This is a genomic window from Vibrio gigantis (assembly GCF_024347515.1).
Lineage (GTDB): Bacteria > Pseudomonadota > Gammaproteobacteria > Enterobacterales > Vibrionaceae > Vibrio > Vibrio gigantis.
Window position 1 is genome coordinate 3,056,216 of sequence record NZ_AP025492.1, and the last position, 230,686, is coordinate 3,286,901.

The 230,686-nt window shown below is 45.1% G+C and carries 224 protein-coding genes, 18 tRNA genes, 7 rRNA genes, 1 other RNA gene and 1 riboswitch (1 of these 251 only partly in view); of the genes, 102 read left to right on the top strand and 148 right to left on the bottom strand.

Features of this window, described 5'->3' with window-relative positions; genetic code table 11:
* The 7 genes from ispD to rlmD form a co-directional block, all read right to left on the bottom strand.
* A protein-coding gene (ispD, locus tag OCV56_RS13545; RefSeq protein ID WP_086711988.1) for a 2-C-methyl-D-erythritol 4-phosphate cytidylyltransferase crosses the window boundary here: on the bottom strand, window positions 1–659 show its 5' portion. The gene continues 43 nt to the left of window position 1, outside the view; 659 of the gene's 702 nt are visible here — the first part of the coding sequence; its start codon is at window positions 657–659; the stop codon falls past the left edge of the window.
* Window positions 659–940 carry a cell division protein FtsB gene (gene ftsB, locus OCV56_RS13550; protein ID WP_086711989.1) on the bottom strand — a complete coding sequence of 94 codons (282 nt, stop codon included), beginning with the start codon at window positions 938–940 and terminating at the stop codon, window positions 659–661. The genes ispD and ftsB overlap by 1 nt, the downstream gene beginning before the upstream one ends.
* A gap of 467 nt (window positions 941–1,407) precedes the next feature.
* Entirely contained in the window at window positions 1,408–2,706 is a 1,299-nt protein-coding gene (gene eno / locus OCV56_RS13555; RefSeq protein WP_017059033.1) for a phosphopyruvate hydratase, read from the bottom strand.
* A gap of 80 nt (window positions 2,707–2,786) precedes the next feature.
* Window positions 2,787–4,427, bottom strand: a complete 1,641-nt coding sequence (locus OCV56_RS13560; RefSeq protein ID WP_017063214.1) for a CTP synthase — start codon at window positions 4,425–4,427, stop codon at window positions 2,787–2,789.
* A gap of 150 nt (window positions 4,428–4,577) precedes the next feature.
* Window positions 4,578–5,375 (bottom strand): nucleoside triphosphate pyrophosphohydrolase, encoded by a 798-nt coding sequence (mazG, locus tag OCV56_RS13565; RefSeq protein WP_086711990.1) that lies wholly within the window; start codon window positions 5,373–5,375, stop codon window positions 4,578–4,580.
* A 261-nt stretch (window positions 5,376–5,636) separates the two neighbouring features.
* Complete coding sequence (gene relA, locus OCV56_RS13570) at window positions 5,637–7,859, bottom strand: GTP diphosphokinase (RefSeq protein ID WP_060982689.1); 2,223 nt, start codon at window positions 7,857–7,859, stop codon at window positions 5,637–5,639.
* Window positions 7,860–7,994: 135 nt separating this feature from the next.
* The gene (rlmD, locus tag OCV56_RS13575) at window positions 7,995–9,314 is read right to left on the bottom strand and encodes a 23S rRNA (uracil(1939)-C(5))-methyltransferase RlmD (RefSeq protein WP_086711991.1); all 1,320 of its coding nucleotides are present in this window, start codon (window positions 9,312–9,314) and stop codon (window positions 7,995–7,997) included.
* 165 nt (window positions 9,315–9,479) lie between these two features.
* Between rlmD and barA the strand changes: the two genes are divergently transcribed.
* The gene (gene barA, locus OCV56_RS13580) at window positions 9,480–12,293 is read left to right on the top strand and encodes a two-component sensor histidine kinase BarA (RefSeq protein WP_086711992.1); all 2,814 of its coding nucleotides are present in this window, start codon (window positions 9,480–9,482) and stop codon (window positions 12,291–12,293) included.
* A gap of 106 nt (window positions 12,294–12,399) precedes the next feature.
* On the opposite strand, the gene acpS is transcribed toward barA, so the two are convergent.
* The 11 genes from acpS to rpoE all read right to left on the bottom strand — a co-directional run bounded on the left by acpS (window position 12,400) and on the right by rpoE (window position 21,670).
* Window positions 12,400–12,780, bottom strand: a complete 381-nt coding sequence (gene acpS / locus OCV56_RS13585; protein WP_086711993.1) for a holo-ACP synthase — start codon at window positions 12,778–12,780, stop codon at window positions 12,400–12,402.
* Window positions 12,781–12,857: 77 nt separating this feature from the next.
* Window positions 12,858–13,595 (bottom strand): pyridoxine 5'-phosphate synthase, encoded by a 738-nt coding sequence (pdxJ, locus tag OCV56_RS13590; RefSeq protein WP_086711994.1) that lies wholly within the window; start codon window positions 13,593–13,595, stop codon window positions 12,858–12,860.
* On the bottom strand, window positions 13,592–14,320 hold the full coding sequence (gene recO, locus OCV56_RS13595; protein ID WP_048659398.1) for a DNA repair protein RecO: 729 nt from the start codon (window positions 14,318–14,320) through the stop codon (window positions 13,592–13,594). The genes pdxJ and recO overlap by 4 nt, the downstream gene beginning before the upstream one ends.
* Before the next feature lie 102 nt (window positions 14,321–14,422).
* Complete coding sequence (era, locus tag OCV56_RS13600; RefSeq protein ID WP_017629580.1) at window positions 14,423–15,394, bottom strand: GTPase Era; 972 nt, start codon at window positions 15,392–15,394, stop codon at window positions 14,423–14,425.
* Entirely contained in the window at window positions 15,387–16,064 is a 678-nt protein-coding gene (gene rnc / locus OCV56_RS13605) for a ribonuclease III (protein WP_017059043.1), read from the bottom strand. The genes era and rnc overlap by 8 nt, the downstream gene beginning before the upstream one ends.
* A 26-nt stretch (window positions 16,065–16,090) precedes the next feature.
* Window positions 16,091–16,987, bottom strand: a complete 897-nt coding sequence (gene lepB, locus OCV56_RS13610) for a signal peptidase I (protein ID WP_086711995.1) — start codon at window positions 16,985–16,987, stop codon at window positions 16,091–16,093.
* Between the two features lie 97 nt (window positions 16,988–17,084).
* A complete protein-coding gene (lepA, locus tag OCV56_RS13615) occupies window positions 17,085–18,878 on the bottom strand; it encodes a translation elongation factor 4 (RefSeq protein ID WP_017629577.1) in 1,794 nt (597 codons plus the stop codon).
* A gap of 137 nt (window positions 18,879–19,015) precedes the next feature.
* On the bottom strand, window positions 19,016–19,486 hold the full coding sequence (locus OCV56_RS13620) for a SoxR reducing system RseC family protein (RefSeq protein ID WP_086711996.1): 471 nt from the start codon (window positions 19,484–19,486) through the stop codon (window positions 19,016–19,018).
* Entirely contained in the window at window positions 19,483–20,445 is a 963-nt protein-coding gene (gene rseB / locus OCV56_RS13625; protein ID WP_086711997.1) for a sigma-E factor regulatory protein RseB, read from the bottom strand. Before rseB ends, OCV56_RS13620 begins: the two co-directional genes overlap by 4 nt.
* Window positions 20,442–21,065, bottom strand: a complete 624-nt coding sequence (locus OCV56_RS13630) for a sigma-E factor negative regulatory protein (protein ID WP_086711998.1) — start codon at window positions 21,063–21,065, stop codon at window positions 20,442–20,444. Before OCV56_RS13630 ends, rseB begins: the two co-directional genes overlap by 4 nt.
* 26 nt (window positions 21,066–21,091) lie before the next feature.
* On the bottom strand, window positions 21,092–21,670 hold the full coding sequence (gene rpoE / locus OCV56_RS13635; RefSeq protein WP_008223963.1) for an RNA polymerase sigma factor RpoE: 579 nt from the start codon (window positions 21,668–21,670) through the stop codon (window positions 21,092–21,094).
* Window positions 21,671–22,059: 389 nt separating this feature from the next.
* Between rpoE and nadB the strand changes: the two genes are divergently transcribed.
* Window positions 22,060–23,676 carry an L-aspartate oxidase gene (gene nadB, locus OCV56_RS13640; RefSeq protein ID WP_019826282.1) on the top strand — a complete coding sequence of 539 codons (1,617 nt, stop codon included), beginning with the start codon at window positions 22,060–22,062 and terminating at the stop codon, window positions 23,674–23,676.
* Window positions 23,677–23,769: 93 nt separating this feature from the next.
* Here the strand turns inward: nadB and OCV56_RS26125 are convergent, their stop codons facing one another.
* Both OCV56_RS26125 and OCV56_RS13645 read right to left on the bottom strand, forming a co-directional pair.
* On the bottom strand, window positions 23,770–24,189 hold the full coding sequence (locus OCV56_RS26125; protein ID WP_315973285.1) for a protein YgfX: 420 nt from the start codon (window positions 24,187–24,189) through the stop codon (window positions 23,770–23,772).
* The gene (locus OCV56_RS13645) at window positions 24,137–24,397 is read right to left on the bottom strand and encodes an FAD assembly factor SdhE (RefSeq protein WP_004735374.1); all 261 of its coding nucleotides are present in this window, start codon (window positions 24,395–24,397) and stop codon (window positions 24,137–24,139) included. Before OCV56_RS13645 ends, OCV56_RS26125 begins: the two co-directional genes overlap by 53 nt.
* A 167-nt stretch (window positions 24,398–24,564) precedes the next feature.
* Here OCV56_RS13645 and ygfZ point away from each other — a divergent pair, with 167 nt between their 5' ends.
* The 3 genes from ygfZ (at window position 24,565) to OCV56_RS13660 (ending at window position 26,772) form a co-directional block, all read left to right on the top strand.
* Window positions 24,565–25,536 (top strand): tRNA-modifying protein YgfZ, encoded by a 972-nt coding sequence (ygfZ, locus tag OCV56_RS13650; protein ID WP_086712000.1) that lies wholly within the window; start codon window positions 24,565–24,567, stop codon window positions 25,534–25,536.
* A 4-nt stretch (window positions 25,537–25,540) separates the two neighbouring features.
* Entirely contained in the window at window positions 25,541–26,002 is a 462-nt protein-coding gene (locus tag OCV56_RS13655) for an aminoacyl-tRNA deacylase (RefSeq protein ID WP_086712001.1), read from the top strand.
* Window positions 26,003–26,565: 563 nt separating this feature from the next.
* Window positions 26,566–26,772 (top strand): DUF1107 domain-containing protein, encoded by a 207-nt coding sequence (locus tag OCV56_RS13660; RefSeq protein WP_065675471.1) that lies wholly within the window; start codon window positions 26,566–26,568, stop codon window positions 26,770–26,772.
* A 125-nt stretch (window positions 26,773–26,897) separates the two neighbouring features.
* On the opposite strand, the gene OCV56_RS13665 is transcribed toward OCV56_RS13660, so the two are convergent.
* Genes OCV56_RS13665 through OCV56_RS13675 form a run of 3 tightly spaced genes read right to left on the bottom strand, consistent with a single transcriptional unit; the run spans window position 26,898 to window position 29,911 of the window.
* Window positions 26,898–28,121, bottom strand: a complete 1,224-nt coding sequence (locus OCV56_RS13665; protein WP_086712002.1) for an FAD-dependent 2-octaprenylphenol hydroxylase — start codon at window positions 28,119–28,121, stop codon at window positions 26,898–26,900.
* A 12-nt stretch (window positions 28,122–28,133) separates the two neighbouring features.
* Window positions 28,134–29,312 (bottom strand): 2-octaprenyl-6-methoxyphenyl hydroxylase, encoded by a 1,179-nt coding sequence (gene ubiH, locus OCV56_RS13670; RefSeq protein ID WP_086712003.1) that lies wholly within the window; start codon window positions 29,310–29,312, stop codon window positions 28,134–28,136.
* Window positions 29,313–29,335: 23 nt separating this feature from the next.
* A complete protein-coding gene (locus OCV56_RS13675; protein WP_086712004.1) occupies window positions 29,336–29,911 on the bottom strand; it encodes a YecA/YgfB family protein in 576 nt (191 codons plus the stop codon).
* Between the two features lie 308 nt (window positions 29,912–30,219).
* Here OCV56_RS13675 and zapA point away from each other — a divergent pair, with 308 nt between their 5' ends.
* The 5 genes from zapA to serA all read left to right on the top strand — a co-directional run bounded on the left by zapA (window position 30,220) and on the right by serA (window position 33,601).
* On the top strand, window positions 30,220–30,528 hold the full coding sequence (gene zapA, locus OCV56_RS13680) for a cell division protein ZapA (protein WP_004735366.1): 309 nt from the start codon (window positions 30,220–30,222) through the stop codon (window positions 30,526–30,528).
* A gap of 11 nt (window positions 30,529–30,539) precedes the next feature.
* Window positions 30,540–30,723: non-coding RNA, 6S RNA (gene ssrS, locus OCV56_RS13685), on the top strand.
* Window positions 30,724–30,729: 6 nt separating this feature from the next.
* Window positions 30,730–31,329 (top strand): 5-formyltetrahydrofolate cyclo-ligase, encoded by a 600-nt coding sequence (locus tag OCV56_RS13690; RefSeq protein WP_086712005.1) that lies wholly within the window; start codon window positions 30,730–30,732, stop codon window positions 31,327–31,329.
* Between the two features lie 124 nt (window positions 31,330–31,453).
* On the top strand, window positions 31,454–32,110 hold the full coding sequence (rpiA, locus tag OCV56_RS13695; RefSeq protein WP_048605825.1) for a ribose-5-phosphate isomerase RpiA: 657 nt from the start codon (window positions 31,454–31,456) through the stop codon (window positions 32,108–32,110).
* A 261-nt stretch (window positions 32,111–32,371) separates the two neighbouring features.
* Complete coding sequence (serA, locus tag OCV56_RS13700) at window positions 32,372–33,601, top strand: phosphoglycerate dehydrogenase (RefSeq protein ID WP_086712006.1); 1,230 nt, start codon at window positions 32,372–32,374, stop codon at window positions 33,599–33,601.
* 112 nt (window positions 33,602–33,713) lie between these two features.
* Here serA and OCV56_RS13705 read toward each other — a convergent pair whose 3' ends face one another.
* Window positions 33,714–34,427 (bottom strand): oxidative stress defense protein, encoded by a 714-nt coding sequence (locus OCV56_RS13705; RefSeq protein ID WP_086712007.1) that lies wholly within the window; start codon window positions 34,425–34,427, stop codon window positions 33,714–33,716.
* A 111-nt stretch (window positions 34,428–34,538) separates the two neighbouring features.
* Complete coding sequence (locus OCV56_RS13710) at window positions 34,539–35,435, bottom strand: LysR family transcriptional regulator ArgP (RefSeq protein ID WP_086712008.1); 897 nt, start codon at window positions 35,433–35,435, stop codon at window positions 34,539–34,541.
* Window positions 35,436–35,577: 142 nt separating this feature from the next.
* On the opposite strand from OCV56_RS13710, the gene OCV56_RS13715 reads away from it, so the two are divergent.
* Both OCV56_RS13715 and OCV56_RS13720 read left to right on the top strand, forming a co-directional pair.
* Window positions 35,578–36,207 carry a LysE/ArgO family amino acid transporter gene (locus OCV56_RS13715; RefSeq protein WP_086712009.1) on the top strand — a complete coding sequence of 210 codons (630 nt, stop codon included), beginning with the start codon at window positions 35,578–35,580 and terminating at the stop codon, window positions 36,205–36,207.
* A gap of 25 nt (window positions 36,208–36,232) precedes the next feature.
* Entirely contained in the window at window positions 36,233–36,715 is a 483-nt protein-coding gene (locus OCV56_RS13720) for a YbaK/EbsC family protein (RefSeq protein ID WP_086712031.1), read from the top strand.
* Between the two features lie 116 nt (window positions 36,716–36,831).
* Here OCV56_RS13720 and mscS read toward each other — a convergent pair whose 3' ends face one another.
* The 5 genes from mscS to tkt form a co-directional block, all read right to left on the bottom strand.
* Window positions 36,832–37,698, bottom strand: a complete 867-nt coding sequence (gene mscS, locus OCV56_RS13725) for a small-conductance mechanosensitive channel MscS (protein ID WP_086712010.1) — start codon at window positions 37,696–37,698, stop codon at window positions 36,832–36,834.
* A gap of 377 nt (window positions 37,699–38,075) precedes the next feature.
* Window positions 38,076–39,152 carry a class II fructose-bisphosphate aldolase gene (fbaA, locus tag OCV56_RS13730; protein ID WP_086712011.1) on the bottom strand — a complete coding sequence of 359 codons (1,077 nt, stop codon included), beginning with the start codon at window positions 39,150–39,152 and terminating at the stop codon, window positions 38,076–38,078.
* 155 nt (window positions 39,153–39,307) lie between these two features.
* On the bottom strand, window positions 39,308–40,471 hold the full coding sequence (locus tag OCV56_RS13735) for a phosphoglycerate kinase (protein WP_086712012.1): 1,164 nt from the start codon (window positions 40,469–40,471) through the stop codon (window positions 39,308–39,310).
* A gap of 166 nt (window positions 40,472–40,637) precedes the next feature.
* A complete protein-coding gene (gene epd, locus OCV56_RS13740; RefSeq protein ID WP_086712032.1) occupies window positions 40,638–41,687 on the bottom strand; it encodes an erythrose-4-phosphate dehydrogenase in 1,050 nt (349 codons plus the stop codon).
* 214 nt (window positions 41,688–41,901) lie between these two features.
* Window positions 41,902–43,896 carry a transketolase gene (tkt, locus tag OCV56_RS13745; RefSeq protein WP_086712013.1) on the bottom strand — a complete coding sequence of 665 codons (1,995 nt, stop codon included), beginning with the start codon at window positions 43,894–43,896 and terminating at the stop codon, window positions 41,902–41,904.
* Window positions 43,897–44,254: 358 nt separating this feature from the next.
* On the opposite strand from tkt, the gene metK reads away from it, so the two are divergent.
* The 9 genes from metK to OCV56_RS13790 all read left to right on the top strand — a co-directional run bounded on the left by metK (window position 44,255) and on the right by OCV56_RS13790 (window position 51,294).
* Window positions 44,255–45,409: a methionine adenosyltransferase gene (gene metK / locus OCV56_RS13750; RefSeq protein WP_010435682.1), complete on the top strand. Its 1,155-nt coding sequence runs from the start codon at window positions 44,255–44,257 to the stop codon at window positions 45,407–45,409.
* A 368-nt stretch (window positions 45,410–45,777) separates the two neighbouring features.
* Window positions 45,778–46,575, top strand: a complete 798-nt coding sequence (locus tag OCV56_RS13755) for a DUF2189 domain-containing protein (RefSeq protein ID WP_086712014.1) — start codon at window positions 45,778–45,780, stop codon at window positions 46,573–46,575.
* Between the two features lie 79 nt (window positions 46,576–46,654).
* A complete protein-coding gene (locus OCV56_RS13760) occupies window positions 46,655–47,155 on the top strand; it encodes a SprT family zinc-dependent metalloprotease (RefSeq protein ID WP_086712015.1) in 501 nt (166 codons plus the stop codon).
* A 152-nt stretch (window positions 47,156–47,307) separates the two neighbouring features.
* The gene (locus OCV56_RS13765; protein ID WP_086712016.1) at window positions 47,308–48,039 is read left to right on the top strand and encodes an endonuclease; all 732 of its coding nucleotides are present in this window, start codon (window positions 47,308–47,310) and stop codon (window positions 48,037–48,039) included.
* Between the two features lie 153 nt (window positions 48,040–48,192).
* Complete coding sequence (gene rsmE / locus OCV56_RS13770) at window positions 48,193–48,924, top strand: 16S rRNA (uracil(1498)-N(3))-methyltransferase (protein WP_086712017.1); 732 nt, start codon at window positions 48,193–48,195, stop codon at window positions 48,922–48,924.
* A 9-nt stretch (window positions 48,925–48,933) separates the two neighbouring features.
* Window positions 48,934–49,884, top strand: a complete 951-nt coding sequence (gene gshB, locus OCV56_RS13775; RefSeq protein ID WP_017629553.1) for a glutathione synthase — start codon at window positions 48,934–48,936, stop codon at window positions 49,882–49,884.
* A 109-nt stretch (window positions 49,885–49,993) separates the two neighbouring features.
* Window positions 49,994–50,557 (top strand): YqgE/AlgH family protein, encoded by a 564-nt coding sequence (locus tag OCV56_RS13780; RefSeq protein ID WP_086712018.1) that lies wholly within the window; start codon window positions 49,994–49,996, stop codon window positions 50,555–50,557.
* A 53-nt stretch (window positions 50,558–50,610) separates the two neighbouring features.
* A complete protein-coding gene (ruvX, locus tag OCV56_RS13785) occupies window positions 50,611–51,033 on the top strand; it encodes a Holliday junction resolvase RuvX (RefSeq protein WP_048659417.1) in 423 nt (140 codons plus the stop codon).
* Window positions 51,034–51,132: 99 nt separating this feature from the next.
* A complete protein-coding gene (locus OCV56_RS13790; RefSeq protein ID WP_167373144.1) occupies window positions 51,133–51,294 on the top strand; it encodes a hypothetical protein in 162 nt (53 codons plus the stop codon).
* Window positions 51,295–51,368: 74 nt separating this feature from the next.
* On the opposite strand, the gene OCV56_RS13795 is transcribed toward OCV56_RS13790, so the two are convergent.
* A complete protein-coding gene (locus OCV56_RS13795) occupies window positions 51,369–52,478 on the bottom strand; it encodes a PilT/PilU family type 4a pilus ATPase (RefSeq protein ID WP_086712019.1) in 1,110 nt (369 codons plus the stop codon).
* Between the two features lie 14 nt (window positions 52,479–52,492).
* Window positions 52,493–53,530, bottom strand: coding sequence for a type IV pilus twitching motility protein PilT (locus tag OCV56_RS13800; protein ID WP_048605840.1), 1,038 nt, complete (start codon window positions 53,528–53,530; stop codon window positions 52,493–52,495).
* Window positions 53,531–53,556: 26 nt separating this feature from the next.
* On the opposite strand from OCV56_RS13800, the gene OCV56_RS13805 reads away from it, so the two are divergent.
* The 7 genes from OCV56_RS13805 to hemW all read left to right on the top strand — a co-directional run bounded on the left by OCV56_RS13805 (window position 53,557) and on the right by hemW (window position 58,394).
* A complete protein-coding gene (locus OCV56_RS13805) occupies window positions 53,557–54,261 on the top strand; it encodes a YggS family pyridoxal phosphate-dependent enzyme (RefSeq protein ID WP_086712020.1) in 705 nt (234 codons plus the stop codon).
* 84 nt (window positions 54,262–54,345) lie between these two features.
* On the top strand, window positions 54,346–55,164 hold the full coding sequence (gene proC, locus OCV56_RS13810) for a pyrroline-5-carboxylate reductase (protein ID WP_086712021.1): 819 nt from the start codon (window positions 54,346–54,348) through the stop codon (window positions 55,162–55,164).
* 57 nt (window positions 55,165–55,221) lie between these two features.
* Window positions 55,222–55,779: a YggT family protein gene (locus OCV56_RS13815; protein WP_010435653.1), complete on the top strand. Its 558-nt coding sequence runs from the start codon at window positions 55,222–55,224 to the stop codon at window positions 55,777–55,779.
* Window positions 55,780–55,808: 29 nt separating this feature from the next.
* Window positions 55,809–56,099: a DUF167 family protein YggU gene (gene yggU, locus OCV56_RS13820; protein ID WP_086712022.1), complete on the top strand. Its 291-nt coding sequence runs from the start codon at window positions 55,809–55,811 to the stop codon at window positions 56,097–56,099.
* Window positions 56,100–56,127: 28 nt separating this feature from the next.
* Window positions 56,128–56,559 (top strand): DUF4426 domain-containing protein, encoded by a 432-nt coding sequence (locus tag OCV56_RS13825; protein WP_016768173.1) that lies wholly within the window; start codon window positions 56,128–56,130, stop codon window positions 56,557–56,559.
* A gap of 48 nt (window positions 56,560–56,607) precedes the next feature.
* Window positions 56,608–57,207 (top strand): XTP/dITP diphosphatase, encoded by a 600-nt coding sequence (locus tag OCV56_RS13830; RefSeq protein WP_086712023.1) that lies wholly within the window; start codon window positions 56,608–56,610, stop codon window positions 57,205–57,207.
* Window positions 57,207–58,394, top strand: a complete 1,188-nt coding sequence (gene hemW / locus OCV56_RS13835) for a radical SAM family heme chaperone HemW (RefSeq protein ID WP_086712024.1) — start codon at window positions 57,207–57,209, stop codon at window positions 58,392–58,394. Before OCV56_RS13830 ends, hemW begins: the two co-directional genes overlap by 1 nt.
* 124 nt (window positions 58,395–58,518) lie before the next feature.
* Here the strand turns inward: hemW and glsB are convergent, their stop codons facing one another.
* Both glsB and trmB read right to left on the bottom strand, forming a co-directional pair.
* Window positions 58,519–59,439: a glutaminase B gene (glsB, locus tag OCV56_RS13840; protein ID WP_017629544.1), complete on the bottom strand. Its 921-nt coding sequence runs from the start codon at window positions 59,437–59,439 to the stop codon at window positions 58,519–58,521.
* 347 nt (window positions 59,440–59,786) lie between these two features.
* Entirely contained in the window at window positions 59,787–60,506 is a 720-nt protein-coding gene (trmB, locus tag OCV56_RS13845) for a tRNA (guanosine(46)-N7)-methyltransferase TrmB (protein ID WP_010435641.1), read from the bottom strand.
* A 165-nt stretch (window positions 60,507–60,671) separates the two neighbouring features.
* Here trmB and mutY point away from each other — a divergent pair, with 165 nt between their 5' ends.
* The 16 genes from mutY to OCV56_RS13925 all read left to right on the top strand — a co-directional run bounded on the left by mutY (window position 60,672) and on the right by OCV56_RS13925 (window position 66,894).
* Window positions 60,672–61,733, top strand: a complete 1,062-nt coding sequence (gene mutY / locus OCV56_RS13850; RefSeq protein ID WP_086712025.1) for an A/G-specific adenine glycosylase — start codon at window positions 60,672–60,674, stop codon at window positions 61,731–61,733.
* A gap of 28 nt (window positions 61,734–61,761) precedes the next feature.
* Complete coding sequence (locus OCV56_RS13855) at window positions 61,762–62,034, top strand: oxidative damage protection protein (protein WP_004735465.1); 273 nt, start codon at window positions 61,762–61,764, stop codon at window positions 62,032–62,034.
* Between the two features lie 69 nt (window positions 62,035–62,103).
* Window positions 62,104–63,237, top strand: coding sequence for a membrane-bound lytic murein transglycosylase MltC (gene mltC / locus OCV56_RS13860; protein WP_086712026.1), 1,134 nt, complete (start codon window positions 62,104–62,106; stop codon window positions 63,235–63,237).
* 103 nt (window positions 63,238–63,340) lie between these two features.
* Window positions 63,341–63,416, top strand: a tRNA-Phe gene (locus tag OCV56_RS13865).
* 74 nt (window positions 63,417–63,490) lie between these two features.
* Window positions 63,491–63,566 (top strand) — tRNA-Thr (locus OCV56_RS13870).
* A gap of 7 nt (window positions 63,567–63,573) precedes the next feature.
* Window positions 63,574–63,649: transfer RNA gene (locus tag OCV56_RS13875), tRNA-Phe, on the top strand.
* A 56-nt stretch (window positions 63,650–63,705) separates the two neighbouring features.
* Window positions 63,706–63,781, top strand: a tRNA-Asn gene (locus OCV56_RS13880).
* Window positions 63,782–63,848: 67 nt separating this feature from the next.
* Window positions 63,849–63,924: transfer RNA gene (locus OCV56_RS13885), tRNA-Thr, on the top strand.
* A gap of 7 nt (window positions 63,925–63,931) precedes the next feature.
* A tRNA-Phe gene (locus tag OCV56_RS13890) sits at window positions 63,932–64,007 on the top strand.
* Between the two features lie 56 nt (window positions 64,008–64,063).
* A tRNA-Asn gene (locus tag OCV56_RS13895) sits at window positions 64,064–64,139 on the top strand.
* A 370-nt stretch (window positions 64,140–64,509) separates the two neighbouring features.
* Complete coding sequence (locus OCV56_RS13900) at window positions 64,510–66,135, top strand: methyl-accepting chemotaxis protein (RefSeq protein ID WP_086712027.1); 1,626 nt, start codon at window positions 64,510–64,512, stop codon at window positions 66,133–66,135.
* A gap of 234 nt (window positions 66,136–66,369) precedes the next feature.
* Window positions 66,370–66,445, top strand: a tRNA-Phe gene (locus OCV56_RS13905).
* 56 nt (window positions 66,446–66,501) lie between these two features.
* A tRNA-Thr gene (locus OCV56_RS13910) sits at window positions 66,502–66,577 on the top strand.
* Window positions 66,578–66,601: 24 nt separating this feature from the next.
* Window positions 66,602–66,677, top strand: a tRNA-Asn gene (locus OCV56_RS13915).
* Between the two features lie 36 nt (window positions 66,678–66,713).
* Window positions 66,714–66,789: transfer RNA gene (locus OCV56_RS13920), tRNA-Thr, on the top strand.
* Between the two features lie 29 nt (window positions 66,790–66,818).
* A tRNA-Asn gene (locus OCV56_RS13925) sits at window positions 66,819–66,894 on the top strand.
* Window positions 66,895–67,222: 328 nt separating this feature from the next.
* Here OCV56_RS13925 and OCV56_RS13930 read toward each other — a convergent pair.
* From OCV56_RS13930 to OCV56_RS14005, 16 genes are all read right to left on the bottom strand, one after another.
* The gene (locus tag OCV56_RS13930) at window positions 67,223–67,618 is read right to left on the bottom strand and encodes a DUF2391 family protein (RefSeq protein WP_086712028.1); all 396 of its coding nucleotides are present in this window, start codon (window positions 67,616–67,618) and stop codon (window positions 67,223–67,225) included.
* Window positions 67,619–68,943: 1,325 nt separating this feature from the next.
* Window positions 68,944–69,020, bottom strand: a tRNA-Asp gene (locus OCV56_RS13935).
* Between the two features lie 30 nt (window positions 69,021–69,050).
* Window positions 69,051–69,166 (bottom strand): 5S ribosomal RNA (rrf, locus tag OCV56_RS13940).
* Window positions 69,167–69,208: 42 nt separating this feature from the next.
* A tRNA-Thr gene (locus OCV56_RS13945) sits at window positions 69,209–69,285 on the bottom strand.
* Window positions 69,286–69,357: 72 nt separating this feature from the next.
* Window positions 69,358–69,473, bottom strand: a 5S ribosomal RNA gene (rrf, locus tag OCV56_RS13950).
* A gap of 138 nt (window positions 69,474–69,611) precedes the next feature.
* Window positions 69,612–72,505, bottom strand: a 23S ribosomal RNA gene (locus tag OCV56_RS13955).
* Window positions 72,506–72,802: 297 nt separating this feature from the next.
* Window positions 72,803–72,878, bottom strand: a tRNA-Ala gene (locus OCV56_RS13960).
* A gap of 14 nt (window positions 72,879–72,892) precedes the next feature.
* A tRNA-Ile gene (locus tag OCV56_RS13965) sits at window positions 72,893–72,969 on the bottom strand.
* A 67-nt stretch (window positions 72,970–73,036) separates the two neighbouring features.
* Window positions 73,037–74,591, bottom strand: a 16S ribosomal RNA gene (locus OCV56_RS13970).
* 390 nt (window positions 74,592–74,981) lie between these two features.
* A 5S ribosomal RNA gene (rrf, locus tag OCV56_RS13975) occupies window positions 74,982–75,097 on the bottom strand.
* Between the two features lie 96 nt (window positions 75,098–75,193).
* Window positions 75,194–78,087 (bottom strand): 23S ribosomal RNA (locus OCV56_RS13980).
* Window positions 78,088–78,384: 297 nt separating this feature from the next.
* Window positions 78,385–78,460: transfer RNA gene (locus OCV56_RS13985), tRNA-Glu, on the bottom strand.
* Window positions 78,461–78,525: 65 nt separating this feature from the next.
* Window positions 78,526–80,080: ribosomal RNA gene (locus OCV56_RS13990) — 16S ribosomal RNA — on the bottom strand.
* The 16S, 23S and 5S rRNA genes sit together here with 5 tRNA genes alongside, the layout of an rRNA operon.
* 595 nt (window positions 80,081–80,675) lie before the next feature.
* Window positions 80,676–81,929, bottom strand: a complete 1,254-nt coding sequence (locus tag OCV56_RS13995) for an HD-GYP domain-containing protein (protein ID WP_086715518.1) — start codon at window positions 81,927–81,929, stop codon at window positions 80,676–80,678.
* An 83-nt stretch (window positions 81,930–82,012) separates the two neighbouring features.
* Window positions 82,013–82,420 (bottom strand): VOC family protein, encoded by a 408-nt coding sequence (locus OCV56_RS14000; protein ID WP_086715520.1) that lies wholly within the window; start codon window positions 82,418–82,420, stop codon window positions 82,013–82,015.
* Window positions 82,421–83,003: 583 nt separating this feature from the next.
* A tRNA-Leu gene (locus OCV56_RS14005) sits at window positions 83,004–83,088 on the bottom strand.
* A gap of 194 nt (window positions 83,089–83,282) precedes the next feature.
* Between OCV56_RS14005 and OCV56_RS14010 the strand changes: the two genes are divergently transcribed.
* A complete protein-coding gene (locus OCV56_RS14010; protein ID WP_086715522.1) occupies window positions 83,283–83,759 on the top strand; it encodes an RDD family protein in 477 nt (158 codons plus the stop codon).
* A gap of 64 nt (window positions 83,760–83,823) precedes the next feature.
* Here the strand turns inward: OCV56_RS14010 and lptG are convergent, their stop codons facing one another.
* Window positions 83,824–84,894 carry an LPS export ABC transporter permease LptG gene (gene lptG / locus OCV56_RS14015; protein WP_086715524.1) on the bottom strand — a complete coding sequence of 357 codons (1,071 nt, stop codon included), beginning with the start codon at window positions 84,892–84,894 and terminating at the stop codon, window positions 83,824–83,826.
* On the bottom strand, window positions 84,887–85,999 hold the full coding sequence (lptF, locus tag OCV56_RS14020; RefSeq protein WP_086715526.1) for an LPS export ABC transporter permease LptF: 1,113 nt from the start codon (window positions 85,997–85,999) through the stop codon (window positions 84,887–84,889). The genes lptG and lptF overlap by 8 nt, the downstream gene beginning before the upstream one ends.
* Before the next feature lie 192 nt (window positions 86,000–86,191).
* Between lptF and pepA the strand changes: the two genes are divergently transcribed.
* The 3 genes from pepA (at window position 86,192) to OCV56_RS14035 (ending at window position 91,237) form a co-directional block, all read left to right on the top strand.
* A complete protein-coding gene (gene pepA / locus OCV56_RS14025) occupies window positions 86,192–87,712 on the top strand; it encodes a leucyl aminopeptidase (RefSeq protein WP_010435005.1) in 1,521 nt (506 codons plus the stop codon).
* Between the two features lie 99 nt (window positions 87,713–87,811).
* Complete coding sequence (locus OCV56_RS14030; RefSeq protein ID WP_086715528.1) at window positions 87,812–88,261, top strand: DNA polymerase III subunit chi; 450 nt, start codon at window positions 87,812–87,814, stop codon at window positions 88,259–88,261.
* A 102-nt stretch (window positions 88,262–88,363) separates the two neighbouring features.
* Window positions 88,364–91,237 (top strand): valine--tRNA ligase, encoded by a 2,874-nt coding sequence (locus tag OCV56_RS14035; RefSeq protein WP_086715530.1) that lies wholly within the window; start codon window positions 88,364–88,366, stop codon window positions 91,235–91,237.
* Between the two features lie 78 nt (window positions 91,238–91,315).
* On the opposite strand, the gene OCV56_RS14040 is transcribed toward OCV56_RS14035, so the two are convergent.
* Entirely contained in the window at window positions 91,316–92,317 is a 1,002-nt protein-coding gene (locus tag OCV56_RS14040; RefSeq protein WP_086715532.1) for a M48 family metallopeptidase, read from the bottom strand.
* Window positions 92,317–93,489, bottom strand: coding sequence for a YjgN family protein (locus OCV56_RS14045; protein ID WP_086715534.1), 1,173 nt, complete (start codon window positions 93,487–93,489; stop codon window positions 92,317–92,319). The genes OCV56_RS14040 and OCV56_RS14045 overlap by 1 nt, the downstream gene beginning before the upstream one ends.
* Window positions 93,490–93,821: 332 nt before the next feature.
* On the opposite strand from OCV56_RS14045, the gene OCV56_RS14050 reads away from it, so the two are divergent.
* Together OCV56_RS14050 and OCV56_RS14055 are read left to right on the top strand one after the other, a co-directional pair.
* Window positions 93,822–94,226 (top strand): DUF2061 domain-containing protein, encoded by a 405-nt coding sequence (locus tag OCV56_RS14050; protein ID WP_086715536.1) that lies wholly within the window; start codon window positions 93,822–93,824, stop codon window positions 94,224–94,226.
* 81 nt (window positions 94,227–94,307) lie between these two features.
* Window positions 94,308–95,213, top strand: a complete 906-nt coding sequence (locus OCV56_RS14055; protein ID WP_086715538.1) for a bifunctional helix-turn-helix transcriptional regulator/GNAT family N-acetyltransferase — start codon at window positions 94,308–94,310, stop codon at window positions 95,211–95,213.
* Window positions 95,214–95,237: 24 nt separating this feature from the next.
* On the opposite strand, the gene OCV56_RS14060 is transcribed toward OCV56_RS14055, so the two are convergent.
* Both OCV56_RS14060 and rraB read right to left on the bottom strand, forming a co-directional pair.
* Complete coding sequence (locus OCV56_RS14060) at window positions 95,238–96,032, bottom strand: glycosyl hydrolase 2 galactose-binding domain-containing protein (protein ID WP_086715540.1); 795 nt, start codon at window positions 96,030–96,032, stop codon at window positions 95,238–95,240.
* Between the two features lie 125 nt (window positions 96,033–96,157).
* On the bottom strand, window positions 96,158–96,574 hold the full coding sequence (rraB, locus tag OCV56_RS14065) for a ribonuclease E inhibitor RraB (RefSeq protein WP_086715541.1): 417 nt from the start codon (window positions 96,572–96,574) through the stop codon (window positions 96,158–96,160).
* Window positions 96,575–97,150: 576 nt separating this feature from the next.
* Here rraB and arcA point away from each other — a divergent pair.
* The 5 genes from arcA (at window position 97,151) to OCV56_RS14090 (ending at window position 101,726) form a co-directional block, all read left to right on the top strand.
* Entirely contained in the window at window positions 97,151–98,371 is a 1,221-nt protein-coding gene (gene arcA / locus OCV56_RS14070; protein ID WP_086715543.1) for an arginine deiminase, read from the top strand.
* Window positions 98,372–98,526: 155 nt separating this feature from the next.
* Window positions 98,527–99,531, top strand: coding sequence for an ornithine carbamoyltransferase (locus tag OCV56_RS14075; RefSeq protein ID WP_086715544.1), 1,005 nt, complete (start codon window positions 98,527–98,529; stop codon window positions 99,529–99,531).
* A gap of 266 nt (window positions 99,532–99,797) precedes the next feature.
* Window positions 99,798–100,727 carry an aspartate carbamoyltransferase gene (gene pyrB / locus OCV56_RS14080; protein WP_004738679.1) on the top strand — a complete coding sequence of 310 codons (930 nt, stop codon included), beginning with the start codon at window positions 99,798–99,800 and terminating at the stop codon, window positions 100,725–100,727.
* Between the two features lie 12 nt (window positions 100,728–100,739).
* A complete protein-coding gene (pyrI, locus tag OCV56_RS14085) occupies window positions 100,740–101,201 on the top strand; it encodes an aspartate carbamoyltransferase regulatory subunit (protein ID WP_017632290.1) in 462 nt (153 codons plus the stop codon).
* 135 nt (window positions 101,202–101,336) lie between these two features.
* On the top strand, window positions 101,337–101,726 hold the full coding sequence (locus OCV56_RS14090; protein ID WP_009847729.1) for a RidA family protein: 390 nt from the start codon (window positions 101,337–101,339) through the stop codon (window positions 101,724–101,726).
* 112 nt (window positions 101,727–101,838) lie between these two features.
* Here OCV56_RS14090 and OCV56_RS14095 read toward each other — a convergent pair whose 3' ends face one another.
* From OCV56_RS14095 to mlaF, 8 genes are all read right to left on the bottom strand, one after another.
* Complete coding sequence (locus OCV56_RS14095) at window positions 101,839–102,564, bottom strand: 1-acylglycerol-3-phosphate O-acyltransferase (protein ID WP_050652139.1); 726 nt, start codon at window positions 102,562–102,564, stop codon at window positions 101,839–101,841.
* A 156-nt stretch (window positions 102,565–102,720) separates the two neighbouring features.
* Window positions 102,721–103,986, bottom strand: coding sequence for a UDP-N-acetylglucosamine 1-carboxyvinyltransferase (gene murA, locus OCV56_RS14100; RefSeq protein ID WP_086715546.1), 1,266 nt, complete (start codon window positions 103,984–103,986; stop codon window positions 102,721–102,723).
* 8 nt (window positions 103,987–103,994) lie between these two features.
* Entirely contained in the window at window positions 103,995–104,249 is a 255-nt protein-coding gene (gene ibaG, locus OCV56_RS14105; RefSeq protein ID WP_017058924.1) for a BolA family iron metabolism protein IbaG, read from the bottom strand.
* A gap of 13 nt (window positions 104,250–104,262) precedes the next feature.
* On the bottom strand, window positions 104,263–104,571 hold the full coding sequence (locus OCV56_RS14110; RefSeq protein ID WP_086715547.1) for an STAS domain-containing protein: 309 nt from the start codon (window positions 104,569–104,571) through the stop codon (window positions 104,263–104,265).
* A complete protein-coding gene (locus tag OCV56_RS14115) occupies window positions 104,571–105,173 on the bottom strand; it encodes an ABC transporter substrate-binding protein (protein ID WP_390903676.1) in 603 nt (200 codons plus the stop codon). Before OCV56_RS14115 ends, OCV56_RS14110 begins: the two co-directional genes overlap by 1 nt.
* Before the next feature lie 79 nt (window positions 105,174–105,252).
* Entirely contained in the window at window positions 105,253–105,744 is a 492-nt protein-coding gene (gene mlaD / locus OCV56_RS14120; protein ID WP_017632287.1) for an outer membrane lipid asymmetry maintenance protein MlaD, read from the bottom strand.
* A gap of 2 nt (window positions 105,745–105,746) precedes the next feature.
* A complete protein-coding gene (gene mlaE, locus OCV56_RS14125) occupies window positions 105,747–106,526 on the bottom strand; it encodes a lipid asymmetry maintenance ABC transporter permease subunit MlaE (RefSeq protein WP_086715551.1) in 780 nt (259 codons plus the stop codon).
* Between the two features lies 1 nt (window position 106,527).
* Entirely contained in the window at window positions 106,528–107,322 is a 795-nt protein-coding gene (gene mlaF / locus OCV56_RS14130) for a phospholipid ABC transporter ATP-binding protein MlaF (protein WP_086715552.1), read from the bottom strand.
* Between the two features lie 264 nt (window positions 107,323–107,586).
* Between mlaF and OCV56_RS14135 the strand changes: the two genes are divergently transcribed.
* The 12 genes from OCV56_RS14135 to mgtE all read left to right on the top strand — a co-directional run bounded on the left by OCV56_RS14135 (window position 107,587) and on the right by mgtE (window position 116,862).
* On the top strand, window positions 107,587–108,552 hold the full coding sequence (locus OCV56_RS14135) for a calcium/sodium antiporter (RefSeq protein ID WP_048612607.1): 966 nt from the start codon (window positions 107,587–107,589) through the stop codon (window positions 108,550–108,552).
* A gap of 34 nt (window positions 108,553–108,586) precedes the next feature.
* Window positions 108,587–109,558, top strand: a complete 972-nt coding sequence (gene kdsD, locus OCV56_RS14140; RefSeq protein ID WP_048659267.1) for an arabinose-5-phosphate isomerase KdsD — start codon at window positions 108,587–108,589, stop codon at window positions 109,556–109,558.
* Window positions 109,558–110,115, top strand: coding sequence for a 3-deoxy-manno-octulosonate-8-phosphatase KdsC (kdsC, locus tag OCV56_RS14145; RefSeq protein ID WP_086715554.1), 558 nt, complete (start codon window positions 109,558–109,560; stop codon window positions 110,113–110,115). Before kdsD ends, kdsC begins: the two co-directional genes overlap by 1 nt.
* Entirely contained in the window at window positions 110,112–110,675 is a 564-nt protein-coding gene (lptC, locus tag OCV56_RS14150; protein WP_086715556.1) for an LPS export ABC transporter periplasmic protein LptC, read from the top strand. The genes kdsC and lptC overlap by 4 nt, the downstream gene beginning before the upstream one ends.
* Window positions 110,656–111,150 carry a lipopolysaccharide transport periplasmic protein LptA gene (gene lptA, locus OCV56_RS14155; protein WP_004735305.1) on the top strand — a complete coding sequence of 165 codons (495 nt, stop codon included), beginning with the start codon at window positions 110,656–110,658 and terminating at the stop codon, window positions 111,148–111,150. Before lptC ends, lptA begins: the two co-directional genes overlap by 20 nt.
* A 2-nt stretch (window positions 111,151–111,152) precedes the next feature.
* Window positions 111,153–111,878 (top strand): LPS export ABC transporter ATP-binding protein, encoded by a 726-nt coding sequence (gene lptB, locus OCV56_RS14160; protein ID WP_016792197.1) that lies wholly within the window; start codon window positions 111,153–111,155, stop codon window positions 111,876–111,878.
* Between the two features lie 54 nt (window positions 111,879–111,932).
* Window positions 111,933–113,393: an RNA polymerase factor sigma-54 gene (locus tag OCV56_RS14165; RefSeq protein ID WP_086715558.1), complete on the top strand. Its 1,461-nt coding sequence runs from the start codon at window positions 111,933–111,935 to the stop codon at window positions 113,391–113,393.
* Window positions 113,394–113,458: 65 nt separating this feature from the next.
* On the top strand, window positions 113,459–113,746 hold the full coding sequence (gene hpf, locus OCV56_RS14170; RefSeq protein ID WP_009847742.1) for a ribosome hibernation promoting factor: 288 nt from the start codon (window positions 113,459–113,461) through the stop codon (window positions 113,744–113,746).
* Between the two features lies 1 nt (window position 113,747).
* Entirely contained in the window at window positions 113,748–114,209 is a 462-nt protein-coding gene (ptsN, locus tag OCV56_RS14175) for a PTS IIA-like nitrogen regulatory protein PtsN (protein ID WP_004738707.1), read from the top strand.
* A gap of 1 nt (window position 114,210) precedes the next feature.
* Window positions 114,211–115,080: an RNase adapter RapZ gene (gene rapZ / locus OCV56_RS14180; protein ID WP_086715559.1), complete on the top strand. Its 870-nt coding sequence runs from the start codon at window positions 114,211–114,213 to the stop codon at window positions 115,078–115,080.
* Between the two features lie 2 nt (window positions 115,081–115,082).
* Window positions 115,083–115,358, top strand: coding sequence for an HPr family phosphocarrier protein (locus OCV56_RS14185; protein WP_017063734.1), 276 nt, complete (start codon window positions 115,083–115,085; stop codon window positions 115,356–115,358).
* A 148-nt stretch (window positions 115,359–115,506) separates the two neighbouring features.
* Window positions 115,507–116,862 carry a magnesium transporter gene (gene mgtE / locus OCV56_RS14190; protein WP_086715560.1) on the top strand — a complete coding sequence of 452 codons (1,356 nt, stop codon included), beginning with the start codon at window positions 115,507–115,509 and terminating at the stop codon, window positions 116,860–116,862.
* A gap of 78 nt (window positions 116,863–116,940) precedes the next feature.
* On the opposite strand, the gene pmbA is transcribed toward mgtE, so the two are convergent.
* Window positions 116,941–118,284 carry a metalloprotease PmbA gene (gene pmbA, locus OCV56_RS14195; protein ID WP_086715562.1) on the bottom strand — a complete coding sequence of 448 codons (1,344 nt, stop codon included), beginning with the start codon at window positions 118,282–118,284 and terminating at the stop codon, window positions 116,941–116,943.
* 118 nt (window positions 118,285–118,402) lie between these two features.
* Here pmbA and yjgA point away from each other — a divergent pair, with 118 nt between their 5' ends.
* On the top strand, window positions 118,403–118,927 hold the full coding sequence (yjgA, locus tag OCV56_RS14200; RefSeq protein WP_086715563.1) for a ribosome biogenesis factor YjgA: 525 nt from the start codon (window positions 118,403–118,405) through the stop codon (window positions 118,925–118,927).
* Window positions 118,928–119,036: 109 nt separating this feature from the next.
* Here the strand turns inward: yjgA and thiQ are convergent, their stop codons facing one another.
* The 5 genes from thiQ to mpl form a co-directional block, all read right to left on the bottom strand.
* The gene (gene thiQ, locus OCV56_RS14205; RefSeq protein WP_086715565.1) at window positions 119,037–119,741 is read right to left on the bottom strand and encodes a thiamine ABC transporter ATP-binding protein; all 705 of its coding nucleotides are present in this window, start codon (window positions 119,739–119,741) and stop codon (window positions 119,037–119,039) included.
* Window positions 119,742–119,751: 10 nt separating this feature from the next.
* Window positions 119,752–121,347 carry a thiamine/thiamine pyrophosphate ABC transporter permease ThiP gene (thiP, locus tag OCV56_RS14210; protein WP_167373190.1) on the bottom strand — a complete coding sequence of 532 codons (1,596 nt, stop codon included), beginning with the start codon at window positions 121,345–121,347 and terminating at the stop codon, window positions 119,752–119,754.
* 85 nt (window positions 121,348–121,432) lie between these two features.
* Window positions 121,433–122,425: a thiamine ABC transporter substrate binding subunit gene (thiB, locus tag OCV56_RS14215; protein ID WP_086715566.1), complete on the bottom strand. Its 993-nt coding sequence runs from the start codon at window positions 122,423–122,425 to the stop codon at window positions 121,433–121,435.
* Window positions 122,426–122,478: 53 nt separating this feature from the next.
* Window positions 122,479–122,598, bottom strand: a riboswitch (TPP riboswitch).
* A 43-nt stretch (window positions 122,599–122,641) separates the two neighbouring features.
* Window positions 122,642–123,265: a flavin prenyltransferase UbiX gene (locus tag OCV56_RS14220; RefSeq protein ID WP_086715568.1), complete on the bottom strand. Its 624-nt coding sequence runs from the start codon at window positions 123,263–123,265 to the stop codon at window positions 122,642–122,644.
* A gap of 38 nt (window positions 123,266–123,303) precedes the next feature.
* Complete coding sequence (gene mpl, locus OCV56_RS14225; RefSeq protein ID WP_086715570.1) at window positions 123,304–124,662, bottom strand: UDP-N-acetylmuramate:L-alanyl-gamma-D-glutamyl-meso-diaminopimelate ligase; 1,359 nt, start codon at window positions 124,660–124,662, stop codon at window positions 123,304–123,306.
* 274 nt (window positions 124,663–124,936) lie between these two features.
* On the opposite strand from mpl, the gene fbp reads away from it, so the two are divergent.
* Window positions 124,937–125,947 carry a class 1 fructose-bisphosphatase gene (gene fbp, locus OCV56_RS14230; protein WP_086715572.1) on the top strand — a complete coding sequence of 337 codons (1,011 nt, stop codon included), beginning with the start codon at window positions 124,937–124,939 and terminating at the stop codon, window positions 125,945–125,947.
* 92 nt (window positions 125,948–126,039) lie between these two features.
* Here the strand turns inward: fbp and OCV56_RS14235 are convergent, their stop codons facing one another.
* The 4 genes from OCV56_RS14235 to tamA all read right to left on the bottom strand — a co-directional run bounded on the left by OCV56_RS14235 (window position 126,040) and on the right by tamA (window position 132,375).
* The gene (locus OCV56_RS14235; RefSeq protein WP_086715574.1) at window positions 126,040–126,396 is read right to left on the bottom strand and encodes a DUF2799 domain-containing protein; all 357 of its coding nucleotides are present in this window, start codon (window positions 126,394–126,396) and stop codon (window positions 126,040–126,042) included.
* An 81-nt stretch (window positions 126,397–126,477) separates the two neighbouring features.
* Complete coding sequence (locus OCV56_RS14240; protein ID WP_086715576.1) at window positions 126,478–126,834, bottom strand: gamma-glutamylcyclotransferase family protein; 357 nt, start codon at window positions 126,832–126,834, stop codon at window positions 126,478–126,480.
* 73 nt (window positions 126,835–126,907) lie between these two features.
* Window positions 126,908–130,666: an autotransporter assembly complex protein TamB gene (gene tamB, locus OCV56_RS14245; protein WP_086715578.1), complete on the bottom strand. Its 3,759-nt coding sequence runs from the start codon at window positions 130,664–130,666 to the stop codon at window positions 126,908–126,910.
* Window positions 130,663–132,375, bottom strand: coding sequence for an autotransporter assembly complex protein TamA (gene tamA / locus OCV56_RS14250; protein WP_086715580.1), 1,713 nt, complete (start codon window positions 132,373–132,375; stop codon window positions 130,663–130,665). Before tamA ends, tamB begins: the two co-directional genes overlap by 4 nt.
* 177 nt (window positions 132,376–132,552) lie before the next feature.
* On the opposite strand from tamA, the gene msrA reads away from it, so the two are divergent.
* Window positions 132,553–133,182 carry a peptide-methionine (S)-S-oxide reductase MsrA gene (gene msrA / locus OCV56_RS14255; protein WP_086715582.1) on the top strand — a complete coding sequence of 210 codons (630 nt, stop codon included), beginning with the start codon at window positions 132,553–132,555 and terminating at the stop codon, window positions 133,180–133,182.
* A gap of 68 nt (window positions 133,183–133,250) precedes the next feature.
* On the opposite strand, the gene OCV56_RS14260 is transcribed toward msrA, so the two are convergent.
* Together OCV56_RS14260 and OCV56_RS14265 are read right to left on the bottom strand one after the other, a co-directional pair.
* Window positions 133,251–134,455 (bottom strand): IS3 family transposase gene (locus tag OCV56_RS14260; protein WP_102514112.1). Its coding sequence is split into 2 segments (ribosomal slippage): window positions 133,251–134,068 and window positions 134,068–134,455, totalling 1,206 coding nucleotides; the frame shifts between segments, so codons are not numbered across the junction.
* Between the two features lie 132 nt (window positions 134,456–134,587).
* The gene (locus OCV56_RS14265) at window positions 134,588–134,788 is read right to left on the bottom strand and encodes a DUF1107 family protein (protein WP_019821424.1); all 201 of its coding nucleotides are present in this window, start codon (window positions 134,786–134,788) and stop codon (window positions 134,588–134,590) included.
* Between the two features lie 252 nt (window positions 134,789–135,040).
* On the opposite strand from OCV56_RS14265, the gene OCV56_RS14270 reads away from it, so the two are divergent.
* The 7 genes from OCV56_RS14270 (at window position 135,041) to OCV56_RS14300 (ending at window position 140,660) form a co-directional block, all read left to right on the top strand.
* Window positions 135,041–135,592 (top strand): YtfJ family protein, encoded by a 552-nt coding sequence (locus tag OCV56_RS14270; protein WP_086714272.1) that lies wholly within the window; start codon window positions 135,041–135,043, stop codon window positions 135,590–135,592.
* 90 nt (window positions 135,593–135,682) lie between these two features.
* Entirely contained in the window at window positions 135,683–135,973 is a 291-nt protein-coding gene (locus OCV56_RS14275) for a DUF2607 family protein (RefSeq protein WP_086714271.1), read from the top strand.
* A gap of 40 nt (window positions 135,974–136,013) precedes the next feature.
* Window positions 136,014–136,757, top strand: a complete 744-nt coding sequence (gene zrgA / locus OCV56_RS14280) for a zinc uptake protein ZrgA (RefSeq protein ID WP_086714270.1) — start codon at window positions 136,014–136,016, stop codon at window positions 136,755–136,757.
* A gap of 140 nt (window positions 136,758–136,897) precedes the next feature.
* Entirely contained in the window at window positions 136,898–137,614 is a 717-nt protein-coding gene (locus OCV56_RS14285; protein WP_086714269.1) for an ABC transporter ATP-binding protein, read from the top strand.
* Window positions 137,611–138,870: an ABC transporter permease gene (locus tag OCV56_RS14290; protein WP_086714268.1), complete on the top strand. Its 1,260-nt coding sequence runs from the start codon at window positions 137,611–137,613 to the stop codon at window positions 138,868–138,870. The genes OCV56_RS14285 and OCV56_RS14290 overlap by 4 nt, the downstream gene beginning before the upstream one ends.
* Window positions 138,871–138,884: 14 nt before the next feature.
* Complete coding sequence (locus OCV56_RS14295; RefSeq protein WP_086714267.1) at window positions 138,885–139,400, top strand: DUF3299 domain-containing protein; 516 nt, start codon at window positions 138,885–138,887, stop codon at window positions 139,398–139,400.
* A 351-nt stretch (window positions 139,401–139,751) separates the two neighbouring features.
* Window positions 139,752–140,660, top strand: a complete 909-nt coding sequence (locus OCV56_RS14300; RefSeq protein ID WP_086714266.1) for a TIGR03899 family protein — start codon at window positions 139,752–139,754, stop codon at window positions 140,658–140,660.
* A gap of 148 nt (window positions 140,661–140,808) precedes the next feature.
* Here the strand turns inward: OCV56_RS14300 and cysC are convergent, their stop codons facing one another.
* From cysC to cysD, 4 genes are all read right to left on the bottom strand, one after another.
* Window positions 140,809–141,429: an adenylyl-sulfate kinase gene (gene cysC, locus OCV56_RS14305; protein WP_086714265.1), complete on the bottom strand. Its 621-nt coding sequence runs from the start codon at window positions 141,427–141,429 to the stop codon at window positions 140,809–140,811.
* Window positions 141,430–141,453: 24 nt separating this feature from the next.
* Complete coding sequence (locus tag OCV56_RS14310) at window positions 141,454–143,178, bottom strand: SLC13 family permease (protein WP_086714264.1); 1,725 nt, start codon at window positions 143,176–143,178, stop codon at window positions 141,454–141,456.
* Between the two features lie 65 nt (window positions 143,179–143,243).
* The gene (gene cysN, locus OCV56_RS14315) at window positions 143,244–144,674 is read right to left on the bottom strand and encodes a sulfate adenylyltransferase subunit CysN (protein WP_017058887.1); all 1,431 of its coding nucleotides are present in this window, start codon (window positions 144,672–144,674) and stop codon (window positions 143,244–143,246) included.
* 18 nt (window positions 144,675–144,692) lie between these two features.
* On the bottom strand, window positions 144,693–145,601 hold the full coding sequence (gene cysD, locus OCV56_RS14320) for a sulfate adenylyltransferase subunit CysD (RefSeq protein WP_012604891.1): 909 nt from the start codon (window positions 145,599–145,601) through the stop codon (window positions 144,693–144,695).
* A 450-nt stretch (window positions 145,602–146,051) separates the two neighbouring features.
* On the opposite strand from cysD, the gene OCV56_RS14325 reads away from it, so the two are divergent.
* The 11 genes from OCV56_RS14325 to OCV56_RS14375 all read left to right on the top strand — a co-directional run bounded on the left by OCV56_RS14325 (window position 146,052) and on the right by OCV56_RS14375 (window position 156,006).
* Window positions 146,052–148,028, top strand: a complete 1,977-nt coding sequence (locus OCV56_RS14325; protein WP_086714263.1) for a bifunctional 2',3'-cyclic-nucleotide 2'-phosphodiesterase/3'-nucleotidase — start codon at window positions 146,052–146,054, stop codon at window positions 148,026–148,028.
* 279 nt (window positions 148,029–148,307) lie between these two features.
* Window positions 148,308–148,895, top strand: a complete 588-nt coding sequence (locus OCV56_RS14330) for a DedA family protein (RefSeq protein ID WP_086714262.1) — start codon at window positions 148,308–148,310, stop codon at window positions 148,893–148,895.
* A complete protein-coding gene (locus OCV56_RS14335; RefSeq protein WP_086714261.1) occupies window positions 148,892–150,025 on the top strand; it encodes an ATP-grasp domain-containing protein in 1,134 nt (377 codons plus the stop codon). The genes OCV56_RS14330 and OCV56_RS14335 overlap by 4 nt, the downstream gene beginning before the upstream one ends.
* A gap of 19 nt (window positions 150,026–150,044) precedes the next feature.
* Window positions 150,045–150,587: a DinB family protein gene (locus OCV56_RS14340; RefSeq protein WP_086714260.1), complete on the top strand. Its 543-nt coding sequence runs from the start codon at window positions 150,045–150,047 to the stop codon at window positions 150,585–150,587.
* Between the two features lie 2 nt (window positions 150,588–150,589).
* Window positions 150,590–151,339: an NRDE family protein gene (locus tag OCV56_RS14345; protein WP_086714259.1), complete on the top strand. Its 750-nt coding sequence runs from the start codon at window positions 150,590–150,592 to the stop codon at window positions 151,337–151,339.
* 12 nt (window positions 151,340–151,351) lie between these two features.
* Window positions 151,352–151,789, top strand: coding sequence for a YHS domain-containing (seleno)protein (locus OCV56_RS14350; RefSeq protein WP_019825480.1), 438 nt, complete (start codon window positions 151,352–151,354; stop codon window positions 151,787–151,789).
* A 10-nt stretch (window positions 151,790–151,799) separates the two neighbouring features.
* Window positions 151,800–152,240 carry a hypothetical protein gene (locus tag OCV56_RS14355; RefSeq protein ID WP_086714258.1) on the top strand — a complete coding sequence of 147 codons (441 nt, stop codon included), beginning with the start codon at window positions 151,800–151,802 and terminating at the stop codon, window positions 152,238–152,240.
* Between the two features lie 15 nt (window positions 152,241–152,255).
* Window positions 152,256–154,010 carry a lysophospholipid acyltransferase family protein gene (locus OCV56_RS14360; RefSeq protein WP_086714257.1) on the top strand — a complete coding sequence of 585 codons (1,755 nt, stop codon included), beginning with the start codon at window positions 152,256–152,258 and terminating at the stop codon, window positions 154,008–154,010.
* Between the two features lie 71 nt (window positions 154,011–154,081).
* Window positions 154,082–154,648, top strand: coding sequence for a Crp/Fnr family transcriptional regulator (locus OCV56_RS14365; protein ID WP_086714256.1), 567 nt, complete (start codon window positions 154,082–154,084; stop codon window positions 154,646–154,648).
* Between the two features lie 57 nt (window positions 154,649–154,705).
* Window positions 154,706–155,158 (top strand): GNAT family N-acetyltransferase, encoded by a 453-nt coding sequence (locus OCV56_RS14370; protein WP_086714255.1) that lies wholly within the window; start codon window positions 154,706–154,708, stop codon window positions 155,156–155,158.
* Entirely contained in the window at window positions 155,158–156,006 is an 849-nt protein-coding gene (locus OCV56_RS14375) for a DMT family transporter (RefSeq protein ID WP_086714254.1), read from the top strand. Before OCV56_RS14370 ends, OCV56_RS14375 begins: the two co-directional genes overlap by 1 nt.
* Window positions 156,007–156,056: 50 nt before the next feature.
* Here OCV56_RS14375 and OCV56_RS14380 read toward each other — a convergent pair whose 3' ends face one another.
* Window positions 156,057–156,641 (bottom strand): LysM-like peptidoglycan-binding domain-containing protein, encoded by a 585-nt coding sequence (locus OCV56_RS14380; RefSeq protein ID WP_086714253.1) that lies wholly within the window; start codon window positions 156,639–156,641, stop codon window positions 156,057–156,059.
* Between the two features lie 213 nt (window positions 156,642–156,854).
* Between OCV56_RS14380 and OCV56_RS14385 the strand changes: the two genes are divergently transcribed.
* Together OCV56_RS14385 and OCV56_RS14390 are read left to right on the top strand one after the other, a co-directional pair.
* Window positions 156,855–157,475: an FKBP-type peptidyl-prolyl cis-trans isomerase gene (locus OCV56_RS14385; protein WP_008220519.1), complete on the top strand. Its 621-nt coding sequence runs from the start codon at window positions 156,855–156,857 to the stop codon at window positions 157,473–157,475.
* 134 nt (window positions 157,476–157,609) lie between these two features.
* On the top strand, window positions 157,610–158,104 hold the full coding sequence (locus OCV56_RS14390; RefSeq protein ID WP_086714252.1) for a DUF2780 domain-containing protein: 495 nt from the start codon (window positions 157,610–157,612) through the stop codon (window positions 158,102–158,104).
* Between the two features lie 326 nt (window positions 158,105–158,430).
* Here the strand turns inward: OCV56_RS14390 and rplQ are convergent, their stop codons facing one another.
* From rplQ to fkpA, 37 genes are all read right to left on the bottom strand, one after another.
* Entirely contained in the window at window positions 158,431–158,811 is a 381-nt protein-coding gene (rplQ, locus tag OCV56_RS14395) for a 50S ribosomal protein L17 (RefSeq protein ID WP_004729812.1), read from the bottom strand.
* A 24-nt stretch (window positions 158,812–158,835) separates the two neighbouring features.
* Window positions 158,836–159,828 carry a DNA-directed RNA polymerase subunit alpha gene (locus OCV56_RS14400; protein WP_004729813.1) on the bottom strand — a complete coding sequence of 331 codons (993 nt, stop codon included), beginning with the start codon at window positions 159,826–159,828 and terminating at the stop codon, window positions 158,836–158,838.
* 22 nt (window positions 159,829–159,850) lie between these two features.
* On the bottom strand, window positions 159,851–160,471 hold the full coding sequence (gene rpsD / locus OCV56_RS14405; RefSeq protein ID WP_004738777.1) for a 30S ribosomal protein S4: 621 nt from the start codon (window positions 160,469–160,471) through the stop codon (window positions 159,851–159,853).
* A gap of 31 nt (window positions 160,472–160,502) precedes the next feature.
* Window positions 160,503–160,892 carry a 30S ribosomal protein S11 gene (gene rpsK / locus OCV56_RS14410; RefSeq protein ID WP_004738778.1) on the bottom strand — a complete coding sequence of 130 codons (390 nt, stop codon included), beginning with the start codon at window positions 160,890–160,892 and terminating at the stop codon, window positions 160,503–160,505.
* Window positions 160,893–160,911: 19 nt separating this feature from the next.
* The gene (gene rpsM / locus OCV56_RS14415) at window positions 160,912–161,268 is read right to left on the bottom strand and encodes a 30S ribosomal protein S13 (RefSeq protein WP_004738779.1); all 357 of its coding nucleotides are present in this window, start codon (window positions 161,266–161,268) and stop codon (window positions 160,912–160,914) included.
* A 148-nt stretch (window positions 161,269–161,416) separates the two neighbouring features.
* A complete protein-coding gene (rpmJ, locus tag OCV56_RS14420) occupies window positions 161,417–161,530 on the bottom strand; it encodes a 50S ribosomal protein L36 (RefSeq protein ID WP_000868186.1) in 114 nt (37 codons plus the stop codon).
* A gap of 41 nt (window positions 161,531–161,571) precedes the next feature.
* Complete coding sequence (secY, locus tag OCV56_RS14425) at window positions 161,572–162,906, bottom strand: preprotein translocase subunit SecY (protein WP_004738781.1); 1,335 nt, start codon at window positions 162,904–162,906, stop codon at window positions 161,572–161,574.
* A gap of 20 nt (window positions 162,907–162,926) precedes the next feature.
* Window positions 162,927–163,361, bottom strand: a complete 435-nt coding sequence (gene rplO / locus OCV56_RS14430) for a 50S ribosomal protein L15 (protein ID WP_086714251.1) — start codon at window positions 163,359–163,361, stop codon at window positions 162,927–162,929.
* A gap of 5 nt (window positions 163,362–163,366) precedes the next feature.
* On the bottom strand, window positions 163,367–163,543 hold the full coding sequence (gene rpmD, locus OCV56_RS14435; RefSeq protein WP_004736756.1) for a 50S ribosomal protein L30: 177 nt from the start codon (window positions 163,541–163,543) through the stop codon (window positions 163,367–163,369).
* Window positions 163,544–163,550: 7 nt separating this feature from the next.
* Window positions 163,551–164,051 (bottom strand): 30S ribosomal protein S5, encoded by a 501-nt coding sequence (gene rpsE / locus OCV56_RS14440; RefSeq protein ID WP_017061307.1) that lies wholly within the window; start codon window positions 164,049–164,051, stop codon window positions 163,551–163,553.
* Window positions 164,052–164,065: 14 nt separating this feature from the next.
* On the bottom strand, window positions 164,066–164,419 hold the full coding sequence (gene rplR / locus OCV56_RS14445) for a 50S ribosomal protein L18 (protein ID WP_004738784.1): 354 nt from the start codon (window positions 164,417–164,419) through the stop codon (window positions 164,066–164,068).
* A 9-nt stretch (window positions 164,420–164,428) separates the two neighbouring features.
* Window positions 164,429–164,962, bottom strand: a complete 534-nt coding sequence (gene rplF, locus OCV56_RS14450; protein ID WP_086714250.1) for a 50S ribosomal protein L6 — start codon at window positions 164,960–164,962, stop codon at window positions 164,429–164,431.
* Window positions 164,963–164,972: 10 nt separating this feature from the next.
* Entirely contained in the window at window positions 164,973–165,365 is a 393-nt protein-coding gene (gene rpsH, locus OCV56_RS14455; protein WP_017061309.1) for a 30S ribosomal protein S8, read from the bottom strand.
* Between the two features lie 29 nt (window positions 165,366–165,394).
* A complete protein-coding gene (rpsN, locus tag OCV56_RS14460; RefSeq protein WP_004738789.1) occupies window positions 165,395–165,700 on the bottom strand; it encodes a 30S ribosomal protein S14 in 306 nt (101 codons plus the stop codon).
* A 16-nt stretch (window positions 165,701–165,716) separates the two neighbouring features.
* Entirely contained in the window at window positions 165,717–166,256 is a 540-nt protein-coding gene (rplE, locus tag OCV56_RS14465; RefSeq protein WP_004738790.1) for a 50S ribosomal protein L5, read from the bottom strand.
* Window positions 166,257–166,280: 24 nt separating this feature from the next.
* Window positions 166,281–166,598, bottom strand: coding sequence for a 50S ribosomal protein L24 (gene rplX, locus OCV56_RS14470; protein ID WP_004738792.1), 318 nt, complete (start codon window positions 166,596–166,598; stop codon window positions 166,281–166,283).
* Between the two features lie 11 nt (window positions 166,599–166,609).
* Window positions 166,610–166,981: a 50S ribosomal protein L14 gene (gene rplN, locus OCV56_RS14475; protein WP_004736740.1), complete on the bottom strand. Its 372-nt coding sequence runs from the start codon at window positions 166,979–166,981 to the stop codon at window positions 166,610–166,612.
* Between the two features lie 162 nt (window positions 166,982–167,143).
* A complete protein-coding gene (rpsQ, locus tag OCV56_RS14480) occupies window positions 167,144–167,398 on the bottom strand; it encodes a 30S ribosomal protein S17 (RefSeq protein WP_004736739.1) in 255 nt (84 codons plus the stop codon).
* Window positions 167,398–167,589 (bottom strand): 50S ribosomal protein L29, encoded by a 192-nt coding sequence (gene rpmC, locus OCV56_RS14485; protein ID WP_004736737.1) that lies wholly within the window; start codon window positions 167,587–167,589, stop codon window positions 167,398–167,400. The genes rpsQ and rpmC overlap by 1 nt, the downstream gene beginning before the upstream one ends.
* Complete coding sequence (gene rplP, locus OCV56_RS14490; protein WP_004736736.1) at window positions 167,589–167,999, bottom strand: 50S ribosomal protein L16; 411 nt, start codon at window positions 167,997–167,999, stop codon at window positions 167,589–167,591. The genes rpmC and rplP overlap by 1 nt, the downstream gene beginning before the upstream one ends.
* Window positions 168,000–168,010: 11 nt before the next feature.
* On the bottom strand, window positions 168,011–168,709 hold the full coding sequence (gene rpsC, locus OCV56_RS14495) for a 30S ribosomal protein S3 (protein ID WP_004736734.1): 699 nt from the start codon (window positions 168,707–168,709) through the stop codon (window positions 168,011–168,013).
* A gap of 18 nt (window positions 168,710–168,727) precedes the next feature.
* Complete coding sequence (gene rplV / locus OCV56_RS14500) at window positions 168,728–169,060, bottom strand: 50S ribosomal protein L22 (RefSeq protein ID WP_004736732.1); 333 nt, start codon at window positions 169,058–169,060, stop codon at window positions 168,728–168,730.
* A gap of 10 nt (window positions 169,061–169,070) precedes the next feature.
* Window positions 169,071–169,349, bottom strand: a complete 279-nt coding sequence (gene rpsS / locus OCV56_RS14505; protein WP_004736729.1) for a 30S ribosomal protein S19 — start codon at window positions 169,347–169,349, stop codon at window positions 169,071–169,073.
* Window positions 169,350–169,368: 19 nt separating this feature from the next.
* A complete protein-coding gene (rplB, locus tag OCV56_RS14510; protein ID WP_086714249.1) occupies window positions 169,369–170,193 on the bottom strand; it encodes a 50S ribosomal protein L2 in 825 nt (274 codons plus the stop codon).
* 14 nt (window positions 170,194–170,207) lie between these two features.
* Window positions 170,208–170,510 (bottom strand): 50S ribosomal protein L23, encoded by a 303-nt coding sequence (gene rplW / locus OCV56_RS14515; protein ID WP_004736765.1) that lies wholly within the window; start codon window positions 170,508–170,510, stop codon window positions 170,208–170,210.
* Window positions 170,507–171,109, bottom strand: a complete 603-nt coding sequence (rplD, locus tag OCV56_RS14520) for a 50S ribosomal protein L4 (RefSeq protein ID WP_004738803.1) — start codon at window positions 171,107–171,109, stop codon at window positions 170,507–170,509. The genes rplW and rplD overlap by 4 nt, the downstream gene beginning before the upstream one ends.
* Before the next feature lie 16 nt (window positions 171,110–171,125).
* Window positions 171,126–171,755, bottom strand: coding sequence for a 50S ribosomal protein L3 (rplC, locus tag OCV56_RS14525; protein ID WP_004736763.1), 630 nt, complete (start codon window positions 171,753–171,755; stop codon window positions 171,126–171,128).
* A 14-nt stretch (window positions 171,756–171,769) separates the two neighbouring features.
* Window positions 171,770–172,081 carry a 30S ribosomal protein S10 gene (gene rpsJ / locus OCV56_RS14530; RefSeq protein ID WP_004736761.1) on the bottom strand — a complete coding sequence of 104 codons (312 nt, stop codon included), beginning with the start codon at window positions 172,079–172,081 and terminating at the stop codon, window positions 171,770–171,772.
* A gap of 446 nt (window positions 172,082–172,527) precedes the next feature.
* Entirely contained in the window at window positions 172,528–173,712 is a 1,185-nt protein-coding gene (gene tuf / locus OCV56_RS14535; RefSeq protein WP_010435158.1) for an elongation factor Tu, read from the bottom strand.
* Between the two features lie 147 nt (window positions 173,713–173,859).
* The gene (gene fusA / locus OCV56_RS14540; RefSeq protein ID WP_086715733.1) at window positions 173,860–175,956 is read right to left on the bottom strand and encodes an elongation factor G; all 2,097 of its coding nucleotides are present in this window, start codon (window positions 175,954–175,956) and stop codon (window positions 173,860–173,862) included.
* Between the two features lie 166 nt (window positions 175,957–176,122).
* A complete protein-coding gene (rpsG, locus tag OCV56_RS14545) occupies window positions 176,123–176,593 on the bottom strand; it encodes a 30S ribosomal protein S7 (RefSeq protein WP_004737195.1) in 471 nt (156 codons plus the stop codon).
* A gap of 106 nt (window positions 176,594–176,699) precedes the next feature.
* Window positions 176,700–177,074, bottom strand: a complete 375-nt coding sequence (gene rpsL, locus OCV56_RS14550; RefSeq protein ID WP_004737194.1) for a 30S ribosomal protein S12 — start codon at window positions 177,072–177,074, stop codon at window positions 176,700–176,702.
* Between the two features lie 182 nt (window positions 177,075–177,256).
* Complete coding sequence (gene tusB / locus OCV56_RS14555; protein ID WP_086715735.1) at window positions 177,257–177,532, bottom strand: sulfurtransferase complex subunit TusB; 276 nt, start codon at window positions 177,530–177,532, stop codon at window positions 177,257–177,259.
* An 8-nt stretch (window positions 177,533–177,540) separates the two neighbouring features.
* Window positions 177,541–177,897, bottom strand: coding sequence for a sulfurtransferase complex subunit TusC (gene tusC / locus OCV56_RS14560; RefSeq protein WP_086715736.1), 357 nt, complete (start codon window positions 177,895–177,897; stop codon window positions 177,541–177,543).
* Entirely contained in the window at window positions 177,894–178,283 is a 390-nt protein-coding gene (gene tusD / locus OCV56_RS14565) for a sulfurtransferase complex subunit TusD (RefSeq protein ID WP_086715737.1), read from the bottom strand. The genes tusC and tusD overlap by 4 nt, the downstream gene beginning before the upstream one ends.
* Window positions 178,277–179,002 (bottom strand): helix-turn-helix transcriptional regulator, encoded by a 726-nt coding sequence (locus OCV56_RS14570; RefSeq protein WP_004729851.1) that lies wholly within the window; start codon window positions 179,000–179,002, stop codon window positions 178,277–178,279. The genes tusD and OCV56_RS14570 overlap by 7 nt, the downstream gene beginning before the upstream one ends.
* A 204-nt stretch (window positions 179,003–179,206) precedes the next feature.
* Window positions 179,207–179,983, bottom strand: coding sequence for an FKBP-type peptidyl-prolyl cis-trans isomerase (gene fkpA / locus OCV56_RS14575; protein ID WP_086715739.1), 777 nt, complete (start codon window positions 179,981–179,983; stop codon window positions 179,207–179,209).
* A 131-nt stretch (window positions 179,984–180,114) separates the two neighbouring features.
* Between fkpA and OCV56_RS14580 the strand changes: the two genes are divergently transcribed.
* Together OCV56_RS14580 and OCV56_RS14585 are read left to right on the top strand one after the other, a co-directional pair.
* On the top strand, window positions 180,115–181,092 hold the full coding sequence (locus OCV56_RS14580) for a WD40 repeat domain-containing protein (protein ID WP_086715741.1): 978 nt from the start codon (window positions 180,115–180,117) through the stop codon (window positions 181,090–181,092).
* A gap of 5 nt (window positions 181,093–181,097) precedes the next feature.
* Window positions 181,098–181,325: a SlyX family protein gene (locus OCV56_RS14585; protein WP_009848930.1), complete on the top strand. Its 228-nt coding sequence runs from the start codon at window positions 181,098–181,100 to the stop codon at window positions 181,323–181,325.
* A gap of 145 nt (window positions 181,326–181,470) precedes the next feature.
* Here the strand turns inward: OCV56_RS14585 and OCV56_RS14590 are convergent, their stop codons facing one another.
* The 5 genes from OCV56_RS14590 to kefG form a co-directional block, all read right to left on the bottom strand.
* The gene (locus OCV56_RS14590) at window positions 181,471–182,436 is read right to left on the bottom strand and encodes an isoaspartyl peptidase/L-asparaginase family protein (RefSeq protein WP_086715742.1); all 966 of its coding nucleotides are present in this window, start codon (window positions 182,434–182,436) and stop codon (window positions 181,471–181,473) included.
* Between the two features lie 203 nt (window positions 182,437–182,639).
* Window positions 182,640–183,230: a peptidylprolyl isomerase gene (gene slyD / locus OCV56_RS14595; protein ID WP_086715744.1), complete on the bottom strand. Its 591-nt coding sequence runs from the start codon at window positions 183,228–183,230 to the stop codon at window positions 182,640–182,642.
* Between the two features lie 94 nt (window positions 183,231–183,324).
* The gene (locus OCV56_RS14600) at window positions 183,325–183,525 is read right to left on the bottom strand and encodes a YheV family putative zinc ribbon protein (protein WP_029235422.1); all 201 of its coding nucleotides are present in this window, start codon (window positions 183,523–183,525) and stop codon (window positions 183,325–183,327) included.
* Between the two features lie 156 nt (window positions 183,526–183,681).
* The gene (kefB, locus tag OCV56_RS14605; RefSeq protein ID WP_086715746.1) at window positions 183,682–185,478 is read right to left on the bottom strand and encodes a glutathione-regulated potassium-efflux system protein KefB; all 1,797 of its coding nucleotides are present in this window, start codon (window positions 185,476–185,478) and stop codon (window positions 183,682–183,684) included.
* Entirely contained in the window at window positions 185,465–186,049 is a 585-nt protein-coding gene (gene kefG, locus OCV56_RS14610) for a glutathione-regulated potassium-efflux system ancillary protein KefG (RefSeq protein ID WP_086715748.1), read from the bottom strand. Before kefG ends, kefB begins: the two co-directional genes overlap by 14 nt.
* Before the next feature lie 174 nt (window positions 186,050–186,223).
* On the opposite strand from kefG, the gene OCV56_RS14615 reads away from it, so the two are divergent.
* The 6 genes from OCV56_RS14615 (at window position 186,224) to crp (ending at window position 192,288) form a co-directional block, all read left to right on the top strand.
* Window positions 186,224–188,146 (top strand): ABC transporter ATP-binding protein, encoded by a 1,923-nt coding sequence (locus OCV56_RS14615; RefSeq protein ID WP_086715750.1) that lies wholly within the window; start codon window positions 186,224–186,226, stop codon window positions 188,144–188,146.
* A complete protein-coding gene (locus OCV56_RS14620) occupies window positions 188,143–188,613 on the top strand; it encodes a TIGR02444 family protein (protein ID WP_086715751.1) in 471 nt (156 codons plus the stop codon). The genes OCV56_RS14615 and OCV56_RS14620 overlap by 4 nt, the downstream gene beginning before the upstream one ends.
* A gap of 269 nt (window positions 188,614–188,882) precedes the next feature.
* A complete protein-coding gene (locus OCV56_RS14625) occupies window positions 188,883–189,863 on the top strand; it encodes a hydrolase (RefSeq protein WP_086715753.1) in 981 nt (326 codons plus the stop codon).
* Between the two features lie 393 nt (window positions 189,864–190,256).
* Window positions 190,257–190,469 carry a YheU family protein gene (locus OCV56_RS14630; protein ID WP_086715756.1) on the top strand — a complete coding sequence of 71 codons (213 nt, stop codon included), beginning with the start codon at window positions 190,257–190,259 and terminating at the stop codon, window positions 190,467–190,469.
* A gap of 77 nt (window positions 190,470–190,546) precedes the next feature.
* On the top strand, window positions 190,547–191,416 hold the full coding sequence (locus tag OCV56_RS14635) for a phosphoribulokinase (RefSeq protein ID WP_086715758.1): 870 nt from the start codon (window positions 190,547–190,549) through the stop codon (window positions 191,414–191,416).
* 239 nt (window positions 191,417–191,655) lie between these two features.
* A complete protein-coding gene (gene crp, locus OCV56_RS14640) occupies window positions 191,656–192,288 on the top strand; it encodes a cAMP-activated global transcriptional regulator CRP (protein WP_004729651.1) in 633 nt (210 codons plus the stop codon).
* Window positions 192,289–192,465: 177 nt separating this feature from the next.
* Here the strand turns inward: crp and OCV56_RS14645 are convergent, their stop codons facing one another.
* From OCV56_RS14645 to pilM, 21 genes are all read right to left on the bottom strand, one after another.
* On the bottom strand, window positions 192,466–193,257 hold the full coding sequence (locus OCV56_RS14645) for a DUF1338 domain-containing protein (protein WP_086715760.1): 792 nt from the start codon (window positions 193,255–193,257) through the stop codon (window positions 192,466–192,468).
* Between the two features lie 215 nt (window positions 193,258–193,472).
* Entirely contained in the window at window positions 193,473–194,930 is a 1,458-nt protein-coding gene (gene astD, locus OCV56_RS14650; RefSeq protein WP_086715761.1) for a succinylglutamate-semialdehyde dehydrogenase, read from the bottom strand.
* 39 nt (window positions 194,931–194,969) lie between these two features.
* Window positions 194,970–195,989 (bottom strand): arginine N-succinyltransferase, encoded by a 1,020-nt coding sequence (gene astA, locus OCV56_RS14655; protein ID WP_029405654.1) that lies wholly within the window; start codon window positions 195,987–195,989, stop codon window positions 194,970–194,972.
* Window positions 195,990–196,096: 107 nt separating this feature from the next.
* Window positions 196,097–197,308 carry an aspartate aminotransferase family protein gene (locus OCV56_RS14660; RefSeq protein WP_086715763.1) on the bottom strand — a complete coding sequence of 404 codons (1,212 nt, stop codon included), beginning with the start codon at window positions 197,306–197,308 and terminating at the stop codon, window positions 196,097–196,099.
* 464 nt (window positions 197,309–197,772) lie between these two features.
* The gene (locus OCV56_RS14665; protein WP_009848915.1) at window positions 197,773–198,351 is read right to left on the bottom strand and encodes an aminodeoxychorismate/anthranilate synthase component II; all 579 of its coding nucleotides are present in this window, start codon (window positions 198,349–198,351) and stop codon (window positions 197,773–197,775) included.
* A 153-nt stretch (window positions 198,352–198,504) separates the two neighbouring features.
* Window positions 198,505–199,413: an endonuclease I family protein gene (locus OCV56_RS14670; RefSeq protein ID WP_086715765.1), complete on the bottom strand. Its 909-nt coding sequence runs from the start codon at window positions 199,411–199,413 to the stop codon at window positions 198,505–198,507.
* A gap of 47 nt (window positions 199,414–199,460) precedes the next feature.
* Window positions 199,461–202,835 (bottom strand): ExeM/NucH family extracellular endonuclease, encoded by a 3,375-nt coding sequence (locus tag OCV56_RS14675; RefSeq protein WP_086715767.1) that lies wholly within the window; start codon window positions 202,833–202,835, stop codon window positions 199,461–199,463.
* A 113-nt stretch (window positions 202,836–202,948) separates the two neighbouring features.
* Window positions 202,949–206,146 (bottom strand): ExeM/NucH family extracellular endonuclease, encoded by a 3,198-nt coding sequence (locus OCV56_RS14680; protein WP_086715768.1) that lies wholly within the window; start codon window positions 206,144–206,146, stop codon window positions 202,949–202,951.
* A gap of 22 nt (window positions 206,147–206,168) precedes the next feature.
* On the bottom strand, window positions 206,169–207,269 hold the full coding sequence (locus OCV56_RS14685; RefSeq protein WP_086715770.1) for a porin: 1,101 nt from the start codon (window positions 207,267–207,269) through the stop codon (window positions 206,169–206,171).
* Between the two features lie 585 nt (window positions 207,270–207,854).
* On the bottom strand, window positions 207,855–208,871 hold the full coding sequence (trpS, locus tag OCV56_RS14690) for a tryptophan--tRNA ligase (RefSeq protein ID WP_016796005.1): 1,017 nt from the start codon (window positions 208,869–208,871) through the stop codon (window positions 207,855–207,857).
* A gap of 176 nt (window positions 208,872–209,047) precedes the next feature.
* The gene (locus tag OCV56_RS14695; RefSeq protein WP_086715772.1) at window positions 209,048–209,734 is read right to left on the bottom strand and encodes a phosphoglycolate phosphatase; all 687 of its coding nucleotides are present in this window, start codon (window positions 209,732–209,734) and stop codon (window positions 209,048–209,050) included.
* Between the two features lie 118 nt (window positions 209,735–209,852).
* Window positions 209,853–210,527 carry a ribulose-phosphate 3-epimerase gene (rpe, locus tag OCV56_RS14700; protein ID WP_017068835.1) on the bottom strand — a complete coding sequence of 225 codons (675 nt, stop codon included), beginning with the start codon at window positions 210,525–210,527 and terminating at the stop codon, window positions 209,853–209,855.
* Window positions 210,528–210,731: 204 nt separating this feature from the next.
* Window positions 210,732–211,577 (bottom strand): Dam family site-specific DNA-(adenine-N6)-methyltransferase, encoded by an 846-nt coding sequence (locus OCV56_RS14705; protein ID WP_086715773.1) that lies wholly within the window; start codon window positions 211,575–211,577, stop codon window positions 210,732–210,734.
* A 69-nt stretch (window positions 211,578–211,646) separates the two neighbouring features.
* Window positions 211,647–213,164 (bottom strand): SPOR domain-containing protein, encoded by a 1,518-nt coding sequence (locus OCV56_RS14710; protein ID WP_086715775.1) that lies wholly within the window; start codon window positions 213,162–213,164, stop codon window positions 211,647–211,649.
* A 79-nt stretch (window positions 213,165–213,243) separates the two neighbouring features.
* A complete protein-coding gene (gene aroB, locus OCV56_RS14715; protein WP_086715777.1) occupies window positions 213,244–214,332 on the bottom strand; it encodes a 3-dehydroquinate synthase in 1,089 nt (362 codons plus the stop codon).
* Window positions 214,333–214,357: 25 nt separating this feature from the next.
* A complete protein-coding gene (aroK, locus tag OCV56_RS14720) occupies window positions 214,358–214,876 on the bottom strand; it encodes a shikimate kinase AroK (RefSeq protein ID WP_009848907.1) in 519 nt (172 codons plus the stop codon).
* Between the two features lie 176 nt (window positions 214,877–215,052).
* Entirely contained in the window at window positions 215,053–216,747 is a 1,695-nt protein-coding gene (locus tag OCV56_RS14725; protein WP_190960479.1) for a type IV pilus secretin PilQ, read from the bottom strand.
* A gap of 59 nt (window positions 216,748–216,806) precedes the next feature.
* Entirely contained in the window at window positions 216,807–217,325 is a 519-nt protein-coding gene (locus OCV56_RS14730) for a pilus assembly protein PilP (RefSeq protein ID WP_086715781.1), read from the bottom strand.
* Window positions 217,312–217,923, bottom strand: a complete 612-nt coding sequence (locus tag OCV56_RS14735; RefSeq protein ID WP_086715787.1) for a type IV pilus inner membrane component PilO — start codon at window positions 217,921–217,923, stop codon at window positions 217,312–217,314. The genes OCV56_RS14730 and OCV56_RS14735 overlap by 14 nt, the downstream gene beginning before the upstream one ends.
* Entirely contained in the window at window positions 217,916–218,515 is a 600-nt protein-coding gene (locus OCV56_RS14740; protein ID WP_086715791.1) for a PilN domain-containing protein, read from the bottom strand. Before OCV56_RS14740 ends, OCV56_RS14735 begins: the two co-directional genes overlap by 8 nt.
* On the bottom strand, window positions 218,499–219,524 hold the full coding sequence (gene pilM / locus OCV56_RS14745) for a type IV pilus assembly protein PilM (protein WP_086715793.1): 1,026 nt from the start codon (window positions 219,522–219,524) through the stop codon (window positions 218,499–218,501). The genes OCV56_RS14740 and pilM overlap by 17 nt, the downstream gene beginning before the upstream one ends.
* Window positions 219,525–219,675: 151 nt before the next feature.
* Here pilM and OCV56_RS14750 point away from each other — a divergent pair, with 151 nt between their 5' ends.
* A complete protein-coding gene (locus OCV56_RS14750) occupies window positions 219,676–222,234 on the top strand; it encodes a penicillin-binding protein 1A (RefSeq protein WP_167373191.1) in 2,559 nt (852 codons plus the stop codon).
* A gap of 93 nt (window positions 222,235–222,327) precedes the next feature.
* Here the strand turns inward: OCV56_RS14750 and oxyR are convergent, their stop codons facing one another.
* On the bottom strand, window positions 222,328–223,221 hold the full coding sequence (oxyR, locus tag OCV56_RS14755) for a DNA-binding transcriptional regulator OxyR (protein ID WP_086715797.1): 894 nt from the start codon (window positions 223,219–223,221) through the stop codon (window positions 222,328–222,330).
* 220 nt (window positions 223,222–223,441) lie between these two features.
* Between oxyR and OCV56_RS14760 the strand changes: the two genes are divergently transcribed.
* Window positions 223,442–224,170: a glutathione peroxidase gene (locus tag OCV56_RS14760; protein WP_048659171.1), complete on the top strand. Its 729-nt coding sequence runs from the start codon at window positions 223,442–223,444 to the stop codon at window positions 224,168–224,170.
* A gap of 278 nt (window positions 224,171–224,448) precedes the next feature.
* Window positions 224,449–225,915, top strand: coding sequence for a dihydrolipoyl dehydrogenase (locus OCV56_RS14765; protein ID WP_086715799.1), 1,467 nt, complete (start codon window positions 224,449–224,451; stop codon window positions 225,913–225,915).
* 370 nt (window positions 225,916–226,285) lie between these two features.
* Here the strand turns inward: OCV56_RS14765 and OCV56_RS14770 are convergent, their stop codons facing one another.
* Window positions 226,286–226,633, bottom strand: a complete 348-nt coding sequence (locus tag OCV56_RS14770; protein WP_004737155.1) for a RidA family protein — start codon at window positions 226,631–226,633, stop codon at window positions 226,286–226,288.
* Between the two features lie 87 nt (window positions 226,634–226,720).
* Between OCV56_RS14770 and OCV56_RS14775 the strand changes: the two genes are divergently transcribed.
* Window positions 226,721–226,969: a DUF3624 domain-containing protein gene (locus tag OCV56_RS14775; protein ID WP_086715801.1), complete on the top strand. Its 249-nt coding sequence runs from the start codon at window positions 226,721–226,723 to the stop codon at window positions 226,967–226,969.
* A 254-nt stretch (window positions 226,970–227,223) separates the two neighbouring features.
* Here the strand turns inward: OCV56_RS14775 and argH are convergent, their stop codons facing one another.
* Window positions 227,224–229,098 (bottom strand): argininosuccinate lyase, encoded by a 1,875-nt coding sequence (gene argH, locus OCV56_RS14780; RefSeq protein WP_048659175.1) that lies wholly within the window; start codon window positions 229,096–229,098, stop codon window positions 227,224–227,226.
* A gap of 347 nt (window positions 229,099–229,445) precedes the next feature.
* Window positions 229,446–230,657 carry an argininosuccinate synthase gene (locus OCV56_RS14785; RefSeq protein WP_017061137.1) on the bottom strand — a complete coding sequence of 404 codons (1,212 nt, stop codon included), beginning with the start codon at window positions 230,655–230,657 and terminating at the stop codon, window positions 229,446–229,448.
* Window positions 230,658–230,686: the final 29 nt, after the last annotated feature.

Genomic DNA, 230,686 nt, shown 5'->3' on the forward strand with positions numbered 1-230,686 from the left:
TCTTCTGGCTGAGTAATCTTAAAATTATCTGAACGCCCGGCGACTAAAGCGGGCGAGAAGCCTTTCCATTCAACAGCAGAGGCTTCATCGGTAATCGAAACACCTTGTTGCAGCGCTTCGCTCAATACATTCCACAGAGGTTTTGCTCTGAACATTTGTGGTGTGAGGGCATGCCACAAATCGGCTCGCTCGACAGTGTGATCAATTTGCCCTTGAGCGCCTCGCTTCATCGTATCTCTCACTGGGGCTGCTAATATAGCCCCAACATCATGGCTCATCGCCGTCGAGATTAACTTGTCGATATCACTTAGCTGAACACAAGGCCTTGCAGCGTCGTGAACCATCACCCACTCACCAAGCTGTTGCTCAGAAATATAATCTAAAGCAGAAAGTACGGAGTCCGCTCTTTCGCTTCCACCAGAGACTCTGATCACTTGTGGGTTCTGGTTAAGGGCAAGCTCTGGGTAGTATGGGTCATCATCACTGATTGCAACGACAATTTGAGAGACTTGAGGGTGAGATAGTAATTTCTCAACGGTGTGCTCTAAAATCGTTTTGCCGTGAATCTTGAGATATTGCTTAGGGCGGTCTGCCTTCATGCGGCTACCTACGCCCGCAGCTGGTACAACGGCAATCACGCTTTGAGTTTGAGTCGACATTAATGGGATTCCTCACCAATGATGCGATAAAACGTTTCACCTTCTTTGACCATTCCAAGCTCATGACGAGCACGTTCTTCAATCGCGTCTAAGCCTTGGCGTAGATCGTCGATTTCAGCAAACATTTCTGCGTTTCGAATATGCAGCTTTTCATTTACTTGCTGCTGAACTTGGATTTCGTTGTTCACACCGTAGTAATCAGAGATACCATTTTTACCGAGCCACAGTGTGTGTTGTAGCCAGCCAAACACTATGAACAGTACTAAAGCAAAAATTCGCATATCACCTTTCGCCGGTTGAAAAAGAAGGAACTAGAATAAGGCACATATATACCATAATGAGCTTATTGGTGCGAGATATGTGGTGTCAGGGAATCAATAAGTCGGGGAATTATCGGACAGAATCCTTGATGGTAATAATGAGATTCCCTACTCCTTCCTTCGTCAGTCTAGGGAATGACGAACTTTCGATGTCAAAAAGAAAGCTTTAGAGCCTAGTTCTCCTTTCCACCATTTTCTACAGACAAAAAACGCCCTACCGAAGTAGAGCGTTTTCAAAAACTTTAAGCTAATAATTCAGTGTGAATTACTGACCTTTAACTTCTTTAAGACCGCTTTCGTTGTAAAAGGAGGAGTTTTAGAACCAAGAGATTCTTTGCTTCACCTTTCTGCAGACAAAAAAATGCCCCGCATTAGCGAGGCATTCAAAGCTTAGATTAACAATTCCTTTGGTTTAAAAACCAGAGAGATTATTGACCTTTAACTTCTTTAAGACCGTTGTAAGGAGCTTTAGAACCTAGAGCTTCTTCGATACGGATAAGTTGGTTGTACTTAGCAACACGGTCAGAACGGCTCATAGAACCAGTTTTGATTTGACCTGCAGCTGTACCTACCGCTAGATCAGCGATAGTTGCATCTTCAGTTTCGCCAGAACGGTGAGAGATTACTGCAGTGTAGCCAGCGTCTTTAGCCATCTTGATAGCAGCTAGAGTCTCAGTTAGAGAACCGATTTGGTTGAACTTGATAAGGATAGAGTTAGCTACGCCTTTCTCGATACCTTCAGCAAGAATCTTAGTGTTTGTAACGAACAGATCGTCACCAACGATTTGAAGCTTGTCGCCTAGAAGTTCAGTTTGGTGCTTGAAACCATCCCAATCTGACTCGTCAAGACCGTCTTCGATAGAAACGATTGGGAAGTTGTTCGCTAGCTCAGCTAGGTAGTGGTTGAACTCTTCAGAAGTGAAAGTTTTACCTTCGCCCTTCATGTTGTAGATGCCAGCTTCTTTGTCGAAGAACTCAGATGCTGCACAGTCCATAGCAAGAGTAACGTCTTTACCTAGTTCGTAACCAGCAGCTGCAACAGCTTCTGCGATAACTTCTAGAGCTTCAGCGTTAGACTTAAGGTTAGGAGCGAAACCACCTTCATCACCAACTGCAGTGCTGTAGCCTTTAGACTTAAGAACTTTAGCTAGGTTGTGGAATACTTCAGCGCCGATACGTAGACCTTCTTTAAGAGTCTTAGCGCCAACTGGTTGGATCATGAACTCTTGGATGTCAACGTTGTTATCTGCGTGCTCACCACCGTTGATGATGTTCATCATTGGTAGAGGCATAGAGAACTGACCAGCAGTACCGTTTAGCTCAGCGATGTGCTCGTATAGAGGCATGCCTTTCGCAGCAGCAGCAGCTTTTGCGTTAGCTAGAGATACAGCTAGGATAGCGTTCGCGCCGAACTTAGACTTGTTATCAGTACCGTCTAGGTCAAGCATGATTTGGTCAACGTCAGCTTGTGCTTTAGCGTCAGTACCAACTAGAGCTTCAGCGATTGGGCCGTTTACAGCTTCAATAGCTTTAAGAACACCTTTACCTAGGAAACGTGATTTGTCGCCATCACGTAGCTCAAGAGCTTCGCGAGAACCAGTAGATGCGCCAGATGGAGCAGCAGCCATACCTACGAAACCGCCTTCTAGGTGTACTTCAGCTTCTACAGTTGGGTTACCACGTGAATCGATGATTTCACGACCTAGAACTTTAACGATCTTAGACATTGAATGTTTCCTTCTCGTTGAATATATAAATGTCAAATTTAAAGGTAGCAGCACAACTTACGCAGCTACCTGTATTCCTTTTACTTCTCTAACTCGCCGCGCTGGAACTCGCCAGCCGCTTTAACGAAACCTGCAAACAATGGGTGACCATCGCGAGGTGTTGAAGTGAACTCTGGGTGGAATTGAGCAGCAACGAACCATGGGTGGTTCGGGTTCTCAATAACTTCAACCAGTTTCTTGTCCGCAGATAGACCCGATACTTTTAGGCCCGCTTTTTCGATTTGTGGACGAAGATTGTTGTTCACTTCGTAACGGTGACGGTGACGTTCATGGATCGTCGCGCTACCGTATAATTCGTAAGCTTTCGTCCCTTTCGCTAGGTGACAAAGCTGTGAACCAAGACGCATTGTGCCGCCAAGGTCAGATGTTTCTGTACGCTCTTCAACTTTACCTTCGCCATCAGTCCACTCAGTGATAAGACCAACAACTGGGTACTTAGTTTCAGTACAGAATTCAGAAGAGTGTGCCCCTTCCATTTTCGCAACGTTACGAGCGTACTCGATAAGTGCTACTTGCATACCTAGACAGATACCTAAGTACGGTACTTTGTTTTCACGAGCGTATTGAGCAGCAAGAATCTTACCTTCAACACCACGGTCACCAAAGCCACCAGGAACTAGGATTGCATCTAGGCCTTCTAAAACTTCTACGCCACGAGACTCAACGTCTTGTGAATCTACGTATTTAATATTAACGCTTAGGCGGTTTTTCAAGCCTGCGTGTTTTAGTGCTTCATTTACTGATTTGTATGCATCTGGTAGTTCAATGTACTTACCAACCATACCAATCGTCACTTCACCCGTTGGGTTAGCTTCTTCGTAAATTACTTGTTCCCATTCAGACAGGTCTGCTTCTGGAGCTGTGATGCCGAAACGCTTACATACAAGTTCATCAGTGCCTTGAGCTTTAATAAGCTGAGGGATCTTGTAGATAGAGTCAACATCGCGCATAGAAATAACTGCATTTTCTTGCACATTACAGAACAGAGCAATTTTCTTACGCTCGTTCGAAGGAATGTTGCGGTCTGAACGACAAACTAGGATGTCTGGCTGAATACCAATAGACAGCAACTCTTTTACAGAGTGTTGAGTTGGCTTAGTTTTCACTTCGCCCGCAGCTGCTAGGTATGGCACTAGAGTAAGGTGCATGAACATTGCGCGTTCACGGCCTAGTTCTACTGCTAGCTGACGAATCGCTTCCATGAATGGTAGAGATTCGATATCACCAACCGTACCACCAACTTCAACGATCGCGATATCGTGGCCAGCTGCGCCAGAAATTACACGCTCTTTGATAGAGTTAGTGATGTGTGGGATAACCTGAATAGTTGCACCTAGGTAATCACCGCGACGCTCTTTCGCGAGTACGTCTGAGTAAACACGACCTGCAGTGAAGTTGTTACGCTTAGTCATCTTGGTGCGAATGAATCGCTCATAGTGACCAAGGTCAAGGTCAGTTTCAGCGCCATCTTCCGTAACGAACACTTCACCGTGCTGAGTCGGGCTCATAGTGCCTGGATCAACGTTGATGTAAGGGTCAAGCTTCATCATAGTCACTTTAAGACCACGAGCTTCTAAAATAGCCGCAAGAGATGCTGCAGCAATACCTTTACCTAGAGAGGATACAACCCCGCCAGTAACAAAAATGTAATTTGTCGTCATGTTTAACCTGAAATTGGTTGAATGAGGGAAATGGACTACTTCTGGACGGGATGAAAATATACCAGAAGCCCCTTATCGCCACAACGTGAAATCTATCACACTGCTATTTTTTATTTTTTGCTTCAAATCAATTCATGATAAAAGCTTTGGTTATCTTTTCTCCGCCACCTTGACTTCATCCCACATGGAATCAAGCTGTTGTAGTGAAAAATCGGTCAAAATTTTATCCTGCTGACGAACTTTTTGTTCCACCCCTTTGAAGCGACGTGAGAACTTCAGATTGGCTTTATTGAGCGCCGACTCTGGGTTTTTACCCAAATGTCGCACCAAATTGACCGTCGCAAACAGCAAGTCACCCAACTCTTCTTCGACCAAATCTTCATTTGGTGTCACTTGAAGTGCTTCTTCTAGCACCTCATCGACTTCCTCTAAAACCTTGTTAGCCACTGGGCCAATAGAGTCCCAATCGAAGCCATATTTCGCTACCTGTTTTTGAATCTTTGTAGCACGTGAAAGTGCAGGTAGAGAGTTTGGTATTGAGTCTAGAATACTTTCTGGGGTTTTGCCTGCTTGCGCTTTTTCTTTGGCTTTTTCGGTTTCCCAATTGGCATTAATCTCTTCATCGCTCGCAAACTCGGTATCAGAGAACACATGTGGATGGCGGCGCGTTAGCTTCTCATTGATGCCATCAACCACATCAGAAAACTCAAATAGCCCCTGCTCTTTCGCTAGCTGGCTGTAGAAAATCACCTGAAACAACAAGTCACCCAACTCTTCTTGTAGGTTTGGCCAATCTTTATTATGAATCGCATCCACCACCTCGTAGGTTTCTTCGATAGTATGCGGAACAATGGTTTCAAAATTTTGTTTCAAATCCCAAGGACAGCCACCTTCTGGATCGCGCAGCTTAGTCATAATCTGTTCAAGTTGTTCAATCGGGTGATTCATCTTTTCTTCCTATTCACTGTCTTTGATTTTTAAATTTAAAACTTCTGTTAAAACTAAAAAAGGTGAGCAGCCAAAACCACTCACCTTTCTATTTTTCTTGTTAAACCAACGCGTCATTCAATGCATTGTTCGGTTTTTACTAAGTAATTGGCTCTTCTAACAAGGCAACAAACTTACGAGACTTCTGAGCATAGCTTGCCTATGTGATGAAGCGAGTATAGTGCAGTTAACACGGTTAGAAAGCCAAGTACGACGTAAAAACTAGCCTAGTCTTTTGACGCTCATTACATCTTTGATCTGCTCGACACGACTTGTCACTCGACTCAGAATCTCAATATTGGTCACTTCCAAATCGAAATCCATTACCGATAGCTGACGCTTGTAATCAATGCGGCTCTTCATTGTTGTCACGCTGATCTTCTCGTTCGAGAACAGTGAGGTGATGTCTTTCAACAAGCCATTACGCTCTAGCGCTTCAACGCGCAGAGTTAGGATGTAAGAACCGACGAAGCCATTGCCCCAGACAGTATCAATAATACGTTCTGGCGCATGCAGGCTTAGCTCACTCAACTGTTCACAGTCAGCACGGTGCACTGAGATACCACGACCTTGCGTAATGTAACCTTTAATAACATCGCCTGGGATTGGCTGACAGCAACGCGCTAGGTGCGTCATTAAGTTATCAACGCCCTCAACCACTACCGCGTCTTTCTTAGGACGACTCTGCTGTGCTGGCTTGTTTTCCGACTCAAGCAGTTTCTCTAGCGCTTTCTTGTCTTCTTCTTCCGCCGTCGGCTTATTCACCAACGCATTGATGTGATTAACCACTTGGTTGATACGCAAATCACCACTGCCAATACCAGCATAGAGTTCATCTGGCGTGTTGACGTTAAAGCGTCTTAGCGCGTATTGGTCTGCATCTTTTAGGGTTGCACCGACTTTCGCTAGTTCAACCTCAAGGATGTCTCGACCCGCTTCGAGGTTCTTCTCTCGGCTTTGCGCACGGAACCAAGCATTGATCTTCGCACGAGCCCGGCTTGAATGAACGAACCCTGTAGTTGGATTTAACCAGTCACGTGATGGGTTCGGTTCTTTTTGAGTGATGATTTCAACCTGATCACCCATCGATAATTTATGGGTAAACGGTACGATACGTCCCGCTACTTTTGCACCGATACAGCGGTGTCCAACCATCGAGTGGATGTGGTAAGCGAAGTCCAACGGAGTTGCCCCCATAGGTAAATCGACGACATCACCGCGCGGTGTAAATGCGTATACGCGGTCATCGAATACTTGGCTACGAACTTCATCCAGCATCTCGCCAGAGTCCGACATCTCTTCTTGCCAATCGATAAGTTTACGCAACCAAGTGATTTTCTCGTCGTAACCACTGCGCCCGCTTGAAGCACCTTCTTTGTACTTCCAGTGCGCAGCCACACCCAACTCAGAGTCTTCGTGCATTTGCTTGGTACGGATCTGAATCTCAATGGTCTTGCCTTCAGGGCCCAGAACCACGGTGTGAATCGATTGGTAACCATTTGGCTTAGGGTTCGCCACGTAGTCATCAAATTCACTTGGTAGATGTTTGTATTTGGTATGAACCACACCTAGGCCGGCATAGCAGTCTTGAAGCTGGTCGGCGATGATACGCACAGCACGCACGTCAAAAAGCTCATCGAAGTCCAAGCCTTTCTTCTGCATCTTACGCCAGATACTGTAGATGTGTTTTGGTCGACCGCTGACTTCAGCATTGATGTTTGAACGCTGCATTTCTGCTGTTAAATCATCAACGAAATCTGTGATGTATTGTTCACGAACGATACGACGCTCAGACAGCTGTTTCGCAATCTGCTTGTAGGTGTCTGGCTGCTGATAGCGGAATGCGTAATCTTCGATTTCCCACTTAAGTTGACCGATACCTAAACGGTTCGCCAGTGGAGCATAGATGTTAGAACACTCTTTTGCTGCCGCGCGACGTACAGCATCTGGCGCTTTTTTTACTTCAATAAGGTTACAGATTCGCTCAGCTAGCTTGATAACTACGCAGCGGAAATCATCCACCATCGCCAGTAGCATACGACGAACGTTATCAACTTGACCCGAGGCAGCGCTGCCTTCAAGAGTCACGTTTAACTGGCCTAAAGCCGCCATTTCTTCAACGCCATCAATCAACTTTACGGTTTCTTTACCGTAGCTTTCTTCAAACGCTTCGCGCTCAAAAACGCCGCTTGAGACGACGGGAAAAAGTTGTGCTGCAATTAAAGTGGCACGGTCCATGGACAGCGTAACCAAGATTTCGATCATCTCACGGCCACGCCAAAGCAACAGCGATGCTTGCTCGTGATCTTTTAATAGCTCTTCACAGTGACGATAAACTTTGATCAGTTTATTCGAGGTCTTTACGTCTTGATTCAGTGACGCAATCCAACTTTCTAGCTCAAACTGTTCGCTTGGGTTTAAATGTGCGCTTCGTACCGCAACCATCATGCCTTCCTAGTTATTCTGTTTTATACCCAACTCAATATGACTAACTGGTTCCAAGTTAGTTCGACCATATTGATATCAGCGCAAGTTTCCCTGCGCCTTTGTGATTCATTTTTAAGCCTTATTTAGAGGCTTCTAAGCCTTGATAAAGAGAGCCATCGATTCTAGATGACTGGTGTGCGGGAACATGTCCAACATACCCAATTTGGCTAACTGATAACCTTGTTTTTCTAAGCTCTCAGAATCTCTAGCTAGAGTAGCAGGATTACACGAAACATAAACCACACGCTTCGCTCCTAACGCTGAAATTTGATCAACGATCCCACTCGCTCCCGCACGTGCCGGGTCAAGCAATACTTTATCGAATTTCTCTTTTGCCCAAGGCTGTGAAGATAAGTCTTCTTCAAGGTTAGTTTGGTAAAATTCCGTATTGCTTAACTGGTTTAACGCTGCGTTAGATGTGGCTTGCTGAACCATTTCATCAACGCCTTCCACACCAACCACAAACGCCGATTGTTGTGCTATAGGCAAACTGAAGTTACCTAGACCACAAAACAGGTCTAGCACTCGCTCATCCGATTGAGGTTCTAGCCACTCAATCGCTTGAGCCACCATCTGCTGGTTGACCTTCTGGTTCACCTGAATGAAGTGGTTTGGCTCGAAAGGTAAGGTAACACCCGTTTCACTATAGGTTGGCGCTTCACCAACCAAACGAACCAAATTATCGGTTTCAGGCATCGAATACAACGTCGCGCCTTCTTCTTTCGCTAACGCTATCAGCGCTTGTTCATCTTTTTCAACCAAAGGTTTGAGGTGGCGTAGCACCATAACAGGGCCAGTATCGCCCAACACCAATTCAACGTGTCCTAAAGACGTAAGGTTGTTGAAAGTGTTGAGTAAATTTTTCAGTTTTGGCAGCAATACATTGAGGCGAGGATCAAGCACGGCACAATCGGTGATGTTTTCAATCTGCTTACTCTGCTTCTTACGGAAACCGAACTGAAGCTGCTGTGTCTTCTTATCAACAAATAGGCTGATACGTGCGCGACGTCGATAACCGGTTTCATCACCTATAATAGGCTGTGCAACTTCAGTATTAGCCGTTTGGTATTGGCTCATCAGGTGCGTCAGAGATTGCGATTTATGCTCAACCTGAGAAGAATAACCGAAGTGCTGAAGGTGACAGCCACCACACTGATTAAAGTGCTTACAAAACGGCTTTAAACGCTGCTCGCTCGGCTTCAATAACTTGATAAGCTTAGCTCGCGAAAACTTACTTTTGCTCTCAGTAAGTTGAATAACCACCTGCTCACCGGGCAATGCGCCATCAATGAAAACTGGTTTATTCTTCTGATAAGCGATACCAGCGCCATTGTGATCCATTCGTTCAACCAAAACCGATTGATGCTTGGTCTCGAGTTGAGTTTTCTTTTTTGGTTGGAAAAAACGTGCCATTGCTTGTGCCTAATGTATCTTTTAATAAGTAATTGGTATCCAGGACTCACTATTATGTCTTGGAATCATTGTCGAACGTCACGGCTTTGATTAAGCTTACCGTTCACTTAACCGCCATTGTGTGCGTTATTTTCCCATATCCAGACCTCGATGTAATTAAAGAACATGACCAGATATGGCTTAAGAGCCCGTGTAATTACCTTAACTCTAGCTCCAACCCTGATTATTGGGTTGCTATTGAGTGCATTTTTCTCATTTAACCGCTATCAAGACCTTGAGGGGCAAGTGGTTAACACTGGTACTAGCATCATTGAACCACTTGCGATTGCGAGTGAATCAGGCATGAAGCTCGAAAGTCGAGAGTCTGTTCGTCAGCTTATTAGCTATGCACATAGGAAAAATTCTAAGCTAGTGCGCAGCATCGCGGTGTTTGATGAACGTCATGAGTTGTTTGTAACCTCAAACTTTCATCCTGACTTTGAAAGCCTGACTTATCCGAAAGATAAACCGATCCCGCATTTGAGCTCATCGAACCTGCTCGATAACACGCTGATTCTGCGAACGCCGATCATAGCCGAAGGCCAATACATCAATTCAGCCAACGGTCAGTCTCAAGCCAACCAAGCGATCGGTTATATTGCGATTGAATTAGACTTATCTTCTCTTCGATTGCAGCAATATCAAGAGGTATTCTCAGCCTTCTTGGTGTTGATTCTTGGGCTTGGTTTATCGGGCGTGTTTGCCTTCCGCTTGATGCACGATGTCACCCAACCGATCACACACATGAAAAACATGGTTGACCGAATTCGTCGAGGTCATCTAGATGTGCGCATCGAAGGTAAAATGCACGGTGAGCTAGATTCGCTGAAAAACGGTATCAACGCGATGGCGGTATCGCTGTCAGAATATCACGTTGAGATGCAGCACAGTATCGACCAAGCGACCTCCGATCTACGGGAAACCCTCGAGCAATTAGAAATTCAAAACGTTGAGTTAGACATCGCGAAGAAGCGAGCTCAAGAAGCGGCTCGTGTTAAATCTGAATTCTTGGCTAATATGTCTCACGAGCTGAGAACCCCACTCAACGGTGTGATTGGTTTTACTCGTCAAATGCTCAAGACTCACCTATCGAACAGTCAAACCGATTATCTGCAAACTATTGAACGCTCGGCAAACAACCTACTTAGCATCATCAACGATATCTTGGACTTCTCGAAACTTGAAGCTGGTAAACTGGCCCTAGAAAATATCCCATTTGAGTTCCAAGCCAGCCTTGAAGAGGTAGTAAACCTTCAAGCAACCAACGCTCATGAGAAAGGTCTTGAGCTGACATTGAAGATCGATCCTAAAGTGCCGCCAGGCGTGGTGGGCGATCCGCTGCGTATTCAACAGATCCTGACTAACCTCGTTGGCAACTCAATCAAGTTTACGGAGCGCGGCAACATCGATATCAGTGTTGAGCTTCGCTCACAAAGCGAAGACAGTATCGAGTTGCAGTTTATGGTTCGCGATACCGGCATTGGTATCTCAGAGCGTCAACAAGCTCAGTTGTTCCAAGCCTTTAGCCAAGCGGACGCAAGTATCTCTCGTCGTTATGGTGGTACAGGTTTAGGTCTGGTTATCACCCAAAAACTGGTCAGCCAAATGGGTGGTGAGATCAGCCTAACCAGTCGTCTTCACCAAGGTTCAACCTTCTGGTTCACCTTGAGACTATCAACAACTGATATGCCGATGACTGAGCTGATTGAGACTCAGTGCCTACAAGACAAACAACTTCTGCTGATCGAGCCAAACATGCAAGCAGCATCGATTACTCAGCAAATCCTAACCCAAGAAGGCTTAGTGGTAACGTATCGTTCGGTTATGCCAGACGAAACTACCTCGTATGACTACGTTCTGCTTAACCTAGCCGCGAACCAAGAGTATCAATTTGATACCGTGAGTGGTTGGGCGATTGGCGCGAAGAAAATTGCTCAAAACGTGATAATTGGTACACCAAGTACCGAACTAGCGCTGGGTGAGCAGCTAATGAAAGAAGTCGATGTTCAGTGCATCACTAAGCCTCTTTCTCGTAAGAAGTTGCTGCAAACTCTGGTATCGAATCAAGCACCCACCTTGATTGCGCCAGCCATTGAAACCCATTCAGAAGAGAAGCTGCCGCTTACTGTCATGGCAGTAGACGATAACCCTGCTAACCTGAAACTTATCACCGCGTTACTTAAAGAGCGCGTAGAAACTGTCATCAGTTGCACCAGTGGTCAACAGGCTATCGACAAAGCCAAAGACACGCCATTTGATATCATCTTCATGGATATTCAAATGCCACAGATGGATGGTGTCACTGCTTGCCAGAACATCAAGAAGCTAGCGAACAATGAGAATACGCCAGTGATTGCCGTTACTGCGCACGCAATGATTGGCGAACGTGATCGACTGCTTGAAGCTGGTATGGATGACTATCTAACCAAACCCATTGAAGAGCATGTTTTACAACAGGTGCTGATTCATTGGAGTCCAACCTCCGAAGTTGAGCACATCGAAAAGATAGATCCAGACCACCCAGCAGTCTCAGCTGAAGTCGACAGCGGCCCAATATCAGAAACTGAAGCCAGCGTGCACAAAAACATCATCATCGATTGGCAAGCTGCGATGAAACAAGCCGCCAATAAAGAAGACCTCGCTCGCGATATGCTGCAAATGCTCGTCGACTTTATTCCAGAGGTTTATGAAGCAGCAGACAAAGCGATAGAAGATAGTAGCTACCCAGTTGAAGAACTGATACACATCATCCATAAGATGCATGGCAGCAGCTCGTATAGCGGCGTACCAAGGCTGAAATCGGTATGTGCCACGATAGAAAAAGAGCTGCGTTCTGGCACTTCTGTTGAAGACATTGAGCCAGAACTCTTTGAACTTCAAGATGAGCTCGATAAGGTTCAAGCGACCGCGATTCACTACTTGAAACCGAGCAATAATTAGATTGGCTTAGCCTCAAACTCAAGGCAATAAAAAAGCAGAGCGTATAAGCTCTGCTTTTTTGTTTGTTCTGTTGAAGCAGTGAACGAGTATCAGGTTTAGCTAGCGTTTACGACTCAAATAGTACTGTCGCCACAGCATAGTGACGCTCATCCGAGATAGTCAGATGAATCGATGTTGTACCGTTCGCCTCTGCGATTTCACGCGCTTTTTTATGCAAGCTCAGAACGGGCTTGCCATGCTCATCGTTTGAAATCTCGAAGTCATGGAAGGTCACACCCAGTGCGATCCCCGTGCCTAACGCCTTAGATGCCGCTTCTTTTGCAGCAAAACGCTTTGCAAGGTAACGCCCTTTTTGCTTCAGTTGCTGGAATACTTCAAATTCAGCATCGGTCAAAATACGCTGAGCAAAAGCGTCACCACTTCGAGACAATGCCTTTTCAACACGTTCAATTTCTGCGATATCTGTACCTAATCCAACAACTGCCATGTTTCCTCTACCACTTAGCTTCTATCTAATGACTCACTGATTAACTGCGCATCGCTTAGGGCTTATTACTTACAAAGCTAAGCGTTGTTACGTGCTGTTTCCATCACGGCTTTCATGTCTGCAACAGCTTTGTTCAAGCCATCAAACACCGCACGTCCCATAATTGAGTGACCAATGTTCAGCTCGTAAATCTCTGGAAGTGCCGCAATCGGAGCTACGTTGTGGTAAGTCAGACCATGACCCGCATTGACCGTAATACCAAGATCGTCTGCGTAGCTTGCACCAGCAGCAATCTTTTTCAGCTCGTCTTGTTGGTCTTCTTCTGTCTTAGCATCAGCATAGTGACCCGTGTGCAGTTCAATGAACGGTGCGCCACACGCTTTTGCTGCGTCGATTTGCTCACGGTCAGCATCGATAAACAGAGACACCTTGATACCTGCTGCAGACAGTTTTTGTGTCGCTGCTTTGATCTTCTCAAGCTGACCAACAACGTCCAAGCCACCTTCAGTGGTTAGTTCTTCACGTTTTTCAGGAACCAGACAAACAAACTCAGGCTTAGTATCGAGTGCAATTTGAACCATCTCGTCCGTTACGGCCATCTCCAAGTTCATGCGAGTTTGAAGTGTTTCAGCCAGAATACGCACATCGCGATCAACGATATGACGACGGTCTTCACGCAGGTGAATAGTAATGCCATCTGCACCAGCACGTTCAGCGATTTCAGCTGCGTGTACTGGATCTGGGTATTTAGTACCACGTGCATTACGTAGTGTTGCAATATGGTCGATATTAACGCCTAAAAGGATTGAGCTCATTTTCCAATACTCCGTGCTCTAGAGAGGGCTATTGTTGGCATAAATAGCTCTCTACTTTTTAATGGTTTGCCGCCAAGATACGGCTTTAAGGCTATGCGTGTAAAGCGTTTTGCCGCTTTTAACTGCTCTTTAGTGATAAACCTACGTTCACTAATTGCAATAAGTTCATCGCCCATAAAAGTCAGGTTGTCTCGACGCACCGATGCGATGAAACCTTTCTGCTCGCGATAGCGATAAGTCATGCTCGGATCAATCGCTTCACCAGTGCCCGCGCAGTGTAAAAAGTCGACGCCATAACCCATAGCAGACAATAGAGCCAACTCAAAGCGACGCAGGGCTGGCTCAGGATTTTCATTATGCGCCAGCTCTGTTAAAGCATGAAGATAGTCGTGAAAAAGTGCAGGCATAGGCACTTCCGCCATCAATACGCGACCAATTAATTCATTCACATACATAGCTGAATACAGGTTGATACCGGCGAGAGGAAGCCCCAAGCTAATCGGCTCAGCTTGGCGTAAGGTTTTCATCGAACCATTACCAGACCACTTAAGCAGTAGCGGCGTAAAAGGTTGCAATGCGCCTTTCAAATTGGAACGCTTGCTGCGAGCACCTTTAGACATCAACGTCACCCGACCGAATTCTTCACTGAAGACGTCCAAGATCAGGCTCGACTCACTGTATGGTCGACGGTGCAACACAAAGCATCGCTGTAACCCTTCGCTCAATCACTTACCCTTATTACAGATACAAAAAGAGAGAGTTCGCACTCTCTCTTGGATTTATCTTCAGTTCAACTTTCTTAATCTCAGAAAGTGACGTTCAATATATTATAGATCGTCGATGTAGCCTAATGAGCGAAGTGCACGCTCATCATCAGCCCAGCCAGATTTAACCTTGACCCAAGTCTCTAGGTAAACCTTACGACCGAATAGCTCTTCCATATCGATACGCGCTTCACGACCAATCGTTTTGATCTTCTCACCCGCTTTACCAATCACCATTTTCTTCTGACCTGTACGTTCAACAAGAATCAGAGCATTGATGTGGAAGCCATCGTTATCAGGATTGTAATCGAAGCGTTCGATCTCAACCGTAACCGAGTAAGGTAGCTCGTCACCCGTAAAGCGCATTAGCTTTTCACGGATAATTTCAGATGCCATAAATCGTTGCGAGCGATCCGTCACGTACTCTTCTGGAAAGTGGTGCGTCGCTTTTGGTAAATGTTCACGTACGTGCTTACGCAGTACATCAATGTTTTTACCTTGCTTCGCTGAGATTGGCACAACATCAATGAAGTCCATCTTCTTTGAAACTTCCATCATGTGCTGCATGACGTTAGTACGGTCTTGAACGTTATCTACTTTGTTGATGCAAAGTACAACTGGGAAGTCGGTCTTCTTCAGCTTGTTCAGAACCATCTCATCGTCGTCAGTCCAGTGAGTACCATCGACCAAGAAGAATACTAGGTTTACATCACTCAATGAGCTGTTCGCCGCACGGTTCATCAAACGGTTGATTGCGCGCTTTTCTTCAATATGAAGTCCAGGAGTATCAACAAAGATCGCTTGGTAATCACCCTCAGTTTCAACGCCCATAATACGGTGACGTGTCGTCTGTGGTTTACGTGATGTAATAGAGATCTTCTGCCCCAGAATATGGTTCAGAAGCGTCGACTTACCTACATTTGGGCGACCGACAATAGCGATGAAGCCACAGTGTTGGTTTTCCGGTAGGCCTGTTTGTTTGCTATCAGATGAAAAGAATGCATCGATATCGAAATCTTGGTTGTTATCAGACATTGCTTAGTTGCTCTAATGCTGTTTCAGCAGCCGCTTGTTCTGCCTTGCGGCGGCTAGTGCCTTTACCGATAACAGGTTTATCCACACCTGCCACTTCACACTCAACCGTAAACTCTTGGTTGTGTGCTTCACCTTTAATATTAGTCACTGTGTAGACAGGTAGAGGATTTCTTCGACCTTGTAAAAACTCTTGAAGGCGAGTTTTCGGATCTTTTTGAGATACTCCAGGCTGAATAGCATCTAGGCGAGATTGGTACCAGCTTAAAATAATGCCGCGAACCGTCTCGGTATCACTATCTAAATAGACAGCGCCAATGATCGCTTCAACAGCATCCGCTAGAATAGAATCACGACGGAAACCGCCACTCTTCAACTCACCTGGACCTAATTTTAAGTAATCTCCTAGTTCGAATTCACGACCTAGTTCTGCCAATGTATGACCACGTACTAATGTTGCGCGCATGCGGCTCATATCACCTTCGTTTACCTTAGGGAAACGGTGGTATAGATCATCAGCGATAACAAAACTTAAAATTGAATCGCCCAGAAACTCAAGACGTTCGTTATGTTTACCTGCGGCGCTACGGTGAGTTAGCGCCAAGTGGATAAGATCGGCATCATTAAACTGATAGCCAATCTTTCTCTCTAGTTTATCAATTGGAGAATTCATGCTCTCTCGATGTGTTAATTGATCGATTAATGAATCCCACCGATGCGATTAAAACGCACACCAGTAGGAATCCATGTTGGAAGTACACTGTCTGAACCGCGTTCGAACTCGAAGCTGATCCAAATAGCAACAGCCTTACCAACAAGGTTTGCTTCAGGGACAAAGCCCCAGTAACGGCTATCGGCACTGTTGTCACGGTTATCACCCATCACAAAGTACTGGCCTTCTGGAACGACCCATTCGTTAACACCATTGCGAGGCTGATATGCTTGTACACGATCACGGCGTAATGGGTTAACTAATATCTGGTGCTCTACGTCTCCAAGCTGTTCGTTCAGCTGAATCAGAGGCACACCATCTTGAACAAATTGGCTTTCTTCAACGTTACTTAGTTTCACTGGTTCACAGCTACTTGTGCCCTTCGCTTGAATGCAGATCTCTTTACGACTGCTGTAGCGAATTGTATCACCTGGCATACCAACAACACGTTTGATGTAATCGATATTAGGTTGAGGTGGGTACTTAAATACGATTGAATCACCACGCTCTGGCTTGCCCGTTTCTACCAGTTGAGTACGCCACACAGGGTCTTTTAGACCGTACGCGTATTTCTCTACCAAGATGAAATCACCAACCAAAAGGGTTGGCATCATCGAGCCAGAAGGGATTTGAAACGGTTCATAAATAAATGAACGCAGAACCAAAACAAATGCAATTACTGGGAAAATGGAAACACTGTTCTCAACCCACCAAGGCTGAGCCGTAACTTTTGCGCTGGTTTCAGCGTCTAGGCCATTCGATTGCGCTTCAACGTCAGCCAGTTTTTGTTGGCGCTTCTTCGCCCACACAAACTTTTCCAACGCCCATACAATGCCAGTCACTAGAGTTACGATCACTAAGATAAGCGAAAATGTATTAGCCATTGATATCCCTTAAATTTCATTTCTTTAAAAATAACGAAAGTGAAAGAATAGCGAGCTACTCTTCCACTTTCAATTATTCGTTTACTGCTGGATAAAGTTAATCTTTTCCAACATGAAGGATTGCAAGGAAAGCTTCTTGAGGCAGTTCAACGTTACCGATCTGCTTCATACGCTTCTTACCTTCTTTTTGTTTCTTAAGAAGTTTCTTCTTACGACTGATATCACCACCGTAACATTTTGCGATTACGTTCTTACGCAGCTGTTTCACTGTAGAACGAGCAATGATGTGGTTACCAATCGCTGCTTGAATCGCGATATCGAACATCTGACGAGGGATGAATTCTTTCATCTTCTCAACCAGTAGACGACCACGAGACTGAGCAATGTCTTTGTGCGTGATGATAGCCAGTGCATCAACCGTTTCGCCATTCAGCAATACGTCTACACGTACCATGTTTGATGGCTCGTAACGTTGGAAGTTGTAATCCAATGATGCGTAACCACGAGACGTTGATTTCAGGCGGTCGAAGAAGTCTAGAACTACTTCTGCCATAGGAAGATCGTATGTCACAGCAACTTGATTACCGTGGTAAACCATGTCTACTTGTACGCCACGCTTCTCAACACACAGTGTAATTACGTTACCTAGGTAGTCTGAAGGTACCAAAATATTACAGCGTGCAATTGGCTCACGAATTTCTTCAAGGTCATTAACCGCTGGCAGTTTAGCCGGGCTATCAACGTAAAGAACCGTTTTATCTGTTTTTACAACTTCATACACTACTGTTGGAGCAGTTGTGATTAGGTCTAGGTCGTATTCACGCTCTAGACGCTCTTGGATGATCTCCATGTGAAGCATTCCTAAGAAGCCACAACGGAAACCAAAACCAAGTGCTGCCGAACTTTCTGGTTCGAAGAACAGTGATGCATCGTTTAGGCTTAGTTTGCCTAGTGCATCACGGAAGTTTTCGTAGTCATCAGATGAAACAGGGAACAGACCTGCGTATACCTGAGGCTTCACTTTTTGGAAACCAGGTAGACGTTCAGTGCTGCCGCCTTTAGCAAGCGTCAACGTATCACCAACCGGTGCACCTAGGATGTCTTTAATACCACAAACAACCCAACCTACTTCGCCAGTATTTAGCTCAGTGGTGTCGATTTGCTTAGGTGTGAAGATACCTAGACGGTCAACACCCCAAACTTGGTCTGTCGACATTACGCGAATCTTGTCGTTCTTCTTCAGTGTACCGTTCTTGATACGAACCAAAGAAACAACGCCAAGGTAGTTATCGAACCAAGAGTCAATGATCAACGCTTGTAGAGGCGCTTCAGGATCACCTTCCGGTGGTGGGATTGCCGTTACGATGTTTTCTAGAACATCATCAACACCCAAGCCTGTTTTCGCAGAACAGCGAGTCGCTTCCATCGCGTCGATACCAACGATCTCTTCGATCTCTTCAGCAACACGCTCTGGTTCAGCTGCAGGTAAGTCAATCTTGTTCAAGATTGGCACTACTTCCAGTTCCATTTCGATTGCTGTGTAACAGTTTGCTAGAGTTTGTGCTTCAACACCTTGGCCAGCATCCACTACAAGTAGTGCACCTTCACAAGCCGCTAGAGAACGAGATACTTCGTAAGAGAAGTCTACGTGTCCAGGAGTGTCGATAAAGTTAAGTTGGTAAGTTTCACCATCTTTAGCTTTGTAATCTAAAGTCACACTCTGCGCTTTAATTGTAATACCACGCTCGCGTTCTATATCCATAGAATCGAGGACTTGAGCTGCCATCTCACGTTCACTTAATCCTCCACAAACTTGGATTAAGCGGTCAGAAAGGGTCGACTTACCGTGGTCGATGTGGGCGATAATCGAAAAATTACGAATGTGCTTCATAGGCTTGGTGTGACTAAACTCTTTGAATAGGGATAATAAGAAAGCCGCGACGCGTCCAATCTACACTCAGCATTGGTGGCGGCATTTCAATCAAGTTGGCAGATTCTACCCAATTTAAGGGCAATAAGCATCATAAATTAGACGAGAGACTCACCTAGGATTCGAATCAAGACGACTTCTTGCTTGGATTTGTCTTCCATTGGTTTGGCTAACCGCCTCGCTAAGGCAATCCCACCAGCAGTAAACAGCGCAGCACTTAAGATAACAATGCCCTCCCCCCCTAGGAGTAAGGGTTGTAACAAGAGTTGTCCAAAACCAGCCCCAATCATCAGCATGAAAAGTGGAATTAGATAAACGATGGCTGCCGACTGAAGTAGGCTTTTTTCAGGAAAGCCAATTTCTACGATTTGCCCAGCTTTGACTAAGCTTTTAGTTTTAAGCTGCCAAAACAAAGATTTATTGCCAACTGCTTTGGTGACAATACCCGTGCCGCAACTTTTTTGAGAAGAGCAACTGCTGCAACTGGTTTGCTGTTCGCAGCTCAGTTGAACAAAGTATTGCTTACCTTTTTGTTCAACTGAGCTAACGGTTGCCAGAGCGGTCATCATTGCGCTGGTACCGGTTTATTAAACGTAACAGATTGAGCGATACGCTTAGCGGTCGCGGGCGGAATATCACCAACCACAGATATTTCTTTGTCGCCAATCACTAAGCTATGCAAAGTTCTTCGTCCTTGGCGCACCAATTGTCCTTTCAATGAATGCTCGTCTTTATCGGCGATATAAACCGAAAAGCTAAACAACCCATCACTGAAAAGTTGGCTTTCAACCATTTTATCGGTCGCTGCCATTTGATAGCGGCTAAGCTCTTTTGACTTAAACCCTTCAGGAATCCAAGAGGCCTGCCAGTTAGTTTCACTCACTAAGCCTTCCGGCAATGATAAGACTTTCGGCAATTGAGCTTGGTTCAATCCACCCATTGCCTCAGCGATTTTATCATTCACCACGTAAGATATCGTGCGGTACTGTTCAAGCACTTCACCATCACGGTCCAAAAGGTCGGCACGTAACGGAAGACTCGTTTTTTCGTCTACCCAAACTACGTAAGAGTAACGAAGGCCATCTTTCGGCACGACGCGTAATACTTGAGTGGTGCTTCCCGCTTCACGAGAACGTCCAACTTTTACGAAGTCGTAGTACTGGTTGAGAGAGTCAATATCTCGGTTAATCATCGGAATAACAGGCGCAACCATACTGCCAGATTGGATAGTAAATGGCTCTGTACCCGGTTCGATATAGCTAACTTCATTGCCGCGTCGAATAACTTCACGAACAGGACCACTTAGGTAAACAAGGTGTGCAAGTTGTTGATCGTCGTTAACGGCATGACGATAAAGTAGAGGTTCAATACTGCTCTTCTTTATCAATATGTAAGAGAGTTCGTAATTTAGATGCTGACTGGCCTCGTTCATTTGATGCAACAAGGCCTTTGCAGTAGGTTCCTCTGCAAAGGCTGTTGGAGACATCAAGCTGAACAGTGTCAGTGCACTGACCAGGATTTTCTTCATTCAATGTCCGATTCTAGATGTGCATCTTGCATTGGCGATGCATCACTGTTTAATCTTAGCTGTAGTTCATAGTCTTCTAACAATGCATGAACGCGTTTACGCTGCTCTTGCAAGTTAGCTTCAGATGCTGGCTTCTCAACAGAGTCACGCGTTAAGCTTACTGGCTCTGCAGAACCCGCAAATGGAATTGTCTGGAGTACAGGCAACTGCTCTGGTGCAGCAGGATCACTACCACCATACTGTTGAACACCTAATACAACCGCTAATGAAACACACGCTGCCACGGCAACCTGTCCAAATTGTTGTAACCATGCCGGAAGCTGACGCTTCGCTTGCTGAGGTTTAGGCTGCTCTTCAATTGGAGCAACAGTAGGTTCAACATTCACTTGGTGCTGGTTCGACATTGAACCATGCGCAGGCTCGTTATCAAGCGCTGCCGCTACACTGTTAGCAATGTTCCACTCTGGAGTTTCTGGCGCATCCCCACGCATAACATCACCAATCAAATGGTAACTCTGCCAGGTATCCATGCTTTCTTGATCAGATTCAAGGTCTACTATGAGAGCTTTATCGATCGTTTCACCATCCATGAGTGCCGAAAGCTTTTCTTTATCAGCCATTATTTTCACCATAATTATTACAAGTTCTAGCGTTGCAAAAGAGGTTTAATTTTCTTTTCCACCGCTTCACGAGCTCGGAAAATACGCGAACGTACGGTTCCTACAGGGCAATCCATTACTTCTGCAATCTCTTCGTAGCTCAAACCTTCGAGCTCACGTAACGTCATTGCAGTTTTTAAGTCTTCTGGTAGCGCTTCAATCGCTCCAAAAACGACTTGTTTCAATTCTTTTGACAGCGTTAAGTTCTCAGGGTTCGATATTTCTTTTAACGCGCTGCCTGTTTCGTAATATTCTGCATCTTCTGCATCTACATCTGTTGCTGGCGGCCTGCGGCTCTGGGCAACAATATGATTTTTAGCGGTGTTCACGGCAATTCGGTACAACCATGTATAGAAGGCACTTTCGCCACGAAAGTTAGGTATCGCGCGGTAAGCTTTAATAAAAGCTTCTTGTGCTACATCAGGTACATCACCGGAATTATTCACGTATCGAGAGATAAGATTACAAACTTTGTTTTGATACTTAACCACTAGTAAGTTAAATGCCTGCTTATCTCCACTCTGAACTCGCTCAATCAACACTTGATCGGTTAGCTGCTCGTTCATTCGAGCGGGTACTCCTATTGTTATAACCCTCACCTTCACAGATATGGGTACTAATTATGCGAAATGTAGTATTGACACCACCGTCTACAAGAGCACTATTGTGACTAAGCCAAATACCGAAAGTTCCAACTTTCTTAAAATTATTTGCCATTATTGTTTCACAATGTGATGTAATAAAAATAGCTATCCCTATCAATTTGGGGAAACTTGAGCAAAAGCAATGGTATTGAGCAATTAAATATTTCTAGATAGCTGTCTATATATTGATTTTGCGTAGCGTTTAAGGATGACTCTGGAGAGATTATAACAGTCTTACCCAAACTCCTAAAACAAGACAAAGTCAATTGAGAGTGGACAACTCGACTATAGCCCGGGATTTAATAAGTTTTATGAACGCAAACCGTGAACATCAGTGTGATGTATTAGTGGTAGGAAGTGGTGCGGCAGGCTTGTCATTAGCCTTACGCGTAGCAGAACATGCAAAAGTAATTGTATTAAGCAAAGGACCACGCAGCGAAGGATCGACGTATTACGCACAAGGCGGTATCGCTGCGGTGTTCGATGAGTCGGACAGTATTGAGTCTCACGTTGAAGATACTCAAATTGCCGGGGCTGGGTTATGTGAAGAAGATACAGTTCAATTCATTGCTGAAAATGCGAAAGAGTGTGTGCAATGGCTGATTGATGGTGGTGTCCCATTTGATAAAGATGAGAACAGCACAGAAGGCCAACCAAAATATCACCTCACTCGTGAGGGTGGCCACAGTCACCGCAGAATCCTGCACGCTGCCGATGCAACCGGCATGGCGATGCAAACCTCACTACAAGATAACGTCAACAACCACCCCAATATCGAGATCTTCGAGCGCCACAATGCACTGGACTTGATCACTGAAGATAAAATTGGTGGTTCGAAAGACAAAGTTATCGGTGCCTACATCTGGAACCGTAACCAAGAACACGTTGAAACCGTGCGCGCTAAATTTGTTGTATTAGCAACAGGCGGCGCGTCAAAGGTTTACCAATACACCTCTAACCCAGACGTATCTTCAGGTGATGGTATTGCTATCGCTTGGCGCGCGGGTTGTCGCGTAGCAAACCTTGAGTTCAACCAGTTCCACCCGACTTGCTTATTCCACCCAGAAGCGCGTAACTTCCTACTGACGGAAGCACTACGTGGTGAAGGTGCCTACTTGCGTCGTCCAGATGGCTCTCGCTTTATGAAGGACTTCGATGAGCGCGGTGAACTGGCTCCACGTGATGTGGTTGCTCGTGCAATTGACTTCGAAATGAAGCGCTTAGGTGCCGACTGCATGTATGTTGATATCAGCCATAAGCCTGAAGAATTCATCACAACACACTTCCCAATGATCCACACTCGCTTGATGGATTTAGGCATCGATATGACCAAAGAGCCGATCCCTATCGTACCAGCTGCTCACTACACCTGTGGTGGTGTCATGGTTAATAAGCAGGGCCAAACCGACTTGACTAACTTGTACGCGATCGGCGAAGTGAGCTACACCGGCTTGCACGGTGCAAACCGTATGGCTTCTAACTCATTGCTTGAGTGTGTGGTTTACGCATGGGCAGCAGCAAAAGATATCGTTGAGAACATCGATCAGTCTCAACTGTGTGCTGAACTTCCTGCATGGGATGAAAGCCAAGTCACCAACAGCGATGAAGAAGTTATCATTCAACACAACTGGCACGAACTACGCCTGTTCATGTGGGATTACATGGGTATTGTTCGAACAGATAAACGACTAGAACGTGCATTGCGCCGTATTCAGATGTTGCAGCAAGAGACTCATGAGTATTACAGCTACTTCAAGGTTTCAAATAACCTATTAGAACTGCGTAACTTACTACAAGTGGCTGAGTTAATGGTTCGCTGTGCAATGCAACGCAAAGAGAGCCGCGGCCTTCACTACACATTGGATTACCCTGAACTTGCTGAAGACAGTGGCCCAACGATTCTGACGCCAGAGAAACGCCAGTCTTGATCTTAGGTGATAAATAAAATGCGAAGAAAGGGAGCCTAGGGCTCCCTTTCTTTTGTCTTTAGTTCTTGCTTTCAGCCTGGAGCTTTATTTTCTCTAACTAGCTCGTTGTAAGTGCGCCAAGAAGTGACGATATTCACGTTCGCAACAGCTGTCTCGCCAAAGCAATACCGAGTACCCACACTCAAACTGCAATTTGACAAAGAACTGCGCCCAGATCTTATCAACGGACTTTAGTCGATAAGTTCGGCCATTGAGCCGAACATCACCATCCTCTTTGTAATCAAAACGCCCATAGGCACTGTTTAGAATCATATGGTTGTTTCTGAACAAGCGGGTCATTAAAGATAAGCAATAAAGACTGGCGGCAAGTGGGATAGTAGAGGCAACGATGAAAAACAAAAGGCACCCGAAAACAGTGCCTTTTGTTAATAATGCGAAATGCGAAGCGTTAAGCTGGAGCTTAACGAACCTTGCTGAGGTTGTGTGCGACAATTTTATCAACCATTGATGCATGGCCTAGGTTTTCACTGCGTCCGTGTCCCATTACCCAAGTAAACAGATCTGGGTCATCACACTCTAGTAGAGAAACAAACTCGCGCTGTTCCTGCTCTTGCAATGAATCAAAACACTCTTCGAAAAATGGCATGATGACTACATCAAGTTCTAACATGCCACGACGGCAACCCCATTTAATTCGTGCTTTCTGCTCTGCAGTGTACATTGGCTATCCTCACCTATAATTTTTCTTTCTCGGAGTGTAACAAGTCATACGCCCTGCAACTACTATGTGAGTCACAGTCCCTATCTAAGCTCACAAAAAAACCTTGGCTGACAAAGAAACAGAACCGGATTAACATAGAGCCAAATAAAATTCTTAGGAAAGATAAAATGGATTGGAAAAACACATTTCAGCCGCACGCTCATACGCAAAATGAATCGCTTCCAGAACTGATGATGACACACGTGTCAGATTGGAGCGCTATTACCATGGTAGGCGATGACAAAAAATCGTACCTGCAAGGTCAAGTAACGTGCGACGTCGTGACTCTTCCTAATGATGAATCCACATTAGGCGCGCACTGTGATGCAAAAGGAAAGGTATGGAGTATCTTCCGCCTATTCTACCACAACGGTGGTTACGCGCTTATGCAGCCTAAGTCAGCGATTGAAGTTGAGCTCGTTGAAATCAAGAAGTACGCGGTGTTCTCTAAGGTCGATATCGAGCAAACGTCGGACGTTGTTATCGGTGTGATGGGTGCATCTGCGAATCAATACATTGATTCTATTTCAGAAAGCCAAGGTCATGTACGTGCTATCTCTGGCGGTACAGCTGTTCAAGTTGCAGATAACCGCTGGGCTCTACTTGTGACAGAACAAGCTGCAGAAGCTTTGGTCACTAACAGCTCTGCGGAGAAAGTCTCAGAGGCGCTATGGCAGTATCATGAAATTATCGATGCTCAGCCTAACCTAACCAAAACAGAGCAAAATGAGCACATCCCTCAGGCGCTTAACCTACAAGCGATTGGCGGCATCAGCTTTACCAAGGGCTGTTACACAGGTCAAGAAACGGTTGCTCGTGCTAAGTACCGTGGCATGAACAAGCGTGAGATGCGCATTGTTTCTGGCCCGACAGCAGAAGTGCTCACACTAGAGACCCCTATTGAGTTAGAGCGCAGCGTTGGTGAAAACTGGCGTGGTGCGGGCCAACTGATCAACGTATATCAATTTGCTGACAACCAAGCGATTGGCCTACTGGTGCTACCGAACAACTTAGATGACGATGTTCAGCTGCGTTTGACTGCACAACCTGATCAAATCTGGAGTATCCAGCCACTGCCTTACAGCCTTGACGACGAGTAATTACGTGGAAACAGTGATTACACAATGGTTAGATCAACAGCAGGTGAACTATCGCCTGCTGTTACAAAGTAAGCCAACCACCAGCATCGAGGAAACCGCGCTAGAACGAGGCATCGACCCATCTCAAATGGTGAAATGTATTCTACTCAAAGACATGGGCAATCAATACGCGCTAGCGTGCACGGCGGGTGATCGCTCAGTCGATCCGAAGAAAGTGCGCTCAATTCTAAATTGCCGCCGCATGACCTGTGTCTCGTTAAGCGATGTAGAGTCTATTACTGGCTTTAAGGCCGGTTGTGTTGGCCCGCTTGCATTAAAGAGGCACATGCCGATCATCTTTGATCCTTCCATTCAGAATAACTCAACCGTGACCATTAGCTCTGGTGATCGAATGGCAGGCATTGCACTTGATCTCAAGGATCTTATGGCGTTATGCGCGCCAATCGTTGCAGAGATCAGTCGATGATCCATTCTAAGACGTAATTGATCGCAAACCTTCTTTGAAGTTTTCATTAGATACATATTTAGTGTGAAGCTCGTCATAAGAAAAACACGTCGACATTAAATAGTTAATCAAAACTAAAGCATAAGTAGTCACAAAGAGAAATCTACGTTATTGTGAATTTACTGACTAGCCTTTAGGCAAATCAGTACAAGTGAATCCACTGAGTAACATCAGTATCCACTTTTGTGTAATGCATCTGTGACTATTCGCCCGTTTTAGACGGGCTTTTTTTATGCCTAAAATTTACAATTTGATTACACAAACAAAAAAATCCCGCCTATTCTTATACTTGTAACATTACCACTGCTTAATACTGGGCAGGAAAGTTCACAGCAGTTCACGACTCAGTATTATTTTGGGGAGGAGCTCACGTAAAAATAGATATTTACTGTAGAAAGTGCTTAGAGCAGCACAAATATCTAATTAACGTCATCGCTACTGCATATTACTCCATGCTTATCACAATTATTATCTCGGAGTTTTTCTATAATGTGCAGGCTAGGTAAATATAAGGATAATTAAGAATGAGACTGTTTAAGCGCTATACACCGAGTATGATTGCTAAACATGTAAGTCGACTTTTCAAAGGACGAATCTACATTTACGGCGTAGGGAAATTTGAGTTTGATAACGGCAAGTTAGTTCTGCCAGATCGAGCAGAGAAACGCCACTTTCAAACAGTGAAAGAAATAAATAATGAAATCATGAAACTGCGCTGTGCTTACGCATGACCTGATTATCTACAGAATTAAACACAAAAAGGGTTGGCATGCGCCAACCCTTTTTTCATGTTCGTGATGTCGCCAATTACTACAACTTTAACTACTGGCTATCAACAATGGCCCATTATACACGACTATCGCTGTGCGACTGGACGCTTAGCTAAATCAGGAAGATTACCTGACAAACCAAGTGCGCGCTTCATGATCTCATCTTTCGCACCCGGTAATTGACCCGCAAGCTTCATACCAATGCCACGAATCAGCTTCTTAGCCGGATTATCGCCTTCAAACAGATCTTTAAAGCCCTGCATTGAAGCAATCATTTTCGCCGCCTCTGCTTTTCTCCAACGCTCGTAGCCGCGTAGGTTGCGCTTAGTACCAATATCCTCACCAGCAGCCCATAGCTTTAATAGCTCTTGCGCTAAGCTTGCTGCATCTAATAAGCCGAGGTTCACCCCCTGCCCTGCTAATGGGTGAATGGTATGGGCAGCATCACCAACCAAAGCCACACGCTCTACGGCGAAGTCACGTGCATAACGCATGCGCAGTGGGAAGGCAAAACGATCACCAACCACTTCACATAATCCAAGCTTTGAGTCGAACTCTGCCGTTAGCTGCTTATTAAAATCAGCATCCGACATAGATACAAGTTTCTCGGCACGGTTTGGTTCGGTAGACCAAACAATCGAGCTCATGTTGCTTGGTTGCATCGGTAGAAATGCCAATGGACCTTGTGGTGTGAATATTTGACGAGCAACGCTGTGGTGCGGCTCTGTGGTTTTAATATTCGCGACAATCGCACTGTGTCCGTAATCCCAGTGTGTTAATGGGATGTCTTGCTGCTTACGAACCCAAGAATTTGCGCCATCCGCACCGACGACTAGCTTAGCCGTCAGTGCTTGGCCGTTGTCTAGGGTTAACCACGCTTCGCTCTCTCCAATAGCCATTGTTTTGCATGTCGCAGGCATGTAGAGGCTGACGTTGTCTTGCCTCTTAACCTGATCAAGCAACGCTAATTGAATCACACGATTTTCAACAATATGGCCTAGATTAGGCTGTGCCAAACGTGTTGAGTCAAACTCTATACGAGCAAAACTGTCTTGCTCCCACACTTCCATCGCTTGATACGGTGCAGCACGTCTTTGTTCAATGCCTTGCCATGCGTCTAGGTTACGTAGAATCACCTCACTAGAGCGGCTCAATGCAGACACGCGAACATCCGGTAATTCATTCAGACCTTCGCTAGGTGCTTTGCCCTCTATCACGGCAATTCTTAGATCACTGTCTTTCAATGCAGCCGCGAGCGCTAGGCCGACCATGCCACCACCAACAATCGCGATATCAACACTTTGCATCATTATTTATCTACCTTATCTTTCTACTAGGCCAAGCGTATGACGCAAAAGTGGACCTTTAAGTGGTGGAAGGTTATCAATTACGGCTAACCCAAGATTACGCCCGATACGAGCAGTCAAAAAATCGTTTGAGAACAGATGAACAAGACTTGAAGTCAGTGTAATCGTCGCGCCTCTGTCTTGTTCTCTACGTTTTCTAAAGTTAACAAGACCAGTGTATCGACCGACATCATCCAACTGAGTACACAATTCTTCCGCTAAAGAGGCCACATCACGAATACCGAGGTTAAAACCTTGCCCTGCAATTGGATGAAGCGTTTGAGCGGCATTGCCTACAATCGCGAATCGATGAGAAATATTTTGTTGTCGGTGACGAAGAATCAGTGGGTAGCTTGCACGCTTGCCGACTTTCTCTAAACGGCCTAATCGCCAACCAAAATCGTTCTGCAGATGTTCAAGGAATTCGTCGTCGTTGAAAGCCATGACTTTATCGGCTTGCTCCGGCGGCAAACACCAAACCAGAGACAAACGGTTATCGCTCATCGGTAATAGAGCAACGGGCCCATGATGGGTAAAACGCTCAAACGCGCGACCTTTATGGGGTTCGCTCGCCACGATATTGGCAATCACAGCAACCTGTTCAAAGTCATGCTCACTCAATGAGATATTGAGTTGCTGACAACACGTTGAGATTGCACCGTCAGCCGCAACCAATAACTTAGTCGTTATAGTTTTTCCACTGTTGAGGTCAATAGTCGTCAGTGATTCACTGCGCTCAATTTTCGCCACCGAATCCGGACACAGCATCGTAATTGCCGCTTCTGATTCCAGCTTCTGCTGATAGATTCGCCCTACATCCGCTAACTCGACCACATAGCCAAGCGCATCTACAGCCAGTTCTTCACTGTAGATATCCGTCATCCCTGAATGGCCTCTATCCGATACATGGATATCTTTAATTGGCGTAGCTACGGGAGCGATCGATTGCCACAACTGCAGTGAATCGAGAATCTGCACTGTGCCATAAGATAGCGCGATCGAACGAGAATCAAACCCAGGGTGAGCTTGATGATCAACCTGATAAGGCTCAACGACCGCAATCGACAACGAACCTTGGCTTAGGTGATTCAAAGCAAGGGCCAGAGTTGCCCCCGCCATTGCACCACCAGCAATTACAACATCATACTGAGCCATCATAACCTCAAACCGACAAACGATTAGTGAATGGTTGGAGCCGCATCTTCAGATGGGCGTGCACCAAATTCAGCATGAATCGTTAATGCACACGCTTTTACGTGCTCAATAACGTGTTCTAGAAGTTGTGCTTGCTCTTCCAGATCATCTTCTTCGTCAATGCCTAGCTTCGCCATCTCTTCAAGATCAGCCAACGCTTCTTTAGTGCCTTCAGACGCTTTATTCAATTGAGCGCCAACCAGACCTAAACCAGAGATGAAATGGTTAATCCAATCAGACACTCCGTCCGCAAGATCAAACAGGCTTGCGCTTGCGTCTTCATCCGGCAGTAGCATAGACAGCTCCATACCTGAGCCTGTGATTTCACTGGTTGTGACTTTTAGTGTTGCTTCCGCTAGCGTTAGCGCGCGATCTGGCCAGCCCATGCCTTCATTGGTGTAATCAAAGATCAGTGGTTGCCAGCTTTTATCTGCAAGACTTAAGCCTCCGCTTAACATACCCGTTATTAAACCATGCATCTCAGCAGGGGTTACGGCTAGACTTGCCGATTGAAGTTCAGTCGCAACCGTTAGGTAGTCAGGTAAAGTAGTTTCGCTCATCAGATAGCTCGCTCAGTTATTCTTTATATCGATAGTATAATCGTACCACTTCACCCCAATTCTGGTAAGCATCGATCCCTAGCAATTGAAGGATGACTGACTACCAATTGTTCAATTTGCTGAATTACTGTGTGCTCAAGCTCTCATTTACAAACAGTCACTCTGAAAAGCTTGAATCTTAATAGCGGTTTACCTATAGTTTCTCCCTCAGAGGAGATTGCTTCCTCATCGGTACTTGCACTTTTTCTTTCTCAAAAAATGGCGAAGGGCAACAGCCTTAAAATAGCGCGTTAAAGAGTTCATCCATCATGAGTAATCAAGCGGTAGACGTTGAAATATTAGGAAAACTGACTCGAGTGAATTGTCCACCAGGGCAAGAAGAGTCATTGATTGCAGCGGCGGCCGATCTTGATAATCGATTGAAAGAGATGGCTGAACGTACTAAGGTAACCAATGAAGTGAAGCTGCTAACTATCGCAGCTCTGAATATTTGCTACGAATTACAAACCAAGAAGTTTGAAGCAAATGATGAACAAAACGCACTGACCGAGCGAATGGAACAGCTCACGACATCACTTTCAGATGTCCTCAGTAAGGTTAAGCACGGACAGCAATAGCGTACACAAAATTTACCCTGGAGTGTTTGTCAGAGGATTCACGTCCCCGAGCCGATAAGCAATCCCTAAGGGTTAGTACTTGAGTGCTATTGAGCATGCTCGGCCCGACCGAGAAGCCTACGGTAATCATTGCTGATCCGCCTTGAACTCGCTGGTTCAAGGGCCATCTATTCTCAACGGCACTTTGGGGTATCCCTTCTTATGAAGACGCTCACACGCAGCGAATTTCGCAAACAGATCCGTATCAAACGTAATGCCTTATCTGGCGACCAACAAATTCAATCCGGTTTAGACCTAGTTAAGCAATGTTCTCAGCTCAATGAGATTCAGTCCGCTCAACATATTGCTCTCTATATCTCAATTGATGGCGAACTCGATACCCAGCCTTTAATTGAATGGTTATGGGCGCAAGGTAAGCAAACTTATTTACCAGTACTGCACCCCTTCTCTGCCGGACACCTGCTGTTTCTACATTACTCTCCAACAACACCGACAGTCTTGAATAAGTACGGCATTGTCGAACCTCAGCTCAATCAGATGCTGGTTAAGCCTTGTCAGCAACTCGACCTCATTCTCACACCTCTTGTTGGCTTTGACTCTCATGGTCACCGTTTAGGTATGGGCGGCGGATATTACGATCGCACCTTGGCGAAGTGGTTCGAGACGGGCGAAGGCGCCCCCCCAATAGGTTTGGCTCATGATTGCCAGCATGTTGATACCCTACCGATTGAAGAATGGGACATTCCGTTGCCTAAAATCGTGACTCCAAGTAAAACTTGGCAATGGGAAAACAACCATTAAAGCGCTATAATCTCGCCGCAAACGTTAACCTCGATATAGAAACGTTAACCCAATATCTAAACGTTAACTTCATCATTACGCAAACGATTAATTCAAAGCGCAAGACCTTATTCAGGAGAATGGCATGACTCAAGATGAAATGAAAAAAGCAGCTGGCTGGGCAGCACTTCAATATGTTGAAGAAGGCAGCATTGTAGGTGTAGGTACTGGCTCTACAGTAAATCACTTCATCGACGCACTTGGCACAATGAAAGACAAAATCAAAGGTGCGGTTTCAAGCTCTGTAGCCTCTACTGAAAAACTAGAAGCACTAGAAATCAAAGTCTTTGAGTGCAATGACGTATTCAAGTTAGACATCTATGTTGATGGCGCAGACGAAATTAACGCTTCACGCGATATGATCAAAGGCGGCGGCGCTGCTTTGACTCGTGAAAAAATCGTAGCGGCTATCTCTGACAAATTTGTATGTATTGTTGATGGCACGAAAGCTGTTGATGTACTGGGTAAATTCCCTCTACCTGTAGAAGTTATCCCGATGGCGCGTTCATACGTGGCACGTGAACTGGTTAAGCTTGGTGGTGACCCAGTTTACCGCGAAGGCTGCACAACCGATAACGGCAACGTAATCCTAGATGTGTACGGCATGGCTATTGAGAACCCGAAACAACTAGAAGATATTATCAATGGTATCGCAGGTGTTGTGACGGTTGGCCTGTTCGCTCACCGTGGTGCTGATGTAGTTATCACTGGCACACCTGAAGGTGCAAAAATCGAAGAATAAATAATAGAAGATTGAGTTTTTCTGTTACTTCATTACATACGGTGTCCTAGGGCGCCGTTTTTTTTGCTTTATTGCTGTAAAATTATGTCTTATTCCGTAATTTTCTTACCCAAAACATTTTTTTTTTGTTACTTTATTGTTCAGAAGACGCACAGGGAAAACGTTTGTCTCCTAACAAAGTGGTGAATTTGTTCCCCTTTCAGCCATTTTGTAGCACGTGCGCCGCATTTGCCCAACCTTTCCATTTTAAGGACGAGAACAATGGCCAAAGTTTCACTGGAAAAAGAAAAAATAAAAATTCTACTTCTAGAAGGTCTTCACCCTTCTTCAGTAGAAGTACTTCAAGCCGCTGGTTACACAAATATTGAGTACCATAAAGGCTCACTACCTGAAGATGAACTTCTTGAAGCAGTTAAAGATGCTCACTTCATCGGTATTCGTTCTCGCACAAACCTTTCCCAAGAAGTGATTGATGCAGCTGAAAAATTGGTTGCTATCGGTTGTTTCTGTATAGGTACGAACCAAGTAAACCTTGAAGCAGCTGCAAAACGTGGCGTGCCTGTCTTCAACGCACCATTCTCAAACACTCGAAGCGTTGCTGAGCTGGTTCTTGGTCAGGTTCTATTGCTACTACGTGGTATTCCAGAAAAGAACGCTCTTGCACACCGTGGCATCTGGAAAAAGAGTGCAGACAACTCTTACGAAGCTCGTGGTAAACGCTTAGGTATTATCGGTTACGGCCACATTGGTACTCAACTGGGTATTATTGCGGAAAACCTAGGTATGCGTGTTTACTTCTACGATATTGAAAACAAGCTTTCACTGGGTAACGCAACGCAAGTTCACACCATGACAGAGCTGCTGAATAAGTGTGACGTGATCTCTTTGCACGTTCCAGAAACTAACGAAACTAAGAACATGATGGGTAAAGAAGAGTTCGAGCGCATGAAGCCTGGTTCTATCTTTATCAACGCAGCGCGTGGCACAGTGGTAGACATTCTAGCTCTGTGTGGCGCTCTAGATTCAGGTCACCTTGCAGGTGCAGCGATCGACGTTTTCCCAACTGAACCAAAAACCAATGCTGACCCATTTGAATCGCCATTGATGCAGTTTGACAACGTGATTCTTACGCCTCACGTAGGTGGTTCAACTCAGGAAGCACAAGAGAACATCGGTGTTGAAGTGGCTGGCAAGCTCGCGAAATACTCTGATAACGGTTCTACGCTATCAAGTGTTAACTTCCCAGAGGTATCTCTACCGCTACACACGGGGACGTCTCGTTTGCTGCACATTCACGAAAACCGCCCAGGTATCCTAACTCAGATCAACACCATCTTCGCTGAAGAAGGCATCAACATCGCGGGTCAGTACCTACAGACTGCGGCTGATATGGGTTATGTAGTTATCGATGTAGAAGCGGATCGTTCAGAAGAAGCATTGCTTAAACTGAAAGAGATCGAAGGCACAATTCGTGCTCGTCTACTTCACTAAGTATCGAAGTCTATATGCATAAAAAAGGCTCTCATAATGAGAGCCTTTTTAGTATTTGGCCTATGGTAGGTAGTTAGATCATCATGATCCAAAACCTACTATAGCCTTGTTATTACTCTTCGATCTGATAGATCACATCTACGCGATCACGAATGGTGATCGTTGAGTCTTCATAAGAGTTCGATTCTGTTCTTGCATCCATCGCCATTGAACGCATGAGCACTGGCTGAGAAGATTGTGCGTTGTAGTCCACGCGCCATACATCACCTAGTTCACGCTCAAAACCACTCGCTAATGATTTGGCTTTAGATGTCGCATCTTTAATAGCTTCTAAGCGCGCTTGCTCTTGATACTTAGCTTGGTCGCGAACTTGCAGCTGAATATTATCGATCTGATTAATGCCTTGCCCGATAGCAATATCCATGTATTCATTAAGGTTCGCTAGCTCATTAACTTGAACGGTCACATTACGTGAGGCGCGGTAGCCAACCAGTTCAGGTTTACCATCTTTTGGATAATGGTATTGAGGAGATAGGTACAGGTTCGAGCTGTGAACACTCGCTTCATCAACTCCGGCTTGATGTAGCTTATTTAGAAAACCTGTCACAACTTTATCAACAGTCTTTTTAGCCTGTTCAGCAGTCATCGTCGATTCCACGACTCTTACAGAGAATGTCGCCATATCAGGTGTCGCGATCACTTCACCGTAACCTGTCGTTGAAATATGAGGAAAGGATGGAGAGTCAGCCAATGATGGAAAACTCACAGCACTCAACGCCGCAGTAAGAGTAAGAGACGTTGCTAACATCTTTGGTACAAGCTTCATTAGGTATGACCCATGCTAAACAAATGTACTTTTATCATAGAGTAATTTACCGTTTAGCCAATCCAGTGCACGCACTTCTAACAGAACTTTGACGCTGAAAAAACCAACAGTTTACTGAGGTAAGTGATTGTGAGCGAAACTTAATATCGATTGGGATACCTCTTTTAATACTCCACTCTCAAGCTGCCAATGGTGCCAATAGATGCGATAAGACAGCAGAAACCCAGGTGTAATATCAATCAGCGCACCTGATTCTAGTTCATCGATAATCTGCAACCGAGGAATCAAGCAATAAGCAACGCCCGACAACGCTAAACGTACAAACGCTTCCGAACTGCCGACCGTATGATTAATTACGCTGTCTCTTGGTACATTAAAATGATCATGCAGAAACTTCTTATGCAGATCATCGTATTGATCATAAGAAACCGCTGGTGCCTTGCTTAAAGTGGCGTAATTTACGCCCTCAGAAAAGTAACGTTGATGAAAGTCTGGGCTAGCCACACACACATAATCCATCCTGCCAAGATAGTCGGCGCTGCAACCTGGAATAGCTTGAGACTCCAAGCTAATAGCACCTGCAACCTCACCACTTTTGATTTTCTCTATGGTTCTCGATTCACCATGAATAGCGAGGTTCAATTCAACTTGGCGAGACTTCATCACATCCGACAATGCGGGTAACAACCAAGTTGCTAAGCTATCCGCGTTGGTAGCGATAGATATAGATAAAGGTTGGGCGCTATCTTCGTTCATTAATTCAGGTACTAGCTCGTGCTCTAACAGACGAACACGACGATATAATCCCAGTAATTTTTTACCTGCAGGCGTTGGCCTAGGCGGGCTTTCTCTCACTAAAGCAGGCTGAGCCAACCACTTTTCTAGCTGTTTGATGCGTTGAGACACCGCTGACTGTGAAATATATAACTGCTCCGCAGCCCTTTCGAAGCTACGTTGTTTCACCACGGCATCCAGTGCTTCTACCCATTTATAATCCAATCCACGCATCAATTTGCTTCCTTTTTAAGCTAAATCAACACCACATTAGCAACTCTAATAATAGATTAAAATCATTAATTATACTTATTTAAAGGGGCGGAGTATCTTCGCCATATAGAACGTAAATATCGTTAAATAAGTGGAGGTTAAAATGAGTTTTTGGGTTTTATTACAAGGTTTTGGTCTAGGGGCAAGCATGATTATCCCTATTGGTGCTCAGAATGCGTACGTCCTAAATCAAGGGATAAAGCGCAACCACCATTTAACCACTGCGACAATTTGTAGCCTGCTCGATACTCTGTTTATCTCATTGGGTATCTTTGGTGGTGGTGCGATTCTGTCGCAAAATGAATTGCTACTCACCTCGGTAACATTAGGCGGTATCGCTTTTCTAACCGTGTATGGTTTGTTGTCGCTACGCAGTGCTTTTAAAGCGCCCTCAAGCGAGGAATCAAAAGGAGAAATACTGGCTCGTGGTAAGCGCACCGTTATTTTGGGTGCCTTGGCGGTTACTGTATTAAACCCACATCTCTATTTAGATACGGTTGTGATTCTTGGTTCTATCGGTGGGCAATTCGAAGGTAACGACAGAATTGCTTTTGCTATGGGGACCATTCTGGCATCATTTGTTTGGTTCTATTCATTGTCATTGGGCGCAGCAAAGCTAGGCCCAACGCTATCAAAACCTCAGGTTAAGAAAGGTATCGATATCGCGGTTGCAACGATGATGTTTGCGATTGCATTAGTACTCAGTAAAGGATTAATAGAGCAGTATTGGTAATCACATGGATATTATTAATAACCAGATAGATCGTTTACAAACCCTATACCAGCGTAATATTGCACTGCTAACTCTAGCAAATATAACTTATAGAGAGTGGCAGCATGAACCTATTCTCGATTTTGCAACCGATGAGGAAGTCGCTCGACAACTTGGTTGGACTGGCACGCACTCAAAAAGCTTATTTCTGAAAACCAAGGCGGGCGACTACGCGCTATACCTTACAGAAAAGGATAAGCGTCTTGACAGCAAAGCGATCAAATCAGTGTTAGGAAAGCGTGTTTCCATTTGTAAGGATGAAGAAATGATTGAGCAGCTTGATTGTGTCCCTGGAGCTGTCTGTCCATTTGGTATACCACAACACGTAGAAATCATCATTGATTGTGAATTGCTCGAGCGCCAAGAGATCCTCTATACACCTGGACTCCCTGAGTACACCCTTGGATTTAGTGGTGCACAATTAAAAGTGCTAGCTGCGCTATTGCCTAATCAAGTTCATTGGCTCTAGTTCTGGTGATAACTCCCACAGCGTACCTGTTATAACCCCCTCCAACCCGTATGAAATAAAAAAGGCGGATAACCTCTGTTATCCGCCTCTGTAATAATAGAGCTGATCAGTGACGATTAAACTTCTACTTTATTCATGTGTACATCCATTTGTGGGAATGGAATTTCGATACCCTCTTTATCCAAGCCTTCTTTGATTGCTTGCATCAGGTCGAAGTAGACATTCCAGTACTCTGCAGTGCTAACCCATGGGCGAACCACGAAGTTAACTGAAGAGTCAGCAAGTGTGTGAACACCTACTTGAACGCCTGGTTCTTTCAACACGCGCTCATCAGATTCACAGATCTTAGTCAGTAATTCTTTGGTCTTTTGTAGATCAGCACCGTAAGAAACACCGATCATTAGGTCGATACGACGCGTGTCATGACGAGAGTAGTTCGTGATTGGGCTGCCGATAACGCTGCCGTTTGGTACCACAACCATTTTGTTATCAGGTGTTGTTAGAACAGTTTGGAAGATTTGAATTGAATCAACTGAACCCGCTACACCACCGATTTCCACGTAGTCACCAGACTTGAATGGACGGAATGCAACAATAAGTACACCAGCAGCAAAGTTAGATAGTGAGCCTTGCAGTGCAAGACCAACGGCTAAACCAGCCGCACCAATAACAGCAACTACAGATGCCGTTTGAACGCCTAAACGACCAAGTGCAGCAATTAAAACAATAACAAACAATAAGTAACGAACTAAACCGTGAATAAATTCCACAACCGCTCGGTCCATCTTCTTCTTCTGAAGAACCTTAGCCACGCTATTCGCTACAGCTTTAACAATTAGGTTACCAATAAATAAAATTATCAGTGCTGAAATAATATTTACGCCATATTGGATAAATAGATCTGAATTATTTGTTAACCACTGCTCTGCTTGAGATAAACCATCCACAAGCGGAGTTTCAATTACTGTCGAACTATCAGCCATAATGTGCATCCTCTATATAATATGCTATGGGCTAAACTGCCTTAAGCCTAATTTACCCTGCAATATAAGAAACAGTTCAATTACCGTTAAGTCATTGTGTTAAAAGTAAATTAAAGCCAAGTCCTTTTTATAAACTAAACCAAGTTCAGTTTTTCGGCACGATATCCTATCTTTGATAGATTGCAAAGTCATATTTATGTAAGCTTTTGAATTATTAAAACTTACCGATAAACACAAATACCGATAACTAAAAGACTACGAAATTTATTCACGGTAGGCTAGGTTTTTCACATATTTAATACAAGTTTTTATCAGACATAAAAAAACCCGCTCAATGAGCGGGTTTTTAAAACTTAAAGAGTACTTAATTCAAAGAATTATAGTACGTCTACAGCGTTAAGGTCAGCAAATGCTTTCTCTAGACGAGCAACCATTGAAGCTTGACCAGCACGTAGCCATACGCGTGGATCGTAGTACTTCTTGTTTGGAGCAGCTTCGCCAGTTGGGTTGCCGATTTGACCTTGTAGGAAATCGAAGTTGTCAGCAGAGTACTGACGGATACCATCCCAAGTTGCCCACTGTGTATCAGTATCGATGTTCATTTTGATAACACCGTAGCCGATAGACTCTTGGATTTCTGCTTCAGAAGAACCAGAACCACCGTGGAATACGAAGTTTAGAGCGTTAGGTGCGATACCGAACTTCTCTGCACAGTATGCTTGAGAATCACGTAGGATAGTTGGAGTAAGTACAACGTTACCAGCTTGGTAAACACCGTGTACGTTACCGAAAGAAGCAGCGATAGTGAAACGTGGGCTAACAGCCATTAGTTTCTCGTATGCGTATGCTACGTCTTCAGGAGAAGTGTAAAGCTCAGATGCGTCCATATCAGAGTTATCAACGCCGTCTTCTTCACCACCAGTACAACCAAGTTCGATCTCGATTGTCATGTCCATTTTAGCCATACGCTCAAGGTACTTAGCACATGTCTCGATGTTCTCTTCTAGAGACTCTTCAGAAAGGTCTAGCATGTGAGAAGAGAATAGAGGCTTACCAGTTTGTGCGAAGAACTCTTCACCAGCGTCTAGTAGACCGTCGATCCATGGAAGAAGTTTCTTAGCAGCGTGGTCAGTGTGCAGGATAACTGGAACACCGTAAGCTTCAGCTACAGCGTGTACGTATTTTGCACCAGCTACAGCGCCAAGAACTTGTGCGCCTTGACCTTCAAGTTTAACGCCTTTACCTGCGAAGAATGCAGCGCCGCCGTTAGAGAACTGAACAACTACTGGAGCTTTAACTTTAGCAGCTGCTTCTAGTACTGCATTTACAGAGTCAGTACCAACAACGTTTACAGCAGGAAGAGCAAATTTGTTTTCTTTTGCTACTTCAAATACTTTCTGTACGTCATCGCCAGAAATCACACCAGGTTTTACAAAATCGAAGATCTTAGACATGGAAATAGTCCTATTTATTCTATCGTTTTAAGATTAAAAAACTTAAGTTTGAAAATTTGCAATCGTTTGCTCACAACTTGTGCCATTCTAGCAAAAAAGTGTGATATGCAGCAAACGTTAAAAGGCGAGATTCGCATCTCGCCTTTCTAAATCAATTATGCTTTAGCACGCTCTTCAAGCATTGCTACTGCAGGAAGTACTTTACCTTCAACGAATTCAAGGAAAGCGCCACCACCAGTAGAGATGTAAGAAACGTCAGCTTTAATACCGAACTTGTCGATAGCCGCTAGCGTGTCACCACCACCAGCTACAGAGAAACCTGCAGAGTCAGCGATTGCTTTAGAGATACCAGCAGTACCCGCTTCGAAGTTCTTGAATTCGAATACGCCTACAGGGCCGTTCCAAAGGATAGTTTTTGCGTTGCCGATGATTTCAGCTAATGCTGCAGTTGAATCTGGGCCAAGGTCGAAGATCATATCGTCGTCTTGAACTTCAGAAACGTGCTTGATTTCAGCTTCTGCGTTTTCGTCGAATGCTTTAGCACACGCAACATCAGTTGCTACTGGGATAGCACACTCTTTCATTAGTTTTTGAGCCGTTTCAACTAGGTCAGCTTCGTATAGAGACTTACCTACGTTGTGGCCTTCAGCAGCGATGAATGTGTTCGCGATACCACCACCAACAACAAGTTGGTCTGCGATTTTAGATAGAGACTCAAGAACTGTTAGCTTAGTAGATACTTTAGAACCACCAACGATAGCAACTAGCGGACGCTCTGGGTTATCCATTGCTTTGCCAAGAGCTTCAAGCTCAGCCGCAAGAAGAGGACCAGCACATGCTACAGGAGCGTGAGTACCAACACCGTGAGTAGATGCTTGTGCACGGTGAGCTGTACCGAATGCGTCCATCACGAAGATGTCACATAGTGCAGCGTACTGCTTAGAAAGAGCTTCTTCGTTCTTCTTCTCACCTTCGTTGAAACGAACGTTTTCAAGAACAACCAGTTCACCAGCGTTTAGCTCTAGGCCGTTTAGGTAATCTTTAGCTAGCTTAACTTCGCAGTCTAGTGCGTCGTTTAGGTAGTTAACTACAGGAGCTAGAGAGAACTCTTCGTTGTATTCGCCTTCAGTAGGACGACCAAGGTGAGAAGTAACCATTACTTTTGCACCAGCTTCTAGGCAAAGCTTGATAGTTGGTAGAGATGCTAGGATACGTGCATCTGAAGTTACTTTACCGTCTTTTACTGGTACGTTTAGGTCAGCACGGATAAATACGCGTTTACCTGCAAGTTCCAGGTCAGTCATCTTGATCACAGACATGATTTGTCCTCTCAAATTTAAATAAAAATAAAGTTTTGGAAACTCAGCAACCCTGCTAAGCCTATAAATTATTCAACTGGTAATTCTTTAACTACTAGTAATATGTGGACACTTAGCATTTATTTCAAGCTAAAAAATAAATAATCCACACATTTGCTTCTAGGTCTTACTTCTTGCCTTCAGAAGCTTGCATTGCGAGAACCGTATCCAGCATTCGGTTCGCAAAGCCCCATTCATTGTCACACCACACTAGCATTTTTACTAAGTGGCCGTTGCTCACTCGAGTTTGTGAACCATCAACAATTGCGCTATGGGGATCGTGATTAAAGTCGATGGAAACGAGCGGCGCTTCAGTATAGTCAACTATATTGTGTAATGTACACTGGGATGCATTAACAATGGTTTGATTTACGTCATTAACTTTCACATTTGCATTAATTGTGACACTTAAATCCATCGCAGTGACGTTTACCGTCGGCACACGCACAGATATCGCTTCAAATTTGTTGGAAAATTTCGGGAAGATTCTTTCAATACCTTTATGTAATTTGGTATCGACAGGAATGATGGATTGGCTTGCAGCTCGAGTACGGCGAAGATCGCTGTGGTACGCATCGATCACTTGCTGATCATTCATTGAAGAGTGAATCGTTGTGATGGTACCGGACTCGATGCCAAAGGCGTCATCAAGAACCTTAATGATAGGAACAATACAGTTGGTGGTACATGAACCGTTGGAAACGATGCGATGGTCGGCCTCGATGGTATCGTGATTCACGCCATAGATAATGGTGTTATCAAGGTCGTTCGCACCAGGATGTGAAAACAGAACCTTTTTCGCCCCAGCAGCTATGTGCGCTAGGCCGTCAGCTCGGCAACCGTAAACACCGGTACAGTCGAGTACAATATCCACCTCAAGATCACGCCAAGGCAACAATTCGATATCAGCGAGATGCAAGATACGAATCGTGTCGAAGTCACCTTTATCTTCCGCACCAATGCCGTGATGGACATAGATGTGCTCTTGGTCGTTGGAGATCTTCTTACCAAAGCGGCCGTGACTGGTGTCGTACTGCAATAGGTGAGCCATAGCGTCAGGCTGAGCAAGCTCATTGACAGCTACTACTTTGATTTGTTGGCTTTTGCCACTTTCATAAACAGCGCGTAATACATTACGCCCTATTCTTCCAAATCCGTTTATCGCGACTTTTAGCATAGTTCCGTACATCTAACCAAAATTTCGTGCAACAGATGATAACTGAATCCTACCCAAAAGGCATTACTTGAATAACTCAGCCTACTTAGGACAGATTGATCTGCTGCGTATAAAGATGAGTCTAGGAGAAAACAAATCCCAGATACAAAAAACCGAGCTCAGCGCTCGGTTTTTTCCTTCATTTAACTGTTAGCACAAGGCCATAAGTCAATGATTAAGCAAGAAGCTCTTTCGCTGTGTTTACTACGTTTTCAGTAGTGAAACCGAACATCTTGAATAGCTCGCCTGCTGGTGCAGATTCGCCGAACGTTGTCATACCGATGATCTTGCCACCGAAACCAACATACTTGTACCAGAAGTCAGCGATGCCAGCTTCTACTGCGATACGCGCTGTAACGTCAGATGGAAGTACAGACTCACGGTATTCAGCGTCTTGCTTGTCGAACGCGTCAGTTGCAGGCATAGATACTACGCGTACTTTCTTGCCTTCGGCTGTTAGTTCAGTAGCAGCTTCAACTGCAAGCTCAACTTCAGAACCTGTTGCAATGATGATGAGTTCAGGCTTGCCTTCACAATCTTTCAGGATGTAACCACCCTTAGCGATGTTCGCTACTTGCTCAGCGTTACGATCTTGTTGTGCAAGGTTTTGACGAGAGAAGATTAGAGATGAAGGACCATCTTTACGCTCAATAGCCAGTTTCCAAGCCACTGCAGATTCAACTTGGTCACATGGACGCCATGTGCTCATGTTTGGAGTCAGACGTAGAGATGCAATCTGCTCAACCGGTTGGTGAGTAGGGCCATCTTCGCCTAGGCCGATAGAGTCGTGCGTGTAAACTTGGATGTTCTGAACTTTCATCAGAGCAGCCATACGCATTGCGTTACGAGCGTATTCCATGAACATTAGGAACGTTGCGCCGTATGGTACGAAACCACCGTGCAGAGCGATACCGTTCATGATAGCCGTCATACCGAATTCACGTACACCGTAGTGGATGTAGTTACCAGAGAAGTCGTTTGCTTCAAGAGACTTAGAACCAGACCACATAGTCAGGTTAGAAGGCGCAAGGTCAGCAGAGCCGCCCATGAATTCTGGAAGCATTTGACCAAACGCTTCTAGTGCGTTTTGAGATGCTTTACGTGAAGCGATGTTTGCTGGGTTAGCTTGAAGATCAGCAATGATTGCGTTTGCTTTCTCTTCCCACTCAGCTGGAAGTTCGCCGTTAGTACGACGTTTGAACTCTGCTGCTAGCTCAGGGTAAGCCGCTGCGTATGCGTCAAACTTAGTATTCCAAGCAGCTTCTTTCGCTGCGCCGGCTTCTTTCGCATTCCACTCAGCTGTGATATCAGCTGGGATCTCGAAAGGACCGTGTTCCCAACCCAATGCTGCTTTAGTTGCTGTGATTTCATCAGCGCCTAGTGGAGCACCGTGACAGTCGTGCGTACCCGCTTTGTTTGGAGAACCAAAACCGATAATAGTTTTAGTACAGATAAGTGTTGGGCGAGGGTCCGCTTTAGCCGCTTCAATCGCAGCGTTGATAGCATCAGAGTCGTGGCCATCTACTGCTGGGATTACGTGCCAGCCGTATGCTTCAAAACGCTTAGGTGTATCGTCTGAGAACCAACCTTCAACTTCACCATCGATAGAGATGCCGTTATCATCCCAGAAAGCAACCAGCTTACCAAGACCTAGCGTACCCGCTAGAGAACATGCTTCGTGAGAGATACCTTCCATCAGACAGCCATCACCCATGAATGCATAAGTGTAGTGGTCTACGATGTCGTGGCCTTCTTTGTTGAACTGTGCAGCCAGTGCTTTCTCAGCCATTGCCATACCAACAGCGTTAGTGATGCCTTGGCCTAGAGGACCCGTCGTTGTCTCGATACCAGGAGCGTAACCGTACTCTGGGTGACCTGGAGTCTTAGAGTGCAGTTGACGGAAGTTTTTAAGGTCTTCAATTGAAAGCTCGTAGCCTGCAAGGTGAAGCAGAGAGTAAATCAGCATTGAACCATGGCCATTCGACAAGATAAAACGGTCGCGGTCTGCCCACTCTGGGTTTGTTGGGTTGTGGTTCAAGTGGTCACGCCAAAGAACTTCAGCGATGTCAGCCATGCCCATAGGTGCGCCTGGGTGGCCTGAATTTGCTTGTTGAACACCGTCCATGCTAAGTGCGCGGATTGCATTGGCTAGATCTTTACGAGAAGGCATGTCTGCTCCTGGATACATAAGCGATTTAAAAAAGTGATTGATGCTAAAGTTTTCATTTTTATTAGCGCGGCTATTCTCTCAAACGACTATAGCGACTGCAAACGTTTTACTGGCATTTTAACGGTCATTTTTCGCAATTTTCGAACATTTACATCACTTAGCAACGGCTTATCTCGATCGACACGCAAACGATTAGTTATGACATATCATAAAAAAGAGCTTGTAATTCGACCGCTGGAATTTAGAATAGACGTCTAGATGTAGAAACACCTATAAAATATACTGTACTTAATGGCGGCGCTTCATAGCTTGCGACGACATAAAACTATTTACACCAAAACCTAAAAGTGGAGCTCCCATGGCTAAGCACCTATTCACTTCTGAATCTGTTTCAGAAGGCCATCCAGATAAAATTGCAGACCAAATCTCTGATGCTGTTCTTGATGCCATCTTGGAACAAGATCCAAAAGCACGTGTTGCTTGTGAGACTTACGTAAAAACCGGCATGGTTATGGTTGGCGGTGAAGTAACAACGTCTGCATGGGTTGATATCGAAGAAATCACTCGTGAAACAGTACGTGAAATTGGTTACGTTCATTCTGATATGGGCTTTGACGCTGACTCTTGTGCCGTTTTAAACACAATTGGTAAGCAGTCTCCAGACATCAATCAAGGTGTTGATAAAGCAGACCCTAAAGAGCAAGGCGCAGGCGACCAAGGCATCATGTTTGGTTACGCGACTAACGAAACACCAATCCTAATGCCAGCTCCAATTACTTACTCTCACCTTCTTGTTAAGAAGCAAGCTGAAGTACGTAAGAGCGGCAAGCTTGATTTCCTTCGCCCAGATGCAAAATCACAAGTAACATTCCAGTACGACCAAGGTAAGATCGTTGGTATCGATGCTGTTGTTCTTTCGACTCAACACTGCGATTCAGTAACGACTCCGGATCTACGTGAAGCGGTAATGGAAGAGATCATCAAGCCAGTACTTCCTGCTGAGTGGATCAACAAAGACACTAACTTCTTCATCAACCCAACAGGCCGTTTCGTAATCGGTGGCCCAATGGGTGACTGTGGTCTAACAGGTCGTAAGATCATCGTTGATACCTACGGCGGCGCAGCTCGTCACGGTGGCGGTGCATTCTCTGGTAAAGATCCATCAAAAGTTGACCGTTCTGCAGCTTACGCAGCACGTTACGTTGCGAAAAATATCGTTGCTGCTGGCATGGCTGACCGTTGTGAGATTCAACTGTCTTACGCTATCGGTGTTGCAGATCCAACATCTATCATGGTTGAAACGTTTGGCACTGAGAAAGTAGCTCACGAAATCATCATTGAAGCGGTTCGTCAAAACTTCGATCTACGTCCATACGGTCTTCAAGAAATGCTGAACCTTCTTCAGCCTATCTACAAGCAGACTGCAGCATACGGTCACTTCGGTCGCGAAGAATTCCCTTGGGAAGCGACTGACAAAGCTGCAATCCTTGCAGACTTCGCGGGCCTAAAATAATTTAGCCACTGCGATTTGTTTCTTTAAAGCCCTTACTGCTTAGTAAGGGCTTTATTTTTATGTACTTACCGAACCTTCTCTCGCAACTTCCTTCTTTAACGCCCTTCTTTACCGTTAACCACTTAGTATAAAAAGCCGCTGATAATTTGTGTTTTCTAACACTACTGACAATAGTTAAGGTAACTCCTAGGCGATCAAGCTCACATTTAACTTAAATTAATTCAGTCTGATAACGCTCGTTAAATGCACGCTAGAATAAAAACTGGGATGACAAAGAGCAATTTAGCTCAACACCATAACTCTCACACAAGCCACATCGATGAGCCTTATGGAATTGTAACTAGGACGTTATTTAACTAGGGGGATCTATGCCTCGTACCGCGCACCCATCCGAACTAAACGATAGAAAACACAAGGTCAGCGATAAGGATTACGCTCGCACCATTCCTTGCAACCAAATCAGTATTTCCGCACCCTTTCATTGGTTGTCGCTTGCTCTGCATGACTTAGTAAGAATGCCATTGATCAGCGCATTTTACGGTTTGTGCTTTATGGGAGCGGCAATCGCCATTGTTCAACTCGTCCAATGGCAAGGAACACACTTGGTGGTGATGCCAAGCCTGATCGTGTATATGCTGATAGGACCTTTTCTTGCTCTGGGCTTGTATGACGCAGCTTGGGAAAGAGAAAAAGGGCACAACGCCAGCCTACTCCATTCGATGAAAGCCATCACGCGCAACTCCACCCATCAATGGGCCTTTGCGATTGTCTTAATGGTCTCGATGATATTCTGGATGCGAATCGCCGCTCTGTTACACGCTTTGTATCCATCTGTCCAAGGCGCGCCATTAGCTGAATTTGCGCCCTTCCTGATCACAGGTTCTGTGATTGGGTTTGTTATTGCCAGCTTAATCTTCAGCATCTCGGCGTTTTCTATTCCATTGATGATGGAGCGACGCGTGGATGTAATGAGCGCAATCTTCACTAGCTTCAATGCCGTGAAATCCAACATCCCAGCAATGGTAGTGTGGGCAAGTATTATTTGTGCGGGTATTCTGGTGGGCTTTGCGACCTACGGCATTGGTATGATCGTCACCATGCCACTACTTGGTTATGGTACATGGCATGCCTACCACGAAATCATCAAGAAGAATCACCACCTATAAATTATCGCCAGAATAACGAGCAATGTTATGATGAGGCCTTAGCTTAAACGCTGAGGCCTTTTTTTGGAGTTAACAACGTTTGTCTTACACCCCGCAACAACATCGAGCAAATAAGAAGTTGGCCGAGTGCCTAGCTATCGCTAATCAACATTTCTCTCGTGAATTCCCATGCCCAACCATTACTTATAAGTTAAGAGGAAAGGCAGCAGGAAAGGCATACCTTCAGCTCAATGAAATTAAGCTCAACCATGTACTCTTCGCCGAAAATGAAGATGCCTTCATTAACGAGGTGGTGCCTCATGAACTGGCACATCTGATCACACATCAAGTATTTGGACGAGTGAGACCTCACGGGAATGAGTGGAAATACGTGATGGAAAAGGTATTCAACGTACCAGCCAAAACAACCCACAGTTTTGAGATCACCTCGGTGCAAGGCAAGACCTTTGAATACCGCTGCAACTGCACGGTTTACCCACTTTCGATTAGACGTCACAACAAGGTATTACGTAACCAATCAAGCTACCGCTGCCAACAATGTAATCAAACCTTGGCCTTTACAGGCACGCAACTCAGCTAGCACCCAATACTCGACACACGTGAGATTCAGTAACCTGCTCGTTTTTTTTTCAGGAAATTGCACTCCACTGCTTAGATGATTGAAATGTAATAGAGAAATCTATCACTTGAGTGCTAGACTGATATTTATCATACTTTTATCAGTCTTTTTCTATGCACAAAACCACCCCAAAAGCATTTGGCCTATCGGTGTCTTTTTACTTAACGATAGTATTTGGCCTACTGGTAACCCAAAGCGTTTTCGCCGCTCCACCCAGTTCATTCTCCAAAGCAAAAAAAGAAGCGGTGAAAATTTACCTTGATCACCCGACTTCATTTTATTGTGGTTGTGACATTACTTGGAAAGATAAAAAGAAAGGCATCCCAGACCTTGACGGCTGTGGTTATCAAGTGAGAAAGCAGCAAAAACGTGCAAGTCGAATTGAATGGGAACACGTGGTTCCCGCTTGGCAATTTGGCCACCAGCGTCAGTGCTGGCAAGACGGTGGACGCAAGAATTGCACTCGTAATGACAAAGTATTCAAATCCATGGAGGCCGATCTTCACAACCTAACTCCAGCCATTGGCGAGGTTAACGGTGATCGCTCCAACTACAATTTCAGTCAGTGGAATGGCATGGATGGAGTGAGCTATGGTCAGTGTGAAATGCAGGTCAACTTCAAGCAACGTAAGGTGATGCCGCCAGACAGAGCAAAAGGCTCTATCGCTCGTACTTACCTTTATATGAGCCAAGAGTATGGTTTCAAGCTATCTAAGCAGCAAACCAACCTGATGATGGCATGGAACAAGCAATTTCCTGTCGACAAGTGGGAATGTACTCGTGATGAGCGAATCTTTGCCATCCAAGGCAATCACAACCCATTTGTTTACCCAGCTTGTAAATAACGCCCCTCGCATAACCCACATACCTAACCATCTCAAACAAGAGTTTCAGAATTGCCCCTGAAACTCTTGCTCTACCCTTGTTTTTTCAACTAAAAGCATCCATGTTAGGCAGAGACAAAATACCCAAATGAACATATTTATAGGTTTACCAGCATGAGAATCCCTCGTATCCATCACCCAGAACGCATTCATCAGTTAGGTTCACTCGCTTTAGGCGAAGATGCCGCGGGTCATGTTGGTCGTGTCCTTCGCATGAAAGAAGGTCAAGAGGTTCTTCTATTTGATGGCAGTGGCGCTGAATTCCCTGCGACCATTACTGAGGTATCAAAGAAGAATGTGGCGGTTAATGTTACTGAGCGAATCGAGCGCAGCAGTGAATCTCCGCTAGACTTACATTTAGGCCAAGTGATTTCACGTGGCGACAAAATGGAGTTCACGATTCAGAAATCGGTAGAGCTTGGTGTGAACACTATTACCCCTCTTATTTCAGAGCGCTGCGGCGTTAAACTTGATACAAAACGCTTTGAGAAAAAACTCGCACAGTGGCAAAAGATAGCGATTGCAGCATGTGAACAGTGTGGCCGCAATACGGTTCCTGTTATTCGCCCAATAATGCAGCTTGAAGAGTGGTGCAGCGAACCTAGTGAAGCGTTAAAGCTGAACCTACACCCTCGTGCAAAATACTCAATTAATACCCTTCCAGAACCAATCAACAAAGTACGCCTATTGATTGGCCCAGAAGGTGGGCTGTCCGCTGAAGAAATCGGCATGACGGAACAATACAAATTTGAAGAGACGCTACTCGGCCCACGTGTACTTCGTACCGAAACAGCAGCTCTAACCGCAATTACTGCCTTACAAGTCCGTTTTGGCGATCTAGGCTAGGAGAAAAAAATGATCAAACTTGGCATCGTAATGGATCCAATTTCATCCATTAACATCAAAAAAGACTCTAGCTTTGCCATGATGCTTGAAGCTCAGCGTCGTGGTTACGAAATCCATTACATGGAAATGGATGATCTACACTTAGATCAAGGCGTAGCCATTGCTGACACAAAGGTTGTAGAACTCAAAGAAGATCCAAACGGTTGGTACGAGTTCAAGTCAGAACAGACTATCGCCCTATCTGATTTAGATGCAGTACTAATGCGTAAAGATCCTCCGTTTGATACTGAGTACATCTACGCGACTTACATTCTTGAGCGTGCTGAAGAGAACGGCGCACTGATCGTCAACAAACCGCAAAGCCTACGTGACTGTAACGAGAAGTTGTTCACGGCCTGGTTCCCAGAGCTAACGCCTACCACCATCGTGACTCGTAAAGCTGAAAAGATTAAAGAGTTCCGTGAAAAGCACGGTGACGTAATTCTTAAGCCACTTGATGGTATGGGTGGCGCATCTATCTTCCGTGTTAAAGAAGGCGATCCAAACGTATCAGTGATCATTGAAACCTTGACTAACCACGGTCAGAACTACGCAATGGCACAGACCTTTGTTCCAGACATCAGCAACGGTGACAAGCGTATTCTTGTGGTTGATGGTGAGCCAATGCCTTACTGCCTAGCGCGTATTCCGGCTAAAGGGGAAACTCGAGGCAACCTAGCGGCTGGTGGTACTGGTGAAGCTCGCCCTCTAAGTGAAACCGATTGGGCTATCGCACGAGCGGTTGCTCCGGCACTAAAAGAGAAAGGCTTAATCTTCGTAGGACTTGACGTTATCGGTGACAAACTAACTGAGATTAACGTGACGAGCCCAACTTGTATCCGTGAAATTGAAGCTGCTTTTGATATTTCAGTTACGGGTAAATTAATGGATGCAATCGAGCGTCGCGTTAACGCTAAATAGCCTAAACTTAAGAAAGTCTTAGCTATTCGCAAACATTTAGACACAGAATCAATGAGCGGCTTTACGCCGCTCTTCTTCCTTTACTGGGAACACACTGGCAGGAGGCTCTATGAATTTAACGAACCACTTTCTGGTCGCTATGCCCGGAATGAAAGATCCGTACTTTCAAAATTCGGTGATCTACCTTTGTGAGCACAATGACGAAGGCGCGATGGGTTTGATGATCAACGCCCCTATCGATGTCACGGTCGGAAGCATGCTTAAACAGGTTGAGGTTGATTCTGAACAACCGAAACCGAACCAAGCCAGCCTTGATAAGCCAGTATTAAATGGTGGACCTGTAGCAGAAGACCGTGGGTTTATTTTGCACAAGCCCAAAGGCAGCTATCAATCCAGCATCAACATGACGGACCAAATCTCGGTAACAACCTCAAAAGATATCTTGATGGTGTTAGGGACCGAAGATGAACCGAACAATTATCTGGTTGCGCTTGGATATTCTGGGTGGGAGCCTGGTCAATTGGAAACCGAACTGACCGAGAATTCATGGCTAACCGTTGAGGCCGATCCAAAGGTCATCTTCGACACGCCAATCTCAGACCGCTGGAAAGTTGCGGTACAAATGTTAGGTATTAATGCCGCTCAGCTTTCAGCAGACGCGGGCCACGCCTAGCCCTACTCCGTTCAATAAAATAAATACTCAAACACGATTAATTTGGAAGCCCCATGTCACGAACAATTATGGCATTTGACTACGGTACAAAAAGTATCGGCAGTGCGATTGGACAAGAAATCACAGGCACAGCAAGCCCTCTGAAAGCCTTTAAAGCCAAAGATGGCATCCCGAACTGGGACGATATCGAGAAGCAAATTAAGGAATGGCAACCGAATCTGATCGTGGTTGGCCTTCCTACCGACCTTCACGGTAAAGATCTCGCAACCATCACACCTAGAGCAAAGAAGTTCGCTAACCGCCTGAAAGGACGCTTTGGTGTTGATGTTGAACTGCATGATGAGAGGCTATCGACCGCAGAAGCAAGAGCCGACCTTTTTGACATGGGTGGCTACAAAGCATTAAGTAAAGGTAATGTCGATAATCAGTCCGCAGTTGTGATTCTCGAAAGCTGGTTTGAAGCACAATATTCTTAACGAAAATTAAGTGAACAAAATGTAACCTAACTTGTGATCCCACAAGAATTTCGCGCCGTAAAGACGTTGCAATTCAATCATAGGTAAGTGGGAGTTCACATGAAAATTTTTCTAGCAATCTTCACCGCTCTAGCTATAACTGCATGTAGTTCAATGGGTGCTGGTTCCGCGGGTTACGATGGTCAGCAGTACCCAACAAAAATCAAATTAGAAAAAGAGCGTGGCTACTCAGGGGACAACGGCAGGTTCGCTAATCACTAGTTATTCAGTTCTCAAAAACCCGCTTATAGAGCGGTTTTTTTATTAGCCTTAAGAGCAAGTGACAAGTGCCGAATCTACCCCATGTCAATCTTCACACCGGCCAATGCACTCGTTCCGTAGTCATCATCTCCACGTCTGGTTTTGAGCATTAAGCGCAAATCATTCGCCGAATCGGCACTGTGGAACGCGTCTTCTTCGCTGATCTTACCTGCAACAACTAAATCATACAAAGCTTGATCAAAGGTCTGCATACCAATCTCTTTCGATTTTGCCATCGTTGCTTTTAACTCATGCAACTCACCGCGACGAATCAAATCAGACACGCGTGGGCTGTTCAGTAGAATCTCAAACACACCATGACGCCCACTGCCACTCTTGTCTCTGATTAACTGTTGAGCGACCACACCACGAAGGTTCATCGACAGATCAAACAGGAACTGTTCTTTCTGCTCTTTCGGCACCAAATGAAGGATACGCTCTAACGCTTGGTTAGCATTATTCGCGTGCAAAGTTGCCATACACAGGTGACCCGTCTCAGCAAAGGTCATCGCATATTCCATGGTTTCACGGCTACGGATTTCGCCAATCAAGATCATATCTGGTGCTTGGCGTAACGAGTTCTTAAGTGCGACTTCGTAGCTCTCGGTGTCGAGCCCGACCTCACGCTGAGTCACGATACATTTTTTATGCTCATGGACGAATTCAATCGGGTCTTCAACCGTTAAGATATGCCCCGAGCGATTGGTATTGCGATAACCTGTCATTGCAGCCATTGAGGTCGATTTACCAGATCCAGTCGCACCAACCACCAGCACAAGTCCGCGCTTGGCGATTGAAAGGTCTTGCAGTACATCAGGAAGCTTTAATTGCTCAAAGGTTGGGATGTTAGTCTCGATGCGTCGAATGACTGCTCCAGGTAGCTCTCGTTGGAAGAATGCACTAACACGAAAACGACCAAAATCACGCACGATAGCAAAGTTAGCTTCACGTGTTTGCTGATATTCATCACGTCTGTCTTGATCCATCATCGCATCAAGTAGTTGGGCAACCTGAGCCGCATTCAGCTTCTCTCCTTGAGGTCGCAATTCACCATCAACACGAAACAAGATAGGCGCATCAACGGTGATATAAAGATCCGACGCCTTTTGAGACAGCATCCCTTCAAGGATTTGATTCAATTCCATTGTGTTCACCTTGATTAAAACATTGAGGTTTCAATTTCGATCTTTTTCTCGACCTCTTCCGAGTCAACCAAGCCTTGCGCCATCAGCTGCTTCGCATTTTGCTCCATGGTCTGCATACCATGTGCCGCCCCCGTTTGAATGATCGAATACATCTGCGCGACCTTGTCTTCACGAATCAAGTTTCTAATCGCTGGTGTCGCCATCATGATTTCATGACAAGCCACACGACCGCCACCTACACGTTTTAACAGCTTCTGAGCAATGACCGAACGCAATGATTCAGAAAGCATTGAGCGCACCATGTCTTTGTCGCTACCCGGGAATACATCGATAATACGGTCAATAGTTTTTGCCGCCGAACTGGTATGCAAAGTACCAAAAACCAAGTGACCGGTTTCTGCAGCGGTTAACGCTAAACTAATGGTTTCTTGGTCACGAAGCTCACCTACAAGGATAACGTCTGGGTCTTCACGTAACGCACTGCGTAGCGCCGCTTTAAAGCTGTGAGTATCACGATGAACTTCACGCTGGTTAACAAGGCATTTATTGTTGGTATGAACGAATTCAATCGGGTCTTCGATGGTCAGGATGTGCTTATTGTGGTTGCGATTTACGTAATCCACCATCGCCGCGAGCGTCGTCGATTTACCAGAACCAGTGGGTCCAGTGACAAGTACCAAACCTTTTTCGTAATTAGCAATCTTTTCAAAGATTTCAGGCGCACCTAACTGTTCTAAAGTTGGGATCTCTACAGGGATAGTTCGAAAGACAGCCGAGCAACCACGAGCTTGGTTAAAAGCATTCACACGGAAGCGACCAACATTGGGTAATTCAAAAGAGAAGTCGACTTCCAGTTTTTCTTCAAACTCACCGCGTTGTGAATCACTCATGATCTCAAAAACCAAACGATGCACATCAGCATGACTCAAAGCTGGGATTCCAAGCTTCCTTACTTCACCATCTATACGTACCATTGGAGATACACCCGCAGAAAGATGTAGATCTGACGCGTTATGCTTTACACTAAAATCTAGTAACTCAGTGATATCCATTTATTTTCCCTTAAGTAAAGTCAGCTATGAGTAGTATTCAACAAAATATCGAACAAATCACCTCACAGATTCGTAGTGCTGAGCAAAAGTGCGGACGAGCTCCAGAGTCCGTGCAACTTTTAGCCGTCAGCAAAACTAAACCTATTGATGCGATTCTAGAAGCCGCACTCGGAGGCCAAGTTGCCTTTGGTGAAAACTATGTTCAAGAAGGTGTTGATAAAGTAAAACACTTTTCAGAACAACATTCTAACCTAAATTTAGAGTGGCACTTTATTGGTCCGATCCAATCCAATAAAACCCGCCCAATCGCGGAAAGCTTCCAATGGGTGCATTCCGTCGATCGCGATAAGATCGCACAAAGGCTTAACGATCAACGACCAAGCGAACTTTCTCCTCTGCAGGTGCTTATCCAAGTGAACACTAGCGGCGAAGAGTCCAAGTCTGGCACATCTGAAGAGACAGTTTTTGCACTGGCAGAGTTGATTTCATCGCTCCCCAACCTCACCTTAAGAGGATTGATGTCGATTCCTGCAAACGTCTCTGACTATCAATCTCAGCTTAATGCATTTTCTCAACTGGCAGAGCTTCAAAAAAAGCTAGCCGCGAAGTATTCAGACATTGATACTCTTTCGATGGGTATGAGTGGTGATATGAATGCAGCAGTTGAGGCGGGTAGTACAATGGTTCGTATTGGAACGGCCATATTTGGTGCTCGTGATTACACAAAATAGCAATTAGTTAGCAACCAGAAGTCGACGATAAGTATTGATACCGCTTCGCTTGAACCGCGCAGCGACACGCTCAGGATTTTATATATGGAACATAAGAACATCGCCTTTATTGGGGCGGGAAACATGGTTCGCTCAATTGTAGCGGGCTTAGTAGCAAGTGGTTACCCAGCGCAAAAGATTACTGCGACAGCGCCTTCAGACACCAGAAGGCTGCCGTTAGAGCAAAAATACGGCATCAATACCACCAGCGATAATATTGCCGCAGCAGAGCAAGCAGACGTTGTTGTATTATCAGTGAAGCCACAGATGATGGCTGATGTATGTAACCCCTTACAAAGCATCGACTTTAGCAACAAACTGGTTATCTCAATTGCTGCAGGTATTAATGCGAATCGACTCAATGAGATGTTAGACTGCCAACTGAACCTGGTTCGTGTGATGCCAAACACGCCATCACTGCTTGGTAAAGGGATGAGCGGTCTTTATGCCGACTCAACGGTCAGCGAAGATGATAAAGACTTTGCTTCTCAGCTGATGCAAGCTGTAGGTGAAGTCAGTTGGGTTGAGCAAGAATCTGGTATCAACAACATCATTGCGGCGGCGGGGAGTGCTCCGGCTTACTTCTTCCTGTTTATGGAAGCGATGCAAGCTGAGGCAATCAACCAAGGCTTCGACCAAGAAACCGCACGTAAATTAGTGCAGCAGTCTGCATTAGGCGCGGCAGAGATGGTGGTAGCGAATCCAAATACTGAATTATCTACACTGCGTGAACAGGTGACTTCAAAAGGCGGAACGACCGCAGAAGCATTACGCACGTTCAATGAACATCAACTATCAGACATTGTAGCCAAAGCCATGCAAGCGGCGGTTGCTCGAGCTGAAGAGATGGAAAAACTGTTTTAAGCATTTTGTCGCTCGAGTTATATCTAAGCGGCAAGTAAATCCGAAAAAGGAAACAATATGAACTCGATGAGCTTTCTGATCTCGACCGTTTTTGATCTTTACATCATGGTTGTGATCTTGCGTATCTGGCTACAAGCATCACGTGCAGACTTCTACAATCCATTCTCACAATTCATCGTAAAAGCGACACAACCTGTTGTTGCCCCACTACGCCGAGTTATCCCATCTATCGGCAGCCTTGATCTTGCGACGGTTGTTTTTGCTTATGTGCTATGTGTGCTTAAGTTTGTTGCTCTCAACCTGATTATCTCTGGCGGCGCGGCTGTATTCGATATCAGCTTCCTGATCTTTGGTGCGCTGTCTTTGCTAAAAGCGGCGGGTGGTTTGATCTTCTGGGTTCTACTAATCCGTGCAATCCTTAGCTGGGTTAGCCAAGGCCGTAGCCCAATCGAGTACGTGTTCCATCAACTGACTGAGCCAATGCTAATGCCTATCCGCCGTATTCTACCGGATATGGGTGGCTTCGACTTAAGCGTTCTGGTTCTGTTCATTGTTCTGCAATTTGCGAACTTCCTAATGGGCGACATGATTGGTCCTATTTGGTATCAGCTATAATTCAAGTACGAACATCAGGTACTTTGACGATGCCAAAAGCGGTTTGGGCCGAGGAAGACGATATTCTTCTTAGGCTCTATATCCAACCCAAAGCAAGCCGAGACAAAATTGTTGGCTTGCACGGTGAGGAACTAAAAATTGCCATCACTGCTCCACCAATTGATGGCAAAGCCAATGCCCACTTAGCGAAATACCTAGCGAAACAATTCAAGGTCGCTAAAGGGCAAATTAAGATAGAAAAGGGAGAACTCGGTCGACATAAGCAAATTCGAATATGTTCACCAAGCCAAATCCCAACTGAAGTCAAAGCCATCCTATGATGGCTTTTTGCTATTTATTGGAGTCACTATGCGTCTATGGATTACAGCACTACTCACCGCTCTTGTTGCCCTACCAAGTTCAGCAGGACAATTTAAAAACATTAAGGATGTCGAGGTTCACTACTCGGCTTTTAACTCGACATTTTTAACGGCTCAAGTCGCTAAGCAGTACAAGCTTAAGCGAAATGGCTACTCAGCGATTTTAAACATCAGCGTGTTAGACAAAGCTTCCCTTGGCAAGCCTGCAACAACCGCTAAAATCACGGGAACAGCGAAGAACCTTGTAGGTAACACTCGCACGCTTAACTTCCGCGAAATAAAGGAAGGTGATGCGATTTATTACCTAGCTGAGTTCCCTGTAACACACGAAGAAAACATCACTTTTAATATCGATGTTAACGCAGGTTTGAAAGGCACTGGCCCACTGCGATTCACACAAAAATTCTATATAGAAGAGTAGCTTCAACCGTCACTTTTCTGTTCACTAACTTATTAGAGCCACATCCCCATGAGTAAGATTGTTTTAGCCACAGGCAACCAAGGTAAAGTTCGCGAGATGGCAGATATTCTGTCTGAGTTTGGTTTTGACGTGGTCGCACAAAGTGAGTTTAACGTTTCAGAAGTCGCAGAAACAGGAACAACTTTCATTGAAAATGCCATCATCAAAGCTCGCCATGCTGCGAAAGAGACAGGGCTGCCAGCGATCGCTGACGACTCAGGTTTAGAGGTTGATTTCCTTAAGGGCGCTCCGGGCATCTACTCAGCGCGTTACTCAGGTGAAGAGGCGACAGATAAACAAAACATCGAAAAACTGCTTGATGCCATGCAAGGTGTGGAAACTGAAAAGCGTGCCGCTCGTTTCCACTGTGTGTTGGTGCTAATGCGTCACGAAAACGATCCAACACCATTGGTGTGCCACGGTAAATGGGAAGGTCGAATTCTGACTGAAGAGCACGGTGAGAATGGCTTTGGCTATGATCCTGTATTCTTTGTACCTGAAGATAACTGCGCGTCTGCTGAACTCGAATCTACACGTAAAAAGCAGCTTTCACACCGCGGTAAAGCCCTTGCTTCACTATTCGAAGCAATAAAAGAGCAAGCTCTGTAATGCACGATACCGCGCTTATACCACCAGCACTTAGTCTCTATGTACACATCCCATGGTGTGTACAAAAGTGTCCGTATTGTGATTTCAACTCACACGCTCTGAAAGCCGAGATTCCTGAAAAAGAGTACATCGATGCGCTACTTGAGGATCTCGATACTGATATCGAAAAATACCAACTCAATGGCGCACCTCGTCCACTGCACTCGATCTTTATTGGTGGTGGTACTCCTAGCCTATTCTCTCCAGAAGGGATAGGTCGATTACTCCAAGGCATTGAACAACGCATCCCGTTCAAACCGGAAATCGAAATCACCATGGAAGCCAACCCAGGCACCATTGAAGCTGAGCGTTTTGCAGGTTACCAAAAGGCTGGGGTAAATCGAATCTCAGTGGGTGTACAAAGCTTTGAGCAAGAGAAGCTAGAAAGACTTGGGCGTATTCATGGTCAAGATGAAGCAGTGAGCGCCGCTCACTTAGCACATAAGATCGGATTGAATAGTTTCAACTTAGATCTCATGCACGGCTTGCCGGATCAAAGCATAGATCAAGCATTGGCGGATCTAGACAAAGCGATCGAGCTTAACCCTCCACACTTATCTTGGTATCAGCTAACAATAGAACCTAACACCATGTTCTATTACAAAACGCCAAAGCTACCTGACGATGATGACCTTTGGGATATTTTCGACTTGGGTCATAAGAAACTCGCAGACGCAGGCTATGTGCAGTACGAAATTTCAGGCTACAGCAAGCCCGGCTATCAGTGTCAGCATAACCTTAACTATTGGCGCTTTGGTGACTACCTAGGTATTGGCTGTGGTTCTCATGGCAAGCTAAGCTTTGCTGATGGTCGCATTGTTCGCACGACTAAGATTAAACACCCTAGAGGCTATTTAACGGCTTACCAGAACATGGTGAAGCCTTACCTATCTGATGAGTTTGAAGTGCCAAATGAAGACCGCCCTTTTGAGTTCTTTATGAACCGCTTTAGGTTAATGGAAGCGTGTCCAAAAAAAGATTTCATCGATACTACTGGGCTTGGTTTTGACGCTGTTCAGTCAACGATTGAGTGGGCAAAAGAGCTAGGTTACTTGAACGAAACTGACACTCATTGGCAGATCACGGAAAAAGGGAAACTTTTCCTCAACGATTTGCTGGAAGCCTTTATGGCAGAAGAAGACGAGTAGTTCGAAATTCGAGAAGTACTGCATAAGGGTTGGCTTTAGGGTCAACCCTTTTTATTGTAAGAGTCTTTCTCGAAGCGAAGCGCTCTATAGGACGAAGTCCGTGCTCGCATCTCGCATCTCTCTTCTAAAAAATAGAACGACCAATTCGCTCTGAAAGCAACTCTAGCGCCTTAGTACCAGCAAGAGAGTTACCAGAAGGATCCAACTCTGGAGACCATACCGCGATTGTCATCTCACCCGGAACGATGGCAATTATACCTCCGCCAACACCCGACTTACCCGGCATACCAACACGATAAGCAAACTCACCGGCTCCATCGTACAAACCACAAGTTGCAAGCAAAGCATTCAACTGCTTAGTTTGAACAGGTGTGATGATCTCTTTCTTGGTTTGAACCGACACACCTTTGTTCGCCAAATAGCTAAAGGTTTTCGCCAAATCTACACACGTCATTTTAAGTGCACAAGCATGGAAGTAATTGTTGAGTACCGGAATTACATCGTTCTCAAAATTACCAAACGAGCGCATCAAATAAGCAATGGCAGCATTACGATCGCTGTGCATCATTTCTGAAGCCGCTACCACCTTGTCATACACAATATGAGTATCACCCGATAACTGACGCACAAACTCTAACAAACGGTGCCTAGGCGCAGACAAGCGGCTTTGTAGTAGATCAGCTACGACAATAGCACCCGCATTGATGAACGGGTTACGGGGAATCCCATGTTCCATCTCAAGCTGAATCATAGAGTTAAAGGCTTGGCCAGAAGGTTCCTTGCCTACGCGTTGCCAAATCTCTTCAGGCTTGTATAACACCATAGCTAAGGTCAGGCTCAAGGCTTTAGAGATGGATTGCACAGAGAAGGCTTCCTCTGCATCACCCGCTTGAATCACCTCACCTTCGTTTGTGTATACTGCAATCGCCAGTTTCTGGTTCGATACGCGAGCCAATGCAGGGATATAGTCAGCAACCTTTCCCTGACCAATTAGGGGACGAACTTCGTCTAAAATCTCGGCCAAAATAGCTTGAGTTGGTTTCATGTGTGCTTACTTCTATATTGTTATTTTTGTAGGGTTCTAACATATACCAATCGTAGTAAATAACTGCTCACTCTAGCTTGTTAAAATGCTCGATAACTGCGTTAGAATTTTTGATTGTAGAGCAACTACTTATCGAAAAATGCTGCCTTGTTCTCAAGCCTTTTTCCTACGCTATTTCTGATCACTTACTGACTGTGATTGGTATTACTTTCTGCCGTTAAGCCTTTACTGAAATAAAAGCCTAAGGACAAAAAAGCCAACATTACAATAATGTTGGCTTTAATCAATCCCACAAAGTGTAAGGTTTAACCTAAAGCAGGTTTACCTTCACTTGTTGTGCTCGAGAACTACTTAGTACGCTTGTACTTAATATCCCAAACGCCATGACCTAGACGGTGGCCACGAGCTTCAAATTTCGTTAGCGGACGCTCATCTGGGCGAGGAATGTAATCACCATCTTCAGCGATATTCTCGAAGCCTGGTGCAACGTTCATCACTTCAATCATGTGCTCTGCGTAGTTTTCCCAGTCTGTTGCCATGTGGAAAATACCAGTATCAAGTTGAAGTTTACCACGAACCATTTCTGCAAACTCAGCCTTAACTATACGACGTTTGTGGTGACGAGCTTTGTGCCATGGGTCAGGGAAGAACAGTTGCAGTGTATGCAGGCTGCTATCTGGAATCATGTGTTCAAATACTTCTACTGCATCGTGACACATTACACGCAGGTTAGTTACGCCAGCATCACGTGCTGTACCTAAACAAGCACCAACACCTGGGCTATGAACTTCAATACCTAAGAAGTTTTTCTCAGGTGCGTTCTTTGCCATTTCAACCAGTGATGCACCCATACCGAAGCCAATCTCTAGTACAACTGGGTTATCGTTGCCAAATACTTCTTTCCAGTTAAGAAGCTCTGGGTTGTAGTCGATACCCATTGTTGGCCAACATTCATTCATCGCGTTTTCTTGGCCTTTTGTTAAGCGGCCTTCGCGGCGAACAAAACTACGGATCTTACGAACCAGTTTGCCGTCTTCAGTATATTCGTTAGTGGTCACTTCACTCATTGATTTTTGCCTGCACATTGATTAATCAAAGCGGGGATTATCCAAAGAATTGCCTTCGGTGCAAGTCTTTCCGTGGATAAATTCCCACACAATTTGTCTGTTTTACATCCAACGTTAAGTGTGGTGCAATTTCGCTTCTAATAATAGCAAAGCATAGAGCATGTCGTGACTCCTTTCGCAACCGCCATATTAAAGTGGTATGACGCCTACGGGCGTAAAGAATTACCTTGGCAACAAAACAAAACCGCCTACACCGTTTGGCTATCTGAAATCATGCTTCAGCAGACTCAGGTTGCTACGGTGATTCCATACTACCAACGCTTCTTGGAACGCTTCCCAACGGTTATTGACCTAGCGAACGCTGAACAAGATGAAGTACTCCACTTATGGACGGGGCTTGGTTATTACGCGCGAGCTCGTAACCTTCACAAAGCTGCCAAGATTGTTGCTGAACAATATGGTGGTGAGTTTCCGCTGTCTATTGAAGAGATGAACGCGCTGCCGGGCATCGGTCGCTCTACTGCAGCTGCAGTGCTGTCTTCCGTTCATAAGCTTCCTCATGCGATTCTTGATGGCAATGTGAAGCGAACGCTTGCAAGAAGCTTTGCCGTTGAAGGCTGGCCTGGACAAAAGAAGGTTGAAAACCAACTTTGGGTGCATGCAGAAGCTCATACTCCGAAAAAAGATGTTGATAAGTACAATCAAGCAATGATGGACATGGGAGCGATGGTTTGTACTCGTAGCAAGCCGAAATGTACTCTGTGCCCAATTGAAAGCATGTGTGAAGCCAAGAAGCTTGATAGACAACTCGACTTCCCTGGCAAGAAACCTAAGAAAGAAAAACCAGTAAAAGAAACATGGTTTGTGATTCTTTATCACGACAATCAAGTGTGGCTCGAACAGCGTCCTCAGTCTGGTATCTGGGGAGGCTTATTCTGTTTCCCTCAAAATGAAAATGCAGAGATTGAACATCAGTTAGATCTTCGCTCGATCAAAGATGCTGAAACCGAATCAATCAAGACCATGATTGCGTTTAGGCACACTTTCAGCCACTACCACTTAGATATCACACCAGTATTAGTAAAATTAGATAAACAACCAGATTTGATAATGGAAGGGACCAAAGGTCTCTGGTATAACTTATCAAAACCGGAAGAAATTGGCCTAGCCGCTCCTGTGAAGCAGCTTATTGAGAGCCTACCCTTTGAACTGAACGACGACGTTTGAATCAACGAACGCGATAAGAGGAACCACTATGAGCCGCACTGTATTTTGTGCTCGCCTCCAGAAAGACGCTGAAGGCTTAGATTTTCAACTTTACCCAGGTGACTTAGGTAAGCGTATCTTTGACAACATCTCTAAAGAAGCTTGGGGACAATGGCAAAGCAAGCAAACAATGCTGATCAATGAAAAGAAGCTAAACATGATGGATCCTGAGCATCGTAAACTTCTTGAAACTGAGATGGTTAACTTCCTTTTCGAAGGTAAAGATGTCGTAATTGATGGCTATACTCCACCAAGCGAATAAGACATTTATTTAAGCAAATTTTAATGACATCATGGTTAACGCTGCGATGTCATTTTTGTATGAGGAACTATGAAAAAGCTAAGTTACTTCCTAACAGCTATGTTATTAACAGGCTGCAGCCGTGAATTTGTCGAAAGCATTTATGATGTTAATTACGAACCGACCAACCGATTCGTAAGCAACTTGGCAGAGCTACCGGGTCAGTTTGAAAAAGACACAGGTGCACTGGATGCGTTGATTAATAGCTTTTCTGGCAATATCCAAAAACGCTGGGGCAGCAGTGAAGTAAAAATAGCAGGTAAGAGTAACTATGTGAAATACATAGACAATTACTTGAGCCGCTCAGAAGTAAACTTTAGCGAAGGCCTGATAACAGTGGAAACTGTATCCTCAACTGAGCCTAAAAAACACCTCAAGAACGCGATAATGACGACGCTTTTAACGCCAGATGATCCGGCGCATGTCGACCTATTCTCTTCAAAAAGCATCAAGTTAGAAGGTAAACCTTTCCTCTACAATCAGGTCGTCGACCAAGAGAAAAAGCCTATTCAATGGACATGGCGCGCTAACCAATTCGCAGATTACTTGATCGCTAATAACCTCAAAACCAAAGAAGTCGACTTTAAAAAAGCCTACTACGTTGAGATTCCGATGGTGGCCGATCACGCGAGTCAGCGTAGTTATCAATATGCCGATATCGTCCGCAGAGCGTCCCAGCGTTATGACATTCCTGAAGACTTGATTTACGCCATCATCAAAACAGAAAGTAGTTTTAACCCATATGCAGTGAGCTGGGCGAATGCATATGGTCTTATGCAAGTCGTACCAAAAACGGCAGGTCGAGACGTATTTAAACTGGTAAAGAACAAGCCTGGAGAACCCACTCCTGAGTATTTATTCAATCCAGAAAACAACATTGATGCTGGCACGGCGTACTTTTACATCCTTAAAAATCGCTATTTGAAAGACGTGCAACACCCAACAACGCTTGAGTACAGCATGATTTCTGCATACAACGGCGGTACTGGTGGCGTACTCAATACCTTCAGTAAGGACAGAAAGCGAGCAATGCGAGACCTAAACTCGCTGCAACCTAGCCAAGCGTACTGGGCACTTACCAAGAAGCACCCAAATAAAGAGTCGCGCCGATACTTAGAAAAAGTAACAAAATTCAAGAAAGATTTTAACCAAGGTAAAACGTAAGCCTCACTTTTGAATAAAAAAACAACTAACGAACGTTTTTTTTAATTATTTTCAAAAAAGGTGTTGACGGTTATGCAGAAAATCCGTTTAATAGCGCTCCGTTGCCCGGATAGCTCAGTCGGTAGAGCAGAGGATTGAAAATCCTCGTGTCGGTGGTTCGATTCCGCCTCCGGGCACCACAATTTGATTTGTTGGTGTCAACACTCTTTAACAGGGAGTAGCAACACGGACAAAAGCATAAAGAATTTAGTGTGCCGACTTAGCTCAGTAGGTAGAGCAACTGACTTGTAATCAGTAGGTCACCAGTTCGACTCCGGTAGTCGGCACCATTCTTTTGCCTCGATAGCTCAGTCGGTAGAGCAGCGGATTGAAAATCCGCGTGTCGGTGGTTCGATTCCGCCTCGAGGCACCATTATTTGGTACTTAACAAATAATGGTCTTAATAGACCAGATGTTGAGACAAGTAATTCCCCCTTAGTTCAGTTGGTAGAACGGCGGACTGTTAATCCGTATGTCGCAGGTTCGAGTCCCGCAGGGGGAGCCATTTTAAAGGGCTTCATTTTAATGAGGTTTTAACGAAGAGTTTACTCTTCAAGCAAAGAATTTAGTGTGCCGACTTAGCTCAGTAGGTAGAGCAACTGACTTGTAATCAGTAGGTCACCAGTTCGACTCCGGTAGTCGGCACCATTCTTTTGCCTCGATAGCTCAGTCGGTAGAGCAGCGGATTGAAAATCCGCGTGTCGGTGGTTCGATTCCGCCTCGAGGCACCATTATTTGATACTTAACAAATAATGGTCTTAATAGACCTGATGTTAAGACAAGTAATTCCCCTTTAGTTCAGTTGGTAGAACGGCGGACTGTTAATCCGTATGTCGCAAGTTCAAGTCTTGCAAGGGGAGCCACATTCAAGAAAGCCAAGTCGAAAGACTTGGCTTTTTTTCGTTTGAACGAAAGCTAAATCTATTCGATCACAGCATCTAACCTTAGCAATCCCTATAAAGCCTCTCTTAATTCTCACGACAATATCTTCTTCTTAATTAACTTCCCACTATCTCGCGACCCGAACTCCATTTATTCACTAAACCAGAACTTTAAAACTCGTTCATAGTCACACATAAAAATAAACAAGCTTTCGTTCTGTTACTTTTTTTTCTTCGTAAATTTAATCTTCATCATGTTTTGATATCTTTCTGATATCTGCCCTACACGACTTAGATTAAGATTCGATGAAACATACCTAATACTTATTGTTGAATCGCTGCGCGGGGAAATATGAAATTAAAAACGCAAGCTTACTTATTATCGGGCATCATCTTGATCGCCTTGCTAGCGCTGACTGCTACTGGTTTATGGACCTTGAGAGTCGCTAGCAACATGGACAACAAAGCTCGCGTTACAGAGCTATTTAAGAGTGCATACAGCATTCTTACTGAAGTTGAGAAAATGGCTCTTGATGGCACTCTAGAAGAGCAACAAGCAAAACAACTTGCTACTCGCCTACTGCGTAACAACATCTATAAAGACAATGAATACGTTTACGTTGCAGATGAAAACATGACATTTGTCGCGACACCGCTAGATCCACAGCTACATGGAACCAGCTTCAATGACTTCAATGACGGTGACGGCAATAGTGTTGGCCAACTTATACAAAGAGTACTTGGCAATCGTACTGGACAGATCGTTGAATACACCTGGACGCAAAAGCTTCCAGACGGAACCATTGAAGAAAAACTGTCTATTGCAGAGAAAACTCCGCATTGGGGTTGGGTTGTCGGCACAGGTATTGGCTTCAACGAAGTTAACGCTCGTTTCTGGTCTACCGCTCAATGGCAGCTCTTCCTTTGCGTCGTGATTGCTGGCCTTATCCTATCGAGCTTAATCATATCGATTAAACGCATGCTAACACTTCTTGGTGGCGAGCCTAAAGATGTAAGAGAAGCCGTACAAGCCGTCGCAGAAGGCCGTATTCAAACCTCTTTCGAAACTCAAGCGATAAACGGCAGTATCTATCACGCTGTCCAGCAAATGAGTAAGTCGTTAGCTGAACTAGTCTCAAACCTAAATGCTTCTATGTTGGCATTAAGAGGCGAATTACAGCGCGTAGAAGATCGTGCAGGTTCTATCGCTCAACTAACCGAAACTCAGCAGCAATCAACTGAGATGATCGCGACAGCAATGACCGAAATGGCTTCTTCAGCTAACAATGTTGCTGATTCAGCGGGCGATACAGCGCGTAATACTGATGAAGCAGACAAACAGAGCCAGCATACCCAACGTCTTATTCACAACACAGTAGACAACATTCAAGGCCTAGCAGGTCAACTAGGCACGGCAAGTGAAGCTGTAGCTAACCTAGACAACGATGTAAACAACATTGTCAAAGTACTCGACGTTATCGGTGACATAGCAGAACAAACTAACTTATTGGCACTGAATGCAGCTATTGAGGCCGCGCGAGCTGGCGAACAAGGTCGTGGATTTGCGGTTGTAGCAGATGAGGTTCGTAACCTTGCAGGCCGAACTCAATCAAGCACCAAAGAAATTCAATTAATGATTAATAACCTTCAAGAAGGATCTCGCAACGCAATTCAAACTATGGAAGTTTGTGCAGCGACCAGTGAAAGCACCGTAACCGAGTCTCAAAACGCCTCTGAAGCACTACAACAGATTGTTGTAGCATTAGAGTCTATCTCATCAATGAGTCATCAAATCGCGACAGCAGCCGCTGAGCAGACTCAGGTGAGTGATGATATATCGAAGCGTATTAATATGATCGAAGAGAGCGGTAACCAACTGAGCAACGTCGTGACAGAAAGTCATAACAGTACCCAAACCCTCGCCTCCCTTTCCAACGAATTAGAAGCTTGGGTTAATAGGTTTGAAGTAAAACGCTAAACGTCCTAGAAATTTCTAAATAAAAAAGCACGTTTTCATACGTGCTTTTTTTGTTTCGGTGCCCATTCAGTGTAGTTAACCGTAGTTTTACTATCTTTTAGGGCATGCTAGACCTAGGTTTTTTACCCCAAATGAGCAAAAACAACCCACTAAGTATAGAAAAACATCAAACGATACTTTTTTTGCAATTTAATGTTGACCCAGAACGCGAAAACACGTTTAATACACCTCGTCGCCCGGATAGCTCAGTCGGTAGAGCAGAGGATTGAAAATCCTCGTGTCGGTGGTTCGATTCCGCCTCCGGGCACCACAATTTATTTGTTGGTGTCTTAGACAACAACAGTAAAGCACAAAGAAATATTATGTGCCGACTTAGCTCAGTAGGTAGAGCAACTGACTTGTAATCAGTAGGTCACCAGTTCGATTCCGGTAGTCGGCACCATTTCTTTAAAGCTTTAAGAATAATTCCCCTTTAGTTCAGTTGGTAGAACGGCGGACTGTTAATCCGTATGTCGCAAGTTCAAGTCTTGCAAGGGGAGCCAAGTTAATCATTAAGCGTAAGCTTCTTGATAGATGATGCCGACTTAGCTCAGTAGGTAGAGCAACTGACTTGTAATCAGTAGGTCACCAGTTCGATTCCGGTAGTCGGCACCATTCTCTTGATGAGAGATAAAACCATCAATTCCCCTTTAGTTCAGTTGGTAGAACGGCGGACTGTTAATCCGTATGTCGCAAGTTCAAGTCTTGCAAGGGGAGCCAATTAAAAGAAGCCGCATCATTGATGCGGCTTTTTTGCATCTGAAGATCTAAACTTATTCATACAAGCCCACTCACCCCTTTCTACTACCTCATGTTATTTAAAAACCAACTCTTCTAAAGCAATCAAACTTTTCTCTTTAATTCTGTTCAAGCTATCACAGCAACAAACTAATCACTCTTGTAAAAAGTCAGTCGTCACAAACGTACTAGTTTTGTTATCTTGCTGAAAAATGCTAGTAATGAGTACACGGATTGAAAAGCTGAAGAATGAATTCAAATAAGCTCCAGGAAGGCTTAGTGGATTCCGTAAATTGAAGCGATGTACGATTCACTCTTTATCGAAACTATCCACCACAATCGCTCCCATAGACGCTGGCATAGAAATAACGATCACCCTTTTGATGGATACAATTGGGTCGCTTAACAAAGGCAGTTTATCCAAACAAGTCAGCACCAAAGCAACAACCAATGCTGTCATCACATAAGCAATAACAATTCTGAAAATAAACACAGGTAACCGAGCGATGATATCTTTCTGAAATACACTCTCATACGTATAAAAGCCAAGGAACACCGCAGACAACAAGAACAGCAACAATAAGTTAGCTGTGGGTAAGGTCTCCCCTAATTTCCACGCTTCTTCAGAAAAAGAAATCGGTACAGCCAAAGCAAAAGATCCCACAAAGATCTGGCTCGCATCTTCAAAGTTAAAACTCAATTTCATAAAGCTACCTTTAAGCCTTTAGATATGTGTCTAGTTACTAAAACTATCAATTCATGATCTTTGGGAGATTTGTTAATTACCATCTAATATTAGTCGCATTGGTCAAAACAGAGCTTGGACTAGCAAGCAATAAAATGAATAACTCACAGACACTGGTAACCAACCCTACATATCCACAACCAATGTTGAGTAAAGAAGTACATCTCCACCATATCTATTGGGTCGTCGTAACTAATAAGCTTCATACAACTCTATATACATCAGTACTAAAGATATCATCCCGAATTGGCTACACATTAGTAATGCTCTTCAATCTAAAACCCACCTCTTATTCAACGACTAGCTACGGCATAAATAGCAAGCAAATTAATAATGTTGAGATTCATCTTTCAGGTGTATTTATGACGCGTCTAAAGTCTTTCAAAACTATCTAAAAGACTGTTGAGTAGCAATTACGCTAGCCTCTGGCTAATCATTACAGATCCTGATTGTGAGCGACAAACAGAATAGAGGCGGAGGATAAAAGTAGCCAGAAGCTTTGTTTACAAGTATCTATAGCCAAGTGCTTTCTAATAGCACTATTCTTGATCGCAAGACTCCTGCGTAAGTATTGAGAACTACCTGATAGTGAACCTTCCGAGTGGCGCAATATAAGCCTCTTAAGCCACTCAGTTCAATATGACCTGAACTGAGTCAAACTACTTAACTCCCCTTTCAACAGGCCTATGTAATTGCATAGGAAGCATCTTGTAGCATTAAGTGACGGAATACCAAGTTGTTTGCGAGAAACTCTTTAAATCTAGTTCTACGATTAATCTTTCAGGGTCGTGACTGAATAGTCAAACCTCGAAATAAGAGTAGAGTTCGGACAATTAAATAGAATGTAAGGAGCTTAGTTATTTATCAATGATTACTAGATATATGATTGAGCACACGAGAAATCATTACTCAAAGCTTAAAAAGGCGTACTTACAATAGACATGAGCAAGCTTTTTAAAAATAGGAGAGGCTAATAACTGAGATTAGCAAGCCCTAAGAAAGATAAGCCATTATCCAGCTGTAAAAAGATTCCGCTATGTTGAACGGATCTTATAAGCGGAGTTGTGGTTAGGATATCTGGAGGCAGGGGCTAGTTGATAGAAGCTCTAAATATCTACGTTAAGAAACACCGAAAGCCTAGTGATAATACATGGCTTTCTAATAAGTGGCTGGCCTGGCATTTCATCGGACTCGCGCACAAGCGGGACTCTTTCGACCGAAGGGAGAATATAGAATGATTCAAATGTAAAAAAGCCCTGCTATTTCTAGCAGGGCTTCTCTATAAGTGGCGGAGTGGACGGGACTCGAACCCGCGACCCCCGGCGTGACAGGCCGGTATTCTAACCAACTGAACTACCACTCCGCAGTGTCTATTCAGCTTAAAGCAATTTGAGCCTGACGATGTCCTACTCTCACATGGGGAAGCCCCACACTACCATCGGCGCTATTGTGTTTCACTTCTGAGTTCGGCATGGAATCAGGTGGGTCCACAATGCTATGGTCGTCAAACAAATTCTATTGTTAACTTGATTAATCAAATCAACTAAATAATGGTGCTGATACCCAGACTCGAACTGGGGACCTCACCCTTACCAAGGGTGCGCTCTACCGGGCTGAGCTATATCAGCAGTTCAAGAATCATTTAAAAACGATTCTGAAAACTTTTTGTCTTCACTTTTTAAAGTGAAAATAAATTTAAAGCCTGGCGATGTCCTACTCTCACATGGGGAAGCCCCACACTACCATCGGCGCTATTGTGTTTCACTTCTGAGTTCGGCATGGAATCAGGTGGGTCCACAATGCTATGGTCGCCAAGCAAATTTTGCTTTTACTTTCAGCTTTTTTTAAAAACTGAAGGCAAAATAATCTGGAAAACTGTATTTAAAAGTGTCTCTTCAAACTCATTCAAGCGTTTGGTATTTCTTTGAGTCCATCAAAACCCCTTGGGTGTTGTATGGTTAAGCCTCACGGGCAATTAGTACAGGTTAGCTCAATGCCTCGCAGCACTTACACACCCTGCCTATCAACGTCGTAGTCTACGACAACCCTTTAGGACGCTTAAAGCGTCAGGGAAAACTCATCTCAAGGCTCGCTTCCCGCTTAGATGCTTTCAGCGGTTATCGATTCCGAACTTAGCTACCGGGCAATGCCATTGGCATGACAACCCGAACACCAGAGGTTCGTCCACTCCGGTCCTCTCGTACTAGGAGCAGCCCCTTTCAATTTTCCAACGCCCACGGCAGATAGGGACCGAACTGTCTCACGACGTTCTAAACCCAGCTCGCGTACCACTTTAAATGGCGAACAGCCATACCCTTGGGACCGACTTCAGCCCCAGGATGTGATGAGCCGACATCGAGGTGCCAAACACCGCCGTCGATATGAACTCTTGGGCGGTATCAGCCTGTTATCCCCGGAGTACCTTTTATCCGTTGAGCGATGGCCCTTCCATTCAGAACCACCGGATCACTATGACCTGCTTTCGCACCTGCTCGAATTGTCATTCTCGCAGTCAAGCGGGCTTATGCCATTGCACTAACCACACGATGTCCAACCGTGTTTAGCCCACCTTCGTGCTCCTCCGTTACTCTTTGGGAGGAGACCGCCCCAGTCAAACTACCCACCAGGCACTGTCCGTAATCCCGATTCAGGGACCAACGTTAGAACATCAAAACTACAAGGGTGGTATTTCAAGGACGACTCCACCACATCTAGCGACGCGGTTTCAAAGTCTCCCACCTATCCTACACATGTAGGTTCAATGTTCAGTGCCAAGCTGTAGTAAAGGTTCACGGGGTCTTTCCGTCTAGCCGCGGGTACACTGCATCTTCACAGCGATTTCAATTTCACTGAGTCTCGGGTGGAGACAGCGTGGCCATCATTACGCCATTCGTGCAGGTCGGAACTTACCCGACAAGGAATTTCGCTACCTTAGGACCGTTATAGTTACGGCCGCCGTTTACCGGGGCTTCGATCAAGAGCTTCGACCGAAGTCTAACCCCATCAATTAACCTTCCGGCACCGGGCAGGCGTCACACCGTATACGTCATCTTACGATTTTGCACAGTGCTGTGTTTTTAATAAACAGTTGCAGCCACCTGGTATCTGCGACTCTCGTCTGCTCCATCCGCAAGGGACTTCACTGATAAGAGCGTACCTTCTCCCGAAGTTACGGTACCATTTTGCCTAGTTCCTTCACCCGAGTTCTCTCAAGCGCCTTGGTATTCTCTACCCGACCACCTGTGTCGGTTTGGGGTACGATTCCTTACAATCTGAAGCTTAGAGGCTTTTCCTGGAAGCATGGCATCAATGACTTCACTACCGTAGTAGCTCGACATCGTATCTCAGCGTTAGTAGCGGTCCGGATTTACCTAAACCACCCGCCTACGTACTTGAACCTGGACAACCGTCGCCAGGCCCACCTAGCCTTCTCCGTCCCCCCATCGCAATTGTAAGAAGTACGGGAATATTAACCCGTTTCCCATCGACTACGCCTTTCGGCCTCGCCTTAGGAGTCGACTTACCCTGCCCCGATTAACGTTGGACAGGAACCCTTGGTCTTCCGGCGAGGGAGTTTTTCACTCCCTTTATCGTTACTCATGTCAGCATTCGCACTTCTGATACCTCCAGCAGCCCTTACAGACCACCTTCAACGGCTTACAGAACGCTCCCCTACCCCACATACCCTAAGGTACGTAGCCGCAGCTTCGGTGTATAGCTTAGCCCCGTTACATCTTCCGCGCAGGCCGACTCGACCAGTGAGCTATTACGCTTTCTTTAAATGATGGCTGCTTCTAAGCCAACATCCTGGCTGTCTGAGCCTTCCCACATCGTTTCCCACTTAGCTATACTTTGGGACCTTAGCTGGCGGTCTGGGTTGTTTCCCTCTCCACGACGGACGTTAGCACCCGCCGTGTGTCTCCCGGATAGTACTTACTGGTATTCGGAGTTTGCAAAGGGTTGGTAAGTCGGGATGACCCCCTAGCCTTAACAGTGCTCTACCCCCAGTAGTATTCGTCCGAGGCGCTACCTAAATAGCTTTCGGGGAGAACCAGCTATCTCCAGGTTTGATTGGCCTTTCACCCCTAGCCACAAGTCATCCGCTAATTTTTCAACATTAGTCGGTTCGGTCCTCCAGTTGATGTTACTCAACCTTCAACCTGCCCATGGCTAGATCACCTGGTTTCGGGTCTAATCCTAGCAACTGTACGCCCAGTTAAGACTCGGTTTCCCTACGGCTCCCCTAAACGGTTAACCTTGCTACTAAAATTAAGTCGCTGACCCATTATACAAAAGGTACGCAGTCACACCACGAAGGTGCTCCTACTGCTTGTACGTACACGGTTTCAGGTTCTATTTCACTCCCCTCACAGGGGTTCTTTTCGCCTTTCCCTCACGGTACTGGTTCACTATCGGTCAGTCAGTAGTATTTAGCCTTGGAGGATGGTCCCCCCATATTCAGACAGGATATCACGTGTCCCGCCCTACTCGTTTTCACTGATTATGATGTGTCGGTTACGGGGCTATCACCCTTTATTGCGAGACTTTCCAGACTCTTCACCTGCATCATTAAAAGCTTAAGGGCTAATCCAATTTCGCTCGCCGCTACTTTCGGAATCTCGGTTGATTTCTCTTCCTCGGGGTACTTAGATGTTTCAGTTCCCCCGGTTTGCCTCCTGTTGCTATGTATTCACAACAGGATACTTACTTATGTAAGTGGGTTTCCCCATTCAGGAATCCCAGACTCAAAAGGTTATTACTACCTAATCTGGGCTTATCGCAAGTTATTACGCCTTTCATCGCCTCTGACTGCCAAGGCATCCACCGTGTACGCTTAGTCACTTAACCATACAACCCGAAAGGGTCTTAATGTATGGCAACTAACCAAGGTTTTTGGTTGTCATCAAGAAGGGTTAATTCTTGATAACTGTTTGCCGGACTCAATTGTGAATCAATGTAAACATTGATTCGAATACAAGACACTTGAATGTGTTTGTTGTGTTTACCTTAAAGGTAAACATTGAGAACTTTTAAATTTGATTGAATTACTCGTAAGTAATCAATCAGTCAGCTTTCCAAATTGTTAAAGAGCTTGATTCATAAATGAACCATTTTTAAAGATTCTTAGGGAAAAACCCTTAAAGATGGTGGAGCTATGCGGGATCGAACCGCAGACCTCCTGCGTGCAAGGCAGGCGCTCTCCCAGCTGAGCTATAGCCCCATCTAGGTCGATATTGGTGGGTCTGAGTGGACTTGAACCACCGACCTCCCGCTTATCAGGCGAGCGCTCTAACCAGCTGAGCTACAGACCCAATATCGTCTCTTAACTTTTCTAAACCTAATCAATCTGTGTGGACACTCATCGTAAGTATCTTCGTATAAGGAGGTGATCCAGCCCCAGGTTCCCCTAGGGCTACCTTGTTACGACTTCACCCCAGTCATGAACCACAAAGTGGTGAGCGTCCTCCCCGAAAGGTTAAACTACCCACTTCTTTTGCAGCCCACTCCCATGGTGTGACGGGCGGTGTGTACAAGGCCCGGGAACGTATTCACCGTGACATTCTGATTCACGATTACTAGCGATTCCGACTTCATGGAGTCGAGTTGCAGACTCCAATCCGGACTACGACGCACTTTTTGGGATTCGCTCACTATCGCTAGCTTGCTGCCCTCTGTATGCGCCATTGTAGCACGTGTGTAGCCCTACTCGTAAGGGCCATGATGACTTGACGTCGTCCCCACCTTCCTCCGGTTTATCACCGGCAGTCTCCCTGGAGTTCCCGACATTACTCGCTGGCAAACAAGGATAAGGGTTGCGCTCGTTGCGGGACTTAACCCAACATTTCACAACACGAGCTGACGACAGCCATGCAGCACCTGTCTCAGAGCTCCCGAAGGCACACCTGCGTCTCCGCTGGCTTCTCTGGATGTCAAGAGTAGGTAAGGTTCTTCGCGTTGCATCGAATTAAACCACATGCTCCACCGCTTGTGCGGGCCCCCGTCAATTCATTTGAGTTTTAATCTTGCGACCGTACTCCCCAGGCGGTCTACTTAACGCGTTAGCTCCGAAAGCCACGGCTCAAGGCCACAACCTCCAAGTAGACATCGTTTACGGCGTGGACTACCAGGGTATCTAATCCTGTTTGCTCCCCACGCTTTCGCATCTGAGTGTCAGTATCTGTCCAGGGGGCCGCCTTCGCCACTGGTATTCCTTCAGATCTCTACGCATTTCACCGCTACACCTGAAATTCTACCCCCCTCTACAGTACTCTAGTTCACCAGTTTCAAATGCAGTTCCGAGGTTGAGCCCCGGGCTTTCACATCTGACTTAATGAACCACCTGCATGCGCTTTACGCCCAGTAATTCCGATTAACGCTCGCACCCTCCGTATTACCGCGGCTGCTGGCACGGAGTTAGCCGGTGCTTCTTCTGTTGCTAACGTCAAGAGATAGCGCTATTAACGCTACCCCCTTCCTCACAACTGAAAGTACTTTACAACCCGAAGGCCTTCTTCATACACGCGGCATGGCTGCATCAGGCTTTCGCCCATTGTGCAATATTCCCCACTGCTGCCTCCCGTAGGAGTCTGGACCGTGTCTCAGTTCCAGTGTGGCTGATCATCCTCTCAGACCAGCTAGGGATCGTCGCCTTGGTGAGCCATTACCTCACCAACTAGCTAATCCCACCTAGGCATATCTTGACGCGAGAGGCCCGAAGGTCCCCCTCTTTGGCCCGTAGGCATTATGCGGTATTAGCCATCGTTTCCAATGGTTATCCCCCACATCAAGGCAATTTCCTAGGCATTACTCACCCGTCCGCCGCTCGACGCCCATTAACGCACCCGAAGGATTGTTAGTGTCGTTTCCGCTCGACTTGCATGTGTTAGGCCTGCCGCCAGCGTTCAATCTGAGCCATGATCAAACTCTTCAATTTAAGATTTTGTGACTCAACGAATACTGACTTCAAAACTACTGTGTAATTTTAAAGTTATTACCATTCCAACAGAATGATAATGAATTGACTGTGCCAAATAACCTCTCTCTATAAAGAAAGTAATTATTCGTATTGGTCACTCAGTTCATTGAAATCAATTTTGTTACCGAAGTAACTGCTATTACCTAAGTAATAACGTTTTGATATTCATCAACGAGTGCCCACACAGATTGATAGGTTTAAATTGTTAAAGAGCTTTGCTTTCAGTGCCTTAGCACTTAAGCAGGACGCGTATAATACGCTTTCTACTTTGAAAGTCAACATAAAATACTAAGAAAACTTAGAACCCTATGGTGACTTGTCTAGAAACTAGACAAAGTCGAAATTAAAGCCTGGCGATGTCCTACTCTCACATGGGGAAGCCCCACACTACCATCGGCGCTATTGTGTTTCACTTCTGAGTTCGGCATGGAATCAGGTGGGTCCACAATGCTATGGTCGCCAAGCAAATTTTAAAATTCGGAAAGCTGTTTTTCGTTCTCTTCAAACTCATTCAAGCGTTTGGTATTTCTTTGAGTCCATCAAAACCCCTTGGGTGTTGTATGGTTAAGCCTCACGGGCAATTAGTACAGGTTAGCTCAATGCCTCGCAGCACTTACACACCCTGCCTATCAACGTCGTAGTCTACGACAACCCTTTAGGACACTTAAAGTGTCAGGGAAAACTCATCTCAAGGCTCGCTTCCCGCTTAGATGCTTTCAGCGGTTATCGATTCCGAACTTAGCTACCGGGCAATGCCATTGGCATGACAACCCGAACACCAGAGGTTCGTCCACTCCGGTCCTCTCGTACTAGGAGCAGCCCCTTTCAATTTTCCAACGCCCACGGCAGATAGGGACCGAACTGTCTCACGACGTTCTAAACCCAGCTCGCGTACCACTTTAAATGGCGAACAGCCATACCCTTGGGACCGACTTCAGCCCCAGGATGTGATGAGCCGACATCGAGGTGCCAAACACCGCCGTCGATATGAACTCTTGGGCGGTATCAGCCTGTTATCCCCGGAGTACCTTTTATCCGTTGAGCGATGGCCCTTCCATTCAGAACCACCGGATCACTATGACCTGCTTTCGCACCTGCTCGAATTGTCATTCTCGCAGTCAAGCGGGCTTATGCCATTGCACTAACCACACGATGTCCAACCGTGTTTAGCCCACCTTCGTGCTCCTCCGTTACTCTTTGGGAGGAGACCGCCCCAGTCAAACTACCCACCAGGCACTGTCCGTAATCCCGATTCAGGGACCAACGTTAGAACATCAAAACTACAAGGGTGGTATTTCAAGGACGACTCCACCACATCTAGCGACGCGGTTTCAAAGTCTCCCACCTATCCTACACATGTAGGTTCAATGTTCAGTGCCAAGCTGTAGTAAAGGTTCACGGGGTCTTTCCGTCTAGCCGCGGGTACACTGCATCTTCACAGCGATTTCAATTTCACTGAGTCTCGGGTGGAGACAGCGTGGCCATCATTACGCCATTCGTGCAGGTCGGAACTTACCCGACAAGGAATTTCGCTACCTTAGGACCGTTATAGTTACGGCCGCCGTTTACCGGGGCTTCGATCAAGAGCTTCGACCGAAGTCTAACCCCATCAATTAACCTTCCGGCACCGGGCAGGCGTCACACCGTATACGTCATCTTACGATTTTGCACAGTGCTGTGTTTTTAATAAACAGTTGCAGCCACCTGGTATCTGCGACTCTCGTCTGCTCCATCCGCAAGGGACTTCACTGATAAGAGCGTACCTTCTCCCGAAGTTACGGTACCATTTTGCCTAGTTCCTTCACCCGAGTTCTCTCAAGCGCCTTGGTATTCTCTACCCGACCACCTGTGTCGGTTTGGGGTACGATTCCTTACAATCTGAAGCTTAGAGGCTTTTCCTGGAAGCATGGCATCAATGACTTCACTACCGTAGTAGCTCGACATCGTATCTCAGCGTTAGTAGCGGTCCGGATTTACCTAAACCACCCGCCTACGTACTTGAACCTGGACAACCGTCGCCAGGCCCACCTAGCCTTCTCCGTCCCCCCATCGCAATTGTAAGAAGTACGGGAATATTAACCCGTTTCCCATCGACTACGCCTTTCGGCCTCGCCTTAGGAGTCGACTTACCCTGCCCCGATTAACGTTGGACAGGAACCCTTGGTCTTCCGGCGAGGGAGTTTTTCACTCCCTTTATCGTTACTCATGTCAGCATTCGCACTTCTGATACCTCCAGCAGCCCTTACAGACCACCTTCAACGGCTTACAGAACGCTCCCCTACCCCACATACCCTAAGGTACGTAGCCGCAGCTTCGGTGTATAGCTTAGCCCCGTTACATCTTCCGCGCAGGCCGACTCGACCAGTGAGCTATTACGCTTTCTTTAAATGATGGCTGCTTCTAAGCCAACATCCTGGCTGTCTGAGCCTTCCCACATCGTTTCCCACTTAGCTATACTTTGGGACCTTAGCTGGCGGTCTGGGTTGTTTCCCTCTCCACGACGGACGTTAGCACCCGCCGTGTGTCTCCCGGATAGTACTTACTGGTATTCGGAGTTTGCAAAGGGTTGGTAAGTCGGGATGACCCCCTAGCCTTAACAGTGCTCTACCCCCAGTAGTATTCGTCCGAGGCGCTACCTAAATAGCTTTCGGGGAGAACCAGCTATCTCCAGGTTTGATTGGCCTTTCACCCCTAGCCACAAGTCATCCGCTAATTTTTCAACATTAGTCGGTTCGGTCCTCCAGTTGATGTTACTCAACCTTCAACCTGCCCATGGCTAGATCACCTGGTTTCGGGTCTAATCCTAGCAACTGTACGCCCAGTTAAGACTCGGTTTCCCTACGGCTCCCCTAAACGGTTAACCTTGCTACTAAAATTAAGTCGCTGACCCATTATACAAAAGGTACGCAGTCACACCACGAAGGTGCTCCTACTGCTTGTACGTACACGGTTTCAGGTTCTATTTCACTCCCCTCACAGGGGTTCTTTTCGCCTTTCCCTCACGGTACTGGTTCACTATCGGTCAGTCAGTAGTATTTAGCCTTGGAGGATGGTCCCCCCATATTCAGACAGGATATCACGTGTCCCGCCCTACTCGTTTTCACTGATTATGATGTGTCGGTTACGGGGCTATCACCCTTTATTGCGAGACTTTCCAGACTCTTCACCTGCATCATTAAAAGCTTAAGGGCTAATCCAATTTCGCTCGCCGCTACTTTCGGAATCTCGGTTGATTTCTCTTCCTCGGGGTACTTAGATGTTTCAGTTCCCCCGGTTTGCCTCCTGTTGCTATGTATTCACAACAGGATACTTACTTATGTAAGTGGGTTTCCCCATTCAGGAATCCCAGACTCAAAAGGTTATTACTACCTAATCTGGGCTTATCGCAAGTTATTACGCCTTTCATCGCCTCTGACTGCCAAGGCATCCACCGTGTACGCTTAGTCACTTAACCATACAACCCGAAAGGGTCTTAATGTATGGCAACTAACCAAGGTTTTTGGTTGTCATCAAGAAGGGTTAATTCTTGATAACTGTTTGCCGGACTCAATTGTGAATCAATGTAAACATTGATTCGAATACAAGACACTTGAATGTGTTTGTTGTGTTTACCTTAAAGGTAAACATTGAGAACTTTTAAATTTGATTGAATTACTCGTAAGTAATCAATCAGTCAGCTTTCCAAATTGTTAAAGAGCTTGATTCATAAATGAACCATTTTTAAAGACTCTCGAAAGAGAATACTTAAAGATGGTATCCCGTAGGGGAGTCGAACCCCTGTTACCGCCGTGAAAGGGCGGTGTCCTAGGCCTCTAGACGAACGGGACATAGGTTACTCTTAACTGTTTAAACATATCAATCTGTGTGGACACTCATCGTAAATATCTTCGTATAAGGAGGTGATCCAGCCCCAGGTTCCCCTAGGGCTACCTTGTTACGACTTCACCCCAGTCATGAACCACAAAGTGGTGAGCGTCCTCCCCGAAAGGTTAAACTACCCACTTCTTTTGCAGCCCACTCCCATGGTGTGACGGGCGGTGTGTACAAGGCCCGGGAACGTATTCACCGTGACATTCTGATTCACGATTACTAGCGATTCCGACTTCATGGAGTCGAGTTGCAGACTCCAATCCGGACTACGACGCACTTTTTGGGATTCGCTCACTATCGCTAGCTTGCTGCCCTCTGTATGCGCCATTGTAGCACGTGTGTAGCCCTACTCGTAAGGGCCATGATGACTTGACGTCGTCCCCACCTTCCTCCGGTTTATCACCGGCAGTCTCCCTGGAGTTCCCGACATTACTCGCTGGCAAACAAGGATAAGGGTTGCGCTCGTTGCGGGACTTAACCCAACATTTCACAACACGAGCTGACGACAGCCATGCAGCACCTGTCTCAGAGCTCCCGAAGGCACACCTGCGTCTCCGCTGGCTTCTCTGGATGTCAAGAGTAGGTAAGGTTCTTCGCGTTGCATCGAATTAAACCACATGCTCCACCGCTTGTGCGGGCCCCCGTCAATTCATTTGAGTTTTAATCTTGCGACCGTACTCCCCAGGCGGTCTACTTAACGCGTTAGCTCCGAAAGCCACGGCTCAAGGCCACAACCTCCAAGTAGACATCGTTTACGGCGTGGACTACCAGGGTATCTAATCCTGTTTGCTCCCCACGCTTTCGCATCTGAGTGTCAGTATCTGTCCAGGGGGCCGCCTTCGCCACTGGTATTCCTTCAGATCTCTACGCATTTCACCGCTACACCTGAAATTCTACCCCCCTCTACAGTACTCTAGTTCACCAGTTTCAAATGCAGTTCCGAGGTTGAGCCCCGGGCTTTCACATCTGACTTAATGAACCACCTGCATGCGCTTTACGCCCAGTAATTCCGATTAACGCTCGCACCCTCCGTATTACCGCGGCTGCTGGCACGGAGTTAGCCGGTGCTTCTTCTGTTGCTAACGTCAAGAGATAGCGCTATTAACGCTACCCCCTTCCTCACAACTGAAAGTACTTTACAACCCGAAGGCCTTCTTCATACACGCGGCATGGCTGCATCAGGCTTTCGCCCATTGTGCAATATTCCCCACTGCTGCCTCCCGTAGGAGTCTGGACCGTGTCTCAGTTCCAGTGTGGCTGATCATCCTCTCAGACCAGCTAGGGATCGTCGCCTTGGTGAGCCATTACCTCACCAACTAGCTAATCCCACCTAGGCATATCTTGACGCGAGAGGCCCGAAGGTCCCCCTCTTTGGCCCGTAGGCATTATGCGGTATTAGCCATCGTTTCCAATGGTTATCCCCCACATCAAGGCAATTTCCTAGGCATTACTCACCCGTCCGCCGCTCGACGCCCATTAACGCACCCAAAGGATTGTTAGTGTCGTTTCCGCTCGACTTGCATGTGTTAGGCCTGCCGCCAGCGTTCAATCTGAGCCATGATCAAACTCTTCAATTTAAGATTTTGTCGACTCAACGAATACTGACTTCAAAACTACTGTGTAATTTTAAAGTTATTATCATTCCAACAGAATGATAATGAATTGACTGTGCCAAATAACCTCTCTCTATAAAGAAAGTAATTATTCGTATTGGTCACTCAGTTCATTGAAATCAATTTTGTTACCGAAGTAACTGTCATTACCTAAGTAATAACGTTTTGATATTCATCAACGAGTGCCCACACAGATTGATAGGTTTAAATTGTTAAAGAGCTTCTCTTCGTTGTGACTTGCATCACTTGGGAAGAGGCGGCCATTCTAGCGACTTAATCCTCAGTGTCAAACACTTATTTGGAATTAATTTCTACTTTCTAAAAGTAGGAGTGAATAATCACTCAAAGCTAGTTGCCTTCACTAACATTCTGCACTGAAGCCTTGTGGCGTCTGCCGTGTCAGTGAGGCGGCATTATAGAGATGCGGCTATTATTGGCAAGCATTAAATGCGTTTTTTATTAAAAAAAGAGGTTAAGCGAAGACATTTCAACCAAGGGCTTATTTATACCACTTCCACCCCAACTTCCGAACAAATTACCCACAATACCCTGTGGATAACTACTCTCCATTATCAAAAAAGTAAGACAAGCGAGCCCTAGGGTTTAGATATTCTCGAACTTGTTCAGGTAACTTGTTGGGATGAACGGCATTAACGATTTTGATCTCTTTAATAAAGAGGTCAATGATCGGGGCTTGGGTTCTTGGCACGCTAGGATCGTAGATTAGTACATTCGGATAAAGCATATGCTTGGCGTTAACAGATATCACAATCCCAATCGAATCATTTGAAAGCTGTACTACTGTTCCTGGTGGGTAAACACCCATGAACTTAACCAACAGCCCCAAGTTATCTTGGCTATATAGGTGTCTACAACTTTTATATAAATGAGATAGTGCCAAGTATGGGATCATTTGTTGAGATTGTGTTTTAGCATGGCAAAGGTTATCGAATGCATTAGCCACAGCGACAATCTTGGCAAACTCATCAATCTCATGTTCTTTTAATCCTTCGGGGTAACCAGAACCATCATTCATTTCATGATGTTGGGCTATCACCTTTTGTGCACTGTCAGGAAAGTCATCTATTCCCGCAACAATATCCTCACCATATTTCGTATGAAGCTTCAGATAGTTCTCTTCAGGTATCGTCAGGGCACTTTGCTTTCTTAGTATCGCGACTGGTATTTTGATTTTACCTATATCGTGAAACAACGCTGCGAAGGAGAGAGCTTTCAATTGTTGTGTATTATAGCCTTTGGCCTTACCTATCATCAGTGCAACAACCGAAACATTTAGAGTATGGAAGTAGATGTCTTCAAAATCCGCTTTAGCATTCATAAGATGCAAGGTGACGTTATCATCGCTAACTAGAGTTTCGACAATATCATCAACAAGAGCCTTAACCTCCCCCACTGCATCTAAAGGTCTGTTGCGGATCTTGGTCATCACAGAGCGCATTCGAGCAAGCGAACGTTCAAACTCTCTCTCACAATGACTCACCCTGCGACGGTAAGAGCTAAGGGTTTCGATACGCTCATGCTTCTCTTTCCACATTCTTTCCGTTTCAAGAGTTACCTTCGAATCAATATCGACTTCTTGCTCACATGCATGGTGAACTGGTAAAGGCGGAGTGTCACTTTGATTCGGGTTTATATAGACGTGTTTAATCCCAAGATGTCGAATTACTTTTACTTGAGCGTCATCTTTGATTTTAAAGCTATTGAATAAAAATGGGTGTTCATTCCATTTTACTGGGAGTCGTATATGTAGACCAGGCTGAATGCGATCTACGGTAATCTTTATGCTGCCCATTTTTATATATAATATTGATTGATAATCTCTATTTATAATTCTAATAAAACCAAGCAGCAATTTCACTATCCAATTTCACAGGTTCAACTTAAAGAATCACAGTGCACCATCCAGCGTATACCAAACTTGTCCTCTACTTTGCCAAACCGAGCTCCCCAAAACGTATCCGCTAGAGGTGTCATTATTCGCCCACCTTGCTTGAGCTTTTCAAAGATTGTCTCTTGAGTCGCTGTATCATCTGTAACAAGAGAAAGTGCAAGGTTGTTCCCTTCAAGCTCCTTGGCTTTCACCCCATCAGACATCATAAGCTTCATACCAAAAGCTTCGAACTCTGCATGCATAACCCAGTCAGGTTGAGCCCCTTCTATTACCTGTGGCGCATCACTAAAGAGTTGCTTTGACAAGACCACTCCACCAAAACATTTATGATAAAAGTCCAACGCCTCGCTACAACGACCATCAAAAAATAGGTAAGGGGTTACAGTTAGCATATCTTTCTCCTCTGTTATTTCTTTAAACATAGACAATAGAAGAGAGAATTAAAGGTAACAGGCTGATTTAAGATGATTAATTTATTAACAGATCAAATGGCAAAGGGAAAATATGGATTTAGGAATGAAACATAAAGATTTGTCTGACTGAAGGACTACTTCTACCCCACGAAGAAAATACTTCCAATATTCCAGATACAATAAAGCCCCAACTTTCGTCGAGGCTTTATCATTTAAATATGGTACCGGTAGGCGACTTGACTGGGCTTGCATCCAAGCCGACACGCTGGATTTCAAATTCACAAACGCCTAAAACGACGAAAGGTCGCTATAAAAGCGACCTTTCTATATATGGTACAGGTTTAGGCGGACTGATTGGACAGGCATTCCTGCCGCTACCGAGAAGGCAACGCTTTCCAGACTCCAGATACAACAAAGCCCCAACTTTCGTTGAGGCTCTGTCTTAAAATATGGTACCAGTAGGCGACTTGACTGGGCTTGCATCCAAGCCGACACGCTGGATTTCAAATTCACAAACGCCCAAAACGACGAAAGGTCGCTATAAAAGCGACCTTTCTATATATGGTACCGGTAGGCGGACTTGAACCGCCACGCCCGAAGGCAACGGATTTTGAATCCGTCGTGTATACCAATTTCACCATACCGGCATTATCTTGGGGCATTGCCCTTTCGATGTTTGGCATTATACGTATGCGAACTGATGTGGCAAGTATAAAAACTTGAATTCATGTGTGTTTGCCGATAATTTCGCCACTAAGTCATAAGCTGTGCGTCATGTCTCTTTTCAGGTTAAGCCTTAAACTATATTCTAACGCCTCAATTTTTAAAGAAGTAATAACACATGACATCAACAAACACTCTGCCACCAGCAGGAATCATGCGCCGATTTGGTGCATTGTTCTATGACGCTCTGATCGTAATCGCTATTGAAATGTTGGCGGCTGGCGTCATTGTCGCTCTGCTGCACGCTCTCATGGCTCTTGGCGTTTTTAACCATAGCGGCTATGCCGATGTTAGTGACTTCTTAACCAACCATCCAATTTGGAGCCCTGCATACACCTTTTACTTAGTGGTCGTTTGGGTTTACTTCTTTGTGTTCTTCTGGACTCGAGCCGGTCAAACTCTGGGAATGAGAGCGTGGAAACTTCGCGTTCAAAACAAAGATGGCTCAGCTATCACAGTAACTCAAGCGCTGATTCGCTTAAGTACATCAGGTTTTGGATTAGCAAACCTATGCGTTCCATTCGATCCTGAAAAACGTGGCTTTCACGATATCTGGGCAAAAACCGAAGTCGTTGTGTTACCACAAGCTCGATAGCGTGATCTAAGTTAGTTTCAATCAAGATCAAAAAAGGAAGGCGTTATGCCTTCCTTTTTTCTATCTACAGTTTTCGCCTTAATAGCATAACGGCTATTCCGAGGAACACCACGCTCGGAGCTATCGCACCAAAGGCCGGTGGTATTTGATAAACCAAACTCACAGGGCCAAAGAACTCACTGGATATATAGAAGGTAAAGCCGGCGATAACACCAGACAGGATCCTCGCCCCCATGGTTACACTACGCAGAGGACCAAAGATAAACGACAGTGCCATCAACATCATAACCGCGATCGAGATTGGCTGAGTTATCTTTCTCCACAATGCCAATTCATAGCGAGCTGCGTCTTGTTCTGACGCTTTGAGGTAGGTTACGTAATCATATAAACCACTTAATGACAGCTCTTCCGGCTTAACCGTCACTATCGCAAGCTTGTCTGGGGCAAGTGATGTTTTCCAGGTGTATGTCGGCAAATTCTCTTTAGTTATCTGCAGTTCATTTTCAAAAGAAGTCACTACAACATCTTTCATCGTCCACACGTTGTCTCCAACGTAATCGACTTCTTCAGAGTAGATAGCAGTCTTTAGAGCCTTGTTCTCATCAAAGCGCCACATATTCATACCATAAAGCTTCTCATCATCGATTTTAACGATAAAGATGAAGTCATTAGCGTCACGAGCCCAGACACCGCTTTGGGTCGAAATGATGTTACCACCAGCAATCGAGATGGTTCTTAAATCACGAGCCATCTTCTGTGCTTGAGGTGCCCCCCACTGACCAAGCAGCGTCACCACAATCATAAGTGGAATAGCAGTTTTAAGCACCGAGAGGCCGATATCCAACTTAGAGAAACCAGCAGCCTGCATGACTACCAATTCAGAGCTCGCAGCGAGCATACCTAATCCGATCAATGCACCAAGTAACGCAGCCATTGGAAAAAACATTTCGATATCACGAGGGATACTCAATAAAACGAAATACAGCGCTTGTAATAAATCATAGGTACCACGACCAACTTTTCTCAGCTGCTCTACATACTTGATGATCCCAGAGAGACCAACAAACGTCACCAAAACCAATGATGTCGTTGCGATGATGGTTCTGCCTATATATAAATCGAGAATCTTAAACACGGCTTGAGCCAACCTCTTTGTTCTTGAATTTTTCTTTCAAACGCCTTACTGGCACGCTATCCATAAAGTTTGCACCAATCGCGACAAATAACAATAACGCATTAATTGGCCACATGCCGATTACCGCCGGAACACTCCCCTCTTCAATTGAAGATTTGGTTGCACTGATTGCTAAGAAATAGGTGAGATAGATCAGTATTGCAGGGCCGATTTTCGCAAAACGACCTTGTCGAGGGTTTACCGCCGATAGTGGTACCACAAGCATGGTCAATAGTGGAATACAAAGTACCAAAGAAATACGCCACTGTAGCTCTGCTTTCGCACTATTGTTTGGGTTACCAATCAAATCAAGTGTAGGAATCGCTTCCCAATCTCGCCCTTTTTTCTTAACTTCACGCTGGCCGATCAGGCCTTCGTATTCTTCAAAGTGCGTCACCCTATAGTCAAGGCGTGTAGGGATACCTTCGTGCCGAGTACCATCGAACATCACGATAACTTGACGACCATCGCTGAGCTCTTTTACGTCTCCCGACTTCGAGAACATCACACTTGGCAACACTGAATCACGAGGGCGCATTTGAGCAACGAACACATTTTCTAATTTATTACCGTCGATATCATCAATAAATACGACAGAAGAGCCATCCGGAGTACCTTCAAATTTACCTTTTGGTAGCAAATCGACGCTGTTCTCTGCGGCTACTTCTTCATACATTTGTTCAACTTTGTCCTGCGACCAAGGAGATAGCCAAAATGAGTTAAAGGCTGCTGCAGATGCCGTAATCAAAGCTAGGTAGAGCGCTGATTGAATCAGGAATTTATTACCGATGCCAGTGGCGTTCATGACCACTATTTCACTTTCAGCGTAAAGGCGACCAAAAGTAAGCAAAATGCCAATATAGATACTGAGTGGAAGCATCAGTAAGCCCATCGCTGGCATATTTAGGCCAACAATCGACAATATAAGACTCGCAGGGATATCACCATCAGAGGCGTCCGCTAAAACACTGATGAATTTTTGGCTGAGAAACACGAGAAAGAGAACAAAAAAGATCGCAAATTGGCTCTTGATTGTCTCGCGGATCAAATATCTAACAATAATCACGCTCAAATTACCTATACAAAACTTGTTTTTTTGATTGAATCACTATAATTTCCCGTTGAACCTTTTATTTTTTTAAATTTTTAGCTAAGTGTTAGCGTTCTTCTTTAAGGTTAGTTCCATTATAGGATCCAACAAGTAAGAACCTATTATCTAACATTTAGTTCGATTTGTCTTCAGGATGTAGGAGTACGCATGGAGTTCAGTGTAAAAAGTGGCAGCCCAGAGAAACAGCGCAGCGCATGTATCGTTGTCGGTGTATTCGAACCGCGCCGCCTTTCTCCAGTAGCCGAGCAATTAGATAAAATTAGCGATGGCTATATTAGTTCACTGCTTCGTCGCGGTGATCTAGAGGGTAAACCTGGCCAGATGCTACTGCTGCATCAAGTACCTGGTGTACTTTCAGAACGTGTTCTACTGGTAGGTTGTGGTAAAGAGCGTGAGCTAGGCGAGCGTCAATACAAAGAAATCATCCAAAAAACCATCAGCACACTAAACGAAACAGGTTCTATGGAAGCCGTATGTTTCCTTACAGAACTGCACGTTAAAGGTCGTGACACATATTGGAAAGTTCGCCAAGCGGTAGAAGCGACTAAAGATGGTCTTTACACATTCGACCAATTCAAGAGCAATAAACCAGAGACTCGTCGCCCACTACGTAAATTGGTATTCAACGTACCAACTCGTCGCGAATTGAGCCTTGGTGAGAAAGCTATTTCTCACGGTCTTGCTATTGCTTCGGGTGTAAAAGCGTCTAAAGATCTAGGCAACATGCCACCAAACATCGCAAACCCTGCTTACCTTGCTTCTCAAGCTCGCCGTTTAGCCGACGATTACGAGACAGTAAAGACTAAGATCATCGGTGAAGAAGAGATGGAAAAGCTGGGTATGACTTCATACCTTGCGGTAGGCCGCGGCTCTAAGAATGAATCTATGATGTCTATCATGGAATACAAAGGTGCGGCTGACCCAGATGCAAAACCTATCGTTTTGGTTGGTAAAGGTCTTACTTTTGATTCAGGCGGTATCTCGCTTAAGCCTGGTGAAGGCATGGATGAGATGAAGTACGACATGTGTGGTGCTGCATCTGTATTCGGCACAATGAAAGCACTGGCGAAACTTAATTTGCCAATCAACGTTGTAGGTATTCTTGCGGGCTGTGAAAACATGCCGGGTAGCAATGCTTACCGCCCAGGTGACATCCTTACAACAATGTCAGGCCAAACGGTTGAAGTACTCAATACTGATGCTGAAGGTCGCTTGGTTCTATGTGATGCTCTAACTTACGTTGAGCGTTTTGAACCAGACTGTGTTGTCGATGTTGCTACGCTAACTGGCGCATGTGTTATTGCTCTAGGTCACCACATCAGTGGCGTTTTATCGAACCACAACCCACTTTCTCACGAACTTGTTAATGCTTCTGAGCAAGCAAGTGACCGTGCATGGCGTCTACCTATGGCAGACGAGTACCATGAGCAGCTAAACAGCCCATTCGCTGATATGGCGAACATTGGCGGCCGTCCTGGCGGCACAATTACTGCAGGTTGCTTCCTGTCTAAATTTACGAAGAAGTACCACTGGGCACACATCGATAGTGCTGGTACAGCTTGGAAGTCAGGCGCAGCGAAAGGCTCGACAGGTCGTCCTGTCTCAATGCTAGTCCAATTCTTATTGAACCGCAGCGGCCAAGAGACTGAAGAGCAATCTTCAAAATAATAAAAAGGGCCTACGGGCCCTTTTTTAATAAGCGCTATTTGTTAGATCCTGTTAACCAAGTAACATTGATATCCACGATTTTCAGTTCGAGTATTAAGTATGCAGACTGCTACATTTTACATTGTGCCTTCAGACAGCCCGCAAGCCAGCAAAGATGGCTTTGCTCACTATGTGCTGTTTCTTGCTCAGCACTTTGCAAAACAAGGCGCTAAACTTTATCTCAACTGCAATGACAAAGACCATGCAGAGCGTATTGCTGAGGTTTTCTGGCAAGTCGAACCCAATGAGTTTATTGCACATAACTTGGTTGGTGAAGGTCCAAAGTATTCAACCAACATCGAAATCGGCTACCAAGGCGTCAAACATAATTGGAATCGTCAGCTAGTAATTAATCTGGCTGATAATCATACAACCTTTGCGAACGCCTTTGCTCAGGTGATAGACTTCGTCCCTTGCGAAGAAAAAGCTAAGCAACTCGCTCGAGAAAGGTATAAAATTTACCGTCAGGCTGGATATCAGCTACAAACTATCGAGATTCAACATCCATAGTCAAACCTCATAGTTAAAGCTATCTTTGGATTTAGATTCAAGAAGCTTCACTTATGAAGTTTGACCACGATTAACCATTCACAGTATCCGTTTAAGAGCACTATGGAAAAGACATACAACCCAACATCAATCGAACAAGCTCTGTATCAGACTTGGGAAGAGAAAGGCTACTTTAAGCCACACGGTGACACATCAAAAGAAGCTTACAGCATCATGATCCCGCCACCGAACGTCACTGGCAGCCTACACATGGGTCACGCGTTCCAAGATACGATCATGGATACGCTTATCCGTGCTCAACGTATGAAAGGCAAAAACACGCTTTGGCAAGTGGGTACTGACCACGCCGGTATCGCAACTCAAATGGTTGTTGAGCGTAAGATCGCTGCTGAAGAAGGTAAAACAAAGCACGACTACGGCCGTGAAGCTTTCATCGACAAGATCTGGGAATGGAAAGGCGAGTCAGGCGGCACGATCACTCAACAACTTCGTCGTCTTGGTGCATCTGTAGATTGGGATCGTGAGCGATTCACTATGGATGACGGCCTATCGGCTGCGACTCAAGAAGTGTTTGTTCGTCTATACGAAGAAGACCTAATCTACCGTGGTAAGCGTCTAGTAAACTGGGATCCTAAACTGCACACTGCGATTTCTGATCTAGAAGTTGAAAACAAAGACAAAAAAGGTTTCATGTGGCACTTCCGCTACCCGCTAGCGAACGGTGTTAAAACAGCTGATGGTAAAGACTACATTGTTGTTGCTACGACGCGTCCAGAAACCATGCTTGGTGATACTGGCGTAGCCGTAAACCCAGAAGATCCACGTTACAAAGATCTTATCGGTAAAGAAATCCTGCTTCCTGTTGTTAACCGTCTTATCCCTATCGTAGGCGACGAGCACGCTGACATGGAAAAAGGTACAGGTTGTGTGAAGATCACTCCTGCTCACGACTTTAACGATTACGAAGTTGGTAAGCGCAACAACCTACCAATGATCAACATCCTAACGTTCAACGCTGATATCCGTGATGCTGCTGAAGTATTCACAACCAACGGCGAAGAAAGCGATGTTTACTCAACAGACATCCCTGCTAAGTACCAAGGCATGGAGCGCTTTGCTGCTCGTAAAGCTATTGTTGCTGAATTCGAAGAACTTGGTCTTCTTGAAGAGATCAAAGATCACGACCTAACCGTGCCTTACGGCGACCGTGGTGGCGTAGTTATCGAACCGATGCTGACTGACCAATGGTACGTACGCACAGCGCCTCTTGCTGAGCCTGCAGTTAAAGCCGTTGAAGATGGTCAAATCCAGTTCGTACCTAAGCAGTACGAAAACATGTACTTCGCGTGGATGCGTGACGTGCAAGACTGGTGTATCTCTCGTCAACTTTGGTGGGGCCACCGCATCCCAGCATGGTACGACAACGATGGTAAAGTTTACGTAGGTCGCACTGAAGAAGAAGTTCGTGAAAAGAACAACCTAGCGCCTGTTGTTGTGCTTAAGCAAGACGACGACGTACTAGATACTTGGTTCTCTTCTGCACTTTGGACGTTCGGCACACAAGGCTGGCCTGAAGATACTGAAGCGCTGAAAACATTCCACCCATCAGAAGTACTAGTATCTGGTTTTGATATTATCTTCTTCTGGGTTGCTCGTATGATCATGATGACCATGCACTTCGTGAAAGACGAAGATGGCAAGGCTCAAGTACCTTTCAAAACGGTTTACATGACAGGTCTTATCCGTGATGAAAACGGCGACAAGATGTCTAAGTCAAAAGGTAACGTACTTGACCCAATCGACATGATTGACGGCATCGGCCTTGAAGAGCTAGTAGAGAAGCGTTGTGGCAACATGATGCAACCAAAACTGGCTGCTAAGATCGAAAAAGCAACACGTAAGACTTTCGAAAACGGTATCGAACCATACGGTACTGACGCACTGCGTTTCACTCTTGCTGCGATGGCTTCAACTGGCCGTGACATCAACTGGGACATGAAGCGTCTTGAAGGTTACCGTAATTTCTGTAACAAGCTATGGAACGCAAGCCGTTACGTACTGATGAATACAGAAGAGCACGATTGTGGCATGTCACTGTCTATTGAAGACCGTGCAAACATGGAATTCTCTCTAGCAGATAAGTGGATTGAATCTCAGTTTGAAGTTGCAGCGAAAGAATTTAACGCTCACCTAGACAACTACCGTCTAGACATGGCAGCAAACACGCTTTACGAATTCATCTGGAACCAATTCTGTGACTGGTACCTAGAGCTAACTAAACCTGTTCTTTGGAAAGGTACTGAAGCTCAGCAACAAGCGACTCGTTACACGCTTATCACGGTTCTAGAGAAGACTTTACGTCTTGCTCACCCTGTTCTTCCCTACATCACTGAATCTATCTGGCAAAGCGTTAAGCCGCTAGTAGACGGTGTTGAAGGCGAGACGATCATGACTCAAGCGCTTCCTCAGTTTAACGAAGATAACTTCAATGCTGAGATCGTAGAAGACATCGAATGGGTTAAGACTTTTATCACAGCTATCCGTAACCTACGTGCGGAATACGACATTGCACCAAGCCAAGGCTTAGAAGTAATGATCAAAGTAGCTGATGAGAAAGACGCTGCTCGTATCGAAGCGAACAAGATCGTTCTTAACTCTCTAGCTAAATTAGACGACATTAAAGTTCTAGCTGATGGTGAAGAGACTCCTGCTTGTGCAACTAAACTGGTTGGCAAATCTGAGCTGATGATCCCAATGGCGGGTCTTATCGACAAAGATGCAGAACTAGCTCGTCTAGATAAAGAAGTAGCTAAGACTCACGGAGAGATTAAGCGTATCGAAGGTAAGCTAGGTAACGAAGGTTTCGTTGCTAAAGCGCCAGAAGCGGTTATCGCGAAAGAGCGTGAGAAGCTTGAAGGCTACCAAGAGACTCTTGTTAAGCTTGAAGAGCAAAAAGCGACTATCGCTGCACTGTAATTGGTAAATTAACCTACCAATTCAAGCATGTAAAAAAGGGCAGATTATTCTGCCCTTTTTTGATCCTATCAGTTATTGCTATTGGACATTTTTCAGTAAATCAATACGCTCTGTTAACTCAGGGTGAGTGCTTAACCAAGCTGGTAATTCAGCCACATCATCAGAGCTTCCTTGCAACAATTCAAACATCTCAATCATTGGCTTGTTGGTACCATGTATCTGCCACATTGAATCCGACGCAAATCTATCCGCTTCTCGCTCTGCCTGTTTCGACTGACCATTATTGGCGACAAAAACCCCGACCCCAGCTAAATTATCGATCACTCCTGAGCTCTCACCGGTCAATATCGCGACAGAAAGTGAAAGCAGGCTAGAACGAACGATAGTTTTCATGACATGTTGTTGCTCAATATGCCCCAATTCATGCATCAGGATACTATCCAGTTGCTGCTCGGTTTCCGTTAGTGCAACTAAGTCATCAAGCACTATGATGGTACTGTGGCTCAAAGCAAAAGCATTCGCACCTAGCTCGGAGGAACGAAACAGCAAACGGACATCCTCATCAATATCGAGCGCACTCAAATGGCTTTCGAAACGCTGGCGGATCATAGTTTGCTGCGACAGTGTTAACTTCGATGGCTCAAACAACTGCTCATCTAAAGAGACTAAAACCCTATCCTCTACCATTTTTGAGGCTGAGTCAGGAAGATAAGTGACCACTTGATCTGTTAGCCAAGGAATGCCGTGCGTGAATGTTCCAATGGTCAACGCCAATATAACGATACAAGATAGCAGAATCGCCGTAACATTCTTCTCTAGCTTGCCCATCCAATCACGCTGACCATGCTGTTTTAAAAACGCCGTAAGTTCATCACTCGGCTGCGCCACAAACAGCCAGCCGTCAGGAAATGTAAACTTACTTGGCGTAGAGCCAACGCCAACACTGATTTTCACATCAGCGACGTTGGCTGAACTGCGTTGATTACAGGCATTAATCACCAACATACCGTCGAGCGATATCTCTAATGTTGCCTCACAGCGTTCAGAACTGCGAGGCGGATGAGCGACACCGGATAGCATTAGCCAATACCAAGATCGACATCAAAGGCTTGTGCAACCTCATCAGAAACCGCTGACTTGACATCAGAATCTTGGTCAGTAGCTACCAGCAAGTCGAGAGCGCCGTAAACAAAGGTATTGTCTGCTAAATAGTTCATCGTTCTTACCATAACCCAAGGACGAGCAAGACCTAGCGTAACGACTTGAAGTAAGAAGTTAACCACAACCAAGCTAACGTAACCTTTAACCGTCAGAGTCGAAGCAAAAGTAAACTTAGGCTCACTCTCAGCTTCACTGGATTGAAGAACCAGTTGCGAGAGTGTGTAGTTTCGAACACGCACTTTCAGATACGCGCCTACTGCCAGACCGATAGCAATGAAACCAAAGTAGTAGCCAATTATGATAACGGCTAGATCACTATGCCCCATAAGATCAAGATACGATTCTGGGTTACTCATCAGATTAATACCAGCCATCATAAAGAAGGCCGCAACTAAGACCGCCGTAATAACAAGCCACGCTAGCGTCGCGATCATATAGGTCTTGAAGTAAAACGCGTTTTTGTAATCTGCGCTAAATTGACGCTCACCATAGCGGTAGCCATTCGAGAAATAATTAGCAATACCAACCAAAGACCAAGCCTGCAGATAGACATAAGCAGGTAAGAGTATAAGTATGGCTACTACACCAACGGTCATATTTAGACTCATCGTAAAGAACACAGCAGCCATAGCTGAGACAAAACCAAGCATGGCAAGCGTGCCACGGCCTAGAATCGACCAGTACGCACCAGCAACTGTACCGTGAAACGAAAAGTGCACATTACGGAAGCTTGTCATTGCCGCATCAAAGCGCGCATTGCTGCGAGCAAGTAAAGGTAGTAGCAGAACAAAAGCCACTATCAGCCCTAAAGAGAGCTCAGGAGAGAACTGTTCAGCAATCGACCACACCAATACACAAACAAGCGCAATAGCACGGCCTTTAAGGATCTGCATTGGCTGCCCATGGTACTCGAAGCGATCACCGGCTATCGACGTATGACCGTAGAAGTAGCGCTTATTACGTACTTTGGCCCACGCAGAATAAATTCCAAGCGTAATCACTGATAGCAGAATATTGACTATCCATATGCCAAAGTACTCTTTACCTTTGCCACTAAAGTGAACTTTAGTTTCCAACCCTTTGGTTTCCATTTTTTACTCCATCTAACGTTTATCATTAAGCCATGCGCATCTAAGTGCGCATTGAAGGAGTGCACGCTATAGAAACATGCCATGCTAATCAATCAGTTAAATTAATAAATCAAAGGAATCCATCATAAATTGTACAAATAATAGCAATAGGTTATATAACCATTACTAAGGTATTTATCACTATGTAATTACACTTAACTAGGGGGAATGTTATCCCTAGAATTCTTTGATAGCTTTTGCCTATCAAATTAATCTCTAATACCCATTTCACTTAATGATAATAATTCTCAATAATAGCTCTATCGAAACAACACAACGATTGAGTAATTATCATGAAAAAGACACTAACCTTTGCTGCATTACATTTTACTATCGCATTTAGTGTCGCTTACGTACTAACAGGCGACATCTTAATTGGTAGCTTAATTGCCATGATTGAGCCCTCTGTAAATACGGTCGCCTTCTATTTTCACGAAAAGGCGTGGGCTCAAGTTCCAGCGCTTAAAGCTCGTCAGTGGATGACAAAGTTAAAAACAGCAAGCTTTGCGACCATTCACTTTAGTGTTGCCTTTACCGTAGTCTACTTATTGACTGGCGATGCCTTCATCGGCGGCGTGATGGCTTTGCTTGAGCCAACTTTAAATACAGTTGCTTACTACTTCCATGAGAAAGTGTGGCTACGAAAAGCAGAAAGACAAACAGCCCAACCTCAGTTCTGTTTGCACCAACATGCTTAATTAAGAGAATTTACCATTGACAAAGTTGCGCACCGCAATTAATTTAATTGCGGTGCGCAACTTTATTTAAAGGTAAAAATTATGGATGCTCAAAAACTAAGACAATACTCCCGTCAAGCCGTGCGCTTACTGGGTATGCTTGATAAACAATGTGGCGAGGTCACGCTCACTCCTGTCCAAGCTCATGCATTAAGTGAGATCCAACTCCAGCCTTTAACTATCAATCAATTAGCACAACAGCTCAATGTCGATAAATCTAATGCCAGTCGAACAGTGACAGGTCTCAGTAAGCTTGAGTTGGTAGAAGCTATCGAAAACCCAAAAGACAAACGCAGCCAATTAGTGACGCTAACATCTCTTGGGCAAGGCATGTTGAGTCAATTAGACGTGCAACAAAACACCTTTTTCGAAGGCATGTTGATGACTCTCAATGAGGATGAGCAACAACAGCTAAAAGTTGGATTAGAAACTTACTTAAAAGGTTTAGCGAATGTCTGCCAAGCTGACGAGTTCATACTTCGTCCACTCACTCAATCAGATAACCCGCAGTTAGCCGATGTGATTCGTAAAGTTTCAGCGGAGCATGGACTAACAGAAGATAAAGGTTATGGCGTCGCCGATCCTACTCTTGATGACATGTACTCTGTCTATAACAAAGAGAATGCAATGTACTGGGTGATCGAATATCAAGGTGCGGTAGTCGGTGGCGGCGGTTTTGCACCATTAGCAGGCCGGTCAGATGTGTGTGAGCTACAGAAAATGTACTTCCTACCACAAACCCGAGGGCAAGGTTTGGCAAAGCGCATCGTTGCTCAAAGCCTAAAACTGGCTAAGCAACTTGGCTACCAACACATGTACTTGGAAACCACGGAATGTTTGGGTGCTGCTGTAAAACTCTATGAAAAGCTCAAGTTTGAACACCTTGATTCTGCTTGGGGAGAAACAGGCCATGATGCTTGTGAAGTTGTCATGGCCAAAGCGCTATAAGTATCAAATGCTAGTTTTTAGCTTTTAACGTAAAAAGTTACTCACGCAAGACGCTGGATTTAAGGCAACGAAAGAGCTCTCTTTTTGCCCATCGAGTTCAACTTCTAACTGGTATAAGTGCTTAGGGTTAGGCTTCTCAAGGTTAAATATCATGGGAGCCTCCACCTGAAACACAACGCCGGTATGCTCAGCACGCACGTCTATCGGCATTACGAGAGTCATGCCGTTGAACTTGATTGATGCTGATACCAAACCTGCTTTTAATGTCTGATAAATCACATCCACTTTAAACTCACAGCCACCACCATGGTGCCAGATCTGCTCTGTGACAACTTGATCTAGTTTCACATTTCGAACGAACTGCAGGTACGGTGCTTGCCAAATCCCGATGCGTGAATCAGATTTAGCGATAGCCTGCGAAGATATAGACTCATCCATATCCTCTTCGAGCAATAAGCTCTCTTCTTCTTCAAGAAACAGGATCTCAAAACGATTTCGACCAGGCTGCATGTAAGGGCGGATGTCTTTGCGATATTCAGCTTGGCTACCATCGCAATCAAACACAGCTACACCATTGAGTCGCACTTCAGCAAAGTAATCGACACCTGCTACGACCAACTCAACGAATGGGCACGCCAGCATAGCATCATCAACTTCGATGTCATGCATCAGGTGCCACTCTTGCTCTGCGATTTCATCTTCACTTAAGCTATCAGGAAGCTTTGAACTTAATGGAGCAGGAAAGGTAATGTCATCTTGTGGGATAGAGAGATCCGTCAGTGGCGAAATTTGCCAAAGACCATCGAGAAGTAACCGCATATCATTCCTTGAGCCAGATCAATTTTGACCGCATTATAATGAATGAATGCATTTAAAGACATTTATTTTTCTGAGGGTAAAAAAATGCCAGCTCTAGGCCGGCATTCTTTCAAACTGGGAAGAAATTACTCTTCGCCTTCATCATCTTCGTCAGGGTAGATAGCATCTTCACCTTCATAGTAAGTGCCCCAGCCGTCGTAGATAATGTCGAATTTCTCTGCAAGGTTCACAAGCTTCTCAACTTGCGCATCGATCGCTTCAGCATCCAGAGTTGACTGCATGGTTGCATCACAGCAAAGTAGCTTGTTGCCATCTTCGTCTTCTGTCTCTTCAGCTTCAAGCACTTCAAAGCCCATTTTGAATGCTTCAACAACTGCTTTCTCAAGCACTTCGAAATCTTCAGCAAATAGATGATGCTCGATATCGTATAGAGCTTCAGGATCGCTACCATCTTCAATTAGTGCTGCAATGATGTCGCGAGTCTCTTCCTTTTGAAATTCAATTAATTCCGCTACTGATAGATATTCATCTTCGTGAGACATGTGTCTGCTCCAGAGTGTTGACTATGAAAAGATCAAATTTGATTGCCACGAAATATGGCATGGATCGTCCAGAAAAGCCACCCAGATCAGGCCTAGAAAGGTAAGTTTATCGTTAGATAGCGGAGGCAATATCAATTCAAAAGTGAAATCTAAATCACAGAAACAAATTTTCAACATTTTATTAACTGACGTCTATTTTAGCATTTCATCTTTATTGTCGCTTCAAGCGTATTTGAATAGAAATTGCGTGCTTAGTCACCATAGATGCATACGTTCAACCCGTTTCAAGGTGCATAAAATCCCAGCTTGCTATCAAAAAGTGAATAATAGTGAATAAAAAGTCACGAATAATAAGCAAAATAGATTTCTCGCACACAGTAAATCGAGCATAGATCCTCAAAACAGTTGTTTCACTAGATACCCGGTCAATTAGTATTTAACCCCGAAAAATCAAATTAATCCAGTTTTTAGTACCGTAAATTCAAAAAATACTTTGCATTTACGCAACCTCCAAAACTTGCATATTACGGCCAAGCTTGTCATAAATAGACGCTGGATTAATAGTAAGGATGCAAAATGAGTAAGCTGTACGTTGGCTCCGAAGTCGGTCAATTAAGACGAGTTCTCCTAAATAGACCTGAAAGAGCACTCACCCACCTCACCCCTTCAAACTGTCATGATCTTCTGTTTGATGATGTACTTGCCGTTGAAGCTGCTGGTGAAGAACATGATGCCTTTGCAGAAACGCTGCGCAGCCAAGACGTAGAGGTACTACTGCTGCATGACCTACTAGTCGAGACGCTTGCCGTACCTCAGGCTCGTGAGTGGTTGCTGAATACTCAAATCTCAGATTTCCGTTACGGACCTACTTTTGCCCGTGACTTAAGAAACTACCTTGCTCAAATGGATAATGAGCATCTAGCAACGATCTTACTCGGTGGCTTGGCCTACTCTGAGCTTCCTATTAAATCTTCTTCTATGTTACCGAAGATGCATCGCCCACTTGATTTCGTTATCGAACCACTGCCAAACCACCTATTTACGCGTGATACCTCATGCTGGGTTTATGGTGGTGTATCACTTAACCCAATGATGAAACCGGCTCGCCAACGTGAAACGAATCATCTGCGTGCTATCTACCGCTGGCACCCTGTATTTGCCGGACAAGATTTTATCAAGTACTTCGGTGATGAAGACCTGCACTACGACAACGCCAATATTGAAGGCGGTGACGTACTGGTTATCGGTAAAGGCGCAGTGTTGGTTGGTATTTCTGAGCGTACTAAGCCACAAGGTGTCGAAAACCTAGCGGCTAGCCTATTCAGATCAGGCCAAGCAACCGAAGTGATCGCTATCGATTTACCAAAGCACCGTTCTTGTATGCACCTTGATACAGTGATGACACACATGGATATCGACACTTTCTCTGTCTACCCTGAGATTGTTCGCAAAGATCTAGATACTTGGCGCCTAACACCAAAAGAAAATGGTGAGATGCGCGTAGAGAAAGCGGAAAACTACCTGTCAGCAATTGAAGGGGCTCTAGGCCTTGATCAGCTGAAGATCATCACGACTGGCGGTGACAACTACGAAGCTGAGCGCGAACAGTGGAACGACGCTAATAACGTACTGACAGTCAAACCGGGTACCGTTATCGGTTATGAACGCAATGTTTACACCAACGAGAAGTACGACAAAGCGGGCATCGAAGTTCTGACAATTCCAGGCAACGAGTTAGGTCGTGGTCGTGGTGGCGCTCGCTGCATGAGCTGTCCTATCGAAAGAGACGGCATCTAAGCTGATAATTCAATAGAGCAAACACAATAACGTATCTAGGCCAGTACCATCGTACTGGCCTTTTTTATCAAATTAACGAAATAAATATTCACAAATATAGCATTTTTATGTTTAACTGAGTTCTTCATTGATTCTATATACACAAGGAGCGAGAGATGGCCTTTAATCTTCGCAATCGTAACTTTCTAAAACTTCTCGACTTTACTCCTAAAGAGATTCAGTTTTTACTTGATCTGTCTGCTGACCTAAAAAAAGCTAAGTATGCAGGTACAGAGCAGAAAAAGCTTAACGGTAAAAACATCGCTTTGATCTTTGAAAAAGCATCAACACGAACTCGATGTGCTTTTGAGGTTGCGGCCTTTGATCAAGGCGCTCAAGTCTCTTATTTAGGCCCTTCTGGTTCTCAGATTGGTCAGAAAGAATCAATGAAAGATACGGCTCGTGTGTTAGGTCGTATGTACGACGGCATTGAATACCGTGGTTTTGGCCAAAGCATTGTAGAAGATCTTGGCGCATACGCTGGTGTTCCGGTTTGGAACGGCCTAACCGATGAATTCCATCCGACTCAGATCTTGGCTGACTTCCTTACTATGATCGAACATGGTCGCGGTAAACATCTACATCAAATCAGCTTTTCTTACCTAGGCGATGCGCGTAACAACATGGGGAACTCTCTATTAGTCGGTGCTGCGAAAATGGGCATGGATATTCGCCTTGTCGCACCAAAAGCATTTTGGCCAGAAGAGCAACTTGTCGAAGAGTGCCAAGCCATTGCACAAAACACTGGTGCAAAAATCACGTTAACTGAAGACGTTGCTGAAGGCGTGAAAGGTTGTGATTTCCTATACACCGATGTTTGGGTTTCGATGGGTGAAGCTCCTGAAGCTTGGGATGAACGTGTAGCGGTAATGAAACCATACCAAGTGAATATGGATGTCATTAAGCTGACTGGCAACCCTCAAGTGAAATTCATGCACTGCCTACCCGCTTTCCATAACAATGAAACCGTGATTGGTCAGCAAGTCGCAGACAAGTATGGAATGAACGGCTTGGAAGTGACTGACGAAGTGTTTGAATCTGACTACTCAATTGTATTTGATGAAGCAGAGAATCGTATGCACACCATCAAGGCGGTGATGGTCGCGACGCTTGGTCAATAGACAATAATGAAAGTAAACAAAAGCTTGATGTAATCGCTTGCGCTCACAAATTGAAAGCGTATAATTCTCGGCAATTTGTCTGAGAGTAGTGAAAATGACGCCAACCAATATAGTGATAACACATAATAAAATTGTGAAAACACCTAATATTGCTCGCAAGCTAGCATGCTTGCCAGGCCGTCTATTCTGCTTTTCAGCACTTTTTTAAAGCCTCCCATTATGGGGGGCTTTTTTATGGCCAATACATTATTGTGGGGAAGAAGATCATGGCGAATTCGCTCTATCAAAAGCACATCATCTCAATTCCAGAGCTTTCTCGTGAAGAGCTAGAATTAATTGTTCAAACGGCAGGTCAACTTAAAGCTGAACCAAACCCAGAACTCATCAAGAACAAAGTTGTTGCCAGCTGCTTCTTCGAACCTTCAACACGAACTCGTCTCTCTTTTGAAACTGCGATTCAACGCATCGGTGGTGATGTGATTGGTTTCGACAGTGGCGGTAATACTTCACTGGCGAAGAAAGGTGAAACGCTAGCAGACTCAGTGCAAGTTATCTCTTCATACGTTGATGCTTACGTAATGCGCCACCCTCAAGAAGGGGCAGCACGTCTAGCTTCTGAGTTCTCTAACGGCGTACCGGTTATTAATGCAGGCGACGGTGCAAACCAACACCCGACACAAACGCTATTAGACTTGTTCTCTATTGCTGAAACACAAGGCCGCCTAGATAACCTAAACGTGGCATTCGTTGGTGACCTTAAATACGGCCGTACGGTTCACTCTCTGACTCAAGCACTCGCGAAATTCGACAACATCTGTTTCTACTTTGTGGCGCCAGAAGCATTGGCGATGCCTGACTACATTTGTGAAGAGCTTGATGAAGCGGGTATCAAGTACCAACTACTAACTGACATGGAAGATGTGATTCCTGAATTAGATGTTCTGTACATGACTCGAGTTCAAAAAGAGCGCTTTGATGAGTCGGAATACGCGCACATCAAATCAGCGTACATCCTAACGGCTGCGCTTCTAGAAAACGCACGTGATAACCTGAAGGTGCTACACCCTCTTCCTCGCGTTGACGAAATTACTGTCGATGTCGATAAAACACCTTACGCTTACTACTTCCAGCAAGCAGAGAACGGTGTTTACGCGCGTGAAGCATTGCTAGCCCTTGTTCTTAACGAAACGCTGTAGAGGAGAGATATCATGTCTAAAGAGACTCAATTAAAAGTTGAAGCAATCAGAAACGGTACTGTTATCGACCACATCCCTGCGAACATCGGGATCAAGGTGCTAAAACTGTTCGATATGCACAACTCTCACCAGCGTGTGACCATTGGCCTAAATCTACCTTCATCGGCACTAGGTGGAAAAGACCTACTTAAGATTGAGAATGTGTTTATCACTGAAGAACAGGCGAGCAAACTGGCACTTTACGCACCTCACGCAACAGTGAACCAAATCGAAGATTACGAAGTAGTTAAGAAGTTAGCCTTAGAACTTCCAGAGCAAATCAACGATGTGTTCGAGTGTCCAAACACTAACTGCATTACACACAACGAGCCTGTTGAAAGCAGCTTTAAGATCTTTGAAAAGAAAGAAGATATTCGATTGAAGTGTAAGTATTGCGAAAAAGTTTTCTCTCGCGAAATCGTGACAGAAAGATAACGTCATACGGCAACCCGTTTGAACGCAAAAACTATCAAATACCTCGCCTGTACGGGGTATTTTGCGCTTTACCTAGCCTAAGTTTGAAGGCACACTGAAAAGCGATTTTTATCTAATAACTGATGGAATAAACCAATGACTAAAGTACTTCACACAGAATCTGCTCCAGCTGCAATCGGCCCATACGTACAAGGTGTTGACCTTGGCAACATGGTACTGACTTCTGGTCAAATCCCAGTAAATCCAGCAACTGGTGAAGTATCTGCTGATATCGCAGTGCAAGCTCGCCAATCTCTAGACAACGTTCAAGCAGTTGTTGAAGCTTCAGGCCTGACTGTAAAAGACATCGTAAAACTAACGGTATTCGTTAAAGACCTAAACGACTTCGGCACAGTAAACGAAGTTTACGGCAAATTCTTCGATGAGCACGGCGTAGCAAACTACCCTGCACGTTCATGTGTTGAAGTAGCTCGCCTTCCAAAAGATGTAGGTATCGAGATCGAAGCTATTGCGGTTCGCAAATAGTCTTTAGTACCTAAATCTATAGTAAGCGTCTGAGCATAAAGCTGAGTGTTTATCAGATACAAAAAAGGTTGCCCATTTGACAACCTTTTTTATTGTTCAGCGTTTTGCTCAATTACTTCTTGTTGAGCTCAACCACTTCTTTGTCTAGCTCTTCAAGTTTCGCCGCCATTTGCTCACGAGCTAAATTAGCCAGTTCACGAACGTTAGACTTATCAAAACCTTCTGTGCTGATAGGTGGCAGCATCTCAACAATCACATGACCATTGTTCCAACGGTTTAGCTTCACGCCACCTGTTGAGCTACACACGATAGGGATAATCGGTAAACCAGCGCCAATTGCCGCATGAAAAGCGCCCGTCTTAAACGGCAACAAACCACGACCACGAGAACGCGTCCCTTCAGGGAACATCCATACTGAAACGTCGCTCTCTTTTAAGCTAGTCACTACCTGATCAATGGTACCCACCGCTTTGCTGCGGTTAGCACGGTCAATAAGAATGTTACCCGTCAGCCAGTAAAGCTGACCAAATAGCGGCATCCACACTAGGCTCTTCTTACCAACCGTCACAACTTTAGGCGTTACCGCTGATGAAATCGTGAATAGATCCCAGCTGTTCTGGTGGTTCGCCACATAAACATGTTGGCCACGAGAATAAGCATCTTCTGGGATACGAAGTTCTAACTTCATGCCGAAAATTTTCGACATACGGCCGAAGTAACGACCGAAGGTAAATACGTGTTTCGGATTACGTGGGCTCAGTAAACAGTAACCACACCCAAATACAAACATAAGAATCGCAAATATCGCCACTGCGAAAATACGTAATATTGCTATCATTTTGTTCCTCACCAACCGCTAAGCAGATTCATCTATTCGCACAAAGAAACACTGGCAATAGATTCACTGGCGGTAAATACAACTATAAAAAAGCCGAAACCAAGGTTCCGACTTTTGTGTTTTCATCTTACTGATTCATGAACTCACTAACCTAAGTTAGCTAGACTCACGAAATCGTGTAATGTTTGCGCCTAGGGCTGACAGTTTATCTTCAATCTTATCGTAGCCACGATCGATGTGATAAATACGGTCAACGATGGTTTCACCTTGAGCGATACAGCCAGCAATAACAAGGCTCGCAGATGCACGAAGGTCCGTTGCCATTACTTGAGCGCCGCTCAATTTTTCCGTTTCACCGCAGATAGCCGTGTTGCCTTCGATTTCCGCTTTCGCACCCATTCGTTGTAATTCAGGAATGTGCATAAAACGGTTTTCAAAGATAGTCTCAGTGATAACACCACTGCCCTTCGCCATCATGTTAAGCAGAGTAAACTGAGCTTGCATGTCGGTTGGGAAACCAGGGTGAGGTGCTGTTACGATTTTCACCGCTTTCAGCTCACGACCTGTCATATCAAGGCTGATCCAGTCTTCGCCCGTTTCAACCTTCGCACCCGCTTCTTCAAGCTTCGCTAATGCAGCTTCAAGAAGATGAGCGTTAGTGTTACGACAAACAACTTTACCGCCAGACACTGCTGCTGCAACAAGGAACGTGCCTGTTTCAATACGGTCAGCAACTACAGAGTGTTGACCACCACCAAGGCGTTCAACACCTTCAATAGTAATCGTGTCTGTACCTGCGCCAGAAATCTTAGCACCCAGCTTGTTTAGGAAATCAGCCGTATCAACAATCTCAGGCTCACGCGCAGAGTTGTCTAATACTGTTGTACCTTCCGCTAGTGTTGCTGCACACATGATCGTAATCGTAGCGCCAACGCTTACTTTATCCATCACGATATGCGCTCCTTTCAGACGGCCATCAACGCTTGCTTTAACGTAACCATCTTCCAACGTAATCGTTGCACCTAGCTGCTCTAGGCCATGGATATGCAGATCAACAGGACGAGCGCCAATCGCACAACCACCAGGAAGTGACACTTGGCCTTCACCAAAACGAGCAACTAGCGGCCCCAAAGCCCAGATAGATGCACGCATTGTTTTTACTAAATCGTAAGGCGCACAAAATTCATTAATTTCGCTGCCATCAACATGAACACTACCGTTACGTGATACTTTTGCGCCGAGACGCTTTAGTAGTTCCATCGTAGTATCGATGTCACGTAGATGAGGAACGTTACTTACTTCCACTGGCTCTTCAGCAAGAATTGAAGCAAATAGGATTGGTAGCGCTGCATTTTTTGCGCCTGAGATCGTCACTTCACCGCTTAGCGGCTTGTCTGATCCTATAACTCGAAACTTTTCCATCATAAACCTTAAAGTGACATCAGTTTCTTATCACGTTCCCACTCTTCTGGCGTGAAAGCCTTAATAGAAAGAGCATGGATGTCATTGCGTTGAATGTATTCCATTAGTGGGCCGTAAATTAGTTGCTGCTTCTTAACTCGATTCATGCCGTCAAAACATGGATCAACTGCAACAACTTCGTAATGGCTGCCTTCACCTTTCACGAAAATCTCTTGAAGGTTCAGTGCCTCTGCTAATAATTCTTGTACTTTTGTGCTGTCCACAAATAGCTCCTGCCTAATTTTTTATGTGTTCTGCCATCATTGGCTGGATATTGCTCAATTGGAACAACGTTCGTAATTGTTCTGGCACGAAACTGAGCATTATATGACAGTTTTGATTTTTTGCATGCTCTAATAAGTGAATTAGCATCACCATTCCTGCTGAATCGACTCGATTTATATGGCTAAGGTCAATTTCAACGCTCGATTCCGTTGTTTGCCACTTTTCCAATATACGCCAGATTGCAGGGACACTGTCTCGGTCGATATCACCGAGCAGCTGATACTCTCTAGAGCTTAGTGCTTGCCATTGAGAATGGCTCATTATTTGTTACTCTCAAAGCGAATCGGTTGTGCGGCCAGTTTCTCTAGTTCGTCGGCAACTTGTAAGATGCCTTCCTGACGAATCTTAGTATTCCACTCTGACTGCTTGCTCGATAACAGGCTAATACCTTCGGCAACCATATCAAATGCCTTCCACTCACCCGACTTCTTGTCTTTACGAAGCTTAAACTCAAGTTTGATGCTAGGTCGTGGCGAATCGATGATGTCTACCTTGATACTGGTAATACGGCTATCAGCTTTGATTTTTGGTTCAGGACCAAATTCAATTGTCTGATCGGTATATTGAGTCAGAACTTGAGCATAGGAAGAAACCAGGTATTTACGGAATGAGTCGATAAATACACGCACGTCTTTTCTATCTGCGCCTTTCAAGTTTGGCCCAAGTAACTTAAGTGCTGCATATTGCGCATTCACATAAGGCATCAACTCTTCTTCCACGATGACCTTCAATAGTTCTGGGTCTTGGTGGATATTGTCTTGTTCACTCTTCAAACGATCAAATGCAACTTCTGCTACTTGAGTCATCATCTGGTACGGCTGAGTACGATCAATCGACTCTGCAGCAAAAGCTTGAGCCGACATCAGAAAAGCGACTGCTGTCAGAAACCATACCTTCAACAAGTTATGATTCTTCAATAAGTTATTCCTCTTTAACATGTGCCTACTCCTTAGCTTCGCTATCATCAGAGCCACCAACGCTATACAGCACTTGGCCAATCAAATCTTCTAATACCAATGCTGATTTGGTGTCTTCAATCGAGTCACCATCAACCAACATCTCTTCATCATCAAAAATGAAACCCGGCACCAAGCTGATGTACTGCTCACCGATTAAACCAGACGTTAAGATTTGAGCACTAGAGGTATCTGGAAATTGTGAGTACTTCGAATCAATAGACAATTGAACCACTGGCAGGTAGCTCTCGGTATCAAGTTCAATGCTTTGAACTCGACCAACAACCACGCCACCCACTTTCACAGGAGAACGAACCTTTAGGCTACCTATGTTGTCAAAGGTCGCTTTTAAGTTGTAAGTATGGTTCGAACCTATACCTTTTACGTCAGCGACTTGAAAGATCATGATTAAGATTGCGCAAATTCCGGCAATAACAAAGGTGCCGACCCATAGTTCTAATTTTCGAGTTTGTTGCATGATTAATTCCCAAACATCAATGCGGTAAGAACAAAATCTAGCCCTAATACCGCTAGAGAAGAGTGCACTACTGTGCGTGTGGTTGCCTGACTGATACCTTCAGAGGTCGGTACCGCATCATAACCGTTGAAAAGTGCGATCCAAGTGACGGTGATAGCGAAGACCATACACTTGACCATGCTGTTACCAATATCTCGGCCTAGCTCAACAGAAGACTGCATCGCAGACCAGAAACTACCGTGGTCAATGCCTTTCCAATCAACACCCACTAACTGGCCACCCCAAATACCTACCGCCATAAAGATCATAGCAAGCAATGGCATTGAGATAAGCCCGGCCCAAAGTCGTGGTGCAATAATACGTTTTAGAGGATCAACGGCCATCATCTCAAGGCTTGAGATCTGCTCTGTTGCCTTCATTAAACCAATCTCTGCCGTTAGTGCTGAACCAGCTCGACCTGCAAATAATAACGCCGTCACAACAGGGCCCAATTCACGTAACAGTGAAAGTGCGACCATTTGACCAAGATTACCCTCAGCACCGTAGTCGATGAGCACGACATAACCTTGCAGGCTAAGTACCATGCCAATGAACAGTCCCGAAACTAAAATGATAGCTAATGACTGAACGCCAACGCTATAAAGCTGTTTTACTAATAAAGGGAAGTTTTTTAGTCTCGGGATGCCAAACAAAGCGCCGAATAACATCAGGCTTGCTCGACCAAATGACTCGCAAATCGCAAGTGTGCGTCTACCGACACCCGCAATAGTTTTAGCAATCATATTAAAACAAATCCTTTTCTAGACTTTGCGCAGGGAATCTAAACGGCACCGGGCCATCAGCTTCACCTTGCAAGAATTGCTGCACTCTCGGATCGTCGTTGTTGTACAACTCTTCAGGCGTTCCTGCAGCAATGATTTTGCTATCGGCCATGAGATAAACCCAATCCGCAATACTCATTACTTCTGGAACATCGTGAGAAACAACAATCGAGGTTAAGCCCAACGCTTGATTGAGGTTACGAATAAGCTCAACCAAAACACCCATAGTGATAGGGTCTTGGCCAACAAACGGTTCATCGTACATGATGAGCTCTGGATCCAAGGCAATCGCACGTGCCAACGCCGCTCTTCTCGCCATGCCACCAGACAATTCACTCGGCATTAGCTGTGCCGCCCCTCGCAAACCTACCGCCTCAAGCTTAAGTAATACGATGGTACGAATGAATTTTTCATTCAGTTTGGTGTGCTCACGTAATGGAAACGCCACATTATCAAAGACATTGAGATCCGTAAAAAGTGCACCCGACTGGAAAAGCATGCTCATTTTTTTACGTGCTTGATACAGCTTTCGACGCGATAATGCAGGGATATTGTTCCCATCAAACCAGACTTCGCCTTCATCTGGCGGCAATTGACCACCAATCAAACGCAGCAAGGTCGTTTTACCAATCCCTGATGGCCCCATGATCGCAGTTATCTTACCTTGAGGCACCTCTAAACTGATGTCATCAAAGATAACGCGATCACCGCGTGAAAAGCTGAGGTTCTTAACTTTCACAAGCTCAGTGTTCAACATATTCTTGTTGTTTCCTTGCTTTAAAAAACGCCAATTATGGCTGCAATAATAATGAGTCTACTTTAGAATTAAAAGCACTGTTCAATTAATTATAAAAAACAAAAATCAATGGCAGGAATTTGAAAGCATTGAGAAATTCTTTGTTTAACTACATTTCTTTACTACTAAGTGGCAATTAATTTGTAGAGTGACTTCCCTTTTATCTAGCAACAAGTCAAAATTAGCGGTTAATTCTCCGTTTTTTATTAACTTTTAGGAATCATCATGCTTGAAGCGATTGCGTTTCTTATTATCGGTCTAGGTTTTTTGGTGTGGAGTGCAGATAAACTGGTTTACGGTGCTGCTGCTCTTGCTCGAAACTTCGGTATCTCACCACTAGTTATCGGTATGACGATCTTAGCAATGGGATCTTCGGCTCCTGAAATGATGGTTTCTGCAACAGCGGCTCTTGATGGCAAAACAGATACAGCTGTAGGTAACGTATTAGGCTCAAACATCGCCAATATTGCGCTGATTTTAGGTATTACAGCCCTTATCAAGCCATTATCGATTAGCTCTGGCGTGATTCGCCGTGAACTACCATTAATGATTGGTGTCACTTTATTAGCTGGCGCACTACTTTGGGATAACCATTTAGGTTTCTATGAAGGTGTGTTGTTGTTTGTTCTTTTTGCCGCGTTCTTATTTGCGATGCTGCAAATCAGCCGTAGTGAGAAGAAGAACGGTGATGCCTTCCTTGACGAGCAAGAATCAGAAATTCCAGAAGGTGTAAGTAATCCTAAAGCCGCAATGTGGGTCGTAATTGGTCTGATCATTCTGCCTTTAGCTGCTGATATGCTAGTTGATAATGCCGTAATCATCGCGAAATACTTTGGCATGAGCGACCTTGTCATTGGTCTAACCATCATTGCCGTAGGTACGAGCTTGCCTGAGCTTGCAGCATCACTAGCCGGTGTTATGAAGGGTGAAGATGATATGGCTGTAGGTAATATCATTGGCTCCAACGTATTCAATATCCTTGCTGTTATGGGTATCCCGGGCATCCTAAATCCTTCAATCTTGAGCGAATTCGCTATGGGTCGTGACTTCTGGGTAATGCTAGGCGTATCGCTACTGCTTGTTGTTATGGCGCTAGGAAAATCTCGTAGCGTTAATCGTATTGAAGGCGGCGTGTTAATTGTGACATTCGTGGCCTACCAAAGTTACCTACTAATGAACATGTCAGCTTAATTGTTTATTTAACTTCCCGTGCTTGGAGTGTTTGATGTCTCAGCCATTTGATTACCGCAGTGTTGCAAAACAAGTTTTGGAAACCGAAGTTGCAGGTCTCACTCAATTAGACCAATATTTTAATGATGATTTTTGCAAAGCTTGCGACCTTATTCTGAACAACAAAGGTAAAGTCGTTGTGATGGGCATGGGGAAATCAGGTCATATCGGCAACAAAATCGCAGCAACATTGGCAAGTACCGGAACATCGGCTTTCTTTGTACATCCAGGTGAAGCTGCGCATGGCGATTTAGGCATGATTGAGCCAGGCGATATTGTGATTGCAATATCCAACTCAGGCGAATCGGGAGAGATTCTCAGCTTATTCCCGGTATTAAAGCGTTTGAACATCAAGATCATTAGTATGACAGGTAAACCAGCATCGAACATGGCGACCTTGTCTGATATCCATTTACAAATTTCAGTACCGGAAGAAGCTTGCCCACTGGGCTTAGCACCAACAACCAGCACCACGGCGACTTTGGTTATGGGTGATGCATTAGCCGTTGCACTTTTACAGGCTCGAGGTTTTACCGCTCAAGACTTTGCACTGTCTCACCCTGGTGGCGCTTTAGGTCGTCAACTGTTGCTGAAACTCGACGACATCATGCACACAGGCGATGCACTTCCTGTTGTAGCACCGGATGCGCTAGTACGAGACGCTCTGTTGGAGATATCTCAGAAAGGCTTAGGCATGACAGCCATTGTTGGTGAAGATGGTCAAATGGCTGGTATTTTTACCGATGGTGATTTACGCCGTATCTTAGACAAGCGTGTTGATATCCATAACACGCAGATCGGCGATGTGATGACGCTAAACCCGACGGTAGCAGAACCAAACATGCTTGCGGTTGAGGGTTTAAATTTGATGCAAGCGAAGAGCATCAATGGCCTAATGTTATGCCATGAAGGAAAACTAGTCGGTGCCTTAAACATGCATGACTTACTGAAAGCAGGAGTAATGTAATGACACAGACAGTCGAAACTCTATACGGCACTGTTGAATCGAATGTGTTTGAAATCGCAAAAGAGATCAAGCTGCTTATTTGCGATGTTGATGGTGTCTTCTCTGATGGTCGCATCTATATGGGCAACAACGGTGAAGAGCTGAAAACCTTCCACACTCGTGACGGTTACGGCATAAAATCACTGATGAACGCTGGCATTGAAATCGCGATTATCACTGGTCGTAAATCTCAAATTGTTGAGAATCGAATGACGGCTTTGGGTATAAAGCTGATTTACCAAGGTCAGGACGATAAAGTTAAGGCATACCAAGATATTTGCGATAAGCTTTCTGTAAGCCCTGAGAATACAGGTTACATCGGAGATGATCTGATCGACTGGCCTGTAATGGAAAAAGTTGGCTTGAAGGTATGTGTAGCAGATGGCCACCCACTACTTGCAAAGCGTGCAAACTACGTGACAACCATTAACGGTGGTCATGGTGCGGTACGTGAAGTCTGCGACCTTATTTTACAAGCAAGAAATGAACTCGACGTGCATAAAGGTTTAAGCATATGAGTTTTACTCGTATTATCTATTTAATACTAATATTTATTGCCTCTTGGTCAACCTATTACATATACGACAAAGAGCAAACATCGACCATACAAGTAGCTCCAAATTTGGAGCTGCCCGCGTTTAGTGGCAAAAGTCTAAACAACATCAGCTACGACGAAAGCGGTATTCGTAGCTATCAAGTTGAATCGACGCATTTAGAATACTACTCAGTGGTTGGCGATACGCACTTTCAAAACCCGGTTCTTTCGGTATTCCGTGAAGGGCACACGATTGAATGGCAAGTCACCGCTGGTCGCGCGATTATGGATGAGAATCAAGTTGTCACCTTTTATGACAACGTCGTGGCAAAGAATCTACTGCCAGGGGCAAGCTTCGATACAATGACCACAGATAAAATGGTTGTTGAGCTGCCTAGCCGAGATTTTTATTCAGAGACTCCGGTCCATATGATCGGTACATTTTTTGAAACTGAGGGACAAGCAATGAAAGGTAACTTTGGTACCAACAATGCGACCCTCTTTAATTCTGTTCAAGGTAGATATGAAACTCTTACACCTTAGTTTATTCGCTTTGACCCTTGCGGCACCTAATGTCTATGCTCTGTCTTCGGATAGCGAGCAACCTGTCTACATTGACTCAGACAGCCAGCAATTGGATATGAAAAGTAACCAAGTGACTTTCCTTGGTGATGTGAACCTTAAGCAAGGCAGCATCAATATCAATGCCGATAAGGTTATTGTTACTCGTAACGCCGTAAATGGTGAGATTGAAGAAATTCAAGGCTTCGGTAAGCCAGCTACCTTCTCTCAACTTACAGACGACGGCAAGACACTCTACGGTGAAGCTGACGATCTACATTACCAGCTAGTTGCCGACAAACTGATCATGACCAAGAATGCGATGCTATCTCAAGATGGCAGTATCATTCGCGGCTCTAAGATCACTTACCAGATCGGTTCTCAGAAATTAGTCGCTGACAGTGGTGAAAACAAACGAGTGTCAACGGTTTTACAACCAACGGAAGTGAATAAGTAACGATGGCTGTTCTTAAAGCAAAAAACCTAGCGAAAACCTATAGCAAGCGTAAGGTTGTTACTGATGTAAGCTTACAGGTAGAGTCAGGCCAGATCGTTGGTCTGCTTGGGCCTAACGGTGCAGGTAAAACCACGTCTTTCTATATGATTGTTGGTCTGGTTGCACGTGATGAAGGTACCATTAGTATTGATGATCGAGACATCAGTATCTTGCCAATGCACAGTCGTTCTCGTCTTGGCATTGGTTACCTGCCTCAAGAAGCATCGATTTTCCGTAAGCTGTCTGTAGAGAACAACATCATGGCGGTTTTACAAACCCGTGAAGAGATGACCAACGAACAGCGCCAAGATAAGCTGGAAGACCTGCTAGAAGAGTTCCACATTCAACATATCCGCACCAGCAATGGTATGGCTCTGTCTGGTGGGGAGCGCCGTCGTGTTGAGATTGCGCGTGCACTCGCAGCAAATCCTCAGTTCATTCTGCTAGATGAACCCTTTGCCGGTGTTGACCCGATCTCGGTTATTGATATCAAAAAAATTATTGTTCATCTACGCGATCGCGGCTTGGGTGTTTTGATTACCGACCACAACGTTCGTGAAACACTAGACGTGTGTGAAAAAGCTTACATCGTAAGCCAAGGGCACCTGATCGCGGAGGGTACTCCTGAAGATGTTCTCAATAACGAACAAGTTAAACAAGTTTATCTAGGCGAACAATTCCGTCTATGATTATATAGAGAGTATCGAGAGTTCTAAGAATAATAACTAGGTAAGTCACACTGAATGAAACCCTCATTACAACTTAAGCTAGGCCAACAGTTAGCAATGACTCCTCAATTGCAGCAAGCGATTCGTTTGTTGCAATTGTCTACTTTAGATTTGCAGCAAGAGATCCAAGAAGCACTTGAATCTAACCCACTACTCGATGTCGAAGAAGGCAATGAAGATACGCCAACATCGGAAGAAAAACCTAGCAGTGACGAAAAAGAAACCGTTGAAGCCACGGAGCAAGACTTACCTGATAGCTCAGACTTAATCGAAAAATCAGAGATTGGCAACGAACTAGAAATCGACACAACTTGGGAAGACGTCTACAGCGCAAACACCGGTAACACAGGTATTGCGATTGATGACGACATGCCTGTTTATCAAGGCGAAACCACTCAAAGCCTGCACGATTACCTACTTTGGCAACTCGACCTAACACCATTCACTGACACAGACCGAAGCATAGCTTTTGCATTGATCGATGCCATCGATGACTATGGCTACCTCACTGTAACTTGTGAAGACATCCTTGAAAACTTCGATAATGAAGAGATTGAGCTTGATGAAATTGAAGCCGTACGTAAGCGAATTCAGCAGTTTGATCCGCTAGGTGTCGGTTCAGTCAATCTGCAAGATTGCTTGTTACTGCAACTGGCAACCTTCCCTCAAGATACTCCTTGGCTCAACGAAGCTAAGTTAGTACTTACTAGCCATATAGACCAACTCGGCAATCGTGATTACAAACTGGTTATCAAAGAGACCAAGTTGAAAGAGGCAGAACTACGTGAAGTTTTACAGCTGATTCAACAACTGGACCCTCGCCCTGGTAGTAAGATTACTCCGGATGAAACTGAGTATGTGGTTCCGGATGTATCTGTCTTCAAAGACCTTGGTAAATGGTTAGTGACAATTAACCCTGATAGCGTGCCTAAGCTGAAAGTGAATCAGCAATACGCGGATCTGGGTAACAAAGGTAACAGCGCCGACAATCAATACATCCGCTCCAATTTGCAAGAAGCAAAGTGGCTAATTAAAAGCCTAGAGAGCCGAAATGAGACGCTACTCAAAGTTGCGCGGTGTATTGTTGAACATCAGCGTGATTTCTTCGAACATGGCGAAGAAGCGATGAAGCCAATGGTTCTTAATGATGTTGCATTAGCTGTTGATATGCACGAATCCACGATTTCTCGTGTGACGACTCAAAAGTTTATGCACACACCACGTGGCATCTTCGAACTCAAATACTTTTTCTCGAGCCATGTCAGTACTGACAATGGTGGTGAATGTTCATCGACAGCAATTCGAGCACTCATTAAGAAGCTTGTTGCGGCAGAAAATACCGCCAAACCTCTAAGTGATAGTAAGATTGCTGCTTTACTGGCTGACCAAGGAATTCAGGTAGCTAGACGTACGATAGCGAAATACCGTGAGTCTCTGGGCATTGCCCCATCGAGTCAGCGTAAACGCCTGTTATAAAATAATTTAGCCCGCAGTTTCGTTAAGTTATTTATAACTAGATAACCAACTGAAAAGGAAAGTCTATGCAAATCAATATTCAAGGCCATCACGTTGATCTTACCGATTCAATGCAAGACTATGTTCACACCAAATTCGACAAACTTGAGCGCTTCTTTGATCATATCAATAGCGTTCAGGTTGTTTTAAAAGTTGAGAAAATCAATCAAATCGCAGAAGCTACCCTGCATATAAATCAGGGGGAAATCCATGCGACAGCAACAGATGAAAGCATGTATGCTGCGATTGATTCATTGGTTGATAAACTCGTTCGCCAACTCAACAAGCACAAAGAAAAGCTAAGTAGTCACTAACATGCAATTAAGCGAAGTACTTTCATTGGACTGCACCAAAAGTGCAGTCCAATGCACAAGCAAAAAAAGAGCCCTTGAGCTCATCAGTCAGATCGCAGCAGAAAGCTGTGGTCAAGATTCAACAGAACTGTTTGAGTGCATGTTGAGCCGTGAGAAAATGGGCAGTACAGGTATTGGTAATGGCATTGCTATTCCCCATGCTCGTATGAATGTCAGTGATAAAGCGATTGCTGTATTACTGCAATGCCAAGATCCCATCGAATTTGATGCGATTGATAATCGCCCTGTCGACCTACTATTTGCCCTACTTGTTCCAAGTGAACAGTGTAAGGAGCATTTAAAAACCCTTTCATGTATGGCAGAACGACTTAACGACAAGCAGACTCTTAAACAGTTGCGTAATGCTCAAAGCGATCAGGAGCTTTACGACATCATGATTCAAGTGCCAACTTGCGAGCAATAACATGCGATTAATCGTTGTTAGTGGCCAATCCGGGGCCGGTAAAAGTGTTGCGCTACGAGTCCTTGAAGACTTGGGGTATTACTGTGTTGATAACCTGCCCGTAAACCTGCTCAACGACTTCGTCGAGTCGGTACGCGAGATCAATCAAAACGTTGCCGTTAGCATTGATATTCGTAACCTACCAAAAGAACCGCAGTTAGTCACAGAGATGCTAGAGCAACTCGAAGCTGCCACGGACATTGATGTAAATGTCTTGTTCCTCGATGCAAGCAAGCAGACGTTACTCAAGCGCTACAGCGAAACGCGCAGAATCCACCCTCTATCAATCGGCCAAGAAAAGCTCTCTCTTGAACAAGCGATTGATTTAGAAAAGACACTCCTGACACCTCTGGCTGAACAAGCCAGCATTGTGATTGACAGTAGTGACTGCAACCTCTACGAATTGAGTGAAAAGGTTCGCTTTAAAGTTGAAGGCAAAGAGAAGCAAGAGCTGATCATTGTCTTTCAATCATTCGGTTTTAAATATGGCCTGCCAAGTGACGCTGACTATGTGTTTGATGTTCGCTTCTTGCCTAACCCTCATTGGGAACCAGATTTACGACCATTAACGGGCCTCGATGCCCCGATTCACTCTTTCCTAGAAAAACACCCAGAAGTTATTGAACTCAAGCAACAGATCCAAGGCTTTGTTGAGCAGTGGCTGCCTATGTTAGAGAAGAATAATCGCAGCTACTTAACAGTCGCGATTGGTTGTACTGGCGGTAAGCATCGCTCGGTTTATCTAACTCAGAAAATTGGTGAGTACTTCGAACAACTTGGTCATCAAGTTCAAATCAGACACGCCTCCCTAGAGAAGCACCAACAGGGCTAACCATGGAATTAACTCGAACTGTACTGATCCAAAACCGCTTGGGTCTTCACGCTAGAGCAGCCGTAAAGTTGGTTGAGCTTGCACAAAGCTTTGATGCGACTATCACTATCCATAGCGAAGAAGATAAAAGCGCGACAGCAGACAGCGTGATGGGCCTGCTTATGCTGGAATCAGCACAGGGACAACACATTACCATTCAAGCTGCCGGCACCGATTCACAGCAAGCTCTGGATGCTGTCTGTCATCTAATTGAAGACAAGTTTGATGAAGGTGAGTAGCGAAAGCGCTTCATTTACAACACCCAAAACTCAAACAGCGAACCAACCAATATTAAATCTTAGTTCTACCTAAGTTTATGATTTAAATAAGCCCTAGAATTAAGTTACTATTCCAAGCATTGTTAGAATAATGAGATAGGAGGAAAATATGGCAGAGCAATTAGAATTCGACCAAGCTCACCAAACCCTCCAAGAAGTCAGCGAAGCCCTAGAAAACGGCCGATTTGTTCACGTACGCCGACAACTTCAGGACATGGAACCTGAGGATATTGCACACCTTTTAGAAGCCTCTCCTCGCAAAAGTCGTGACGTACTCTGGCAACTCACCGATCCAGAAGACTACGGTGAAATTCTTGATGAACTAAACGAAGACGTAAAAGATGCTCTTGTGTCGAAAATGGCACCCGAGACCTTGGCAGAAGCAACCGAGGGCATGGAAACCGATGACGTCGCGTACGTACTTCGAAGCCTACCCGACGATGTTTCTCGCGAAGTCCTTTCTCAAATGGACTCCGTCGATCGTGCGCTAGTTGAAACAGCCCTGTCGTACCCTGAAGATTCAGCGGGTGCGATCATGAACACCGACGTAATCACGATTCGTGGTGATGTCGATGTCGACGTTGTATTACGCTACATGCGAATGCGGGGCGAACTGCCTGACGCAACCGATACGCTGTATGTCATTGATGAAGAAGAGCGTCTTATCGGTAACCTATCGCTTACCACACTAGTAACGACTCAACCCGATGTACCTGTTTCAGAAGTGATGGAAGATGCCGACGAAGCAATTACAGTTGAAACCAGTGCTTCCGATATTGCGAGCCTGTTCGAACGTCGTAATTGGGTTTCAGCGCCAGTAGTCGATAGTAATCAACACCTTGTTGGCCGTATCACCATCGATGACGTAGTTGATGTTATTCGTGAAGATGCCGAACACTCAATGATGAGCATGGCGGGTATGGACGATGACGAAGATACCTTCGCACCAGTCGTAAAATCCGCCCGTCGTCGTAGTGTCTGGCTTGGTGCTAACGTACTCGCAGCACTGGCTGCGGCATCGGTATCAAATATGTTTGAAGCAACGCTCGACCAAATGGCAGCGATTGCGGTTCTTATGACTATCGTACCTTCAATGGGTGGTGTTGCGGGTAACCAAACCGTTGCTCTTGTGATTCGTGGCTTAGCACTTGGTCATATCGGTGACAGTAACAAACGCGAACTACTACTCAAAGAAGCCGCTATCGGCTTCCTCAACGGCGTTTTATGGGCCGTTATCATTGGTGGTATCGTTGTAGCTTGGAAAGGCAACTGGATACTGGGAGGCATCATCTCAGCGGCAATGATGACCAACTTGATTGTTGCAGGTATTGCTGGGGTAACCATCCCGGTAATGCTGAAGAAGATGAATATCGATCCGGCCCTTGCTGGCGGTATGGCACTGACCACAGTAACCGATGTTATTGGCCTATCGGTATTCTTAGGCTTAGCCACCATACTTATCTAGCTTAATTACCTACTCGGTAAATACAAAAAGGGAGCCACTGGCTCCCTTTTTAAATGTATCAGGTTCACGTTAAGAGAATTACTCACCCGCGACTTTCATTGACTCAAGCAAGATAGAACCGGTTTGAATTTGCGAACGTGTTTCTACGTCGTTACCAACCGCAACAATCTGAGTAAACATGTCTTTTAGATTACCGGCGATTGTTACTTCTGATACTGGGTATTGAATCTCTCCGTTCTCAACCCAAAAACCTGCTGCGCCACGAGAGTAATCACCCGTTACTGTATTTACGCCTTGCCCCATCACTTCCGTCACTAGGAAACCAGTGCCTAACTCTTTTAGCATCTGCTCAAAGTTTTGACCGGTCGATTTAACGAACCAGTTGTGAATACCACCAGCATGACCGGTTGGCGTCATATCCATCTTACGTGCGGCATAGCTCGTTAGTAGGTAAGTTGCTAACACACCGTCAGTGATGATTTCACGATCTTGAGTGAACACACCTTCGCTATCAAATGGGCTTGAAGCCAAACCACGCAGGATATGAGGACGCTCAGAGATATTGAACCAATCAGGTAGAATTTTCTGACCTAAATGATCCAATAAGAAAGACGACTTACGGTAAAGGTTGCCGCCACTGATCGCCATCACTAGGTGACCGATAAGACCTGTCGCAACATCATTTGCGAACATGATTGGGTATTGGCCTGTTGGTAGCTTTTTCGCATCCAAACGGCTAATCGTCTTTTCTGCAGCTTCCTGACCTACACGCTCAGGCGTCCACAGTTCGTCACGGTGACGTGCAACGGTGTAGCTATAGTCACGTTCCATTTCACCATTAGCGCCTTGTCCAATCACGCAGCAGCTCGTGCTATGACGGCTTGAAGCGTAGCTTGCTAGTAAGCCATGGCTGTTACCGTAAACCTTAACGCCGTAGTGGCTGTCGTAGCTTGCGCCATCACTTTGTTTGATCTTGTCGCTATAAGTGAGCGCTTGCTTCTCAGCAGCAATCGCAATCTCAGCGGCATAGTCGGGATTAGGTTCATCAGGGTGGAAAAGATCCAAGTCTGGAATTTCTTTTACCATGTATTCTTTTGCTGCAGGACCTGCAAACGGATCTTCAGACGTGTACTGAGCGATATCAAGTGCTGCTGCTACCGTTTGAGCAATCGCTTTTTCACTCAGATCAGATGTAGATGCGCTGCCTTTTTTCTGGCCGCGATAAACAGTAATACCTAGCGCACCATCACTATTAAATTCAACGTTTTCCACTTCACACATACGTGTTGAAACACTTAAACCCGTTGACTTAGTAATAGCGACCTCAGCTGCGTCTGCACTCACTGATGCCATATCCAACGCTTTAGCTACTGCGGCTTCTAGCTCAACTCTTTGCTGGGTGACTTGCTGTTTTACATCCATATCTATTCTAATTTTTTAGGTCAATATTACGTAGGATAACAAGAATTTCGCTTTCTCCCCAAGATTCTTGCTAAAATAGGCAATATATTCGTTTGAGATAGTGACATAGGCAGAAAAGATGGCTCGCAAAAACCAAAAAGCCCCATGGGAACCAGAAGAAGAAATCATCTGGGTAAGTAAGACAGAAATGAAAACGGACATGGATGCCCTGCAAAAGCTGGGAGAAGAGCTTGTTGGTCTAAAGCCTTCTGTATTAGACAAATTTCCGCTGTCTGAAGATTTGGCACAAGCGATTAAAGATGCACAACGCTTTAAAAATGAAGCGAAGCGTCGTCAACTTCAATACATTGGTAAAGTAATGCGCAATGTCGATCCAGAGCCAATTCAAGCGGCTTTGGATAAAGTACGTAACAAACACTCACAAGCAACAGCTGAGCTACATAAACTTGAGCAACTACGTGATCGTGTTGTTACTGAAGGTGATACGGCTATTTCAGAAGTCATGGACATGTACCCTGAAGCAGACCGTCAGCGTCTTCGTCAGCTAGCTCGCCAAGCTAACAAAGAGAAATCAGCGAACAAGCCTTCGAAGTCTTCTCGTGAGATTTTCCAAATCTTAAAAGAGCTAAAGCTAGAAGATTAAATGTCATCTCGCTTTACTCATAGAGTTAATAAAAGACCTAGCGCATGCTAGGTCTTTTTATTTTCGGAGCACGCAATACCAAAAAACATTCAATCGAAGTGATGAATCGTTACTCACCCGCCTTAACAAATGAGCTTAATTCTGGCTGTGGATGCTCCGCTGTCAGGGCTTTTATCGAATCTTCAACCAACACCTTACCTAGCGCTACAAATACAAACTTATTTGCAATACTACGTGCATCACCTAAATGGTGAGTCACCATCAAAACCGTAATATTTCGCTCTGCCGATAATCGCTTCACTAAGTTAAGCATCTCTTCGCGCAGTAAAGGGTCAAGTGCAGAGAACGGCTCATCAAGTAACCAAATATCATGAGGTTGGACAAAACAACGCGCTAACGCAACGCGCTGGCGTTGACCGCCTGATAAGTGCTCAGGCAATCTATCCAAATATTCAGCAACGCCAACTTGCGCTGCAGCTTGCTCCACAGCTTGCTTTTGGGTTGATGTTAGCTTTAAACCAGGATGCAGACCTAAGCCAATATTTTCACGCACCGTTAGGTGAGCAAACAGGTTATGTTCTTGAAATAGCATTGCCAATGGGCGTTGATGCGCTTCTTTACCAATAAGCGATTGCCCTGCTACCGAGATCTCACCCGATGTTGGCTCAATAAAGCCAGCAACCAATGCGAGTAGCGTTGATTTACCCGCCCCACTTGGCCCCATCAGAGCAACAATGTCGCCCTGCTCTGCTTGGAAATCAAAACTAAACAACTCTTGGTGATAGTGGTAATCCACATCTTTCATCACTAACATCATCGGTTCCTTAACTCTTTAGCTTTGAGCTTCGAGTAAACAAAAATTCAATCAGACTAAAACTGCCCACACTCAGTAACAGCAAACTTACTGAAACCACTGCCGCCGCTTCCATTTGATAGCTGCCTAACAGTTGGAATAGATACAAAGGCAGAGTTCTAAAGTCTTGGCTACCAAACAAGGCAATCGCGCTCAGATCGCCCATCGCCAGCATAAAGCTGATTGAGAAAGCCTGCGCCATAGGTTTACGCAGTGCGCGCCACTCCACCAGCCTAAAGCGGGTGAACCCAGTCATTCCTAAGCTTGCACACACATACTGATACTGCTGAGAAAGATGCAGCATAGGTTGAGCTAAGGTTTTAATCACGTAAGGCAACGCCATCAAGCTGTTTACGGCAATCACGATAAAGAAAGCCAAGCTGAACACGTCGGTAACCGAGCGCAGTAATAAGAATAGGCCCGTACTGATCACCAAGCCCGGCGTCACCAAAATAATAGTGCCAATCAGCTCAATCTTATCTGCTCTAAAGTTCTTGTTCTGCAAACGCCATGCGCGACTGGTTAGAAGGATCGCGATACCAATACCAACGGCGATAATACTTGCGAGGGAAGCAACACGAACCGAGGTCATTAACGCTGCCCAAAATGGCTCGCTGCTCAGTACAGTGAGCGCCTGAGGGTTAATGCCACTTAAAATAACCATGGCTAATGGCGGCAATACCAGCATTGAGACTATGATGATCCAAAAGCTATCCCAAGCTTTTGACCACCAGCTGTCCTTAACCAAATACTTCTCTTCCGACAGCTGACTAGCCGTCACAGATATAGGCTTAGACAAACGCTGAATACTCACCGCTAATACACCACACAACAGCATTTGCCATATCGCGAGTAACGCGCCAGCCTGCAGGTCAAAGTCGAATTTGATTGCTTGATAGATGGCGAGCTCAATGGTGGTTGATTTCGGACCGCCACCCAACGCCATCACGGTGGCAAAGCTGGTGAAGCACAACATGAACACTAAGCCACACACATGTGGCAATTGCTGTCTTAGCCTCGGCCACTCAACCCATTTAAATTTATTCCAATGACTCATGCCTAAGTGAGCACAGAGTTTATGCTGCTCGGCAGGCACAGTATCTAACGCTTGCAGAAGTAAACGGCTGGCATAAGGCAGGTTGAAGAAAACGTGCGCCAACAAAATACCATTCAAGCCATAAATCGAGAATGGTAGCTCAATGTTGAAGTTCGCCAAGAACTTAGCTAACCAACCACTGTTGCCGTAAATCGCCAGCAAGCCAAATACACCGACTAACACAGGTAGAACTAAGGTCGACGCGAACAACCTCAATAACAAGGCACGTCCAAAAAACTGTCTGCGGCACAAAGCATGTGCAATAGGTATAGCAAAGCCAACACTCAGCACTGTTGAGAGTGTCGCTTGATAAAAGCTGAATTTCGTTACATGCCAATAGTAAGGGTCGGACCATACTTGGCTGATATCAAGAGAAGGGGCATTGCTAAGCAATGCCCCAACTGCTGAAACCACGAAGGCGGTAATGAGTATCGCAACCCAGATCCCGACCTTAGGTGTTTTCTTTATCATAAATTGATTTTTTTACCGTAAATGGTTCATTCCAAACATCACGAATGAACCTTTAAATACAGAAAGCTAGTTTTTTAAAAGTACGTTAGAAAGTAAGTGCACTTTGCCATTCACGAATCCAAGGCTTACGCTTCTCGGCGATCTCTTCAGAGCTAAAGCTCAGTGCTTTCTGCGGTACAGTTAACTGCTCAAAGCCTTTTGGCAGCTCGACAGCCGTTACTGGGTACATCCAGTTACCTGTCGGCATGGCCGATTGGAATTCATCACTTAGGATAAACGCCATAAACTCATCAGCAAGCTTTTCGTTCTTGCTGCCTTTAACCTTAGCGGCCACTTCCACTTGAGTGTAATGCCCTTCTTCGAAGCTCGCTGCTGCGTACTTAGAATCGTTCTCTGCAATAATATGGTAAGCCGGAGAAGTTGTGTAAGACAACACTAAGTCAGACTCTCCCTCTAGGAACATAGAGTAAGCTTCAGACCAACCTTTGGTTACCGTAACGGTTTTCTGAGCCAACTTCTTCCAAGCTGTCGTAGTTTCATCACCGTAAACCGACTTCATCCATAACATCATGCCTTGGCCAGGTGTTGAAGTACGTGGATCTTGGTAGATAACCTTCAGATCATCACGCAGCTCAACCAACTCTTTCAGGCTCTTAGGCGGGTTTGCTAATTTCTCTGTGTTATATACAAAGGCAAAATAACCAAAGTCATAAGGTACAAAGGTCTTGTCATCCCAACCATTAGGCAGTGTTACTGATGAAGTATCAACGTTGTGCTCAGCCAGTAAACCCGTCGCTTTCGCTTCAGCCATTAGGTTGTTGTCTAGGCCTAATACGATGTCAGCTTTGCTGTTGCCGCCTTCAAGGCGCAAACGGTTAAGAATAGACACGCCATCTTCGAGCGCGACAAAGTTCACATCACAACCACACTTCTCTTCAAATGCTTTTTCAACGGCAGGACGAGGGCCCCAATCCGCAGCAAAAGAGTCGTATGTGTATACAGTCAAAGTGTTGTCTGCAGCGAAGGCAGAAAAAGAGATCGCTGTAGTAACAGCAAGGGTAGTTAATGTGAATTTCACTGGACGCTCTCCATGGTCTGAGCGGCACAGGTTTGAGGGAGGAGAACGGTAGAGGTTGTTCCTAACTCAATTCCTACGCCAGCATTATCTGGTTCAGGTTTACGGGTCCCAAGCGTGTGCTTGATCTCAGCTCGCATTCATTATTTGAATGGTTCGCTCCCCGATGAGTGTTCAGAATTGTAATTCGAATTTTAACAATAAGCTATCAAGTTTGGATCAATTACGTTGATCGTAGCCCCAACGTGGCACTAAACCTTGCTCGATACCAAGATGGTCTAGAATGCGCGCCACCATAAAATCCACCAAGTCTTCGATCGATTTAGGTTGGTGATAAAAACCCGGAGCAGCAGGCATGATCGTCACGCCCATGGTTGAAAGTTTGTGCATGTTCTCTAGATGCAGCGTTGAGAATGGCGTTTCACGAACTACTAATAAAAGTTGCCCTCGTTCTTTCATCACCACATCTGCTGCACGCTCAATCAGGTTGTCCGATAACCCATGGGCAATGGATGCCAAACTACCCGCAGAACATGGGCACACCACCATCTGCTTCGGCGCTGCGGAACCTGATGCAACTGGCGAGAACCAGTCATCCTTTCCGCATACAACCAGCTTTTCTGGATCGCAGCCCAAGTACTTAACCAAGGCTTGCTTTGCCGCATCCGGTCCGGCAGGTAACTTAAGCTCATGCTCAGTAGCCAACACCACTCGCGCTGCTGACGAAATCAACAGGTACACCTGATAGTCCGCTGCCAACAAGCATTCAAGCAAGCGCAGTCCGTAAGGCGCACCTGATGCGCCGGTAAAAGCAAGAGTTATCGCTTTATCGTGTTTTGTCATGTTCTCTGTTACTTCAAATTATAAGGTCGTGGATGCCGTTAGCCTTTGAGTGCTAATCCATCCAACAATTTCTGGTGAATACCACCAAAGCCACCATTACTCATTACCAAAATTTGGTCGCCCGCTTGTGCCTCTGAGACAATTTTAGCAACGAATGCGTCCATGTCATCACTCACGTGTGCGGGCTGGTGGCAAGCATCTGCAACATCCTGTACTGACCAATCAATGTTATCCGGTTGGAATAAGTAGGTAGAATCCGCTTGTTTAAGTGAATCAGCCAAGGTTGCTTTGTGCACACCACGTTTCATCGTGGCAGAACGAGGCTCTAAAACAGCAATAATCTTCTTAGTGTCGACCTTATTACGTAATCCGCCTAGCGTAAGTTCAATCGCCGTTGGGTGATGAGCAAAATCGTCATAAACAGACACACCAGCGACCTCGCCTTTAAACTCTAGACGACGTTTAGTGTTGATGAATTTCGCCAATGATTCGCAAGCAAGGTCAGGTGTCACACCCACGTGTCGTGCTGCAGCAATCGCCATCAAAGCATTGTTTACGTTGTGATCGCCAACTAAATCCCAATCTACGGTGCCAACACATTCATTCTGGAAATAGACCTCAAATTTAGAGCCATCTTTAACCAACTTCTTCGCATCCCAATCACCTTGTTCGCCACTTGACTCAGTTTCACTCCAACAGCCACGTGATAAAACATCTTGAATAGCGGTATCTTGCTTGGGTGAGAAAATACGACCATTGCCAGGCACAGTTCGCACTAAATGGTGGAATTGACGTTTGATCGCTTCAAGATCGTCAAAGATATCTGCATGATCGAACTCAAGGTTATTCATCACCAAGGTTCTTGGGTGGTAATGAACGAACTTAGAGCGCTTGTCGAAAAAAGCACTGTCATATTCGTCGGCTTCTACCACGAAGAACATGCTGTCACCTAAGCGAGCAGAGATACCAAAGTTACCCAATACACCACCAACTAAGAATCCTGGAGCGTAACCGCAGTCTTCTAAGATCCACGCCAGCATGCTGGAAGTTGTAGTTTTACCGTGAGTACCAGACACTGCAAGAACCCAGCGGTCGTGCAGCAAGAACTCTTGTAGCCATTGTGGACCAGAGGTGTATCTAAGGTTGTTATCCAAGACATACTCAACACATGGGTTACCGCGGCTCATTGCATTACCGATAACCACCAGGTCCGGCCTAGGCTCTAGTTGGCTTGGGTCGAAGCCTTCAATGATTTCAATCCCTTGCGACTCCAACAACGTACTCATTGGAGGATAAACATTCGCGTCACTACCGGTAACCTTGTGACCTAATTGACGAGCCAATACCGCAGCACCGCCCATGAAGGTGCCACAAATTCCTAAGATATGAATATGCATAAATTACTTCCAAACGCTTGGCTAATATAAACAGTGCCTAATGATAATGGCTTGTACTCATTATCATTAAATGAAGATTAAAAGCGAGCAGCAATGCAAAACAAATTTAGTCGACATAGTAAGTGAGATCTGTGTCGCTTAGTTCATTACCATTAAAAAGATCTAACCTTTAGAATTTAGGTAAGCGTCTAGATGAATAAAGCCCGTATAAGAGGCAAATTCTATAGTGCTCAAATCCCCCCCCCTAATATTCAGAGAAGTTTAAGGAAATAACATGTCTGAGATGCGCACCCTTGGTGAGTTCATTGTTGCAAAACAAAATGACTTCCCCCATGCAAGCGGTGATCTATCATCCCTTTTGTCATCAATTCGTCTTGCTGCAAAAATTGTTAACCGCGAAATTAACAAGGCAGGTCTTGTCGATATTACTGGCGCTGTTGGTACAGACAACGTTCAAGGTGAAGAGCAACAAAAGCTAGACCTGTATGCTAACGACAAATTTAAAGCCGCACTTGAAGCTCGAGATCAAGTTTGTGGTGTCGCGAGTGAAGAAGAAGACGAAGCCGTTGCCTTCAATAAAGAGCTCAACAAAAACGCAAAATACGTTGTACTGATGGATCCACTTGATGGTTCTTCAAACATTGATGTGAATGTTTCGGTTGGTACAATTTTCTCTATCTACCGCCGAGTGTCACCGATTGGTACTCCGCCAACACAAGAAGATTTCCTACAGCCTGGACATAAGCAAGTAGCCGCGGGGTACGTGATTTATGGCTCTTCAACCATGCTTGTGTACACAACTGGCGCTGGTGTAAATGGCTTCACCTACGATCCATCTCTGGGTACCTTCTGTCTATCTCACGAAAACATGATGATCCCTGATGAAGGTAAGATTTACTCAATCAACGAAGGTAACTACATACGCTTCCCTACAGGTGTTAAGAAGTACATTAAATACTGTCAAGAAAGCGAACCAAGTGATAATCGTCCTTACACTTCCCGTTACATAGGTTCTCTAGTATCTGATTTCCACCGAAACCTACTTAAAGGCGGCATCTATCTGTACCCAAGCACAGAAAGCCACCCTCAAGGTAAACTACGTCTATTATATGAGTGCAACCCGATAGCTTTCCTTATGGAACAAGCAGGCGGTATCGCATCAGACGGAGCACAACGCATCATGGATATCAAACCAACTGAGCTACACCAACGTGTACCTTTCTTTGTTGGTTCAACAAAAATGGTACGTAAAGTAGAAGAGTTTCTTGAGCTTAACCCAGACTAAGCCACTCGTTTATTTCTCAACTTAATCTCATTAAAAAAGCCAGCATCGAAATGCTGGCTTTTTGTTGTTCACCGAGTTAACCAACCACTGGATTATCGAATATCAAATTTCGATTCTGCGCCTCTTTCATAATTGAAGCGGAACCATTTATCGACATCATCGCAAATGCCCAGATAGGTCTCACCGCGACGCCCTAATGCTCTTGGATTTTGGGAGCAATACTGAGTTTTACCCACTTCATAGCCTTGGTCATAAGCGGCATACAAATCGGCATCAATCGACGGTGACGAGGCGGCTTCAGCAAGACTTGCTTCCGTCTGCTTTGTTTTCCCTTTCAGTGCCATTTCTTCACCAAAACTCTGCCAATCGGTTGTGTTCATAGATGTTGGTGGCGGAGTTTGCGCACAACCAAATAACATTACTGATAGCACCAATAATAGATATTTCATAATTTCCTCCTGATGGAAAAGACTAGCCTATATATTAAGACTTCTAGCTATTACGTCAGAATGCTTTCAGTAGTTCATTCACTATAGCGGGGTGTTCCGCTTACACCAGTCACCCGAAAGTATTTCTTTATTAGCTGTTAGATCAAGCTGATACAAATATACCCATGCTAATCCAAATATAGTCTCTATTTGCTCGCGACGATACTCGACAGGCACATCTTCTAGCCGATCGAGTGACTCCAAAACTTCGTCGTTAATGATATAGACCTCGCCAACGACACTTTTCTTTCCAAAAATCATCGCCGGATAGGTACCTAAGTCAAAAAGAGTGTAATCCTTAGGTGTATCAAACCGCCCAACAAAATCGCAGCCCTTTAAATAATGGTGGTTGGACTGGCCTTTCCTCAAGGTTCCATAGACAAAAACAAGATGTGGCATAAGCCCTCCATGAGCCTTTCTATTTGCATTCCAGCCAATGGATGAAACCAGATCGATTTGAATTCAAATTGCGTTACTCAAACTCAAATTGATAGAGAAGATCTACGGCACTGTCTAAACCAGACACGGCTTCGACGTAAAGGTCCTGCATCAATCGATAACGAACTGTGAACTCACCAAGCGAGTTGAAGATACCCACACCATACTTCACCTGTAATCCTGGAAGGATATAACCACTTACCGTTACTTGAGAGTCATCGCCAGATCCTGCGGTATCCAGTTGCAAGTCCTGTACACCAAATGCTTCACCAATTTCGCCAACAACCTTACCACTCTTCGCCAAACTCAAACCAATTAAGGTGGTTGTCATCGAACCACTCGACTCACCATCAATATCTTGACCACGCAAAATATAAGACAGCGCATTCGCTTGTGGCATCGCAGGGTCAGAATAAATCTCGATCGTCGGTTCTGTCGCTGGGCCTGTCACTCGAATACCTGCAGTCACATCATCTTGAGTATTGTCTGGGTTACGTATCGCATTGATGGCTACGTATGGCTGATCCGGTGGTCCATTCATTAAAATCTTACCCTCTTCGATCAAGAGGTCTTGCCCGAATGATTGGTAAGTACCATCGACGATATTCACTTCACCGGTAATAAATGGACCTTGGTCTTTTTGAGCCACGTTGAGCTTACCGACTAAATCCCCCTCAAGACCGAACGCAGACAGCTTAAAGTCATCCCCAATGGAGATGTTAATGTTAGTCATCACATTGAATGGGATCGCATCCTCGTTTTCTGGCTCTAGATCTTTATTCAAGATAACTTGATCAGAAGAAACACCAACCGCTGACGGCGGCAAGTCTTCGACAACAATTCGTCCCCAAGGTAATGCTATGTCACCGGTGATTTTCGCAAGCTCTGGCGTGGTATCAATGGTCATGTCAGGAACAACCTTAACCTTGACCATAGGTGGGATATCAACCATCAATTCATCGGCAAATACTCTGACATTAGAGTGCCATGCTTGAAGATCCTGCCAGTCCCCGGAGCCCTCGATATCAAGGTGACCATCCGGTGTTTCAACATTGGCATCTAACTTCGCGCTATAGCCGTCAAAATCGAGGTCAATACGACCATCTTTAATATCCACAGGCGTAACATCGCCTTTGACTTGAATACCATCAACAGAGAATTGGCCGAAGACTTGAGGGTGCATTAAAAAGCCCTTAACTTTTAAATCACTCTCAAGGTCGGCTTTCAATAGACTGTACTCACCTAGGATCGGTTGCAAGAAATCGAGGTGGAACGTGGTCAGTTGAATTGCAGCATCGACTATTTTGTCTTCGGCAAGAATATCAGGCAGCGACACTGTGCCAGACAAGTCACCATTATCAGACACATCCAGTTTAAAATCGGCGTTCAGTTGGTTGTCTTTCAACTGAGCATTCAATGCAACGCTTTCCCAACCCAGTATGATTGGCTCACCAACTTGTTGAACAACCTGACCTTTCGGCATATCAAGGCTTACTGTGACTTCTGGCTGACCTTGTTCCGACCACTTTGCGTGAGCTTTAACATTCACTAAGCCTTTTAGTTCAGTCTCTTTAGGCACAAAGGCTTTAATCTGATCGAAGTCGAACTGATTAATTGCAATCTTGGCCTCACCCGATTTTCCCGCACGGATGTCTTCGTCCAAACACACACTCGAACCCGATTGTTTCCAACAGTGCGCTTGGACATCAGCAAACTGCTTGTCGACATCAGCCTTAATAGAGACAGGTTGATCAAGCACCCAAGGGCCTTGTTGAGTCGTAATTTTGACTCGGTCTAACGAGCCATCCCAAATAATAGAAGGCTTTTGAATCAACTCACCAGAGATTGCCAAACTGGTCGATACAATGTCGGATATGACATCTAACGTCACAGTATGCTTTTTCTCACCGCCATTTACCGTCAAGTCGATACTTTCTACGTTTTGTTCTTGATAGCTCAAGTTCTTGGCTTTTAACACAAGGTCGGCTTGCGCTTCAGGTAATGGCAATGGAACCACAGAGCCGTTAAGAGATAAGGATTCTAGTGTTGCTTCGTTATTCCAATCTACCTTATTAACATTCAGCGTTAGGTCGACCTTGGGCTCTTGAGTTGGGCCACTAAGTTGGATGTTACCAATCACTTGTCCTTGCAAGTCTGGAACACTTTTCACAAGCTCAGGGAAGTCGATCTCAACACCCATGTTCCATTGCTTATCAAGCTCACCCAAAGCCTTAATCGAGTTCACACCGTGAGCCAAGCTCAAGCCACTGGTTTTCAGCTTAGGCTCACCACTTGCGCTTCGATCGGACGCCGACAACTGGCCTTCAATATCCAATGGGTAATCACGTAAGATCCCCTCGATATCAAGCTTAGGTAGCTCAATCGCCCAGCCACCAGCCTCCGTCAATTCACCCGAGGTTACTAAGCTACCGCTGATGTTACCTTCCGCTTCAGGCCACTGTAGTCCAGGTTGAATATCTTTTAGGGATACATCTGCTTGCCAATTAACAAGCTTCGCCCAATTAGCTTTTACCGTACCATTGAGCTCACCGCCCAAGGTGTTCAATTTCAGTTGCTCAAGCTCTATTTGTTCAGTGGTACCGTTACCCTGTAAGTCGATGGCTAGGGCAGGAATTTCCTTACCGTCCGCCTCTCCTTTAAGCTGAACATTAAAGCCATCTAATGAACCGTCGGCTTTAAAGCGTTCAATTTCGGCTTGGTAATCGCTTTTACCAGTTAGAGGCCATTGCGCTTGCCCATCTTCTAGCAGTAAGTCAAATGGCAACGTCGGCTCTAAAGGTTGCAGTTCTCCAGAGAGCTTGGCTTCTATCAAGTCAGAAAACTGCGAGTCGAGCTGTAGCTTAGCCACACTGCCTTGTGCTTTTAGTGATAACTTCTGTCCAGCAAGGTCGGTTTCCTTCACCTTAGCGTCCAATGAAAGCTCTAATGGGTAGCCATCTTTCAGCTCTACCTTAGTAGAAAGGTTCGCGCTCGCCTGTGGCATGTCGAGTTCAAGAGTGGATACATCAACAGTGTTTTTTCCAGCTCTCGCTTCAAGCCCAAGGTGATTAACAACGATTGGCGTCTCTTGCTCTAAGGTGAAACGATTGAGATCAAAGCGTTCTAGTACAACCTGTAATGGAATCCAAACCTCAGGCAGCTCTATCGCGGTTTTAACGGCAGGTTCAGGCTCAACGGCTTCTGGTTTTGGCTCTTCAGTTGGTTCAGCAAGTTTAACTTTTAGATCATTGAACAAGGTTGGCGATACTGTCAGCTTTTCGCCCTGCATACTCAAAGCCGTAGAGAACAAACTCCATTCAATCTCATTACCCAAGATGTTCAACTTAATATCTGATAAAGCGATGCGATTGATGGTGATTGGGAGTGGCGTTTTTACCGACTTAAGAGGTGGCGTTGGCTCAGTCTCTTCTGTAGAGGTAGGAGGAAGCTCCGTAAAAGTAAAATCTAGCCCTTGAATTGCAATGCGATCAACACACAGCTTAGGATCGAGCAAACAACGAGGATTAATAGCCAATACCAGCTTTTCCACCTTGGTATCGATATGGAGGCTATCATCCTTAAATTGAACATTATTAAGCGTAAAACTTGGGAAAAGAGCACCTTTAGTACTTTCCACTTTAAGTTGTGGCAGTGCTTTTTCCGCTCCCCACAGCACGGTGTTCAACCCTGGGTTGGTGAACAATACAAAACCTAACAGGGTTATTAACAACAGCAAAATGGACGTCAATGAAATCGACGTCCATTTTATGCACTTACCCATCACTTTGATCATAACTCTGGTCCTAAACTAAAGTGCAATTGGAACTCATCACCTTTCTTCGCATCTAGACCCCAAGCAAAATCTAAACTCACAGGACCGACAGGCGACGCCCAACGAACCCCGACACCAGTACCACGTTTCCATTCGGGGGTATCATTAAATGCATCACCAATATCGTAAAAGGCTGCCCCCCACCAATTCCCAACTAAGCGGTATTGATATTCAAACGAGCTGGTTGCGATGAATTTGGCACCGGTTAGTGCGCCACTTTCATCGCGCGGAGAGATCGATTCATAGCCATAGCCTCGAATGCTGTTGTCACCACCGGCGAAGAACCTTAGGGAGGGAGACAGTTTCTCAAACTCATCGGCAAAGTTTCCACCAAATTGAAGTCGAGTTAGACCACGGTGGTTGTTACCGATACTTCTAATCCAAGCGGTTTGTCCTTGGAAGCGTACTACTTTGGTTTCAGAGAGTAAGGTATCATCAGCCGCCTCAACCATGATGGTTTGTTTATCACCCCACATAGGCATCGCACCACCACGCGTTCGAGTTCGTGAGAACGAGATACCCGGCAACACGAATTGCGCTAAATCATCCTGCAAACCTTGCTCATAGTTTTCAACCAAGTATCGAATGAAGACAGTACGTTGCCAGCCGTTGTCAAGACGCCAATATCTCTCTAACGCTAAGTTTGACTCCAAACTCTTGGTATCACGATTATCTAGGTTCTTCATCCCGTACTTAACTTGGTAATAATCATTAAGCACATCATCTAATGGAATTTTATAAGTCGCGGTAATCGTCTGTTCAGGTTTGGATATCGACAAACTACTATTAAAACTATGACCAAGTTCGTTAACCCAAGGTTTCTTCCATTTGAGCGTGCCTTTCACACCAAGGTCTGTTGATACACCGATACCCGTTTCGATTTGGTTACGCGCTTGCGGAGCAAGGTTGACCTTCATCGGGATTTCTCGACCTTCACCCAACTGGCTTAAATCAGGCTCAACAAATACCGAGGAAAACCAATCTGTATTAGACAAGTTTTGGTTGTACTCTCCGACTTTGGTAATTGAGTAAGGTTCGCCATCTTCAAATGGCTTGAGAGATTGAACTTTGTCATCTTCAATTTGACTGCCCGTCACTGCGGTTGTACCAAAGTGATAACGGATACCACTGTTATAATGAAGTCGGACATAAGCGCGGTTTAATTCGGGGGCAACTTCGAGTTTGCTGACCTCATACGAACCATCAAAATAGCCTTTCGCTAATCCAAGGTTGCGGATCGATGACTTCAAAGAGTCATAATTACCATGATTCAGGACTGAGCCTTTAGACAGGTTACTCTTAGCAATCAATGCCAGAAAGTCTGGATCATCTTCGGCTTCACCAGTCAGTACGATATCTGACGCATAAATGACAACAGGCTCTCCCGGCTCAACCGTAACGGTGAGTTCAGTGTCGTCTTCAGAGTGAGAAAATGTAATGCGAGGTTGGTAGTAACCTAACGCATTGAGCGCTTCTTTGATCATAGATTCCAAGCGAGACTGGAACCGCAGCGAAACCGCATACTCTTCTTCAGGAATAGCACTCAGATAAGCATCAACGTTGTCTTCAAGCGCTCCATCTAGCCCTTTAACCTCAAGGGAAACGTCAGCGAAAGCGAGCGTCGATGACAGTAGAGTGCCAATCAGAACTGGTAAAGTTTTTCTTATCATGTTTAATTGGTGAAGAAGTTATCAATACGTTAATAAGTGAAAAGAAATAATACCGCTAAAAAGCCATTGAGTCTGTAATAAATCCTGGAATAACACGGTCTAATTTAAAGACTTAATCAATATTAACCACCGTTAATACAAACCAACGCGGTCAACGTATGCGAAAAGGGATATAACATGCTAAACAAACAACAACTGGTTTCCGCAGCCACCGCATTGCCGGGAAATACTGCTCCAATTCAAATCACTGAGCGTCATTACGTGAATCAAACCGACTTGCTAGCTGCCCCTGTGGGCTCCCAACAAGAAGTGTTGTTAGGCATGGGATGTTTCTGGGGAGCTGAACGTCTGTTTTGGCAATTAGACGGTGTGGTTTCTACATCAGTGGGCTACGCTGGCGGTTACACAGTGAATCCAACCTATGAACAAGTGTGTACCGGACAAACTGGCCATACAGAAGTCGTTCGTGTCATTTTTGATAGTGAGCAAACCTCTTTAGCACAAATACTTGAGACCTTCTGGGAGCGCCATGACCCGACTCAGGGCATGCGCCAAGGTAATGATTTAGGCACACAATATCGCTCTGCTCTCTATACCTTCAGTGAAGAACAGCAGGCCGTTGCTGAACAATCTCGACAAAATTACCAAAGAGCGATTACTGCCTCTTTAGGCAATGAGATTACGACAGAAGTTCTACCTGCTGGGAAATATTTTTTCGCGGAAACCTATCACCAACAGTACTTAGCTAAGAACCCTAATGGGTACTGCGGCTTGGGCGGAACAGGTGTGTGTTTCCCCCCGCAATAACGCATAAAGAGAAACGGAATTCAGAGCAATCAAATGACCCGTCCTGATATGGGTTGACACTTGATTGACTAAAACGCTCGATGTATTTCATCGGGCGTTTTGTATTTTAGAGCCGTGTGAGGCCTATATTCATTATAGATTTTTACTGATTCAGCGACCATTTTCTTTGCTTCATCTAAATCATTAGGTTTATTCAACAGATACTCCATCTTCAGTATTCCGTTGATCCTCTCTGCCAACGCATTCTGATAACAGTCATAGCCATCAGTCATTGAGCAAGATACACCATACTGTCGATGCAACTCTTGGTATTCAACAGAGCAGTACTGAACACCTCGATCTGAGTGATGGACAAGCTCACCTGTATTCTTCCGCTCTTTCAACGCGTTTAAAAAGGCCTGCTTGACCGTGCGAGCTTTCATATCATCACTTATGTGATAGCCCACGATTTTTCTTGAGTAAGCGTCCGTCACTAAACTGAGATACGTACTACCACGCCGCGTTGCTAGATAAGTAATATCGGCAACCCATAATTGCTCTGGTCCTTCCGGTATTAAGCCTTCTTTGATTCGATTTGGATGGCAGTAAAAGCGATGATTACTGTTTGTGGTTCGATGGTAAGCCCTTCGATTCTGTACTAATAATCGATTCATTCTCAGCAGAGAGAATAAGCGGTCTCGCCCGATTTCAATATCGTTCTGAGCAAGTAAATACTTGATCTTACGAGTCCCTATACGAGGGTGCATCATCCTTTGCTCCTTCACAAAACCGAGTACAGATTCATCTTTCTTTGTCTGATGAATTTCGGCAACACAGCGTTTGTAGAAAGCTTGTCTTGTAATACCTATGAAGTGACAAGCTTTAGTAACGGTCAACTTTCTGACCGTTTTTTCCTTAATAACTCGGCCTTGCGCTTCTTTGAGATTCGGACTCCGAAATCTCGATCCATGACTTTTACAACCGCTTCAAAGAACTCAGCTTTGAGCTGAGTTTCTTCTAATTGCTGCTCGAGTTCTTTGATTCGTTGCTCTGGGGTTTGAGTTGAGGAAGAGTTTGACATAGTCGCTCCTAACGCTCTCGATTGTTCTATTCCTTTAGACCAATCTAGTTGACCATGTTTGCGAAGCCAAACTAAAACGGTAGAGCGACCTTGGATCCCATAACGTTCTTGAGCTTGCTTATAAGTCATTTCGCCTTTTTCAACTTGGCTTACGACTGCCAATTTAAAGGCAAGAGAATAATCTCGTTGAGTACGTCTACTTGTTGTTTTCATGACACTCTCCAATTTCATGTTGGAAATGTGTCAACCATATTTAGGACGGTACAAAAACTAAAAAAGGGCTTTCGTTAGGAAGCCCTTTTTTGCGTTTAATCGATCAAGGTGAGAGCGATTTACAAAAATCAATTACACCGGAAGCGCTGCAATTGTACCGTTCACTTCTTTGAAAATGGTGAGTTTTTGTTTATCTGAAACTTCAGGAAGCAGTACTTTGCCTTGGTCGAAGCGAAACTCTCCAACACCCTCAATAGCAAACTGGCCTTTGAATAGGACTTTAACGAAACGCGCCACCTGATGTGGGCGGTAAGTAGAAAATTTTCTTAACATATTACAACCTCAATTCCATTTGAGTACTACAGCCACGTACCTGAACACTGGCGAGTTCGAAGCACATTTAATCGCTAATTCCTTTAGCAAACAGCAAGATAATCTGTTGTTTATCTTGATATTGTTGCATTATACCTTTTGGTAACAAGCCTGCAACTTATTTCTACATCGTACGATAAAAAAGTTAAAGAGGCATTTTTCAAATTTCATATTATACTTCCAATGCAAACCAACAAGCGGAACAAAAATATAATGAAAAACAAAACTCTACTGGCTTTATTAGCCGCAGCCTCTCCACTCTTCGCCAATGCTCATAACTTATCTGTAGGTTCAACTCTTCCTGCCGTTGATGTTAGCAACTATGGTGAAATCGTTCTAAACGACGGTAATACCGGATACCAAGCTTGGGCAACCAGCAATCTCCTAGGTAAAGTTCGCGTCGTTCAAGCTATCGCAGGCCGCAGCAGCTCTAAAGAGCTAAACGCGCCACTGATGGCAGCAATTACAGCATCGAAATTTTCAGAAGACAGCTACCAAACCACGACCATCATCAACCAAGATGATGCGATTTGGGGCACAGGCTCTTTTGTTAAATCGTCAGCAGAAAGCAGCAAAGAAGAATTTCCATGGTCTTCTATGGTCCTAGATGAAGATGGTGCGGTTGCGTCATCATGGGCCCTGAAAGAAGAAAGCTCAGCGATTATCGTTCAAGACAAGCAAGGTAAAATCTTGTTTGTTAAAGAAGGTGCATTAAACGAGTCAGAAGTCACTCAAGTCATTGAGTTGATTAAAGCCAGCCTTTAATCAGATATTCGCGTCTTTTTAGAGATCTAATCAAAGGATATTGTTATATTGTAACAGTATCCTTTTTTAATTCTGTGGTTAATCATCCTCATGTGGCAAAACACACCTAACAATGTGAAATGCAAATCAGGCTTCTTGCTGGGGCTGATGCTCATGTTAAGCGTATTAGCTGCAACACATATGGTGGATATTGCCCCCGATCACCACACTTCGCATCATTGTGAGCTGTTTTCGATAAATCAGTTCATTACTGCGCACTCACTGCCACAAGTTCCAGAGTTCCATTCAGAATTTACTGTCACGATTACAGAGTCTGTAATTTCGTTACAGCGCCTGTATTTCGCTTATTTAGCCCGTTCACCTCCTGTCAATATCGCTTAATTACCACTACTTTTTAATTAACCTTTATTCAGGAAAAAACATGAAACCTACTATTTTAGCCGTTGTTATCGGCATGACTGTCTCAACGAATGTTCTAGCTAACGAAGAATTCCGCTCTCACGAAGCACACGTGCACGGTAAAGTTGAAGTGAACATCGCTCAAGATGGACAAGAGCTGCTTGTTGAAGTAACTGCGCCTGGTGCCGATGTGGTTGGCTTTGAGCATGCTCCAGAAACTGCCGAGCAAAAGAAAGTATTTGAACAAGCTATCGCGCAGCTGAACAAGCCAGACGAGCTATTTAGCTTTAACAACGCGAACTGTACGCTGAAATTTAAATCAGTGTCGAACACGTTAGAAGACGATCATGATGAGCATGAAGGCCATAACCACGCTGAACACGATCATCATGACCACGAAGGCCACGACCACGCTGAACACGATCATGACGACCATAAAGGCCATGACCATGCAGAACATGATCATGACGGCCACAAAGGCCATGACCATGCAGAACATGATCATGACGATCATAAAGACCATGACCACGCTGAACATGATCATGACGACCACGATCATGAAGGTCATGACCACTCTGGAGGTGGCCACGGTGAGTTCACTGTTGAGTACCGCTACCAATGTTCAGATGTAGCTGAGCTAGACACAGTTAGCACTCAGTGGTTCTCGAAGTTCAGCAACACTGAAAAAATGACGGTGAACCTACTAACAGATACCGCTCAAGTACAAGAAGTACTTAATGCAGAGCGTATTAGTTTTCGATTCTAACCACCCATAGATCGAATTAAACGTAAAATAAACAGCCAAGTAAGTGCCTGCTTACTTGGCTGTTCAAATCGGTGTGTTCTGGGAATTTATGTCGCTAACAGCAGTCCAGTAGATACACCGCTTTAATTATTGGAGCTAGCATGTCTTTTGACAGTTCATCACTTGTGGTCAAACTCGAAAATATCAGCTTTCGTTGGAAACCAGAATTACCCCCAACTCTAGAGATCCCTTCTCTGCATATCCAAGCCCAAGAGCACCTTTTCATCAAGGGGCCTAGTGGTTGCGGAAAATCAACATTGTTAGGGCTGCTGACCGGTATCAACCAAGCAGAGCAAGGCGAAGTCTCTATTCTAGGTCAAGATTTGACTCAGCTAACACCTCGCCAAAGAGACACGTTCAGAGCCGATCATATTGGTTATATTTTCCAACAATTTAACCTTCTTCCTTATTTATCAGTGATCGATAACGTCACGCTTCCTTGCCAATTTTCAAAAACACGTAAGCAGCAAGTCACTGATAGTAAAAACAGTTTGCAAGAAACAGCCCAAGAACTACTGCTCCGATTAAAGCTACCCCAAGCTTTAATGGATAAGCCAGTTACTGAACTCAGTATTGGCCAGCAACAGCGTGTTGCCGCAGCCCGTGCTCTAATGGGGCAACCTAAAATCATCATTGCAGATGAACCTACCTCAGCACTCGATCATGACAATCGAGAAGCTTTTATCGAGCTATTACTAGAACAAGCCAATCAAGCAGGCTCGACTCTGATATTTGTCAGTCATGATCCAACATTAGAAAAACTGTTCACTCGAACCATAGATCTAAAAACCGTTAACCAAGCTAAGGTTGTCGTATGAAAGTAATTACTCACTTAGCCCTAAAAAGCGTTCTCAATCGTAAGGCCACGGCTATCCTCACCATTCTGACTGTGGCAGTGTCAGTTATTCTATTACTCGGCGTAGAACGTGTTAGAACCGAAGCCAAGAGCAGCTTTGCCAATACCATTTCAGGCACTGACCTTATCGTTGGTGGCCGCTCAGGTCAGGTAAACCTTCTGCTCTACTCTGTATTTAGAATCGGTAATGCGACCAACAATATCGACTGGAAAAGCTATCAAGAATTTAGCCAGCACAAAGCCGTAAAGTGGGCGATCCCTATTTCATTGGGTGATTCTCATAAAGGCTTCCGTGTGATGGGTACTAACCATAGCTACTTTGAAAACTACCGCTATGGAAGTAAGCAACCACTTACTTTCCAGCAAGGTAAAGAGTTTAATGAGCTATTTGATGTAGTGATTGGTGCCGATGTCGCGAAGAAGTTAGATTACAAAATCGGTGACCACATCATTCTTGCACACGGTATCAGTGATGTAGCCTTCAGTCGCCACGACAACCTGCCCTTCACGATCGTGGGAATACTCGCGCCAACGGGAACGCCGGTAGATAAAACCGTGCATGTTTCACTAGAAGCAATTGAAGCGATTCACGTTGGCTGGGAATCGGGTGCTAACTTAGGCCACACACCTGATGCTGAAGCACTAAAGCAACGTGATTTCCAACCTAAACAAATTACCGCAATGATGGTGGGGCTCAAGTCGAAGATCCAAACCTTTGCACTGCAACGAGAAATCAATAACTACCGCCAAGAACCTTTGAGCGCCATCATGCCGGGCATTGCGCTTCACGAACTGTGGGGAATGATGGCCGTAGCAGAACAAGCACTGCTGATTGTTTCAGGGTTTGTTGTTGTTGCTGGTTTACTGGGGATGCTCAGCAGCCTTCTCACCAGCTTACAAGAAAGGCGTCGAGAGATGGCCATTCTGCGCGCGATGGGAGCAAGGCCTCGCCATGTATTTGGTTTGCTGATTAGTGAAGCTAGTGCACTGACCTTCCTCGGTATCACGCTGGGGGTTGCAGTCTTGTTTGCCCTGATCGCAGTGGTTGCTCCTATTGTGCAACAAAGTTATGGTATCAACATATCGATATCCGCAATCACACCTCATGAGTGGAAACTAATTATGTTGGTACAAGTGGCCGGAATCATTATCGGCTTTATTCCCGCTTTCAGGGCTTACCGTCAGTCACTGTCTGATGGCATGACTATTCGAATCTAAAATAGGAACCTACGATGCAACGCAAATTCCTACTGATACTTGGCTTACTTATGTTCCCATTTATCAGCACAGCTCACGCTGACGCCACTCAAACTGACGAATCGGTATTAACACTCGATTGGATTGACTTAATTCCAGAATCGGAGCGAGCACAACTAGACTCATTTGGCATGCCGATGGTTAATCACGACAGTATGGACAAACCTCAACAATCGACACTTGGCGCAGTTCGTCCGGAGCTGAATGGCAGCACGGTGAAGATTCCAGGCTTTGTGATTCCATTGGAAGGCGATGAGAACATGATCACTGAGTTTCTGTTGGTGCCATACTTTGGCGCATGTATCCACGTGCCACCGCCGCCACCGAACCAAATCATCTACGTGAAGTTCCCTAAAGGTGCACCAATACAGCAGCTATGGGATGTGATCTATTTGGTCGGCACACTGAAAACTGAGTCGATAAGCCATGACTTAGCGCAAACGGGTTATCTTATTGAAGGTACAGCGATTGAAGAATATGACGACATGTAGTCATTAGAAGGGTGGCTCAAGGATGAGCTGCCGTCACTGAACGAGGGAGCTCACTCAATAACAGTTTAATAACGATAATTTTATTCTGAATTACGCGATGTAATTAGACAGGTACGCTAGTACAGCAACATAAGTCGCGAGTAATAACCCTATACTAAGCTGTTTCTTCAGCTTGTTATCATTGACTTGATTCATAACTCCTCCTTGAGAATTACAACAAATTTAACATTTTATTATCATTAGCAAAAGTAAAATTTTGTTGAAACCTTCAACTCTGCACGCAAAATCTAGCCACCAATAAGATAAAGAGTTACATTTTAGACAGTTAAGTCGTTTCCTTAGGGTACTCTTATGTCAGAAACCAAACAGCCAGTGATCATTGAGCATGCTAGCGACACACAGCATAAGCATGAGAAAAAGCCTCATATTGCCGACAGTGCCAGTCGAATGCTGCACATTGCCCAAAGCTTCGGTTTAGATTCCTTAATCAGTCATAGCGAAAAAGCGAGCGATAAGGCCGCTAGCACACTGATTGAAAGAGCGTTATTGCGAGAGAAGAAACGCAAGGAGTTACGCCAAAAGAACTTAGAACAGATCCTGAAACTGGCACACTCTTCATGTAAAGATGAAGCGGCTGGCGACCCTGATCAAGACTGGCTGTACCGCTTTTTCGACATGGCGCAAGAGATCCACAATACATCGATGCAAAGACTATGGGCTCAAGTGTTGAAAAGAGAAGTCACCAATCCAGGCTCGACTTCGATGAAGGCACTGCAAATCTTGAAAGATATGACGCCAAAGGAAGCACTAACTTTACAAAGAGCAGCTTCATTGGGCTGTAGTTTTGGTAGTGATAACAGCAGAAAGCTATTACTTGGCTTTAAGTCTCATGCTGGGCTGTTCAGCTTTGGTAAAAGAGACACCACCAACACCATCAACCTTGGTGGGCATAACCTTCCCTACTCTAGCCTGCTTCATTTAATTGAGCTCGGCATTATTCTGGGCACAGAGTTAGAGTCTGGTGAGATTGATTTCGACCCAGCATTGCACCTAACCTATCAAGGTAAGAGCATGTCACTGGCACCTATATCCAAAGGGGTTAAGCTAGTTTATTACCGATTCAGTCCAACAGGCAACGAGCTGTGTACTCTGCTTGGCAACAAACCTAACATGCAGTATTACGACCAATTGATTGCGCTATTGAGCCAGAAATTCACGGTGCAAACAGAAGTGAAAAGCAGTGTGAACTACACCGTCTAGACTCTCGACGGTGTAAAGAATGGACGGTGTAAAAACTGAAAATAATTGAGAAAAATGAAGAGAATCTAGAGGATAGGTTTCTTGTCTCGGTAGAGTAAGGCTGCACTGCTTTTAGCGGACATGCGCAGCCTTAGTCATACCAGCGGTCTCAATTAGCTAAAATGTTACGCTTCTCTAACGCATCAATGCACAGCTCGACCAATTCATCGATCGTCTTCTCTCCTGCTGGTAGAGCAATCTCAGGATTCTCTGGCGCTTCGTAAGTCGAGCTAATTCCGGTGAAATTAGGAATCTCCCCAGCACGTGCTTTCTTATACAAACCTTTAGGGTCACGCTGTTCGCAAACCTCTAATGGCGTATTCACAAACACCTCAAGAAACTCACCTTCAGGTAATAAATCTCTGACGAGTTGTCTCTCTGCTTGATGTGGCGAAATAAAAGCAGACAGCACAATTAAGCCAGCATCTGCCATCAACTTAGCGAGCTCACCAATACGACGGATGTTCTCTCTACGGTCTTGTTCAGAGAAGCCAAGGTCACTACATAATCCATGACGCACATTGTCACCATCCAGCAAATAGGTATGGTAACCAAGTTGCGCCAAACGATTCTCTAATGCACCAGCCACTGTCGACTTACCAGAACCAGACAGCCCAGTGAACCAAAGCACAGCAGGCTTTTGTGATTTCAGATCCGCGCGGAATCCTTTATCAATCGAGTGTTGATGCCACACAACATTCTCATCTTTGTGTTTGAGTACTGCGGTCATAAATAGTCCTTTAAATAAACAGCATTAAAATGGGAAAAAGTAAGGAATTAGGGTCAATACCAAACCCGAATAGACAATCGAGATTGGGATACCGATACGTAGATAATCCGTGAGATGGTAATTACCTACGCTATAAACAAGTAAATTGGTTTGGTAACCGTATGGCGAAATAAAGCTGGCACTGGCACCAAACAATACCGCCATGATGAACGGCATTGGATCAACGCCATAGCCCACGGCCATACTGTAACCAATCGGAAATGAGAGTGCTGCTGCCGCATTATTGGTAACAAGCTCGGTAAGAACCAGCGTCATGAAATAGGTCGCGACTAACGCGCCAAACACGCCCCAGCCATTAAAAGCTTCGATGAACATCAACCCCATTTGTTCAGACAGCCCTGACGAAATCATCAGTTGAGCGATAGACAGTGCCGAGCCAACAATCACCACAATATCAACTGGGAAACGGCGGCGAAGTTCACCAAGTTGCACCACACCAAATGCCACCAGCAACAGTAAGAAACCTGCCAAGCCTTTGATAATAGGCACTGCATCGGCTAACGCTAGACCAATCACGCTAGCAAAACCGAGCAATACGAACGTCGACTTATCAGCATCAAGCTTGGCACTCGAATCCAAATCATTCATCAACACAAACTCTTTGTTGTGTTGCTGGCGCTGCTCTTCAAAACGTTTACCAGGAACCAAAATCAAGGTATCACCAGCGGTTAGTGTAATGTTTCCAAGACCACCTTCAAGTCGCTCATGGCCACGACGAATAGCGACCACAACCGCATCGAAGCGATCTCTAAACTGGCTGGTTTTAAGGGTTTTATTACAAAAGCTTGCCGACGAGCTCACCACGACTTCAACAAAACTTTGACCATTAAGGTGGTGTTGGCCAAACAAGGTAAGTCCTTGGATTTCTTGTAGTGTTGCAACGCTCTCAACATCACCACAAAACAGCAGTCGGTCACGCGCTTGAAGTATGAAGTCTGGGTCAATAGACGCGGTGGTTTTACCGTCGCGAATGACTTCCGCTAAGAACAATTTTCTCAAAGCTCTTAGGTTGTTCTCACTGACACTGCGGCCAACTAACGGCGAACCAGGCTCAACTCTGGCTTCTAAGAAGTAAGGCAGATCGTCCTGCGATCCATCATCGTAGCTTGGCAAGAAGTAGCTCAAGGGGATAAGGATCAACACACCACCGACCAAGACTGCTAAACCGATCAAGGTGGGCGTGAAAAAATTTAAGCTCGGCAAACCCGCATCTTCAACAAAGCTATTGATGATCAAGTTGGTCGAGGTGCCGATCAATGTCAGTGTTCCACCTAAAATAGCAGCATAAGACAAAGGGATAAGCAGTTTAGATGGCGCATGTTGTTGATTACGTTTGATCGCCCCGATCAAAGAAACAACCACCGCCGTGTTATTAGTAAAAGAAGAAAGTAACGCTGTGGAAATACCCAACTTCGCAACCACAGTACCTAGCCTACCTTCTGAGATATTACGGCTAACCCAGCTGATTAAGCGAGTTTTCTCCAACGCACTCGATGCGAGGATCAAAAGAATTAACGTCAGTAACGAGGAGTTAGTGAAGTTATTGGCTAGGCTCGACAAATCGATCATGCCAGCCATAAAAGCAATAAACGCCGCGCCAGCAAAGATAAAGCTTGGCTTAATACGGGTAACGAGCAGGCAAGTAATGATGCCGAGCAAAATCGCTAATACAAACCCTTGTTGCCACATATACCCGTCCTTTATGGCGGAAACGATGGGTTTCCGCCTGATTCAATAAGCTGTTACTTGGTCGATTATGACTTCAGTAGTTGGCTTAGATCTTTGGCATCCCAATGAGGGAAGTGCTTGCGTACCAATGCGTTGAACTCAAGCTCAAATGCAGAGAAGTTACCGACTTGCTGTTCAACAGAGTCCAATCGGTCTCGAATCAAACCTGCGCCAACTGTCACATTGGTTAGACGGTCGATAACGATGAAGCCGCCGGTATCGGCACTCTCACGGTATTTATCCAATGCGACAGTCTCGTTCAATGACCATTCACACAAGCCAATACCATTCAGTGGCAACTCATCAACTGCGTGAGTCGACAGGTTGTTAATGTCGTATTGGTGACGAACCGTTTCCACCTGACCGACAGTTTTCTTGCCTGCGATTTTGATGTCGTAAGCTTTACCCGGTTGCAGTGGTTGCTCTGTCATCCACACGATGTCTGCCAATACGTGGTTAGTAGATTCAATCTGAGCGTTTTCCAACACAATCAAATCACCACGGCTGATGTCGATCTCATCTTCAAGGGTCAGCGTTACCGCCAAGCCCGCTTGCGCAGATTCCAAATCACCATCAAAAGTCACAATGCGTGCAACTTTAGAAGTTTTGCCTGACGGCAGTGCTTTGATTTCATCACCAACACTCACACGGCCAGAAGCAACAGTGCCTGCAAAACCACGGAAATCTAAGTTCGGACGATTCACATACTGCACTGGGAAACGGAATTCCCCAGCAGAACGTTTTTGGTCAATGTCGACATTCTCTAATACTTCTAATAGAGATGGGCCTTCGAACCATGCAAGCTCTTTACTTGGTGCGGCAACGTTGATGCCTTCAAGCGCTGAAACCGGCAAGATCTGAATGTTGGTTTCGCCTTCTAAGTTTTCTGCAAACTCTAGGTATTCATCGCGAATTTCTTCAAAACGATCTTGTGCGTAATCCACGAGATCCATCTTATTTACAGCGACAATGAAATGCTTCAAACCAAGCAGGTTAGAAATAAACGAGTGACGACGTGTTTGATCCAGAACGCCCTTACGAGCATCAATCAGGATCACCGCTAGATCACACGTTGAAGCACCTGTTGCCATGTTGCGCGTGTACTGCTCATGCCCTGGAGTATCAGCAATAATGAACTTACGTTTTTGAGTCGAGAAGTAACGGTAAGCCACATCGATCGTAATTCCTTGCTCACGCTCAGCCTGTAAACCATCAACAAGCAGTGCTAAATCAGGCTTCTCACCTGTGGTACCCACTCGTTGGCTATCCGAGTGAACCGCTGCTAACTGATCTTCATAAATCTGTTTTGTATCATGGAGTAAGCGACCGATTAACGTACTTTTACCATCATCTACCGAGCCACAAGTTAAGAATCTAAGCATAGATTTATGCTGATGCTGACTCAGATAACCTTCAATCCCTAGTTCAGCCAATTCGGCTTCTACTGCACTATTCATTTTTCTTTCCTTAGATTCTTAGAAATAACCTTGGCGCTTTTTCAGCTCCATTGAGCCAGACTGATCATGGTCAATCGCTCGACCTTGACGCTCACTAGACGTCGCCACCAGCATCTCTTCAATAATGCCTGTTAGCGTATTCGCCTCAGATTCAACCGCTCCGGTTAGTGGGTAACAGCCTAAAGTACGAAAACGAACGCTTTTCTCTTCAATCACTTCACCTTCTTGCAGCTCCATACGGTCGTCATCCACCATGATCAGCATGCCATCACGCTCAACAACTGGGCGTTTGTCTGATAGATAAAGTGGAACAATATCGATACTCTCTAGATAGATGTATTGCCAAATATCCAGCTCAGTCCAGTTTGACAGAGGGAATACACGAATGCTTTCGCCCTTGTTAACCTGACCGTTATAAGTATGCCAAAGCTCTGGACGCTGGTTCTTTGGATCCCACGTGTGGTTCTTATCGCGGAAAGAGTAAACACGCTCTTTCGCTCGAGATTTTTCTTCATCACGGCGCGCACCACCAAAAGCGGCATCGAACCCATACTTGTTTAACGCCTGCTTAAGACCCTGAGTTTTCATGATGTCTGTGTGCTTTGAAGAACCGTGTACGAATGGGCTACACCCCATCTCGATACCTTCAGGGTTCTTATGTACCAAAAGGTCAAAACCGTACTTTTCTGCAGTGCGGTCACGAAACTCAATCATCTCGCGGAATTTCCAGTCCGTATCAACGTGTAACAGTGGGAATGGAATCTTGCCTGGGTAAAACGCTTTGCGAGCTAAATGAAGCATCACAGAAGAATCTTTACCGATGGAGTACATCATCACTGGGTTATCAAACTCAGCCGCCACTTCACGGATAATATGAATACTTTCCGCTTCTAGCTGTTTTAGGTGGGTTAAACGTTCTTGGTCCATTTCAGTGCTTCCTTTAAGGCTCGCGTTACGAGCAATTCATTACTTGGTCTTACCAAGCAAGGGATTTAACTCATCCACTTGAGTGAATGGGAGTATTGGCACTAGAAGAAAACAGAAGCTTCGTTTTGAGCTATCCTTGCTATTCATCTGCCTGATACATCCTTGATATAGGCATTATGACGAGCCTCTCATATTACTGGAAATTCTAAAATTTCATTTTTTATTCGAAAAGCTGATAAGGGATTTTATTTATCGATAAGAAGGTGAAATGAATGGACTAATCTTATCGATGTCAATTGTGCATTGATTGAGCAGGTTTGGGAGGCGTCTTGCAGAACACCATAAAGTAATCGATCTAAGTCACGAATTAACATTCGTTGTAATCATTGTTTCATTCCATTTTGTTACATTACGCAACGAATTTTCTACTATCCACTTTGGAGCTACAAAATGAAAGTTGCAATGAAACCTTTGTCATTGGCTGTACTTGCGGGTCTTGGTTTGACTCTAGCAGGCTGTACAACAACACCAGATACCGATGAAGTGATTAAACTGCGTGTCGTAGAGACAACGGACATCCATACCAACCTAATGGATTACGACTACTACAAAGACAAGCCATCGAAAAAAATCGGCTTAGCACGTACTGCAACTCTAGTAAAAGAAGCTCAAAGCGAAGTAACCAACAGCGTATTAGTTGATAACGGTGACTTACTGCAAGGTAGCCCAATGGGTGACTACATGGCAGACAAAGGTATCGAAGCTGGCGAAGTTCACCCTGCATATAAAGCAATGAACCAACTAAGCTACGACGCTGCAAACCTAGGTAACCACGAATTCAACTACGGTCTTGAGTTCCTAGAAGAGTCTATCAACGACGCTGATTTCCCATACATCAGTGCTAACGTTTACGACGCAGAAACCAAAGAACACTACTTCACGCCTTACATCATCAAGACGCACACGTTTGAAGATACAGCTGGCGTAGAGCATGAAGTAAAAGTGGGTTACATCGGTTTTGTTCCACCACAAATCATGACGTGGGATAAGAAGAACCTTGAAGGTAAAGTAATCGCTCGCGATATCATTGAGACAGCGAACGAGCTAGTACCTCAAATGAAAGCTGAAGGCGCTGAAGTGATCGTTGCTATCCCTCACTCAGGTGTATCAACGGACCCATACAAAAATGGCGAAGAGAACTCAACTTTCTACCTATCTGAAGTAGACGGCATCGATGCGATCGCATTCGGCCACTCTCACGCAGTGTTCCCTGGTAAAGGTTTTGATGACATTCAAGGCATCGACAACGAAACTGGTACAATGAACGGTGTTGCAGCAGTAATGCCGGGCCGTTGGGGTAGCCACGTTGGTGTTATGGATCTAACACTTGCACAAAAAGACGGTAAGTGGGAAGTGGTTAAAGGCCAATCAGAAGCCCGTCCTATCTACGACAAGAGCGAGAAGAAATCTCTTGTTGCAGCTGATGAAGGCATCGTAACTGCACTAGAAAAAGACCATGCTGGCACTCGTGAATTTGTTAACCAACCAATTGGTAAAGCAGACGATGTAATGTACAGCTTCCTATCTCTAGTACAAGACGATCCAACCGTACAGATTGTTAACCTTGCACAAAAAGATTACGTTGAACAATTCATCCAAGGTGACCCAGACCTAGACGGTACACCAGTACTTTCAGCAGCGGCACCATTCAAAGCGGGCGGGCGTAAAAATGACCCAGCGAACTTCACTGAAGTTGAATCTGGTCAACTGACATTCCGTAACGCAGCTGACTTGTACCTTTACCCGAACACGCTAGTTGCGATGAAGGTAACGGGTCACGAAGTAAAAGAGTGGCTTGAATGTTCTGCTGGTCAATTCAACCAGATCGACGTTAACTCAACTGCTCCACAATCATTAATCGAGTGGGATAACTTCCGTACTTACAACTTCGATGTTATCGACGGTGTTGATTACCAAATCGACGTAACTCAACCTGCGAAATACGATGCAAACTGTAAAGTGGTTAACCCTGATTCACAGCGTATTGTTGGCCTAACTTACCAAGGTAAGCCAATCGACATGAAGCAAGACTTCCTGATCGCAACCAACAACTACCGTGCATACAGTGCTAAATTCCCAGGCACAGGTGAAGACTTCATCGCATTTGATGCACCAGATGAGAACCGTACTGTACTGGCGAACTACATCTCTCGCGTAAGCAAAGAGCAAGGCCAAGTGAGCCCTACAGCTGACAACAACTGGTCATTCGCACCAATCAAAACGGATAAAAAGCTAGATATCCGCTTTGAAACGTCGCCAAGTGAGAAAACGGCACAGTTCATCAAAGAGAAGGGTCAATACCCAATGAAACGTGTTGCAACTGACGATGTTGGTTTCGGCGTTTACCAAATTGACCTAACTAAATAGATTACTCTAGTAATTAATAGTTAACCTTCTAAAAGGCTGAGTTTAACGACTCAGCCTTTTTCTTTTCTCAATTCACTGTCTAAAGCCTTAACTTTCGAACCTTAAACACCAGCTCATTCTCCATCTAAATCGCACACCTCAAACCACCCATTGAATCCAATCAACGTAAAAAAGCAGCAATTCGCTGTAAGTTTTTCTCAGCTCCTCCTGTCTATTTAATTTACTACACTCAATGAATGGTCAAAATCCATTCATCTATAGGATAAATAGGGACACTTGATGAGTACCGCTGAGAGCATTCAAGCATGGTTACATTCAGGAGAAGAGTCGCTGCTATGGCTAATGCTTGGCATCATCGCGCTTTCTTACCTGCTTGAAGACCTAGCGATTGTGACTGCTGCAGGTTTGGCGACTCAAGGGCTCATCCCACCTCAATATGCGTTACTTGCGATTTTTATCGGCATTGCCACAGGGGATCTTGGTCTTTATTACCTTGGGAAATCAGGGCGTTATTTCCGAGGCGTTCGTTACAAGGCGCTAACCAACCGACACTTTCGTGCACTTCGCACCAAACTACGTAAAAACGCATTCAGTAGTCTTTTTGTGATTCGCTTTATTCCAGGGCTACGCACGGTTGGTTTTACCTTGAGTGGATTTTTCGCTATCCCGCTTTCAACTTTCTTACTGGCTGTAATCAGTGCTACCGCGTTATGGACCGGAGTTGTCTTCTCTGCCATCTACTGTTTAGGGACATCGGCCTGGCTACGAGCCTCTGAATATCAATGGGTCATCATCCCATGTGCCATCGCTTTACTGTTTATCGGTAATCGATTAATGAATAAAACCTACTCTAGAGGATTATCATGAGTTCACCGCAAGATATTCGCGTTATTCCCGCACATCAAATCAATGCAGGCATGCCCCTACTTGAAAAAGATACTGTGCGCAGTGTCTCTCCTTATGAGTTTCTTCCAACTTGGTTTTTCTACACGCCTGTAGTGATTCAAAGCCTGATTCAAGGGTTACGGCACTTTGATTGGGCACTGCCACTCATTGCCAACCCGAGCATCAAACTCAGCGGCATGGTCGGCGAATCGAAACACGAGATACTTAGCCTTGCCGGAGCATCAAGCCAATGTTGGATCTCACCGTTTATCACCCTCACTAAAACGGATCTCTGTAGTAAGAAGCAAGCTGAAGATGCACGTACAGCACTAGTACAAACGGATCTTAATTTCCCTATCGTGGCTAAACCGGATCTTGGTTGTCGCGGTGTTGGAGTAAAGCTGATCAACAGCCAAGATCAACTTGAGCAATATATTGAATCCTTCCCAAATCACGCTCGTTTTCTACTGCAAGAAAAAGCGCCATACCAGGCTGAAGCAGGCGTGTTCTATGTTCGTTATCCGAATAAAAAACAGGGTGAGATCATCTCGATCACCCTCAAATATGCACCAATGGTAACTGGCAATGGCACTTCGACACTCAAGAAATTAATAGAAGATAACCCACGAGCCGGACAGCTCAGTCACCTGTATCTGCCGAGGCATGAAGACAAATTAGAACAAGTACTTGATGAAGGTGAAGAGTTCCAACTCGCCTTTGCAGGTAGCCATAGCCGTGGGTCTATCTTCCGAGACGGTAATCAATACATCACTCAGGCTTTAACTGAACGTTTAGATGAGATATTCGACGACTTCGACGGTTTTCATTTTGGTCGACTAGACGTCAAGTTCAAAGACATCCATAGCCTAATGCGAGGCGAAGATTTTACGATTCTAGAAATCAATGGGGCGAGCAGCGAGGCTGGACATATCTGGGATCGTAATACACCGCTGCGAGAAATTTTTTCTACGCTACTTCAACAATACCGCATTCTTTTTGACATTGGTGCTCAACAAAAACAGCGAGGTCACCAGCCTCCATCTTTCAAGAGCCTGTTTAACGCATGGCAAGAAGAACGACGCCTAGTTCAACAATATCCAACCACCGACTAACTTTGTACGAGGAACATGCATGAACCCGATAGCCCAGCCGAGCGCCTTTGCCGCTGTCTCTCCTAGTATCAAGGGAGCGGTAGAGATACTGAATCAAGGCCTAGAGTTTCTGACAGCAATTTCTGATAGCGATTATCTAACGAGTGCTAAGCCACACGTCACTAGCTCTATTGGTGAGCATACTCGCCATACGCTGGATCTTTTTCACGCATTGATTTTGAAAGAGGATGCGACCATTGATTACAACACTCGCCGTCGTGGTCACCCAGTCGAATACGATAGGTCGATTGCAATCAAAGAGATCCACTACGTGATCAATTGGCTGGAGCGATTAGACCATCATGATCTAGAAGCGCCTATCACGATCCAAACTGAAGTTTCGATGGATACTCAAGTGTTCGCTAGCCTGCCTTCAACACTAGAAAGAGAGATAACCTTTGCAGCGCTGCACGCTAATCATCATTACGCGATGATCAAAGTGATCACCACCTTCCTTGATGTTGAAACCTGTAACACCTTTGGTTATGCCCCAACCACCAGTAGCTATCTGAGGGAGCAATAATCATGTGTTCAGTATCTTGGTTGCTTGAAGAGAATGGCTATCAGGTCTTTTTTAATCGTGATGAACAAAAGACCCGAGCATTGGCAATGCCACCTAAACAGTATCAGGTTAATGGTGTCGATATCATCATGCCACTCGACCCAACAGGCGGTGGTAGCTGGATCAGCATTAACGAGTTCGGACTTTCACTGTGCCTACTCAATAACTATCAAGGCATGGTGCCAGTCGGCCCATTAGTCAGCCGTGGTTTGTTACTGAAGAACCTATCATCGAGTCGTAATATCAGCCAGCTTTCAGAGGCTTTTCATCGACTCAACCTACACTCGTTTGCCCCATTTACCCTACTGGCTTTTGCTCCAAATTTGACGCAGAACAATGGTGTGGTGATTGCCTATATGTGGGATGGAATTCAACTGAGAGTAGTGGAAACCGACTCACCTCTATTCTCATCCGGTGTTGATTTAGAACGAGTACAAGCGTACCGACAAGCCCAATACGATCAACTCGTCGCAACAGAGAAAAATCAGCGAAACCTACTTAAGTTTCACTCTCACCATCACAGTGAGCAGCCCCATTTAGCAACCTGTATGCATCGTGAAGACGCTCACACAGTCAGCTTTACCCATTTACGTAATCTGCATGGTCACGCCTCGATGTTTTATGCACCCGGCTCACCTTGCGAACCAATCAAACCATACCAGATAAATCAGCAGCGTTTTACCTTCGATTTATCACCAGCAATCAATCTATAGATGGAGTCCATCATGAGAAAACTAATCACCATGGTCATGCTACTTGTTAGCCCGTACGTATTTGCCGCCGATGAAATCTATACCGGCTTCTTTAGCAGCAAAGCACTCGATGGCTACGACACTGTGGCTTACTTCACCTCAGGAAAGCCTGTTGAAGGCAGCAAACAATTCAGCACTGAATACAAAGGCGCGGATTGGTATTTCTCTTCTGAAAAGAATCTGACTTTATTTGTTAATAATCCTGAAAAATATGCCCCTCAATATGGTGGTTATTGCGCATGGGCCGTTTCAGCCAAAAACGACTTTGCACCAGGTGATCCGCAATATTGGACCATAGTGGATGACAAACTTTACCTGAACTACGACCAAGAGATTCAAGAGACTTGGGAGAAAGACCGTGCACAGCATATTCAACAAGCCGATAAAGCTTGGCCGCAGCTGATTAAGTAAGGGAATAACCATGACATTCACACCCGCTAAACATCTTCCGGCAGTATTTATCGCTTTTGTGTTCATTCAGTCGCTGTTTTTTAAGTTCACCGGCTCATACGAGACAGAGCATATATTTGGCACGCTCGCGACATGGTCAGGCTTAAGCTGGTTCGGTTCGTTTGGCGGCTACTTGATTGGGTTCGCTGAATTGATTGCCGCCATTCTGCTGTTCACTCGTTGGCATGGCCTTGGCTCCATTATGAGTGTGGGGATTATGAGTGGCGCAATTTTCTTCCACCTGTTTACGCCATTAGGCATTCAAATGCCTGAGTTCAACGCAACGGGGGAAATTGTCGGTTACGACGGCGGATTATTGTTTGGCATGGCATGCCTAGTTTGGTTATGCGGTGCATTTTTAAGTGTGAAAGATTTCAAGAATCAAGACGGTTTCTTAAACAACTTTAGTTAATAAGGTAGCTTCATTATGATTGATAGTCCTTTTCGTTTACCGCGTTACACGCCTTTTGGTTTGGGTGAGTCTGTTGTCGAGTGGGCAACTGGGCTATCTAAGCTAGACCGACTCTATCAAGATCGACAAGACGAGTTATCTAGCTTCGAATTCATGAATTACACCCTGGCGGCACTCAATATCGACTACTCCATTGCATCGGGAAGCACGGAAAACATTCCAGAAGAAGGTCCTGTCGTGATTGTAGCGAACCACCCACTTGGCGCCATTGAAGGTGTGATCCTAGCTGATCTCGTAGGATCAGTAAGGAAGGATGTGAAGGTATTGGCGAATGAGTTACTCAAACGGCTACCTGAACTGGATGATCTTTTCATTGGTGTTGATGTCTTTAATGGTAAAGAGTCGAAAAGGACCAATGCCAAAGCTATTCGAGATGCCAATCATCACCTAGCCGATGGTGGACTGCTGATCGTGTTCCCAGCCGGAGAGGTATCCAGTTACCGAAAAGGAGCAAAAACACTTACCGACATCGAGTGGAGTAAATCGGTCGCTAAGTTTGTTAAGCGCCATCAAGCGACGACGGTTCCAATCTTTATCAATGGTAAAAACAGTGAGCTTTTCTACCAAGCCGGTCGTGTGCATCCACTATTGAGAACCGCTCTACTCGGGCGTGAACTTCTTAATAAACAGGCGACAACTATCTCTATCTCGATTGGCTCATCGATTCCGTATTCAGAAATAAAATCGTTTGAAAAAGAGATGGATATCGTCAACTACCTAAGGCTCAACACCTATCTTATGAGTCAACAAGATAGCCCGAACACACCGACCCACGCGCCCTCTTTCGATACCCAAGTGATTGCGCCAATATCACCAGAAGTATTGGCAATCGAAATAGATTCACTCTCTGAAGAAACGAAGCTACTCGAACAAGGTGACTTCGAGGTCTATTGCACGCCAAGCCAATCTATTCCCAACTTAATGCGAGAGATTGGTCGAGTCAGAGAAGAAAGCTTTCGAGAAGTCGGTGAAGGTAGTGGGCTTGCTTGTGACTTGGATGATTATGACCTTTACTACCATCAACTGTTTGTGTGGAACAAAGCTAAGGCCGAATTAGTCGGTGCTTATCGACTGGGTATGGTCGACAAGCTAATTGCCGAACACGGATTAGACCAACTCTATTCCCGTAGCCTGTTCAACTACAATCAAGAGTTCATCGATACCCTAGATAACAGTATTGAACTTGGTCGCTCTGTAGTGAGTAAACCTTATCAAAAGAGCCTCAATTCACTGTTACTGCTATGGAAAGGCATTGCGACTTTTGTCTCTCGACACCCTCAATATACTCACCTGTTTGGCCCGGTCAGTATCAGTAATGATTACAGCCACAATGCGCGCCTGTTGATCGCGACTACCTTATCGATTCACCATTATGATGAAGAAAAGGCAAGCCTGGTTTCTCCGTCGTCACCACTCAATACCAGTAGTCATGTGTTCTGGCAAAATCACTTATTGTCTTCACTGGCAAGTGTGCCTCTGCTTTCCAAAGTGCTAGCTCGTATGGAGCAAGGAAAAGGCTTACCGGTACTACTACGCCAATACCTAGGGATGAATGGCAAGCTGGTGTGTTTTAACGTCGACCCATCGTTTAATGATGCGCTAGATGGTTTGATTGTGGTGAACCTTAAGAAGGTACCATTGAAAACCTTAGGTAAGTACATGGGTCGAGAGCTTGCTCAAGATTACCTAGAGCAGCACGCCCTACGCTGATTTAGCCCGAACTGTACCTATACTCAAATAAGTGCGATGATTTCAGCACTTATTTGGGTTAGGTTATTTTCATGCACACCTCTTTTATCGAACAACTGCAAAGCTTCGGCTTCTCAGAAAGTCAGGTTGAATCGCTAGTCTCTGTCGCCAAGCCTCTTGAGCTACCAACCAGACACATTCTTATTAACCAAGGAGAGATGGCAGACTCAATTTACTTCGTGCTTGAAGGCTTATGTCATGCTTGCTACCTCACTGATGATGGTAAACAATACAGCAAAGAGTTCTACTGGGAACAGGACTGGATCATCGGCTTTGAGAGCCTGATAAAAAACCAAGCGTCTCCTTACCTGCTTGAAACTCTCACGCCTATCACGCTATTAGAACTGCCAATGAAGGCCGTGATCGAGTGGCGTGCCTCTAATAATCCTCTGTATTTGAAATTGTTGGAAACCCAGCTGATGCACAAGGAAAACAAAGAGCGTTTCATGTTGCTCTATACCCCAGAGCAGCGTTACCAGCTTTTCTGTGAGCACTACCCAGATCTGGAACAACGCCTCAACGACAATCAAATTGCTGCCTACCTAGGAATAACGGCGATAAGCTTGAGTAGAATTAAAGGTCGAATTAACAATAGTTAATGCCAACTGTCAGTGTGCATAGTACATTCAAAGCATCGATAACCTCTGGATGTAAACATGATCACTTGGCACTCTATTCCCTTTTCTGAACTTTCAACACAACAGCTCTATCAACTGCTGCAATTACGAGTCGACGTATTTGTCGTTGAGCAAACCTGCCCTTATCCAGAGCTCGATGGTAAAGATACCCTTGAAGGTGTTCAGCACCTAATGGGCTATGCAGACGGAGAACTCATCGCTTGTGCTCGTTTATTGCCACCTGGTACAACTTATGACAATGCCAGTATTGGCCGAGTTGCCACCAAGCAATCAGCAAGAGGCAATGGTTTAGGACATAAGTTGCTGGTGGAAGCATTAGCTCGCTGTGAGGCATTATGGCCGAACACGACCATCGACATTGGTGCGCAAGAGCACCTAGAAAGCTTCTACGCTAGCCATGGATTTAAAACAATCTCAGATATGTATTTGGAAGATGACATTCCACACGTAGACATGACATTAGAGAAGTAATGTCAAATATCACTGTCGGTATCCTACTTTTGATTGCGGGCAACCTGTTTGCTTCGCTCTCTGACGTCGCTGTGAAGCTATTGAACGGCGAAGTACCACCTCTTCAGTATATTTTTTTCCGTCAGTTGATATCTCTGTTACTAATTACTCCTTTTTGGCTGCAACAAAGCAAAGAGCAACGCCGCCTGCAACAAGCCAAGGTCACCTTAATTCGTGGACAACTGATCTTAATCGGTAGTGGATGTATGGTGGTCGCGATCACCCATATGTCTTTAGCGACAGCTAACGCGGTATTTTACGTCGCCCCATTACTGATGCTGCCTCTGTCAGTACTTCTACTAAAAGAGCAACCTGCGCTAGGCAAGGTCATCGCCACAACTGTCGGCTTTATTGGCGCGCTGATCGTGTTACGGCCATCGCAGTTTCACTGGGCTGCACTATTTGCATTGGGGACAGCACTGACACTTGCCCTGTTTAATGTACTGGTAAGAAAACTTCCTAGTGAACAATCCGTAGTGACGACGCTGTGGTGGACAACCCTCTTCTCAATACCAGCCTCGTTAATACTGTGCTTATTGTATTGGCAACCCGTGTCTTTAGAACATCTTGGATACATAGCACTAAGCGCGACACTAATACTGAGTTACAACGGACTTGCTGTGGCCGCCTACCAAAAAGCTCACTCAAGCCAGATTGCTCTAGCTGAATATTCAGGCTTGGTGTTTGTCGCGTTAATTGGCGCTATATGGTTCGATGAAATCCCAGATACGCTAACCTTCATTGGTATTATGTTGATCATCTTACCGCTCGCACCTTTCAAGCGACCAAAAAAAAGAGCTAATGCTTAGCTCTTTTTTGTCTCGTTCGTACTGTTGAGTTCGTAACTCAAGCAAGATATCTATTTGCTGCGGCCAAAGCCACCATCAGATAAACGGAAGAACATGACTGAGGTGTCGCCCTTCTCTAATTGCAGGATATCAAGTTGTCCGGTCTCAGCTAATTTGAATCGAACTAACTGACCTTTGCGAATTTGGCTGAGTGGTTTGTCTGCCCCTTCAATGCGGACTAGCGCATTTAAATCAGACAGCGATAGATCGTTGTTTCGGAAAACCTGAGCCAAGGTATCACCTTGCTTAACTAGGTACTCCTGCCAATTTTTGTTACTCGGCTCTGATGAGCTACTCTGGGCATTTTGCTGTTCGCTTAAGCCTACGGTGTTTATTTCAAGCTCAACGCGCGATGTTGTTGGAGTAGCATCTACTTTTGGTTCTGGTAGCGGCACAAAAAGTAATATCAGTACGATCGGAGAAATCACCATCAACAGTCTTTGGTGTAACTTCGGCAAAGCACCCCAAGTTTGCGCTGTCGAGGTTTTGATTTTCTTCACATCGATCGAACTCATTTTCGCTTTGACCTGATTCAGTCGATCCTTGAATTCTGCTAAGTGGTCAACTTTCTGCTTTTTCTTTTGACGACGATTCATACCACTGCGTCCTATACATTGAATACCTACAGTATAAAAACCAAAGTACCAACAGTATAGATCTTTCCGTCACAACAAGGCCCAAAGCGAGAAAATTGACATGGCTGTGATTTGGGCACGGTAAAGCGTAAGTGATCAGGGACTAGCCGTTTCTTCAAGCTGCTAATACTGGTATTCTTACCCTTTTCGTACTGACAAAAAGAGTGACTTTTCATGTCTGAAGTAAAATTTGAAACTGTAGAGCAAAAAGCTAGCTACGGTATCGGTCTACAAATGGGCCAACAACTTGCTGGTTCTGGTCTTGAAGGCCTAAACGTTGACGCAATCGCTGCTGGTATCGCAACAGCTCTAGTTGGCGACATGCCTGCTATCGAAGTTGACGAAATCAACAACGCACTACAAGAGCTACACACTCGTGGTGAAGCTGCACGTCAAGAACTAGCTAAAGCTGCAGCTGCTGACGGCGAAGCTTTCCTAGCTGACAACGCTCTTCGTTCAGAAGTAACAGTTCTTGAGTCTGGCCTTCAGTACGAAGTGCTAACTGAAGGTACTGGCGAAATCCCAACTGCAGACAAGCAAGTTCGTGTTCACTACCACGGCGAACTAACTGACGGTACTGTTTTCGACAGCTCTGTATCTCGCGGTCAACCAGCTGAATTCCCAGTAACTGGCGTAATTCAAGGTTGGGTACAAGCTCTACAAATGATGCCTGTTGGCTCTAAGTGGAAGCTATACATCCCTCAAGATCTAGCATACGGTGAGCGTGGCGCAGGTGCTGCAATCCCACCATTTGCAGCTCTAGTATTTGAAGTAGAACTACTAGCGATTCTTTAATTTTTATAAAAACCTTTAGTAAAACAAAATACTATAGGCAAATAAAATTGAAATAATACAACGGCGATGTAACTACATCGCCGTTTTTCGTTTATAGTGAAAGAGTAAATTACTTTATTACTTAAGGACGAATAATGAAGAAAGTACTCATCACAGTTTTAAGCAGCCTCGCTGTTGTCTCTTGCGCTAGCACTAGCGACTCTGAACAAACCAGTTCATCATCAGATACCAACTATTCTCAACTATCGCAAACTGCCCTGATGGCAGCGGTGAATATGTGGTCTCAACAAAATGAAACAACACCACTTGCTGATACTGTTGCTGACCAAGCGTCTGTAACCAGCGATCAAGCTATTGGTGGAATTGGTTCAATGTTGGCGCTTGCACAAAATTCACTTGGCACAGCCGACAATAAAGAACTTGCGACACTTATTCCTGGCATGTCGAGCCTTGAGTCTACAGGTTTATCATCGCTACTAAGCTCACAAAGTGCCGTTGAAAGTGCCTTTTCTAGCCTAGGTATGGACTCATCAATGGTATCTACGTTTGCACCAATCATACTGCAAGCACTGCAATCGCAAGGTGCAACGAGTGGTTTAATGGATTCGTTAGCCGCGATTTGGAAATAGCTAATTAAAAAAGTTGGCGATTGAAATGATAAGAGCACTGCGGTGCTCTTTTTTGTGGGTGTAAGAAACTGAGATACGAGATACGAGATACGAGATACGAGATACGAGATACGAGATACGAGATATTTTTGAATAGTGAAGCAGAGAAGCAGAGAAGCAGAGAAGCAGAGAAGCAGAGAAGCAGAGAAGCAGAGAAGCAGAGAAGCAGAGAAGGCAAGAATAAATGCCAAGCATCGTGGTGCAAGTTTCAATCTTTAAATACACAAAGTCCAGATACAAAAAAGCCGAGCTAATGCTCGGCTTTTGTATTAAGAATCTAGTATAGATTACTCAGCAGCTTCTTCAGCAGCTGGGCGGTCTACAAGCTCAATGTAAGCCATTGGAGCTTTATCACCAGTACGGAAACCACATTTAAGAATGCGAGTGTAACCACCTTGGCGAGCCGCGAAACGCGGGCCTAGTTCATTAAATAGTTTTGCCACAACTTCGTTATCACGAGTGCGAGCAAATGCAAGACGACGGTTAGCAACACTGTCTGTCTTAGCTAGGGTAATCAATGGCTCAATTACGCGACGTAGTTCTTTTGCTTTAGGCACGGTAGTTTTAATAACTTCGTGACGAACAAGAGAGCTAGCCATGTTGCTGAACATCGCTTTGCGATGACTGCTGTTGCGGTTGAGTTGACGACCACTTTTACGATGGCGCATGACCTAATCCTTCTAACTTTTCGATTAATCTTCAGCGATTGACGCTGGTGGCCAGTTTTCTAGACGCATGCCTAGAGAAAGACCACGTGAAGCAAGCACATCTTTAATCTCTGTAAGAGATTTCTTACCAAGGTTTGGCGTTTTAAGTAGCTCAACCTCAGTGCGCTGTACAAGATCACCGATGTAGTGAATCGCTTCTGCTTTCAAACAGTTAGCAGAGCGAACTGTTAGTTCAAGATCGTCTACAGGACGTAGTAGGATAGGATCGAATTCTGGCTTCTCTTCCTTCTCCTCAGGTACACGTACATCACGAAGATCTACGAACGCATCCAGTTGTTCAGCTAAAATAGTAGCTGCACGACGGATTGCTTCCTCAGGTTCTAGAGTACCGTTCGTTTCCATATCGATAACAAGCTTGTCTAAATCAGTACGTTGTTCTACACGTGCCGCTTCTACAGCGTAAGCGATTTTATCAACCGGGCTGTAAGTAGCGTCAACTAGTAGACGACCGATAGGACGCTCATCTTCTTCAGTATGGATACGAGCTGAAGCTGGAACGTAACCACGACCACGTTCTACTTTGATACGCATAGCGATCTCAGCGTTGTCATCCGTTAGGTGACAAATTACGTGCTCAGGGTTAGCGATCTCTACATCACCATCGTGGGTGATGTCACCTGCAACAACAGGGCCTGAGCCTGATTTGTTCAGTGTAATAAACACTTCATCTTTGCCTTCAGCAACGCGTACAGCCAAACCTTTAAGGTTTAGAAGGATTTCCAGGATATCTTCCTGAACGCCTTCTTTAGTGCTGTATTCGTGTAGCACACCTTCAATTTCAACTTCTGTTACGGCACAACCCGGCATAGAAGATAGAAGAATGCGGCGAAGAGCATTACCTAGAGTGTGGCCGAAACCGCGCTCTAATGGCTCAAGAGTTACTTTCGCGTGTGTCGTATTGATCTGTTCAATGTCAACAAGACGCGGCTTAAGAAATTCTGTTACAGAACCCTGCATTGTGTCCTCTCTTTTTTTAACCTTACTTAGAGTAAAGTTCGACGATCAAGTGTTCATTGATGTCAGCTGATAGGTCAGAACGCTCAGGCATACGCTTGAATGTACCTTCCATTTTGCCAGCATCTACTTCAATCCAAGTTGGCTTTTCACGTTGTTCAGCAACTTCTAGAGCCGCTTTAATACGAGATTGCTGTTTAGCTTTCTCGCGGATAGAAACAACGTCGTTTGCCGCTACTTTGAAAGAAGGAACGTTTACAACTTTACCGTTAACTAGAATAGACTTGTGGCTAACTAGTTGACGAGATTCAGCACGAGTAGCGCCAAAGCCCATACGGTAAACTACGTTATCAAGACGACCTTCAAGAAGCTGAAGCAGGTTTGCACCTGTGTTGCCTTTAAGACGTGCAGCTTCTTTGTAGTAGTTGCGGAATTGTTTTTCTAGAACGCCGTAGATACGACGAACTTTTTGCTTCTCACGAAGCTGAACGCCATACTCAGATAGACGACCGCGACGAGCGCCGTGTACACCTGGTGCGTTATCAATTTTACACTTGGTATCGATCGCACGGACACCAGACTTAAGGAATAAGTCAGTACCTTCGCGACGGCTAAGCTTCAGCTTAGGACCCAAATATCTTGCCATGATCTTTCTCCAATATTCCTAGAAACGAAACTTAAACGCGACGTTTCTTAGGTGGACGACAACCGTTATGAGGGATTGGTGTCGCATCAACAATGTTAGTGATACGGAAACCAGCAGCGTTCAGTGCACGAACAGTAGATTCGCGACCTGGACCTGGACCCTTAACCATAACTTCCAAGTTCTTTAGGCCATATTCTTTAGCCATTTCACCACAACGCTCAGCTGCAACTTGTGCTGCGAACGGAGTAGATTTACGAGAACCACGGAAACCTGAACCACCTGCTGTAGCCCATGCAAGAGCGTTGCCTTGACGGTCAGTGATAGTTACGATTGTGTTGTTGAAAGAAGCATGAATGTGCGCTACGCCATCAGCTACTTGCTTGCGTACGCGCTTACGCGCGCGAGTTGGTTGTTTTGCCATTGTACTCTACCTTATCCGACTATTTCTTGATCGGCTTGCGCGGACCCTTACGGGTGCGAGCGTTGGTTTTAGTACGCTGTCCACGTAGTGGTAGACTGCGACGATGACGAAGACCGCGGTAACAGCCAAGGTCCATAAGACGCTTGATGTTCATCGATACTTCACGACGTAGATCACCTTCTACAGTGTACTTAGCTACACCATCACGCAGTTGATCGATCTGCTCTTCAGTTAGTTCACTGATCTTAGCATCTTCAGCAATACCCACTTCAGCTAGAATAGCTTGAGAGCGAGTTTTACCGATACCGTAGATTGCAGTAAGTGCAATTACAGAATGCTTATGATCAGGAATGTTAATGCCGGCTATACGGGCCATTATTCACTCCTAAGGGGTTCATAAAAGAATTATCCGCAGCAAAGCCCGTTATGGATACGCTGCGGCATACTACTTCTTTTGCACGCAAAAGGTAGGCCGAGGAATATACTCGACTCTACCTTGTATTTCAAGTAAAAATTTCTGCTAATTAGCCTTGGCGTTGCTTATGCTTTGGCTCACTGCAAATCACGCGAACGACACCGTTACGCTTGATAACTTTACAGTTACGGCAGATTTTTTTAACGGAAGCACGAACTTTCATTGCTAAACTCCGTAAATGGAATCGAAATTGTTACCACCGAATTAACGGCCGTAACCCTTCAGATTCGCTTTCTTTAACACAGAATCATACTGTTGTGACATCAGATGAGTCTGTACCTGTGCCATGAAATCCATGATAACTACCACTACGATTAGTAGTGATGTGCCGCCAAAGTAGAAACGAACGTTCCACGCGACCATCATGAACTCAGGAATCAGACATATAAAAGTAATGTATAGAGCGCCCGCAAGGGTTAGTCTAGTCATCACTTTATCGATATATTTCGCTGTCTGCTCACCTGGGCGGATACCGGGTACGAATGCACCAGACTTCTTCAAGTTATCAGCTGTTTCACGTGGGTTAAACACCAACGCTGTATAGAAGAAACAGAAGAAGATTATAGCTGCTGCATAAAGCATTACATACAAAGGTTGACCTGGGCTAAGAGCTAATGACACGTCAGTTAACCAACCGAACGCGCTGCTTTCACCATTTTGACCGAACCATTGTGCTAATGTTCCTGGGAACAAAATAATACTTGATGCGAAAATCGCTGGAATAACACCTGCCATATTAATCTTAAGAGGCAAGTGAGAGCTTTGTGCTGCAAAAACTTTACGACCTTGTTGACGTTTCGCATAGTTAACGACGATACGACGTTGACCACGTTCCATGAAAACTACGAAGTAAATAACAGCAAAAGACAATACAGCAATCAACAGCAGAAGAAGCACATGCAATTCACCTTGACGCGCTTGCTCGATTGTTTGACCGATTGCAGAAGGCAATCCAGCAACAATACCTGCAAAAATCAGAATGGAAATACCATTACCGATTCCTCGCTCAGTGATTTGTTCACCTAACCACATTAAGAACATGGTACCAGTTACTAAACTCACGGTAGCAATAAGCGTAAACATGGTTTGGTTGATAACAACCAGATTGTCGACCATGTTTGGTAAGCCTGTTGCGATACCAATAGCTTGGAATGTTGCAAGTACAAGCGTGCCGTAGCGTGTATATTGGCTTATCTTACGACGGCCTGCTTCACCCTCTTTCTTGAGTTCCGCTAACGCTGGATGAACTACAGTTAGCAATTGGACTACGATCGATGCCGAAATGTACGGCATGATACCCAATGCTAATATAGATGCACGCTCAAGAGCACCACCGGAGAACATGTTAAACATTTCAACGATGGTACCTTTTTGCTGATCGAACAAATCGGCAAGTACAGCTGCGTCAATACCAGGGATCGGCACAAAAGAGCCGGCTCGGAATACTAAAAGTGCACCAATTACGAATAATAAGCGCGACTTTAGTTCACTTAAGCCGCTCTGAGCACTACGAAAATCTTGTCCTGGTTTCTTAGCCATCTGTACCTCGTTCCTCGAGATTATTCCTCGATTTTACCGCCTGCAGCTTCGATTGCAGCTTTAGCGCCTTTAGTCACGCGTTGACCTTTAACAGTCACAGCTTTGCTTAGGTCACCAGAAAGAACGATCTTAACAAATTCGATGTTCTTAGTGATAACGTTAGCAGCTTTAAGGCTGTTAAGATCAACTACGTCACCTGTTACTTTCGCTAGCTCAGCTAGACGAACTTCAGCAGACACTAGGCTCTTACGAGAAGTGAAACCGAATTTAGGTAGACGTTGTTTTAGAGGCATTTGACCGCCTTCAAAACCTGGACGAACAGAGCCGCCAGAACGTGACTTTTGACCTTTGTGACCGCGGCCACCTGTTTTACCAAGGCCAGAACCGATACCACGACCTACACGCTTCTTAGAAGGTTTAGAGCCAGCAGCCGGTGATAGAGTATTCAAACGCATTCTGATTACTCCTCAATCTTAACCATGTAGTAAACCTTGTTGATCATACCGCGTACGCACGGTGTATCTTCAAGTTCTACTGTATGGTTGATGCGACGAAGACCTAGACCTTTAAGACACGCTTTGTGCTTAGGTAGGCGACCAATTGAGCTTTTAGTTTGAGTTACTTTAATAGTTGCCATCGTGTGCTTACTCCGAAATAGATTCAACAGTTAGACCACGTTTAGCAGCAACCATTTCTGGTGACTTAACGTCTACTAGAGCACCAATCGTTGCACGAACGATGTTGATCGGGTTCGTTGAACCGTATGCTTTAGAAAGTACGTTATGTACGCCCGCAACTTCAAGTACAGCACGCATTGCACCACCGGCAATAACACCTGTACCTTCTGCAGCTGGCTGCATGTAAACTTTAGAGCCCGAATGACGACCTTTCACCGGGTGGTGAAGAGTGCCTTCGTTTAGCGATACTGTAACCATGTTACGGCGCGCTTTTTCCATTGCTTTTTGAATCGCAGCAGGTACTTCACGAGCTTTGCCGTAACCGAAACCTACGCGACCGTTACCGTCACCAACTACTGTTAGTGCAGTAAAGCTCATGATTCGACCACCTTTAACCGTCTTAGATACACGGTTAACAGCGATCAGCTTTTCTTGCAAATCATTAGCTTGTTGTTGTTCTTTAGCCATCTTCCAACCCTACCTTAGAATTTCAGACCAGCTTCGCGAGCAGATTCTGCTAGCGCCGCTACTCGACCGTGGTATTGGAAACCAGAACGATCAAATGCAACTGAAGCTACGCCTTTTTCAAGAGCGCGCTCAGCAACAGCTTTACCAACTGCTTTAGCTGCATCAACGTTACCAGTGTTCTTAACTTGCTCACGGATCGCTTTTTCTACAGTAGAAGCAGCTGCGATAACCTCAGAGCCGTTTGCCGCGATAACTTGTGCGTAAACATGGCGAGGAGTACGGTGTACTACCAGGCGAGTTGCACCAAGTTCTGCAATCTTACGACGTGCACGTGTAGCACGACGGATGCGAGATGCTTTCTTATCCATAGTGATACCTTACTTCTTCTTAGCTTCTTTAGTACGCACATTTTCATCTGCGTAACGAACACCTTTACCTTTGTAAGGTTCAGGAGCACGGTAAGAACGAATGTCAGCCGCAACTTGACCTACTACTTGCTTATCGCAACCAGTAATGATGATCTCAGTTTGGCTAGGGCACTCAGCTTTAATACCTTCAGGTAGAGCGTGCTCTACTGGGTGAGAAAAACCAAGAGTTAGAGCTACAGAGTTGCCTTTCATAGCAGCACGGTAACCAACACCCTTAAGAGTTAGCTTCTTAGTGAAGCCCTCAGTAACACCCACAACCATGTTGTTAACTAGAGCGCGAGCTGTACCAGCTTGTGCCCATGCGTTAGCAACACCTTCTTTCGGACCGAAAGTAAGGTTAGTTTCTTCCTGTGCAATAACTACGGCGCTGTTAAGAACGCGAGTAAGCTCACCTTTGCTACCTTTTACAGTAACTTCTTGGCCGTTTAGTTTCACCTCTACGCCAGCTGGAATAGCGACAGGTGCTTTAGCAACACGAGACATAATCTACTCCTTAAGCTACGTAACAGATGATTTCACCGCCAAGACCTGCTTTACGAGCAGCACGGTCAGACATCAGACCCTTGGAAGTAGAAACAACTGCAATACCAAGACCACCCATCACTGTAGGTAAAGAGTCTTTATTTTTATAAACTCTTAGACCAGGACGTGATACACGCTTGATTTGCTCGATTACAGGTTTAGCTTGGAAGTACTTAAGAGTAACTTCTAGCTCAGGTTTTGCTTCGCTGTTAACAGCGAAGTCTACGATGTAACCTTCAGCTTTAAGTAATGCAGCAATTGCAACTTTAAGCTTTGAAGAAGGCATTTTTACAGCAACTTTGTTTGCTGCCTGACCGTTACGAACTCGGGTCAGCATATCCGAAATCGGATCTTGCATGCTCATAAGATTTACTCCAAATGATTAAGTGGCAATTACCAGCTAGCCTTACGAAGACCCGGAATCTCGCCTTTCATGCAAGCTTCACGAACCTTAATGCGGCTTAGACCGAATTTACGTAGGTAACCGTGTGGACGACCAGTTTGGTTGCAACGGTTGCGCTGACGTGATGCACTTGAATCACGTGGAAGAGATTGCAGTTTAAGAACCGCATTCCAACGATCTTCTTCAGATGCGTTTACATCGCTAATGATAACTTTTAGCGCAGAACGCTTTTCAGCGAACTTAGCTACTAGTTTTGCACGTTTAGCTTCACGTGCTTTCATTGATTGTTTAGCCATAACAGTAACCCTACCCTTACTTACGGAATGGGAAGTTAAAGGCAGCCAGCAGAGCTCGGCCTTCCTCATCGGAACCCGCTGAAGTCGTGATAGTGATATCAAGACCGCGGACACGATCGACTTTATCGTAGTCGATTTCCGGAAAGATGATTTGCTCGCGAACGCCCATGCTGTAGTTACCGCGACCGTCAAAAGACTTAGCGCTAACACCACGGAAATCACGTACACGTGGAAGTGCGATAGAGATTAAACGCTCTAAAAATTCCCACATGCGCTCACCACGCAAGGTTACTTTACAACCAATTGGGTAGCCTTCACGAATTTTGAAACCAGCTACAGATTTACGCGCTTTAGTGATAAGTGGCTTTTGACCAGAGATCGTTGCCATATCAGCTGCTGCGTTTTCTAGCAGTTTCTTATCGTTGATTGCTTCACCAACGCCCATGTTTAGGGTGATTTTCTCAATCCTAGGGACTTGCATGACGCTTGTGTAGCTGAACTCTTTGGTAAGCTCAGCGACTACAGACGACTTGTAGTAATCATGCAGTTTCGCCATAGTAGAACTCCAAATTACTTCTAATTAGTTAGAAACAGTTTCGCCGTTAGATTTGAAGAAACGAACTTTCTTGCCATCTTCGATACGGAAACCGATACGGTCTGCTTTACCAGTAGCCGCGTTAAAAACAGCAACGTTAGAAGCATCAATAGCTGCTTCTTGTTCAACGATGCCACCTTGTTGACCTAGAGCCGGAACCGGCTTTTGGTGTTTCTTAACAAGGTTGATGCCTTCAACGATAACTTTACCAGTTGTCAGAACCTTAGTTACTTTACCTTTCTTGCCTTTATCTTTACCAGCAAGAATGATTACTTCGTCATTACGACGGATTTTAGCTGCCATATTGCCGCTCCTTACAGAACTTCAGGTGCTAGTGATACAATCTTCATGAATTTCGCGTTACGAAGTTCACGAGTCACAGGACCAAAGATACGTGTGCCGACTGGTTGCTCAGTAGTGTCATTTAACAATACACAAGCATTACTGTCGAAGCGAATGACAGAACCGTCTGGGCGACGAACGCCTTTACGGGTGCGCACTACTACCGCCTTCAGAACATCACCTTTCTTTACTTTACCGCGAGGAATCGCTTCCTTCACTGTAACCTTGATGACGTCACCGATATGTGCATAACGGCGGTGAGAGCCACCCAGAACCTTAATACACATTACCTTGCGCGCGCCAGAGTTATCTGCTGCGTCAAGTGTACTTTGCATCTGGATCATTGTTAGTGCTCCGCTAAATATTAAAACTAGACCCTCTCGGGTCGGGCTGCCTCTTTAAAAGGGACGCGAATTGTACCACCCTTTTTTTAAATTGGGTAGACAAAAAACAAGCGGCTCCAAAAAATAATTTGGAGCCGCTTATAAGTTATAGAATTACAAAGATTAAATCTTCGCTTTTTCTAGAACTTTAACCAATGTCCAAGACTTAGTCTTAGACAGAGGACGACACTCAGCGATTTCAACTTTGTCGCCTAGGCCACAAGTGTTGTCTTCGTCGTGTGCGTGTACTTTAGTCGTGCGTTTGATGAACTTACCGTAAATTGGGTGTTTTACAGTACGTTCAATAGCAACAACGATAGACTTGTCCATCTTGTCACTTACTACACGGCCTTGCTGGATGCGGTTAGTTTCGCTCATTATGCGCCTGCCTTTTCAGTCAAAACAGTTTTCACACGTGCGATGTCACGGCGTACAGCTTTTAGAGTATGAGTTTGCTGTAGCTGACCAGTTGCAGCTTGCATGCGCAAGTTGAACTGTTCACGTAGCAAATTCAATAGCTCAGCGTTAAGCTCTTCAACGTTCTTTTCGCGTAGATCTTGTGCTTTCATCACATCACCTGCTTAGTTACAAAAGTAGTTTTAACAGGCAGTTTACGTGCCGCTAGGCGGAACGCTTCACGTGCCAACTCTTCAGGTACGCCATTCATCTCGTACATAACTTTGCCTGGTTGGATTTGAGCAACCCAGTACGCAACTGAACCTTTACCTTTACCTTGACGAACTTCAAGAGGCTTTTCAGTAATCGGCTTGTCTGGGAATACACGGATCCAGATTTGACCTTGACGCTTAATGTGACGTGTCATAGCACGACGTGCCGCTTCGATTTGACGTGCAGTCAGACGACCACGGCCAACAGCTTTAAGACCGAATTCGCCGAAGCTTACTTCAGTACCTTTAGCTAGACCACGGTTACGACCAGTCATAACCTTGCGGAACTTAGTACGTTTTGGTTGTAGCATCGTTCGACTCCTTACTTACGGCCTTTACGCTGCTTCTTAGGCTTATCGCCTTTTGGCTCTACTGCGTTAGCAGCTGGCATACCGCCTAGAATCTCACCTTTGAAGATCCAAACTTTAATGCCGATCACACCGTATTGAGTGTGAGCCGAAGAAGTTGCGTAATCAATGTCTGCACGTAGAGTGTGTAGAGGCACACGGCCTTCACGGTACCACTCAGAACGTGCGATTTCAGCACCGCCAAGACGGCCGCCTACTTGTACTTTGATGCCTTTAGCGCCTAGACGCATAGCATTTTGTACCGCACGCTTCATTGCACGACGGAACATAACACGACGCTCTAGTTGAGACGCGATGCTATCAGCTACAAGCTGACCATCTAGCTCAGGCTTACGTACTTCAGCGATGTTAATTTGCGCTGGTACACCTGCGATTTTAGCTACAGCTGCGCGTAGCTTCTCTACGTCTTCACCTTTCTTACCGATAACAACGCCAGGACGAGCAGTGTGAATAGTCACACGGATGCTCTTAGCTGGACGCTCGATAACGATACGAGATAATGATGCTTTTTGTAGTTCCTTTGTAAGGAACTGACGTACCTTGAAGTCGCCGTCTAGGTTGTCAGCGAATTCGTTGGTATTAGCAAACCATGTAGCATTCCAAGGCTTAACGATGCCAAGACGAATACCATTAGGATGTACTTTCTGACCCATTGCTTACTCTCCTAGTCTTTAGCGATCTGCTACAACAATAGTGATGTGGCTTGAACGCTTCAAGATACGATCCGCACGACCTTTAGCACGAGGCATAATACGCTTCATGATAGGGCCCTCATCTACGAAGATTTTAGCGACATTTAGATCGTCGATATCTGCACCTTCGTTATGTTCCGCGTTAGCGATAGCTGACTCAAGAACCTTCTTAACTAATACAGCAGCTTTTTTGTTGCTGAAAGTTAGAATTTCTAGAGCTTGGTCTACCGACTTACCGCGAATTTGGTCTGCAACTAAGCGAGCTTTCTGTGGAGAAATACGAGCAAAGTTATGTTTAGCTAAAGCTTCCATCATCTACTCCTTATTTCTTCTTAGCTTTCTTATCTGCAGCATGACCGCGATAAGTACGAGTTGGTGCAAATTCGCCCAGTTTGTGACCGATCATTTCTTCGGTAACGAAAACTGGAACGTGCTGACGACCATTATGGACAGCGATGGTCAAACCAATCATTGTTGGGATGATCATTGAGCGACGGGACCAAGTCTTAATAGGCTTTTTGTCTCCGCTTTCCACCGCTTTCTCTACCTTCTTCAGCAAGTGTAGGTCAATAAAAGGACCTTTCTTGAGAGAACGTGGCATGGCGATTCCTCTTTATAAATTATTTAGTGCGACGACGTACGATGTACTTGTCAGTGCGCTTGTTCTTACGAGTCTTGAAGCCCTTAGTAGGAACGCCCCAAGGAGAAACTGGGTGACGACCACCAGATGTGCGGCCTTCACCACCACCATGTGGGTGATCCACCGGGTTCATTACTACACCACGTACGGTTGGACGTACGCCGCGCCAGCGTGAAGCACCAGCTTTACCAAGTTCACGTAGCATATGCTCAGAGTTACCAACTTCACCGATCGTTGCACGACCTTCAGAAAGTACTTTGCGCATTTCACCAGAACGTAGACGGATAGTTACGTATGCACCATCGCGAGCGATGATTTGAGCATAAGCACCAGCCGAACGAGCTAGTTGAGCACCTTTACCAGGTTTAAGTTCAACACAGTGTACAGTAGAACCTACTGGGATGTTGCGCATCGGCAGAGTGTTACCTGCTTTGATTGCAGCATCTACGCCAGATTGGATCTGGTCGCCTGCGTTAATACCTTTAGGTGCAATGATGTAACGACGCTCACCGTCTGCGTACAGAACTAGAGCGATGTTAGCACTACGGTTTGGATCGTATTCTAGACGCTCAACTTTCGCTGGGATGCCATCTTTAGTACGTTTGAAGTCAATTACACGGTAGTGGTGCTTGTGACCACCGCCGATGTGACGTACTGTAATACGACCGTTGTTGTTACGACCACCGTTCTTAGAGTTTTTCTCTAGAAGTGGTGCGTATGGCTTACCCTTGTGTAGGTCAGCGTTAACAACTTTAACGACGTGACGACGACCAGGGGAAGTCGGCTTACATTTAACAATAGCCATTTTTACTACTCCTGTTATTCCGCGCCGCCAACGAAGTCAAGATCTTGACCTTCTTTCAAAGTAACGTAGGCTTTCTTAACGTCTGAACGACGGCCTTCACGCATACCTTGACGTTTGGTCTTACCCTTTAATACAAGAGTATTTACAGACTTAACTTCAACTTCAAATAGCTTTTCTACAGCTGCTTTGATCTCTTTCTTAGTTGCATCTTTAGCTACTTTGAAAACGATAGTGTTCGCTTTCTCAGCTGCCATAGTTGCTTTTTCAGAGATGTGCGGAGCACGTAGAACTTTTAAGATACGCTCTTCAGTGATCATGCTAGCATCTCCTCAACTTGCTTAACTGCGTCAGCAGTCATTAGAACCTTGTCGAAAGCGATTAGTGATACTGGATCAACACCAGCAACATCACGTGCATCTACTTTGTATAGGTTACGAGCAGCTAAGAATAGATTTTCATCTACTTCGCCAGTCACAATCAGAACGTCGCTTAGCTCAAGCTCTTTAAGCTTAGCTACAAGTTCTTTTGTTTTTGGTGCTTCTACAGAGAAGTTATCAACAACGATTAAACGCTCTTGACGAACTAGCTCAGAAAGAATGCTCTTCATAGCACCGCGGTACATTTTTTTGTTTACTTTTTGGCTGTGATCTTGTGGTTTCGCAGCAAAAGTAACACCACCTGTACGCCAGATTGGGCTACGAATTGTACCAGCACGTGCGCGGCCAGTACCTTTTTGACGCCATGGCTTAGCGCCACCGCCAGATACTTCAGAACGAGTCTTTTGAGCACGAGTACCTTGACGAGCACCTGCTGCATATGCAACAACTACTTGGTGTACAAGAGCTTCGTTGAAGTCACGTCCGAAAGTAGTCTCGGAAACAGTTAGTGCATCAGCACCTTTAACCATCAATTCCATTACTTACTCCTAGACGTTATGCTTTAACAGCAGGTTTTACGATCACGTTTCCGCCTGTTGAGCCCGGTACTGCACCTTTAATAAGGAGTAGATTGCGCTCAGCGTCAACACGTACGATCTCTAGGTTTTGAGTCGTTACACGCTCAGCACCCATGTGACCTGCCATTTTCTTGCCTTTAAACACGCGGCCTGGAGTTTGACATTGGCCAATTGAACCCGGTGCGCGGTGAGACAAAGAGTTACCGTGAGTCATATCTTGAGTAGAGAAGTTCCAACGCTTGATAGCGCCTTGGAAGCCTTTACCTTTAGATGTACCAGTAACGTCTACTTTTTTAATTTCGTTGAAAAGTTCTACGTTTAGCTCAGCGCCAACTTCAAACTCTTCGCCGTTTTCTAAACGGAATTCCCAAAGACCGCGACCTGCTTCTACACCCGCTTTCGCGAAGTGACCAGCTTCAGGTTTAGTTACACGGTTAGCTTTCTTAGCACCAGTAGTTACTTGGATTGCTGCGTAGCCGTCTGTCTCAAGAGTTTTAACTTGAGAAATACGGTTCGCTTCAACCTCAACAACAGTTACTGGGATAGAAACGCCTTCTTCAGTAAATACGCGGGTCATACCCACTTTACGTCCGACTAGACCAATCATTATTCTTATCTCCCTTAACCTAGGCTGATTTGAACATCAACGCCAGCTGCAAGATCAAGACGCATTAGAGCATCAACAGTTTTATCTGTTGGCTCAACGATGTCGATCAAACGCTTGTGAGTACGAATTTCGTACTGGTCACGTGCATCTTTGTTGACGTGTGGAGAGGTAAGAACAGTGAAACGCTCTTTACGAGTAGGTAGTGGAATAGGACCACGAACCTGTGCGCCAGTACGTTTTGCTGTTTCAACGATTTCCGCAGTTGAAGCATCGATTAGCTTGTAATCAAACGCTTTAAGGCGGATACGAATACGTTGGTTCTGCATGAGACAGAGCTCCAATTATTAAAAATTACACAAACAATATCGCCACTCAAGCTCGATAAGACGAGAGAATGCCGATTGATTTATGTGAAACCGTAGCATCCAAAATTAGGACGCATTGTCAGTTAACTTTTGAAGCAAACAAGAAGTTTACTATTTTTATTAACCGCGAACATAAGCTGAGTATACATTACTAGGTAAGACCTACTCCTCAGTGCTCATTGGTTCACAACCAGCGTTAGCCAGTGCGATGCATTATACAGATCACACTTTAGTATGCAAGTGGTGTTGGAAAAATAATCGGAATTTATTGGAGATTGGTTTTGTATTAACAGGGAAGAAAATAAGTGAGAGGTAAGATTTCTTTCGATAAAACAAAAGGGAAGCCGAAGCTTCCCTTTTCAGATGCGTGCTCTTCTAATGAAGAGTGTGCAAAAATCTAAATGCTATTAAGCGAAGATTTTAGCTACAACACCAGCACCAACTGTACGGCCACCTTCGCGGATTGCGAAACGTAGACCTTCGTCCATTGCGATTGGAGCGATTAGCTCAACAGTCATTTGAACGTTGTCACCTGGCATTACCATTTCTACGCCTTCTGGTAGAGTGATGTCGCCTGTTACGTCAGTTGTACGGAAGTAGAACTGTGGACGGTAACCTTTGAAGAAAGGAGTGTGACGGCCGCCTTCGTCTTTAGAAAGTACGTATACTTCAGACTCAAACTTAGTGTGTGGGTTGATAGAACCTTTCGCAGAAAGTACTTGACCACGTTCAACGTCATCACGCTTAGTACCACGTAGAAGTGCACCAACGTTCTCACCTGCACGACCTTCGTCAAGCAGTTTACGGAACATTTCAACACCAGTACAAGTAGTAAGAGTAGTCTCTTTGATACCAACGATTTCTACTTCGTCACCTACACGTAGGATACCGCGCTCGATACGACCAGTTACAACAGTACCACGACCTTGAATTGAGAATACATCTTCAATTGGTAGTAGGAACGGTTGGTCTACTGCACGCTCTGGCTCAGGAATGTAAGAATCTAGTGCTTCTGCAAGCTCAACGATCTTGTCTTCCCACTGCTTCTCGCCGTTTAGTGCGCCAAGTGCAGAACCTTGGATAACTGGTAGGTCATCACCTGGGAAGTCGTATTCAGAAAGAAGTTCACGAACTTCCATCTCAACTAGCTCAAGTAGCTCTTCGTCATCAACCATGTCACATTTGTTCATGAATACGATGATGTAAGGGATACCAACTTGACGACCAAGTAGGATGTGCTCACGAGTTTGAGGCATAGGGCCGTCAGTCGCAGCAACAACTAGGATACCGCCGTCCATTTGTGCAGCACCAGTGATCATGTTTTTAACATAATCCGCGTGTCCTGGACAGTCTACGTGTGCGTAGTGACGTGCTGGAGTGTCGTACTCAACGTGAGAAGTTGCGATTGTGATACCGCGCTCACGCTCTTCTGGAGCGTTATCGATAGATGCGAAATCTTTAGCAACACCGCCGTACACTTTTGCAAGAGTAGTACAGATAGCAGCAGTTAGAGTTGTTTTACCGTGGTCAACGTGGCCGATAGTACCAACGTTTACGTGCGGTTTCGTACGTTCAAATTTTTCTTTAGACACAATCGTGTTCCTTCCTAGTTATGATTCGCCACGTTCATTATTGAGCGAGACGCGCCAGAAATTGCTATTTTATGCGCCAACTCTCGTTAGCGCAATATTTGGACGCATTGTTCTTTCAAAAAATGAAAAAAAATGCCTTCCTTTTGTTTAACCACGCTCTGCAATGATTGCTTTTGCAACATTGTTAGGCACTTCGGCGTACTCACTAAACTCCATAGAGTAAGAAGCACGACCTTGTGTCGCAGAACGTAAATCAGTTGCGTAACCGAACATGACAGACAACGGAACTTGTGCACGAATTATCTTCAGGCCAGCTGTCCCCTCGTCCATACCTTCGATGATGCCGCGACGACGGTTAATATCGCCAACAACGTCACCCATCCAGTCTTCTGGAGTAGTTACTTCAACTTTCATCATAGGCTCAAGCAGAACCGGTTGCGCTTCAAGTGCACCCGTTCTGAAAGCCATAGAGGCAGCGATTGTAAACGCCATCTCACTTGAATCTGTTTCATGGTAAGAACCATCATATAGTGTAGCTTTGATATCCAAAACTGGATAGCCAGCAAGCACACCGTTGTTCATCTGCTCTTCAACGCCTTTGGCAACTGAAGCGATAAACTCTTTCGGTACGATACCATTGGCAATTTCATCCACAAAGACAAAGCCTTCGCCAACTTCTGATGGTTCTAATTTCAGCCATACGTGACCGTACTGACCTTTACCACCATGTTCACGGATAAATTTACCTTCCGCTTTCGCTGTACCACGAATAGTCTCACGGTAAGCCACTTGCGGGTTACCAACGTTGCAGTTCACGCTAAATTCGCGCTTCATACGATCAACGATGATATCTAAGTGTAGCTCACCCATACCAGAAATTAGAGTCTGGCCAGTTTCCGCATCCATATCAACACGGAACGATGGGTCTTCCGCTGCTAGTTTACCTAGAGCGATAGTCATTTTATCTTGATCAGCTTGAGAGCTTGGCTCTACAACGATCTGAATAACTGGATCTGGGAATTCCATGCGCTCAAGAACAATCTTATGGTTCTGGTCACATAGAGTTTCACCAGTGGTCACATCTTTCAGGCCAATAATGGCTGCGATGTCACCTGCTCGTACTTCTTTTACTTCTTCACGTTTGTTTGAGTGCATTTGAACAATGCGACCTAAACGCTCACGTTGTTTCTTCACAGAGTTGTAAGCAGTTTTACCGCTTTCTACAACACCAGAGTAAACACGGATGAAGGTTAGAGTACCAACAAATGGGTCTGTTGCGATCTTAAATGCTAGCGCTGAGAACGGTTCTTTGTCGTCCGCGTGACGCTCTGCTTCATTCTCGTCTTCATCGATACCTTTAATTGCAGGAACATCGACTGGAGAAGGAAGGAAATCAACAACTGCATCTAGAACAGCTTGTACGCCTTTGTTTTTGAATGCACTACCACAAGTTGCTAGTACAATTTCATTGTTAAGGGTACGAGTACGAAGACCTTGTTTGATTTCAGCTTCTGTTAGTTCACCTTCTTCAAGGTACTTATCCATCAGCTCTTCATTTGCTTCTGCAGCAGCTTCAACAAGTTCTGTACGATATTCTTCAGCCATTTCTTGCATGTCTGCAGGAATATCTTCGTACGTGAAAGTCATGCCTTGGTCAGCTTCGTTCCAGTTGATTGCCTTCATTTTGATAAGATCGACAACACCCTGGAAGTTTTCTTCAGCACCAATGTTCAGTTGAATTGGAACAGGAGTTGCGCCTAGGCGATCCTTGATCTGTTCAACTACGCGCAAGAAGTCTGCGCCTGTACGGTCCATTTTGTTAACGAAAACCATACGTGGAACTTGGTACTTATCAGCTTGACGCCATACTGTCTCTGACTGAGGTTCAACACCAGATGAGCCACAGAACACAACAACTGCACCATCAAGTACACGTAGAGAACGTTCTACTTCGATAGTGAAGTCAACGTGTCCAGGGGTGTCGATGATGTTAATACGGTGGTCTGAGTACTGAGCTTCCATACCACGCCAAAACGTAGTAGTTGCTGCTGAAGTGATCGTAATACCGCGCTCTTGCTCTTGCTCCATCCAGTCCATGGTTGCTGCACCATCGTGAACTTCGCCGATTTTGTGAGAAAGACCGGTATAGAACAGAATACGTTCACTTGTGGTTGTTTTACCTGCATCTACGTGAGCAACGATACCGATATTACGGTATTGCTCTATAGGAGTTTTACGAGCCACGGTTGAATCCTCTTATTAGAGACTTAGGGACTATTGCTATGCCTAGATTATGCGTTAAAAGCGATACTTCGCTAAAAAGTGCTTGCCCTAGAAATAGCAATAGTTCCTAGCATAAGCATAGGAACTAAAGAAGTGCTGCAAGGAACCTTGCAGCACTAAAAAGGTATTACCAACGGTAATGTGCGAACGCTTTGTTTGCGTCAGCCATGCGGTGAACGTCTTCACGTTTCTTAACCGCAGTACCTTTGTTCTCAGACGCGTCTAGCATTTCAGCAGCTAGGCGTTGAGCCATAGATTTTTCACCACGCTTACGCGCAGCTTCAACTACCCAACGCATAGCAAGAGCGTTACGGCGAACCGGACGAACTTCTACAGGTACTTGGTAAGTTGAACCACCAACACGGCGAGATTTAACTTCTACCGCTGGGCGAACATTTTCAAGAGCTTCTTCAAATACAGCTAAGTGGTCTTTACCAGACTTCTCAGCCATTGCATCTAGTGCAGTGTAAACAATTTTTTCTGCAGTAGATTTCTTTCCGTCAACCATAAGGATGTTAACGAATTTTGCCAGCAATTCAGATTTGAACTTAGGATCTGGAAGGATCTTACGCTGACCTATTACGCGACGACGTGGCATGGATATTCTCCGTTGTCTTCTTCAGGTTTTTTCCAAAACTTTTCAGAATAATAAATAAAATAGTGTTTGGCCTTACTTAACGCTTTCTTTTAAAAAAGAAAATGCATTAAGACTTAGGACGTTTCACACCGTACTTAGAACGACCTTGTTTACGGTCGTTAACGCCAGCACAGTCAAGTGCGCCGCGAACAGTGTGGTAACGAACACCCGGAAGGTCTTTTACACGACCGCCACGGATTAGTACAACACTGTGCTCTTGTAGGTTGTGGCCTTCACCGCCGATGTACGAAGTTACTTCGAAACCGTTAGTTAGACGTACACGACATACTTTACGTAGTGCCGAGTTAGGTTTTTTAGGTGTAGTAGTGTAAACACGAGTACATACACCACGTTTTTGTGGGCACGCTTCTAGTGCAGGCACGTTGCTTTTAACAACTTGCTTTACACGAGGCTTGCGAACCAACTGGTTAATAGTTGCCATTAACTAGCTCCTGAAATTTACTTGAAAGTAAGCTTTGTGAAAAATCTATCCCTAATCACAAGTCGTAATTAGGGACGCAAAATTCTATTCAGCAGTGGGAGGTGTGTCAAGAAATATACAGATCTTTTTTAGCCGTCTAGAGCTCAGGATGGTCTACTTTTAACCAAACTGATAAAACACAGCTACCAAGTCACTGATTTGTCGATTAAAACCGTCAGTTCAACGAACCCGTCGAAGTCCACTTGCGGAACAACATCGGAGGCAAGTACTTGGAGACCTCGAGCAGCAAGATCCGGTTTTAATACCGACACTCGCTTAACTGCACTGATTTGAGTAAAGAACTCATGATTTGGAAGGCAAACGTACACTGCATCTTCGACCAAAAGGAACTGATCCTGCGGTTGAGAGTAGGTTAATGCGAGTTTAAGTTTGTCGACTGATTTTACGATATGAAGCATAGCGCCCCCTAGAAAGTCAGTATCTGTTGGCACTGGGCTAACTTCTGCGTTAACTCATCGGCTTCAACGGCGGCTACATCAATCAACAGGTTGTCTGTCGAAAGACCAAACTGACTCAGACTACGCTGACACACATACACCTGTTCGATGTCGTACAGGTCCATAAGTTTGAATGCAGAGATATAGTCACGCGATAGTGTTTCGTCGGGCTGCTGCGCCTTGAGAAGCTGTGTCACACCATCGCCAACAAAGAACACGGCGATATCCTCACTGTAAGCAGAAGCGGCAAGCAATGCGTCCAACCCTTCTCTACCCGCAGCGGTAGTATGAGGAAAACTATTAAATATAAAGGCTAACTTTCTCAAAACTGTACCACCCTATCTTGCGTGAGTAGCGCTTCCGATAAGCTCCCTAAACCGGCCTGTGTAAACCCTGACGCTAAGTTAGATGCGCTTAGTTGGTGTTGCTCTGCTTCGTCCGAGCTAATCACACCACGTCTTAGCGCGGCGGCTACGCACGTTTCCAAGCTAACATCATGCTCATCCGCTAGCTTTTGCCAAGCAGAAGCTAAATCGAATTCATCGTTGGCAGGTACGGTAAGATCGGAGCCATTACTGACGCCATCTTGATAGAAGAATACACTGTGAAGGTTGTGGCCCTGTTTAATCAGAGCCACAGCAAACTGGTAAGCACTTCTTGCTGACTGTGAACCGTAGACAGGTCCGTTGACTAAGAGTGTATAGCTTAACAACCCTCTTCATCCTCTGTTTTACGTTGGCGGATATATAGGTACACGGTGTGCTTAGAAATATTTAAGCGCTCAGCAACACGGTTAATCGCGTCTTTGATATCGAAAATACCTTTGTCGTATAGCTCCATCACGATCTGACGGTTCTTAGTATTGTTCGATACAGACTTATCGGCATTGATCTCTTCAATGGTGCGTTCAACCGTTTGGTCGACAAGCTCTTCAACGTCGCTTGCGAAGTTAACCGATGATGCAGCTTCGTCTGCGTCTTGTGTAGGCATGAAAGATTGCAGCACTTGTGAGAATGGCGCGTCTAGGTTGACGTTAATACACAGCAGGCCAATCACTCGGTCTTCACCATTGCGGATAGCAACCGTGATCGACTTCATCAACACACCGCCTTTAGCGCGAGTGAAATATGAACGTGAGAAGTTACGCTTAGAACCTTCAATATCTTTTAGCATCTTCAATGCAAGATCGGTGATCGGCGAACCAACCTGACGACCTGTATTTTCGCCGTTGGCAATTTTAATCGCAGAAGTATTGAGGTCTTCTAAAGAGTGCAAAACGATTTCACAAAACGGACCAATCAGGCTCGCAATACCGTCAACAACGGCCTCGTAAGATCTTAGAATGATTTTATCGTGTTCACTGAATGGCATAACGTGGACAGATTCCATTTCAAGTAACACATCTGCATTGACTGTTTCTGTAGTAGTCACTTATTCCTTACCTTCGTGTGAAAATCAACAAATTTATGTAAGTTTATCAGAAAATTTTAATTGCACACCTAGCTAACATTGCAACTAGTGATTTAGAACAAGTTTAAAAATCAAATACTCATCTTCAAATCATAAAAAAAGCCTAACTCAAAGTTAGGCTTTTCATTCAATCAACGTATTTTAGTACGAGACTTTAAACCGATATTACTGTGCAGAAGCCGCTTCAGCGTTATCAATTTTTAGTAGTTCAACTTCGAATACTAGCGTTGAATTAGCAGGGATAGTCGGAGTGTCTTGCTCACCGTAAGCCAGCTCTGGCGGGATAACGAACTTGTACTTAGAACCAACTTGCATCAGTTGTACGCCTTCAGTCCAGCCTGGGATTACGCGGTTTAGTGGGAATGTTGCTGGTTCGCCACGGTCGTAAGAACTGTCGAACTGAGTACCGTCTGTTAGCGTGCCTTTGTAATGTACTTGAACTGTATCAGTGTCTTTTGGAGAAGCACCGTCACCAGCAGTCATTACTTGGTAAAGTAGACCAGATTCAGTCTGTTTTACGCCTTCAGTCTTAGCGAACTCAGCACGGAAGTCATCACCCGCCTTTTTCACTGCTGCTGATTTTTCAGCCGCTTGAGCTTGCATCGTTTCAGCAACACGCTTGTCTAGAGCTTCAAGAGCTGCGCGAGTTTCTTCTTCGTTCAGTGCAGTTTTCTCTGCGAATACATCTTCAATACCTTGAAGAACCATATCTTTGTCTAGGTTAATGCCTAGCTCGCTTGGCTTATCAATGCTTGTGCTTAGGTAGTTAGCGAAAGATACACCGATTGCGTATGCCGCTTTGTCATCTTCTGTTTTAAAGTTTACTGCTTCAACTTTAACTTCTTCTACCTGTGGAGCTTCTGCCTTTGGTTCTTCTTTCTGACAACCAACTGCTAGCATAACCGTTGCGGCAAGCAGTGATACTTTTAAAACTGATTTCATTGAATTCTCCAATTAATGGCCAAGCCATTGGTTATTGTGCACAAATCTAATGATTAGATTGGTGTGAATACGTTAGTTATAACAATATACTAGTCATATGTCTTTCGACACAAACCGGATTATTAGATGTGATGCGAATATTTTTCCACTCATTGCTATGTACAATTGTCATCACCTTGTTAAATGGATGTTTTTTCTTCCAAGATGATGAGCAGCGTTGGGAAATTGAACCCAATGGTGCCACCAGCTTTGCCCTTAGCAGAGATGGACGCTTCGCCCTACTCTACTCTCAGCAAAAACAACTGCTGTTTTGGGACCTTGCCGAAAACAAAGAGTTAGCGCAACTCGGCCCACAAGATCAATTAGAAAACCAAGTATCGCGTATCCGTATCTCGGACAATGGCCGCTTTGCCATTACCGCAAGCCAGATGAACTTCGCCGTTTGGGACCTATCTTGGACACAAGCTGAAGGGCTATGGTCTATCTCCGATGGCTTAATTCGCGATGTCGATATCTCTAGCAATGGTGAAAAAGTATTGCTTGGCCTTTCTAACGGTAAAGCCATCTATGTGGACTTAGTCACCGGACGCCGTCTGGAGTTCCTCGCTCACCGAGAAAAAGTTAATTCCGTGTCCCTTTCTTCCAATGGTCGCTACGCCTTATCGGGGGGTAACGACTACAAAGCCTACCTTTGGGATACCGAGTCGGGCTTGGTATTGCGCACCTTTGAGCATGAACAAAGAGTGGTACGAGTAGCGCTACAACGTGATGGTGAACTCGCTTTTACCTCTGATGGCGGCAATCAAGCGATGATCTGGGATCTTGAAACAGGCAAGCCTCAGGCACAGCTACAAAGCTGGTCTCGACAATTGATTTTCTCGAGTGCTCGTTTTTCTGATGACGGCAGTATGTTGGTGACGGGCACACCATCCAGCCAAGTGAGCGTTTGGGATACTCAGGATGGCAAACGACTTTCACGACACGATGCAGAGCCACTAAAAGATACTCGCCCTCCTCGTGCGGTAGTGTATGATGCAGCCTTTGATGATAAGAACCGTGTGATATCGGGCACCTCTGCGGGCATAGCCCAAGCTTGGAATGTGGATTAAGAACGATGACAGAAAAGCGAGTTGAACAACTAGAAAGCCGCGTGAATGACCTTGAGTGTCAATTAGCTTTCCAAGAACAGACCATTGAAGAACTCAATGAGGCACTTAGCCAACAACAGATGCTGATCACTAGAATGCAAGACCAGATGAAATTCGTGGTCGGCAAAGTGAAGAATATGGATGGCTCTAACCTAGCTGACGCATCAGAAGAGACGCCACCTCCACATTATTAAGTGCAGTTCAAAATAACGAGCTGGTTCTAACTACGCATATCGTTAGAAATCTTAAAACAAAAGGGCGACAGATATCATCTGTCGCCCTTTTGTGTATTAAGTATGTGTGAAGTATAAGCTAACGTTAAATTAAGCCGATACACACTTAATCATCAGCATAGATTTTAACTTCCACTCTGCCTTCGGTATCAACACTTGCACGATACATCCCAGAGCTGTTCATACCAAAATGAATATCACCTTGCCCATCAACCGCAATTAAACCGCCTTCACCGCCCATGGTTTTTAATTCACCTTGAATGATGGTTTCACAAGCCGTATGCACATCTTCTTTTAGATAACGCATTCGTGCTGCCACATCACTGGCAACCATCTTACGTAGGAAGAACTCGCCCATCCCCGTTGTTGAAACGGCAACGTTGCCATTTTCAGCGATGGTTCCTGCACCAATGATCGGAGAGTCACCCACACGACCGTATTTCTTATTGGTCACGCCACCGGTACTAGTGGCCGCTGCTAAATTGCCCGCTTGGTCTAATGCAACAGCTCCCACCGTGCCGTACTTTTTATCATCTGGATATTTCTGAGCTTGTTGTTCGTCGTATTTCGCTTCAGACAGAGCAAAGATACCTTTCTCTTTCATCGATTGAAGCTGATCGTAGCGGCGCTCAGTGAAGAAATAGTCTTGTTCGGTAAAGGTATAGTCGTGTTCAAAGGCAAACTTCTCGGCCCCTTCTCCAATCAACAATACATGCTCGCTTTTCAGCATCACATCGCGAGCCAGTTCAATCGGGTTTTTAATGTGGCGAACACCAGCAATGGCACCCGCATCCATGTCACGACCGTGCATCACCGACGCATCCATCTCTACAAACTCATCATGCGTAAAAACAGAGCCCTTACCTGCATTAAAGTGCGGACTGTCTTCCATCACCTTGACCGATGCCACTACCGCATCCAGAGCATCACCACCCGCTTGCAATACTTGATAGCCCGCCAAAACCGACTTTTCCAAAGCCTCGGTAATACCCATTTTTAATTCATCGCTCATTTGCTCTCGCAAGATGGTTCCTGCTCCACCATGAATGGCAATTGAAAAAGGTTGTGACATGCGAACTCTCCACTGACGTCGTCTTATAATGTTGTGCTATCAATACCACATCCATAATTCGATGTCTGATAGCGAAAACCAAACTTTTGCGAATGCTTGGCTCTGTAGATAAAAAACCAAGTCAAAAAGCTCGGCGCCAATACGCAAAAAAGCCTCCACAAGGGAGGCTTTCAAGATTCTTAGACTAAACCGTTATTTCGGTATTAGTGGGAACCACAGCTACCGCCGCCGCAGCAGCCGTCTTTTTTCTCTTCAGCGTGGTCATGGCCTTCGCCACCACAGCAACCGCCTTCGTGGTCATGATCATGGTCGTGACCGCCACAGCCGCCTTCTTGATGTACGTGACCGTGTTGAACTTCTTCTTCAGTCGCTTCACGAACCGCTACAACTTCAACGTCAAACGTTAGAGTTTGGCCCGCTAGCATGTGGTTGCCATCAACAACAACTTCGTCGCCGTCTACTTCAGTCACTTCAACAGGAATTGGACCTTGGTCAGTATCCGCTAGGAAACGCATGCCAACTTCGATTTGCTCAACACCTTGGAATACGTCAGCTGGAACACGTTGAACTAGTGCATCGTTGTGCTCGCCGTAAGCATCTTCTGGAGTAACAGTTGCAGAGAACTTGTCACCAGCTACTTTGCCTTCAAGCTCTTTTTCAAGACCTGTAATTAGGTTGTTGTGACCATGAAGGTAATCTAGTGGAGCTTCTGCAGTTGATTGGTCAACTACTACGCCATCTTCAAGTTTCACTTGATATGCAACACTAACTACTACGTTCTTTTCAATTTTCATGAGAGCTCCAAGGAGGTTTGGACTAAGCTCAAACAGTTGAGCTTAGGAAAAATTCTGTACCCGGATATTATGGGGATCAATTAACGAAACTCAATCATTCAGGCTTAAAAATGCCGATCATTTCTTGATTCGCGTGTTCAGACTTCTCTACAGTTTTCGGTTTACGCTGCTCTGTGAAGTCACAATCGACACATTCCACCAGCTCGATATTATTCTCAATCCACCAACGGAGTGTGTCTTGAGTATTGCAACTTGGGCAGCTTGCCCCTGCGATAAAGCGTTTTTTCTGTTTCACGTTCATATCCTTTACTACTCTGGATTCGCGGTTCTTCCGCTCTAGCTTTGTTAAAGACTAAACAGAGACCGCGTTTATTATTAGATTGGTTCTTTAATCTGTTACTTCTATGCTCAGGCTATATCTGTTAGCTCAAGCTATTAGTTCCAATTCGAGCTACTGCCAATAGTTTCGAGATTGGTGATCGTTTTCCATCTCATGTCCAAAGATCTCTTCAAGTTCTTTACGAGCCTCTTTCGCTCTTTGGGCTAGCTCAGCATCTTCGTTATGCTGAGGCAGTAACTCTTTCAGCATACCATTATCCAACTTTCTAAAGTGTGCTTCTGCTCGCTTCGCTTTATATGGATGCATGCCAAGTTCAGTCAATGTTTGACGACCTAAATCCAGTGCCCCAAGGAAGGTTTCACGAGAGTAGTTACTCACACCGTGGTTAAGTAATTGATACGCTTCAACACGACTTCGGGCACGCGCTAAGATCTTTAAACGTGGGAAGTGCTGCTTACATAGATCTACAGTTTTCATGATTTCGTCTGGAGAGTCTGTACACAGCACAATCGCCTCTGCTTTATCAGCACCGGCTGCGCGTAACAGTTCTAGGTGAGTCGAGTCTCCGTAAAAGACCTTGTAGCCAAACTTTCTAAGGATATGGATTTGGCTGGCATCACTCTCAAGAACGGTAATACGAATCTTATTGGCATACATCAAGCGACCAATGATCTGACCAAAACGACCAAAGCCTGCAATGATCACTCGAGGACTGCGATCGACAACATCCGAAGACATTGCGTTTTCACTGATTTGGTTAAGTTGACGAGCAAAGAATCGGTCTTGCAGCTTGAGCATCAATGGCGTGGTTACCATTGAAAGGCTCACAACCACCAATAAGAACGACACTTGTTCGCCACTTAAGATGCCCTGCGCACTCGCCGCGGTAAAAATAACGAAAGCGAACTCACCACCTTGGCTGAGAATCATCGCCATTCGGCTACGGGCTTTGGGCTGAGTACCAAAGATTCGAGCCAGCGCATAGAGCACTAAGCCTTTCAATACGACCAATGCAGAAACGGCAATCAGTATCGCGAATGGGCTTTCAGCGAGTAAGCCTAAGTTCACCGCCATCCCCACAGAAATAAAGAACAAACCAAGCAATAACCCTTTGAATGGGTCGATGGCGATTTCAAGCTCGTGTCGATATTCACTTTCAGCCAGAAGTACGCCAGCTAGGAAAGTACCCAATGCCATCGACAAGCCAATCTGTTGCATGATCACGGCAATACCAATTACCAATAACAGTGCTGCGACGGTGAACAATTCACGTACACCACTCATTACTACGTATCGGAATAGCGGTCTCAACAAGAAGTGACCACCGACCAGTAAACCAATCACGCCACCCAGCATCCAAAGCATGTCCGCCCAGCTGCCGCCGGTGTTACCTGCCAGTAGTGGCAACATCGCCAACATAGGGATCACGGCAATATCTTGGAATAACAAAACCGCAAAGCCAGATTGCCCAGCTTCTTTGCCACCAAGTTCTCGCTCTTCAATAACACGCAAGGCAATCGCGGTCGAAGACAGTGCTAAGCCCATACCTATTACTAGACTCGTTTGCCAAGTTAAACCGAACATACAGGCGATAGCGGTGATGATCAGAGTGGTAATCAGCACTTGCGCGCCACCTAACCCGAGGATGGGGGCTCGCATCTGCCACAGTTTTTTGGGGTTAAGTTCTAAGCCAATCAGAAAGAGCAGCAGTACCACCCCGAATTCGGAGAAGTGCAGAATCGCCTCTACGTCACTGATTAAGCCAAGTCCCCACGGGCCAATAGCTACACCAGCTAATAGGTAACCGAGTACTGACCCCAAGCCAGCTCGCTGCGCAATAGGAACCGCAACCACAGCAGCCGCTAAAAATATAACGCTACTTTGTAGAAAATCATTAGTCAGAGCCATCATCTGCTCCTATATCTTGTAGCGGGTCTCGCAACCAATTTCGATACGCTTCTGCGTGTTGGTAACGCGTCATATCGGTGACATTGCGCGCCCAGTGTAAAACCAAAGGGGATATCCAATTCATCTGACACAAAGCCGCGGTTAGCTCGAATGGTTGCAAAATCTCTTGTAATGGATATTTATTATAGCCTGCGGCACCAAACGCCTCTTCTTTACCACCGGTTGTGATAACGCTACGCCAGTATTTACCCTTAAGTGCGCTTTGCTCACCAAATGCAAAACCCTTGCCTAAGACGCGATCAAACCACTCTTTCAACAATGAAGGACATGAATACATAAACAAAGGGTGTTGGAACACAATCACATCATATTCAAGCAGTAATTCATGCTCGGAAGGCACATCAATAAAGAAGTCCGGATAGATGGCGTAGAGATCGTGAATTTTGACATTCCCAAGTGACTCTATCTTTTTAACCATGATCTGGTTAGCGATAGAGGTTTGCGGCTCTGGGTGCGCATAGATGACCAGCACCTTTGGCACGGGTTTGTCTGTCGAGGGAGTATTACTCATTCCTTTGAAACATTCCTTTGAAAGCTAAACGGTGGCAAGGCCACAAGAATTTAAGCAAAAGTTATTAATATGTTATTGGCATCATAACGCAAATTGCATTGTGATCGACTTTTATCTGGTTTCAGCCTACTATGCAGGCGTCTGTTCACCTCTAATTTCTATGCTACTTCAATTATGATTACTTTCTCTGATATTCAATTGCTACGCGGCGGTAAGCCACTCCTAGACCAAGCATCTGCGACTTTTCACCCCGGCGACAAGATCGGTTTGGTTGGTAAAAACGGCTGTGGTAAATCTACGCTATTCGCCTTAATTAAGGACGAACTGTCTATTGATGCAGGCTCATTCAGCAAACCTGCCCATTGGGAAATGGCTTGGGTTGCCCAAGAAACACCAGCATTAGAAAGAACAGCAATTGAATACGTGATTGATGGCGACCGCGAATATCGTGGCCTTGAAGATCAACTAGAGAAAGCTGAACAAGCCGACAACGGCACCTTGGTAGCAGAAATCCACGGCAAGATTGAGACAATAGGTGGTTACAGCATCAAAGCGCGAGCTGCGGAGCTACTAGACGGCTTAGGCTTTAGCCAAGAACAAATGGCATGGAACCTGACTCAATTCTCAGGTGGTTGGCGCATGCGTTTGAACCTAGCGCAAGCCCTACTGTGCCGCAGTGACTTACTGCTACTCGATGAACCAACCAACCACTTGGACTTAGACGCAGTAATGTGGCTAGAGCGTTGGTTACAAAGCTACCCTGGCACGCTAGTGCTTATCTCGCACGATAGAGACTTCTTAGACCCTATCGTCAACCGCATCGTGCATGTTGAAAATCAACAGCTCAATGAATACACGGGTAACTACTCATCGTTCGAAACCCAGCGAGCGCAAAAGCTGATTCTGCAACAAGCAATGTACCAAAAGCAGCAGAAGCAGATGTCTCACATGCAGAGCTACATTGACCGTTTCCGTTACAAAGCGTCAAAGGCTCGCCAAGCGCAAAGCCGTATTAAAGCACTAGAGAAAATGGAACAAGTGCTGCCTGCTCAGTTTGATAACCCATTCAGCTTTGAGTTCAGAGAACCAGACGCACTACCAAACCCAATCATGATGATGGACGAAGTATCTGCAGGCTACGATGACAATCTGATTCTAGAAAAGATTCGCTTGAATCTAGTACCAGGCAGCCGTATTGGTCTACTTGGTCGAAATGGTGCTGGTAAATCAACACTGATTAAACTGCTTTCTGGCGAACTGAAACAGCAAGGCGGTGAATTGAGCTATTCACAAGGCGTTAAGATTGGTTACTTTGCACAGCACCAATTAGAAACCCTGCACCCTGAAGAAACACCGCTACAACACATGATGCAGATTGCCCCAAAACACACCGAGCAGCAACTGCGTGATTACTTAGGTAGCTTTGGCTTCCAAGGTGAAAAAGCACTGGATAAAGTGGCACCATTCTCAGGTGGTGAGAAAGCACGTTTAGTATTGGCACTGCTGGTATGGCAAAAACCAAATCTGTTGCTACTCGATGAACCAACCAACCACTTGGATCTCGACATGCGTCAGGCGCTGACATTTGCTCTACAGACGTTTGAAGGCGCGATGGTTATCGTATCGCACGACCGTTACCTACTTCGTGCAACCACTGATGACCTGTACCTTGTACACGACCGCCAAGTTGCGCCGTTTGACGGTGACCTGAACGATTACTACAAGTGGCTAACCGAACAGCAAAAAGTGGAACGCAAAGAAGCACAAGCCCAGGCTCCAGCGAAAGATGGCGCCAACAGTGCTGCTGCGAAAAAAGAGCAAAAGCGTAAAGAAGCTGAGTTCCGTAAATTAACCGCACCAATCCGTAAAAAGCTGACTCAATTTGAAAAGCAGATGGATAAACTGACGCTTGCTCTTGAAGAAGCCGAGCAACAATTATCCGACACTTCACTGTATGAAGCTGAAAATAAGGCTAAACTGAATGAAGTACTCGCCCTACAAGCGAGCAGTAAGTCACAACTTGAAGAAGTTGAAATGGATTGGATGTCCACTCAAGAAGAGCTTGAGCAGATGGAACAGGATATGGATAGCTTATGAGCCCAAAGCACGCCCCAATATCACTAACACTGGAACGACTATGGCAATTTAGCCTTCAGTATTACAGTGTGCGCGGTGTTAAAGATGCGTGCTTAGCTTTGCAAAACCAGTTCCACGGCAACGTCAATCTACTGCTGCTCCTCAAATGGCTCGATGAGCAGCAAATGTCTTTTGCAGAAGAAGAGTGGCACAAAGTACAACAGTGCTTAAGCCGCTCCGAAACCTTACTTCATAGTTATCGAGAGTTACGTAAACACCTTAAAGAGCATGTTGTCGACTCTCTCTACCGTGAAGCCTTACAATTTGAACTGCAACTTGAGAAGCAGCAGCAATCCGATCTTGTCGACTGTATCAACTCACTGCAACTGTTCACCAATCAACAAGCGCCACTGGCTCTGCAATATTGTCGTCTACTCGGGGCAGAAAACCTCTATGACGCATTTTCTGAACCCGCCCCTCAGCCTTAACTCATTTTCTTTCTCTTTTGAGTTGTTCCGGTACAAGCTTACTCTCGTACTAATACTTAGGTGCACCTAGCAAACGCGTACTCATAGCAAGCAGAAACTAGCTCGTACAAGTTTGATAATATTCAATCAGTTACTCACAACATGTTTTTACATTGAGTCTCAGTGAAAGGCTTGCGCTTGCACCGAGAATCAACCAAGCTCAAATAAAAACGTGGGCGCATCGCAATACTTAATACTTTTCAAAGCCCATAAAAAGCACGGACTGTTTTATGACCATATTTACCGCAGCGGCTGGTTTATCTAACCCACACTTACAAACTTTAGTGCCAAGGTTTATCAGAAAGCAGGCGTTGTTCCATCCTACATGGCAAACCTTAGAAACGCCTGATGGCGATTTCCTAGACCTTGCTTGGAGTGAATCACCAGATAACGATGAACTAACGAGCAACAAACCTATCTTCATTCTGTTCCATGGATTAGAGGGGAGCTTTGAGAGCCCATACGCCAATGGACTGATGAACGCGTTTGCTAAGGATGGTTGGTTATCTGTAATGATGCACTTCAGAGGTTGTAGCGGAAAACCGAATCGCTTGGCTCGAGCTTACCACTCTGGAGAGGTAGAAGATGCTCGCTTCTTTTTGAGACATCTGCATTCAAGATTTCCCAATAACCCTAAGGTGGCGGTTGGCATTTCGCTAGGCGGCAACATGTTGGCTAATTATCTCGCCGATTACGCAGATGATCCGTTAATATCAGCGGCTACAATTGTTTCAGCACCCTTTGACCTTGCTTGTTGCTCAAGTCGTATCGAACAAGGCTTTTCCAAGCTCTATAAGAAGTACCTGCTCAATTCGTTGAAATCGAATGCGTTGAAGAAACATAAGCTGCTACAAGAAAAGATTGGCATCTCAGCGGAAAGTATCAAAAAGATCGACAAGTTGTATGAGTTTGATGAACGAATCACAGCGCCTCTGCACGGGTTCAAGAATGCACAAGACTATTACGCACAATGCTCAGCCTTGCCTAAATTGAATCGGATTAAACTGCCGACTCAGATCATTCATGCCAAAGACGATCCTTTCATGACAGATGCTGTAATCCCAAAGTTCGTTCTGCCCGATAACATCGATTATCGGCTGTTTCAAAAAGGCGGGCATGTTGGGTTTATTACTGGTAGTACACTCAAACCAAGGTTTTGGTTAGAAGAAGCGCTGCCTGCCTACTATGAAAGTATTCAAGATTCGGCATAACAGCTAAGCCTGCTAAATATAAACGCGAAAGCTTGATAAGATAGCGCAGCCCTAATTGGGCTGTGTTCAAAAAATCACTAAACACACATCAACAACCTACCAGGGCGTGTTGACCTTTCGAGCTGATTTTTGCAGCGAGTTGCTGGGTATTTATACAAGGCAGAGGCTTTGATGTGTAGCTAGCCTACATGAGAGGCCGATAACGCAGTAGAAATGACCAGCAAACGCAGCCCGGAGGGTTCGGCTAAAAGCGTTTTACTCATTGTTGAGGGAGATTTACTTAGAATGACTAGGCTACTTCTCCCTCGCCGCGATTAAAACGCTTTTATCTCGAACAAAATTTAACCACGAAAGATCAACACGCCCTAATGAACATAAAAGAGAGAAGTATTTATGATCATCCCATGGAAAGATATCGAGCCTGAGACGCTAGAAAACCTCATCAAAGAATTCGTGCTGCGTGAAGGTACAGATTACGGCGATGTAGAGGTTTCACTGCAAAACAAGATTGACCAAGTGAAACATCAATTAGCTTCAGGAGAAGTCAGTATCGTGTTTTCTGAGCTCCATGAAACCGTTGATATTCAAGTCACAAAACGCTTCTAGGCTGCGCTCATAAAGGAGCCGTGTTATAGTGGTAAACGATTGCTAACAAGTAAGTTACTCAAAAGACAAGGGTTGTCATGTCCGCTAAACATCCAATTATTGCGGTGACGGGTTCATCTGGAGCCGGCACCACCACTACCTCAGAAGCCTTCCGAAAAATGTTCAATATGATGGACGTGAAGGCTGCTTGGGTTGAAGGGGATAGTTTCCATCGCTTCACTCGACCAGAAATGGATGTCGAAATCCGCAAAGCGCGCGAGCAAGGTAAGCACATCAGCTACTTTGGTCCACAAGCCAACGACTTTGGTGCGCTAGAAGAATTCTTCCGTAAATACGGTAACGAAGGTACAGGTAAGGTACGTAGCTACCTACACACCTTCGATGAAGCCGTGCCTTACAATCAAATGCCGGGCACCTTCACGCCATGGCAAGATATCCCTGAAAATTCCGATGTGATGTTTTACGAAGGCCTGCACGGCGGTGTGGTTGATGGTGACATTAACGTTTCTCAACACGTCGACTTGCTGATCGGCATGGTACCGATCGTAAACCTAGAATGGATCCAAAAATTCGTTCGTGATACCCGCGATCGTGGCCACTCACGCGAAGCAGTAATGGACTCCATTGTTCGTTCAATGGATGATTACCTTAACTACATTACCCCGCAATTTTCGCGTACTCATATCAACTTTCAGCGTGTTCCAACCGTAGATACATCGAACCCACTTAACGCCAAAGGGATTCCGAGTTTAGACGAAAGCTTCGTGGTTATACGTTTGCGTGGCATCAAAAATGTCGATTTCCCCTACCTTCTGGCTATGATTGATGGCTCGTTTATGTCTCGTCATAACACGCTCGTAGTACCTGGAGGCAAGATGAGTTTTGCTATGGAGCTCATTGTGAGGCCAATTCTACAACAACTCATCGAAACCGGAAAAATAGGTTAACAAAACAACATTCTGGTTGATTACTTTTCATACCGTGATCATGTGCACAATTTTGCGTAAAAAATCGTAGCTTGGTCACGATTAAAATCAAGAAATAGTACCTGAAAAAGGATACTATTCTTAAACGAAACACAAGATAGCTTGCAGCGCTCAACGAGTGCTCTTATCCTAAAAGTCAATCCAGGCTTAGCTAAAATACGGAAAGCGGCAAGCATACCCTGCAGAGGAAGTGAGATATTATGGTTCTAGGTAAACCTCAAACCGATCCAACATTAGAGTGGTTCCTTTCACACTGTCATATTCATAAGTACCCTTCAAAAAGTACTTTGATTCATGCTGGTGAAAAGGCAGAAACCTTGTACTACATCGTTAAAGGTTCTGTGGCAGTTCTTATCAAAGACGAAGAAGGTAAGGAAATGATTCTTTCTTACCTAAACCAAGGCGACTTCATCGGTGAGCTTGGCTTGTTCGAAGAAGACCAAGAGCGTACAGCTTGGGTTCGTGCTAAATCTCCTTGTGAAGTAGCTGAGATTTCTTTCAAGAAATTCCGTCAACTTATCCAAGTGAACCCAGACATCCTAATGCGCCTTTCTGCGCAAATGGCAAACCGTCTACAAGTAACTAGCCAAAAGGTTGGTGACTTAGCGTTCCTTGACGTAACAGGTCGTATCGCTCAAACGCTACTAAACCTAGCGAAACAGCCAGATGCAATGACTCACCCTGACGGCATGCAAATCAAGATCACTCGTCAAGAGATTGGCCAGATCGTTGGTTGTTCTCGTGAGACAGTAGGTCGTATCTTGAAGATGCTTGAAGAGCAGAACCTAATTTCTGCACACGGTAAAACTATCGTGGTATACGGCACTCGTTAATCTCGATTAACTGAGCCAAAAATTTGAAAGCCACCAAATGCGAATTTGGTGGCTTTTTTATTATCTAAAGATCAGATACAAGATACGAATGGAACACATGAGGCTCTCGCCTTGTAAACATTCTCGAAGCGAAGCGTACCCTAGTCTCTAGGGCAAAGCCCGTGCACGTATCTTCTTTTATCCGTTGGTGCTTTCGAAGATCTTATCCGCTGATGCAGCGACAAAACCGGTATAAAGCTCACCATTCGCCATTGCATAACGCTTAGCGAACTCATAGAAGCCGCCAGGAATCATCTCATTGCCTTCAACAAATGCCACTGGCACTTTGTCCGCCATTGTTGATGATTGCTCTAATAGAACCTCTGGAGAGCCTTTTACCTCACCGCCAGATGCATTGATTGTGAATCCCGACTCACTTAGGTAGTCATTCACAGCCTGAACTTCATCGAACTTGTTCAGTTGATTGACACTAACCGTGAAGTGGTTGGCGCCATAACCGTGAGCCGCTAGCCAAGACGCGTATTCACTCTCTTTTGCTAGTACTTGAAAATCAGCGAAACTCAAATCCCATTGGCGACCACCAAACAAGAACTCATGACCTTGAAGCTTGCTTGCATCAACCTGCTCAACCAACTTAGCAACGATCTGTTGTAAGTCATTTGAACACTCTTCAACCTTCAATTCACTAATGAACACTTTCGGTTGTTTTGGGTCTGGGTGCTCGTAGTGTTTTGCCACTAGCTTCTTGCTCTCAAACAGGTAATCGCCACATGCCTTATAGCCTAACTCAAGGAAAGGTTTAGCTAACGTTTCAATACCTAGAGGGGCAACATTGAAAGTACGCAGTGCAATGTGATCATTGATCAGCGCTTCATCTTCTTTTAGCAAATGATGTACTTTCTCTGCCGATGGGCAAAGCCTGTGAATGTAATCGTCCCATAGAGATTTAAAGAGTAGATCGGGCGTCATGGTGACTCCTTGTCAGAGGTTCTAGCAAGCTAGTAATTTGGATTAGAAAGGGAAAGACTGAGACACAAAGTCAGCAGCCATCAGCCTGTGACATACTTGTTCTATTATTATCTACCGCCCAATCTTGACGCTGAGCGTGGTTAAAATAAGGAAGCGATACGCCGCTTCCTTATTTCATAACTAATCAATGAGCCTTAGCTCAATATCAATCTAAACTACAGCTCGATACCTGGGCTAAACGTAGCTGGCAGTTGAGTTTCACCACCTTCCATTGAAGCCATTGGGTAAGCACAGTAATCCGCCGCGTAGTAAGCACTTGGGCGTAGGTTACCTGAAGCGCCCGGGCCTCCAAATGGTGCATCACCACTTGCGCCTGTTAGCTGGCGGTTACGGTTAACAATACCCGCGCGGATATGGTCAACAAAGTATTCCCATTCAGAATCGTCTGTTGATACTAAACCAGCAGATAAACCAAAGCGTGTGTCGTTAGCTAACTCTACCGCTTGCTCTAACGATTGGTAACGAACCACTTGCAGCAATGGACCAAAGTACTCTTCATCTGGCAACTCAGCAATGTTGGTTGCATCGATAATACCCGGAGAAACAAACGCCGCTTCGCCCGCTTTTGCTTCTACTAGGCTGACACCGCCTAGCGATTGCAGATTAGCTTGCGCGTCCAAAATGAACTTAGCTGCAGCTTCTGAGATCTGAGGGCCCATGAAAGGAGCAGGTTCCGCGAATGGCTGATCAACACGAATCTTTTGCGTAGCCGCGACCAGTTTATCGAGAAGCAGATCGCCCTTCTCACCAACAGGAACATACAGGCGACGAGCACATGTACAACGTTGACCAGCACTGATGAACGCCGATTGGATTATGGTGTATACCGTTGCGTCTGCATCACCGTATTGGTCACTGATCACCATAGGGTTATTACCACCCATCTCTAGTGCCAGCATCTTGCCCGGTTGACCCGCGAATTGACGGTGAAGGATGTGACCCGTGTTAGCGCTACCTGTGAATAACACGCCATCAAGGCCTTTAGCATCAGCCAGTGCGATGCCTGTCTCTTTGGCACCTTGTACTAGGTTAATCACGCCAGCAGGTAGGCCAGCTTCTTGCCATAGTTTCATCGCAAACTCACCAGTCCAAGGTGTCTGCTCTGACGGTTTAAATACCACGGTATTACCCGATAGCAGTGCTGGAACAATATGACCGTTAGGTAGGTGACCAGGGAAGTTATAAGGGCCAAATACCGCCATTACGCCTAATGGACGATGACGCAGTACGATTTGGTTGCCTGCCGCTTCACGCGAAGCTTCACCAGTACGTTCGTGGTAAGCACGAATAGAGATAGCTATCTTGCCCGCCATAGCGCCCGCTTCAGTACGAGTTTCCCAGATCGGCTTGCCCGTTTCTTTGGCGATGATCTGTGCAATTTCTTCGCTGTTCTCTTTAACTTTTTCAGCAAAATTCAACACGATCGCTTCACGCTCTGCAAAGCTCAGTTTTTTCCAAACTAAAAAGGCTTCACGAGCTGCTGCTACTGCAGATTCAACCTGTGCTGGTGTTGCGCTATCCCCCTGCCACACTACTTCATTATTGTATGGGCTTACTGATGTCATGGCGTCACCTTGACCTGCCACCCACTGTCCTGCTATCCACTGAGTCATACTTCTATCCTTAAAATCTTCGACAGATAATCGCCGCTCTTACTGAGCCAACATGCGAACGAATTCGCCTTCTTTTACTTCAAGAGCGCTTGCTACTTCAGATGATAAAATCACTGTGTCGCTTGCTTGGTCATACGCGCCTTTCGCGGCTACTGCGCGGAAGTTCTCAAACGAGGTATTACCAATTAGGAAATCTTTAGAGCTAGAATGCTCTGCAATTTGAACCTGTGCTCGAATCGCATGACGCACTGATTCAATGTTTCTTAAATCACACTCAACCGTTGGGCCTGCATCAAAAATGTCGACATAACCACGGTTAGTGAAACCTTCACGTTCTAGCAACTTAAGTGCAGGACGCGTATTGTCATGAACCTCTCCAATCACCGCCTGAGCTTCTTTGCTCAGTAGATTCACATAGATAGGCAGCTTCGGCATTAAGTCAGCAATGAAGCCTTTCTTACCAATACCGGTTAGGTAGTCGGCGAGCGTGAAGTCAATAGAGAAGAAATGCTCTTGCAACCATTGCCAGAATGGCGAGTTACCTTCGGCATCTGATACACCGCGCATCTCAGCAAAAATCGTTTTCGAGAATCGCTCTGGATGCTCTGCCATAAGCAGGAATCGGCACTTCGACATTAAACGGCCGTTCAGGCCACCACGGAAGTCAGGGCGCAAGAACAGTGTGCAGATCTCACTGCATCCGGTGTAGTTATTACCGAAAGTCAAAAGCTTCACGACGTTATTCACGCCAAGCTTTTGCGATGAGTGAACCACTTTGCTGATGTGGTAAGAGTAAAACGGAACATCCCAGCCGATTGAAGCTTCGATGCCTGTCGTACCGGCGACTTCACCCGTTTCAGTGTCGAAGCCAACCATTAGGTAGCCTTCATCACCGGGTTCAGTCACGTCTTGTTTGGCAAAGCTGTATTCAGAATGAGTAATACGGTTAGTTAACAGTTCTTCGTTAACCGGAAGAGATGTGAATCCATGTCCTGACTCAACAGCGCAGGTATGCAGCGCATCGTAATCAGATAGTTTTATTGGGCGAACAACTAGCATCAATATTCCCTCCAGATGCAAAATAGGCCCAAAACCAGAAGCTTGGGCCTTTAGCAGAACGTCATGGGATCGCTCTATTGGCGATCATTCCTATGACGCCGCTCAGGCTAAACTAGCGTAGCGATTGCTTTATCTAGTTTTGATAGGCCTTCTTCAATTTCTTGTGTAGTAATGACCAATGATGGCGTGAAACGAACCACGTTTGCACCTGCAACCAGTACCATCAAGCCTTGTTCGCCTGCTGCTACTAATACGTCACGCGCACGGCCTTGCCACTTTTCGTTAAGTGCAGCACCTAGTAGCAGGCCTTTGCCACGAACTTCACTGAAGATTTGGTACTTATCGTTAATCTTAGCAAGACCATCACGGAACAATGCTTCACGCTCTTTCACGCCTGCTAATGTTTCAGGTTGGCTAACCACATCAACAACCGCTTCTGCAACAGCACACGCCAGTGGGTTACCACCGTAAGTAGAGCCATGCGTACCGACTTTTAGATGTGTCGCTAATTCAGTCGTCGTAAGCATGGCACCAATAGGAAAACCACCACCCAGTGATTTAGCAGTGCTCAAGATGTCTGGTGTTACACCTAGACCTTGGTAAGCATAAAAGTTACCAGTACGGCCGTTACCGGTTTGTACTTCATCAAAGATAAGCAGTGCATTGTGTTTGTCACACAGTTCACGAACTGTGTTCACGAATTCAGACGTTGGAGAAATGATACCGCCCTCGCCTTGCAGAGGTTCCATCATGATGGCACAAGTGCGATCAGAGATGTGCGCTTCTAGCGCTGCAATATCATTGTAAGGCAGGTGAGTCACATCGCCAGGTTTTGGACCGAAGCCATCAGAGTAAGCTTCTTGACCACCAACCGTTACAGTAAAGAAAGTACGACCGTGGAAACCTTGTTTGAATGCAATGATTTCAGATTTCTCAGGACCGTGAACATCTGCCGCCCAACGACGAGCTAGCTTTAGAGCTGCTTCGTTCGCTTCCGCGCCAGAGTTTGCAAAGAATACTTTTTCGGCAAAACATACGTCTGTTAGCTTTTTCGCTAGACGCAGTGCAGGTTCGTTGGTCATCACGTTACTTAGGTGCCAAATCTTGTTTGCTTGCTCAGTAACTGCGTTAACCATTGCCGGGTGACAGTGACCCAAACAGCTCACAGCGATACCACCAGCAAAGTCGATATACTCTCGGCCTTGTTGGTCCCAAACGCGTGCGCCTTCCCCTTTTACCGGGATCATTTCCATTGGGTTATAACAAGGCACCATCACCTCATTAAACAGACTACGTTCTACTTTATTTTCCACTGTCATCGTACATTCCTTCTCGATACCGCAAGCTTCGCAAATAAGCGTAATGGTTCATAAGTGAGACAAAGATATTTTGTCTCGCCATAATCCCGCTGCAGCATTATATTTACATTTAATTAACCTTTTCAATAGTAGATTATTCTTTAGCCATCCCTAACAACCAGCTAAACGTCACTACCTATGACTATTTATGCATCAATTAATCTGTTTTATGAAGCTTTTTTTACCTAAACATATAACCAGCAATAGCAAAGCCTTACTGGCACAGCGGTATATAGGGTTCGAGAGGAAATAAGGCGAATAATTTTGCATAGGCTAAAAACTTAGCGAAGCGAGAGAGAAATGTTATAAAAAGTGATCAGCGTCAGGGGGAGAGAGGTGCGTAAAGCCCGAATTTAAACGCTTAACGAATGGACTGACAGGTTTAACTGGCTTATTTAGACGGGGAACGGGTCAAATTTAAACACTCAGCGTGCTAGGAAGTTAGCAAGAAGCTGGTGTCCTTGCTCAGTTTTAATCGATTCCGGGTGAAATTGCACTGCATCAATCGGCAAGGTTTTGTGTTGATAACCCATGATCTCATCCATGCTGCCATCTTCAAATTCCGTCCAAGAAGTCAGTTCAAAGCAGTCTGGTAGCGTGCCATTTTTCACCACGAGTGAGTGGTAACGTGTCACGGTCAACGGGTTGTTCAATCCTTGAAAAACACTCTTGCCATTGTGGCGTATCGGAGAAGTTTTACCGTGCATCACTTGTCTGGCTCTCACTACTTCACCGCCAAACACTTGAGCAATAGCTTGATGACCAAGACACACCCCTAAGATAGGTAGTTTGCCAACGAAGTGTTCTATAACTTGCAGAGAGATTCCTGCATCATCCGGCGTACAAGGACCCGGAGAGATAACAAGGTGACTAGGATTCAGCGCTTCGATGCCTGCGATATCAATCTCATCGTTGCGTACAACTTTTACAGTTACCCCTAACTCACAGAAATACTGATACAAGTTATAGGTAAAGGAGTCGTAGTTATCGATGATAAGTAACATGGGTCGAAATCGTAGTAGTACTGAAGAAATAACAGGGTGTATTGTGCAGTAAGCAAAAAGAAAGGCAAGCCCCAAGCACAACATAGCTAAAATTAAGGCCAGCAAATGCTGGCCTTATACTTATCACTATCTAAGCTATGATAAACATATCAATTACTCGGTACAGTCTTTACGGAAGATCGACTCAGCCCACTGTGCATTATCAACGAATGGGTTACGGTTACCCTGGATGTCTTGAATCTTAGTGTTGCGATTAAATTCAAAATCATCGATTGGATCTTGGATATTCCATTCTAGTAAGCGACAAACATTACCCAAAGCCGTACCGTTATCGACAACAGAAGCAACCAATTCAAGATCTGGGTTAGATGCATCATCGTCATTTTTGCCTTCATAGCGTGTTGCCATGTAGAACATCATACGAGCTACGTCACCCTTCACCTCATCACGGGGCTCAAATGAATCGCTATCTTTTTTATTACCCGCTTCAGGTGATTCTGATGTTGGAGAACCACCATTATCGAACTCTAAGTTGCTACGCTCACTGTTGATGGATGAATCTGTAGGGCGTAAGTGGTGGATATCCGTATATGCTGAGGCACGGCTATCATTGAACCCGCCATTAGACTTCGGATAGCTATGTTCTCTATTCCATGAATCACCACCCGATCCTGTATCCTTGGTATCTTTTGCTTGTGAGCGCCCTGTGTACATCAAGATTACGTTATTACTGTCCATCGGATCTTCATCCGTGATCATCAACGCTTTCCAAACATCCATTGCATCAGGTGAAGAGTTATCGGTGTAAGGAAGTTTCGTAATACCCGTAGAAATAATGGCATTCAGAGCCGCTTTCAGCTCATCACCTGATTTATCAAGTGCACTATCGTAGTACCCATCAGGGTTATAAACCTCGCCTGGTGGGATTGGCGGCTCAACAATCGTTGTTTGACACGTTACCTTAGGTAGCGTGCCGACAACATGTGGATCATGTGCTTGTTCATATGCCGCATTAACACTGAATGCACACGGGATAAGTAAAGTCAGTAGTGTCTTTTTCATACTTTTAATTAGGGACAACGAGGCCCCTACTCCTTTATGCAATGAGGTTACTTGTTAAAACGACGACGTAGGAAGCCAAGTCCTAGTAAGCTCAATAGACCACCTAGGCCAAATGAACCACCATCGCTGCCAGAATCACTCATTTGAGTAATAGACACTTGCTGCGTTTCAATCACTTTACCTTCAACAGCTGTTGTTACTGTGTAGTCACCAACTTCTAAACCTGAGATAGGTACTTCCGTCCAACCCAGCGCAATTTCGAACTGATCAAGAACGTCTTTTTGAACATTTGAAGAAGTCGCGACAAAGGCTTGAGTTGCATTATTGAAGCTCACCGACACTTCGTCTCCCACTTTTAAGTAAGCAGAATCTGAATTCTTAGTGAGGTCAACAAAGTGATTAAAGGTACCGCCACCGATAGGGGCCTGTGGACGAGGTTCATTAATAGGCTCATCAGGAAGCTCGACTGGTGTCCCTGGCTGTACAGGTTGGTCTGGGTCAGGGAATACAGGATCAACTGGGTCAATTGGTTTACCGGCAAAGGCAATCGATAGTACAACTGGATCATGCCCTGCTGCGCGGAACGAGTCAGAGTACGCTTGACCAAGTTCATGCTTAGCATCCAGTGTTTGAGATTCACCCGCATTGATATTCCAATGGGTTGCACCAATAACTTTTGACTTAAGTCCCGCAGAGGTCAGAATGTAGTCGAGGCTGCCATTCTCATCCCCTTGAACTACGTTGTAGCTATTTGGATCTACAATCTCCATTACGTTTTCAAAACCATAGCTATCGGCAACAACCACGCCTTCTTCGTGCAGAGACTCTTCCCCTATAAAGGTCTTCTCAGCCGTCTTGATCTCGTAATTTTCAGGTGCGCCAGAACGATCTGTCAGTACTGTGATAGCATCCTCGTTATTAAAGGCATTTAGACTACCAAGAATGACTTTTTCACCTTCCATCTCTGCCAACTTCTGTCCTAGGTAATCCGCAGCAGATACACGTAGATTCTCACAACCGCCTTGGCGATCGTCATCCGATGTATCTTCTAGACAAATTTGGTCTTTATCAGCAAAATGGTTTACTGCAACCACAAGTTTCTCTTCACGATCTTTGAATGAGAATACCGGCACAACCGCTGCATGCTGAGTCGTAAACTCACCATTTTCCGCTTCTTGCTTCGGCATAGGGATCACTTGTAGCGAATCTAAACCAACTGTACTCGGACGGAAAATAACAAAGTTCGCTGTCGCTAGCTCACCTACCGTTGTTAGCCCTTCACGGCTAGCAATGTTGTACTGCTTAGCCTCAGGAAGATCAGCATTAAGCTGAGTTACTAGGTAAGAAATCGCTGAGCTTTCTTCAAAGCCGTTGTTTTCAATTTCCATCAAACCAACGATGTCAGCATCCAATGCAGTTAACGCAGCAACAAGCTTCGCTGTTTGGTGATCAAACTGAGTTGAATCTTGCGCTCCAGGTGTAGCATCAAATGCTAAGAAGTCATTGCTCTCACCGCCACCCTGCAAGCTATTGAAGAACTCTTGGGCGTTAAACGTTGCAATACGAACGTCACCCGCATCAACTTTAGGTGCTAAGTCACGGTTATTACCACGTGCAATGAAAGTATCGTTGTTCGCATCTTCCGTTACATAGAAACGGTAGTCTGAGTAAGAGTACCCAAGCACACCCTGAAGGTTACTTGCTCGGTCGCCAACACGAATGAAATCTTCTGTCGAACCATTTTGATCAATATCTGTTTTAGCAAAGTCTGGGTACCATGCCGGTGCGCCAACAGTATCTTTTGTAAATGATTCAACCACTAAGCGTGCGTCATCATTACAGTCCGCTGCTTTTGCGGCTTCGTCAGTACCCGGGAAGTTCGCTTGGTTCGGGTGAACGCTTGCTTTTCCTTGACTAAGAACTAGGTTGTAACGCTGAGGTCCATCATCCATGCTGTAGCTACGTGAAACGCGCATATCAACCGCAGAAGTTAGGTTAACAAGCATGCCTTCATGACGTTCTAAGGTGAAATCGAACTCAGAGTCTGAAGCAATTTGCTCAAGGTTCACAGCCGATACAGAGCCAGTGCCTACTGCTTTAATCGCTGTTGCAGGAATTTGAGTCCAACCAAATTTTTCTTCAACAGGGCCAGTTACCTGAACCTTATCACCCACACTTAAGCCAGTTACATCACCGACAACAAAGATACCGTCAGAGGTTTTTGGATCGCTGTCTGGCGTTTCATCTTGCATGTAGAAACCAACTGCAACATCACCATCAAGCGCTTCACTTTGAATCGCAGTGATCACGCCTTCAACGGTAAAGGTTTCATCAGAAATGAACTTACCATTGGCTGGGTCTGTATACGGAGAAGCCCAAGAATCGCCCTGGAGTTCACTGATCAGAGTATCTGGCGATGGGTCTGGGTCCGGATCGGGATCTGGGTCAACCGAGCCATTAACTTTACCTAAGCCATCAAATGTGTCTTTCGCTAGCTCTATCCAGTCCGATTCATTGTAAGTAGCTGACGGTGACGTACCATTTCTTTGCAAAGTAACATCTTTACCCCAACCACTCGCAGTCGGAACCTCGCCAACAACATCAACTAAGCTATCACCATTGAACAGCCCGACGGCATCACCACCATTGTGATACAAACCACCCGTAATAGAGCTTACGCCATCATCTAACGTTATAGTTGCTGAGTCGTGTAGAACAACCAGTACCGATTTCGCAGGTAATGTTTGTCCGTCAAGGATCACCATATCCAATGGAGTCTCATCACCATCTTTATAACGAACTAATTTATAGCCCGTTAGGTCGATATCTTCAGAGCCATTGTTATAGAGTTCGATCGCCTTGTTGTTTGAGCTGCCTTCTACATATTCAGTAATAACAACTTCACCGGAACCACCACCTAGCTCAACTTTGCCAAAATCACTCCAATCATTCATATCTACAACTTCAAACTTACCCGCATCATAAGTTGTACTTGGAGACATGTCCGTTCGGCGTAAAGTAACGTTTTCATTGAACTTACTGCCATCGCCAGCACCGACGATATCAACAACACTGCCATTGTTTCGCACTGCTACTGCATCATTACCATTGAAGTAAGTCACTGTAGATTCAACGTCACCTTTGCCTTTTAGTTCAGCATCAGCGCTTGCGTTGACGATGACGTAAGTTTGGCCCGACGCCAATGTCACACCATCTAAAGATTGACTGCTGTTCCAATCACCACCATTTGGTGCAAGATCGACGGTATATCCATCCAAAGTAGCGGAAGAAGAGCCGACATTGGCAATTTCAATTGCTTTATTGCTCCCTGAGCCTTCAGTGATCTCAGAGATGATGATATTCGCATTTGCCATAGGTGCGATAACCGCACCAACAGCAATCGCTATTAAACTTTTTTTCATGTTTGAACCTCAGAGGTAAACAGATTTATATCCATATCAGCCAAGTTAACGCTGTGTTTCCTAGGCTTTACTCAAAAGAAAGGGTTAGTAAAAATTACTAACCCTTTTATCAGTTACTGACGGCGGCGGCGTAGGAAACCAAGACCAATCAGTGACAACAAAGCACCGAAGCCGAAGCTACCACCTGAACCATCGTATTCAGGAGTCACAGGCGACACATTGCTTGAGTCTTGCTTGCTAATGTTGGTAGTCATTGTCATTGACTCAATAACTTGAGACGAAGACGCACCAGCATTTTGTGCAGCAACACGGTCCCCCATTAGCTTCATGGAAATCGTGTATGTACCCGTATCAAGGCCAACCACATCAAACATTACTGTTTGTGCACCGTCTTGACTTAATGTCACTTTCGGTAGAGAGACATTTTGTGGGCGTGGAGAGATAGAGATTTCAGCAACATCACCAGATTTCGCGTCAGCCGAAACTGGGAATGCAATATCAGCACGGCCGCTCTTCACTGCAATATTCACATTCGACTCACCCGCTTCGCCATACTTGTAACCTAGCGATACCATTGCTGGATCGTGGTCTGAAGAACGAATTGGTGTTTCTCTAGCGAATGGGTTAGAAACCTCATCAGATGCTTTCTTGTAGTTGCTGTAGTCATTCAATGAAGATTCAGCCGCATTAATATGCCAGTCAGCAGCATCCACCAAACGATCTTTCAATGAAGGCGTGATTAGAAGGTGGTCCAGAGAACCAATCTCGTTGTTGTATGAGTAACTCCAAGCGGTTTTGCCTGCTGGGGTTTTCAAGTCAACCGCATTTAGGTAGCCAAATGTTGTCGTGATCTTTTGACCATTCTTTTCAAACACTTCATCACCAACAAAGGTGTAGCTTGATGCGTAAATGTCTTTGCCAGTTGGATTATCAGTAAGAACAAGCATTGGATCTTCGTAGGTGTATGAGTTCATGTCACCCAATACCACTTGGTCGCCACCAATTTTTGCCATTTCTGTACCTAACTGGTATGCAGCCGATACACGGAAGTTTTCACACGAACCTTGGTAGTCATCGTTACGAACATCATCATTTACCGGATCGAAATCAGCCCAAGTTTCCCAACCAACCCAATCTTCATGACAAGTCGAACCTTTTGATTTCAAGTGGTTAATCGCAACAGTTAGACGTTTACCGGTATTTAGAACATGGAAGGTCGCCGCAACTGTATTACGTTGATAGTTGTCACCACTTTCACGAACTGCACCGTCACCATCAATAATTGCACCACCATCAGGATATTCCACTAGCGGAGCATGCTGCTCAGGCATTTGAATAATTTTACCTGACACAATCGAAACTTTAGACGGACGGTAAATCAAACCCGACGTAATCGCATCTGTACCAATCGTGTCGTTTTGATCCAAAATGGTATCGCCATTCTTATCGAAACCAACGAACACATAGCGATTGTGGATCGAGTCTTGATCACCGCGCTTCGCGTAATCTTCTTCATTGTATTTTGCGTTAACAGAAGCTAGAAGCGTCTTGATTGCACCAAAGTCACCAAAACCGTTGTTCTCGATTTCCATCAAACCAAGAATATCTGCATCTAGACCGTAGATAGCCTCTACAATTTTTGCTTTCTGCAGTTCGTATTCTTCTTCCGATTCTGCGCCACGGTTATCACCATGTTGGTTCGCACTGCCACCGTATGGTGAGTTGAACAAGTTCAACACGTTTTGCGTCGCCACTTTCACCGTAAAGCCTGCATCGTACTCTTCATTAACGATGTCATACTCGCCAGAGCTTGAAACTGGACGTGGTGTGTTAGGAGTAATATCAGCACTTGTCATCTGATAACCACCAGCCGTAGGATCTTTCACGACTAAGCGATATTCATCGTAGGTATAGGCAATCACACCTTCTACGTTTTTAATGCCATCATTAATACGAATTGGATTATCGTAGCTGAAGTTCGCGTAGTAAGGGATCTTGCCGTTACTTGGTGCCTTTTCACTGTCTAGGAACAGAGTGGCATCGCGGTTTTGTTCAATCTTAGCGATCGATTCAAAGCTGCCTGCAACATACTCTTGGTTCGGGTGGAAGTTCGGTGTTTCATACGCTAGAGCCAAGTTATTACGGAACTGGCCTTTATGGTAAAGCTCGAAGTCGAAAGCAAATGCACGAGTTACGCGCATATCTTGGTTGCCGTCTTTATTGTCATCCATGTCTTCAACAAGTTTGACGAGCATACCCTCATGACGCTCTAACGTATTTGCAAAGGAAGCACCATCTTCTGGAAGACGCTTTAACTCAACAGGGCTAGGAGGAGTAACGCTATTGCCAGTTTCTACCCAGTTTCCTGACATATTAAACTGTGTTTGACCAAAGTATTCACGAACAGTACCAACCACAGTCACTTCTGTACCGACGGCGGGTTGAGTGCTTGAGAATACAAACAGGCCATCTGAGGTCAACGGGTTGCCATCGTGATCGTAAAGGAAGAAACCTTTAGAAAGACCACTACCAGCACTTGGCAATACGTAACCAACATACGCTGTTAGTTTGTATGACGCTTCAGTCTCATAAAATTTGTCTTCTTTTAATTGCGTTCCAAATTCAGCTTCAACCAGAGGAGAGAACTTACCTGTGCCCTGCACTTCAGCGATTGTGACTTCTACTGGCGGCGGCGGTGGCGTTGGTGGCTCTTCAAGAGTCAGCTTACCAAGGTCTTCATAAACATCCGTACCTACGTTAGCCCAATGCAGTTCTACATACGAACTGTCTGGCGCTGTTGCATCTTTTGTACGACGTAAAGTAACCTCTTTACCCCAAGTTGAGCCGCTAACACCAATAATGTCGTGAATGGTATTTGGGTTATCATCAGCACCAATCCATACTGGATCATCACCGTTAAAATTCAGTGCGTCATGCCCAATGCCGCCGTAACTGCCTGAATAAACGATCGTCGCACTATTTGCTGCAACTGCATCTTTCAAATCAGACGTCGCGTTATCACCCACAACAACAATACTTTCACCAGCTGCAATGGTGACGTCTTTTAATACTGGAGTTGCATCATCCGGCTTTAAAACTTTATTTTTATAACTGCTGTAATACAGAGCATGATCGGTAAAGGTGAACGGTGTTGTACCTGTATTGGTAATCTCAATTGCGCTGTTGATTGCGTAACTATCAACACTCGATTCTACGTATTCTGTAATCAGAATATTATTGATGTCAGCCAGTGCCGCGCCGCTAAGCACACTACTAATCGCACCAGCGAGTAGAGTCATTTTCTTATTCATATTCGATATCTCTCTGATTTAATTAGAAGTAAACACGTGCGTAAGCGTAAGCATCTTGAGCTGCTTCACCGGTGTTCCACTCAAGCGCGATCACGCTAGAGCGTGTTGGACGGTAGTTGACACCAAGCGTGCCCCATACGCGCTCATCACCCCAGCTGTACTTATCATTGCCTGATGCTGCTTGTTCATTGCGATTATCAATCGCCCACTCTTCATATTCTTCAAAGTTGTAAGATGCAGTGAATTCCCAGTTGTCGGTAAGCTGATATTTCGCTGAAGCGAGGTAGCCTTTGTTCTCTTGCGTCTCATACTCAGAGTACAAATTACATTCAATTATCCCTGTGTCAGGATTTGGGGTTTCAACAATACAACTACCGATATCTTCTTCTTCATAGAAAGCATTAACACCAAGGTGGAAAGTTTCTGTCACAGCAAGGCGCGCACCAGCACCTAATAGACGCTGCTCACCGTATTTCGATTTACCATCAGAACCACCGCGACCTTCCGCACCAGCAACGACAGAGAAGCGATCGCCAAAGTAACCAATGTAACCACTAACGACTTCACCAAGATCAGAGCCAGAAGAGGATTCAGCACGGTTGGTGTACGAAGCGCCAACTTTGATCGCGCCAAAGTACTTACCTTCATACTTTGCTGTCATGTCTTGGTCGCCAGCTTCACCTGTTTCAACCGTAGTATCGAAAGTGAAGTCACCCCACTTGTCGTAGTCATCAAATGCAGTATCGGTTAGACCTACCTCTACGTAGTGCTCTTGATTCTTGCTCTTGTAAAGATCGTAACCAATAAAAACCTTATCGATCGCCAGAACCATATCACCTGAACCGTATTCCCAGTTCTCACGCTCGTAGTCCAGCTCTAAGCGATAGTGCATCTTGTCGTTTTTGCCTTTCACACCCATTGTTGCGAATGAGTCATCAATGAAAGTTTGGTCTGCGTAAAATTCGCCATATTCATAGTTAGCACCAATATGGCCACCAACACCGACCTCACCATAGAGTTTTACGAAGTCACCACTTTCATCTTCATAGATGGTTACAGCATTTACTGCCGATGCCATGAATAAAGAAGAAATTGCTAGCGCCACTGCATTTCTTTTTAACATCACTTATATCCTTAAATTCAACACCCGTTATGGAATACCGTCCCAAGCCTGATTTTCTCGCAGAAATTTTACCTATTATTTTTTAAAATATGGTTTCATTCGAAATTTACGCGTAAAAAATCACAGATTCACCTGAGTGATTCTGAATGTAGCCAAATACATCTAGTTATATTAAACCTGTGTAATCTCTTATTTTTATGAAATTAGATAAAGCAATAAACACCATAAATGGGGGATGTTTCACATTTATGTCGCTGATATTTCGAGGGTGGTTATAAATCCAACATAATGAGTGATGTGCAATAGAGTATTTCATCTAAATGTTAAAAATGCCGCTACAGATCTCAGAAAATTAATTAAGTTGGTGTTAAGTGAATTATTAATAAGGACTGGTTTTATATTTAAAATAATTGGTACAACATAACAATTAAGGTGTATTTGATTACGTACGCTTACAAATATATATATCAATTACCGTTGTAATATATTGAACCAGTACATTCCTTTCTTTATAAAATAAAATCAGTAGAAACAAAAAGCCCCTGCACTAGGCAAGGGCTTTGGTGATTAACTTGATCGTTGAAGCTATGGGCGGGTTACAAAACCTACTGCTTCGTATGCTTTTTTCAGCGTTACTGCTGCGCGCTCAGACGCTTTTTCAGCACCGGCTTTCATTACTGCGTCCATGTAGGCACGGTCAGCACGGATACGGTGGTATTCAGCTTGAATCGGCTCAAGCATCTCAACCAATGCTGCGCCTACATCTTTCTTGAACGGACCGTACATCTCAACGCCTTGGTACTGCGCTTCGATCTCTTCAAACGTTTTACCCGTCGCTGCTGAGTAAAGGCCCATTAGGTTAGAGATACCCGCTTTGTTTTCCCAATCGTGAGCAATACGTGGCGGTGTTTCTGCATCGGTTTGCGCTTTGTTGATCTTCTTGATGATCGACTTAGGCTCTTCTAGCAGAGTAATCACGTTCTTACGGTTATCGTCCGACTTAGACATCTTCTTAGTCGCATCTTGCAGGCTCATTACACGTGCATTCACTGTTGGAATGTAAGGTTCTGGCACTTGGAAGATTGGCGTTTCAGGACCGTAGATGTTGTTAAAGCGAGTTGCAATATCACGCGCGAGCTCTAGGTGTTGTTTCTGGTCGCTACCTACAGGCACTTGATGTGCGCCGTAAAGCAGGATGTCTGCAGCCATTAACACTGGGTAGTCGTATAAACCTACGTTTACGTCGTTTGAGTGACGTGCAGACTTATCTTTGAACTGAGTCATACGGCTCAGCTCACCCATTTGTGTGTAACAGTTAAGAAGCCAACCAAGTTGAGCATGCTCTGGTACGTGTGACTGAACAAATAGCGTGCTCTTCTTTGGATCAACACCGACAGCAAGACAGATTGCTAGTGCGTCTAGAGTCGCTTCATGCAGTGCTTTCGGGTCTTGGCGAACCGTAATTGCGTGAAGGTCTACAACACAGTATTGGCAATCGTAATCATCTTGCATCTGTTGCCATTGACGTAGAGCACCCAAGTAGTTACCGATACTTAGTTCACCAGATGGTTGAACACCACTCAATACGATGGGCTTGCTCATGGTTTTAATTCCTTTGCTTATTCGCTTAGCGTCTTAACAACTCAGTTTTTAATAACTTCGTCAAAACATAGCTTCTTAACTTTAAAATAGAAAAGCCGTACAGCTCTTCTGTACGGCTTATCCAGTGTACTCATTGATAAGTATTTTGCTAGTAGGTTAGCTAACTTTTGTCCGCTTTATGCTGAAACTAGAACGACATCTAGTAATTGCGCGACGTTATCCGCAACATAGTCAGGGTTTGATGCTGAAATAGGCTCACCGTGGTTGTAGCCGTAAGTCAGACCAAACGAGTGACAGCCTGCATTCTTAGCCGCTTTAATATCGTTGCTTGAATCGCCAACCATCAGCATCTCTTCCGCTTTAACATTGTGCTTTTCTAGCAACCAGTTCAGCGCTACAGGATTTGGTTTTTTCTCTGGGAAAGAGTCGCCACCTAAAACATCAACAAAGTACTTATCGATACCGTGTTGCGCCAGAACGTCGGGTACAAACTTCGATGGCTTGTTGGTTACAAGCGCCATAGTGAAACCCGCTTTATGCAGCTCAGCCAGCGTCTCTTTTACTGATGGGTAAAGGTGGCTCAGCTTGTGGCCGCCCTGCTCGTAGAAATCATCAAACAGAATGCGCGCTTTCTTCAGCAGCTCGGGCTCTAGGCTTGGGTCTACGGTTAGGTTACGGCTGAGTGAACGCCCGATAAGCACGTCAGCACCATTGCCAACATAGTCGCGAACTTGTTCTTCACTCACTGAAGGGAAGCCTAGATCCTGACAAGCTTGGTCAGCGGCAACAGCCAAATCAGGCACACTGTCTAACAAGGTTCCATCCAAATCAAAGGCGATCAGTTTTATTGAGCTTAATGACATCTTACTTTCCTATTAATTATATTCGTCTTATGTGTTGAGCGATAAGACGTAAAAAAGGGGCCAATGAGCCCCTTTATCTAAATTTTTGATTTTAGGTCAACTGACCCTAGTTCTACTTTTATGCGTTAACTTTTGCAAGCTCTGCACGCATCTCATCAATCACTTCTTTGTAATCTGGTTGATTGAAGATAGCTGAACCTGCAACGAACATATCCGCGCCCGCTTCTGCGATTTCACGGATGTTATCAACCTTCACGCCACCATCAATCTCAAGGCGAATGTCACGGCCTGACTCATCAATTAACTTACGAACTGCACGTAGCTTATCTAGCGTGTGAGGAATGAAAGATTGACCGCCGAAGCCAGGGTTCACAGACATCAGTAGAATCATGTCTACTTTGTCCATGATGTAATCTAGGCAAGACAAAGGTGTTGCTGGGTTAAGAACGACACCCGCTTTACAGCCGTGTTCTTTGATTAGCTGTAGAGTACGATCGATGTGTTCTGATGCTTCAACGTGGAAGGTAATCATTGATGCGCCCGCTTTCGCAAACTCAGGCACAATGCTGTCGACTGGCTTAACCATTAGGTGAACGTCGATAGGAGCAGTAATACCGTAGTCGCGCAGCGCTTTACAGATAGGCGCGCCAAAAGTCAGGTTAGGTACGTAGTGGTTGTCCATCACATCGAAGTGCACAACATCAGCACCAGCTGCCAACACTTTTTCTACGTCTTCACCAAGACGAGCAAAATCTGCAGACAAAATCGATGGAGCGATTAGAAAATCTTTCATACCAAACCTCTTAAGAGTGAGTAAATTGCGAATGTCACCGCCTTGGTGATATCTCATACACAAATACAAGACTCAAGCCCAAGACTATTTGGTGTGCAATTCTACCTAAGCACCTAAGCAGATCCTAGCAGTTCGAAAGATTAGTTTAAGAAAGTATCCGTTGGTCACTCAATTTAATGAGTTTGGAGGCGATTCTGACCAGACCTATTCCGCGGATGTGTGTTGCTGATTTTTCTCTTTATGGAAAAGCGCCAGTAACTCATCAACTTTATTACGCCCAGCGCCGTTACGACTGATGGTGCGCTTCACCTTCACCACGTTCAGTTCCGCACCATGATATAAGCGACGCGTTAGTGTCGTATCGTGGTTTGAAATCAAAACAGGAATACCACGTTCCATTGCGGCTTTTTCAGCGACATCAGCCAAGGCTGCCTGATCATCTAAGCTGAAGCCATTACCTGCGTAAGAGGTAAAGTTAGCGGTATTTGATAGCGGTGCGTACGGAGGATCACAGTAAACCACGCAGCCTTTGCGAGCACGGCTAAAGGTTTCATGGTACCCCTCACAAACGAAAGTGGCCTTTTTCGCTTTCTCAGCAAAAAACTCCAGCTCGGCTTCTGGGAAGTAAGGTTTTTTGTAAGAACCAAAAGGAACGTTAAAACCACCCTTCTTGTTGTAACGACACAGGCCATTGAAGCCAAAGCGGTTCATATACAAGAAAGCAAGCGAACGATACATGACGTTGTCGGTATCGTTGAACTGAGCGCGAATATCTAGAAAGGCTTCTTTGCGATTGTTCTCAGGACAGAACCAACGCTTCGCTTCCGTGATATAGGTTTCAGGATCGGTTTTAAGTAGATTGTACAGGTTGATAAGATCGGGATTGATGTCTGCAAGCAGGTATTGTTCAAAATCAGTATTCAGGAATACTGAGCCGGCACCGACAAACGGTTCTACCAATTTACGAGCAGGTGGCAGGTGACGTTGGATGTCTTCAACTAGGCCATATTTACCACCAGCCCATTTTAGAAAGGCACGCTGCTTTTTCATTTACTGCTCTATCTATCAACACAAAAATAAGGCTGCGGAATGTAACATATTTTGAGGCTAAGCTCAGGGTTATTTCGCACGTTCTATCTCTCGATGCACTTGATTCATCGATTTTGCCCAAGGTTCCAACTGTTGAAGGGGTTTTGATAACGCACTTACCGCGTCTCTCGCCACTTGAATCGTTGGGTAATCTTGATAAGTGATGATAAACCACTTGGTGTCGTTACGAAGTGTTGGGTAGATGCGAACCTTGTTCTCAAGGTCATACTCTTCAATGAAGGATTGCACATCTTCCAATGAGGTCATCGCACTCAACTGCAAGGTATACGCGCGTGGCGAGATAGCTTGTAACTCTTCACGAGCAAATGAGAAGGTAATCTTTTTGGTCGGTGGTGTTGAATCAGTTAGGTCTGACTCTTCATCGACTGTTGGTTGTGGCTCGGCTTGTGCTGCATCAGGTTGTGCGCTAACCGCTTCCCCTGTGTTTTCCTCAACTGCCGCATCAATCGCGCTAGTATCGGCACTCTCAGGTTTATCATCAAGCAGAGCATCAACCACATCAGAGGTGATCACAACGCGTTGCTGATCTTGCTCGACTTCTCCAACACTCGCGGTATCTTCAACGACAGTCGGAGGCAGAGACGAACTATCATCATCCGCACCTTGGTAACTCATATCGGTTTCAGCTGCAGAGTCCACAGCTCCATCGACGCCAGTTTGTTCTGTGCCACTTTCCACTTCAAAGGTTGGAATAGCCGTCTGTTCAATCGGTGCGATAAGCGACTGCGCTTTATCGTCTGGTGTTGGTTGACTGAACATCCACCAATAACCACCACCAATTAACAACAGCAACAAGGCCACCACAATCGCGATATTGATTGGTGAGCCAATGATTGAGCGAATAATAATCCTTTTTTCCACTTTCAATTCTCCTAAAGCCATTAACTCGCCAGGCAGAGGTTGCGCTTTACTAAACGCACGTCGCACGCGAGTTTCAGACTCATCATCAACATATCGAATCACCAGTGATTCAAAGAAATGTTCAGCTTCTGGTTGCGAAAGATCATCGATTTCAAGATCGATAGGCTTGTGTTGTTGGCCGTAACTCAGACGTGTTAATAGCGTGTCTAAGTGACCCGTATCCGAGAATAGAACGATATTGATCGTCCATTGAGGGTTTGATTGAGCTTCCAGTACCAACATCCATAATTCGGATACCAATAGCTCAGAGAGTCGGTGGGCATCATCAACAACGATAACCACATTACACGAATCCCCATCCAGTAACCGAGTGAGGCTGTCAGATAAAGAATCATGTTGATTAAAGAGTGGATCAGAAACTATTTGGCTAAGAATAAGCGCGCGGCGTTGTTGATCGTCTTGGCTTGGGTGACAAAGCAGTAAGCACTGATTTTTTTCTGTCGACCACGCTTCAAGATAACGCTGAGCTAACCAAGAACGGCCTGAGCCAGTTTTACCAGCAACCGTGACTAGGTTTGAACCAAAGTTAGTCAAAAGTTGTAAGCGCTCTAGCAGCTCAACTTGAGATTCTAACTCTAATACTCTTAATTCATGAGCCAAACTCATTGGGGATCCCTACTGATAAGATCGATCAGTAAAACGCTTCAGTTGCCTAGAGTTTAACTAGGCAACCTCACAACCAAATTTAAAGAGTACGGCAGAAATCGATCGCTTGTTTAATGATGTCTTGAGGCACATCAGCGACCACTTCAGCAGTACCAATACTTGTTGGCAATACCAAACGTAACTGACCAGACAGCACTTTTTTATCGCGCATCATGTGCTTCATAAAGTCTTCAAAAGACATACTTTCTGGCGTATGGATTGGCAGTTTCGCATTCTTGAGTATAGAAATAATTCGCTCAAGTTGCTGCTGAGAGATCAGTCCCTGTAATTGAGCCGTTTTCGCTGCCATTACAGTGCCTGACGACACAGCTTCACCATGTAGCCAATTACCATAGCCTAGTTCTGCTTCGATCGCATGACCAAATGTATGACCTAGGTTCAATAACGCTCTGATTCCTGACTCTTTTTCATCTAGAGCCACCACTTCTGCCTTAATTGCACAACAACGAGCAATTGCGGTAATCAGTGCCTCTTCATCAAGTTGATAAAGTTTCTCTAGATTTTGTTCCAACCAATCAAAGAAGGCTTCATCGTAAATGATGCCGTATTTGATCACCTCAGCAATACCCGCTGCAAACTCACGCTCTGGAAGCGTTGATAAACAGTTAGTATCGATGATCACAGATTTCGGTTGGTAAAAAGCGCCGATCATATTCTTACCAAGGGGATGGTTTACTGCGGTTTTACCACCTACAGAAGAGTCCACTTGAGAAAGAAGTGTCGTTGGGATTTGAATGAAATCAATACCGCGCTGGTAACAAGAAGCAGCAAAACCGACCAAGTCACCGATAACACCACCACCTAAAGCAATCACCACCACATCGCGGCTGTAATTTCCTTCAAGCATGTAGCTCATCACTGAATTGAACGTTTCAAGGGTTTTGTACTGTTCACCGTCTGGCAACTCTAAAAGAGAAGTCTGACAGCCGACTTGATCCAATAGCGATATAATTTTATCAGCATAAAGAGGCGCTACTGTCACATTACTGATAACAACAACTTTCTGTTTGCCTGATAAAAAAGAAAGGTACGCCGGGTCTTCAAATAACCCGGCGCCAATAGAGATTGGGTAGCTACGCTCAGCTAGATTGACCGTAATCCGTTCCATGGGTTTGCTCTCCGAAAAAATGAACTTAACGTTCTTCTAGCATTTTTACGATCTGGTTGGCTACCACTTTTGCACTTTGGTCGTCAGTACGAACTGTGTAGTCCGCCACTTCTTCGTATAGTGCGTTGCGAGATACAGCTAGATCTTCTAGCACATCACGCGGGTTGTCTGTTTGAAGTAGAGGGCGTTTCTTGTCGCGGTTCGTGCGAGCAAGTTGCTTTTCAATTGTTGTCTCTAGGTATACAACAATGCCTCGTGCAGATAGACGGTTACGGTTTTCTTTGCTCAGCACTGAACCACCGCCTGTCGCAAGAACAATACCTTGTTCTTCTGTCAGATCGTTGATTACAGATTCTTCGCGCTTACGGAAACCATCTTCGCCCTCAACATCAAAAACCCATGCGATGTCTGCGCCAGTGCGCTCTTCGATCACAGTGTCAGAGTCTAAAAACTCCATATGAAGTTGGGAAGCTAGGTGTCTACCAATTGTACTTTTGCCGGCGCCCATTGGGCCAACAAGAAAAATATTGCGTTTCTCAGCCATGTTTTTAGCAGTAATTTACAACGTTAATTCAATGACATCGCCACAAGGTAGGTCAGTACAAGTACTGAAATTAAAAGGCCCGTGGCACCGATTCCTCACAGATAATTCGTGATAAGACCCGAAATTATCAAGGTTAGGTGCCACTAATGCAACTTTATTTTTAATCTAATTGTTCATTACTGAATCACAACTTTAGGCGTGACAAAAATAAGTAGTTCACTTTTACCCACATTTTCATAGCTGCGACGGAACAATGCACCCAAAACTGGCAGGTCTCCCAACAGAGGAACTTTATCCACCGTGCTGCTCACGCTATGCTGAAATATCCCGCCAAGAACGACCGTTTCACCATTATTAACAAGCACTTGCGTGCCTATTCTTTGCGTGTCAATTGCTACCGCTTCACCCGTTCCGGTTTTGACCACTTGCCCTGGTCTATCTTGAGTCACGCTCAAATCCAATACCAAACGATTGTCGGGTGTGATCTGCGGAGTCACCTTGAGGCTCAATACCGCTTTCTTAAATGCGACCGACGTTGCACCACTTGAAGAAGACTCTAAGTAAGGAATTTCAGTACCTTGCTCAATATAAGCGGGCTTTTTATTGGTGGTGATTAAGCGTGGGCTAGAAATAATCTCAGCTTTCGACTCTTGTTGCAGTGCCGACAGTTCAAGGTCGAGCAAAGTATCCGAGCCAAGCTTGGCGACCTGAAATGCAATGCTCGATGCATTCGGCGATGTCGCCCCCAAGTTAACGTTGAGGTAGTCATCAATCGCACTGTTGCCACCATCATCGTCATACGGTGTGATTTGTGATGGATGATTACCTTCTATTGAACCGCCAACGGTGAAGCTTCCGTTGGTCGAGGAAACACCCCAGCGCACGCCAAGCTCATCAAGATTACCCTCAGTGACGGTCACGATACGCGCCTCTATCTGCACCTGTTTCACGGGAATATCTAAGGATTCAATGATGCCTCGTATCACGGCAATGTTCTCCTCCAACTCACGAATCAACAAAGAGTTAGTGCGCTCATCAATGGTAATCGAACCGCGATCAGATAACATGCTTACCGCGCCTTCACCGCCAATCATATCGGCAATGTCGGTGGCTTTAGCAAAGTTAATCTTGATGATTTCTGACTTAAGCTCCCCCAACTCCTCTTCCAAACGAGACTTCTCTAACGCTTGTTGCTCTCGAAGATCGAGCTCCGCTTTTGGCGCAACCAGGATGACATTGCCATCAACACGCTTATCCAAGCCTTTAACTTGCAAGATAATGTCGAGAACTTGCTGCCAAGGTACGCCATCTAAGCGTAACGTCAGGTTTCCGGCTACCGAATCAGACACGACGAGATTGAAATCGTTATAGTCGGCAATCAACTGCAGGACGTTCCGTACTGGAATATCTTGAAAGTTAATCGATATCAACTTGCCCTCTTTCTCTAGAATGCTTTTTTCTTTAGACGCTTCATCGATAACAGGTTTGCTGATCACGACCTCAATAAAACGATCTTTTAGGTTGTATTCATACTGATAGTCACTCGCGATTGTCACCAACAGTCGTGTGCTTGGCGTCTCTTTATAGACTTCGATGCCTTCAACTAAAGTAGCGAAGTCTTTCACATCCAGAAGATAGAGCTTGTCGTCATCAACTTGAGTATTGATTAACTCGATACTTAAGCCTTCCTGAGCACGTTGAACATCCACCACAGCGGTGCTCGTCGCTAGCTCAATGATGATAACAGCGTCTTTATCCTTGTTTACCCTAAAATCAATACTCTCTAATTTATTAGGTAAGCTCTCGGCATGGCTGAGCATGCTAAAAACCAATATCACAGACACAATTAAGCCTTGCAGCCCTTTGTTCATTAACTCACTTATTCCTTTAATCATATTTACATCTCATATCCACATCATGTGACACTGGTTTACTTCAGAGCCAGCCTAACGTTGCGCTTATGCCAACAACCTAAGCCGTCTGGAAGAGTTTCATTAATCTGAACGTACTGGCTCGTCACCTTAGTAACTCGGCCATTGTTTAAGCCGATAAACTGGCCTTTCTTGACGTTTACCACGTTGCCTTTCGGTGTTTGCACTAGCCCAAACACATTTGACCCACTGCCCATCACGCCTCTCAAACGCAACTTGCTGAGTGGGTACTTTTCTAACTTGCCGTTACGAGAGCGAGCGCTCGGTTGCCAACAATCTTTCTTAACCAAAGGCTGATTTTGCACAATGGCTTCTTTGGGAAGCTCAAAGGGAGGACGAAAGGCTCGGCGCTGATAAGTCGCAGCCAAGAATTCAGTCGCAGGGACAAGTTGCTCGACGTCTTTTCTCGCCTTGGCTTCAACCTGCACCACAAAGTCTTCGAGTGAATCTTGATTGGCTTTGCAGCCTGACAGTGCAAGCAGCAACACGATTGAATAAAACGCGCTATTGGATTTCATCATTAACCTCCGACTTAAACTGGTAGGTATAAGCTCGAACCCTAAAGTGCAGCGTGCTGCTTTCTTGGCTGACTCGTTGCCAATTCACATCATCAAAGCTGATGATACGCGGCAGCTTGGCGATAGCCGCAGAGAAGTCGCCTATCTCGTGGTAGTCACCTGTCAACTCGATATTGAGCGGTAAACGATAGAGAAACTCCTTGTTCTGCTTTTGTCCCCAATCGATTCGAGTGAAAGTCAGCGAATTATCCAAGCCGAGTTCATTCACTGACGCCAACATACTGGCTAGCTCTTTTTGAACAGGGAGCTGCTCTAACAGGTAATCGTAGCGACTGGTTAGCTCATCCAGCTGGCTCTGTAACTTAGGCAGAGCCGCAACCTTGTTGGCCTTTATTCGCAAGGTCGTTTTTAAGGTCTGCTCTTGCTGCTTCATCTGTTGCAGTTCATCGTCGAGCGGCAGCACATAAAGCCAGGTTCCGATACCTTGGATTAATACTACCAACACCAGAATGACTAGGAGTTGAGGCAACAGCGGCCACTCGGTGATCTCATCAACATCAAGATCCTGAAAACTCATCCTGTTTTGAAGGTTAGCCATGATTCGCCTCCTTCCCTTTACGGCTCGCACTAGTACTTTCTAAAGAAACTGGACTGAACACAAAAGAGACCTTGAAGGTCTGGAACTCTTTATTAAAGCGCTTGCGGTTATGAACGATAGAGTGCATCTCAACCCCTTTCAGTGATTCAGAACGCTCTAGGTTATCCAACATGGTGGCGAGACGAGCGGTACTATCGCTGATGCCCGACATTTCAATCTCCTGACCATTCATCTTTATCTTGTCGACATACACGCCCTCAGGAATTAGCTCCGGCATCAAGTTCATAAAGTCGGTGGTCTTATTGCGGCCAAGCTGTAAAGACTCAACCACATCAAGTCGAGTCAGAATGGCTTTGTGCTCTTGTTCCGCGACTTTTAATGACTGAATTTGTCGGTCGAGCTCAGCGATATACTGATTGAGATAGTTGAGGCGCGCTTGCTGCTTGGTTTGTTGGTCGTGAAAGTAGTTACCAACCGCCCATTGCCCACCAAGCGCAATAATGACACCAAGAATGACCAAGTGGATAAAACGCTTCTTGTGTTGAGTGCGAATCTCATCACGCCAAGGAAGCAAGTTAATTTGATGCAACATGCTTCTCTCCCTGCCACTTGAGTCCACTCATCGCCATACCTGCCGCAATACCAAAGTGTTGCCAGTCCATCGACAGTCGGCGTCTCTTGGCAACCTTATTCTCAAACAACGACAAAGGATTCAATGACTCGCAGCTCATCTGAAAATGGCGTTCTAGCTCTTCGGTTACCATAGGGATGCTGGCGCCTTCACCCATCAGCCAGATCCCAGAGATAGATTGCTGCGCATGTCCCGAAGAATAGAGCTGCAATTGACGTTTGAGCTTCTGAATCAGGTTAACAATGAATTGATGTGTGTCTTCCGTGGTGCCGAAAGCACACTCCATATCACTAGGGTCGTCATGACTACGAAGATCTTTGGTACCAAAACCGATGTCTTTGTAAAACGGTACCGAACCTTGTGGAATAATACCTAGCGACGTTTGATCGATTCCAACATCCACCAGCAGCCAGTTTTTCTTTTCAGGATACAGGCGCGAGGCCAATTGCCAGATATTAAGCAACCCATGCGCTTGCGTATCCACCACAACAGGCTTAAAGCCAGCCTTAGTTAATGCATCCGCTCGGCTATCCACCACTTCCTTACGAGTTGCGTATATTTGATAACTGCTTGTCGAACCTTTGCCAAATCGTTTGTCTTCCAGCTTTACAAAATCTAAACTCAGCTCCTCAATAGGAAAGGGAGATTGATGAGCAAAGGTTTGATAGATCGAAAACTCTTTTTCTCTGTCTTCTAACTCACTCTCTATTTGCAGTACTTTGCTGATCACCGTGTTATCAGGTACCGAAATGGCGACGTTGCGACAGCCAAAAGGCAGTTCTTTCCTAAGTTCTTTAAGTTTCTTAACAGTTTTCTGATACTCCAAAGTATGGTTAGCTGTAAAAATGTCGTCCGAAATCGGCAGCTCTTTGTATCCCACTAGGGCATACAACTCCCCCACGGGTTTTAGTACCACGGCTTTGATGCTGTGATGATTTATATCTATACCTGTAATTAATGATGAACCCATGTGACCTAGCTCCTGAAGTGCCAAGCATTTCGTTGATTATCTAGGGGTTGTGATTATTAGTTAAATAAGCGTTAATAAACGAAAGCTAAGTTTTTAGCCTAGAGTACAAGGGTTTGCTGCTTATCAGCCTTAACTAATCAGGGATTATCCGGTGAAGTTCATAAAGCGATTATTCATATTTACATTGATTTGCATGATTCTTGGAGTCAGTACAATTTTTGGGTTTTATTACTACGTAAAACCAGAGTTGCCTGATGTTGCCACTTTGCGCGACGTAGAACTCCAAACACCGATGCAAGTCTTCAGTCAAGACGGTAAGTTGATCTCTCAATTTGGTGAAAAGCGTCGCAATCCAGTCACTTATGATGAGATTCCTCGCCACTTAGTTGAGGCTTTGATTGCTACCGAAGATAGCCGTTTCTACGAACACCCAGGTATTGACCCAATCGGTATTACTCGTGCAGCGATCGTGGTTGCTATGTCGGGTTCAGCTAAACAAGGTGCGAGTACCATTACTCAGCAGCTTGCGCGTAACTTCTTCTTATCTAATGAGAAAAAGATCATGCGTAAGATTAAAGAGATCTTCATTGCGATCCACATTGAGCAACTTCTCAGTAAAGAAGAGATCATGGAGCTGTACGTAAACAAGATTTTCCTTGGTCACCGATCGTATGGCTTTGGCGCTGCAGCGCGTGTTTATTTCGGTAAGGATCTTCCCGATCTAACCCTGAGTGAAATTGCTACGCTTGCAGGTATGCCAAAAGCACCTTCTACGATGAACCCTATTTACTCTATTGAGCGTGCAACCAACCGTCGTAACGTGGTATTGCGTCGTATGTTAGACGAGAAGTACATCACTCAAGCAGAGTTCGATGAAGCTCGCAGTGAAGAACTTATCTCGAAATACCACGGTGCAGAGATTGAACTCAGTGCGCCGTACGTTGCAGAAGTTGCACGTGCTTGGATGGTGGAACGCTATGGCGAAGCCGCTTATACATCTGGTATGAAGGTCTACACGACCGTTGATTCAAAACTACAGAAAGCAGCTAACCAAGCCGCGATTAAGAACCTACTTGGCTACGACGAACGTCACGGCTACCGTGGTGCAGAAAAAGTATTGTGGCAAACCGAGCAATCAGCTTGGGATCATGAAAAGATCGTTAAACACCTTAAATCTCAGCCAACCTATGGTGACCTAGTCCCTGCTGTTGTTACTTCAGTTGATTCGAAAAGCGCTCAGGTTTGGGTTAAAAACCAAGGCGAAGGCACTATCGAATGGCAAGGCATGAACTGGGCGCGTAAATTCCTAACAGACAACCGCCAAGGCCCTGCGCCTTCTCAAGCAAAAGAGATTTTAGCTGTTGGTGAACAAGTTTGGGTTCGCCATGAAGCCATCACTGGTGACGAAGTCTCTGATGAGCCTACAGAAGAAGCAACGACGGAAACTGAAACACCTGTTGTGTGGCGACTAAGCCAAGTACCTAATGCGAACACTGCATTTGTGGCAATGAATCCGAACAACGGCGCTGTGTTGTCGATGGTGGGTGGCTTTAACTTCGTTCACAACAAATTCAACCGTGCGACGCAATCTATTCGTCAAGTGGGTTCTGGTATCAAACCTTTCATTTACTCAGCAGCAATTGAGAAAGGTTTAACGTTGGCATCACTGATCAACGATGCGCCGATCAACCAGTGGGATAAGAGTCAAGGTACGGCATGGCGACCAAAGAACTCGCCACCAACTTACGTCGGCCCTACTCGCTTGCGTATTGGCTTAGCTCAATCGAAAAACGTGATGGCGGTACGTGTACTGCGTGAAGTTGGCTTAGATGACACTCGTAACTACCTAACTCGCTTTGGTTTTGATATCGATGAAGTGCCTCGTTCTGAAACTATTGCACTAGGTGCTGGTAGCTTAACGCCAATGAAAGTAGCGCAAGGTTACTCAGTATTCGCGAACGGTGGTTACTACGTTGAACCTTTCTACATCAGCCGCGTTGAGACTCCATTTGGCGAGACTGAGTTTGAAGCAACACCAAAAGTTGTCTGTAAAGAAGATTGCAAACAAACCATCACGACCGATCCAATGGCGGATGAATTTGCCGAGCAAGATGTGGATGCGAAAGTTCAATACGCTCCTCAAGTTATCTCTGAGCAGAACGCATTCCTAGTTCGTGAAATGATGTACAGCAACATCTGGGGCGGCGGTGATTGGAGCGCGGGTACCGGTTGGAATGGTACAGGTTGGCGTGCTCAACCACTGAAACGTCGTGATATTGGCGGAAAAACCGGTACTACCAACGACTCGAAAGATACTTGGTACAGCGGCTACGGCCCAGGCATGGTTGCAACGGTATGGGTTGGCTTTGATAACCACAACCGTAACCTAGGTCGTACTAAAGCGAACTCTAACCTTGGTAAGAACCAGATTACTGGTGCGGAAGCTGGCGCGAAAACAGCAGAGCCTGCATGGGTTGATTTCATGGGGACTGCACTGGCTGGTGTTCCAGCGCAACGCAAAGAGATTCCAGAAAACATCGTTCGCGTTCGTATTGACCGTGATACAGGCTTACTGACCAACAAGTTCGATAGCTCATCAATGTTTGAGTACTTCGAGAAAGGCACAGAGCCTACTGAGTACATCACTGAGCGTTTCAATGATGATATCTACTCCACCTCTTCAGGTGAAACGGTAGAAGAACTGTTCTAGATAGTTTTTTTGAACCTAACGACATGAGCAAATAAAAAGGGTTGATATGAATTCATATCAACCCTTTTTTGTATCTGCTATACGGAGATGAAGCTAAACGACCTTTTCCAATTGAGTGCGAATAGTCTCCGCCAGTTGCTCAAAGCGTCCTTTCAATGGAGAGCCCGGACGGTATGCAACCACAATACGACGTGAAGGCGTTGGGTTTACTGCAGGCACGTAGCACACACCATCTTTCTGCTTTTCCTTTGGTACCGATAACTGAGGTAGCAAGGTAATCCCCGCGCCTGCCGCGACCATGTTACGAAGCGTCTCTAAGCTGGTCGCTTTAAAACGCTCATCATCTTTTGCACCCGCAGCAAAGCAGAACCCTAGAGCTTGGTCTCTTAAACAGTGGCCATCACCAAGTGCTAATACTGTTTGTCCATTGAGTTGAAGCATATCAATGGTGTCTTGCTGAGCCCACTCGTGGTCACATGGAACTGCGACACTTAATGGCTCGTCATACACATCAATCTCTTTGAACACCGCGGTTTCATCAACCGCAGCCAGTACCAAGCAGTCCAGCTTTCCATCTTCCAATTGGCTCACTAATTGATGGGTTTGGGCTTCATGCAGGTACAGCTCTAACTCAGGAAAGCTCTCTTTCAGGTGAGGGACAATCTTAGGCAGAATGTAAGGACCCACGGTTGGGATGAAACCAATGTGCATTGGTCCGGTCATCGCTTCACCGTGTCCACTCGCCATATCCTTAAAAGTCTTCACTTCGTTGAGAATACGCTTAGCTTGTTCAACAAGTTGTAACCCTGATTCTGTAAATATGACCTTCCTTGGACTACGCTCGGTTAACTGAAGTCCGATTTCATCTTCTAGTTTGCGTATTTGACCGCTTAGTGTCGGCTGACTGACAAAGCACGCTTCTGCCGCTTTTCGGAAGTGTTTGTGCTCTGCGAGCGCCACCAAGTATTCAAAGTCACGAATGTTCATGATCAGTCTCTTACCTCAGGTTTAATAAGAACAAGGTTTTTCATAGCAACATTTAAAAGAAAATGCTCTTGATAGAATTTACCTATCAAAACCATAACATCAAACGATTAGAGCTATCAAAGGATTTATCTAATAATGGGCTCAACGAAACGAAACAGAGCAAAGAAAAACGTTAAGCTCTGATAGAACAAAATTAAAAATACTATTTAAGGAAATCAATATGTTTGCATCTAAAGAAGGTCAATCAATCCCTCAAGTAACATTCCCAACTCGCCAAGGTGATGCATGGGTTAACGTAACGACTGAAGAGCTATTCAAAGACAAAACAGTTATCGTATTCAGCCTACCAGGCGCGTTTACGCCAACTTGTTCGTCAAGCCACCTTCCTCGTTACAACGAACTACATTCAGTGTTCAAAGAGAACGGTGTTGATGACATCCTTTGTGTTTCTGTAAACGACACGTTCGTAATGAACGCATGGAAAGCAGACCAAGAAGCGGAAAACATCACATTCATCCCAGACGGTAACGGCGACTTCACAGACGGCATGGGCATGCTAGTTGAGAAAAACGACATCGGCTTCGGCAAACGTTCATGGCGCTACAGCATGCTGGTTAAAAACGGCGTGGTAGAAAAAATGTTCATCGAAGAAGACGTACCAGGTGACCCGTTCAAGGTTTCAGATGCTGATACTATGCTTAACTACCTTGCTCCTGAGCACAAAGAGCAAGAGTCAATCACAGTATTCACTAAGCCAGGTTGCCCATTCTGTATGAAAGCAAAACAGAACCTAATCGACAAAGGTCTGAACTACGAAGAAGTCGTACTAGGCAAAGACGCAACAACAGTAAGCCTACGTGCAATCTCTGGTCGCACAACAGTTCCTCAAGTTTTCATCGGTGGCAAACACATCGGTGGCAGCGAAGAACTAGAAGCTTTCCTAGGTTAATTACTTAGGAGCTAACATCTGCTAACCCACCCTCTTGTGGGTTAGCGATTCCAAACCACTCTCACGTGAGCTTTGGAAAAGAATATAGCTTGTGACTCGCCCGTCTTTAACTAACCTATAGTTAGTAACAAGAAGCAGTTAGTAACAAAAAGCAGAACCACAAGCTAAACCTAATAAAACAGAATCACAAAACAGACCCGTTATCCTGACTCTCAAAAAAATCACCAGAGTTGGAGGGGTTCGTTCAAACTAAATTTAGCCATTGCGAGAAAATTATTATGAAACAAGTCAATGTAGATGTAGCAGTTATCGGGGGCGGTACGGCAGGTCTAGGTTCTTACCGCGCTGCAAAAGCACACACTGACAGTGTCGTGATGATTGAAGGCGGTCCTTACGGTACAACCTGTGCTCGCGTTGGTTGTATGCCATCTAAACTGCTTATTGCAGCTGCAGAAAGCGTGCACCAAATCGAGAAAGCTCCGGCTTTTGGCGTTCACCCACAAGGTGATATCGTAATTAACGGTCGTGAAGTAATGGAGCGAGTGAAGTTTGAGCGTGACCGTTTTGTTGGTTTTGTTTTAGAAGGCGTAGATGAAATCCCAGAGCAAGACAAGATCTCTGGCTATGCAAAATTCTTAGACGACAACACGCTGCAAATTGATGATCATACGGTTGTGACGGCTAAGCGTATTGTTATCGCGACAGGTTCGCGCCCTGCATACCCTGCAGTTTGGAATGAACTTGGCGACCGCCTAATCATTAATGATGACGTGTTCAGCTGGGATGATTTACCAGAATCAGTTGCCGTATTTGGCCCTGGCGTTATTGGCCTGGAGCTTGGTCAGTCACTGCACCGCTTAGGTGTGGAAACCAAACTGTTCGGTTTGGGTGGTCAAGTTGGCCCAGTAACCGACCCAGAGATCATGGCTTACGCAGACAAAGCCTTCAATGAAGAGTTCTACCTAGATGCCGACGTAAAAATCGAAAGCATGAAGCGTATTACCACTGAATCGGGTGAGCCACGTGTCGAAATCCAGTTCATTAATAAGCAAGGTGAGCTAGAAACTAACGTCGTTGAGTACGTACTGGCAGCGACAGGCCGTCGTCCAAACACAGACAAACTTGGTCTAGAGAATACCTCTCTTGAGCTTGATGAACGTGGTGTGCCAGTTGCAGACCACTACACACTACAAACATCGTTGCCATCAGTATTCATTGCGGGTGATGCAAGCAACCAACTGCCTCTGCTACATGAAGCAGCAGACCAAGCACGCATTGCGGGTGATAACGCAGGTCGCTTCCCAGAGATTCGTGCAGGCCTACGCCGCTCTAAAATCTCTGCGGTATTCTCTGACCCGCAAATAGCAATGGTTGGCGAAACCTACAAAGAGATCACCACCCGCTTAGGCACATGTGGCTGTTTCGCAACGGGTGAAGTGTCTTTCGAGAACCAAGGTCGTTCACGAGTGATGCTACGCAACAAAGGTATTCTGCACGTTTACGGCGAGCAAGGTACAGGCCGCTTCCTTGGTGCTGAGATGATGGGACCAAACGCAGAACACTTGGCTCACTTACTAGCATGGGCACACCAGAACAAGATGACGGTTTCTGAGATGCTAGACATGCCGTTCTACCACCCCGTAATTGAGGAGGGTGTACGAACAGCGCTGCGTGACCTCAATGCGAAACTGCACCTAGGTCCAGAGATGGTGAAACACTGTCTAGACTGTGGTCCAGGTTGTTAATCTCGGTCGATTGAGACAGAACGCATAGATTAGATACTAAAAAGGAAAGCCATTGGCTTTCCTTTTTGTTTTTTGGCAACGAGCAAATAACAGATTCCCGATTACGCTCCTTCGTCGCTTTCGGGAATGACGTTGATTTAGTTAAGCAACTAAGCCAAAACTTAATACGTCATTCCAGAACTAAGGGACGAAGTATCTAGAGTCTCTGTCACACATAAACAGAAACTCCCGACCACACTCCTCCATCACTATCGTGAATGACGTTGATTTAGTTAAGCAACTAAGCCAAAACTTAATCCGTCATTCCAGCACTGAGGGACGAAGTATCTGGAATCTCTTAAACCGTTACTTATTGCTAAATGCGAGAGAATTACTTCTCAGCTGCAATCACAGAGATCTCAACCAGTAGTGCCTCACGAGCCATGTCGCCAGTCACACATGCGCGAGCTGGAGCGTGACCTTCTGGAACCCATGCATCCCATACTGCGTTCATTTCTTGGAAGTCTTTCATGTCTTTCAAGTAAATGGTTGCTGACAGCATGTGCTCTTTGTCGCTGCCTGCTTGCTCAAGTAACGCTTCTACTTTATCCAGCATCGTCTGTGTTTGCTCTGTAATGCCTTTTGTTGCATCCGCACAAACTTGGCCACATAGGTAGATAGTACCGTTGTGTTTAACAATACGGCTCATGCGTTGCTTGGTTTCTTGGCGCTCAATCATCGATCTTCTCTCTCTATGTCACCGTGATCCAATATCTTGTGACGTGGTATTATCAGGGCAATAAGCATAACGCGAATCAAGCCCAAGATGACATGTCTTCATTGCAATAAAAATGAAAAAATCTTCAACAAACTCGGTCGTTGCCAACGTTGTATGAATCAGCTCACGGTGTTGTCGATATTAAGTTGGGGAGTATGGTGGCTGTTTTTCAGGGAAGGCCCAAAAACCATCAACGCCATCGCTTTGATGATGGCAGCTTTCGCATTCAGTGGCTTATTGTCGTTGCATTGGATAATGAAGTTTTTGGTGCTGCCTTTAAGGAACAAAAAGCGTTAGCAGCAGTGTTTGTTAGATAGGCAATAATGGTTAGATGATAGGTTCAATACTCCGATAATTGGTCACAACAATCGAACGAGTATAATTTCCCAAACAGCAGATAGAAAAAAGCCCCAGAACCAATCGATTCTAGGGCTTTCTTAGAAAATTCTAAGAAAAAGCAGTGGTACTTTAATAGACCGGGCTTTTCTTAGTTTGTTCCCAAAAAAGATCAGATTTTTGATCTTTTTTTTAGGGACTATAAAATCAATGCCTTATGCAACATTCACCTTAGCAATTATCTGCTCGACCAAGTTCACTTCCAACGCCACTTCATCACACGCATGTTGACGAGGACACTGGTCACAATCTTTCAATACCTTCTCAGGTAGCAGAGATTTCGATGTCGGTAAGAAGTCATGCTTCATAAAGAACTCAGGAGTACGAGTCAGTACGAACACTTTCTTGATTGCCATTTGGCGAGCCTTCTCAACAAGGTGCTGCACGATTGCAGTCCCCTGCCCTTGACCTTGCCAGCCAGCTTCAACACCCAACGAACGAATTTCCGCTAAGCCAGAGTCATACACATAAAGTGATGCACAACCTGTCACTTCACCATGATGTTCTGCGACAGCGAATGAGCCAATATCACGCACCAGTTCATTACGAGAGCGAGGCAGGTTTTCACCCATGTTCGCCCAGTAAGCCACCATGCCTTCCAATGCTTCAATGTCAGTCAAACGAGCAGGACGAACCTTAACGATAGAGGTGTCACGCTGCGCCAAACGTTTCTCAGCTTGGTCTACTGCGTAAGCCACTTGCTGTGGTGATACACCACCTAATGCGCTACGTTTTTCAAGACACGATTCAATGGTCAGAATGTCATACACATCCTCTTCAATCACCTCAGAGAACTCTTTCATCTCTGCGATGGTTAATTCTTCTAGTGCACAGCCTTTAGCAATCGCCGCGACGACTGTTACACCAACAATGTGGTGAGCTTCACGGAAAGGAATGCCTTTCGCTACTAGGTAATCAGCCAGCTCTGTTGAGTTCGCGTAGCCTTGTTTCGCAGCTTCAAGTGTACGTTCGCCGTTCACTTTAATGCCGTCAAAACAAAGAGCAGCCATTTCCATACAATCATTCCAAGTGTCTAAAGCGTCGAACAGACCTTCTTTATCTTCTTGCATGTCTTTGTTGTACGCCAAAGGCAGAGCTTTTACTGTCATCATCATTGCTGCTAATGAACCGTAAACACGACCAGTTTTGCCACGGATAAGTTCTAGCGCATCCGGATTTTTCTTTTGTGGCATCAGAGATGAACCTGACGTCACGGTATCCGCTAACTCGATAAAGTTTGATTCACCTGAGTTGTAGAAAATCATATCTTCTGCAAGACGCGAAAGGTGAAGCATAGAGATAGAAGCGATCGACATCAGCTCCATCACATGGTCACGGTCAGATACTGAATCTAGAGAGTTGCGCGTTGCACGACGGAAACCTAAGTTGTGAGCTAACTCTTCACGGTCCATCGGGTAAGCGGTTCCTGCAAGGGCACCAGAACCCAGCGGACATGTATCTAGACGCTTAATCGCATCATTCAAACGAGAATAATCACGCTCAAGCATTTCAACGTAAGCCAAGCACCAGTGAGCAAAAGTTACCGGCTGAGCACGCTGAAGGTGAGTGTAGCCAGGAAGCACGGTTTCTTGATGCTGAGAAGCAACATTCACCATTTGGCTCTGTAGGCGATCCAATGCCAATAGCAGTTGGTTACCTTGCTGACGACACCATAGTTTCAGGTCTGTAGCCACTTGGTCATTACGAGAGCGGCCAGTGTGAAGCTTTTTGCCCAAATCACCGACTTTGCCGATAAGTTGTTGCTCAACCCAGCTGTGAATATCTTCTGCATCAGAACGTAGAATCTGTTCAGGATCTTCCATCACCTCAAGTTTTAGCTCATTCAGCGCTAACTCAAGCTTCTGTTGCTCTTCTTCTGTTAATACGTTGACCGACAGTAGAGCTTTAGACCAGGCAATTGAGCCCACAATGTCTTGCTCAGCCAATCGGTAATCAAAACGAAGAGAATCGTTAAAATCTTTGAACCGGGTGTCTGCTGCTTGGGTAAATCTACCGCCCCATAATGCCATTGTGTATCTCCTAATTGCACAGTGCTCACTGTTTTTGCAAATGATAATTCTGATTAAGATTCAGTATTTTTCTGATGGTTTAAACTTACGGCAATTCAAAATGAAAATAAAGTATTAATTCATTTTTTTAACATATTTATTCACCAAAAGATTCATCCATTGATTCTTTACAGCGTAGAGCGCGAATTATATGCCATCCCATAGTAAAAACCGAAGCTGATTTATTAGGCGATTAGAAAGTAAAAAGCCCACTCACTAATCAATAGTGAGTGGGCTTTGCATAATAATGTCTGTTTACTGGCCTTCAACCTTTCGCTAAAAGCTAGCTCGCTAACTCATTGTTAGGATTACTTTTGGCTATTCAGGGCACGAATACGGCTTGATAGCGAGTAAAGACGGATGAAGCCTTCAGCGTGGCTTTGGTCGTAAACTTCATCTTCACCAAAGGTTGCAAACTCTTCTGAGTACAGGCTGTTGTCAGAACGCTTCTGAGTCACCGTTGCATGGCCTTTGTAAAGTTTGATAACCACTTCACCATTCACGTCTTGTGCTAGCTCTTCTGTCGCTGCAAGGATTGACTTACACAGTGGAGTGAACCAACGACCGTCGTATACAAGGTGAGAAGCTTTAACACCCAGCTCTTCACGGAATTCGAATGCCGCTTTATCAAGAACCAGTTGTTCTACTGCGCGCAGTGCTTCCATCATGATTGTGCCACCCGGAGTTTCGTAACAACCACGAGACTTCATGCCAACAAGACGGTTTTCTACGATATCGATACGACCAACACCGTGCTTAGCACCCTTCTCGTTTAGGTAAACCAGTGCGTTGTATGGCGTCATTGTTTCACCATCTACCGCTACCACTTCGCCTTTTTCAACTTTAAGCGTCACTGTTTCAGATTCGTTTGGCGCTTGCTCTGGGTCTACAGTCCAAGCCCAGCAATCTTCGTTAGGTGCGTTCCATGTATTTTCTAGAACGCCACCTTCTGTTGAGATGTGCCATGCGTTTGCATCACGCGAGTAAATCTTAGTAAGAGAAGCGGTACAAGGGATGTTACGCTCTGCTAGGTAATCTAGACACTCTTCACGGCTCACTAGATCCCACTCACGCCATGGTGCAATTACGTGTAGGTCTGGTGCTAGTGCTGCGAATGCACCTTCAAAACGAACTTGGTCATTACCTTTACCAGTACAACCGTGACACAGCGCGTCAGCACCTACTTTACGTGCGACTTCAACCTGCGCTTTCGCGATGATTGGACGAGCCATAGAAGTACCTAGTAGGTATTTGCCTTCGTAGTAAGCGCCTGTTTTTAGTGTTGGGTAGATGTAATCTGCCACCATCTCTTCTTTAAGGTCTGCGATGTAACACTCAGAAGCACCAGAAGCTTTCGCTTTCTCCTCGATACCAATCAACTCTTCGTCGCCTTGACCAACATCCGCGACAAACGCAACCACTTCACAGTCATAATTTTCTTTCAACCATGGGATGATTACTGATGTGTCTAGACCGCCAGAGTAGGCTACTACAACTTTCTTTACGTTAACTTTGCTCATTTTCTTTCTCCTAGTTTCCATACTGCACA

Coding starts and splice junctions, on each gene's coding strand:
- ftsB (WP_086711989.1), bottom strand. CDS start 940: ATGCGAATTTTTGCTTTAGTACTGTTCATAGTGTTTGGCTGGCTACAA.
- eno (WP_017059033.1), bottom strand. CDS start 2,706: ATGTCTAAGATCGTTAAAGTTCTAGGTCGTGAAATCATCGATTCACGT.
- OCV56_RS13560 (WP_017063214.1), bottom strand. CDS start 4,427: ATGACGACAAATTACATTTTTGTTACTGGCGGGGTTGTATCCTCTCTA.
- mazG (WP_086711990.1), bottom strand. CDS start 5,375: ATGAATCACCCGATTGAACAACTTGAACAGATTATGACTAAGCTGCGC.
- relA (WP_060982689.1), bottom strand. CDS start 7,859: ATGGTTGCGGTACGAAGCGCACATTTAAACCCAAGCGAACAGTTTGAG.
- rlmD (WP_086711991.1), bottom strand. CDS start 9,314: ATGGCACGTTTTTTCCAACCAAAAAAGAAAACTCAACTCGAGACCAAG.
- barA (WP_086711992.1), top strand. CDS start 9,480: ATGACCAGATATGGCTTAAGAGCCCGTGTAATTACCTTAACTCTAGCT.
- acpS (WP_086711993.1), bottom strand. CDS start 12,780: ATGGCAGTTGTTGGATTAGGTACAGATATCGCAGAAATTGAACGTGTT.
- pdxJ (WP_086711994.1), bottom strand. CDS start 13,595: ATGAGCTCAATCCTTTTAGGCGTTAATATCGACCATATTGCAACACTA.
- era (WP_017629580.1), bottom strand. CDS start 15,394: ATGTCTGATAACAACCAAGATTTCGATATCGATGCATTCTTTTCATCT.
- rnc (WP_017059043.1), bottom strand. CDS start 16,064: ATGAATTCTCCAATTGATAAACTAGAGAGAAAGATTGGCTATCAGTTT.
- lepB (WP_086711995.1), bottom strand. CDS start 16,987: ATGGCTAATACATTTTCGCTTATCTTAGTGATCGTAACTCTAGTGACT.
- lepA (WP_017629577.1), bottom strand. CDS start 18,878: ATGAAGCACATTCGTAATTTTTCGATTATCGCCCACATCGACCACGGT.
- OCV56_RS13620 (WP_086711996.1), bottom strand. CDS start 19,486: ATGATGACCGCTCTGGCAACCGTTAGCTCAGTTGAACAAAAAGGTAAG.
- rseB (WP_086711997.1), bottom strand. CDS start 20,445: ATGAAGAAAATCCTGGTCAGTGCACTGACACTGTTCAGCTTGATGTCT.
- OCV56_RS13630 (WP_086711998.1), bottom strand. CDS start 21,065: ATGGCTGATAAAGAAAAGCTTTCGGCACTCATGGATGGTGAAACGATC.
- rpoE (WP_008223963.1), bottom strand. CDS start 21,670: ATGAACGAGCAGCTAACCGATCAAGTGTTGATTGAGCGAGTTCAGAGT.
- nadB (WP_019826282.1), top strand. CDS start 22,060: ATGAACGCAAACCGTGAACATCAGTGTGATGTATTAGTGGTAGGAAGT.
- OCV56_RS26125 (WP_315973285.1), bottom strand. CDS start 24,189: ATGCATCAATGGTTGATAAAATTGTCGCACACAACCTCAGCAAGGTTC.
- OCV56_RS13645 (WP_004735374.1), bottom strand. CDS start 24,397: ATGTACACTGCAGAGCAGAAAGCACGAATTAAATGGGGTTGCCGTCGT.
- ygfZ (WP_086712000.1), top strand. CDS start 24,565: ATGGATTGGAAAAACACATTTCAGCCGCACGCTCATACGCAAAATGAA.
- OCV56_RS13660 (WP_065675471.1), top strand. CDS start 26,566: ATGAGACTGTTTAAGCGCTATACACCGAGTATGATTGCTAAACATGTA.
- OCV56_RS13665 (WP_086712002.1), bottom strand. CDS start 28,121: ATGATGCAAAGTGTTGATATCGCGATTGTTGGTGGTGGCATGGTCGGC.
- ubiH (WP_086712003.1), bottom strand. CDS start 29,312: ATGGCTCAGTATGATGTTGTAATTGCTGGTGGTGCAATGGCGGGGGCA.
- OCV56_RS13675 (WP_086712004.1), bottom strand. CDS start 29,911: ATGAGCGAAACTACTTTACCTGACTACCTAACGGTTGCGACTGAACTT.
- zapA (WP_004735366.1), top strand. CDS start 30,220: ATGAGTAATCAAGCGGTAGACGTTGAAATATTAGGAAAACTGACTCGA.
- OCV56_RS13690 (WP_086712005.1), top strand. CDS start 30,730: ATGAAGACGCTCACACGCAGCGAATTTCGCAAACAGATCCGTATCAAA.
- rpiA (WP_048605825.1), top strand. CDS start 31,454: ATGACTCAAGATGAAATGAAAAAAGCAGCTGGCTGGGCAGCACTTCAA.
- serA (WP_086712006.1), top strand. CDS start 32,372: ATGGCCAAAGTTTCACTGGAAAAAGAAAAAATAAAAATTCTACTTCTA.
- OCV56_RS13705 (WP_086712007.1), bottom strand. CDS start 34,427: ATGAAGCTTGTACCAAAGATGTTAGCAACGTCTCTTACTCTTACTGCG.
- OCV56_RS13710 (WP_086712008.1), bottom strand. CDS start 35,435: ATGCGTGGATTGGATTATAAATGGGTAGAAGCACTGGATGCCGTGGTG.
- OCV56_RS13715 (WP_086712009.1), top strand. CDS start 35,578: ATGAGTTTTTGGGTTTTATTACAAGGTTTTGGTCTAGGGGCAAGCATG.
- mscS (WP_086712010.1), bottom strand. CDS start 37,698: ATGGCTGATAGTTCGACAGTAATTGAAACTCCGCTTGTGGATGGTTTA.
- fbaA (WP_086712011.1), bottom strand. CDS start 39,152: ATGTCTAAGATCTTCGATTTTGTAAAACCTGGTGTGATTTCTGGCGAT.
- OCV56_RS13735 (WP_086712012.1), bottom strand. CDS start 40,471: ATGTCTGTGATCAAGATGACTGACCTGGAACTTGCAGGTAAACGCGTA.
- epd (WP_086712032.1), bottom strand. CDS start 41,687: ATGCTAAAAGTCGCGATAAACGGATTTGGAAGAATAGGGCGTAATGTA.
- tkt (WP_086712013.1), bottom strand. CDS start 43,896: ATGCCTTCTCGTAAAGATCTAGCCAATGCAATCCGCGCACTTAGCATG.
- metK (WP_010435682.1), top strand. CDS start 44,255: ATGGCTAAGCACCTATTCACTTCTGAATCTGTTTCAGAAGGCCATCCA.
- OCV56_RS13755 (WP_086712014.1), top strand. CDS start 45,778: ATGCCTCGTACCGCGCACCCATCCGAACTAAACGATAGAAAACACAAG.
- OCV56_RS13765 (WP_086712016.1), top strand. CDS start 47,308: ATGCACAAAACCACCCCAAAAGCATTTGGCCTATCGGTGTCTTTTTAC.
- rsmE (WP_086712017.1), top strand. CDS start 48,193: ATGAGAATCCCTCGTATCCATCACCCAGAACGCATTCATCAGTTAGGT.
- gshB (WP_017629553.1), top strand. CDS start 48,934: ATGATCAAACTTGGCATCGTAATGGATCCAATTTCATCCATTAACATC.
- OCV56_RS13780 (WP_086712018.1), top strand. CDS start 49,994: ATGAATTTAACGAACCACTTTCTGGTCGCTATGCCCGGAATGAAAGAT.
- ruvX (WP_048659417.1), top strand. CDS start 50,611: ATGTCACGAACAATTATGGCATTTGACTACGGTACAAAAAGTATCGGC.
- OCV56_RS13790 (WP_167373144.1), top strand. CDS start 51,133: ATGAAAATTTTTCTAGCAATCTTCACCGCTCTAGCTATAACTGCATGT.
- OCV56_RS13795 (WP_086712019.1), bottom strand. CDS start 52,478: ATGGAATTGAATCAAATCCTTGAAGGGATGCTGTCTCAAAAGGCGTCG.
- OCV56_RS13800 (WP_048605840.1), bottom strand. CDS start 53,530: ATGGATATCACTGAGTTACTAGATTTTAGTGTAAAGCATAACGCGTCA.
- OCV56_RS13805 (WP_086712020.1), top strand. CDS start 53,557: ATGAGTAGTATTCAACAAAATATCGAACAAATCACCTCACAGATTCGT.
- proC (WP_086712021.1), top strand. CDS start 54,346: ATGGAACATAAGAACATCGCCTTTATTGGGGCGGGAAACATGGTTCGC.
- OCV56_RS13815 (WP_010435653.1), top strand. CDS start 55,222: ATGAACTCGATGAGCTTTCTGATCTCGACCGTTTTTGATCTTTACATC.
- yggU (WP_086712022.1), top strand. CDS start 55,809: ATGCCAAAAGCGGTTTGGGCCGAGGAAGACGATATTCTTCTTAGGCTC.
- OCV56_RS13825 (WP_016768173.1), top strand. CDS start 56,128: ATGCGTCTATGGATTACAGCACTACTCACCGCTCTTGTTGCCCTACCA.
- OCV56_RS13830 (WP_086712023.1), top strand. CDS start 56,608: ATGAGTAAGATTGTTTTAGCCACAGGCAACCAAGGTAAAGTTCGCGAG.
- hemW (WP_086712024.1), top strand. CDS start 57,207: ATGCACGATACCGCGCTTATACCACCAGCACTTAGTCTCTATGTACAC.
- glsB (WP_017629544.1), bottom strand. CDS start 59,439: ATGAAACCAACTCAAGCTATTTTGGCCGAGATTTTAGACGAAGTTCGT.
- trmB (WP_010435641.1), bottom strand. CDS start 60,506: ATGAGTGAAGTGACCACTAACGAATATACTGAAGACGGCAAACTGGTT.
- OCV56_RS13855 (WP_004735465.1), top strand. CDS start 61,762: ATGAGCCGCACTGTATTTTGTGCTCGCCTCCAGAAAGACGCTGAAGGC.
- mltC (WP_086712026.1), top strand. CDS start 62,104: ATGAAAAAGCTAAGTTACTTCCTAACAGCTATGTTATTAACAGGCTGC.
- OCV56_RS13900 (WP_086712027.1), top strand. CDS start 64,510: ATGAAATTAAAAACGCAAGCTTACTTATTATCGGGCATCATCTTGATC.
- OCV56_RS13930 (WP_086712028.1), bottom strand. CDS start 67,618: ATGAAATTGAGTTTTAACTTTGAAGATGCGAGCCAGATCTTTGTGGGA.
- OCV56_RS13995 (WP_086715518.1), bottom strand. CDS start 81,929: ATGGGCAGCATAAAGATTACCGTAGATCGCATTCAGCCTGGTCTACAT.
- OCV56_RS14000 (WP_086715520.1), bottom strand. CDS start 82,420: ATGCTAACTGTAACCCCTTACCTATTTTTTGATGGTCGTTGTAGCGAG.
- OCV56_RS14010 (WP_086715522.1), top strand. CDS start 83,283: ATGACATCAACAAACACTCTGCCACCAGCAGGAATCATGCGCCGATTT.
- pepA (WP_010435005.1), top strand. CDS start 86,192: ATGGAGTTCAGTGTAAAAAGTGGCAGCCCAGAGAAACAGCGCAGCGCA.
- OCV56_RS14030 (WP_086715528.1), top strand. CDS start 87,812: ATGCAGACTGCTACATTTTACATTGTGCCTTCAGACAGCCCGCAAGCC.
- OCV56_RS14035 (WP_086715530.1), top strand. CDS start 88,364: ATGGAAAAGACATACAACCCAACATCAATCGAACAAGCTCTGTATCAG.
- OCV56_RS14040 (WP_086715532.1), bottom strand. CDS start 92,317: ATGCTATCCGGTGTCGCTCATCCGCCTCGCAGTTCTGAACGCTGTGAG.
- OCV56_RS14045 (WP_086715534.1), bottom strand. CDS start 93,489: ATGGAAACCAAAGGGTTGGAAACTAAAGTTCACTTTAGTGGCAAAGGT.
- OCV56_RS14050 (WP_086715536.1), top strand. CDS start 93,822: ATGAAAAAGACACTAACCTTTGCTGCATTACATTTTACTATCGCATTT.
- OCV56_RS14055 (WP_086715538.1), top strand. CDS start 94,308: ATGGATGCTCAAAAACTAAGACAATACTCCCGTCAAGCCGTGCGCTTA.
- OCV56_RS14060 (WP_086715540.1), bottom strand. CDS start 96,032: ATGCGGTTACTTCTCGATGGTCTTTGGCAAATTTCGCCACTGACGGAT.
- rraB (WP_086715541.1), bottom strand. CDS start 96,574: ATGTCTCACGAAGATGAATATCTATCAGTAGCGGAATTAATTGAATTT.
- arcA (WP_086715543.1), top strand. CDS start 97,151: ATGAGTAAGCTGTACGTTGGCTCCGAAGTCGGTCAATTAAGACGAGTT.
- OCV56_RS14075 (WP_086715544.1), top strand. CDS start 98,527: ATGGCCTTTAATCTTCGCAATCGTAACTTTCTAAAACTTCTCGACTTT.
- pyrB (WP_004738679.1), top strand. CDS start 99,798: ATGGCGAATTCGCTCTATCAAAAGCACATCATCTCAATTCCAGAGCTT.
- pyrI (WP_017632290.1), top strand. CDS start 100,740: ATGTCTAAAGAGACTCAATTAAAAGTTGAAGCAATCAGAAACGGTACT.
- OCV56_RS14090 (WP_009847729.1), top strand. CDS start 101,337: ATGACTAAAGTACTTCACACAGAATCTGCTCCAGCTGCAATCGGCCCA.
- OCV56_RS14095 (WP_050652139.1), bottom strand. CDS start 102,564: ATGATAGCAATATTACGTATTTTCGCAGTGGCGATATTTGCGATTCTT.
- murA (WP_086715546.1), bottom strand. CDS start 103,986: ATGGAAAAGTTTCGAGTTATAGGATCAGACAAGCCGCTAAGCGGTGAA.
- OCV56_RS14110 (WP_086715547.1), bottom strand. CDS start 104,571: ATGAGCCATTCTCAATGGCAAGCACTAAGCTCTAGAGAGTATCAGCTG.
- OCV56_RS14115 (WP_390903676.1), bottom strand. CDS start 105,173: ATGTCGGCTCAAGCTTTTGCTGCAGAGTCGATTGATCGTACTCAGCCG.
- mlaD (WP_017632287.1), bottom strand. CDS start 105,744: ATGCAACAAACTCGAAAATTAGAACTATGGGTCGGCACCTTTGTTATT.
- mlaE (WP_086715551.1), bottom strand. CDS start 106,526: ATGATTGCTAAAACTATTGCGGGTGTCGGTAGACGCACACTTGCGATT.
- mlaF (WP_086715552.1), bottom strand. CDS start 107,322: ATGTTGAACACTGAGCTTGTGAAAGTTAAGAACCTCAGCTTTTCACGC.
- OCV56_RS14135 (WP_048612607.1), top strand. CDS start 107,587: ATGCTTGAAGCGATTGCGTTTCTTATTATCGGTCTAGGTTTTTTGGTG.
- kdsD (WP_048659267.1), top strand. CDS start 108,587: ATGTCTCAGCCATTTGATTACCGCAGTGTTGCAAAACAAGTTTTGGAA.
- kdsC (WP_086715554.1), top strand. CDS start 109,558: ATGACACAGACAGTCGAAACTCTATACGGCACTGTTGAATCGAATGTG.
- lptC (WP_086715556.1), top strand. CDS start 110,112: ATGAGTTTTACTCGTATTATCTATTTAATACTAATATTTATTGCCTCT.
- lptA (WP_004735305.1), top strand. CDS start 110,656: ATGAAACTCTTACACCTTAGTTTATTCGCTTTGACCCTTGCGGCACCT.
- lptB (WP_016792197.1), top strand. CDS start 111,153: ATGGCTGTTCTTAAAGCAAAAAACCTAGCGAAAACCTATAGCAAGCGT.
- OCV56_RS14165 (WP_086715558.1), top strand. CDS start 111,933: ATGAAACCCTCATTACAACTTAAGCTAGGCCAACAGTTAGCAATGACT.
- hpf (WP_009847742.1), top strand. CDS start 113,459: ATGCAAATCAATATTCAAGGCCATCACGTTGATCTTACCGATTCAATG.
- ptsN (WP_004738707.1), top strand. CDS start 113,748: ATGCAATTAAGCGAAGTACTTTCATTGGACTGCACCAAAAGTGCAGTC.
- rapZ (WP_086715559.1), top strand. CDS start 114,211: ATGCGATTAATCGTTGTTAGTGGCCAATCCGGGGCCGGTAAAAGTGTT.
- OCV56_RS14185 (WP_017063734.1), top strand. CDS start 115,083: ATGGAATTAACTCGAACTGTACTGATCCAAAACCGCTTGGGTCTTCAC.
- mgtE (WP_086715560.1), top strand. CDS start 115,507: ATGGCAGAGCAATTAGAATTCGACCAAGCTCACCAAACCCTCCAAGAA.
- pmbA (WP_086715562.1), bottom strand. CDS start 118,284: ATGGATGTAAAACAGCAAGTCACCCAGCAAAGAGTTGAGCTAGAAGCC.
- yjgA (WP_086715563.1), top strand. CDS start 118,403: ATGGCTCGCAAAAACCAAAAAGCCCCATGGGAACCAGAAGAAGAAATC.
- thiQ (WP_086715565.1), bottom strand. CDS start 119,741: ATGTTAGTGATGAAAGATGTGGATTACCACTATCACCAAGAGTTGTTT.
- thiP (WP_167373190.1), bottom strand. CDS start 121,347: ATGATAAAGAAAACACCTAAGGTCGGGATCTGGGTTGCGATACTCATT.
- OCV56_RS14220 (WP_086715568.1), bottom strand. CDS start 123,265: ATGACAAAACACGATAAAGCGATAACTCTTGCTTTTACCGGCGCATCA.
- mpl (WP_086715570.1), bottom strand. CDS start 124,662: ATGCATATTCATATCTTAGGAATTTGTGGCACCTTCATGGGCGGTGCT.
- fbp (WP_086715572.1), top strand. CDS start 124,937: ATGTCTGAGATGCGCACCCTTGGTGAGTTCATTGTTGCAAAACAAAAT.
- OCV56_RS14235 (WP_086715574.1), bottom strand. CDS start 126,396: ATGAAATATCTATTATTGGTGCTATCAGTAATGTTATTTGGTTGTGCG.
- OCV56_RS14240 (WP_086715576.1), bottom strand. CDS start 126,834: ATGCCACATCTTGTTTTTGTCTATGGAACCTTGAGGAAAGGCCAGTCC.
- tamB (WP_086715578.1), bottom strand. CDS start 130,666: ATGATCAAAGTGATGGGTAAGTGCATAAAATGGACGTCGATTTCATTG.
- tamA (WP_086715580.1), bottom strand. CDS start 132,375: ATGATAAGAAAAACTTTACCAGTTCTGATTGGCACTCTACTGTCATCG.
- msrA (WP_086715582.1), top strand. CDS start 132,553: ATGCTAAACAAACAACAACTGGTTTCCGCAGCCACCGCATTGCCGGGA.
- OCV56_RS14265 (WP_019821424.1), bottom strand. CDS start 134,788: ATGTTAAGAAAATTTTCTACTTACCGCCCACATCAGGTGGCGCGTTTC.
- OCV56_RS14270 (WP_086714272.1), top strand. CDS start 135,041: ATGAAAAACAAAACTCTACTGGCTTTATTAGCCGCAGCCTCTCCACTC.
- OCV56_RS14275 (WP_086714271.1), top strand. CDS start 135,683: ATGTGGCAAAACACACCTAACAATGTGAAATGCAAATCAGGCTTCTTG.
- zrgA (WP_086714270.1), top strand. CDS start 136,014: ATGAAACCTACTATTTTAGCCGTTGTTATCGGCATGACTGTCTCAACG.
- OCV56_RS14285 (WP_086714269.1), top strand. CDS start 136,898: ATGTCTTTTGACAGTTCATCACTTGTGGTCAAACTCGAAAATATCAGC.
- OCV56_RS14290 (WP_086714268.1), top strand. CDS start 137,611: ATGAAAGTAATTACTCACTTAGCCCTAAAAAGCGTTCTCAATCGTAAG.
- OCV56_RS14295 (WP_086714267.1), top strand. CDS start 138,885: ATGCAACGCAAATTCCTACTGATACTTGGCTTACTTATGTTCCCATTT.
- OCV56_RS14300 (WP_086714266.1), top strand. CDS start 139,752: ATGTCAGAAACCAAACAGCCAGTGATCATTGAGCATGCTAGCGACACA.
- cysC (WP_086714265.1), bottom strand. CDS start 141,429: ATGACCGCAGTACTCAAACACAAAGATGAGAATGTTGTGTGGCATCAA.
- OCV56_RS14310 (WP_086714264.1), bottom strand. CDS start 143,178: ATGTGGCAACAAGGGTTTGTATTAGCGATTTTGCTCGGCATCATTACT.
- cysN (WP_017058887.1), bottom strand. CDS start 144,674: ATGAATAGTGCAGTAGAAGCCGAATTGGCTGAACTAGGGATTGAAGGT.
- cysD (WP_012604891.1), bottom strand. CDS start 145,601: ATGGACCAAGAACGTTTAACCCACCTAAAACAGCTAGAAGCGGAAAGT.
- OCV56_RS14325 (WP_086714263.1), top strand. CDS start 146,052: ATGAAAGTTGCAATGAAACCTTTGTCATTGGCTGTACTTGCGGGTCTT.
- OCV56_RS14330 (WP_086714262.1), top strand. CDS start 148,308: ATGAGTACCGCTGAGAGCATTCAAGCATGGTTACATTCAGGAGAAGAG.
- OCV56_RS14335 (WP_086714261.1), top strand. CDS start 148,892: ATGAGTTCACCGCAAGATATTCGCGTTATTCCCGCACATCAAATCAAT.
- OCV56_RS14340 (WP_086714260.1), top strand. CDS start 150,045: ATGAACCCGATAGCCCAGCCGAGCGCCTTTGCCGCTGTCTCTCCTAGT.
- OCV56_RS14345 (WP_086714259.1), top strand. CDS start 150,590: ATGTGTTCAGTATCTTGGTTGCTTGAAGAGAATGGCTATCAGGTCTTT.
- OCV56_RS14350 (WP_019825480.1), top strand. CDS start 151,352: ATGAGAAAACTAATCACCATGGTCATGCTACTTGTTAGCCCGTACGTA.
- OCV56_RS14355 (WP_086714258.1), top strand. CDS start 151,800: ATGACATTCACACCCGCTAAACATCTTCCGGCAGTATTTATCGCTTTT.
- OCV56_RS14360 (WP_086714257.1), top strand. CDS start 152,256: ATGATTGATAGTCCTTTTCGTTTACCGCGTTACACGCCTTTTGGTTTG.
- OCV56_RS14365 (WP_086714256.1), top strand. CDS start 154,082: ATGCACACCTCTTTTATCGAACAACTGCAAAGCTTCGGCTTCTCAGAA.
- OCV56_RS14370 (WP_086714255.1), top strand. CDS start 154,706: ATGATCACTTGGCACTCTATTCCCTTTTCTGAACTTTCAACACAACAG.
- OCV56_RS14375 (WP_086714254.1), top strand. CDS start 155,158: ATGTCAAATATCACTGTCGGTATCCTACTTTTGATTGCGGGCAACCTG.
- OCV56_RS14380 (WP_086714253.1), bottom strand. CDS start 156,641: ATGAATCGTCGTCAAAAGAAAAAGCAGAAAGTTGACCACTTAGCAGAA.
- OCV56_RS14385 (WP_008220519.1), top strand. CDS start 156,855: ATGTCTGAAGTAAAATTTGAAACTGTAGAGCAAAAAGCTAGCTACGGT.
- OCV56_RS14390 (WP_086714252.1), top strand. CDS start 157,610: ATGAAGAAAGTACTCATCACAGTTTTAAGCAGCCTCGCTGTTGTCTCT.
- rplQ (WP_004729812.1), bottom strand. CDS start 158,811: ATGCGCCATCGTAAAAGTGGTCGTCAACTCAACCGCAACAGCAGTCAT.
- OCV56_RS14400 (WP_004729813.1), bottom strand. CDS start 159,828: ATGCAGGGTTCTGTAACAGAATTTCTTAAGCCGCGTCTTGTTGACATT.
- rpsD (WP_004738777.1), bottom strand. CDS start 160,471: ATGGCAAGATATTTGGGTCCTAAGCTGAAGCTTAGCCGTCGCGAAGGT.
- rpsK (WP_004738778.1), bottom strand. CDS start 160,892: ATGGCAAAACAACCAACTCGCGCGCGTAAGCGCGTACGCAAGCAAGTA.
- rpsM (WP_004738779.1), bottom strand. CDS start 161,268: ATGGCCCGTATAGCCGGCATTAACATTCCTGATCATAAGCATTCTGTA.
- rpmJ (WP_000868186.1), bottom strand. CDS start 161,530: ATGAAAGTTCGTGCTTCCGTTAAAAAAATCTGCCGTAACTGTAAAGTT.
- secY (WP_004738781.1), bottom strand. CDS start 162,906: ATGGCTAAGAAACCAGGACAAGATTTTCGTAGTGCTCAGAGCGGCTTA.
- rplO (WP_086714251.1), bottom strand. CDS start 163,361: ATGCGTTTGAATACTCTATCACCGGCTGCTGGCTCTAAACCTTCTAAG.
- rpmD (WP_004736756.1), bottom strand. CDS start 163,543: ATGGCAACTATTAAAGTAACTCAAACTAAAAGCTCAATTGGTCGCCTA.
- rpsE (WP_017061307.1), bottom strand. CDS start 164,051: ATGGCTAAAGAACAACAACAAGCTAATGATTTGCAAGAAAAGCTGATC.
- rplR (WP_004738784.1), bottom strand. CDS start 164,419: ATGGATAAGAAAGCATCTCGCATCCGTCGTGCTACACGTGCACGTCGT.
- rplF (WP_086714250.1), bottom strand. CDS start 164,962: ATGTCTCGTGTTGCTAAAGCACCTGTCGCTATTCCAGCTGGCGTAGAG.
- rpsH (WP_017061309.1), bottom strand. CDS start 165,365: ATGAGCATGCAAGATCCGATTTCGGATATGCTGACCCGAGTTCGTAAC.
- rpsN (WP_004738789.1), bottom strand. CDS start 165,700: ATGGCTAAACAATCAATGAAAGCACGTGAAGCTAAACGTGCAAAACTA.
- rplE (WP_004738790.1), bottom strand. CDS start 166,256: ATGGCGAAACTGCATGATTACTACAAGTCGTCTGTAGTCGCTGAGCTT.
- rplX (WP_004738792.1), bottom strand. CDS start 166,598: ATGGCAGCTAAAATCCGTCGTAATGACGAAGTAATCATTCTTGCTGGT.
- rplN (WP_004736740.1), bottom strand. CDS start 166,981: ATGATCCAGATGCAAAGTACACTTGACGCAGCAGATAACTCTGGCGCG.
- rpsQ (WP_004736739.1), bottom strand. CDS start 167,398: ATGAGCGAAACTAACCGCATCCAGCAAGGCCGTGTAGTAAGTGACAAG.
- rpmC (WP_004736737.1), bottom strand. CDS start 167,589: ATGAAAGCACAAGATCTACGCGAAAAGAACGTTGAAGAGCTTAACGCT.
- rplP (WP_004736736.1), bottom strand. CDS start 167,999: ATGCTACAACCAAAACGTACTAAGTTCCGCAAGGTTATGACTGGTCGT.
- rpsC (WP_004736734.1), bottom strand. CDS start 168,709: ATGGGTCAGAAAGTACATCCTAATGGTATTCGTCTTGGCATCGTTAAG.
- rplV (WP_004736732.1), bottom strand. CDS start 169,060: ATGGAAGCTTTAGCTAAACATAACTTTGCTCGTATTTCTCCACAGAAA.
- rpsS (WP_004736729.1), bottom strand. CDS start 169,349: ATGCCACGTTCTCTCAAGAAAGGTCCTTTTATTGACCTACACTTGCTG.
- rplB (WP_086714249.1), bottom strand. CDS start 170,193: ATGGCTATTGTTAAATGTAAGCCGACTTCCCCTGGTCGTCGTCACGTC.
- rplW (WP_004736765.1), bottom strand. CDS start 170,510: ATGATCACTGAAGAGCGTATCTTAAAAGTTCTACGTGCTCCGCACATC.
- rplD (WP_004738803.1), bottom strand. CDS start 171,109: ATGGAATTGATGGTTAAAGGTGCTGATGCACTAACTGTTTCCGAGACT.
- rplC (WP_004736763.1), bottom strand. CDS start 171,755: ATGATTGGTCTAGTCGGACGTAAAGTGGGTATGACCCGCGTATTTACT.
- rpsJ (WP_004736761.1), bottom strand. CDS start 172,081: ATGCAGAACCAACGTATTCGTATCCGCCTTAAAGCGTTTGATTACAAG.
- rpsG (WP_004737195.1), bottom strand. CDS start 176,593: ATGCCACGTCGTCGCGTAATAGGTCAGCGTAAGATCCTTCCAGATCCT.
- rpsL (WP_004737194.1), bottom strand. CDS start 177,074: ATGGCAACTATTAACCAGTTGGTTCGCAAGCCTCGTGTAAAGCAAGTT.
- tusB (WP_086715735.1), bottom strand. CDS start 177,532: ATGCTTCATATCGTAAAATCAGTCGACAAACTTAAACTCGCATTAACC.
- fkpA (WP_086715739.1), bottom strand. CDS start 179,983: ATGAAATCAGTTTTAAAAGTATCACTGCTTGCCGCAACGGTTATGCTA.
- OCV56_RS14580 (WP_086715741.1), top strand. CDS start 180,115: ATGCGAATATTTTTCCACTCATTGCTATGTACAATTGTCATCACCTTG.
- OCV56_RS14585 (WP_009848930.1), top strand. CDS start 181,098: ATGACAGAAAAGCGAGTTGAACAACTAGAAAGCCGCGTGAATGACCTT.
- OCV56_RS14590 (WP_086715742.1), bottom strand. CDS start 182,436: ATGTCACAACCTTTTTCAATTGCCATTCATGGTGGAGCAGGAACCATC.
- slyD (WP_086715744.1), bottom strand. CDS start 183,230: ATGAAAATTGAAAAGAACGTAGTAGTTAGTGTTGCATATCAAGTGAAA.
- kefB (WP_086715746.1), bottom strand. CDS start 185,478: ATGGCTCTGACTAATGATTTTCTACAAAGTAGCGTTATATTTTTAGCG.
- kefG (WP_086715748.1), bottom strand. CDS start 186,049: ATGAGTAATACTCCCTCGACAGACAAACCCGTGCCAAAGGTGCTGGTC.
- OCV56_RS14615 (WP_086715750.1), top strand. CDS start 186,224: ATGATTACTTTCTCTGATATTCAATTGCTACGCGGCGGTAAGCCACTC.
- OCV56_RS14620 (WP_086715751.1), top strand. CDS start 188,143: ATGAGCCCAAAGCACGCCCCAATATCACTAACACTGGAACGACTATGG.
- OCV56_RS14625 (WP_086715753.1), top strand. CDS start 188,883: ATGACCATATTTACCGCAGCGGCTGGTTTATCTAACCCACACTTACAA.
- OCV56_RS14630 (WP_086715756.1), top strand. CDS start 190,257: ATGATCATCCCATGGAAAGATATCGAGCCTGAGACGCTAGAAAACCTC.
- OCV56_RS14635 (WP_086715758.1), top strand. CDS start 190,547: ATGTCCGCTAAACATCCAATTATTGCGGTGACGGGTTCATCTGGAGCC.
- crp (WP_004729651.1), top strand. CDS start 191,656: ATGGTTCTAGGTAAACCTCAAACCGATCCAACATTAGAGTGGTTCCTT.
- OCV56_RS14645 (WP_086715760.1), bottom strand. CDS start 193,257: ATGACGCCCGATCTACTCTTTAAATCTCTATGGGACGATTACATTCAC.
- astD (WP_086715761.1), bottom strand. CDS start 194,930: ATGACTCAGTGGATAGCAGGACAGTGGGTGGCAGGTCAAGGTGACGCC.
- astA (WP_029405654.1), bottom strand. CDS start 195,989: ATGCTAGTTGTTCGCCCAATAAAACTATCTGATTACGATGCGCTGCAT.
- OCV56_RS14660 (WP_086715763.1), bottom strand. CDS start 197,308: ATGACAGTGGAAAATAAAGTAGAACGTAGTCTGTTTAATGAGGTGATG.
- OCV56_RS14665 (WP_009848915.1), bottom strand. CDS start 198,351: ATGTTACTTATCATCGATAACTACGACTCCTTTACCTATAACTTGTAT.
- OCV56_RS14670 (WP_086715765.1), bottom strand. CDS start 199,413: ATGAAAAAGACACTACTGACTTTACTTATCCCGTGTGCATTCAGTGTT.
- OCV56_RS14675 (WP_086715767.1), bottom strand. CDS start 202,835: ATGAAAAAAAGTTTAATAGCGATTGCTGTTGGTGCGGTTATCGCACCT.
- OCV56_RS14680 (WP_086715768.1), bottom strand. CDS start 206,146: ATGAATAAGAAAATGACTCTACTCGCTGGTGCGATTAGTAGTGTGCTT.
- OCV56_RS14685 (WP_086715770.1), bottom strand. CDS start 207,269: ATGTTAAAAAGAAATGCAGTGGCGCTAGCAATTTCTTCTTTATTCATG.
- trpS (WP_016796005.1), bottom strand. CDS start 208,871: ATGAGCAAGCCCATCGTATTGAGTGGTGTTCAACCATCTGGTGAACTA.
- OCV56_RS14695 (WP_086715772.1), bottom strand. CDS start 209,734: ATGTCATTAAGCTCAATAAAACTGATCGCCTTTGATTTGGATGGAACC.
- rpe (WP_017068835.1), bottom strand. CDS start 210,527: ATGAAAGATTTTCTAATCGCTCCATCGATTTTGTCTGCAGATTTTGCT.
- OCV56_RS14705 (WP_086715773.1), bottom strand. CDS start 211,577: ATGAAAAAGCAGCGTGCCTTTCTAAAATGGGCTGGTGGTAAATATGGC.
- OCV56_RS14710 (WP_086715775.1), bottom strand. CDS start 213,164: ATGAGTTTGGCTCATGAATTAAGAGTATTAGAGTTAGAATCTCAAGTT.
- aroB (WP_086715777.1), bottom strand. CDS start 214,332: ATGGAACGGATTACGGTCAATCTAGCTGAGCGTAGCTACCCAATCTCT.
- aroK (WP_009848907.1), bottom strand. CDS start 214,876: ATGGCTGAGAAACGCAATATTTTTCTTGTTGGCCCAATGGGCGCCGGC.
- OCV56_RS14725 (WP_190960479.1), bottom strand. CDS start 216,747: ATGAACAAAGGGCTGCAAGGCTTAATTGTGTCTGTGATATTGGTTTTT.
- OCV56_RS14730 (WP_086715781.1), bottom strand. CDS start 217,325: ATGAAATCCAATAGCGCGTTTTATTCAATCGTGTTGCTGCTTGCACTG.
- OCV56_RS14735 (WP_086715787.1), bottom strand. CDS start 217,923: ATGGCTAACCTTCAAAACAGGATGAGTTTTCAGGATCTTGATGTTGAT.
- OCV56_RS14740 (WP_086715791.1), bottom strand. CDS start 218,515: ATGTTGCATCAAATTAACTTGCTTCCTTGGCGTGATGAGATTCGCACT.
- pilM (WP_086715793.1), bottom strand. CDS start 219,524: ATGGGTTCATCATTAATTACAGGTATAGATATAAATCATCACAGCATC.
- oxyR (WP_086715797.1), bottom strand. CDS start 223,221: ATGAACATTCGTGACTTTGAATACTTGGTGGCGCTCGCAGAGCACAAA.
- OCV56_RS14760 (WP_048659171.1), top strand. CDS start 223,442: ATGTTTGCATCTAAAGAAGGTCAATCAATCCCTCAAGTAACATTCCCA.
- OCV56_RS14765 (WP_086715799.1), top strand. CDS start 224,449: ATGAAACAAGTCAATGTAGATGTAGCAGTTATCGGGGGCGGTACGGCA.
- OCV56_RS14770 (WP_004737155.1), bottom strand. CDS start 226,633: ATGATTGAGCGCCAAGAAACCAAGCAACGCATGAGCCGTATTGTTAAA.
- OCV56_RS14775 (WP_086715801.1), top strand. CDS start 226,721: ATGACATGTCTTCATTGCAATAAAAATGAAAAAATCTTCAACAAACTC.
- argH (WP_048659175.1), bottom strand. CDS start 229,098: ATGGCATTATGGGGCGGTAGATTTACCCAAGCAGCAGACACCCGGTTC.
- OCV56_RS14785 (WP_017061137.1), bottom strand. CDS start 230,657: ATGAGCAAAGTTAACGTAAAGAAAGTTGTAGTAGCCTACTCTGGCGGT.